The organism is Lysinibacillus sphaericus (genome assembly GCF_001629735.1).
In the GTDB taxonomy this organism is placed as follows: Bacteria; Bacillota; Bacilli; order Bacillales_A; family Planococcaceae; genus Lysinibacillus; species Lysinibacillus pinottii.
Genome location: NZ_CP015224.1, coordinates 1,265,498 through 1,496,183, shown reverse-complemented (window position 1 = coordinate 1,496,183; position 230,686 = coordinate 1,265,498). Strand labels below are relative to the sequence as shown.

Below are 230,686 nucleotides of genomic sequence, written 5' to 3'. Positions count from 1 at the left end.
CGATTTGCAGTAATTTTTTCGCCCTCATAATGAGTACCTTAGGATAAAAGGGTTTATTGACATAATCGTCAGCCCCCTCTGCTAACGCTTGAAATTCATCCTCACCAGTGTCTCTTGCTGTTAGCAGTAAGACCTTTATCTTTTGTGTTTGTTTCATTTCACGACAGACCATCAACCCATCTTTTTTAGGCATCATCCAATCTAAAATGGCCAAATCAATTTTTTCTTGATAAAAAATGGCAAGTGCTTCCTCTCCATTTGTTGCGGTAAAGACCGTGAACCCCTCTCTTTGAAAATAGTTTTGTAAAATCTTTAACATAGCTAATTCATCATCTGCAATGAGTATATTCATTTTATGAAACTCCTAATGATCATATTTTTCCAGATTATATTGTTCGATAATAGCCATTAATTTTTCGGGATATAAAGGATCCGTCGAATAATTGCTTTTTTTCAAGGCATAGGCAGCTTCTTGATAGGTTGACGCTGCCAAAACCTCTTCGTATTGATGTGCATTCCAACTGGTACCCTCTAATAATAGCTGAAGATGGTCCTTTAATGCACTATTCCAATCGGGGTAAGCTCGAAATTCTGCTTCCGTTGTATAGCTTTTATTATGTTCATATTCAACTGTCGGCATTTTAACGGATTTACCATGATACCTGCCCTTCATCCCAAACAAGTTATTTGCGTTAACAGCTAATTCACTTTTACCATAATTCGATTCCAATATAGCCTGTGCAATAATTATGCTTGGCAATATTTCTTGACCTTGCTGATTTAATGTCACCGCTAGTGGTGCGATTTCATCAATAAATGCTACTTCGTCGTTATGACCCTGTCCAAATAGCTTGGCCATGTATAGGGCTAAAATAACTGTAAGTAATAGCATGCTGATTTTTTTCATTGTGTTTTACCTCATTTCCATTAAGCTGATGGTTGTATCGTAAAACAGCAATGTTACAGTTATTTGACAAAACATGAAAAGTGGCAAAAAAAGCCCGCACTTTTTAAAGTACGAGCTTTTGTATAGAGTCCATCCTATTGCAATTAACAATGCGATGTGAAAGGGAACATAAAATTCCCTTGCACAAACGTTTTTTTCGAAAGCACGAATAAAGCGTCGTCATCATTTGGCAGGATGGTTGCATTCATGCCTTCCATCATAAACTCTGGTGTAAAATGAAACACTACTTTTTTGGTTGTTTTCTTGACAATACTTGCTAGCAAATCCTCTACATTGATAGCATGCAAAGAGATGATATCATAAATATTTAGTACCCCTTCTTCTTCCTCCATTAATACTATTGTTTCTGATTCTTCTAAATAGTAAATAGCATGCGGGAAAACTAACGTAAAATAAAACATTAATAAGCTTTCATTTTGCTCCACAGCAATCACACTTGAATGGGTATAACGATTTTTCGCATAAGCTTCAAGAAGGGCTAGATTTTGATCAATGGTCAGCAGTTGGACGCTAGTCTGCTTTCGTTGTATAGGTCTTGTAGTAAGGTCTAAGCTGAATTCACTTTCATGGATACGCGTAAAGCCAAACTTGGGATAAAAATCGAGTACTGTTTCATTGGCAAAGAGATACATGAAATCACAGGCTTCTTCGTACTCCTTCATGATATGTAGCATCAATTGCTTTGCCAAACCTTGATGACGATGATGTTCATCGGTCATCACCGTCCCAATCTGAATTCCCTTTAATTGCTCGCCATTTATGCAAATCGACATTTTGTAAACAGAAGCATTGGCGATCACTTTTCCTTCATGTATAAATGAATAAGGAATATATTGGTCATTCCAATACCCTCTGTTATACCAGCCTCGAAAATCCAAACCAAATGTTTTTATGGCTAAATCATTAAAACTATCCTTTAATCGATCATCATGACGATAATCACACACCAATTCGTACTTCTTCATGTTTTTCCCTCCGATTATATATAGGAATACATCTTTATTAGTGGAATCCTCACCTCCTAAAAACAGAAAAAGACCCTATGAGAAAACCTCATAAAGTCCTTTGTTGATACACAGAAAACAATGCTCACCACTTTAGTGGCTACTAAAGTATCTGTTTATTTGAATCAGACAAGATTATGCTTCTCTTCGTTATCGCAAAAGGGCCATACTAAATAAATCTATAATTTTCTAACATTATAGAATAGCCCTTCTATTAAATTCATAGGAATTTAAATCGCGATAATAAGTTTTAGCATAAATGTCTAATTTCCCTTCTGTTTTTAAGAATACTCTAATCTTACCACTTTCTGCTAAATGCTGTCTAGATGAATTCCCTGATGTATCGACCATGTTAGTTAGACTGAAAAAGAATAGTATAAGTATAGAATATCCTGCAAATGTTCAATCTATAAAGAAGTTAACCATGAAGGGAGCCTACAATTCAGCATGAAATTTAAACTAGCTTTCAACAAAAAACAACTACCCTCCGTTGAACAGCCACCAAAAGAAAATCTTGTAAGGGTCGCCCCGACAACTGATCATTTTATTCAGTCGATTCAAAATGCAACGAATAACCCAGCTGATTTAATAATGAAGGCCATCCCACATAATATTACGCTTATTTATATAGATAATTTAGTCGATAATCAGACATTGAACAATGACATTATTGCAAATTTGCTCAATAATCCTCAAGAAACACTAGAAGGCATTGAGGCAAGTCTTTCTATCCCCGAAATTGTAAAATCCAATCTACTACAGGAAACAGTAGAATCGATGGTCAATGGATCTGTCGTTATTCATATAGACGGCTGCTCCCAAGTTCTTATTGGCAATATCGCTACGCGAGAATCCCGATCATTATCGGCACCAGAAAATGAATCACAGGTCATTGGAACACAGGTTGGGTTTAATGAAAGCTTAACTACAAATATTTCTTTAATCCGTCGCTACATAGTAAGTCCTAACCTTTGTAATGAAAAACTGAAAATCGGCACGCGTACCAATACCTCTGTCTCACTGCTATATATGAATGGCATTGCTAATGTGCAAATGGTCCATACAATGCGCCAACGAATAACGGATTTATATGTCGATGAGCTACTTGATAGTGCCGTTTTGGCAGAAATGATTGATGATAATTCATTGTCAGTATTCCCTCAAATGCTGCTAACGGAAAGGCCAGATAGATTTTGTGATGCGTTATTAGATGGAAAAATAGGTGTTTTAGTTGATGGTAGCTCGATGGCTATTATTTGCCCGCAAGCCTTTACGGAATTTTTTCAAAGCCAGGAAGATCAAAACTTAAGATGGCAAATTGCTACCTTTCTTCGTTTATTACGACTATCTGCCTTCTTTTTATCCGTCTATTTAACACCCTTTTACGTGGCGGCTTTAACCTTTCATTACGAGGTCATTCCACAAGCCTTTTTAGTGCCATTAAGTGAGTCCAGAGCCTTAGTTCCTTTCCCACCTATATTCGAAGCGTTATTATTAGAGTTTATTATTGAATTACTACGAGAAGCTGGGGCAAGACTACCAACAAAAATTGGACAAACCATCGGTATCGTTGGCGGTATCGTAATAGGTACAGCAGCCGTACAGGCAGGTATTACGAGTAATATTTTATTGATTATCATTGCTTTAAGTGCTCTCGCTTCCTTCACTTCTCCGAGTTATATGATGGGCAACGTGATTCGTTTGATTCGTTTCCCCATCATTATCCTTGCAGGCTTTTGGGGTTTTTATGGCATTATGCTAGCTTTTTGTTTTATTCTTATTCATCTTTTACGTCAATCAAGTTTGGGTGCTCCGTATTTGTCTCCTTTCTATCCACCAAGGTTGAAAGAAATGCGGGATAGTATTATCAGAATGCCTATTCCTTATACAGCGAAAAGACCTGCGTTAACAAGACCAAAAGACACCAATAAATTCGAGCCTGAGCCAATAAAACCGGAAAAAAGTTGAACTGAAGGTGAAATAAATGAACAATCCTACACAACTTAACCCAAAAGAGATGATTAACGCTTATTTGCTCTTTTTTGTCGTGCACAGCGCTCAAATTGGGGTCGGTATACAGGGATTTCAACGCATTATCTATCAAGATGCAAGGCAGGATGCATGGATTTCAGTTCTGATAGCAGGCATTGCCACCCATATAGTCACATTTTGCATGATTAAAACATTAGACATATACGGCTCCCATGATTTATATGGCATCCAACAAGATATTTTTGGAAAATGGATGGGCAATTTTTTAAATGCGTTGTATGTTACTTATTGCTCTGTCGCCTTTTTTTCTGTTTTGCGAAATTATATTGAAGTGATTCACGCATGGATTTTCCCTAGTATTGGGACATGGTTTCTGTCCGCTACGTTATTAGTCATTATTATTTATGCCTTTACAGGTGGGCTTCGAGTAATAGTCGGTGTATCCTTTTTCAGTATCATACTTTCCTTATGGATACTACCCATGCTAGCTTTTCCAATAAAGTATGCCTCAGCGGAAAGTTTATTTCCTATTTTAGAAAACGACATTCGCTCCATTTTAAAGGGCGCCCATTCCATGACCTTTACCATTATCGGCTTCGAAATCTTAAATGTTATTTATCCCTTTGTAAAAGACAAAAAAAATATTCGCAAGCCCGTTCATTTAGGATTATTGTTTACGACATTGATTTATCTAGTAGTCATGATGGTGTCCATTGCTTATTACAGTGAGGGAAAATTACTAAAAACCATTTGGGCAACATTGACATTGTTTAGCTTTATCAGCTTCCCTTTTATAGAACGTTTTGAATTTATAGCCGTTTGTTTTTGGATGCTCATTATTATACCGAATTTATGTCTGTATTTATGGGCCGCATATCGCGGAGCCATTCGATTAGTCAAAATACGCGCCACGACATTTGTTTGGCTTTTTTCCTTCATCGTTTTCATTTTCACAATGATCATTCAAACCCGTACAGAAATCAATACGATTAACACCTTATTTGGCAATATAGCATTTTATGTTATTTTTATTTACCCTATTTTATTATGGATCTTGGCTATATTAAAAAAGAAGGTTTCATCAAAGAAGGTGACCAAAAATGAACAAGCTTAGATGCTCTTTTATTGTGCTGCTCTCATTGGTTTTTTTATATGGATGTGCTCAAACCAATGTTTTAGATAAAGTAGGATTAACCACATTAGTTGGCTACGATGTAGGGACAGAAAGCAAAATGGCTGCGACAGCTGTTATTCGTGAAGTCAATCCAGAGTTCCAAAGTAAAGTGGAAATTTTGACAACAGAAAATGACACAAGTAAAGGGAATCGAATGGAAGCGAACAGAAAGCTTTCAAAAAAAATAATGGTTGGTCAAATGAGGGTTATTTTGTTTGGTGAAGAATTGGCGAAAGAAGATTTACGTTATTATATTGATACTAGTCTAGAAAACGCCAGCATCAGCAACGGTATTTATATGGCCGTAGTGGAAGGTAAAGCAGCCCCATTTTTGAAATACGAATACCAAAATATTGAGGATATTGGTCAGCATGTTTTCAGATTAATCGAGCAAAATGTGAAACAGGAATATATGATTTCGGCGACTCTTCACCAGATTGCTCATGATTATTATTCCATTGGACAGGATTTAGCTATGCCTACCATCAAAAGAGATGGTGAATTTGTGGAGCTAAGTGGTGTAGCTCTCTTTAAAGGTGGCAAAATGGTTAGTACACTTCCTGCAAAGGATAGCTTTTATGTAAAAATTGTCAGAGATACGTTTAAAGTAGGTTTATATGAAACCATTTTGGAGCAAGAAGATATTCCTCCTAAATTACTCCATAAACCTGCGGATAAAATAACGGTCGCTTTCGACGCCATCCACTCGACAAGAGAGATGAAATTACTGGATGCAAAAACACCTGCGTTTGATTTAAACATTAAAATCAAATCAAGGGTATTAGAAGTATTTCCAGATATTAATCAGGGTGACCGAGACAGCGTGATTGCCCTTGAAAAAGCCATTGAAAAAAAATTGTCGAAGGAAATAGCAAGAGTCATTGCTCATAGTCAGAAAGTGGAATCCGATATTTTTGGCTTCGGGGAGAAATATAGAAGCGTTGTGAGATATTCCTATTTAACAAAGGACAAATGGCATGAAATGTATAAGGATATGAAAGTAAATGTAAATGTTGATTTTGTGGTCTTAAGAGACGGTGTTTTTGAATAATTTATAGCCAATCATGGCCGGCCATAATAGATATAAAGTGATGGAAGAATATATCATAGTGGATATCAAATGCAATGCGATGTCTTTTTTTACCACTATTTATATTTTCAAATGGTCGTGTTTCGGCAATGCTCTGCCCTCTAGCAGGTCCATCTAATTTATCAACAACCATCACAGGATATGACTCATAGATGAACATCTCAGGATAAATTGCTGCCATTAGCGTTAAAGCATCATGGACGGGGCTACCTAGTAGTGATGGGTCCCGTTCTTGATAAAATTTTGTATAGTATTCCATCAATGGTTTAAGGATTTTCGTCTTTCCAAATGAGTCTATATAATTAACCATTCCTGGTGTAACAATTGCCTTCTGTGTAGCATTCAATGGAATAATTGTGACATTTTTTGCATAGGTGAGCACAATATTAACCGCAAATGGATCCCCGTGAAAGTTTGCTTCCGCTACGGTCGTAACATTGCCCGGCACCCAAAACGCCCCACCCATAATATAAATTTCCTTCACATGTTGCATGAGCTGATTATAAAGAATAAACATGGTCGCTAAGGATGTAAGACGCCCAATATTGACAATGATTAGTTCATCATTCTTGTGTTTCTCGATAATATTAACAATTTCCAAAAAGTTTTCGGTTTTTATGTCATGATCTTCGTTCGGGATAATCGGACCAAGTCCATGTTCTCCATGTATTTCTGGATAATACGTTGGCTGTTCGCCGGTTAGTGGGATCTCTGCACCTAAAATAACGGGAATTCCCTCGGGAAAATCAAATAATTTCATAACATAATAAATATTAGCTACCGCATCCTTTCTTGATACATTGCCATAATCGGCAATTAACCCGACAATTTCGATTTCTTTGTGTAATCTTGCATAAATCAATGCTATCGTATCGTCGATGCCAATGTCACCGAATAACAATACTTTTTTCTTCAAACAAAGGCCTCCCTTGTACTGCCGATTTACCTATCCTTATAGTACGGTTCATACAACCAAGACGCCACTGATTGTTTACTTTTTTGGAAAAATTAGTGATACATAAAAAAACCCACTTGCAATTGGCAAATGGGCTTCGAACGTAGGATTTTAACGGTTCTGTTCAAGGTACTGATAAACCGCCATCATCTCTTGTTTATTTAACTCTCTAATACGATTGAAAATAGGAATTTTCCCCACTACCCCCAACTGGTTTCCTTCCTTTACAACATCACTGACCGTACCCGTTAGCCATGTATGCACGTCAATACCTTCGATAATTGCCTTTTGGCCCTCATCATTAATACCGGTTGCACCACAGCTGACGCATGGAACCGTTAATTTATAGACACCGTCATGTAGCCCTTCTTCCGTCAGAACCTTTTTCCCCTTACAGAATGGACATGGATGACTCCCTTTAACTTTATTGATTTGCGTCACAATTTTTTTGTAGCCTAAAGCTTCATAAACATACGTTAATTTTTTATATTGACCATTTGTAAAATATTGATCAATAATTGTGTCTCTCGTTTCATAAATAGAAGCGAAATCACAAATTGTAACCTCGTTTTTACGGCTGATGGAAGCAATATTATCTTTAATTTTATCCCAGAATGGCAATGTATTTTGTAGAACAATTTCATAGCCCACAAAGCTGGCAAGCTCTATTTCCAGCATTTTCAGTGCTACTTGCATTTCCCTTGGCAATAAAGAGACATCCTGTATGAGTGACATATCACTGCCTACAATCGCTTTGATTTTTTCAAGTGGTGGTAAATTGCCTACTATTTTGATGACCTCATCAATCGGTTGATGGATGATTTCTCGAATATCTATGTCACCAAAACGTAATTTCTTTTGGTGATTAAGAACCGAACCATGACAAATTGGGCAAGGGACCATCTTTCTTGTTTCCTTCATCTGCTCTTTGATAATGGATTTAGAAATGACGATATAACGGCCTATAATAAAATTGAAGCCTTCCCATTTTTTCGAGGATTTTGTTGCTTTATCATAAAATGACTTGTCCCAATAACCATATAAAAATGTATGCTTTTCTTCTTCTGTCATATCAGTATAGCTTTTACTAATATCTTGCCCCAGTTCATTTTGTATCTCTTCAAAAAGGAACGCCAATTTTGAATGCTGATAGTATTTTAGAACCTCCATCACATCTGGATGCAATAAGCCGTCCCAGAATGGCACTGTTTTATCTTGGATGACTACATCAAAATCGAATTCTTCTATTTGTAATCGACCTGAACAGCTCGGACAATGGTTTTCTTGGCTAAAGAAATCAAAGCTTCTTGTATCCTTATTGGTCGGATGGGCCGCGACAATATGATTGATAAGACCAGCTATTTCATATAAAAAGCTATATTGGCTGTATAAATGCCTCTCAAGATCAATCGCAATGACAGGGGCTATCTTATTCGATTCATATTCACCGTAAATGAGGCGGGCCATGGATGATAGGCTTTTTAAAATGCCACCTTTGTATATATTTTCTGCATTTTTAAAATAGCTAATTGGATGGTCTTGTAAATAATGAATACCCTTTTTCGATGCTAAAGTAGATGTGATTTGTAGGTCAGAGGTGCTTTTCGTAAGGTGCGGTTGTTTAAAATATGCTTCATGCTCCACTACATCAAGATGTGTCACTGGCCCCTGCTGTCTTTTACCAAAGTCAACGATATAATCAGAGCTTTCAAGCATGTAGGCATTATGCTCAATCATAACAATGGAAATCGAATCATCTTTCAGAATATCCCTCACACTATCAATAAATTGGTTTAATATATTTTGGGATAATCCTTTGGAAGGCTCGTCAAAAATAAACAGTGTGTGAGGATTTCGAGAATTGGCAAACAGCTCTGACACTAAATGCACACATTGAAATTCACCCGTGGATAGTGTTTGTGTTTTTCTTTCCAGCGTTAAATAGCCTAGGCCAAGTTTGATGAGCAAGCTTAACCGTTTATGAGCAATATCTTCCTTTGGGAGCTCCACGATAATATCTTCAATCGAGCGTTGAAAAATATCATCGATTTCCTCACTATATTTCGTTAACTTCTTTTTAATATCGAGAAATGTCGCAACAGTGGATCGACTTGTAATCGATTGATTTCGATCTTGCCCTACCATCACTAATTTATCTTTTGGGTAACGTTTTACAAAATCCTTTGCGATACACTCATTCACCAATGTTGATTTTCCACAGCCCGACTCTCCTGTGAAGGTGACAAGCTGATTTTGTGGAATTTCTATTTCGTCCATTTGGATATTGCGGCAATATAGGTCACGGAATTGATAGAAGGTCTTAGGTCTTACCTGACTTCGTTCCCAGTAAATGGGCTGTGGTCGAGGGGATTCTTCCACGATTTTTCCTCCGTATTTTCCACTACCTGGTCCAAAGTATAGATGTTTATCTGCTGTATTTAAAACTGTATCCGAATGATCAATTAGCCAAATTTGATTTTTAGAGCCTAGTCGTTGAATTTGCTCTAAAATTTTCAGGAGTGTGTCATGATCTAGACCTACAGAGATTTCATCAACAATAATCACTGTATTCTCACTCGTTGCCATAAACTCAGCCAAATACAGTCTTGTTAATTCTCCCCCTGATAATGTCCCCATAATGCGGTTTAATGTTAAATAACCAATATTCATTTGAAGAATATTTTGAAGAATATGTTGCTTCTCTTCACTAATCTTTAATTCCGTTGCTAAGGAATAGATCGTTTCCACACTTAATTGATGAATATCGGAAATACTATACAGTTCACCTCTTAATGGTAGCTGATGACGTTCTACCTCCTCACTGTAGCGCTTCCCCTGACATTTTTTACATTCAACATTTTTCGTCGTACCACGTCCTTTACATGTCGGACACCAGCCTAGCGCATTATTAAAGGAAAAAACTTCTGGAGATAATTGAAACTCTTCTGCTAAACGATCACGTATTTCCTTAAATACACCTGTATGCGTACCGATAGTTGAACGTGGATTTGTAGATATGGATGATTTCCCTAGAAAAAGAACTAATGGCATATCCTCCATTTTAATAGCACTAAAATTTGTTTCCATAATCGCAGGAAATAAATATTGATATTCAGCTTTAGGTAATAAAGAAACAAGACGCTTTTTGGACTCTTCCCCTATTGTTTGACAAAAGGTGGTTTTCCCTGACCCAGACAAGCCTGCAATGCCAAGGGATAAGTCTTCTGGTAAGTCGACATGTAAACGGTTAATATTATTAGCAATTAGTTGATAAATCTTCATTCTGTTTTCCTTCCGTGTTTACTATTTTCACAAGGATACTTTATTTACCTATGAAGAACGACCTTCCGAAAATGAAAGAACACAATTCATTTGAAGGAATTGCGCTCTTTTTCATAAAGGCTGATTCAATTACTAGGCTAATACTTTTTCGAGCTGACTACCCATGTTAGTCCAAGCGTATTTAGCGCCTTCAATTGCTCCTTGACGAGCTTTTGTTTCTTCACTAAATCCACCCTGATCGAGATGTAACTGAGTTGTACCATCAGTTGCTTGTGTCAAAGTCCACGTTACTGTTGTAGTTTCTCCTGCACTTCTCCATGTGTAAGATAGTTTATGAGGCTCTTCAATTTCAAGTACCTCACAATCGACAATGCCATCCCACCATTCGTTTGGCTCAGCACGGAATTGAAATTTATGACCTACAACCGGCTTAAAATCATTGTTCCAAATCCATTTTGCAAGTGTATCCGAATCCGTTAAGGCATGCCATACTTGCTCGATAGAACTTGTAAATTTAAAATCTAATGCTACATCTGGTTTCATTTGTCTTCCCCCAATAATAAATGTAATTTTGAAATTCTTGCTTTCCAAAAGTCTTCGTAAATCGATATCCAATCTTGTATTTCTTTCAACGGGGCGGCATTGAGCCTATATCTTGTTTCTCTACCCTCTTTTCGAGCGATCACAAGTCCTGCGTCTTTCAGAATCGTTAAATGCTTAGACACAGCAGTACGTCCCATTTCAAAATGAGCTGTTAATTCGTGCAGCGGTAACTCATCTGCCTTTGCTAATAAATTAATCAATTGGCGTCTTGTAGGGTCAGCAATGGCTACATACACATCACGCTCTTGATGATTATTATTCAAAACCACCACCCTTTCTAATTGGACACTAAATGGTGTCCTAATTATATGACACCGTTTAGTGTCTAGTCAATTATTATTTTGGACATTTTGTTATGGATTTTATACTTATAAATACAAAAAGCACAAAGGTGATCACCTTTGTGCTCATTTTTTATGATTGGTTTTGGATGTGATGCTTTTGTAACCTCATGCAGGATACGCCATTAAACAGGCATCCATCGTTGTGATTAGGTTATGTTTAAGCAAGTTCTAATGGTAAAAATGCATATTCCCCATCTCGAATAATAGAACATTTACGAACCTTGATGGGATATCGGAAAAGAGGTCCATCCAAAACTGTCGTATGGAATTCTCCCCCTTCTCCGCAAGGGTCAATATTACGCTCTTCCAGCTCTTTGATATAATCAGGGGTAAGTATTCGTCCTAAATCCTCTTCTGTCATCCCTAACGATAAATTCACTGTCACCACTATCGTGACAAACCCTAAGTGAATAAATTCATCAACAGCATCCCGATGATTCATCTCCCATAATGGCATGCCAAGCTTTAATCCAACCTTCTTCGTAACCTCATCATGCCAGCAGCCGTGCTGAGGCATATCTAAATCACCCGTAACTAACACCTCTGCCCCTTGATTTCTCGCATTTTTTAAAAGATCGATAAATACATGTTCATATTCCGTCCAACTAGCAGCAGCTGTATACACTGGCAATCCAATAGAAACGGCTTGAGCCTGTATAAGCTCAGGTGGCATACCGTGAGATCGAGAGCGCTTCCCTTCCTCCTCCAGCATGACAATGAGACCAATTGCTCGCCCAACCTGTGATGCTTTATATAAAGCTAAAACACTATCCTTTCCCCCACTGAATGAAGCGATGAATGGATGATTACGCGCATTATTTTTCCAGCCAGTTGTTTCTGTCATTTCTATTTCTCCTTTTAAACTGACTTTCTTTGTAATTTTTTTGAGACCTATACAACCTTATATCGCATTGCATAGTCAAGTTCCTTGATTTAAGGAAACCACCCTTTTATTTTATCACAATCATACGATGAGTCTGGATATTTATGTTAAGGTGTACTTAACGGTTGATGGGAAAAGGAGGAATGTTATGAGTGATTATGTAAAAGCACTAAGACAACAGGTTGGGACAATGCCCCTTATTTTAGTAGGCTCGACGGTGATTGTCTTTAATGAGGAGAAACAAATTCTTCTACAGCTACGCTCTGATATAAGAATGTGGGGGTTACCTGGTGGAGCGATGGAACCTGGCGAAAGCTTAGAGGATACAGCTAGACGTGAATTATTAGAGGAAACTGGGCTACAGACTTCCCAACTTCGTTTTATAACCATGCTATCTGGTCAACAGGACTATTATCTATACCCAAACGGAGATGAGGTTTATGGAGTAACCGCCGTCTTTATAGCTGAACAAATAGAGGGGCAGCTAACAATGCTTGACGATGAGAGTTTACAGCTAGCCTATTTTTCTTTAGATGCATTGCCATCTAATATGGTTAAGAAAGCGATAGATATTATCGATACCTTTTTATTAAAGGAAAACGTCACTGATTGGATGAAAGGTCGTGACTTAGTTGAACGGTTGTAAAGCTATGTTATTTGATTTAGATAACACCTTACTGAATCGAGATGAAGCAGTAGATAAATTATTTCTTAGGCTAGTAAAAATGTGTTATGTGGATGACGAGCATGCGATAAAAAATGAAATGCGACAAAAATTTAGGGAATATGATGAAAAATACTTTGGTAAAAGTGATAAAACGGATGTGGTAGCCTCTTTTTTTGATGACTTTCCGCCTCAATATGGCATGCCAAAACATGCTATTCAAGACTTTTGGAACCATCACTTTCCTCAATGCTTTTCTGTCAGTGAAGATACATTAACGATTATTCATCGGATAAAGCAGCAAATGAAAGTGGGTATTATCACAAACGGTAACAAATTCTTTATAAATTGTTACAAATTAAATAATGTTTGTAATGTTATATAGAAAGCCGTGCGTGTCGGTAAACGGCACGTAGCGAGGGTTAACTGCGGGCAATCCGTAAAGCTGGATGAACCACAACGTGGCATGAAAATGCGAGCGTGACGGTTACGAAAGTAAAAAAAATCATCTGGATGGCATAAGGTTAAATCCTAAGTGCTATGGAACAATCGGTCTTCCGCATCGACTCCCCTTTAAACTGGGGAACGTTCAACGACTATCCCGTATAGCTGACGGGAGTACATCACAAGCTTATGGTGGTGGAAAAATCCTCTACCCAAGGAATTGGGTAAACATATAGTCTGCGCTCATGTGAAAGCATGAGAAGTTCATAAGAGAACTGCTGTCAAAGTTGCGTTTGATAGTGAACGGTTAAAACTTTATAAAATAGTTGTGATATTTTAAGGTATTTGTGTGATGATTACTTTAGAGGTGATTGTAATGCAAAGATATTCGATAAGAAAATTCGCTGACCTTATTGATGTCAATCCTCAGACTTTGCGTAACTGGGATAAAGAAGGCAAGTTGAAACCCGCCTACGTGAACCCAGATACAGGCTATAGGTATTATTCAGAAGAACAATTACAAGAGCAACTCGGGAAGATAGCCGAGGAAAAGATTGTGGTTGGTTATTGCCGTGTCAGCTCCAAGAAGCAGCAAGCAGATTTGGAGCGACAGGTTCAGAACATGAAGACGTATCTGTTGGCGCAAGGAAAGCCTTTTAAAATCGTGACTGATATCGGAAGTGGTATCCATTACAACAAGAAAGGCTTAAATGAAGTGATTGATTTGGTAATGGATAAGAAAGTCTCTAAAATCGTTGTTCTTTACAAGGATAGGCTTGTCCGATTCGGCTACGAACTCATCAAAAACATTTGCGACAAGAACAATGTGAGCATCGAAATCATCGACCACAATGAGAAATCCGAACAGGAGGAAGTCGTTGAGGATTTGGTTCAGATTATCACAGTGTTCAGTTGCAAGCTCCAAGGGAAACGTTCCAAGAAAACTATGGAACTGATTAAGGAGCTGAAAAAAGATGATTAAAGCCATTAAAATCAAGCTCTATCCCACGAAAGAACAAGAGTCGATGTTATGGAAAACAGCCAACCACGCAAGGGGCGCTTGGAATGTTGGTCTTGGTTATATCAAAGACGAATACGAAAAAGGAAATAGCGTCTCCACAGCTCAGGCTAGGCAGATGATTACTGATGCCAAGAAATCCAATAATGATTATCTATGGCTAGGTGAAATCAGCGCTGACGCTTGGCGTAACGTATTCCAAGATATGACCAAGGCATTCAAGGTGTTTCGGGAAAACCTTAAAAAAGGAATCCCGTTCCCCGATGCAGGCTACCCTCAGTTCAAGAAAAAGTCCAAGTCAAAGCCTTCCTTCTATCATGATGAGCGTAAGCTGAAAGTCTACGGGAACAAGGTTTATCTCGAAAAGATAGGCTTCGTCAAGATGAAAGACGAAGGAAGACTGCCTCAAGGAAATTACAAAAAGGATAGAATCAAGGTCTCCAACGTCCGTGTCGGATACGATAACAAGAACTGGTATCTGACTTGTGGGATTGAAACCCCAGAAGAATACTGGACACCTAACCAAGATTTATCCATCGGTATTGACTTGGGAATTAAAGAACTGGCTGTTACCAACGTGGAAGGTTTGAGCTTCGACAACATCAACAAAAAACGTGAAGTCAAGCGTTTGGAGAAGAAGCATCGGCGGATGTCCCATAAAATCAGTAGAAAATACGAGGCAAACAAAGATGGCAAGAAGTTTGTGAAGACCCATAATATTTTAAAATTAGAGAGGCTTCGCAAGCGAGTAGACAGACGATTGACGAACATTAGGGACAATCACCTTCATCAAGCTACAAAGACGATTATCAAGCAAAAACCAAGCAAGATAGTCGTTGAAGACTTAAATGTCAAGGGCATGATGAAGAACAAACACTTGGCAAAATTGGTCGCAAATCAAAAGTTTTTCGAATTTAGAAGACAACTCGAATACAAAGCCAAATTTTATCTTGGTATTGATGTGACAGTGGCAGACAGATGGTTCCCATCGTCTAAAATGTGTTCTTGTTGCGGTCAAATTAAATCTGATTTGAAACTGAAAGACCGTGTTTACAGGTGCGATTGTGGATTGAAAATCGACCGTGATTTGAATGCTTCAATCAATTTAGCGAATTATTCAATCTAGGAAGCTTAACTCCAAACTAAATCCTAGATATGTACCGTGTGATGCACGGGAATTTAAGCCCTCGGAGAGTTATATCAAACCGTAGTAGCTTTGGCAAGGCGGGACTCGTTGAACAGGGAATTTAACCTTATAATTACAATTTATTTTGTAAGAATTTATAAAGTTTTAACATCGGCTCCGTAGAAAGACAAAAAGCTAAAATATCCTATACGAATTTAGACCGCTATTTTGATACGGTCATTATTTCTGAGGAAGTAGGATGGAGTAAGCCAGATGGACGGATCTTTGAAATTGCCTTAAAAAGACTTAATGTAAAACCAGAGAATACTCTTTTCATTGGGGATGACTTAGTAAAGGATATTGGTGGGTGTCAACAGGCACATATAAAGGGCATATGGTTTAATCCATCCATGCGCAAAAATGACACGGATATTCAGCCATATGCCGAGATTCATTCGTTGGAGCATGTATTCAATTTCTTCACATAGAAGAACAAAACCCCTGAGTTTTCGTTCAGGGGTTAGTGTACTATTAATATGCTTGGGCAAACCAAACCGTATGTTTTGCTTCATTTCCACAGCAAATACAAGTCGTTTTTATTGTTGGCGGATTGAATGGAATATTGCGAGTTGTGTATTTTGTTTCTTCCTTCACTTTTTCCTCACATACATCCTTCCCACACCATCCAGCAAGTACCCAGCCCGGAATAGAGCCGTTTTCTTTAGCTGTTTCAATGTGCTGCTGTAATTGTGGCAGTGTATCAATCGTAGAATGTGTATTTTCGTTTCGGAATTGACGAGCCTTTTCTAGTAAACGTGCTTGCATGGTCGTCAATTCTTCCTCAATAGCTGCCACAACAGTCGCTAATTCAATCGTTTGTTTTTCATCCTCATCACGCGCTTTCAGTAGCGCTTGATTGTTTTCAAGATCTCGTGGTCCCAATTCAATACGAACAGGCACTCCTTTTAGTTCCCATTCATTGAATTTAAAGCCTGGCGATTGGTCTGAATCATCAAGTCGCACGCGAATCCCCTTCGCTTTTAAAGCCGCAAAAATTGCATCCAGCTGCTCCATAATTTGAGGATTCTTTTTCCATGGTCCTACTGGAATTAACACTACTTGGGTTGGAGCAATTCGAGGCGGTAAAATTAGTCCTTGCTCGTCACCGTGTACCATAATGACTGAACCAATTAAACGTGTAGATGTCCCCCAAGATGTTGTGTGGACATATTCGTGCTGATTCGCTTTATTTAAATATTTTATGTTAAAGGCTTCCGCAAATTTTGTTCCTAAATAATGGGACGTACCTGCTTGCACAGCCTTCCCATTTTTCATCATCGCCTCAATTGAATACGTATCGACAGCTCCTGCAAAACGTTCAGATGGCGTTTTTTGTCCATCATAGACTGGAATTGCTAGAACTTGTTCCACCACTTCTTTATAAATGTCTAGCATTTGCATCGTTTCTTTACGTGCATCTTCCTCATCTATATGGGCCGTATGCCCTTCCTGCCAAAGGAATTCTGAGGTACGAATGAAAGGCAATGTTTTCTTTTCCCATCGGAAGACATTTGCCCATTGATTAATGAGAACAGGTAGGTCACGGTAGCTTTTAATCCAATTTGAATAAAGGTGGCCAATCATCGTCTCAGATGTTGGACGAAGTGCTAAGCGTTCTTCTAATTTTTCACCTGCTGCTTCTGTCACCCAAGGAAGCTCAGGTGAGAATCCTTCAATATGATCCTTTTCCTTTTGGAAGAAGGATTCAGGAATTAACATAGGAAAATACGCATTACGATGGCCTGTGTCTTTAAAACGACGGTCCATTTCCTCCTGTATATGCTCCCAAATTTCGTAGCCATCTGGTTTAAAGGCGATGCAGCCACGAACTGGCGTATAATCCATTAAATCTGCTTTTTGAATGGTTTCGATATACCATTTTGAAAAATCTTCTAGTTGTTTTGACATCGTACTTACCTCCATTTTTTTAAGTATTCGATTTCCTGAATTAAAAAAGCACAAAGCTGTCCTTGTATAAAGGACGTCTTTGTGCTGGAATGACGTGGTACCACCTTGAATTTAGCTTTAAGCTAAGCTTAAAACCCTCTAGCGTTTAGTAACGAAAACGACTCGGTTATGTTTTCATAACTTCTCCGTGGTAGGTGTTCAGTAAAGAAGCGGTGATATAGCTCTCAGCAAATGCTATATTTTCTGTTTCACTATTCTAACTTACTTGGCCACATCATCAAATTGTCATGTATATTATCTTTCACTTTAGCAAAATCATTCATAAATAGCAATTAATAACTGGAGCTATTAGTGAACGACTGGACAATAACATTTGTAAAATCCTCGACAGAAAGAGGCTTGCTAAAATAATAGCCCTGCACATACTCGCAGCCATGCTCGCGAAGTACGTTTAATTCAGCCTCCTCCTCGACACCTTCAGCAACTACTTGTAGGTTGAGCGCATGAGCTAAAGAAATCATCGCCGAAATCATCGCGATGCCTGATTTTTCAGGAACGATATCACGCACGAAAGCACGATCAATTTTAAGTACATCCACAGGGAATTTTTTTAAGTAATTTAGTGAAGAATAGCCTGTCCCGAAATCATCTAAGGAGATCGTAATCCCAAGAGCTCTCAATTGATTAATTGTATTAATTAGATCTTCTGTATAATCGAGCATGCTCATTTCGGTAATTTCAATTTCTAATAATTGAGGATCAATGCCTGTTTCTGCAATAACATCCTTCACCATCTCTACAAAGCCAGAAGTACTAATATGAATGGGTGAAATATTAACTGCTACACGTAATCTGAGATTATGGGATTCATTCCAAAGTTTAGCCTGTGCACTGGCTTTACCTAGCACCCATACCCCAATATCATTAATGAGTCCACATTCTTCAGCAAATGGAATAAATCGATCTGGCGGAATATGCCCTAATTCGGGATCATACCAGCGCAATAAAGCCTCCATACCAATAATTGTGTCTGTTTTTAAATCGATTTTGGGCTGATAATGTAATTCTAAAAGATCGTTTTTTAAAGCTTGATGTAATTTTGTTTCTAGTAAAAGCCATTTATCGTTCGCTTCATCCATATTGTCACGGTAAAGGCGATATTGATTTCCTCGCGTAGATTTAGCAGCATACATGGCAATATCAGCATTTTTCAGTAATTCTTCTACCGTGTTTGCGTGATCTGGGAAAATACTAATGCCAATACTAATACTCGCATAAAATTCATAGTTATCTACGACAAAGCTTTCATTAAAGACACCTATTATTTCCTTGGCCATTTCCTCTATACGATTCACATCATTTAAAATCATGACAAATTCATCACTATTGTGACGATAAAAAGAATTAGAGGTATAATCAATATTTCTCAAACGATTCGACATTTCCACTAAAAACATATCACCGATAATATGACCAAGTCCATCGTTAATGTGTTTAAAACGATTCACATCAATGAAAAATAACGCAAATTTTTCTCCTGAACGTCGAGATTGATGGAATTCATTTTCTAAACGCTGTTCTAATTTACGACGATTTGGTAGACCTGTTAATTCATCGTGATAGGCTATGTGGGTAATTTTTTTAATATCCTTTTGCGCTGTAATATCGACGCGTATAGCGATATACTGATAGGGCTTTCCCCGCTCATCAAGGAATGGGAAAATAGTAGTCTTCACCCAATATAAACTGCCATCTTTCGCACGATTGCAAACCTCGCCATTCCACATATCACCATTTCCAATTGTTCTCCACATCTCTCTAAAGAAAGATTTAGGATGATAGCCTGAGTTCAGTAAACGGTGATCTTGGCCTACTAATTCTTCACGCGTATACTTCGAAATTTTACAAAAATGATCATTAACAAAAGTAATTTTTCCGGTACGATCTGTAATTGCCACAATAATGGAACTATTCATAGCGGAAAAAATATCTTGCAATTCTTTAAGACTGTAGTTCATTTGATTACTACTAGGCGTGATATTCATCATTCTCATTCTCCATTCATTAAAATATGAAGGGTTTGGTACTTTTGCTTTATTTTACAGCGAGGTATAAAGTTGTGGTATATCGCCCTTTTTTCTGTAATTATATTATAGTCTTAGAAAAGCAGTTAATTCAACCCAAATATGCAATCATTCACAGGAAGGTTGGAATAGTTTTTGATATAAAATACAAATATTAGTTATTATTAACTCAAAAAAATTGTCTAATTTTAAGGTTTTTAAATACTTTTGTACTATTGATAGTATTTTCCTTAGGCTATTTCTCTATTAAATACAAAAAACTAATAACGTATAAATTGTTCAGAATTTAAAATTGATTAGACAAAAATGCCTTACTGTCACTTATGAGCAGTAAGGCATTTTAATAGTTAGGAGACCTCATATTCTATTGATCCTCCAGATGTTTTAGCATGCTCATTATAAGCATTTAACTGCTCTTGCGATAAATTTAATATATAATAGTGAAAATTAATGGGCTCTAATCCATGCTCCTCGCATATATGTCGATAAAATTCATAGCCTTCTCGATAATCAGTCATCTTTAATTCTTCCTTTCACTTGAGCTACTTTTCCTGGAACTATAACTGTATTTTATTTTGATAATCTATCTACATCTCTACTTTAGAAATCAATGAATGTTCTGAAATTAGTTTCAAAAAGATGAAAGCCCAGTCCATTTTACTTAGTATGGCTGGGCTTTTCATAAAATATTCGTGTCGGCTTCCATCATAACCATATCCTTTTAAATTCCTAATTGCTTCGCTTGCATATTATAGGCAGAAAGCTGCTGCTGTGATAGCTGTAATACATAATAGCGGAAAGAAATTGGTTCTAGCCCATAACGCTCACACATTTCACAATAAAATTCATACCCATCTCGATACTTTGACATGAAAAGTTCCTCCTTGGTTCAATCTGTTTTATAACAGTTGTTTTTATTTTTATTTAATATATAACAGATTATGAGGAACGTCAAGTATTTATGATAGAAAAAAATCGCCACAAGCTTGCATCGCTTTGCGCTTATGAACGTAGTGTTTCCAAAATAAGGCGTGTTTTACGGTATTCAATGGTAAAATAACGATGCCTTCTAAACCTTTTGATTACGGGAGATAAACACTTTGAAGAAGAAATCATTTTAATATTAGGCTTTGAAATGATAGCCAATACACCTACACTCGCAGCGCCTCTAGCTATTGGAGTTTTTGTCCATGATGAATTTATAAAGAAGGATGTACATCCTCTAATGGACCGTAACTATCTTTGCGTTCCGATTCGCGCACTGGCATCACTTGTTGGATACTGACCCTCTCATGGAACCCTATAGCCATGGGAGTGTGCTTTTTGCTGAGTATGTGGACAGTACAGCTAAAGCCATTTACACTGACATAAATGGAAAAGAATGATTAAATATAAACACGCAAAAAATTACCCATCTATCTGCTTAAAGGATAGATGGGTTTTCACATCAATATGGAGTCTGTTGTCAGCTATTTTTTATTTCCTGAATTTGTTGAATATGCCGTTGTTCATGAAGATAAATCTGCTCAATCCATTGATCGAGTGGACATTCACCAAGAGCCGGATGCTTCATTGTACGCTTGGTTAAAGCATCCGCATCCTCAATGGTATCTAAAAATCCCAGGAAGTCCGCTCTTGTGGTTGCTAACAATTCCAGCATCCTTTGAACCTGGAAGGGCTCTTCCGAAGGTTCCACTATGTTTGGTGCTTGAATTTTTCGTGTACGGTCTAACAGCAGTCCCATATCCTTTCGTTCAGGAGCCAATTGTTCTTGTGATGTTAAGCCCCAAGTAATAGCCTTCTTAGTGGCTTCCTCTACTAAAATAAGATGATGACAGATTTGTGCAATACTCCAACTTTGTGCATCTGGCTTGCTATTAAATTCTGCATCACTTAAAAGGTTAATCTCCTGAAGTAATTGCTCTCTTGTAGCATCAAATTGATTCTTTGCTAATAATAGCATACGCTACCCCCTTTATTCGTTATACCATTATATTCGACAGAGATGGCTGTAAATCATCTTTCCTGCACCATATTAAATGGATTGTTTTCTAAAACCTGCTGTAGCTGCTCATCCTCAATATGTGTATAAATTTGAGTGGTTGCTACACTTGAATGCCCTAAAATATGCTGCAAGCTTCTAATATCAGCACCAGCTTTATACATCATTGTTGCAGAAGTATGGCGCAGCTTATGTGGTGTAAGCCGCTCCTTTTGAAGACCTGATTGCTGATTAATACGTTTCACGATTTTGGCAACCGTTTGACGCGTAAAACGTGTTCCCTTTTGTGAAACAAAAAGAGGCTCATCTCCGTTCCCTTTATACGGTGTTTTCCCACTATTTTCATAGTCTGCTAGTGCCTGCATACAGCTATCATTCAAATAGACAGTTCGCTCCTTATTACCCTTCCCGACAACAGTTAAATGACGTCCCTGTATCGATGTAATATTGAGCTGGCATAGCTCTGTCACACGAATTCCTAAGTTTAAGAAAAACATCATCATACAGTAATTTCTTGGTGACGCCTGATTGACTGGTATGCCATCTATAAATTGTGTAGCTTCTCGAAAATTCATATAGATAGGTCTTTTTCGACCAATTTTCGGCGATTCTAATTCCTCTGCTGGGTTTTCCTCAATAAGTCGCCGTTTGCCTTTTAAATATTTGAAAAAGGATTTTAATGTCGCCACCTTACGTGCTCTTGAAGCTGCAGAATTACCACGCTGTACCTCACAGTATTCCATAAAGTAATAAAGGTCCTCCAATGTAATCTCTCGAATTTCTTCTATTGAAATAGTGGCAATATCAATTGCTGCTAAATTTTCTATATTCAGATCCTCCTGAACAGCTGTATGGAAACGGAAAAATAAAGACAAATCATATTCGTATTCTTTTCTTGTGCGCTGGGACTTTCCTTTGATAGTCGTTAAATAAACAAGAAAGTCCTTCATGATTTTTGGTAGTTTTGTTTTTTGCATTCCAATCACCTCTATTTGCTCTATTTTACCATAAAAAACGTTCCCAAATATAAATTTGGGAACTTTATCTGGACAAATAGGTCATTTTCCTATTATTAAGAACATACATTCGGTGTATACAAATAAAAAAAGATCCCCTTTTTTTAAAGGGAATCCTTTGACTAAATAAGAAAAGAATTGTGACAGTTACTGGTTTTTAGGTATAAAGTTGACGTTCGATGAATATTAAAATCTAGTATACTTCTATTGGTTTGTGAGGCGACTCGAAAATTAGAAAGGTGGGTAACTACCCATGTCGATTCGTCTCACAACACGCATGGGATTATTTGGATAAATTGACTATTTTACAAAAACCGAGTACTTCTCATCACCTTGTTTTGTAAGTGACCAGTTCGTCGATAACATTTGCTGTAGTTTTGTGACCGTTTCCTCATCACACATCAAATGTTGGATACCATTTTCTAAAAGTTGGTAATCTACCCCTTCTTCAAGATTAAAGCGTAGATGCAATAAACGTTGGACGCCAGGCAATGTTACATACTTAATTCGATAATGGCCATGTAACGCATCTAAGAACTCTTGTTCGCCATCCTGGAAAAGTGCCATTGTTTCACTAAATTCATAGTTTGGGACTTGTTCCTGCCAAGCTGATACATCCCCCGCCCGTAAAGCACGCAAAATCTCTTCGTCTGAATAATTTAATTTAGATAGTTTATCAAGTTCATAAGCTTGCATTAGATTAATGATTGTCATGAATGTTAGCTCCTTTTATGTATTTACTCACAGTGTACCATGTTTTTATTACTACTCAAATTCGGAGGGATTCATAGGATGAATTTATATGATTCTAGTCTGTTTTTCGATGAAATGTTTGATGGCAATCAACCAAAGCCCCATTATCGATCTTTTCATCATAAGCTATCCATTTTTTCTCAGGAGCAACTTGAAGAGAAATATCGGCAAGCACAAGCAAGCTTTCTCAGACAAGGAATTACTTTTACTGTCTATGGTGCACAAGGTGGAACCGAAAGGACCATGCCCTTTGATTGTGTCCCTATCATTATTCCTCAAACACAGTGGGCAATTATTGAGGTAGGCGTCAAGCAACGTGTGGAAGCGCTGAACTTATTTTTACAAGATGTGTATGATGAACAAAGAATCATTCGTGATGGCTATATTCCTAGACAGTTGGTAGAAAATAATCCATATTTCTCACCAATCATGCATGGACTTAAGGTACCAATTGCTAATCATATATTTTTAGCAGGTATTGATTTAATACGGGATGAGAATGGTGAATATTTCGTGCTGGAAGATAATTTACGGAATCCTTCTGGCATTTCTTATGTTTTTGAAAACCGTGACGTCATGAAGGAGGTGTATCCTGAATTTTTCTCTAAGCATACTATTTTATCTCTGGATAAGCAGATGGCTAACATGAAAAAAGCACTGCTTGCTCATCGTCCACCTACTATGGAGGAAGGACGAGAACCAAAAGCGGTGCTGCTAACAGCAGGTATGTACAACTCAGCCTATTATGATCACGTATTTTTAGCTCAGCATTTAACGATTCAACTAGTAGAGGGCCGCGATTTGGTCGTACAGGATTTGAAGGTTTATATGAAAACCATTTACGGTTTACAACAAATCGATATTATTTATCGCCGGATTGATGATGATTTTTTAGATCCGATTGCATTTCGTGAGGACTCTTTGTTAGGTGTCCCTCATTTAATGGCAGTTTACCAAGCTGGCAATGTGGCCATTTTAAATGCTGTTGGCAATGGAGTGGCAGATGATAAGGCGATGTATGCCTATGTGCCTGATATGATTCGCTATTACCTTCAAGAAGAGCCTATATTACCGAATGTGAAAACCTATCATTTAGAAGATGAGCAACAGCGAGCATGGGTATTAGAGCATATTCAGGAGCTAGTCATTAAAAATGTAAGTGCCTCCGGGGGCTATGATATGCTCATTGGTCCCCATGCAAGTGAGGAAGAAATCGCTCTGTTTAAGGGAAAAATAATGAAGCATCCATGCCAATATATTGCTCAACCAACCATAAAATTGTCCAGAGCACCAGCCTTTCAAAATGGGCGGTTTTATCCTTGCCATGTGGATTTACGTGTGTTTGCCATGAAGGGTGAGGATTGTTATGTATTGCCAGGTGGATTATCACGAGTGGCCTTACAAGAAGGTTCACTTGTGGTCAATTCATCGCAGGGCGGCGGTGCTAAGGACACATGGATTTTAAAGGAGGAGGTGCAGCATGCTGAGTCGAGTAGCCGACGCGTTATACTGGATGGCACGGTATAGTGAACGCACACAAACCAATACACATATATTACAGGTACAGCTGTTGAATATGTTGGAGCAATCTGGGCAAGAACATGATTATATTGATCATTGGGAGGCTGTTTTAAATATTTGTGCCTCGAAGGAGGAGTATTTAGCTAATTATACAGCATTACGTGTTAATCCATTAATTGATTATCTATTGTTTTCCGAGAAAAATGGCAACGCCCTCCTTGCTACCTTACGTGCCATTCGAGAAAATGCCCGAGTGACAAGAGATCGTCTACCTGCGGAGCTATGGGAAATACAAAATGCCTTTTATTTAACGAAGCAGCAGGACATACTAACAATGGATCGACCAATCCCGTTAATTGATCTTCAAGCTTTTTTACAGGAAGTGCGGAAGACATTGTGGATGGTGACTGGACTGGTCGAGGGCACAATGGATCGCGATCTCCCCTTTTATTTCATGGAAATTGGGAAATGGCTGGAAAGAGCAGAAAAAACGATGCGGATGTCGTTAATTATTCTCGAGCAACAGAAAATAACAGGCCAATCCCTTCATGAGATGGATGGTACATTTTTATTAGAGCTTGCTGCCGCAAAAGAATCCTTTTTGCAGAAGCATCGCCAAACAAATTTATTATTGGGCATTCGATATTTATGGCAGGATGAACATGTTCCTTGCTCGGTCGTGTTTTGTCTGAAGAAATTAGAAGAAGCTTTCCAGTCCATCGAGCATGATCCTTTATCACCAAAATGTTTAACGCTCCATTCGACCATCAAAAGCTTTGTTTTAGCATTCAATCATCTTGATTTTTGGACAATGAGCGTCGAGGAAGCTATTACAATCATGGAGGAAAGATTGAGTCAATGGATTGCCTTTAGCGAAACATTCTCGACAATCTATCATTTATATGAACCCAGCGTACAACCTTGAAAGGAATCCATCACAGCTCCCTTTCAACAGGCAAGTCAGTAAGCAGAAGGAAGCGGACACGATGAAATTTGAAATTCAACATACAAATATTTTTCAATATGAGTCTGAAGTCGACCAAAGTTTAAATACGATTCGCTTAAAGCCACGCAGTGATGAGCGTCAACGGCTATTATCCTATCGAATTGCAATTACTCCATCCTCTCTTACCCGTGAGCATACGGATATTTGGGGAAATACAGTAGGTTCATTTTATATCCCGGAGCAGCATCAAGTACTAGAAATTCATACATCGTCGATTGTCAGTATCCAGCGTGCGCCATTTATTCATCGTATTCAATATTCACCCGAAATGCAGACTATTTTTCACTCACAGCTATTTTATGAACATTATCTTCCCTATTTAAAAGCAACTCATTTTACGTATATGACAGAGCAACAGCTGGAGGAGGTTTTTCATGCGATTGGCCATGCTGAAAATCCTGTGCTCTTTTCGCTTAATTTAATGCAATACTTATACTCTAGTTTTGAATACGACCCGTCAGCAACAGATGTAAGTACAACAGCTAGTGAGGCATTTGCCCTAAAGCGTGGAGTATGCCAGGATTTCACTCATGTTATGCTGGGTGTATTACGTTCTAAAGGAATTCCTGCACGCTATGTTAGTGGTTATTTATATGTCGATGAAAATTCAGCTCTCGTCGGCGATAGTGCAACACATGCTTGGGTAGAAGTCATGATACCTGGTATTGGCTGGATTGGTCTGGATCCTACCAATAACGTGGAAGTATTAGAAAACCATATTATTTTGTGTATTGGCCGAGATTATAGTGATATAAGCCCTGTTGAAGGGGTTTATTCAGGAGGCAAGCATGATTTAACCGTAAAAGTAAGTGTCAAAGCATTGAATCATTTATAAGCATTATTGACACGTGCAGGATTGGCGAGAACACGCAATTCCTGCACGTTTTTTATTCAAAGCGCTGTTGTCTTTCTGTTAGTACCCATTTGCGAACATAGCCCATTTCTTGCTGAATATGTTCCAATGTTTTCTCTTCCTGAAACGCCCTTTGCATAACGGTATAACGCAAATCGGTAGCTCTGACGTTTTTTCCAATATCTTTAGACATCGTTTGAAAAATACGTTCCACTGTCTTCGTCGTAATCGGCTTTGTCATGCTTACCTCACTCACCCACACCCATTCCTCTACCTTTTTGTCATGCATGGATTCTGTTTCTTCCTGATAATGTTCTAGCATGTCCATAAGTAAGGGTGAACACTTTACCTCGCGGCGTCCATTTCGATTCGCAATATAAAGAGTTGATTTTTCCTTTTGGAAATGCGACCACTTCATTCGTACAAGCTCAGCTGGCTTACACCCTGTCTCCATCAAAACCTGCACAATACAACCATTGCGTCTCGCCAGCCATGCATGCTCTGCTGTTTTTGCATATTGAAAATAAAAAGGCCAAACATTAGCCATTTGCCCGATTTGCTTATTTGTAAGTACTTGTAGTGCCTCTTTTTGCCTTTTCCTCGGCTGTAAAATATGTTGATAATCAAAGGGCTCTATCCATTCTCGTAGGAAAATAAAGTCTACAAAGCCACGCATAGTTGCTATTTTATGATTAAACGTATTGATATTGTGATAGGTTTCCTTTAAATAGTGACCATAGATTTGTAATAACTCTTGAAAGTGGTGATCTACATACAAGTAATTTTTTTCATGGGCAAATGATAAAAAATGCTGCCCGTCCATATTGTATTGCTTCATCGTTGCTGCACTTTTTTTTAATGACTGCAATAGCAAAATATAGCTGTTCCACGCTTCCTTGAGTGTGACCATAGGCTCCCTCCTTGTGTGCTGTGCGTTAGTTAGTTTTATTTTACTATATATGTGGAGCGTATGTTTTTATTTTCTAAATAATATATAGTGTCGGATAATCTGTATTTTAGATTCATACATGCTCCCATCATTCAAGTGCTTCTTGCATCGTAAAGAAACAAATGTTCGACTATTAGTTTCTCACATCTTTTGCTTTCTTACAATAGTAAATTCCATTCCCCTGTTGTAAGACAATTGCTATTTATTCCATCTATTTTTGTATAACAACGCAATTTTATATGAAAATTCGTATAATTTCGTGTTTATCGTTCATGGTGTTATATAATAATGGTATAGACAAATATGTAGGGGGCTCTCTAAAATGCAAGTAAAGACGACTCGACTGGAAGCAGAAGACGCAAAAATTATTTATCAAGAAACTGCTGGGCTAGCAATTATTACGATCCATCGACCACAGGCGAAGAATGCATTAACCGCAAATATGTGGGATCAATTAGCAAAAATTGCCCTGCAAGTATTAGATAATCCCAAAAATAAAGTCCTTATTTTACGAGGCTCAGGACAAAATTTCACTGCTGGCTCTGACATTAAAGAATTTAATGCCATTTCTCTCGACAAGGCTGAAGAGGCGTTTATACATATGGAAAAGACCATTTCCACTATTGAGCGCTTGCCTATCCCTACGATTGGTGTGATTAATGGGCCTGCAATGGGGGCTGGCTTGGAATTAGCATTAGCCTGTGATATTCGTATTGGCTCTGACAAAGCCAAACTGGGCATTCCTGTTGGTAAATTAGGGATTACATTAAATAATAAATTTGCACAGCGTTTAGTACAGCTTGTTGGCCCAGCCACAACAAAGGATTTAGTGTTTACAGGAAGAATGTTTAAAGCAGAGGAAGCCTATAAGCTTGGGATGCTCAATTATCTTGTAGCAGAGAAGGATTTGAATAAATACATGATCCGCATGGGTAAGCTTGTGGCGGGAATGTCTCCTGAATCCTTACTGGCAGTAAAGCAGTCTGTCCAAGAATGCCTCGATAGTGTTCCAGCCTTATGGAAAGGCTCCACGCCATTTGTCGGCAATGATTTTGCAGAAGGTTGTCGAGCATTCGTTGAAAAACGCCAGCCACAGTTTACGCGTCAGCCCAAATAAAAATAGGTACTCTTCTCGCCCACTGGCGACAGGAGTACCTGCACCTGGACTTGGAAATACCTACGCTTCCACAGGTACAATGTTAGAGGTCAAACGTTAGCTCCTAATAGTACTATACGTGATATAAATATAACGTTAACTCTGCAATTATATTGAAATTGCTAGGTAATGACACTAAAATCGCATTTTACTAGTTTAAAAAATGGAAATCATTAATAAATATAGTCTTGATACTTGATATGGTGGAAGGAGAGGTAAATGAAAAAAATAATTATCTTTAATCTTTTATTTTGTATAGTAGTTATTTTTGTTAATTACAATTATTTTAATTCTAAATCTCGAAACGCTATCGTATACAACTATGTGGAAAACTATATGGAAACTAACTATGGCATTGCTAGAGAAAATTTAAAACCTGAAGAAATCGATTACATGAGAGGAATGGGTTTGTTTGAAATAGAAGTTAAAGATATAGAAACTAAAAATCATTACTTTTTTGAAGTGGATATTAGAGATGACTATTCATTATATTATTTAAAAGATCTTACTGAGGTTCATCGTAAAAATCAAGCTGATTAAAGAAAGTTTATTTCAACAGGTATCAGCAATATTTTGAGAGCAACATATAAAGTTTTACATACAACAAACAATAACTTGTTGAAGCCGCACGAGGCAGTTTTGTAATTGGAATCAAATAAATATTAAACCCGAGCAACGATAAAAGCCCAATTTCTCAATTTTTATGCTAAGAAATTGGGCTTTTTTATATTTCCTTATACGATTGAAATAAGTGCAAAATAACTCCTAAAGTGACAGGAGTAAGAGTTTTTTATGATTTTTTCTTTTGGATACCTGATTTGGCATGAACGTGGATAGCATCCAATTCATAGCCAAAATGCTGATAAAATTCCGTCTGCACCGCCTGTTGTAAGTTATATAAACGTGCTGCTAACGGATAATCAATCGGTAGCCTTACCTGTAGGGACAAAATAGCTTGGACCTGTTCACCAAGTACAAATTGGACTTGCTCCACCTTTTGCACAAAATCCTGTTGTTGACAGCAATACGTAAGTAGCTGGACGTAAACATGATTACTAATCTCAATATACTCCCGTTGAAAATCAGGACGAACAATGGTTGTTTCCCCAATCTTTTCACGTTTTGTTGAAAAAATCTCCATTCCCTTTAGCACCAGTCGCTTAAAGAAATTTTGCTCAACTTGTCGGTAAGGGATCGGCATAACATGCTTCCCTTGTGTTTGTCGAATAAAACGAGCTTTTTGAATGTCCTTAAAGGAACGAATATCTTCCACATCATAATAATGCTCGATAGCGCCTAGCTCCAGCTGCTTCGCAATACTATTCGTCATTTTCGTTGACGTCCCAATTAGTAAAATAGACTCCACTCGATGGCTTGCTAGCGCCTTCTTGACTGCCTCACGGTGCTCCTGGTCGGTAAAAATGGCACGCCTTACAGCGGTAATTGTATTTTTTTCAAATTTAGCAGAAACTCCTGCGACTCTCACGCCATTGACAATGAGTAATCCATCATCGATAATCGCCTGTACGCCAATTTTATGGGCAAAAGATAGAGCGCTAGTGCTTTTTCCTGTGCCGCTTGGTCCACTTAACGAATATACCTTCAAAGTCCTCCCCCCTCTTATGCTAATTAATCTTTATAGCTGTTCCTCATGCTTTGATAGAGATGTTTGATGAATCGGTTTACTCCATGATTCCCACTGAAAAACTATATAGTAAGTATAATACAACTTCTACATTTACGGAATTTACAGTAGGTTTCCCCAACATTAGGCAATCCATTTTCGCTAGCCTATGCGCACATCCTCTACATTATATAAATATTTTCTTTTTTCAGAATATCTGTCCCTTTCTTCGCTTTAGTATGATAAAATGTGAACTACTATTCTGTTATACAACTACAAGGAGTGTACTAGTCTTGAAAATCGTACCATCTAAAAAAATGTCATTATTTACACCAGCAATTTTCGGAGATTTGAAAAATTTTGCGAGAGAGCAGCAGGCAAAGGGCATGACTCTGATTGACTTAAGCTTAGGAAGCCCCGATCTTCCTCCACATGCCAAAATTCGCGAACATCTATCTTATCGAGCAGGTTTAGCTGAATCGTATGGCTATACACTTACAGGCACACAGCGTTTTTATGAGGCTGTCAGCCGCTACTATAAGCGCCGTAGCAGCGTTGATTTAGATCCTACTACTGAAATCATTCAAACAATTGGCTCTCAAGAAGGCTTAGTGCATCTTCCAATGGCCTTTTGTGATCCTGGAGACATCGTGCTATCGACAAACCCAGCATACGTTGCGTATGACGCAGGCATTCACTTAGCTGGTGCAACACCCTATTACATGCCTCAAACAGCTGACAACAACTACCTTCCAGACTTAGACGCTGTACCAGAAGATATTGCGCATAAAGCAAAGCTATTAATTTTAAACTTACCAGGAAATCCAGTACCAGCGATGCCATCCTTAGCATATTTTGAAAAAGTGATTGCCTTTGCTAAAAAATATAACATCATCGTTCTGCATGATGCAGCCTATTCTGAGTTTTATTTTACGGGCGATGGACCGATTAGCTTCCTTGCTACACCAGGTGCAAAAGAAGTAGGGATGGAAATTAACTCCCTTTCCAAAAGCTTTAGTTTGGCAGGAACACGGATTGCCTATATCGCAGGAAATGCTGAAATGATTGCGATTTTAAAGCAATTAAAATCGAATTTAGATTTCGGTATTTTTGAGCCTATTCAAGATGCAGCTGTCGTTGCCCTCGATCACGCTGAAGAAATTACAGCAAGCCTACGTGCAACCTTTTCTGAGCGTCATCAAACATTGATGAATGGCTTACAGGCACTAGGTTGGGACGCAGCACCTTCTAACGGTGGGATGTTTGTTTGGGCAAAGTATCCATATGATATGGATTGCACCGAACTCGCTTTTAAATTGATTGAGCAGGTTGGCATTGTTACGGTTCCAGGTACTGTATTTGGAACGGCAGGACAAGGTTATCTGCGCTTAGCACTTGTGCAACCAGCGAAAATCCTTCAGGAAGCTGTCGATCGTTTAGCGCAAGTACAATTACTACAAGAAAACTAACATAGAAAACCCTTCTAACAACATGCTAGAAGGGTTTTATTCATTAAATCCAAACATCATTTTCAGCAGTAAGCGCAGTTTTTTCCTCACCCGTATTTACTACCCCAGCAGGCTCTACGAGCAAAATTTTACACTCGGCTGCAGCGTAAGGTTTATGTTCAACTTGGCGTGGTACGACAAACATTTCACCCTCCTTTAATCTTACTTCTCCATCACGAAATTCAATGACAAGCTCCCCTTCAATCACCATAAACACTTAATCTGTATCATCATGTTTATGCCATACAAAATCTCCGATTACTTTAACCAGTTTGAATTGATATTCATTCATCTCAGCAATTACCTTTGGAGACCAGTGCTCTTGGAATTTTGCAAATTTTTCTTGAAAATTAATAGGTATGTAGGTCATGCTATTTTCCCCCGTTCTTTTTTTCCTATTAAAAACACAGCTACTGTCAAGCGAAGTAGCTGTATCCTCTTATACATCATATTTTTGGTGAACGTCATCCTCATAACGGTTATAGCGCTGTTTAAATAGCTTGAATAGATGAGTCACAAGCACTTTAAAGATTGCATAACCTGGAATCCCCAAAATGACCCCAGGGACACCAAATAGCGAGCCTGCCGTTAATAATACAAAGATAATTGTAATTGGGTGAATACTGAGCGATTTCCCCATAATTTGTGGAGAAATAAATTTTCCCTCAATTAACTGAACAATCGTCCATACAATCGCTAGCTTAATCAACATCAATGGTGATGTGACAAGAGCGATAATAACGGCTGGTGTGATGGCAATAACAGGACCTAAATAAGGCACTACACTTGTAATCATCGCAAGGAAGCCGAGCAATAAAGCATATTTCATACCAATTATTAAGAAGCCAATTGTGACCATTGCACCAATACACATAGATACTAAAATTTGCCCTTGTATGTAAGAACTTATTTGCTTGTCCATATCATGGAAAATTTCAGTCACTTCTTTACGCATACGCGGTGGGCATACTTTCAGCATAAATTTCGGTAATTTTTCGCCCTCTTTTAGTAAATAAAACAAGATAAATGGTACGGTTACAAGCGATAGGACGATGCCTGTTAACGTTGATAGGAAGCCCGTAATACCGGATGCTACACCCTGTGCTATATTTGTAGCCGTATCTTTCACAGTTTTTACCATATCAGTAGTAAAGTTTTTAACCACTTCATTGTAGTCAAAGTTAATTTTATCTAAATAATCGTTAAAACGTGAATGATTAAAGAATGCAACAAATTTTTCCGTAAACTTCATAAAATACTCTGGGAATTCCTGCACTAAGTTCGTAAATTGGTCACGTAAAAACGGATAAACCAACACAACGAGCAGTGTTATGACCCCAACTACCGCGATGTAGAGTATTAAAATACCCCAAATTCTTGGAATACGCCATCTAACCAATATCGCCAATAATGGACGTAATAAATAGTACCCAATGACAGCTAATACCCCTGGTAAAATGACGACTTCAAATAACACTTGAAGCGGGGTAAAGATAAAGGAAACTTGATTAAACATAAAAATAACACATGCAACTAATAATAAAATAACCAGCGTAAATAATAGGTTTCTACCACCTAAGAAACGAATAAACTTGGTTGCTAACAGGTTTGAACGTTCTTTTGGTCTTTCTTTTTCCATATATCCACCCCAATCAAAAAACTCTACCTTTATATTACAGGATAATGCTGGATTTTGCTAAACATCACTCCAGTGAAATGCCTAAAAAATCGCTTAAAAAGGCTTTGTTTTGTTCCACATCAATCACGATCGAATCGCCGGCATGGCTAAAGTTTTGGAATTGGTAGCTTCCTTCGATTGGAATCGTTGCTTTTTCAATGTTCACCTTGCCCTTTGATAGTAATTTTAGCACTTGTTGCATTTCTTCAGCAGAAGAATAATCGGTTGTAATATAGCCTTGTGCTGCCCCTACGAATTTTGGTAAATGCAATACATTCGCAGGTGTCAAAAGCTCATTTTTTAAAGCCTCTATGACCTTTTGCTGACGAGCAACACGACCGAAATCACCTTCTGCATCATGACGGAAGCGTGCATAGCCTAGTAACTCCTGTCCATTTAAGTGATGTACACCTTGCTTCAACTCTACCCCAATATTTTCGGACATATCCTTCTCAACATCCATCTCAACACCATTAGGTGCTAAAATATCCACCAACGATTCAAAGTTTTTAAAATCAATAAGGGCATAATGGTGAATCGGTAAGCCGAACATATTTGTTAGTGTATCCTTCAGTAGCTGTACCCCATCTAAGTAGTACGCTGTATTAAGCTTATAGGATTGATAGCCAGGGATATCCGCATAAATATCCCGCATAAAGGATACCAGTTTAATATCGTTGTTTGATTTATTCCAAGATAATACCATCATCGTATCTGTTCGAGATTTTTCCTCGCCACGTGTATCGACACCGAGAATTAAGTAATTTTCAATATCGCCTTTTAACGTATCGCCAGAGAAATCCTCCTGCTCGACTTGTGTTTGATTGGCAAGCTTTAGTCCACTGCGGTACTGCATAATCGAGTAGCCTGCCACTACTATGATACACAGTAATAATAATGTGAAAATTGCTCTCCCTTTACGAAGCTTTCGGTTTTTAGGACGTTGTGAGCGTCTTGTATAATCTTGCTCTTCCATAATGACTAACTCCTCTATTTTTTTATAGTTAATGTAACGATTGATTAGCCGGAAAGTTTCATTTGTTGATAGAGGAAGTCCCAACTTCATCTATCTTATTGTTATTTTACACCCAAATGCTCAGTTTTTTCGCCAAACAATGCTATAATATTTTCACAAAAGAAAGGATGATGTACATGATAGAAAAAGCTACTTTTGCTGGCGGTTGTTTTTGGTGCATGGTTAAGCCATTCGTCGAGTGGGATGGTATACATAAAGTAACATCTGGTTATATGGGCGGTCATTTAGAAAACCCAACATACGAGGATGTTAAGAAAGGGACTTCTGGCCATCTAGAGGTCGTCGAAATTGAATTCGATCCAGCCATTTTTAGCTATGAACAACTGTTAGACATTTATTGGATGCAAATTGATCCCACTGATGCTTTCGGACAGTTTCATGATCGTGGAGAGTCCTATTCAACGGCCATCTTTACTTACACGGATGAACAAAAGAAAATCGCCGAGGCCTCGAAAGAAAAGCTTGCCACTAGTGGACGCTTCGATAAACCTATTGTAACCAAAATTCGGGATGCTGAACGCTTCTATCCTGCGGAAGACTATCACCAAGATTACTATAAAAAAGAAGCTAATCACTATCAGCAAGACCGTGCTATTTCCGGCCGTGATGAATTTATAACTAAGCATTGGGATCAATAAACAATTAGAGGTGCCTCAACCATTTCATTGAGACACCTCTCTTTTTTGTAAAAGCACGTGCTTGATCGAAAATTGTCCTAGATGGGTGTTTCTAAAAACGATTGTAACGCCTCAAAGAAACGTTTGCCGTATTTATCAAATTTCACTTCACCAATGCCGCTTATGTGGCGTAAATCGTCCAATTCTGCTGGCTTCTTGTCACATAATTCACGCAATGTTTTATCCGAGAATACTACAAATGGCGGTACTTTCTCTTCATCTGCAATTTCTTTTCGCAACACACGTAAATGTTCAAATAATGGATCATTATCTACCAGTTTTTTAACCGCTACAGCTTCTTTCCGCATGACCTGTCGTTGGCCAAGTAGTACTTCTTTACCCTCGGCTGACACATAAATAGTTGGATATGTGCCGTGTTTAACAGCCAATAAACCCTCTGCAATTAGAAACTCAATAAAGTTCGAGACATCTTTAGACGAATAATGTCCCTTCAAAATACCATAGGTGGATAAACGAGCAAACCCAAATTCCGTCATTTTTTGATTTTTGGAGCCGATGAGTACTTGTGCTACCATCGTCTTGCCGAATTTTTGGCCCATCCGTACAACACAAGCCAGTACCTTTTGTGCATCCTCTGTCACATTCATCATGGTACGACCATCATTACAATTACTACAGCGACCACAAGGCTCCTCTTGTACTTCACCAAAATACGCTAAAATAGCATTTTGAAGACAGCCCTCTGTATGGCAATAGTCGACCATTGTTTGGAGCTTCGCTAATTCCTGTGGTATTCGTGCCTCGTCTTGCGATTGCTCAATAAGAAAACGCTGAGTTTGAACATCACCGGAGGCATACAATAATATACAAGCACTTGGAAGACCATCTCGACCAGCTCTCCCTGCTTCTTGGTAATAGCTCTCCATATTCCGAGGCATTTGATAGTGCAGGACAAAGCGCACATTGCTTTTATCGATTCCCATGCCAAAGGCGTTGGTAGCCACCATAATACGCGCCTCATCTTTTAAAAATCGCTCCTGCTCTGCCATACGTAGTTCCTCTGATAGCCCCGCATGATATTTGGCTACTGCTTCTCCAGTACGACTAAGCATGTCATAAATCGCGTCTACCGCCTTTCGTGTGGCGGCGTAGATAATACCGACTTCCTGTTTATTTTTCTGTAAGTAATTTTTAATATAACGTTCTTTATTTTCTCCAATTAGCACCGAAAGTGCCAAGTTATCACGCGTAAAGCCTGTCATCACTGTTGCATTTTCGTCAATGTTTAATAAATGCCGAATATCCTCACAAACAGCAGGTGTCGCAGTGGCGGTAAGAGCTAATACAGTTGGCTTCTGCGGCCACAGTGTAAAAAGCTTTTGAATGGAGCGATAACTTGGTCTAAAATCATGACCCCATTGTGAAATACAGTGAGCTTCGTCTACCGCAATTAATGGGACGGATAAATAGGACAATGCTTGAAGGAAGGAAGCACTTTCCAGTCGTTCAGGTGCGATATAAAGTAGTTTTAAATAACCAGCACTAGCTAGCTGCATCGTTTCATTCACTTCTTGTGCTGTTAATGTACTATTTATATAGGCAGCAGGAATATTAGCTGCTCGTAAAGCTTCCACCTGATCTTGCATTAAAGAAATAAGGGGCGATATGACAATTGTCAGCCCCTCAAGTATTAACGCAGGAATCTGATAGCAAATGGATTTCCCACCACCTGTTGGCATCACACACAGGCTTGATTGTCCATGTAATGTTTGTTCAATAATTTGGGCTTGTCCTTGCCTGAAGGCTCCATAGCCAAAATGATGCTGTAGCATTTGTCTTGCTTGCTCCATGCAAAGTTCACTCCTCAGTAGTAAGACGAAGTAACTTGTATTCGCCCTGTTCATTTTTCATAATTTCGTAAAGCATAATGGAATGGGCAAGAGCTTCCTGCCCTGCTGCATTGGTCAATACATACTCCGTTTTAGCTCGTACCTGAAGATGCTGATTCACTATACGAATATCTTGAATGTCTGTGTTCGAGAAATGAATCTTCGCTTGCTTAGAGGCATAGTAAGCAACCATGCCGCCCAGAGTGTCTTCCAATTCTTCTGACCCTACTATCGGCTCCATGACACTTGCATCTTGAATAGTTACAGCTCCTTTTAAATGCTTATGGAATGTATCTAAAAAAAGAATGATTTCATCTTTATTATACGCAAAAATATTTTCACCGTATTGCTCGAGGGCTTGCTGAACGGTTTCTTGAACCCCCTGCTCTATATAAGGATATAAATTTTTTGATTGGGATAGGCGTACACTCGCCTTCATGCCATCCTTTAACCATTTTTGCATAAATGGTTGAATTTCCTTTATCGGCAATATGTATGGTTGTGCTTCTCCTTGCTGCTGGCGGTTAAAATAAAGCCCCACAATTGCTCCGTTTTCCGCCTCCATCACCGGGCTCCCTAATGGTAGCTTTTCTTGTGTATCAATATAATAGGCAGCTATTTTATCTTGATATTTTTGAATCGTATAAGGTAAGCCATTCACGTAAACTGACAGCTGATTGAGCTCCCCTTCATACATTTTTGGAACTTGCACATTCGCTTTATAGGTCACTTGTAAAAGTGCAACATTATGTGCCGTTGACATGAAATGAACATTCGCTGCCACTAGCTTATCCTGACCAAATTTCACAAGGGCGGTTGGCTTTGAGGCTACCAGTGCGCCATTAGTTAAAATATAAAGCTCATCCTCCTTTTGCTGAATAATAATGCCTGCACCAACTCCATGCTCACCTATCACCTCAACCTCAGGCACTATCTTTTCTTCTTGCTTGGCCACTGTTTTTGTTGGCACCTCTGCTTTTTCTGCTTGAAACCAACCTGCACCAATTTGACTGTCACAACCTGTCAACAGCATGGCCGCCGCTCCTAATACGAGCATCTTTTTATACATACCTTCACCAAAACTTTCTTTTCAACTATCTCTCTTGTCTATCATAATCAAGGACTTAGGATGTTTCAAGTTTACATAATATAATTATTGTAATTAAAATAGTAGTAAAATACATTATTCCCTTCAGTTCTATTTCATTCTACCTATTAAAATTAATGGATTCTCCGATTTGCTATGAAAATGGATGGATTTTAGGCCTTCAAAATATTTTTGACAGAAAAAAAGACATGCATTTTGAATGGCATGTCTTCTCGAATTAATTTTTTCGTAGTAGCCCTGTCGTGGCAATTATTCCAAGCATCAATGCTAGAAAGATGGCGTACGTCCATGTATGGTTGCCTGTCATGTCATAGCAAACGCCAATCAAAACTGGGATGATGGCACTTAACATAAAGCCACCTGAAAATACCATGGATGACCAGCTGTTGGCTTCTTGATCATTTCTAGCCTCATCAAGCGGTAACAATAAGCCAATTGGAAATAGCCCACTTAAAACAATGCCGATAATAAATACGGCCACCCACAAGTAGATACCTGACATAAGCCATAATAATGTAAAACCTATCAGCCCAAAACAGCCTAACGCCAATACCCATGCTAATCGATTTGTCCATTTTTCCATAAGCATGGGCACAGCAATATTACCCATCATTTGTATAATCGACATAAATGTCAGCATTATACTCGCTACCTCAAGCGTCAAGCCTTTGTCCTGTAAAAGAGGTGTAAGCCACGACATCATTGAGAAAAACAATGAGGTTTGTAAGCCAAAATACAATACGATCAGCCAAGCACGACCTGTTACCCAAGGATTACGTACCGGCTCGTTGTTGACCGAATTTTGAACATCTGCCCCTTGTTCTTTTGGGATTACCCAGCTCCATATAATTAGTGAGACCATAGCAAGTATGGCCCAAATCCCTAGTGCTATTGTCCATTGATTATCAAAATAGTGATAAAAGTTCACAGTCAAAGCTGCACTTAATGTCGCACCAACGCCTATACCAAATGAGTAAATTCCAATAACAGTCGTAAAGCGTTGAGGGAATTTTTTCTTACTATACGCATTTAATATAGGGCCAATCATCGCAATGGCCAAGCCAGCTGCAAAACTTGTAACCACTAATAAAAGATAGCTTTCTTGGAATAAGCGCAGCCCATTTGCGAAGACAAGAATAGCCATTAATAGCACGATTGCTAATTTTGTGCCAAGCTTGCGCTGAAATGGTACAGCAAAAGGAGCAAATAAACCCATGCAAAAAACAGGAATAGATGTCAGAAAGCTCATACTTGTATTGGATACGTGTAAATTTATCATAAGGACATTAAAGAGTGGTCCAATCGCTGTTACAGCCGGTCTCATATTTAGTGCGACTAAAAATATACTCATTACCACTAAGATAAGTGAAACGGTCCATTGTTTTTTATTCATTTGATTAATCCTCTCTGCTGCCAATCAATAGAAGAGTTTTCTTTTATTCTTTTACCATGTATTCTATAAATGGTCAATGATTGGGTAAGTGGTCCGTTCCCTACATATTTTCTGGCGACTCAATACCCAGTAAAGCTAGTGACTCTTTTAAGACGATCGCTACACAATGACAGAGCGCAAGACGTGAAGCTTGCTGGGCATCATCGGCTAATATTTTTTGGTGTGCATAATATTTATTGAATAAGCGCGCTAGCTGTAAAGCATATTTCGCGATGAGCGATGGGTCAGCCTGGTTAAATGAGGCGTCTACCACTTGCGGAAATTGTTCCAATAATAAAATGATTGACCAAGCCTGTTGTCCTAGTGGAGCATATGACTTCAATTGAGAAGGCACATTTCCCTTTGCCAAGATGGAGCAAATACGTGCATAGGAATACTGTACGTATGGCCCCGTTTCTCCTTCAAAATTCATCATTTGCTCGATGGAGAATTCTATATCGTTTAGACGATGATATTTTAGGTCATTAAAGATTACCGCTCCAACTCCTACTTGCTGAGCCACTCGCTCTTTCTGCTGTAAATGAGGGTTTTTGTCTTCTATATTACGCTTAGCTGTCGCAATCGCCTCGGCTAAAACATCAGCTAATAATACCACCTTGCCTTTACGTGTCGACATTTTCTTACCATCTTTAAGCATCATCCCAAATGGTACATGCTGCAAATCTTTTGCCCAGCCATATCCCATTTTTTCAATCACCTGAAATAATTGTTTAAAATGAAGAGTTTGTTCATTACCCACTACATAGAAAATTTTGTTGGGTTGATACTGTTGCTGTCGGTAAAAGGCAGCAGCCAAATCTCGTGTTGCATAAAGTGTAGCTCCATCTGTTTTTGTTATTAAACATGGAGGCATTTCCTCCATCTCCACTACAAATGCACCTTCCGATTCCATAAGTAACCCTTTGTTTTGTAGCTCTGTTACAACCTTTGTCATCTTATCATTGTAAAAGGCTTCTCCAGTAAATTCATCAAATTTGATCCCTAGCAGCTGATAAATAGTCTGAAATTCATCTAATGATACATCACGGAACCATTGCCACAACGCTAAAGCCTCTGAATCACCATCTTCTAATGCTTTAAAGGCAGCACGTGCCATTTCATTTAGTATAGGATCTTGTTCAGCCATAGTATGAAATTTAACATAAATCTTTAATAATTCCTCTATAGGGGATGCTGTAATGGCTTCCTTATCACCCCAATTTTGATACGCAACGATTAGCTTGCCAAATTGGGTGCCCCAGTCCCCTAGATGGTTAATACGAATAGCCTGATAACCATTTTTCACTGCAATATTGGCTAAGGCATTACCAATGACGGTTGAACGTAAATGTCCCATAGAGAACGGTTTAGCAATATTGGGCGAAGAAAAGTCAAGAACGACACTTCCCCTTTCTGCTTGATTCGTACCATAGTTTTGTTGTTCCTGCATGATAAGACCCAACACTTGTTGTGTCACTTTTACTTGATGAAGAAAAATATTGACATAGCCACCGACAGATTGCACCTGATGGATTATCTCATTTTGTAATTGGCTTGCGATGTCTATTGCAATTTGTTGAGGGGGCTTCTTCCATATTTTAGCCAAGGTGAAGCAGGGAAATGCCATATCGCCCCTTTCTAAACTTTTTGGTTTTTCTAGTAATTGTTCCACGTCTTGAGCTGTTAGCTGATGATTTAAAATTTCAGCAATACTTTTTGCAATTTGTTGATTCATGTATATCCTCCTCTTTTTTCAATAAAAAAAGCCCTCGCCTCTATAATTAGAGACGAGAGCATAGTAATCCCGTGGTACCACTCTAGTTGCCATTCATAATGACCACTTTCCATTGTTAACGAGGTGACGCCCCGCTATTCTCTACTCTTAGTTCGAGAACCTTCTCCAAAGTGCGCTTCATTCATGGTTTCTGTATTAGGCTCACACCATCCCTAACTCGCTTTCCAGTTGTCCCATCAATTACTCTCTTTTTCATCGAATTTTTCTATGATTTTGACATATTTTACAGGAGTCTTCGCTTGGCGTCAATGCTTTTTGTATGAATGAATCATTGCTTCAGAGCGTTTAGAGAATTTTGCATAGGCAGCACTGATTGCTTCTGCATTCGTCTACACAAGTTACAGACGGCATTCCAAACGATCCACCATAAAAAAACGCTCCTCATTTAGAGGAACGTTCTTTTTCTACATAATGAATGACATCTGCCATGATGGCATACATCTCTTTTAACTTCAGTTGCTTATTGTCTTTCACTTTCTTCGCTACTTTTTCCGAAACAATTTCTTTATCAATTAAACTTTCCCAGCTATTTGCAGTCGATTCACCGATGAGCACATCTGCCAAATATTGTGCCAGCTCATCTCGCGTAATAGCTTCATCACCCGTGCTATATACCTTATTAATAACAATCTCCAGCTTATCTTTTTTATCGGCTGTACTCTCTGCGCCGGCACGTAGCATACTTTCTTTCAACATTTTAGCAAACTTAATTTTCGTTGCTTTACTGTCGACCTTTAAATCATTATCATAGCCGCCAACAACAAGTCCATAGTTAATTAACGTTTGAATGGCTTCATCATACCATTTGCCCTGATAAGGATAGTCCACAGAAAATGAATCGACATAGGCACCTTGTTTATCCAACTGCTCCCTTAATGCAGCAATTAATTTCTTATCCTTGCTCATTTCTCTAAAAGTAACATCTTGTTGAAGAGCTAGTGCTGCCGCTGTCCCTGCCGCTTCACCAGTCACCATACCAGTTGGGACAATACGGGCACTTCCCGCTGCTAAAGATGAATAACCTGCAGAGCGTCCCACAACAAGTAATCCATCGATATCCTTTGGTACTAGAGATCGGAATGGAATCGCATATTGCTTTGGCGCAGAAATAACATACCCATAATCATGTGGTGTTTGAGCCTGCACATCTACTGGATAAGAGGCAATCCCAATACTATCCCAATGATCACGATTCTGCCAAATATCGGACATTGGTAATTGATATTCAGCCCAAATATGTCTAGTTTCTCGTACATAAAGCTCTTCCGGGAAGCTGACAATTTCTGCTTTTTCAAATCCGGGGAAGTTTTCCTGTAAATATTTTAGTACATGCAATGTTTCTTTTTTACCTGCAGCTATGGCAGCCTGCTTCGAATTCTCATTTAAACCATCAATTCCGAAAATTTGTAATGCATTAATAAAATATTCATCATCCACTCGGGCTAAATTTAACCCTCTTAATCTTGTACCTTCTTGCAAAGGTTTATATTCATCATGAAGCTTTGTAAAGCCCCACATTACGGTATGATTCAAGTTAGCCCCGCCAAATACATCTGACTTAGCCGCTTTTTTTACTTGATCCCAATCGACATTTTTCAAGTGAAGCATTAATGTTACAGCCATGCGCTTATCCTTTATTCCAATATCTTCTCCACCAACAAAGAAAGGAACTTTAGACATCGTCGCAAAATCTGCATCCTGAGTAGCATCTATGAATGATTTTCCTTTAACGACATATGTACCGTATTCATTTTTTAGCTCAACAGAATTTAGTTGTTGTTGTTGAAGATTCGTTTTAACTACTTCCGTTTGCACCGACAATGTTAAATTGGGTTCCTCATCAATCAGCTTTTTAAACGCTGCTTTAGCTCCGACGATACCAAAAGCATCATTGCCTCTCACTAGCTCATGCCATTCTTTAAAAATACCTTCACTGATGGAGTTATTATGACCATCACGTGGAATATCTAGAAAATTTAGCATCCCATATGTAAATAATCCACCCAATTCTTCACGTTTTTCTACCAATAAGGTTTTAGCTCCATTACGAGCAGAAGCAACAGCAGCAGCGACACCCTCAGGCTCACCACCAATGACAATCACATCATATTCAGACTCTATATTGTTGATGGGTACTGGCTTTTTATACTCATCCACTAATTTATTGTATGCCATAGAGTTCGTTATTTCTTTAATAAAGTAGTAGCTTCCAAACCCAAGTAAAACTACTAGGATAGCAGTGGCTGTCCATAATACGCCTTTACCCATAATAAACCTCCGATAGTTAATATTTCCAATAACATGTTTATTTTATCATCATTTCTGCCACTTGAAAGAGCTGAATGTCCTATTGATTTTTTGCCTACAACCATAAGGCATATCATTTTCTACAGTATTTTTCTATGAAATTATCGTGTATTCCATCATATAAAGGATTGGGATATTTTTCCGATTTGCAGACAAGGTTTGTTTCATCACTTATAGTAAGCAGTCAAAACGGGGATGTGCTTGCGGGCACAAGTAGTTGATCAGGATACATTGTACCTGATAAAAAAACAGTCAGAATCATTTTAATCTATATTTTTGTCGATAAGCAACTAAAAACCCTTTGGTAAATGATGTAAATTCACTATTCTTTTTCAAAAATAGTTAAATACACTACTAAGTAGACGCATCAACTTCAAATAAAGTTACAGGACAAAAAATATTTTTCGATAACCTTTAATGAGCTAGTTTTATCCGTCACCCCTACCATTTTACTTCTATTTTTTATTTTACTATGATATATTTTCTATTAGGAAATCATTCCCAACTATCCGAACAATGGTCTTTAGGATTAATAAATGAGGTGCTCTTGTATGGATCGATTTGAACTTACTTTTAAAAATAAAGCTGTACGAATCTGGTTTTACACTGTATTCCCTGCCATTATATTAGCGATTATTTCTATTATTATTTTACCTAATGAGCAACATAAATATGTTTCACTAGGTTTGTAACTCATGCCAATCCTATATTTTATTTGGTTTATTTTTTATACTAAAAAGAAACGCAAATAATAGTTAAACCCTCTATATATAAACCATTCGACCATGTACCCATTCCAGATATAGGGAACAGAGTAAATAAAAATTGACTGGCTAAAGTTCCATACAAAACAGAACGTAAACCAGCCAATTCAGCTTAAAACGCAACCTTTAAGGCTTGATGACCTCATGATGGTGCCCCTTTAAGTCTACCCTGTAATTTCCAAAAGTCTTTTTTCTATCTTCTGAGCTTAAATTGCCAAATCTATTATAACCGAAAATATAGATGCCATTATCATTTATTTTCCAGTTATAGGCATTACCTATCGTATCAAAACCATAATAAAAACCTGGCATGCCTAAATAATCAGAAACCCATTGTCCATTTGCTCGTGTTGCATATTTTAAATTACTTGTTTCAGGCGCATTTACTATCCCCCGCTCATATCTTGTTAGATAATATACATGATTCTGATAAGGTTTTACAGCTTTAATCGGTGCTTTTTCTACGGCTACTCTTGAAATGGCTTGTCCATCCACATAATATAAAATAAATTCTTTTGTAGTGCTGTATGCGTAGTCCATATAAAAATTGCCCATATCCGTTTTAATCCAAATATCTCCTAGTTTAACTATATTTTCATCCTCAATAAATTCCTCATAAACAAAGGGTTCAAAATCAGAAAAATAATTGCTATAGAATAATTGACCTTTTTCTTGCATCACAGCCATAAAACGATCGCTATAGACAATTGATTTCCCCTGAAATAGCCATTCACAAATGCGAACAAGTCTAAGGTTTTCAAGCTCCGTAGCATTTACACCCCTGATAATAATCAAACTATATGGTTGCTGGTTTTCATTCTTCAAATAGACTACTTTCTTATTAAATGCCTCCCCTATATATCTTAGAGGAATATAGGTTGTATTATGATGCAAGACTGCAGAAACGTCCATTTGAATCGAATCGCCATTCACATCTACTGCCTTGTTCCCTATTTTCAAGGTTATAGTTTTATCCGAATTTTTAATGGTTATGGTATTATTTTGAGGGTTGAAATCTACCCTTGCACCAAATCCTTCAGAAATAAAGCGAAGTGGTACTAAGGTTCTTCCATCTTTTACAATTGGCTGTATGGCAGAAACCATATTACCATTAACAAATGCCTTTGAGCTTTCAGGCGACAAAATGATACTGTTATGAAGATCATTTTCTGTAATATCATTATAAAGTTCAAATAGATTTGCTGCCTGCACAGTTAGACTAACAGGAACAATTAATAAAAAAATTACTACTGTACTGATAATGTTTCTTCTCATTTTATAGTCCCCAATACGTTTTGCATATTTTCAATTTACTACTACGTTCGCATTTTCCAATATAAGCTAAATTATACACTTTTCTATCAAGAGTTGCTACGTTTAATGGCTATTGCTCTGACCTTCAAGAGTGTACAAGCTATAGCAGATTAATGCTTTTTTGGGGCGATATGGGGCTGAATTGGGGCTAAAAATATTGCCTTGCAGGGTATAAATGGGAATAGCTAATGTAAACTTGAAATTTTGTATCTTTATTATCTTTTAAATTTTTTTGGTTTTTTGATGCTACTCCATTTAGAGTGATTTTTTTGTTTATAAAAACTATTCATTTCCCCCATAACCGAATTTTCCCTACCTCCCTCTTTCTCTAGTATGTTAAAAAACGAGTGTTTCGAGACTTTTTTATCCTACGTATGAGAACAAATATAAAAAGCATGTTTTGACCCATCTTTTTACAAAACATGCTCATGTATCATTAGTGCCGACAATCGTTTCGGAGTACCGAATGTCAACAAAAGAACCTTAAATTAAGTTGTTTTTTTGCACGTGTAGAAGGCTCTGTCGAATCCACTGTTTATGCAGTCCACTAATTAAGTTCCACCCTATTCCAATTAAAGAAAGTGCTACGATTAATAGAACCATAGAATCGGTGCGAATACGGCTAATAAACCGCAAATAACAAAGTCACTCCTGATGCAATACAAAAATTGTTCGTCCGACTTTATCTACAAGCATCCCTGTTACGATCGACGGAAGATACGTAGCATCTACACGAAAGCCTATAGCAATTCCAACCTCCGATAAACCATGACCATCTGAGTAAATAAATAAAAATAAGATATGTTACTGTGGGACTTTTAGATAGTCTCTTGATCTAAGTATATCTCTGCTAGCACTCGGTGTACTGAATGTCAAAAAAAAAGCATCTTTTTAAAACTCATAAATAAAACCAGGTACTCATAAAAAATTTTATGAGTACCTGGTTATTTTAATGAGAATTCCCCTATTTGCTTTATATAAAAGCTTTTTTAGCGAAATACTCTTTATTGTTGCTTTGAAAATTCAACCAAATCCTGTGACATTGTACCAATTTCATCTGCCGAGGCATTCAATTGTTCTGTAAGAGCCGCCTGCATTTGCGCAAGCTCACTAATTTTATCCATATAGTCAATAATTGTATCAATAGAAACCTTTATTTGCATTAAACTTGATTCAATATTACCTGTTGCCTTAGCCGAATTAACTGCTAATTTTCTTACCTCTTCAGCTACTACACCAAAACCTTTTCCTTGTTCTCCTGCACGTGCGGCTTCTATTGCAGCATTTAACCCTAGTAAATTTGTCTGATCTGCTATCTCTCGAATAAAATGTGATATAATCTGTGTTTCATCTGCTACCCCTTTCGCATCATTGGCAGCTTCTGTAGTTTTTTCCTGTGTGTTCGCCAGTTCCTGTGCCTGCATAGTAATAGAATTAATGCCATCAACCATTTGATTAATAGAAGCTGATAATTCCTCCATACGTGTCATAGTTTCTTGCACATTTTGCTCTTTCTTTTTTTCATGTGTAATATCTCGAATAGTTCCTGCCACTCGCAAAGGAGCTCCCTCATTATCACGAAGCGTTGTACCGTTTGCATGAAACCAGCGATATTCACCTGATTTTAATTGAAGGCGATAATCTACTTGAAATGGCGTACGCCCAGAAAAATCTAATAAATGGGCACTAAACGCATCTAATGCAGGCTGCTTGTCCTCTGGATGCAAGCGATCACTCCAAGAGCTCATAATATTTGGAAAATCATGTTCATCCTTGAAGCCCAATGTTCTTCGAAATTGTTCACTCCACCAAAAGGAATTTTGTGGATTTAATGGATTACCTTGATCTACAATCATATCCCATGGCGCTTCTACCAGAGCTTTATTAATTAAATCATAACGTGTTACATATCCCTGTAATTTTTCCACGTTTATTTTTTTATCATGAATATTCATCATCAAACCAATGATTTGATACTGATCATCTTCAAGATGGGAAGCCATTCCTGTAGTCTGTATCCAGCGCTCTTGACCGTCACGACAGCATATCAAATGCTCCATATTAAATCGAGTTTGTGTTTCTAAACTCTCCTCTAGCATCTCTTTAAAATCAGAACGATGCGCCTCTGTAATTACCTTCAAAAAATCTTGAAAACTGTCTTTAAGAGCATAACTATCAAACCCTAAGAGCTCTTTTAATTCTGACGAAGCTGTGAAAACATTGTTTGAATCATCCAAGCGTCCGTTTAATACTCGTAATTCCCAAAGACCCATTTCATTACTTTTCAATACATTACCCAATTTTTTCTGCAATTGATCTTCAGATTCTTTCCGAAGCCTATTTACTTGATTTAAATTATGTACTAACTGGTTTAATTCCTCATCATTTGTTGAAGCTAAAGTATACTCAAAATCATATTGACCCTGTTTAGCCATTTGCAATTGAGCCTCACTCAACTTAATAAGATCGCCAATTGTTATGTTCCGTTCTTTTTTTAAAAACATTCTTAGTTCCCCTTCGATAGTGTATAGATTACATGACTAATTCAAGAATCATTAGTTATAAAACTAGAATCATATTTCGTGTTTTTCTCATTATAACCGAAAAAATAGTTAAAAAGCACTCGAAAAATAATATATTTTTTAGATGCACTATATTCCTTATAACGGCTACCTCATTTACTTTAAGAACTACATATTTTTTTGAATCTGTATCCAAATACTCAAATTACTAGTGAATTCCCAGGAATTATGATAAAAAGAGATTTTTTTGATTACTTCTTTCGGGCTATCCAACGCGAAACAAAGGAATCTTTTTAAATACATACTAAATCAATGCTATATTCATATATTTTAATTGAATTTGTCATTGAAGGTTTATTAAAAGAATTGAATTAGTGTGTTATCAAAATTCGATTATATATTTGTTGAAAAAAATTAATATAGAGATAAAAATATGTAGATACAAGTATTAAAGTGTGTTATCTTAAATGGTAATAATAGTAAAAGGAGGAGTTTACTGTGAGCAAACAAATGTTAGCAAAGGGCAAATTTTTCAAGGGGAAAACGCATAGCTAGCCCTCTAAACTGCGGAACCCCCTACTATTGAGAGGGGTATTATTTTGAGCCAATCACCAACAGAATTTTTCATTCGTAACTTCGAACATGGAGATATGCCTTTACTTGGTGAGTTGTACCAATCAGTAACAGCAAAAGACAACGCGACATTTTGGTGGGTCGGGGACGAAGATAATTGGAGTAACGTTTATTGCGCATTTGAAGATGGGAAAATGGTCGCTAAGGGGCAAGTTAGCATCATTAACGTTGTTCCTCCAGGTCGTTCAAAAGAGAACAATCACTCTATATATATTAATCTGAAAACCATTTCTGAAAGAGAACAGGACATTACGTTGCTCGACAAAGTCTATCAATATCTTTTAACAAGAGCAAAGCAATTAAAGGTAACTTTACCTCAAGAATACGGAACAATACTTTGTGTAGGTAACGATTCGAAAGAAACAGCAAACAATCAGTTTTTTATCCAAAAAGGATATCTCCCTCTGAATAGTTTGTATAGCATGAATCGAGATTTGACTGAACCGGTTGTGGAGTTAAAACTTCAGGAGGAGTTTCAATTCTCACACTGGAGCATGGAGACATCTAGCGAGGAAAGAGATTACCTTAATATTGAAGCTGAAATTTGGCCAGATGCTCCACTTGGTCTTAATAGATTGTCTGAATACAAAAAAAACAAGCTATGGACATCCATGGTCATACGTCAAATAGACACTATTGTTGGCGGACTAATGACATGGCAGGAAGAAGACTACGGTGTAATTGAGGACGTTTTTGTCCGTGAACCATGGAGAAAGCGTGGAATTGCAAAGTTTACGCTTACACAGGCTTTGAAATATCTTAAGTCTCATAAGCTACAAAAAGCTACTCTCATGGTACTAACGACAAATAAATCAGCCTTATCTCTATACGAATCGGTTGGCTTTTATACGGATAAAGAAGAGATAAGATACTTCACAAAACTCAATTAGGTAACAAAAAGAGGGATAGGCTGCCCCTTGAACTGACTCCTTCGGGTTAGACAAAACAAAAAAGCATCTTCAATTGAATTTAGGGTAATGTATCCTAATATCAATTGGAGGTGCTTATTTTTATGGGGATGAGAGTGAGTCATCGGCAAGAAGTAAAATTAAAAGCCAGTGAAATGAAGTTACAAGGTATTTCTACAAAGGTGATGATTAATACCATGTGATGTTTTTTAGCTCACTAGTAACGGACAGAAGCCAATTTCATTAAACCAAACCTGATGTGCGTATTGAGCTATTTCCCACTATACTTCTTTATGAAGGCAAGCGTTTTCCCAAGTGTTTGTTCAGCGTGCGTAGTAGTAAAATCAAATTGATACTCATGACCTAGGTCAGAATTTGTTCCTTCAAATAAAACACTTTCTACTTCCACACCATTCTTTTTGAGAACATCTATAAGCTCTGTTGATTGTGGGGCTAGTGGATCTGCATCTCCAACTGTCAAAAAGGTAGGTGGGTAATTAGGTGTTACATGTTTAACTGTAGACATCTCATCTATTCTAGAGTAAGACTTGAAATCTTTTGTTCCTGTATATGCCCAAAATACTGATTGGATACCTTTTTTTATTATTGGAGATGACTGAGCACCTATTTTATCCATGTTATAAACCCCACAGAATAAAAGAGCACCTTTTAACTGTTTTTTATCAACTGTAGGTTGAATATCCATTGATTTTGCTAGAGCTTCATTTGTTATTATCGCAATGGTTTGACTGGCAATCTGTGCACCTGCTGAATCACCGCCAATAAATAAATGATTCATATTGCCGCCATATTTCGAAATATTATCCTGTAAATATTTAAGAGCTTGGTTAGTTTGTATGATTGGCCCCGGATATTTTTGTACCGGTGCAATAGCATAGTTTATATTTGCTACAACATATCCTTCATTGGCTAATGCCATTCCATATTCTTGCGTTTGTTCCTTACTACCTGATACAAATGCACCACCATGTATCCACATGATAACAGGGAGTTCTTCCTTCATATTTTTCGGATAATAAATATCTAAAAGACTATTCTCAATTCCATGTTCATCATAAACAATATCTTTTTCAACATGGACTTGCCTTTTTATTGTTTCAATGTCCTTAGGGGATGCAAAAGAATCAGATTCAAAAAGCTGCTTGATAATAAAGGTATTAAGTACAGGTGTAAACTGACCAATTATAAATATAAGCAATATAGGAATGACAATAATATAAACGGGAATCATCCATCGCTTTTTTTTCTGATAAAATCTTTTTTTAGTTTTCAAATTGAATGAACACCTTACCTCACTTCATTATTATATGAAATTCACTTGACGGAAAAAGAAGAGGGTGGATACGCCCTACGTTATGCAAAAAAGATCAGCGTCCTTTAAACTCTGATTTTCCTCCTTCTTTTTTTCCGCCCACACAAGATTTATCTAATTAGATGAATGAGTCTAATTTAGATATTATTGAACCTCATACAAATGAATTATATCAGATTTCAACCTTCAACCTTTAGAAGAGAATATTATGCATGTGGAATAGCAATGTGGAGTACCTAGGCTTTTTGAGTTTTTCATGATACTGTCTATATTTTGTATAAAGCTCCTTAGCTACTTATCGATAGAATTCTTCTCAGAAACTTCTTCAGTTTCAGCATTGACAGTTTTTTCTTTAGCTTCTTCTTTATATGCTTCCTCCTCACAACATGCAGTTAGTGTTAATATCGACAATATCAGATATAAAATATTTTCTTCATTGAATAACCTCCTTTGGAATTATCATTTAAAAAACAGCCAAATGTAATTAGTTATCTGTTCTTCTATCCGTACTGGGTTGTTTAACGGTCTGGTAAAATTTAAAACTGGGGCAAAAAGCCTCAATGCGGTGCTTACCTACAGACTGAAAACTCGCACCAGCATATTGAGTACATTAATGGTCTGTTTCACCGTTGATTTAGGAGAGTCTTTTACTTCTATGATATTATCTCGAATATCATGGGTTAGCCCAGTTACTTTGTCATCCAATTTTTGTTTGAAGATTACAGAATAGTAAATTCCCACAGCGTTAAAGTACGTTATTCTATAATCTGACCCTTTAGATGAAGAAAGACGCATTCCTTAGTAAAGAAATGCGCCTGCTTCTTGAAGTTTTGTTCACCATATAAACTTTTGCAAAATACAAAGGCGTTAGGATTTCTCTCCAATTATACTCAGGATCACATTAGCTGCTTCTACCGCACCACCAGCTTTCCTAAAGCTTTCCGACAGTTTCTGCGCTTCTTCCTGGTATACTCGATTTGTAAGCACTTCAGCTACCGCTGTTGCTAAATCCTTTGGAGTTTTTCTTTTAAGTTTTACTCCTGCACCGAGCTGGGCAACTCGGTCAGCTACCATTCTTTGTTCGCTATGTTGCGGAAATAAAACCATTGGAACTCCAAAAAATAGACTTTCATTCGTACTATTCATCCCGCAGTGGGTAATAAATACATCTGCTTTCTGTAATACTGATATCTGATCCACAGCGTTTTTCACTATGAAATTTTCTGGTACGCTATCAAGAGACGAAATCTCCGTTTTTTCTCCGACTGACATCACAACATCATAGTCTGTCTTCCCAAATGCTTTGAGACAGTTTTGGTAAAAATCCTGATTCTGATTTAGTATAGTTCCAAGAGAGATGTAGATTACTTTTCTACCTCTTTTATCATTCTGTATCGGTATAGACTGCTTTATGGACGGTCCAACAAAGGCATAGCGCTCAGAAAAGGTATCCGCCATTGGCTGAAATTCTTTCGAAGTGTAAACAATGGTGTCCGTTTCATTATCATTTTGAACTAACGATACAAAATTCTCTACTCGATAACCATGATCATTTAATAGTTTAATTTTTCTGTTAATTCTTCGCATGCCTAGAATCATTCTCCAGACTTCCATGAAACTCCGCTTCATTAGTTTTGCTGTATACTGATTAAAGGCAAACGAAGTAGTCGAACAAATATATGGAATTCCTAGTTTCTCAGCAAATAATTTTCCCCAAATACATAAAGAGTCAGATACAATGCAGTCTGGCTGAATATCCCTTAATTCTTTACACACCTTTTTATCCAAAGCAATCGTTATATCCGCAGCCATTTCAATTAATGCTGCAAAATCTTTGCCAACCTTACGATCCAATTCTATATGTGTAACTTTAGGTAAGAATTCATCACAAGCCATAAAAAAAGCACCAGTGTCTTCTATTTTGCCCTGAAATTCTAAAAAGGAATAATACCAAACTTGATGACCTTTCTTTATTAATTCGGTTACTACCGGAATAGTGGGGTTGGTGTGACCATGTGCGGGTAACGAAAAAAAGATGATTTTACTCATTCACTCTCATCCTTGGATTCCGCATTTCGAATCATCTCTGCAAATTCTAGGAAGCCGTCACTTTTTAAGACAGCGATTCCTTTTGTCGCATCCTCTCCCAAAACAACCAGTTTATCACCTGCATGAATCTGATACATTTCACGTGCATGTTTTGGAATTACAATCTGTCCGCGTTCTCCTACCTTCACAACACCAAAGAACTGCTTCCCTTTAGGACTAATCCGATTTGCTTCTTCTTCATTCAAATTTTGGGATAATTGATCTATGGTTACTTGAAAAATATCACCGAGCATTTTGAATTTGTAAATATCAGGTATAGCCTCCCCATTTTCCCACTTCGCTATGGTCTGCCGTGATACGTTTACCTTTTCAGCCAATTGTTCTTGACTTAGTTTATGCCTTTTACGCAAAACACGAATATTCATACCAATCATGTTTTTCATCTCCTTTTATTTTTATAATATAGAGGATTTAAGGAGATATCTATCAACAGTTCATAACATTTCTTGTTAAATATTGTGGCAAATATTCATACGCAAGAAAGATACCCTATCGATATTCGATGGTTATTCCATGATCTGACCTGTTTGTGGAACAATTAAAAAATCCTGCATGCCAACACAGGATTTTACTTAAAACTGTTTATTAACGTTGTGACTTTATTTCATATCTACATTCATTTTTCTAATTGCCTTTTAATTGAGTAAACAGTGTTCCTAGAAAGACCTGTTTTTCTGTGAATATTCACTACTGATTCATTTTGTTTTAATAATTGGACACAACGTTCTAACCAAGTAAGGATGGGGGTAAAAATAGAAGTTTAATTTTTGATGTAGTTTATTAGAAAACCAATCTAAATGTTGGTATTACATCGCTTAGATTGGTTTTCTGTTGGATACAAACTTTCTTTATTTTACGCATCGTTGTATGTAATTCCTATTTTATCGTGAACTAATAACTAGTTATATCCCAGTCTCAAATAGTATGTTTTCTAATATAAGGCAGGCAACTAATAGTAAACCTAATATTTTAAACCTTTTATACTTATTATCTTTATCTAACAAAGATAGAATCCAATCTCATAGCAGATGGCTCCTTACATTCTTATGTCTACTCTAAAAAGCAGTATTTTTAGCATGGTGGTTTTTGTGTTTTTTATAACTATTATTAAGAATATTATAATTAACTTTACTTGAACAGATAATATTCTCTTTATATATTAACTCAAAAGTCCATTCACCACGAATAAGTTTTGAGCTTGTTTTTAATACAGCATAAATAAAAAGAGCAGCTATAAATTGCTCTGCTCTCTCACAATATCTTGTTTCAACACTTCAGGACAATGATAATTAATACCCCACTTATACTCCAGATAATTAATATAAATGATAGAGTGTTGAAGAAATAGATGTTTCTTTATTGAAATAAAAAGGGGCAACAGTATTAAATACTGTTGCCCTTTTTTTATTTATCAAGGGAATATAATTTTATGACTTCATCTGCAGTAATTGGTTTATCGAAAGGTAAAAAGCGACTATAAACTTCTTTGAAATTCATATCTCCTTCGAATTGATCAACAGTTTCAAATATATCAAGTATTTTTACAAGACTCCATGTAGTTTGCCCACCATCTGCATTTTTGTAAGTATCATCAACAAATTTTTGGCGGATTTTTATTTCTGCTTCATCGGAATTTTGAGCTTCTACCAATATGATAATTTCTTCGAATGTTTTAGATGAATGGGTGTTTGGTATTACAATAGATTCTAATAATATTTTCACTGAATATATCTTCATAATTTATACCCCTAAACTATTTAATTATTTTTTAAAGCGATTATCATTTAACAATTTTTTTGCTTTTTTTGCTGCAGCATTGCCGTTGTTGGCATCTTTTTCGATTTCATTGAGAGTTTTTCCGTAATATTCCCCTGGGAATTCACTTCTAATAGAGCCTTTTCTGTTCTTAGAAATATATTCGTCTGCTGTCTCTTTTTCTATGAACGAATTTATACAGTCTCCAATCCAAGTTCCTACTTTATAAGTGGCCAAACCTACTGTGAAGATTCCTGTTCCAATTACGAGCGCTTGTCCTATACCTGGTACGAAATATAGAACTCCGATAGCAGCTGCAGGAGTATGTTTTTTCATCTGTCTACGAAATGGGAGTAGTAGGTCTTCTAATATCTTATATCTTTTTTATGTCTCACCTTTTAGACCAATTTTCTGAATGTTAATATTCAATTTATTTATTACAATAAATGTATAAATCACTTAATTATCCACAACATATATAACTTTATTTATATATTTACTCGGAAATTATTGTGGGACTTACCATCAAATTCTCGGTCTTTATAACTTCATTACTTTTTGTGCTTATATATTCAACTTGAACATTAAATAGACTTCCGTATTCTGATTCGAAGCGTCCCTTTCCACTAGCTAAAAAATAATCAGGGTTATTGACACTTCTTGATATTATTTTAATATCTGGAAATTCATGAGTTCCAGATAATTTAGCTTGATTGTAAGCCTCTTCATAAATCGAACCGAGAGATACCCACTTAAGTCCTCCCATACTAGAAATTGGAAGCTCCTCATAACCAAATTTTTCTTTATTTAATCCAACTTCTGCATAAATATCCATTTCACCCTTGATTTTTTTAATTTCTAATACAGCAACTACTCTAGCAATAGTATGTGGTGGAACAACAATAGATTGAGAAGGAGCAACATATTCTACAGTTTCCGAAGTCTCATTTGCCTGACTACTACTAAAATTATATTCTGCCTTTAGTGTGATTTTACCTTCTGCTAGAAAAGGTATCCCTGTTGCCAGACTGGTTTCAGTACCAAACATAAATCCATGTTCAGTTGTAGCCGTTGTAGTATTTGAAAATGATTTGCGAAATTCCTGCGAGCTTAACGTTTGATCCCTATCGGTATCATTTCGTAAGTCACTTTGACCAGCCCAAAGAGGATTTTGACTAATTACTTGAGGTTCCATAGATAATTTACCATAGGTATTTTTTACTTCAAAGTCAATATTTTCTGGGTGTTTACCAATTGAACCTAGCCCATTAGAAGTCAAATATCTGCCGTAGTAATTAACTAGGAACCTTGAACCATTTGCTGCATCTGGAAAGCTATTTTTAACGGGACTAAAATTTGCTATACTTTGATTCTCTTTAACATTACTATCTCCATTTGCCGCCATTGCTATTGGTGATGAAAGTAAACTTAGACCAATAGTAGCTCCCATTAATATTACTTTTGCTTTGTTTTTCATAATTTCTCCTCCAATTTTAGTATGTATAATTTAGCGTATGGCTACATACTAAGTTTAGTTGTTATTATTTTTGGATTAATAAACAAAAAATATTAATTTTATAATACATAATCCATAAAAATTAATAATTGGTAGAATAATATAATTTTTAATTGAATGTTCAGTAATGGAATATCTACAGTATGATTGGGGCTTGAAGTGGTATGGTTTTAATTCATTCATCTCACCCAGTACTGTACAAGACATGATTAAAAGATATTAACCTTTTGTGGAAAAACTATAACAGAAACTGAACGGAAATAAGAGCAGAGAATTTACATACTTAGTACTATACCTCATACTGATGGGCAACTCCCCAAATTCAGTATAATGGTAGCGTCTAAACTAAAACCGTAGTGAACGAGGTGAAGGCCCCATAACTTTCGATGTTATCAAACACAAATAATAGAACTAAGAATAAATAAGCACTGATTTACAATGTTTTTTAGTTTATAGGAATTATTTTTGTTTCGACAAATGCCTGTATATTTTATTTGGTGGAACTTTAACAGCTTGTGAATTGGCAGTAATGGTGCTTGTTGTACTAATTGTAGTGGACAAATTAAATTCAAGGATTGCAGATACCTCACCCTCTGCTACAAAAGGAATACCAACTTTGCCTTTTGTAGTAATGGATGATTTGAATCCACTTTCTATGGAAGTGGATGTACTTTTGGTAATTGATTCACTAAAAGAAGTAATATTAAATGTCTGTTCTTGCTCTGAATTATTTATAAAAGTATTTTCTCCCATAAATATAGGTACCACATTTGTAACATTATTTTGTTTGAAATTTATTCCAGAGTATTCAACATCTTCACCAAATACAGGAGTACGAAGATATGGTATAAAACCAGCTATGGGTGGAATCGGCTCCTTGTGGACCTGTGTTTTCCATATTTAGAATATTATTTTTATGCTCTTGAACTTCAGCAGCTTTGACAATATTAGGAATAAGACCACTACCTAATAAAGTAACATTATTAATCCACTAGATACATATTTTCTTTTTATTCTAGAATCACATCCTAATAATTTATTTATTAATAGTTTATTAGATTTCACAGTATTTTACAAATTGTCCATAAACATACTCAAAAGAGGCTCATAATGTGGGGTTTTTCTTACTTTTTCACACTTTGTATTATAAATAATATTGAAATCAACGTGATAATACTTAATTAGAGCAGTAAAAAAATAAAATTCTTCATCAAATGACACATTTTTTTATGTAATTATGAAGTTTTTAATGGAGTAACTTTGTATGTTAAGCAATCTGGGACCCGATGGGGTAATGATTTGCAGTAAGCGTGGGGGGGCACTGAAGAGTTCCGGAGTAACTTACACTTTAATACCTCCAATAAGGTTACACTATTGTACCTCTCTTCCTTATCCTAAATAGTCTTGTTTTCTCAGGATATATTTCTTATTTTAAAGTCTCTCATTCTTAGATTAAGTTTAGCTAGAATCTCTATTGTTTCAGTTGTTGCTTGCAATATGGCATCATTGGTCAAATGGTGCTTTCAGGATTTGATTTGTTGGAGCCACCCATATATCAAAAGTATAATGCAAAAACAGATTCGCTAAAAAGGACTTAGTAAACAACATCTGGGTGTAACCTCAGTTCGGTCAATTTTTTTCTTTTTATTTGATAAATTGCGCTTTGATTCCATCTTTTAATGTAGAATAGTATCAGGTTTAATTACATACTAACGTACTGCTTGCATAATAAATTTTTGAACAATATTATCGAACAGTAATGAACTCTATTACATAAGCAAAATACCAACAATGATTTCCCTTCGCTTTTTATTCAATTTGGATAGGCTACTACCAACAACCCGATCCAACCGTTGACAAAGATATATGCTTTCAAGTTCTGTTTATAATTATTGTATAAGTCTATTTTAACTACTTAATATGGACAATCTTCTTATTAAAACTATTCATTCCCCCATACCTGAATTTCCCCTACTCCCCCTCTTTCAAAATGACGCCTCTCGAATTTCTTTCAAGTGGCGTAAAACTTCAAAGTGGTGCTATGGGAGCTATCGTCACAGCCAGTCAAGCTGTACGTAAAGGAGGAACTATCCAAATTACAGGTGTATATGGAGGTCGATACAACGCCTTCCCACTCGGAGATATGTTCCAGCGTAATGTAGCGATTCGTACTGGACAAGCCCTAGTTGTTCATATCATGCCTCATGTCTATAACTTAATCGCAGATGGTAAAGTGAACGCAGGTGATAAAGTGAACGCAGGTGATATCATTACACACGTCCTCCCTCTTGAAAAAGCAAAACATGGTTATGAAATATTTGATACAAAACAGGAAGACTGTATTAAAGTGGTTTTAAAACCCTAAATATAGCGTTTTGGTACTTTTGTCTCTCTATTGCAAAAGTACCTTTTTCAATTGATCCGGGACATTGAATCATTCTTAAAAACCACTACCACCTATTTTAAATGAGTAATTTTGTAGAAAATCTAGGTTTCTCCACATAAACTACAGATAGCGTGGTTATAATGTCAAACTAGGGGGATATCAAATGAACTATAAAATTTTTGCAGTAGTAGACGATTTAAAAGTTCAAGAATTAATTAAGCAGTTTTTGATGACACATAATTATTATGTAGAAGTAGTATCTGATGCAGACGAGGGAATAAAGAGACTAAAATCCCAATCCTATGATTTGATTCTCCTCGATATAAAAATGCCCAAAAGGTATGAAGTGGTCAAAATGTTTCGCAGTCAATTTAATATACCCATTATATTTCTAACTGCTTTAGAAGAAGAACTAGGTAAAATAAAAGGCTTTGATCCTGGGATTAACGATTACATAACTAAGCCATTTCCATTTCATGTGTTGATTAGACGAGTACAAGCAGTACTTAGAAGAAGCAATAATACAAATCTCGAAAATTATTTGTATTTTAATCAACTTCAAGTTGATTGTAAAAGAATTAAAGTTTATGTAAATAAAGAGGAAATACAGTTAACCACAAAAGAATTTAAAATTTTACAGCTACTACTTCGTAACGAGAAAAAGGTTCTTACTAGAAATACCATTATACAAAAGGTTTGGGATTATGAATATTCAGGAGAAACACGGAAGATTGATGCCCATATAAAAAATATAAGAAAAAAGTTAAATATACCCTATATTAAAACAGTAAGAGGTATCGGATACAAAATTGATGAATAGCATTGTAGAATCATGAAGAGGAATTCAATCAAACGATTTAAAACCACGCCTTTATATTTGAACTGCTCCCTGTCAAGTAGACAGTGGAAATAATAAAAAGCTTTTAAGCGGCTTTAGCCCTGTATTCTAATGGGCTTAAGCCGTTTAATCGTTCTTGGTATCTATCGTTATTGTAAAACTGGATATAATCCTCAATCGCTTGTTGTAACGCTTCAAATGTTTGGTGTGTACTGATAGCAACGATCACTATGAAGTAACGGTTGTTCTCCATCTTTTAAAGTAAGCATTGCTAAATCAAACGTCTTAAATACCAATTCATTATTATTTGAATGCCCCAATACATAACTGATAATAGAGCCATCGTAAAGATCTAGAATAGCGCTTAAATAAGCTTTCTTTCCATTTCCTAATTTGAACTCCGTCACATCTGTTACCCATTTTTCGTTGGGTTTTCTTGCAGTAAATTCACGATTTAATCGATTTTCAGCGACATGTTGTGCAGGTGAAGAAACATATCGCTTTCTTTTTCGACGAATCACGGATTATAAACCACTTATTTGCATTAATCGATAAATACGTTTGTGATTGAGCTTTTTATTGTATTTACGATTGATATTTAAAGTCATTCTTCGATATCCATAAATTTCTTCGACTTGTCGATAAATAGCTTGGATATCCTGAAGAATCGCTTTATTCTCTAGCTCTCTAACTGTTGGCGTACGTTGTAGCCATTTATAATAGGCAGCACGAGATAAACCGGCAATATCACATAAAAGGATTACTGGCAGATTTTCTTTCGCATGTAACTCTTGAATCGCTCTATATTTATTTTGTAAACGAACGCTTGTTAACGATTCCTCCTTTCGAGTTCTTCCAACTTTTTTTAAAAGGCATTTTCTCACGTAATCGTTCATTTTCACGTTCTAAACGTTTCATTTCTAGCTTGAATTTTTCTTCAGCTGTTAACTCCTGTTCTTCTTTCTTACGACCACGTTTATCCTGCAGAGCCTCTTCACCATATTTACTTACATAAACATATTTAAGTAATATACAAAAACCATGCTTTGACATTGTGTCTAAAGCATGGTTTTTATTTGAACTAATATAAAACTGCTAAGTTGATTTTTAGATCAGCTATTTATTGAATTCATTAACTGGAAGAAGTATTCAGTTTTATGAGTCTTATTTAGGTTATACCATGAATGCAATGTGTCAGGTGTAAATACATCTAATTTTTTCAGTACTTCCATAGTAAATTCTAGAGGTGCTACCCCTGATGCAGTAATCAAATTCACACCTGATACCGCAGGTCCCATCTCATGAAATTTTTCTCCTTTATAATTAGGACAGACCATTTTAATATACTCTAAGTCATTGCTTGTGTGTTTTCTAGAATCTAAGTATCCCATATTCGCAAGAGCCTCAGTTGCACCACAAATTGCAGCAACAATAGTACCAAGTTTTAAAGCTTCGCCAATTCTTCTTAAGATCGGTTGATGAATATCTTCTCTCCAAGTAGTCCCACCAGGTAAGACTAAAAGATCTTTACTCTTAAGCGTACATTCATCAAGAGAAATATCTGGTTGTATGCTCAGTCCTCCCATTGTAGTAATCATTTCTTTATTAGCTCCTACTGTAACTACTCTTAATGGGGCTAAATCTTTTTTGAAATATCTCCCTGAGTTTAGTTCAGCAATTAAATATCCATATTCCCAGTCTGACATTGTATTAAAAACATAAAGATAAACTTTTTTTGTTTGCATTAAATAACTCTCCTATCCGAATTGATATGCCTAGTATAATACAACTTCCCTGACACCTAACGTCAGGGAAGTTGTATTATACTTGATGAAATTTTATTAATTCCGACAGAACTTCAATAAGTCTTTTCTTAAGACTTATTGGCTCAATAACTTGAATAGATTTACCATACGGTAAAAGTAAATATGGTACATATGTATGTATAATATCCTTTTCAAGAAGAAATACTGCTTGATTAGAAGTACGTTCTTGTAAATAATGTCCTAAAAACCAATGTTGGCAAATATCTCCCAACGTCCCTGTATTCCCATTAATAACTAAAGAAGTAATCCCTTCCTTATCTTCTATAGTTGGAAGGAGGTTTTTCATAAAAAAGTCACTTGCTGAAAAATTTTCTGGCCGGTTAAACTTATTTTCGGTTAGCATTAGACTTTCAATTCGATCAATTCTAAAACTACGGATATCATTCCTAAGATGACAAAATCCAATCACATACCACTTATTATTCCAATAGATAATTCTGTACGGATCGACCAATCTATAATTTAATTGCTTTTCGCCACTTTTATGGTAAAGAATTTTTACTGAGTACCCGTCAGCTACGGCCTGCTCCAACTCCTTCAAAAAAGGTTCCAGAGAGAGTGAACCTAATCGACTTATTACTTCAAGACTAGTTAAATGTTGATTTATCTTTGTTTCCTGCTCTTGATTTGAGTATTTACTTAGTTTTGAAATGGCCCTATTTAGTGCTTCACCTCCATAATATCCGGCTTCTTCTGCAAAAACAGCAGCGTGGAATAGTGAAGTTTGCTCCTCAAAATCAAAAAAAAGAGGAACTTCAATAAAATTATTTAATAATGTATATCCACCGTTATGTCCTGTGTCTGAAATTATTGGTACACCACTTGTTGAAAGTGTATCAATATAACGATAAACAGTCCTTATATTCATCTCTAACTTTTCTGCAATTTGTTTTGCAGTAATTTTTTCACCTGAACTAAGCATCCATATAATTGCTAACATATTGTCAATTTTAGGCATATAAATCCACCTCTATTTGGAATTTACTATCTATCATATAAGTTTATTTTACTTAATTAGTAAAAATAAATTTTACATTTATCATTAGAATTTAACTTATTTCCATGAATTAGACAATTCTGTCTTGTTAATTTAAGTATAATTCTTCATAATCTAATTCTATTTTTGGGCATAACTCATCAACTGTGTTATTCAACAATCTGGCTCGGAGGTTGAACAACAAGTTAAAAAACACTCTTCAACTAAATGCCTCGTTAGTTTAGTAAGTTCAACAAAAAGAAGGCTAATTTTATTTTAAGTTGAATCTTTAGTTTTCTATGCGGATAAAGTATTTTTCATAAATATCTATTGCATCAATCTGTAGATTATTTAAGTTAATTTTCAAATCACCCTCCCGCTCTTCATCTTCTTCACCCAACCAACAAATATAAACTTCACAATAATCACCTTGTGGAAGTAACTCTTTTAGTAAGTGACATAAATAGAGAAAAGTCTTTTTGGATTTTTTGTAGTTATGTGGTGAATGCATCTTTTGATATTCATTCATTTGCCAAATAGGCTTACCTTTCTCAGAAACTTCATAAATATAGGGCGTAGTAAAATGCTTCTGTTTAACTACATTACGATTTTCTTGATCTGAGAAAACGTAATCAATTTCAACTTCATCCTTTGTATAATACTCATTAAGTTTTACTGAAAAATTCAAACCAATATAGGTTGCCATACTCATTTTAATAAACTCCTTTTATAGGGTGACTTTTATAACGCTTCACTATACTATTAGCCTCTTCTTCAACTAAACTGCCCCGTTAGTTCAATAAGAGAAAAGAGCTACATTATGCAGCTCAATGATCTTCAAGTAAAGCTCCCTTTAATGGAATAACTAAAATATGGGCTTATTCCTAAAATCGCTTATAGCTTGTTGAACTAAATCACTCCGTTAGCCATCTTCAAATTTGCTAACAGTGGTAAATTAAATAACCTTTTCCCATAAAATTATTTAATATCGAGAGGCGAAATTACACAACATCCCTCTCAATTATTACCATTAATTTTTATTTAGCTGCCATTTCCCTGAAATAGCAGCTAGCATCAACCATGGCTCTATTACCATATTGATTAGAATATGGGCTACAATTGGTGCAAAGGTGCTCCTTCCAGTATAAATATAGAGCATAGCAAGTAGACAACCTAAGATTGTCGTTGAAAGAATTGCTGGAAGCGCAATTTTCATCTCTCCTCGCAATAACACCCATGCGCCATGAGCAATTCCAAACGCAATTCCTGAGATTATTACTTGTGAAAGATTTGAAAATCCAATAGATAATACATACTCCATGAGCAAATGTCTAAATACGACTTCTTCTACTATTCCACTTACAATAGCAGCCCATATACCAATCAATTTAAGCCAAGAAAATGTAAACAAATTGCTTTTTACTAAAGGTATTGCAGAAATTGTATAGGAAATATACCCGATTACGATGAATGCAGTGAAAAACCACATAGGTAAGTTCAAGTGCAGTTCCAGAGAATAGCCCAACCCATTCTCAATAAATTTTTTAGGATTAGTTACATACCAATAAATAACACTTAATGAAAGCATACTTGATATGCTTGCTAATATCCATCCTGCCTTTCTTTGCTCTTTTAGCGTTGTGATCTCGTTCATATTAACTGTCCCCTTATATTAAATTAATGTTTCTAAGGCCTAATATAACGACATCAAAGTTTAGCAACAATACGTTACATGTAACATGTCTTTATTGAAAGGTGAAATGCTTTTTATGGATGACAACCTGCATTATTCGATTTGTAATTTATGGTATATTTTTATAGAGAGGTGATGGAGTTGAAGATAGACATAAAAATTGATCCACAAATTGATGAACCCTACATAACAATCTGCGTTTCTAAATTAACGCCAACTATACAGGCTGCAATCTCACTCTTACAACAAGAAGAACAACAAATTTTAACAGGGACCGCTAACAATAAAGTACATATTATCGAGCCTAATTCTGTTATAGCTATTAGGACGGAAGGCAAAGATTTAGTACTATATAGCGACGATGGTAATCGTGTACTTATGAATAAACCTTTGTACGAGTTAGAGCAGCAACTAGGGGAAGGATTTATTCGGATTTCTAAATCTGCCATCATTAATCCTAGAAAAATCAGAAATATTGAAGCTTCCTTTAATGGCACAATGGAAATCGAGCTTACTTTAGGAATAAAAGAAGTCATTTCACGCAATTATAAAAAATCATTTAAAGAGCGCTTGGGGGTATAAGTACATGAACTTTTTCAAGAATTTATGGTTTGGAATAAGTATGGGCTGTACAGTTTTTGTTTTTGTAAATCTTATTGGATATTGGTTGAAAGGGGATTTGTTTTTAGAAGCTGTTATATCTAATTTTCCACAACAAATTTTGGGATCAGTTACTGTTGGCATTGCCTGTATACTACCTTCATACGTCTATAGGACAGAACGTTTAACATTTTTACAACAAAGTGCTTGTCATTTTTTTATCGCTATAGGGACCTTTATAGCTGTCGCCTTTTCTTTAAAATGGCTTCCAACATTTTCGATAAAACTAACGATTCTATTGTTACTATTTAATGTATTAATTTTTGCACTAGTTTGGCTGTTATTTTATTTTTATAGTCAATCGGAAGTAAAAAAAATGAAGCAGAAAATCATTGTTCATACAGACAGTAGTAATAATCAATAGATTTCTTTGATAGAAAATTATTTAAAGAGGTTAATCAACATAAGAAGCCTCTTTTGTATTCAAGCCTCCCTTTCCGGATATTTCCATTCGTTTTCAAACGACTTAAATTAAACAGTCTCCATCTTTACCCCCTACTAACTATTCTTCGGCTCATACAGCTATAACTGCATGAGCCAAAGATTATACAACTAACCTGACCTGTTAGTTTAAGTGAGAAACTTCACAATCTCACTCTGAATTTTAACAACAATATCAAATCCCGTTGAAAAGTGTTCCTCCAAAATCTGGCCAAAGTTTGTAATATGAGGTTAGCCAGTTTTTTCTGGTTGACCTTTTTCTTTTAGGTCTAGCTAACACACATCAAAAAGTAGATGAAGCAATTAAAAGGCTTATAAAAGCGAATGAACGGATAAATTTTAATAGTGTGTCTGGCGAAGCTTATGTATCGAAAGCAACACTTTATAACAACAAGGACATCCGTTCGAGAATAGAAACACTACGAACTCAACAAGATTCTCCGGAGAAGGTGTTTGTAACAAAGCAAATTGTGTTGAGGTGTTTTTATTTGTCTCGTTTTAGTTAATCCTAGCTGAATATTGGATTGACAACAACTGCACCTATCGTGATGGTTTGTTGAACAGTCAAATTGGTTTATACTAATTTTCGCAACGACTGTTGTAAATTTCTTGAAAAGATAATATCGTAACTAAAGTTTTATTACAACAAACCAGAAAGAATAGAAACAAAAGTTAGTATGGCAACAGGGAAAGTATTTATCAAAGCATATAAAGCACAAAATCTAGTTAAGAAATCATAACAGTTGATTTTTTCAAAGAGGAAATTCCTCAATTAGATGCAGGTGTATTGTATTTAGCGGTCGTGGAAAGCTTTTTGGGGCGAAGCTTTCAATACATAAACACAAGTAAAGCAAACAAAAATCACTCATTTAGATGCGTTAAGCGTTGAAAAGCAATAATCTTTTCGAAAACAACAACCAAGGAAATAGTAAAGCGTATTTTGAATTAATCAAAACACGCTTTTTTTATACTCAAATGAGTCATCCTTTTATTATCATGTAGTTGACTTACAGTTCTTCACAGTCTCCTTAATCTACCATAAAACACCAAGCAGTCGTGTACTTTCGCTACGAAAAGACTTACATAAAACATTTGTAACTGCCGTTTCACTTACGTTACATAAAACATTTGTAACTGCCGTTTCACTTACGTTACATAAAACATTTGCTGAAAGAAGTTACACTGCAAACGATTTACTGTAAAACAATAGTTTTAGCTCGATCCTCATTGACAGTATAAAGGAAGAAGTTTAATGTAATATCTTTTTCTTTTATATTTTTAAATGTTTCTACTTGGTTGTGTGTTCTTAACACTCCGTCATTAGAACGAGTTTCAGCAAAGATTCTTTTGCCATTCTCATAAATAACATTTTGTGTGATACCTCCAAATTGCTCGTTCTTACTTTCTGATTCAACAATTAAATCATTACCTTTCGTATAGTAGGTAATATCAATGGGATACCCGTTTAATTCTGCATTGATAGTCTTTGGAACTTCAGAGATATTTGTTAGCTCTACTTTGTCTTGCTTCCCAGCTTCATAAGAAACCTTCGCATCATTTAAAGTAAGAGAAATTTCTTTATTCGTAATATCCTTTATAAGCCCCAGTGTTTCAAAAGAAATATAATCTTTAAAATTATATCCCGATAATTCTTGTTCACCAATTCGTAATTTAAACTGACGATAGTTGAAATGAGCTATATTAGAATTAGAATCTATATATTTTTTATCAAAATAAAGCTTTACCTCACTCGGTGTAATAACAAGCTCATTAAATTGAAGTTGCTGAGAGCCTATCTCAATTTTTTCGTCTATATTCATAACAAATGTAGATTTTTTAGCAAGATCCTGATTGTATTGGAAATCTAGGCTCCATGTATCTGGTTTATAGCTTACTGTATCAGTATAACTTAAAAATACCCCTAATTTTTCTACCATTTCTTGTGGTATCTCTAGTGAATCACTACTTTTAATGACATTTGGTTGTGGACGTTTATAAGTAACGCCAAAATTGGCAATGTTTTCACCTTGAATTTTATAAGATAAATATGCATTTTCTATGTTATTGGACTTTTCCAGATCAATAAGATAATCCAATGTATACTGCCCGTTTTGATATTCATTTGAAGTGAATTCTATATGTGATATTCCATCTTGATTAATAGTAATCTTTTCAGGGAACGCATTCGATTGAAGCACATCTTTTAACTCTACACTTTTCAACTGTGTCTCCTTTACACCTCCAAGTTGAAGTGTAACATTGCTGTTGTGCGGGATTCCCTCATCTGTATGTAGAATCCCTACTATTTGATCCGTTTCCTGATTATATACTGCGTTAGTCTCCAGCTTTATTTCTTTTCCGTCATTTATTTTGAGTAATGCTTGTTCAAAATCTGCTGCATCGATTGGATATTCATGATCAATATCTAAGCTAAAGTTAATAGTAGTACCATTTTGATCTGAAATTATATTATGGATATTTAATAAACCAGCTTCGTTTTCTACAGTTTTATTGACTTCCTGTCCAAAGCCATTTTCTAAAGAAGTAATAATGCCTGATCTATTCATATTTCGCATCCAGTCCAAGATTTCTGTTGTATATTTAGCAAATACAGGTGTGGCTGATAAAACAATTGTGAACATAATGACGGTTAATATAACTTGTGGTTTATAGCTATGTTTTTTAGTTTTAAAATTATGATTTTGTTGTTTACGGATGATTTTACTCCACATTTCATTCTCAGTAGGATAATCTACTTGATCGTACTTCACTTTTTCTTTCATTAAATCGTCCATATTACTCACGATGATCCCTCCATTCAAATAACAAATTTTCATCTACTTGGATAAACTCTTTCGTTAATTTTTTACCTTTAAAAAGCCTCGATTTAACCGTCCCTTCAGGTATTTTTAGAATTTCAGCGATTTCTCTATCTTTACAATCATGCACATATTTCAATACCATTACCTTCCGTATACGAACAGGTAGTTTGTTCATTAAGTCGACTAACTCACTTTTATTTTCATTGAGCTGTATTGTTCGCTCAATATTTTGGGTATTGTCAACTCGTATCAATGATAGGAAATCAAGGTTTTCTTTTAATAGCAGTCTGTTCTTTTTCTTTAAATAATTTCGAGACATATTCATAGAAATACTAAGTAACCAAGATTTTTGATTTTGTATAGATTGGAAATCTTCACTCAAAGCTTTTGCAAATACATCCTGACAAAGGTCCTCTGCATCGTATTTATTTTGAAGCATGTAATAGCAAGCTCTGAAGACGTCCTTATAATATGTTTGAAACAAGACCCTTTCATTGCTAATTTGTTCCACAATCCCACCTCCTTTTCCGATTTCTACACAAGTAACAATTTAGCATTATAAATAGTTCATTTTTCAAATGAATACTTTCTTCGAATTTGATGGAGAAAGCACTTTATATAATTCAAAAACACTTATTATAATTATAAACTTCTTTAAACTAACGGCGTGCTTACTTTAACAAGCAAAAGACAAATCACCGACTTGATATTCAGCAACCGGGCGCTATTCCAGAGCAACGATAAAAGCCAAATTTCTCAATTTTAATGATGAGAAATTTGGCTTTTTATACTTATCGTTAGAATAGGTGGGAAATGATTCCTAAAGTGACACTTCAAGCTCCTTCAACTGGCGAATCTAAATTTTGATCAACAGAACTAACTCTCACATAACCAAAAATTAATATGTATTGATTCCTTTAATTCAACAACTTTTAACAAACAACTCAATACATTGATATTACTACATTATCGTTTTGTTTAACTAGGGTCTACTTAAAATGAACATTTATTAATAAGCTCTAAATTTAATATTGAACAGATGAATCCAATCACATGCCACTTAATATTCCAATAGATATTTATAGGGGTTTCGCCATAAAACAAAAACCCCGAATAGTCTACACTTTTTAAGTGTCTACGATTCAGGGTTTCAAGATGTATTCAAGAAGCTAGGTTTAAATAAATGTAATCAATTCTAAGCAGATATTACACAGACTTTATATCTCGTTTCCTTATCTATTGAAATCTCAGTAATTACTCTGAATTCTTTCATTTCAGCAAGTCTAAAAGATAAGGAATAAGCTATTTTATAATCTGGTGTATCATAACCATCATATTGGTATTATCTCCAGATTGCTTGGGTTGTAAGCTAGGCTGAAAAACAACATCATCCATTCTCAATGCTTTTACTTTTCTAGACATTTAATATCTTCCTTTCAATTAAGTATTAAAAGGTAATAAATTAGGGATAAATCAATTTCATTTACTTACCTGTTCTTTTCCCTAGAAACGTTTAAAAACCTTACTTATTTCCACACTCCATTATTCCTACACATATCCCGTTCAAACAATTGCCAATAAACCTTGCTGTCATAATGTTTATAGACTATGGAACATATTTCATGATATACTAGAGCCATTGTGAAAAAAGGAGGAACTTGCATGATTCAAGTTAGTAATGTAGGTCTTCGCTATGGCGATCGTAAACTATTTGAAGACGTAAATATAAAATTCACACCAGGTAACTGCTATGGTTTAATTGGCGCAAACGGTGCTGGTAAATCAACATTCTTAAAAATTCTTTCTGGTGAAATTGAAGCACAAGAGGGTAACGTATCAATGGGCAAGGACGAACGTTTATCTGTCCTCAAACAAAACCATTTTGAATACGATGATCATACAGTGCTTGACACTGTTATTATGGGGAATAAACGCCTCTATGACGTAAAAACAGAAAAAGATGCTATCTATGCAAAGGAAGATTTCTCCGATGAGGATGGTATGCGTGCCGCTGAGCTAGAAGGTGAATTTGCAGAGCTAAACGGTTGGGAAGCTGATTCAGAAGCAGCAACATTATTAAACGGTTTAGGTATCTCTGATGACCTTCACTACATGCTAATGGGTGATCTTGAAGGTTCTGATAAAGTAAAAGTATTACTGGCACAGGCCCTATTTGGTCAGCCTGATGTACTATTACTCGATGAGCCTACCAACCACCTTGACTTAAAAGCTATTCAATGGCTAGAAGAATTCTTAATTAACTTTGAAAACACAGTCATTGTTGTATCCCATGACCGTCACTTCTTAAACAAAGTATGTACACATATTGCCGATTTGGACTTCTCTAAAATCCAATTATATGTAGGTAACTATGATTTCTGGTATGAATCTTCTCAATTAGCTCAAAAAATGGCTCAAGACCAAAATTCTAAAAAAGAAGAAAAAATTAAAGAATTACAAGCGTTTATCGCACGATTCTCTGCCAATGCTTCTAAATCGAAGCAAGCGACATCTCGTAAAAAAATGCTGGATAAAATCGAGTTAGATGACATTAAACCATCAAGCCGTAAATATCCATTCATCAATTTCCAAATTGGTCGTGAAATCGGGAATGATGTATTAACAGTTGAAGGTCTAACTGCCAGCCATGAGGGCGAATCACTATTCAAAGATATTCGTTTCTCCATGAACAAAGAAGATAAAATCGTTTTACTGGGTAGCCCACTTGCTAAAACGGCGCTTCTTGATATCTTAATGGAAGATAAAGAAGCAGATGCTGGTACATTTAAATGGGGTGTAACTACCTCTCAAAGCTACTTCGAAAACGATCATGACAAGTACTTCGAAGGCACAGAAAAATCATTAGTGGAATGGTTACGTCAATATTCTCCTGATGATGAAACAGAAAGCTTCCTACGTGGTTTCTTAGGACGCATGCTGTTCTCTGGTGAAGAAGTGAAAAAATCACCTTCTGTTTTATCAGGAGGAGAAAAAGTACGTTGTATGCTATCAAAAATGATGCTTGCAACAGCAAACGTGATTTTACTAGATGAACCAACAAACCACCTTGACCTTGAATCCATTCAAGCATTGAACGAAGGCTTAATTCGTTTCAAAGGGGCAATGATTTTCACATCTCATGACCATCAGTTCATTCAAACAATTGCTAACCGTGTAATTGAAATCCGTGAAGACGGTTCAATTTTAGATAAGCAATTAACATATGATGAATTCTTAGAGTGGAAAGATAGCCAAGGTTTAAGCTAATCCCAATAAAAATCCTCTACCGTACGTTTGGGTAGAGGATTTTTTGCATTTACTTGTTATACCATTTCCTAGCATTTTGATAGAGAATTTTATCCGCAGCCTGTTCATCAAAAAGCTCTTGAATCATTTCAACATCCGCCCATTCAAAAGGTCGTTTAGCTCTTGTCGATGGCAAATCTGTTCCAAACATTAACGCATCTGGATTGATGCTATAGATGGCTTGCAAAGCATTTTTCACATTCAATTCTACCCGTCCGAAACCAGTCGCTTTCACACGTATACCCTTTTCTACAAGCTTTAGCAAATGTGGTAGCCCTTCCTCCGATAAGCCCAAATGGTCAATTGAAATAGCTGGTAATGCTTCAAGCGTTGAAGCAATCTCAGGTAAATATTTGGCATCTATATAAAGTTCACTATGCCAGCCTGCCAGCTCAAACACTCTTCTTGCCAGGCTATCAAGTCTTGATAAATCCTCTGAACCGCCTCGTTGACTATTAAAGCGTAAGGCTCTAACCCCATTTTTATGTAAATGAAGGATTTCATCATCAGTCACTGTATACGGTAATTGTGTCACGCCACAAAAAGCAGGACCTAATTGTGTCAAAGAATTCAATAAATAATTCTGATCGAATTCTTGAAAGGAACCAGAGACAAGGGCGCCCCCCTCTACATTAAAAAGAGCTGTTTCCTTTTGATAATCCTCTACCACATAGCTTGGCGGTGTATAGCCTTGATTTTCTATAATTGGAAAATCAAAATTAATAATATGGAAATGCGCATCAAAAATTCTCACTATCCATCCCCCCCTTCTTTTAAACATATCATAGAAAGAACATAAGCGAAAATATTGATTATTTGTGTAAGTCCATAAGTAAAACTTATTATACAGGTGTAAACCCTTTCCTATAGACCATAAAAAAATGGTATGAAACGTTTATTTCATACCATTGAATGCTATTATTCCTCAAACTTTCTAAAAGCCAATACAGCATTATGACCACCAAAGCCAAAACCGTTAGACAAAGCTATGTTGACGGTTTGATGAAGCGCCTCGTTTGGAACATAATTCAAATCACACTCTGGATCAGGCGTTTCGTAATTGATCGTTGGTGGAATGATATCTTCCATAATACTTTTTAAGGTAATGATGGCCTCGATTCCACCAGCCGCCCCAAAAAGATGACCTGTCATCGACTTAGTAGAGCTCACTTTTAATTGATAGGCATGCTCACCAAATACACTTTTAATAGCCTTTGTTTCCGATTTATCTCCCTCTGGTGTACTCGTACCATGTGCATTGATATAATCGACAGCGGTCACGTCAATATCGGCCATTTTTAATGCCAGTTTCATCGCACGAGCCGCCCCAGTATAGTCAGGGGCTGTTATATGGAAAGCATCTGTCGTCACCCCATAGCCTACAATCTCTCCAAGAATTGTTGCGCCCCTTTGCTTAGCATGTTCATATTCCTCTAGGAACACAATCCCTGCTCCCTCTGACATTACGAAGCCATCACGTTGACTATCAAATGGTCGACTAGCTTGTTCTGGTGCATCATTTCTAGTAGACATCGCCTTCATACGGGAAAATCCAGCAAAGCTCAGCGGATTTATCGGTGCCTCAGCCCCACCAGCTAAAATTCCATCTGCATAGCCGTGACGTATATTTAAAAATGCTTCACCAATCGCTTGGTTACCCGTTGCACAAGCAGAAACTGGTGAAAAGCTTGGCCCTTTAAAGCCTGTTTTAATCGCGATAATCCCTGCGGCCATATTGCTAATCATCATCGGCACCATAAACGGTGAAACCTTCCTTGGTCCATTATCAAGCATGGCTTGATGATTCGCTAAAATTGTCTCAATTCCTCCAATACCTGAGCCAATATAAACACCTAGACGTTCCTTCTCAACTTGCTCCATATTTAAGTTTGCTTGCTCCAAAGCCTGCTGAGATGCAGCCAGTGCATATTGTACAAAAAGATCATATTTACTTACTTCCTTTTTATCCATATACTTAGTGGCATCAAAGTCAGTGATAGAACCAGCAATTTGCGTATTAATGCCGTGGAATTCTTCTGCTTCTAACCTTTTAATACCTGATTGTCCTTCTTTAATATTCCCCCACAAGTCTGATACTGTTTGACCAAGTGGTGAGATGACACCATATCCTGTAACAACTACTCTACGTACCATCTATGTTTCTCCTCCTCGTTTACTTTAACAGTTCCTTTAATTGATCTAGCACTTTGTGAAAGAAATCTTCCCCTAAAACGCGTTTGTATTGCAAGGCACCCTTCGTACTAGAAATGAGCAATATGGCTAATGCCTCTAAATCCATTGTCGACTTTAATGAGCCATGGTGCTTAGCATCCTGAAGTAAGTCCACCAAGACATCTACTTCCATTTGGCTAAGTTGTTGAACTTTTTCTTGCATCGCAGGTGATAATTCTTGATAGTCCGCATGCAATGCTGAAATGGGACAAACACCATCTTGTTCTAGGAATTTTATCCGTTGTAATATAAAAGCGAAAGGTTTATCCTCAGCTGCAACTGTAGATTCCTTAATGAATGTATAAACCTCCCTTAATCCTTTTTGAATTCTTTCGCAAACAGCCAGCCCTAAGTCTTCCTTCTTTTCAAAATGATAATGAATACTTGCTTTAGTGACACCGAGCTCTTTCGCTAAATAATCATAACTAAATGATGTGAAACCTTTTTCTTGAATATTCTTCAATGTTAATTCGATAATTTGTGATTTTCTATTTGTCATGGCTCTATACTAACTTACTAGTAGATAAGTGTCAACTAAAAATACAGCAGATACGTTGTTTATCTGCTGCAATGGAAGTCTATTGCATTTCCTTTGTTGGTCCCATAACACCCGGTACTGGTAAACCAGCTTGACGAAGTAGCACTGTCATTTGTCCGCGATGATGTGTTTGATGATCGATTAATGCACGTAATAATGCGCCTTTTGGTATTGGTCCTTTAAAGCCATTCACGACTTCAAGTAAATCTTCATTTGAAAGCTTTGCCGCTTCCTCTTTTATACCATTCACAACTTTCACATACGCTTGTACAATTTCTACTGCTGATGTTGGTACAGGGTCTTCTTGACGAATCATTGGTACCTTTAAGCCTGCTAGATAACTAAAATATCCAGCCGCTCCAACTAAATGCCAACCAAGCCAGCCGAGTGTACTATGACCCTCCACGATACTTTGATCTAACTTGTCATCAGTTACTGCCTGTAATACTTTCAATGTTCCTTCTGCAGCCATTGTCCATTCCTGTAAAAAATCATCCGCTTGTCTATACATAACCATGCCCCCCATTTTTTAACTTCAATTCTATGTTAGTTAAATTGTTTCCTAGTTACAAGTTTCTAGCTTTCAGTTTACATAATAATATTATAATAAACATTAGCTATGATTCGTATAATGCCCTGCATTCACGTATAATTATAAAAAGTAGCGAAGGAGTGTGCCCATGAAACATCCTATTCTCATACTTACTGTTGCCCTTTTACTGACAGGGTGCAATGAAGAAATAAAAAATGAACCTGTGCACCCAATTGTCCAAGATCAAATGTCCCTACTCACCTTTTTCCCACCTGATGGCTCTATCGCTTATTTTCAAGGTGAAGGAAATGAATTTGCAAGCTTTACCCTACAAACTACCTATCTAGATCCACAACATATCGCTCAGGTTGAAGATAATGGTGGTGTCACCCTATTAAAAATTTATCGCATTACAGATTCAAAGATTGAGCTTATCTATCGTGAACCCGTTGACAGCAACCCTCGTTTACCTAGTTCAACAGAAGTAGCTGCTTACCCTGTGCTAGAAACAGTACTGCAACAACCTATACAAGTAGGGACAAGCTTTCAAGGCTGGACCATTCAATCCATAACCGCTAAAGTCGATACAGGAACAAAAGTCTATTCGAATGTCATCCAAGTTACACGCACGGAAGATCAATTCACAACGACCAATTATTTTGCACAAGGGGTTGGACTCATCAAAAAGGAAGATAGAATGGAGTCTGATCAAGAGCAGCCATTTGTCGTAACCTCAACCTTACAAAAAATAGAATAGTATGATGATAGCAGGCGTTCTGCTTTTGCGCCTGTTATGTAGCAAAAGGAGGCATCATCCTATGAGTGACCTACATAAGCCAGCTAACGAGCAGGAAGAATTAACGGAAGAAGAATTTATTGAGCTTGTGTTAACTGAACAGCAAAAAGCATTAGCACAAGAGCAAGAAGACCGTCTTCAAGGCAAAAAAACAAAAAAACCCAAGCCATTCGTACGCTGGATTGTATGGAGTATGGCTTTCGTCCTGTTTTTCAATACATTCGCACTTATTTTTCAAATCTATTCCATTCCAGCTATCGAATTTATGAAAGTATCAACAAAGCTATCCGCACAAGAAGATATACAAACCTACAAAAAAGCTATTGTGGAAATTTCGACAGCTTCCAGTAAAGGCACTGGTTTTGCCATCTCACCTGATGGTCTCATTGTCACCAATGCCCATGTAGTAGGACAAGCACGAACTTTATCCGTTGTGTTTCCTGATGAAGGAGTAATGGAAGCAGAGCTAATCGAAAGCTATCCGGATGTGGATTTAGCCTTATTGCAAGTACAAGCAGAACAGCTCCCTTATCTTCCGTTAGCAGATGATCCAACCTTCCCTTCCAATGAGCATATCCATTTTATCGGTAACCCCCTTGCCTTTACAGGAATAGCTAATGAGGGAACATTGCTGGAATTCATTCAATTAGACGAGTGGCAAGAACCCGTAATGATGCTGAAAGCGCCCGTTTATCGGGGTAATAGTGGTAGCCCCGTCATTAATCAACAGGGTGAGGTCATCGGTGTTATCTTCGCAACAATGAAATATGAACCTATAGGACGAGTTGGTCTGTTTGTCCCTGTCCAGCAACTCCACCACATATTAGAACAGGCGAACAAAAAATGAACCTGTAAGATACAGGTTCATTTTTATCAGCTATTAAGTTTACATAATAATATTATTTATCTTTATTTTCCTGTTTCACAAACTGAGCAATGGCTGATTTCACAGGTATTTTACTTACAACCTCATCACTAATCTCAGCGACCTTCTGGAGGGCATGCAAAAGATGATCATCCCCTGACCAATGCTTTTCCAGCACTTCTGGCCCTAATTTATTAATAATCGTATTCACCACAAATGTTGCCAACACAATATCATCTAAATAGCCACCAAATCCTAATATTCCCTCAGGCATCAAATCCATTGGAAACACAAAATACGCAATTGACGCACCAATCAATGCCCGACTTTTTTTATCCACCCCTGCATCGGTTAATGTTTTCACTAATAGATGAAATAAATCAGGCACAAACATTAAATACGGTGTAAATTTACTGCTTTTCCCCTTTTTCGATCCAAGAAATTCTACTAATTTTGTACGTAACTTCTGATAAAAATCTTGCTGCTCCTGTTCATTCGGTAATTTCGCTAAATTTTCCATAATAAATCTACCTCCAATAGTAAGTACCCTTGTTTGCCTTTTTATGACGCTAATCAGTTACTTTCATGGCACAATCCTTCACGTTTATGGTTCTATCCGTCACTCTGCTCATTCTATCCACCGCTTTGCGCGTGATCCAGTACTTTGACACTTCTATCTGCATCTTTTGCCGCGCTATCCATTTCATAGCACATTGCCAGTACTACTTTATATTTATCCCATTTTAAGATTTATAATCATTGAACATTGCAATGATATAAAAAAAAGACATCCTATTTGCATAGGATGTCTGGGTTTAACGAAAGTAATTTTAATTTCTGAGAATTAAAGTTTAGTTACGTTAGCAGCTTGTGGTCCGCGGTTGCCATCTACAACTTCGAATTCCACTTTTTGACCTTCGTCAAGAGTTTTGAAACCTTCGCCTTGGATAGCTGAGAAGTGTACGAATACGTCGTTTTCACCTTCAACTTCGATGAATCCAAAACCTTTTTCTGAGTTAAACCATTTTACTGTACCTTGTTTCATTTAAGAAAACCTCCAAAAAATAAAAGTGAACAATATGTAATTTCTTCAGCGATTGAAAAAAATTCACATATTACAAAGAGTACCGTACTAATGCGATCACTTTTTGTAATATGTGAATTCATGTTTCCGGTGAAGCAATTAAATTGTTAACCTAAGTATAACCAGCATTCATAATTTTGTCAAATAAAGAAAATTGTTTTTTTACTTTATTTCAAAAAATTTTTACATATCTTCCATTTTACATGCAATAATTCCATGATATACTTGTGCGTCATCATCACATGCCTCACAGTAGAAACTTTCATCCTCTGACCAAAAAGCCCAATATTGCCCTTCTTTTACTGCTTCATTATCATATGTTGAACGAAAGTGTGCTAATTTATGCTGTAAAGCCAGCTCAAACTGCTCCTTTGCTTCAAATGTATCGTGTGTTTGAATAAAAGCTTCCCAGCCCTCAAATTTCCACCAAGGCTCATAGTCTGCTTTCATGTAAATAATTGTATACATATTTGCCCATTCCTTGCTGTCATAAGATATTTTCATTTTAGCAAACACACCCGAAATGTCTATTAAAACCACCTGAATTATGCTATTATTACCTTATTATACATAATTTTTGGAGGTTTTTATATGTTTTCAAGCATTCGACCTAAAGCTGAGCTAGAAGAACTACTAAAACGTGGTACAGATTTACGTGCAACAGGCCGATTCCATCAAACATTGGCATTTAACCATTTCAATACGCAAGATGAAGAGCATTTAAAGACGCTCTACGAAAAGCTAAAAGATATTACTCCTTCTATGAATGCCATTTTTCACCACTATTTAAGTGAGATATCCCCTACCTCTCAATTAACCATTAGTGAAGAAAACATTAATCAATACTTAACACAATTTTTCCTAGCAACGCGGGATGACGAATATGTGGATGAAACCGTCAAGTTTTTCAATTTATTCCGTAAGCATCAATATGAGCCTGGTAAATTAATTGTCGTTTTCAATCAGTTTGCCTTTTATATTACTACTTATATTTTACATAACTTTGGAATGAAGCCCAATAAAGCCTTCCAGTTTATGAAATCCTTCCAGTCCGCTGTCAATGTCGATCAGGAACTATTAGTGGAGGTATTGACGGAGCGCATCATTGAGAATGTTGTGGGTGAAATATCATCCTTGATGGACGTCAATGCCAAAATCATGTATATGAAAGATTTAGTATTTAGTTTAGATAAGCAAAATGAGGAGATCCAGTCCTCTACAGCTGCTACTGAGGAAATTGCCGCTTCAATCAATGAAGTTGCCCGCATGTCCTCTCATATATCTGAGAAAACAACTGAATCTGTTGACCATGCGACACAAGGTAAAAATGCCATTGAACATGCATTATCAGAAATCTTTAAAACGGAAGAAACGTTTACTTCGATTGTAGAATCTTTTTCAGAATTACAAAAACGGGTGAATGATATTGAACAAGTCGTGACATTAATCAACCAAATTGCGGACCAGACCAATTTACTGGCTCTAAATGCCTCCATTGAAGCTGCACGTGCGGGTGAACATGGCAAGGGCTTTGCGGTTGTCGCACAAGAAGTACGAAAACTTGCGGAAAGCACAGTCTCGGCTTTGAGCGAGGTTTCAACGAATGTTCACCATTTAAAGAGCTATTCCAATGAAGTCTCCGACTCGATTACTGAAACAACAGCAATCATTAAAGAAGCAACTGTTGAGGCGAAAGAATCGTTACCATTATTGAATGCGATTGTCCATGCGATTGAAGGTATTAACTTAGATGTGACCAATACAGCAGCGATTTCGCAGCAACAGGCGGCAGCCATCGATGAAGTCTCCTCTAGAATGATTGAAATTTCTAGCTTGCAGGAAGATATTCGAGATTATAGTCATAATACATCCAGTGATATCCACCTTTTAGGGAAAGAAATCAATCGTTTCCGTAATGATATTATTGCCAATAATAATGTACAGCTTTCATCCATAGCCCTTTTACAGCTATCTAAAGCTGATCATATTTTATGGAAATGGCGCATTTATAACATGTTCCTTGGCCTAGAACATGTTGAACCAAGTGATGTTTCTTCGCATAGAGAATGTCGACTTGGCAAATGGTATACAGCTTCTCGTACGGTGGAGCGTTTCGGTCATTTACAGGATTATCATGATTTAGACAATTATCATTTACTTGTCCACGAATCAGCGAAGCGTGCGGCAACAGCCTTTAAAGCTGGCAATATCGCACAAGCTGATAGCCATCTTAAAGAAGTAGATGAAGCGTCAACTCAAGTTCTATATTATATTAATAACTTAATTGCCTATTTAGAAAAGGAACGAGTTATGCAATAAAGAGAGAGGCTCATCCCCTCTCTAATGGTAGGAGGTATTTCCTTGAACAAACGAGCAAGTATTAAATTTTTTGGTGACGTCTATGGGACAGGCTACCGATTCTTTATTAAACAAAAAGCCATTGAATTAGGGCTAAAAGGGTATTGTAGATTGAATGCTGCCGAGCAAATTGAGGTTGAAGTAGAAGGACCTGAAAAAGCGCTGAATGAATTCCTTCTTTTTGTCCAAAAGGGTGTTAGTCCCCAAGCCGATTCCAATTCATTTTCTTTAGAGTTATATGATGATTTAAAAGGATATGTACGAATGGAGTCAGACATTGTTTAGTCTGGCTCTTCTTTTTTACAAGGTATTAAAGGTAAATGCACCCTATAATAATTAATGATTTATATTCTTTTTTAGGTATTTATTATTGAATATGGCGACCTCTATTAAACCAATCATACATACGGCTAAAAATAATATCGACCAATTGATTTTTCCAGATAATACAAATGTATAGATAACGTCAATTACACAGTATAAGAGTATGATGCTAGCAATAATTATTCCTTTTTTATTGTTCATTTTTCCACCGCTTTCTTTTTTCACAATCCTATTATCGTATATACCGACTTTATTATACAATAATTATCCTATTTTGGTTTATTAAACTATTTTAAAATAAGCACTTAGATTGGTGGTTCGTTTAAAAGCAGTTGTTGATGTTTTGTATTAGGGAATAAAAAAGTAACATCCATGCTTAATTCTTACACTAGGAAATAGAACCGCACGATCGAAAAATAAGTCAACACGTTTATTTCAAGCTAGACAGCACATAAACCTAATCATTAGAAATTCGAATCCATACGATATGATGTTCACAAATCTCTTAAAAATAAGTGGACATACATACTGAACAACTTAATCCTAGTTATTCTAGGTAATATCATTGAGAAAATTTGCGATTCGCAGTAAAATTTATGTAAGGTTTCATTTTTCATTGAAACTTTATGTCGATTATTTCGTATAAGAAGATAGACATATTGAAATGCAAGGAGGAAGAAACAATGCTTAGTATTGGACAGTTTTTTTCTAGACATACTGCTAGCTTCGTTATTTCGCTAACAACTGTTTCTATCGCAGCAATTGCAGCAAATCCTGGATTCTTCCTTGGTGGTTTACTGTTTGCTGGTTCATATGCGACGAGTACAGCGTTGCTGAAACATAGACAAAAAAAGAAAGTCATGCAAATAGCAGGTATCACAAAAGAAGAATTCAAACACATTGAAACACAATTATCAACCGCTAATAAGCAAATTCAAACATTAAGTCAAAACTATTTACGTGTACGTTCCGTATCTGCTTTTAAACAACTACTGGAGATGACCCGTATTTCAAAAAACATCGTCAAGATTGTCAAGACAGACCCACGTAAGTTTTACAATGTTGAACCCTTTTTCTATGCGCATTTACCTTCAGCAGTGGAATTAACGGATAAGTATACAATGCTTTCTAGACAGCCTGTGAAGGATAAAGAAATTCAATTGACGTTATCAAAAACGCGTGAAACACTAACGGACTTAAATGATACGATTCAAATTGATTTAAAGGATGCGCTTGCGAATGATATTGACCACCTACAAATGGAGATTGAATTCGCAAATCGTTCTAATCTTAGACGTAGAGAACAATTGGACTGGCGAGGCGATGACAAATGACGGCAGATGAACATGCTTTTCAATTAAATACCATTCCTGGTCTTTCTCCATTAGTACAATCTTATTTAGAAACAACTCCACAAAATGAGGCGATGGCGACGTACGAAACGCTATCGCCTCTTGCGCAAAGTCGGGCTTTACTATATGCCAGCCAAATTGATTTAACTGATTTTGAATCATTGCTGTCTTTAGGACAGGATTCACAGCGTTCCCTGTCCCAGTTTGCGGATCGAATGTTAGCGCAGGTGAAGCAAAAGGACGTGACCAAAATAGGTCAAATGCTAGACTCCTTAATGCAAACCTTAGATCGCGTAGACCCGACAGCTTTAGAGCCAAAAAAACAAACCTTTTTCAAAAAAATATTTGGTGGTAAAACAGAGCCTACTGTGAAACAAACCCTAACAGAATTTGAGCGTATTAGTATTCAGGTGGAACGTATCGGGGTGCAATTGGAACGTGCTCAGCTCCAACTAATTCGGGATGTAGAGAATTTAGAAGCACTTTATACACATAATCGAGGATTTTTCGAGGAACTAGCTACTGCGATTGCAGCTGGTCAAATGAAAAAGCAGCAGGCCATTGAGGTGGAGCTTCCTACAAAAATAACAAGTGTCCAAGCAAATAAACAGCCTCTTGCCATTCAACAACTAAATGATTTCGCTGCACAAATTGAGAGGTTGGACCAACGTATTTATGATTTACAGGTTTCTCAACAAGTAGCCCTACAAACGGCACCACAAATTCGTATGATACAACAAGCGAATCAAACATTAGCTGAAAAAATTGAGTTTTCCATTGTCACATTAATTCCTTTATGGAAAAATCAACTAGCAATGATGCTATCCATGCATATGGATCATCATTATGCACAGCTTGAGGAACGATTATCACAGACACAGGATCGTTTTGCAAGACCTTCATTCGAACAGCAAGTATCGAAATTTAAGGAAACGCAATATGAGCTACAAACAGCTATAAAAGATGTGTTCGCCTTACATACGGCGACGGAACAGGAAAAGCAACAGTTGCAAAATACGACGGATATAAGAGGCTATCAGAGGGATTCATGAAAAAAAGGGTGGCTCAGTAAATGATCTGAACCACCCTATCTTCTTTTTATGCAAAATAATCTTTATAGTAGCCACCGACGTTGCCAGTGTTATCAATGATAAAAATGAACTCTTCTGTTTCATTTTTTACTTCATATTCTTTTCCTACTGTTAAAACATTTGATACTAGGTATTTTGATGCATTGGTATGTTTGCAAGTCACTGTTCGTAATGTTGGCGCATCTTTCCATTTTAAATGTAACATATTCTCTCTACCTCTCTTTACTAGCATAAAGCTAATGTCTAATGCCTATTTTATAATATTTTTAGGCTTTTGTGGAGAAAAAAGAAATACAATACCTAATCTATCCAAAAATAATTTTACATTTGAGGTGTTATGATGAGCTTTGGCGGTGTACCACAATGGTTTTTTATTATTGCAATAGCATTCGTAATCTGCTTTGTCCTTTATGCAGAATGGAATTCTAGAAAGTAAGTGAGTCTCTATTATAGGACTCACTTTTTTTGATGAGGTCCTACTGCTTTAATGTTCGTTTTAAAAACTCTTTCGTCCGATCATGCTGAGGGTTTATTAATACCTGTGATGGTGGGCCCTCTTCGACAATTACACCTTTATCCATAAAGACTACGCGATCTGCTACCTCTTTGGCAAACTCCATCTCATGCGTTACAATCAGCATCGTATTGCCTGCATCAGCTAATTGACGCATCACTTTTAATACCTCCCCTACCATCTCAGGGTCTAGTGCTGATGTAGGTTCGTCAAAAAGCATCACTTCAGGATTCATGGATAATGCTCTGGCGATGGCTACGCGTTGCTTTTGCCCCCCTGAAAGCTGTCGAGGCTTTGCGTTTACATATTGTTCCATACCAACAATGTTCAAATATTTAAGCGCTGTTTCCTCTGCTTCCTTCTTCGAGCGTTTTAAAACTTTTATTTGCCCCACTGTACAATTATTTAAAACATTGTGGTTATTAAATAAATTGAATTGCTGGAATACCATCCCTAAATGTGTTCGATATTCTTGGATATTGTGTTTTTCATCTAGGATGTCTTCCCCTTGATAAATAATTTGCCCACCACTTGGTGTTTCTAATAAATTAATGCAACGAAGTAAAGTGGATTTGCCTGAACCAGAGGAGCCTATTAAGCAAACAACTTCTCCTTTTTCCACTTGAAAATTAACATCTTTTAACACTTGGTTACGTCCAAATGATTTACTTAAATGTTCAATTTTAATGACTGCCATTTGTGCGTCCCCCTATATTGCTTCTTTTTGTTCTTTTTGATAGGCATCTGGTCCATCTAAACGTTTTTCAACATAGAGAAGGATTCGTGATGCAGTGAATGTCATTATGAAATAAAGAATACAAGCTACAAAGAACGATTCAAAATAACGGAAGTTGTTACCGGAGATTGATTTTGTTTGGAAGAATAATTCTGTTACTCCAATAACGTTTAGTACAGCTGTATCTTTAATATTCATAATTAATTGGTTGCCTGTCGCAGGCAGTACGTTTCGTGCTACTTGTGGTAGGACTACGTGAAGCATGATTTGGAAGTGATTCATACCGATAGCTGATGCTGCCTCATATTGACCATTATCAATCGATACGATACCACCTCGGACAATTTCTGCCATATAGGCACCTGTATTAAGTGAAACGACTAAAATCCCCGCTGTAATAAAGTGCATGTCTATGCCAAATGCGATATCTAATCCATAGTAGACAACCATAGCCTGTACAATCATTGGTGTACCACGGAAAAATTCAACATAGCATGTGAGTATAAAATTAATAAGCTTTAAGCTATAAAATTTCACACCTTTTTTACGAACTGGAATCGTATGCATAATTCCGATGAAAAATCCGATAAATGCACCAATAATTGTACTTATAGTCGAAATCAGTAACGTATAATACGCACCTCGTAAAAACATTTGCCAGTTGTTTTCAATAATTGAAAGTATCCATTCAAGACTCATGATGTTCCTCCTTACAATGTCATGTTGCTTGCTATCTTTTTCGTGCCCTAGCTTTTTCTACTAGTCTATGATTTATTTCGCTAGGACATTATCATTATGTAGAGAGGTTCTCATTTTAATAATGATGAAATGATAGTGCACGGACTAGCAACTAGTCCGTGCCATTTTTTTATTGTGCTGCTGGTTGCTGAGAAATAGCTTCTTCCATTATCGCTTGACGATCATCTTCAGAAATACCTTTTAGGATTTCATTGATTTTTTCTAGATTAGCATCATCTTTACGTAAGCCTACAGCAATCGAAGTATTTGAAAGATCTGTATCAAAGCCTTCTTCAAATGCTACGTATGTGAATTTATCGTTGGCAGCTGCCGCAGAAATTCCTTCAGGACGTTCGGCTACATATCCATCAATTTTGCCTGCCTCTAAAGCTACACGCATCGCTGGGAAGCTTTCCATTGCTGTTTGTTTATTGACACCTTTAATTTGATCAATCACATTGTAGTTGGAAGTATTCAGTTGTGATGTAATTTTTGCGCCAGAGAAATCTTGGATTGATTTGACACCTTCATATTTACTACCTTTTTTAATAACCATTACAAAATCAGAAGTATAGTAGTTTTCAGTAAAATCAATTGTTTTCTTCCGTTCTTCTGTTGGCGACATTCCCGCGATGATTGCATCAATTTTATTAGATTGTAGCGCTGGTACTAAGCCGTCCCATTCCAATTTGACGATCACTAATTCTTTGCCTAAACCTTCAGCGATTTTTTTCGCCATTTGTACATCATAGCCACCTGCATACTCTGCGTTATCTGCAATTTTTACTGCTCCATTTGCATCGTTTTGCTGTGTCCAGTTGAATGGTGGGTAGCCCGCCTCCATTCCAATTCGGAATTCACCGCCGCCTTCTTCTTTATCTGCGCCAGCATCACCTGAACTACTTTCTTTTTTGTCACTAGTGCCACATGCAGCTAGCACAATTGCCGTCATGATAGAGATCATTACTAACAACCATTTTCTTTTCATGAAAAACTCCCCTTTTCTGTAAAAAAATAAGACAACTGTACGAAAAAAGACCTAAGTTTTGTGAACTTAGGTCTTACCTTTTATGACAGTTGCCCAAATCCTCACTAGTATTCCATGTTTCCGAGATAGCACAACCTAGTAAACCTGGAAATGAATTTACTAGGACAGTCCTGCACTTATTCACTGCAGACCCAGCATAAAAGTACGAGCTCCTTTTATACTTCGGCGATATTTCCTTCTTCATTGCGTCTTTGTTTGCTTGTACTCAACAATGAACTAATAAATACCGCGCCTCTACCTCACTGATGTTTGTTAGTGAGGTTTGTTTATTTAATTGATATTTAGATACTACTATAAAACTAGTATGTACGTCAAGAGAGTTTTATCATTTTTCTGACTAATGACAATATTAGGGTATTATGCTTGCCCTATCCATTATTAATCTACGTATTTTTATCCATATATCTGCTGGAAAACAACATATTTTTACTACCTATTCTTTTTATACTAAGTAAATAGTTTTGGATTATCAAAATTACTAATGACTTTAGTGATACAGAAGCCAAGAAAAAACCCTGCAAAGTTTGCAGGGTTTAAAGGAATTATGAATTTAATAATAAATCTTCAGGATTTTCGATTAACTCTTTAACTGTTTTTAAGAATCCTACAGAATCTTTTCCATCGATGATACGGTGATCGTAAGAAAGTGCTACATACATCATTGGACGGATTTGAACTTCACCATTTACTGCAACCGGACGGTTTACAATGGAGTGCATACCTAAAATACCAGCTTGCGTACCGTTCATAATTGGTGTTGACATTAATGAACCGAATACACCACCATTTGTGATTGTGAATGATCCACCAGCCATGTCATTTAAGCCTAATTTTTTATCACGAGCTTTTGTCGCTAAGTTAGCGATATCTTTTTCGATTTCTGCAAAGTTTTTGCTATTCGCATCGCGTACAACTGGTACTACTAAACCTTCTTCAGTTGATACTGCAATACCGATATCAAAGAAGTTATTTAAATGAATTTCATCGCCAGAGATTTGAGCGTTTACGTATGGGTATTTTTTCAGTGCTGCAACAACAGCTTTAGTGAAGAATGACATGAAACCAAGTTTGATGTCGTTTGCTTTCACAAACTCTTCTTGTTTACGTTTACGAAGTGCCATGATGTTTGTCATGTCAATTTCGTTGAATGTTGTTAACATTGCTGTTGATTGTTTAACTTCTAATAAACGTTTTGCAATTGTTTGACGACGACGGCTCATTTTTTCAATCGTTACACGGTCAGAATTAGCTGCTGGTGTGAATACAACTGGGCCACCTGTAGTTGCTACTGGTGTAGGTGCTGCTACTACTGGTGCTGTACCATGTGCCGCTACATCTTGTACACGTACACGGCCTTGTGGATCTACTGGTGATACCGCTGCAAGGTCAATACCTTTTTCACGTGCAAGTCGACGTGCAGCTGGAGATGCGATGACACGCTCACCAGAAGTTTCTTCTACTACAGGAGCTGCTGCTACTGGTGCTGCAGGTGCCGCTTGTGGCGCTGCTGGAGCTGGAGCTGCTTCAGCTGGTGCTGCCGCTACTGGTGCAGCTGCTGCGCCTTCGCCTGCTTCTACAATTGCGATAACTTGACCAACTAGTACAGTATCGCCTTCTTCAGCTAAAATTTGTGTTAATACACCTGCTTCTTCAGAAATGATTTCAGCGTTTACTTTATCTGTTTCAAGTTCAACGATGAATTCACCTTTTTCAACGCGATCGCCCACTTTTTTTACCCACTGTGCGATACTACCTTCTGTAATCGATTCTGCTAATTCAGGGACTTTAATTTCAGCCACTTTCATTTCCTCCTTTGATTAACGTGCATGATGCACATAAAAGGGCTACTGCTTATGGGCAAGTAGCCCAGCTATCAATATTTATATGTGATTATTTAACCTTTACTGGCTCAGCAACTGCTTCTTCAATAAGTGATGATTGAGCTGCTTTATGAGAATCTGCATCTCCTTCAGAAGTTGAGCTCATTGCAGGACGACCTACATAGCGAAGCTTTTTACCTTCTGCAAGTTCATATAATGTTTCTAGTGCATAATTCCATGAGCCTTGGTTTTTAGGTTCTTCTTGTACCCATACGATTTCTTTAGCATTAGGATACTTAGCAATAATACCAGCAACTTGCTCTTTTGGGAATGGGTAAAGTTGTTCTATACGAACAATGTGTAAGTGATCGAAACCTTCTCCATCTTTCACGCGATCTGCTAAGTCGATCATCACTTTACCAGTACCTAATACGATACGCTCTACAGCATCCGTTTTTGTACCTAAGCCAGGTTGTTCAATCACTTCTTGGAATGAACCATCTGCTAATTGCTCAGCATTAGCTGCTGCTAATGGATGACGCAATAATGATTTTGGTGATACAACCACAAGTGGACGAACACCTTCAGTACCTAATAACGCTGCTTGGCGGCGTAATAAGTGGTAGTAGTTACCTGCATTTGAACAGTTTGCTACAAACCAGTTATTTTCTGCTGACATTTGTAAATAACGTTCCATACGGCTTGAAGAGTGCTCTGGACCTTGGCCTTCATAACCATGTGGTAATAGAATCACCATGCCAGATTTTTGACCCCATTTAGAGCGTGCCCCTGAAATGAAGTTATCAAACATTACTTGTGCCATATTCGCAAAGTCACCAAATTGTGCTTCCCAAACTGTTAATACATGGCCATTTTCTAGATTGTAACCATACTCAAAGCCAACTACCCCTGCTTCAGTCAGTGGTGAGTTGTGTACTGTAAAGGATGCACTTGCACCAGAAATATGATGAAGTGGTGTAAAGACATTACCATTGTTTTTATCGTGAAGCACTAAGTGACGTTGTGAGAAAGTACCACGTTGAGCATCTTGACCTGTGAAACGTACTGGTGTGCCATCTTGGATAATTGTTGCATATGCTAAAGTTTCCGCATGACCCCAATCGATTTTTGCAGATGCAAATGCATCACGACGTTTTTCTAAAATTTTTCCAAGCTTTTTCTGTGGCTCGAAGTTTTCTTCAAACACTAGAAGCTCTTCGTTGATTTTACCTAAACGTTCTGCACCAACTGCTGTATCAATTTGTGGGAACTCTACTTTTAATTCTTCTGGCATTTCTAATTGATGATGCTCATCTTTTGAAGCCATTTCTTTTACATGATCGTAAGCAGCTTGCATTTCTGCATAGATAGCTGTATCTAATGCTGCTACATCTTCAGTTGATACAAGACCTTCTGCTACTAATGCTGCACCATATAACGCACGAACAGTTTCGTGCTTAGAAACTAATTTATATGTTTCTGGGTTTGTAACCGTTGGATCATCTGTTTCGTTATGACCGTGACGGCGGTAACCAACTAAATCAACAACAATATCTTTACCAAATTTTTGACGATAGTTAGCTGCAAAGCGACCTACTTGAGCCACTGCTTCTGGACTATCTGCATTCACATGAACTACTGGTACTTCATACCCTTTTGCTGGGTCAGATGAGTAAACAGAAGAACGAGAATCATATTGTTCCGTAGTGAAACCAATCATATTATTCGCGATAATATGAATAGTACCACCAGTTGTAAATCCTTCAGTTTTAGCGAAGTTTAATACTTCAGTTACGATACCTTGACCTGGGAATGCTGCATCACCGTGTACTAGGATTCCTAAGCCTTTTGTACGATCATGAACCGCTTGACCTGGCTTTGAAGTGTCATCTTGTGTTGCACGAGTAGCACCTAGAACTACTGGGTTGCCCACTTCTAAGTGAGATGGGTTGTAGGCAAGTTTCACATTCATACCTGAATCACGGTTATAAGAAGCACCCATATGGTATTTCACATCACCTGTCCACCCTTTTGTAATTTCAAGGCGACCATTTTCCGGCATAAATAAATCATTTGATACATGTGCAAAGTCAGAGAACATCATGTCATAAGGTTTATTTAAAATATGTGTTAAAACATTTAAGCGACCACGGTGTGCCATACCAATACGTACTTTTTCAACACTTAGCGCTTCTGCAGTTTTAATGATTTCATCAAATAGTACAATTTGCGTATCTAAGCCCTCACCAGAGAAACGCTTTTGTCCTACAAATGTTTTATGGATAAATTTCTCAAAATTTTCAACACGTGTTAAACGATCTAATAAGGCTTTCTTTTCATCAGAAGAAAGTGCTTGTTGGAAAGAGCCTGATTCAATTTGCGCTTGAATCCAATTACGTTCTTCTGTAGCTACTACATGTTCATATTCAAACGCTACTTTATTTGTATAAATAGCTTTTAAATAGTCAATTGCATCCTTACCATTTTTCACGTTTGCTGGCACATCTTTGAAGAAGATTGCTGCAGGAATTTCAGCTAAATCTGCAGCGCTTAAGTTGAACGCGCTTTCGTCAATTTGAGCTGTTTGTAGTTCACGGTTTTTCAGAGGATAAATATCTGCTGCTAAATGACCGCGTGAACGAATTGCATCGGCTAATCTCACAGCGGCTAACACTTTTTTGTAATCGCCAGCAGGAGCCGCTGCTGTATGACTAGCTACAGCTACTTCACCTTCTACTACTACTGGTGCACCAAATTGTTGGAATAAAGAAACTAACTCCGGTTCTACTTCTTCAGGAGACTGTAAGAATAAGTCGTATTGCTCCATCACATATCCTAGGTTAGGACCAGAGAAAGCTGACCATGGAGAACTTACAGTTGTAACGTTGTTCGACATGAAAAATGACCTCCAAATTTTGCCTTACGGCAGTTCCATTAATTAAATTGCAATTAATTATATAATATTTAGCCGTTCTTTAAAAGAATGTTTCACACTACTTTTCCATATTTTAAAGAACGTTTTTTCCATCTCAATCTTACTACTCTTCACAAAAAATACAACTCTTTTTAGCAAATTAAGCAATTTTTTTCGCAAAGGATAGAATAATGAAATAAAGCGTGCATTTTTCTTAATATTTTAGCGGGATCTTTAACGAGAAAACGGTTCCAATATTAACCTCACTCTTGACTTCTACCGTGGCATTATACTTTTCAAGCAACATCTTCGAGATACTTAATCCTAAGCCTGTTCCACCAATTTTACGGTTCCTTGCCTCATCCACTCGATAAAAACGATCAAATATAAAAGGAATATTGTCTTTTGCTATTCCTATACCATTATCAGCAATTTCTAAACATGCATAATTTCCAGCAACTGAAATAGAAATTTGTATCTCAGGAATTTTTTCACAATAACGAATTGCATTTTCTATTATATTACGAATGATTTGACTTAGTGCATTTTCAGTTATAAATAAAGGACCTATTTCATCATTTTTCGACAGCATAATTCGCGCTTTTGGATGTACAAGCTCCATTTCATCGATAACAGCTTCAATTACAGCTAGTGCATTCGCCTCACTCATTTCATCTTTTTCCTCACGTCTTGCAAGCTCTAATAATTCCTCAATCATTTTACGCATGCGAGCAATTTCTGTTAATGAAGTATCAATCGACTCCTCTAAAATAGCTGGATCATTTTTGCCCCATCTTTTCAACAGAGAAAGATGTCCTTCAATTGCTTGGATGGGCGTACGAAGCTCATGAGAAGCATCAGCGACAAATTGTTGCTGCTGTGTAAAAGAAATTTGCAGCTCATTCATCATGGCATTGTACATGTTCAATAAATCACCAATCTCATCGTGTGACGTGTTGGTTAACTGTATGGGCTCATTAAAGCCTTGATCCATCACCATTTTCATGGAAGCACGTAATTCACGCAATGGCTTCATTAAATAATTGGCTAGATAATATCCAATAGAACCTGATAACACCAATGCCCCAACACCTGCGATGAGCATGGCTGTTAATAGATAATGCATGAGCGATTGAAAACCAGTGAGCGGATGGACAACCTGGACATATCCTTGAAAAAAGCCTAAGCGTATTGGTTCATTCATGACCAGTACATCCTGCTTATCAATGGTCGTCTCAAAAATCTCCTGCATGGAGCTAAGTGGTGCAGCAGCTGAAGTATTATTGATACGCAAAATATCCACGCCGTCCGCATTAAACATTCTAACAGTTTCATCTCGGTCGACAATCGATTTGAGCAAACCAGTATTTTGTTGAATTTGTTGAATCGTAATATCTGGTCCCTGTGATTGTAAAAATGAAATAATATCCCTGCTAGTCCGTTCAACTTTGCTTTCCTCATCATTTAATAGCCACGTATGGAGGGAAATATAAACAACCACGCAAATAATCGTATAGCTTAAAAAAATCACACTACTGGAGGTGAGCATCCATTTTTTCTGCAAAGATTGACGACGGAGGTACATAAGTAACTGATTCATTCACGCATCACATACCCAACCCCTCGAACCGTCTCAATATAGGCATTCGTATCACCTGGGAGCTTAGACCGTAAATGACGTATATACACATCTACCACATTGGTCTCTATATCTGTATCATAGCCCCATACAGATGTTAAAATATGCTCGCGTGTACAAACTCTATTTTTGTGTTCAATTAATAGTTTCAGTAAATCATATTCTGTCTTAGTTAGGTCGAGTTTATTCCCTTGCACGAAAACTTCATAGGCTGCAATATCTATCTCAATATCACGCAAACTCAAACATTCACTATTTGCTGGCTCTTGTGTTGTTGCACGACGTAAAATCGTTCGAATTCTTGCTAATAGTTCTTCGATCGCAAATGGCTTGACGATGTAGTCATCTGCTCCAGCATCGAGACCAGCTACACGATCCATAACAGCATCTCTTGCCGTTATTAAAATAATAGGCACTTGAGATTGTGTCCTAATTCGCCGACAAATTTCAATACCATTAATACCCGGTAGCATCACGTCTAGTAATAGCACATCAAATGCATCTGTTGTTGCCAGGGATAGCCCTTCCCGCCCTTCAAAGGCAACCGTCACGTCATAGCCTTCATGCTGTAATTCGAGCTCAACAAAACGCGCAATATGCTTTTCATCTTCCACTAATAATATTTTCTTAGGCACATAATCACCTTCTATTCCGAAATAACGATGTAGGATTTTTATCCCTATACTGTTATAGCATAACATCAAATAAAAAGTCTGTCTCACAACGAATAATTTGTGGACAGACTTTTTTAATGGGCTTCCGAAATATAGAGATTATTTTTCCCTGCTTCTTTTGATTTATATAGTGCTTGATCAGCCAAATCCATTAATTCATCCAATGTTTGGGCATGATCTGGATAATACGAGATTCCTATTGAAGCAGTTGGCGTAAACTGATGATTCTCAATCATCCAGCCTGTTGCTAATTCATCTCGAATGCGACGGATAATATGCATAATTTGACTATGCCTTTTTTCAATTTCCCTCGTTAGACCTGTGAGGATGACAAGAAATTCATCACCCCCTATTCGAATAACGATATCATGACTTCTAACGGTTTTGCTCAAAGCCTGACCAAAGCTCTGAATAAAAGCATCCCCTGTATCATGGCCAAAGCGATCATTGACAGCTTTAAAATCATCCCCATCTAAATAAAGCATCGCTATACTTGCATTGTTTTCGTTGGCTTCTGCCAATATTGTCGGAAACTCTTTTTGTAAATAACGGCGATTAGGAAGTTGTGTTAAAGAATCATGGTAGGCAAGATACAGCAAATCATTTTCTCTCTCTTTACGATGGGTAATTTCACGGGACACCATCATAATTTGTGAAACTTTTTCTCGATCAGGGTCATGAACCACCGTGACATTGCCTTCTGTCCAAATAGGTGTGCCGTCCTTCGCCTTCAATAAAAGCTCGAACTGTGTATCTGTCTGACCAGTATAGTTATTTATAAATGTTTGCCATTCATGCTGGCTTTCTGTATCAATAATGGCACTGTAAAACTGACCTTGTAGCTCCACATTTTCATAGCCTAAATATATTTCATAGGAGGGTGAAGCATAAATAATGATTCCATCCTCATTCGTGATGACAATTAAATCATTTGTATTTTCCGTAATGAGACGGAAAGTTCGTTCAATATTTTTTAGTTCTGTGAACATTCTTTTCTTGTCTGTAATATCATAGTTAATGGTTAAAATTTGTTCAATTTCACCAAACTCATTTTTTAATGGGACGATAGTTGCCTCCACCCAATAATCAGCATGATATTTGGTCCGATAGCACAGCTCTCCTCGCCAGATTTCCCCACTAGCAAGTTTATCATTGATTAATTGTAAAAAATTTTGTGTTTGGTACCGTGGCTTAAGTAGCGCATAAGGCTGACCAATTAATTCCTCTTCTGTGTAACCTGAAGCTTGTAAAAACATCTCGCTCACTTCTGAAATATGACATTCACTATCTAAAATAGCAATGGCCGTAGCTGAATTTAATGCCGACTTAAACACTTCAAAGCCGTGAGATTTCGAACGTAATTCTGCTTTTTGCAAGGTGAACTGTGTGAAGTCCTGCATAATCAGAAAGATTGCAAAGGAATTATCCTCCTGCATGACAGGCGAAAGTGACAGTAAATACATGCGTTCTTGGTGATCCAATGTAAGCAGTCTTACAAACTTTTCATGAACGTTTTCTCCTCTAGCCGCTTGTTGTAGATACCATTTAATTTGCTGAACTTCTTCTTTAGGAACAATCGGTAAATCAAAAAACATTTTTTGTTTGACGGCTTCATTATCTATTTGAAAATCTTCCATAAAGCTTGAATTCACTTCATAAATCATACCTTCAGCTGATAACACAACAGTCGAAAAAAAGGCATGATCGAATAGGGACCGCATAAACAGAAACTTATCTTCAATACTACGGTCATAATGAATTTCCTTTGTAATGGCTAAAACAAAGTCTTCCTGATTATAGCGCAAAGGGCGTACAGTTGTTTCATATTTACGAACCTCCGACTGTACATATGCATAATCTACATAGTCAACCTGAATATGTTCTTCAATTGCATGATGATAGTTTTTCTGAATGATCGAAAAATTTCGATTCGAGGTAACGGCGGAAAGCATTTTTCCAATTACATCGATCGATAACAGTTCTCGAGCTGCATTGTTTAAGCGAATATATTGAAAATCTTCCTTTACTTTTTTCATAAGAAAAACAAAATCATTGCCAATAAATAATTCATTAAAAAAATCTTCGCTTAAAAGATACTCCATACTGTCACCTCCAGAAAAAGGCCATTGCCATCATAATAAAATGCTATGTATATACGTCATTATACGCAAAAACTAATTCTGCTATTATAACATAAAAATAAAAAATTACCGTTCTAGAATTAGATAAATTATATCCTTTTAAGGACATTTTTGATAATTTAACTATTTAAATATAAAAACATAATACTATAGAACTATTTAATTGATTAATTTTAGATAAAAGTAATAGAATTTACTTAATTTTAAATATGGCAAATAAATGAATCATTTCTATCCATTTATCAGAATTTACTGACTATTAAACTTAAAATTTTGTTTTTTACGAGCAAAATGATTGCATCAAACAGCTAGCATGTTATATTATATTTAAAAAACTAGTCTTTTTTCGGTATGGTCGAAATCAGTAAGACAGCGGGAGATTATGGAATATCATAGTTATAACGTCTAGTTCTTTGGGTTTTAATTCCAGTACGAAATTTAGTTTTCTTCTTTATGCTTCAACGGAATTGTTTTAACTACCCTAGTAAAGGAGGCGTTTCGTATGCTTAAACATCGAGACCTGCATGAATGTACAGAGCTTTATGAGCTATTATCACACCCTTCTGTATTCCCTTTTGTCCGTCAGAAAGCCACATCCGCTGATGAATACTGGTTTATGACAAAGCAATTGATCGAAGAGGAAGCGAGAGGACTCGCTATCTCGAGGACCATTACTGATGACTGGGGTCAACCAATCGGCACCATTAGTATACACGATGTTGAAGACGGTGCAGGTTTTTTAGGAACGTGGATTGGACTCCCTTACCAAGGAAAAGGCTATAATCAAAAGGCAAAAATGCTTTTTTTAAACGAGTTATTTTTTGAATATAATTTTCATACGGTATTCCTCCGTATTCGCGTTGAAAATATAAAATCACAGCGTGCTGCGTTAAAATTACCCTATGTTGTGAGCGCTAATGAAAGTCACCCAACTTTGTTAGCTCAAGTAAATAGTGGTATGGCACAATTTGATTTATTTAAAATTCCAAAGGATTTATTCTACTTAACAACTGCTTATGAAATGCAAGAAGGCGAAGAGCAAGCAATGTAAGCCTATTACTATAAGAAGAAGCTATGAGGTGTTGTCATCATCGACATCCCTCATAGCTTTTTTAATGGATATTTATTTTTGATAGTGCAAAATTAATGACGCCATCTCGTCAGGCGTTTTTGGTTTCTTTGTTTTGGACATCGTTTCAACCATTTCCACTTGTCGCTCTGTTAATGTATAAACAGACTTCATGAAGGATTCCTTTGTTAAAGCTTCTTCCTGTAACACTTCTGCATAGCCTTGCTTTTTAAATAAATTAGCATTTAATATTTGATCACCACGGCTTTTTTGAGCAGATAATGGCACCAAAAGCATTGGTTTATGAAGTGCCAAAAATTCAAAGATAGAGTTTGACCCCGCTCGAGACACAATGAAGTCTGCTGCATGCATTAAATCAGGCAACTCTGTCGTCACATATTCAAATTGTTTATAGCCAGGCAATGAAGCTAACGTTTCATCATAATTCCCTTTCCCACATAGATGAATGACATAAAACTGTTTTAAAAGCTCTGGTAAATTTTTTCGAAGGGCATCATTTAAAACCACTGAGCCTAAGCTTCCACCCATGACAAGCAAAACAGGTTTTAATGTCGTAAAGCCACAGTATGCTAATCCTTTTGCTCTTTCCCCTTCCAACAATTCAGGACGAATGATGGAACCTGTACAAGTTGCTTTATCATTTGGTAAATGCTTCAATGTTTCTTCAAAAATGGTGAACACGTGAGAGGCAAAAGGTAGAGCAATTTTATTGGCAAGCCCAGGTGTCACATCTGATTCATGGATTACGACTGGAACACCTGCCAGTTTGGCTGCCATGACAACAGGGACAGAAACAAAGCCCCCTTTCGAAAATACGACTTGCGGCTTTACTTTTTTAATAATACGAAAAGCCTGCATCATTCCCGCAAGCACCTTAAATGGATCAGTAAAATTTTTCATTGAAAAGTAACGACGCAATTTGCCGCTTGCAATACCATAAAAAGGTACATCAGGGAAAGCCTCGCCTATTAATTCTTTTTCAATACCTTGTTCTGAGCCAATATAGTGGACATCATAACCTAGTTCAAGTAAAGACGGGAGTATCGCTTGGTTCAACGATACATGGCCAGCTGTCCCACCACCGGTTAAAATGATTGTTTGTTGTTTCACATGAATTCTCCTATTCCTTAAAAACCATTGTAGGTAGACTACTTTTTGTTTACAGTGTTCTATTTTACTATATGCCAACGAAAAGATATAGATGAAGCCATAAAATTTCAGCTTTTCTCTCTTTACATATGCTATACTTGTTCATTATGTTAATGAAGGAAGTATCATACATGTATCAAACATCCACTTTGAAAGAAAAATACGCACTACTTTTAAAAATGATTATCCCTATTCTAGTGACACAAGTAGCCATCTACCTTGTTTCTTTTTTTGATGTGTTAATGTCAAGTCGCTATGGGACGTCTGATTTAGCAGGTGTATCGATTGGTTCCTCCATCTGGATGCCGATTTATACAGGACTATCTGGCATTCTCCTAGCCATAACACCGATTGTCTCCCAACTTGTTGGGGCAAAAAAGGAAATGGATGCTAAAAAGGCTGTTCAACAAGGCATTTATGTCGCCATTACACTGTCCATCATTATTTTCATCGGACTTTTCTTTGGCATCGATTGGATACTTAGCAAAATGAGCTTAGAAACATCTGTACATACTATAGCTAAGGGCTACATCTATGCGATGTGCGCTGGTCTATTACCACTATTTTTATTTTTTGTTATGCGTTGTTTCATTGATGCACTCGGACAAACACGTGTCACGATGATCATTACCTTAATGACAACACCTATTAATATTGTATTGAATTACATTTTTATTTTCGGAAAATTTGGATTACCTGAGCTTGGTGGTATTGGAGCCGGGGTAGCCACAGCCATTACTTACTGGCTGATTTTCTTCATTACTGCTTGGATTATCGCAAAACGAGTGCCTTTTGAACGATTTCGTATGTTTCACGATTGGCGCAAGCCTGCATGGCTACAATGGAAGGAAATTTTGCTGATTGGTGTGCCGATTGGCATTTCACTCTTCGCAGAAACAAGTATTTTTTCAGCCGTCACAATGATGATGAGTAATTTTAGCACAACCATTATTGCTGCCCATCAGATTGCGATTAACTTCACTTCCCTCCTTTATATGGTGCCCCTAAGCATTTCGATGGGTGTCACCATTTTAGTGGGCTTTGAAATAGGTGCAGGCCGCATGCGAGATGCACGTACATATAGTTATCTTTGTGTGGGTACTGCCATCATCTTTAGCTTTATTTCTGCTTGTATACTCTTTATTTTCCGTGAACCCGTTGCGCACATGTATACGACAGATAGTAACGTCATTGAATATGCCGTGCAATTTTTAGTCTTTGCCGCTATTTTTCAGCTATCAGATTCCATCCAAGCCCCTGTACAAGGTGCTTTAAGAGGCTATAAAGATGTAATGATAACATTTATTATGGCCATTATTTCTTACTGGGTAATTGGTTTACCAGTTGGTTATTTGCTTGCGACCCACACAGATTTAGGGCCTTTTGGCTATTGGATTGGACTCGTTGCAGGATTGACTACTGGCGCTGCTACACTATTGATTCGCTTGCTACTTGTTCAAAAAAGAGTGACTGCTGCCTAATAAAATTCGCCTTATCCTAAGTTCTAGGAAAGGCGATTTTTTAACGTAAAACTCCTGTTCGAATGATTTTTACATCCACTTTCGGTTTGAGTAATAAAGAGGAGAATTCTGTATGCCAATCTTCTTTCTTAAACATGTTCGGATGGTAAGCCCGAATATAACGACCAATCCCTAATGTATCAGACTTTTGATTTTGAAGAATCCGCAAGACTTCTTCAAATTCAGCTTGCATTTTTTCCTCTATCATTTGTTGTACGTCCTGAAAAATTTCATCCTTATATAAATGATCGTGCGGAAATTCTTCAACCTCCACATCAATGGTATAGCTCATATCTATTGTTCGCAATTCCTCATTGACAGTCCATTTACGCTTCACCTTTAATACATCGACAGTAATCGGATTGACTTTCCCATCCTTTTGCCACAGATAGCTCATCCGTGCCGCTTTACTTTTTTGATTCATTAATAGCAGCATCGTTAAGGATTGGGACGGTGTTAATACAGTGCCCGTAAAGCTTGGTCCAGTAAATAAACCTAAGCCTCCTGCCACCACATGCTTTTTATCTTCACTAAGTTGAAAATAAGGCAAAGCTATATCAATTGTCTGATCAAAAAGCATCGAACCTACTTCTTGTAAATTGACCTTCGGAAAATAGGTATTATCTTCTGAACTTTCAATAAATCTTTGGTAATAGCTTCCAGCACTATTCGTTAAATCTTTTGTCAAATCTACAAACGGTTTGACATCCCCATCCGTAAGCGCCATTTTAATAGATATAGGATTTTGGGGGTCCCGAAAATAAATATCCAATAATTCATAGATCGATTCTCTCGCTGTATGATCAGAAATTAGAATCGTTGATAGCTCCGATAAATCAAGTGTTTGCTCCACTTTTAAATTTGCATTTGTCCGGACTTCACGGGGTGACAATCCTTCTGCTTCGATAATTTCCGTGTCTTGAGTCATCGAAGTCGGATAGGCATAATAACCTTTATACGCTCCAACATATCCTTCTATCCCTACGAGTGTCACAACGGAAGAGTTTTTATAAAGGCGCTCATCCCAACATCCAGCTAGCAGTAAGAACGACATGGCAATCATTAGCCCTTTACGATACACTTTTTCCCCTCCATTTATTCCAACCGATAATGACTATGGGTAATAAGAAAGTAAAGAAGATAAATACATAGTGTAAGGAATTTTTGATCAACTCAATGCTTCGAAAATGAATGACAAAGAGTGGTAGGATGGCTAGAAAAATATGATACACAATAATACGACTATTTGGATGCTGCTTTTTTTTCACAAAATGAAGCATTCGAAAAGATAGACCAAAAATCATGACGGTGACAATTGACCAAGAAAGCCAAATATAAACGAAAAAAATATCAAGTCGCTTGACAAATGTAACTTCCTGGGATTTTAAAATATACATAATGGGCTCCGGTATGAGGTTGATTTCTTCGATTGAGAAAAACATTTGTGTAAAAAGAACTGAAATAAAATAAAACACAAAAATAACTAGCTGATACATCAATAAGGGCTTTCCTTTTACCTGTAAATCTTTTTGTAAAAATGGTCGGTAAATTAGATACATTTCAATCCCAAAGTACGCATAGATGCTATGAATCAAACCAGCTCCTATTTGTTTTGTATGCTTCCATTCTATGGGGAAAAGATTACTCCAAGTTAAATCTGGTATCGCTAGCATTAGAAAAGTGACGAATAGGAAAATAATAGGAATCAACATCACACCAATATTGATGACCGTTTCGGGTCGACTTAAGTTGGCATATAGTGATAGTACAACAATAATGACAACGACTATCCACTCAGGTGTTTGTGGCAATACCCACGATGCCAAAACATAGCTCATATAGGCAATAAACGCAGCAGTCAATAACAGCCAATAGATTTGATAAACCCAACGAAAAAAAACATTTAAATAGAAATACGAATGATACCGTTCAAAAAATAGAAGTAGGCCATAATGTATCACACTCGCTACAATAAAAATTAACCATGAGCTATTTTTACTGGAGCTAATTAACGGCGTTTGAAAGGCGATGTAGACAATACCCGTTTGAAATATAAATAATAGTAAAAAGAACTGCGCCTTCGTCAAGGAAATATTCATGGTGTATCCTCGTTTTTGGCTTGTTCATCCTTTGGTGGTTGGAAAGATGTGACTTGCACGGTCGGCTTGATAAACGGCCAGCGTAAAAAAATTTTCAGCACAGCCTTCGGTTGAAAAGGAATGATAGGCGAAAAATAAGGCTGTTTCAAAGACGTCAAATTAATAAGATGAATGAGTAATATGACAACCCCCACGACAATCCCTAAAAACCCAAACAAAGAGGCTAGCACCATAAAGGGAAAACGTATCATCCGAATGGTACTATTTAATTCAACCGACGGGACAACATAGCTGGAAATAGCCGTTAAGGCGACGACTATTACCATTAAATTGGATACTAATCCCGCACTTACGATAGCATCCCCTATTACTAACCCCCCTACGATTCCAATCGTTTGTCCTACCGATTGTGGTAATCGAATACTTGACTCTCGAATTAATTCCATAATAATCTCTAGAATCAACGCTTCAATCAATGGTCGATAAGGAATTTCATTGACATCGTTTTTCACTTGATTACTTAATTCCAAAGGTAGGACTTCAAAGTGAAAACTAATGATCGCTATATAAAAAGCGGGCAAAAAAACGGCAGTTATAAATGACAGAAGACGAACAATTTTATAAAAAGAACCGACGACAACTCGACCATTATAGTCATCTGGCGTTTGATAGAAAGAAAAAAAAGTAACAGGACCAATGAAAGCCGTCGGTGAAATATCCGTCATGACTACAGCCTTACCCTCTACTAAATTGGCTACTACACGATCTGGATGCTCCGTATTTAACAATTGTGGAAAGGGAGATAACACCGAATCCTCTAACGCATCACTTAATTGACCAGAGCTATAAAAATAATCTATTTGAAGAGCTGCAATCCGCTTCTCTATCTCTTGTAATGTTTCTGGCTTTATTACCCCATCCATATAAAGATAATAGGCTTTTGTTTTCGTTTGTCGACCAATCGTAAATGATTTTACTACCAGTGCAGGATTATTGACACGCCTACGTATTAACGCTAAATTGGTATCCACACGTTCAATCAGACCTTCATGTGAACCGCGCAAAATACTTTCGTTACTCGGCTCTTCGAGATTTCGACGAACTTCATTCACTATAGTAAGTGCCAGCATTTTTCCTGTTTCAGGCAAAATAACGATGGTTTCTCCCTGACATACTCGCTCAATGGCGAGGGGTAATGAAAAATTGTCTAATGTTGTAATTAATGTTTCACTCCAAAAAGGTTTATCGGAATCTAAACGTGCATAAATGGTATCTAGAACTTTTTGCACTTCCTTCGCATCTACAAGAGACGTGTAAAAGCATAAAATAGCAGTATTTCCTTCATGCCAATCTACCTGTCTGACTGTCAAATCAGAGGAATGGTAGAATGCTTTTTGCAGGCTTTTCATCATATATTCCACTCTATCCATAAAACGCCTCCTCTACTTGAGAGTATAAGCATTTTTCGCTTATTTCAAACGCGTTATAGAGGGATTCATCGCCCAAAAAGATGCCCTGACGATATCATCTTGGCATCTTACTGAAAAATATTTTTATCTGTAACTGTACATCCATCCCCCTTTTCTACCTTCATGCCATCAAAAAAATGCCCTATAAGCCTAGTAGACTTATAAGACATTTTCTTGAACACAACTCTTATTTAGTAATAAATTGTTGCGTCCAGTAATTACCTGATTTCACGTAGCCTACACCAATATGCGTAAACTTACCATTTAAAATATTAGCACGGTGACCAGGTGAATCCATCCACGCTTGCACTACTTCTTGTGGTGAACGTTGACCTTGTGCAATGTTTTCTCCTGCACTTTTATAGGTAATCCCTAAAGCTTTCATACGATCAAATGGTGAACCGAATGTTGGGCTTGTATGTGAGAAATAGTTATTACTTTGCATATCCTGTGATTTTTCGCGAGCTGCCGCCATTAATTTATCATCCGTTTGTAATGGTGATAAACCAGCTTTTGTACGTTCAGCGTTTGTTAATTTTACTACCTCTTGTTCAAATGCGTTCACATCTGAAGTTGTTGTTGAAGGTGTAGAGCTAGCTGGTGGTGTTGCTGGTTTTTCGTTTTGTGATGATTGATTATTGTTTGGCGTTGCTGCCGTATTATTAGTATTTGTTGAAGGCGTCTCATTAGATGGTGTAGATGCCTGCGGGAATTGAATATTCCATTTATGATTGTTAGACCATTTATAATAAACTTTACAGTTTGTTGTTTGCTTTACTGAATTCCCCTCTGTTGTATTTGTAGCAGCAGAAGCTATTTGAATTGGAGCTGCTAAAAGAAATGTTGCACAAATTGCAGTTAGTGTTTTTTTCATGTTTGCAATTCCTCCTTCTATGCCATTTATCGTAAAGGATAATTTTCATTCAATTCTTACCAGCATTTGCTAACTACCCCAACGCGGAAATAAATACGCGAAAAATCTACGTTTTTTTGCTATATTTCTTAGTAGGATTAACCAATCTATGAAATACTTACGTTTGAAAGAGGGTTGACACCCCTTTAAATCTAGCTAATATTATCGTAAATTTGCCCCGAAAGCGAGTCCAAAATGTATGCGTTATTCACTGATTCAGTCCCTCTAAATATCCTTATCGAAAGCCCCCAGAATTGTGATATCACTACTTCTAGTGGCTCTTCTCACCATTTATATTACAAACATATTACAGACACGTTACATTCTCTTTACATAAAAATAAAAAAACCTGCGTAATCTACACATTGTCTAAATTGTGCAAATATCCACAGGTTTACATTTTCTTTATTGAATGCCAATGACAGGAAGAGATCCTACGTTTTCACCGATAATAACAAGCTTCGCAGGCATTTTTATATATTCCGGTAGCCATTGAACCATGCCATATGCATATTGGAATAGCATTGGATTTTTAACTCCTTCAATCGGTACATATCCTTTCATTCGATAAATTGTTTCAGGTAAGGCACGTACCCATTCTTCAAATTGCTCCTGGGTAAACTCCATATCAGCGAATTCTACTAAGCGCGAGCCAAGTTGCATAGAGGCTATCGGCGCTTTTACAATATCAGTTTTATCCATTTGTGCGGTTGCCTTTAAGCTTTCTAACAATGACAAAGGTACTCGTCCATTTGTCGTTTGCAAAATAAAGGCATGGGGATTTAAGCTTTGTAGCTCATAGACTACTTGCGCTTGCTCTGCCTCTGTTAAAAGATCTGTTTTATTCGCTAGTAATAGGTGAGCATGGCGAATTTGTTCCATAAATAGAGAACGTACTTGTGGTGTCAGAGTATCACGGTGAAGCCATAGCTTAGAATCTGCTACTGTAACAATGCCTTTGACATTAAGCTGATCAGCAAACAATGGTGAATACACCGCATCTAATGCCTCAACTGGATGAGCAGCACCAGTTGTTTCAATTATTAATACATCAAAATCACTATCTAATAGAAGAGATTGAATTTGTGCCTCCGTCTTTTCAGCACCTGAACAGCAAATACAGCCTTCTAGCATCTCTTTGAGTGGAATATCCTTTTCCACGGCCTGTGAGTCAAATGGTAGCTTGCCAAGTTCATTCATAATAACGGCTGGCTTTAAATTTTTTTCTTTTAGTTGGCGAATTACATCTGTCAGCATTGATGTTTTACCACTCCCTAAAAAGCCACTAAATAGGTATACATCCTTCATTCTCTTCTTCCTCCTATAAAAAAAGCTGTCGCAGATGCCGTGAAAGACGACTGTTGCGACAGCTGTATTTGTTAGTTTGTAGTTTCCTCAGCCTTTTCAGCTGTACCTAATAGAAGCTCTTTCGCTTTTAACAACTGAGGATCATCAGCTTTCATTTTTGCACGTAACGCATCCATTAATGCATACGTTGTATTTCCTGTTAAAACACCTGTCTCTTCAAGATTATTCGCAGCTTGTAATTGTTCTACTGCACGCGCTGTATTGTCATCGAAAAGACCATCTACTTCACCAGGTTCATACCCTAGTACTTGAAGCATCTCTTCTGCCGCCTTCACAGTGTCTGATTGCATACCTGCCTTCATTTCCATAGAAGCGTTCAAGTATGGTAACGAGGCATATGATGGGTAAGCAACCTTAACATCAGGAGTAATCCCTTTTTCATTAATCCAGTTACCGTTCGGCGTTAACCATTTACCTGTAGTAAATTTCAGATTAGAGCCGTCCTTCAACGGAGTGACATTTTGGACTGTGCCTTTACCAAAGGATGTTTCACCAACCACCTTTGCACCAACAGATTCTTTTAAGGCACCAGCTAAAATCTCAGAGGCAGAAGCACTACCACCATCAACTAGAACAGTGATTGGTAAATCGTATTTTTTACCAGCAATCGCATTTGTGACTTCTGGTTCTGCATCTTTTTCTTGTACCTGCACAATGGCTTTGCCTTCTGGTACAAATAAATTAGAAATATCCACTGCAGCCTTTAAGTAGCCACCAGGATTTTGACGTAAATCTAAAACAATCCCCTTCATACCTTTGCCTTCGTACTCAACAAGGATTTTTTCAAGCTCTTGAGCAGTTTGTTCACTAAACGATGTAATTTGAATATGGGCAATATTGCCATCAAGCATCTCACCGTATACAGTTTCTACTGGGATTTCATCACGAACAATAGTCATTTGTATAGGCTCAGTATTTTCGCCACGTTTCACTGATAATTTTACAGATGTTCCTTTTTCGCCGCGAATTAACGCAACTGCTTCTGTAGCACTGAAGCCTTGAATGCTTTTCCCATCGACCGTTAAGATGATATCTTTTGGTAATAAGCCTGCCTTTTCAGCAGGAGAATTTTTGATCGGTGACACAACTGTAATATAACCATTACGTTCTTGAATTTCTGCACCAATTCCTTGGAAGCTTGAAGATAAACCAGAGTTAAATTGGTCTGCTTCTTCCTTCACCATAAAATCAGAGTACGGATCGCCTAATGCATCGAACATGCCATTAATAGCACCATCAACTACTTTTTCATCCTCAATATCTTTGTAATAGTTATTTTTCAGTAAATCAAATGCTTCATATAATTTCGTAAATTCCTCACGTTCTACAGGAACTTTCACTTCTACCACTTTCTTATCACCAAATGTTAACGCAAAAATCGTTAAGCCGGCAGTAATAAGAATTGTAAAGAACATTAGCATGATGAATTTAAACGGTTTTAATTGTATAAATTGTCCTGCTGGCTTGATTTCAGCAGGCGTTGGCTCTTGCTGCTGCTCTGTACTTTCTTTTTTCTGTTCATCCATCTTGATTGTCACCACTCTCATATACACTAACTTGTTGTCACACTATTACCATCTTAACAGGTTATACAGAAGACGAAAAGAAAAAGACTGTCCAAATTTTATGACAGACCTTGTCTGATCATGCTTCCAACCATCTAGCATCCTAATGCTCATGAATCCATTGTTCCCTATAAAAGCTTTAGGTATATAATGGTACTGCCTTCTAATTTTACTCATTTCCTAGTAGCAGTCAACTAAAAAATCAATTGACTCATAGAAATACTATAAGATTATAACGTGCCAATGACTCAAAAAGTTTCAAATCATGGACATTTTTTTACACAGGTACTCCTAATACTGTGCTGAAGCTTTTTATAGACCGAATGAACCGTTAATCGGTGAAAAGAAATAAGCTGTCCATTATAGATGACAGAGAAGACCTCATAGGGTGGCGGCGATTTCTCCATCAACTTTTCCATGCTTTTAATCTTGAACCAGGTCAACTGAGAGGCATAGCTTGCTGGCTGCGACTAAGACGTTTTCCGTCGTAACTTCCACATATAAGAAAGCCTACTAATCGTTTATTCCAATTAACAGGGAAATGCAGGAACCCATTTTTCTTGCTCCTTCAATAACAGCCTATTCCTCCCAACAATTGTCTATCCATTTCAACGATCTATATATATGTCAATGACCGCTCCTCCAATATGCTGTCGTTCTGTTAATTTTACCATTTCCTGTGAATCAATTAAATCGTTCTCCTTTTCTCTTCCTCACGCATATGATGCAAGTAACGACAAACATAAGGAGGAAAAATAATGGGAAGAAATAATAAGCCCAATCAAAACAATGATTCCCTAGAAATTTATGCAGCTAAGTTAGCTTATATTGGTACTGCCATTTCAACACTAGGAGATGGCCTACAGACTATTGCATCAGGTCTCGCACTAGAGGCACTTGTCAACGCTAATAAGGATACTTCTCAAAATAATAATGGAGACAGTCAGTCGAACGTTCAAATTGATACTATGCAGAAGCAAATTGATTACTTAATTAGTGAGCTGAAGCACATCAAAAAATTGTTAAAATAACCTTTACATAAAGAGATAGCACCATAAAAAGTAGTGTTGAAAGAAGACTCTCAACACTACTGTTTTTTTCCATTTTTTTATGCGCCATCTGCACTTCAAGCAATTCTGAAACCGTCACAAATCGATAACCCTGTTTTTCAAGCTCCGGTAATATTTGCTCCAGTGCCTTCACAGTTTGTGCTCGGTTACCTCCACCATCATGGAATAACACAATATTACCTGCCTTTACTCCTTTTAATACGGTATTCACTATTCGATTAACTCCTGGACTTTTCCAGTCAAGCGTATCCAAATGCCAGGACCACATCACCACTTTATAGCCCTCTTTGGCAATTGCATCTATCATTGCATCGGAGAATTGCCCTTCCACCGGACGGAATAATGTTGGTTTAAAGCCGGTAATACTGTAAAGAGTTGCATTGGTTTGATCAATTTCCTTCATCAAATTTGAGACATTTGTTTTTAAAGGATGCGTATAGGTGTGGTTGGCCAATTCATGCCCTTCATCGTACATTCTCGAAATAAGCTCAGGGTTTTTTTCTGCATTTTGACCGACAATGAAGAAAGTGGCTTTTGCTTGATATTTATCCAAAACATCCAGAACATCCGCTGTGTAGGTGCGATGTGGTCCATCATCAAAAGTAAGAGCAATGATTTTCTCCTCCGTTTGGATTTCCCATAGTATTTGCCCCGCTTCTTCATAATACTTTCTCCCTTTATTGTCATAAGTACTCGCCTTGACATAAAAAAATGACACCGTAACCAAACAAAGTGGCAGTAAAAACAGTAATACTTTTTTCAAATCTTCACGTCCCCAAAATTTTTTTCGTACTTTATTATTTGAGGAATTCGCAAAAAAATGCTTACGTTTCAATAAATAATAAAAATGCATTTTACCATAACTGAGAGATAATGGCTGTGAAGATAGGTTTTCCAACAACACCAAAATCTTCTAAATTAAGCTCGTCCATCATAATAAGATTTCGACTATAGGCATTTTGATAGCCTTCGCTTTGACCTATTAGACTTGGTCTTATGTAGACTATGGTGAAGCGTTAAACAGCTTTTTGATAAACCATTGGACCATTTATTCGAGTCACGATGTTCTGGCGTTTTAAGAGGCTAAAAATGTAAATGTTCAATGATGCTCTGAATAATGCTCATCTTCATTTTGATAAGTTGTAAAATATCGCAAATACTACATTTGGACAAGCCATTTAAAACGGAAGCAATCAACATAAAAATGGGCAAAATAACCCCGCTCAATGTTATAGAAATTGGCTTTAAACGCAAAATTTGATACGCCTGCTGCCATAAAATACGGATTATATAGCCTTAGCTCTAGCTTTGTATATTGTTGATGAAAAAAACAAAATAGCACTGATAGATAGCTCGATGGCGTTTTTTATGGTGAATCTGTTTATGCATTTTTTGTACAAATCGATCACAAAAATCATTATCCAATGCATCCTCAGCCCTTAACAGCCCTTCTTTTCGTTCAAAAACAGCGACCCAAACCCCTCTTTCTCTCATAAATGTTTGCTGTTTGTCCATTTACTATATCAAAGAAAGTTAGTGGTGTAGTGCGCTTAGAGGCATCTAATGACCATTTTCACAAAGAAGCTTCAGCTATAAGCGCTGTACATGGCAAAATTGTCCCTTCATTGCGTACATTAATTACCAAACGCGAACACAAGCTCCATTTCACAAACCATTTCTCCATCAACTGTCGCGAGTCCCTTCCCTTTACCGATTGAGCCTTTTATGCGTGTAATTTCAACTTCAAGTCGTAATTGATCTCCAGGTTTCACTTGTTTTTTAAAGCGACATTCATCTATTCCTGCCAGTAATCCTAGTCTTCCCTCATTGCCTTCCTTCGTCAGCATGATTACAGCGCTAACTTGGGCTAATGCCTCCACAATGAGCACACCTGGCATTACAGGATACTGAGGAAAATGTCCATTAAAAAACTCCTCATTGATGGTCACATTTTTAAGACCTACCGCACGTTTCCCTTCCTCTAATTCCACAATGCGATCTACTAAAAGGAATGGATAGCGATGTGGCAAAATTTCTTGAATTTGTTGACTAGTTAACAAGAAGATACCTCCCATTTTTTAATGACCTAATTCTATCATTAAATATTATTAGTTGGTACTAATAAAATCGTTACATGCATAAAAATTCCATTCAATCTGAATAAACCACCTCGTTCAAATATTTTCTGAATATTTTTTCATTCCTTTTTCAATATTTCTTTATCGACAGTTCTATAGTCACTAGAATATAATATGTCATGCATTCACCCTAGAATGATTAGTTTATTAGAATAGGATGGTAAGCATGTTATCTTTTATCGCAATAGTTCTTTTATTATTTTTAATTCCAGGACCTGCAGTTATTATCACCATTACACAAACGCTAAAAAGTGGTAAGAAAAACGGCATTTACACAGCCTTAGGTATCGGCCTCGGTGACTTAGTCCATACGTTAGCAGCCGTTTTAGGTCTATCAGCTATTTTAATGCAATCTGCCACAGCCTTTGAAGTGGTGAAATATGTTGGTGTAGCTTATCTTGTATATTTAGGGATACAGATGCTTGTTACGAAACCGAAGAAAATTGAACAACCTACTGTGGAACAAAGCCCTGCGAGTACATCATTCCGCCAAGGCTTTTTAGCAGAAATACTAAATCCAAAGACGGCCTTATTTTTCCTTGCCTTTTTACCACAATTTATCCAGCATAATGAGACATCTATTACAGTCCAGCTGCTGACACTTGGCATTACTTTCGTAGTAATGAGCGCGTTGTATACTATTTTACTAGCTGTTGTGACAAGCTTTATCGGTGAAAAAATCTTTACAAAAGCAAGTGGCAGCTCCCGTTGGCTTGAAAAAACAGTTGGCTTTGTCTATATCGGTCTCGGTGTAAGACTAGCTTTGCAAACACAAAGTAAATAAATGTGACTAGAAGAACCCTCATCAGAGTTCTTCTTTTTTTTTTGCAGGAAATTAGGTGAAAATAGCTAATACATACTTCAAGGAGGTTTTACAATGAATCAGCGACAAGAAAATTTATTTCAACAACTACAGCATTACCGGAGCGAGCTACTACAAGTACTAGATGATGTAACAGAGGAAAAGGCCCATATCATTCCAACTGGCTTCCGCAATAATATCCGCTGGAATATGGGCCATTTATATCTTGATCAATATTTATGGATAGAGGCTCTAACGAAAGAAAAACAAGAGGAATTAAATTCTTTCGTTCACTGGTTTGGGTTCGGCACCTCACCTGATGATTTTGATGAAAATACGCCATCTTTTGAGGCATTAAAAATATTATTGGCACAGCAGCCAGAACAGCTAAAGGAACAATATGGTCATCGACTGATGGAAGAATTTTCCCCTATTGAGATGGGCATGCAAACCATTGAACAAGTGTTATGGCGGACTATTTTCCATGAGGGCATGCATATACAGGCTGTCTTAACGATTCATCGGATTCTAAAGGAGTCTCAGCAGGAAGCTTCTTAAAATCCTTTTGCCACTTAAGGGTGATTGACATCAACCAATATTCTATCTATCTTTATCAAGCAACTATAGGATTTTTATGTAAAATATAACAAGCTTATAGATCAACATAATCTATAAGCCGTGACGCCTCTTACTGTTTCGGTGTATTAGCTGTCAAAGGATTCGCATTAGCTACTAATTGAACAGGTGTTGTCGTTTGTTGGTAGCTATCCTTCTGTCCTTGACTTGATTTCCCGTAACCTTTCATAGCAGCGAACAATGCTGCACCTACTATGCCCCAAGTTAAAAACTTCACAAAAAAACCTCCTTTCACGATTAGTATTCGATTTCAAAACCGGTTTATACACTGTTAAAAATTAATAAATAGTAAACTATCACAATCGTAATTGAATTTTATGGTAAAATAAGGTCGTAAAAATAAAGGAGGATAATTTCCATGAAAAAAATCTTTACAGGCTTATTATTAACCTCTGTATTATGGACAGCTTCCCCTGCTGACGCAGCAACACCTCAGCTTATGATTGACGAAGTTGTTGTGAAAACAGATGCAGCACCTGAGGTCAAAAACAATCGTACCATGGTACCATTGCGAGTAATTAGTGAAAATCTAGGTGCACAGGTTCAATGGAAGGATTCACAAATTACTCTTACCATGAACCAATCAACTGTTTTGTTAACATTAAACAGTCAGACCGTCATGAAAAATGGTAAGGCCGAGCACTTGGATGCAACACCATATCTTAAAAACAATCGTACTTATGTACCGCTTCGCTTTATTGCGGAAACATTCGGCAGTCAAGTTGATTACAAACAAAGTACTGTCACTATTGCCACTAAGCCATTATTATTAAACAATCAAAAAATCAAGGCCCTTCACTATGAATATCACATGACGATGGGTGGCATTATTCAAGAAATGAAGGGCAATAGCTATCATCACGCTATGTTCAAGATTTTTCAGCAAAAAGGAGCTAAAGTAGAAGCTCCTAAAGACTATTCTTGGCAATTAAATCTGGACGTACCTGGATCTTATTATAAGCTTGGACAATATGATTTTTTAAACGCTGACAATAAAAGTGTTCAGCAGTTCGATATGTACTCATTAAATCAGGCATTCCCGGATGAATTATTAGAAGGTTATCCTACTGTTCTTCTCCATGATGTTAGTAATGATAGTTGGTATATATTCTCAGATATTAACAAGGAGTCTATTCAAAAGCTTATTAATGCGGCCACTAACAACGGATTCAACAAAATTATTAGCAACACCGTTGCTTAAAAAATAACAGTAAACTAAACATATTCTGTATGAAAATGTGCAAAATATTCATATCAACGATTTATGGATGGAGGTTTGCCTCATGCAGAAATTACTGTCATTTAGTTTGGTATTATTTTTATTATTTGCTTTATCAGCCTGTTCATCAGAGGAAGCGCCGCCAAGCGAAGAAGCTGAAGCTAAAGAACAGACCGTGAATGCACAACCAAAAGAAAACCTCGACTTGTTAAATGTTGACCGAGGTTTAGCAATACACAAATAAATAAAAAAAGCGTGTTTGGACTAGACTCTAAACACGCTTTCAATATGAATTATTTTTGGATAATCTGAATAAGATTGCCACAAGTATCATCTAAGACCGCTATTGTGACCGCTCCCACTTTTGTTGGCACCATCGTAAATTCTACGCCTTTTTCTAATAATTGCTTGTATTCTTCGTGAATATCTGCTACACCAAACATCGTGGCAGGAATACCCTCAGCAAATATTCTCTTTTGGTAATCCTTTGCGGCAGGATGTTCATCCGGCTCCAGTAAAAGCTCAGTTCCTTCTAAATCATTTGGCGATACAAGCGTCAGCCATCTATGTTTTCCTAATGGTTCGTCTTCCTTTTTTACAAATCCAAGCTTTTCTGTATAAAATGACAATGCCTTTGCTTGGTCTGTTACAAAAATACTGTTCACAATAATGTTCATTTGAATAGCCTCCTCTGCTAGTTAACGCAACTTGCTTGCCTCCACCTGTTCATGTTCGTAAAATTATTCTACCCACTCTTTCAATAAGTGGCTCATTGTAAAACATAACAATTCGGTAGTTGCCCTTCCTCATGAAAGTGACAAGCCCGGTCCCCTCCAAAACAACAAGATGTTTAGCAATTGCTTGTCTCGTTATGGAAAGCTCATACTTCAAAAGTAGATGAACCGTGAGCTCATACAAGGTCATTTCATTTCGTTCACATAGTTCATCTATGATAAGCCTCCTAGTCGAGTTCGCAAGTGCTTTAAATATAGCATCTTTGTCCCATTTCATAAAACGAGTATAGACAACTTTTTTTGCCCTCTTTTTAAATTTTTTAGCGTCTATCATTTGCAAAAACACACAAAAAAAGCTGTCGCCGACACGTTTTTTAGATAACCTGTCGAGGACAGCTAAGTCTTATAATCACCATTAAAGCACATGGCGTTAGTCGTGCACTATCACATTAAAGAAAAGCTACCAAATGGATATCTGTTGCAATGCTTATTCACTAGGGCAATTTTGCAAAATTGTACAACTGCTCATTATTCACGCTTTAGATATTCACAACATCAGCTAAAATACGCCAAACCGCTAAGCCAAATAAAATGTCGTCTTGTGTTGTTATCATTATCTACATATTTGTCGTAATGCGATGCGACTATTCAATTTCTGGTATAGCGCTTGGTTTGCTGGGTTTAAATCAGCAATGTTAACGCTTATTCGTTGTCCTCCCAACTAGGAAATAATTTCCACAATTGCACCATGGACATTCAAAACGAAACAGGTATTAGTAAATCCATGTGAGTAAAAGCTCTCATGAAGAGGAACACAGCAAGCATGAGTAGAACACTCACACTTGCTGTATTTTTATAAGGGTAACACCGTGGAATATTTGATTTCCCGTAACGATAAATTTGTTTGAATTCTAGAGATCCCTAACTTATTTAATTTCCGAATAAATCGATTCAATTCTTGTCGATCTCGAATGACGATTTTTAATAAGTAATCATAGGCACCTGTTAAACAATGACATTCCAATATTTCTGTCATCGTTTTTAAGCTCGTTTCCAATTCTTCTATTTCCTTCGCTTGATGGATATCCGTACTCATAAAAACATAGCACAGTAAATCAAATCCTAGTTTTTCCTGATTTAAAATAGCAACTTGCTGATCGATGTATCCTTCGTTTTCCAATCGTTTGACTCTTGTATGTGTCGCTGGTGGCGATAAGTTTACACGTCTAGCCAATTCGGCATTACTAATATGAACCTCTCTCTGCAAAATATCTAAAATTTGAAGATCCATACTGTCTAGACCTTTCGTTTTGCTATCCTCCATAGCTGTGTCCCCTTTCGATTATTTTTCGTTATGTATTTACGAAGCTATTTTTCCGAAGATTATTTTTATAAAATCACAATAACTTTAGTTTATTTCAAATAAAATCACTTTCACAAAATATTATACAGTCAATTCACAATTGATGCTATGATTCTTAGTATACATAAAGGTAAAAGAGGGTGTTACGAGCTTTGGTTAAATTGTATATAGGTCTAATGCTTATCACAAGTTTACTGTGGGGTGGAAATTTTGTTGTTGCCAAGACGCTTGTTGCACATGCATCACCTTTGACATTGACAACGGTCAGATGGTTAATTGCTGTCATTGTCCTTGTCCCTTTAGTTTGGTGGAAAGAAAAAAAATTAGTTCCTCCAAAACAAGCCATTGTTCCGTTAATGTTGATGGGGGTTACTGGGGTTGCTTTCTTTAATATCTTTCAATTTTTAGCATTGGAGCGTACGACATCTACTAATGCTGGGCTTATCTCTACTATGAATACAATATCCATTGCCCTGTTTTCGTTTGTCTTGCTTAAAGAAAAAATAACAAAGTGGCAGTTATCGGCAATGATTTTATCCTTGTTCGGAGTAGTTCTCGTTCTTTCAAAAGGAGATTGGCAGCTATTGCTGGATTTCCAGTTCAATACAGGTGATTTATGGATGTTGGCAGCCGTGTGTGTTTGGGGACTGTATTCCGTCTGTAGTAAATGGGCTATGCAAACAACCTCACCATTAATGGCTACCTTTTATGCAGGAATATTTGGTGTGCTGATGCTCCTACCATTTACGAGCACAGATTTCACCTTCACAAATGTCAATACATCTTTCATTCTTTCCATGCTATATACGGGTATTATCTCAACCGTTGTTTGTATGGTATTTTGGAATATCGGTGTACAGAAGCTAGGCGCGACAACATCGGGGATTTTTTTAAACTTCAATCCAATTTTCACCGCCCTTCTCGCCTATTTATTTATTGGAGAAAATATGTCTTGGCTTCAGGGAATTGGTGGACTTATCGTCATTGTGGGATGCTATTTATTCACTCAGTTTAAAGCAAAAGTTCCGCAGGCGATTATATAAAGAAAAAATGCATGGCACACTGAAGTGTCATGCATTTTGTTTTACAGGCTTCTTTACAAGAACCACAAAAGAAACAGCCGTTCCTTCATGAAGCTTACTCGTAATGTGCAATCCTTGCCCGTAATGCTGTTGAAGACGAAGATGGGTATTCATTAAGCCAATGCTTCCGGATGGCTGTTGTTTTGTCTGAAGCAACTGGGACAATCGTTGTTCATCTATGCCAACACCATTGTCCGAAACCGTAATTTCAAGTTGTGATTCACTTTCATAAATCCGAATATGGATCGTTCCCCCTTCTGTACGTTTTAAAATACCGTGCTGTAAGGCATTTTCAACTAAGGGTTGAATCGTTAATGATGGAATAAGCACATCTGTAGATGCCTCTAAATCCCATTTAACCTGAATACGATCGCCGAAGCGCTCCTGCTGAATATAGAGATAAGCTTGAATTAACGTAAGTTCATTTTCTAACGGCACAAGTGCTTCAACATTTTGAAAATTATAGGATTCTCTTAAAAAATCACTGAGTGCCTCTACTAATCTACTTGTTCGCTCACTATCCATTTCACTCAACGTTAAAATGGCATTTAACGTATTAAAAAGAAAATGAGGCTCAATTTGTGCCTGCAGCCAAGCAGCCTCCATACGATGACGCTCCTGTATAGATCGCTTCACCTTTATTAAAGCCGCTACTCGTGATCGTAGCTCTAGGGCATCGACAGGCTTGGTCACATAATCATTTGCACCTGCTAAAAAACCATTTTCAAGATCCTGGGGTTGACTACGCGCTGTCAGTAATAATACAGGTAAATCGGTGATGGAGAATTGCTTCCGAATAAGACGAACTAATTCGTACCCTGACATTTTAGGCATCATCACATCTGAAATAACTAAATCCCACTCGTGTGACTGAATACATACTAGCGCTTCTATACCACTTGTCACCGTAACAATGTCATACGGTTCATTCGCTAAAATGGTCTCAACGACCCGCAAATTAATAGGCTCATCATCCACTACCAATATACGCGGATGATTAAACTCCGTACTCTGTTCATGTTCCAAGTCAGTTTGTAAAGGTGTTATGCGCTCTGGAATCTTGCTAACACTTTGTCGTCCCTTTTCAAGTGGCTCTTGGACATTCGATTCAACCGCTAAGGGCAATGTAAATGTAAAGGTCGAGCCTTGTCCAACAATAGATTGGGCTTTCAATGTACCGCCATGCAATTCAATGAGCCGCTTACAAATGTTTAGTCCTAGCCCAAACCCTCCTTCTACCATAGTTTTACTGATCGTCCCTTGCTCATATCGTTCAAATATTCGACGCATGGTTTCATCGTCCACACCAATGCCTGTATCCGTAATGACGATGTTCGCCATTCCATTGCGTGTATAACTCGAGATTGTAATCGACCCTTCATTCGTAAATTTCACAGCATTATGCACTAAATTAAAGACAATTTGAATCACACGATTTTCATCAGCTAGCACTCTTTGAAAATCTTCAGGTATTTTCAGGACAAACTGAACAGGCTTCCCCTCAATCATAAAGCGCAGCATATCAAAAACACCCACAGCAATGGAATGGATGGAAACCCTACTTAGTTGTAATTGTTGTGTATTGTCTTTCAAACTTACGACATCCAGCAAATCATTTAACAACAAAGACATCCGATTACCTACGGACAGGACAGTTTCTAAATCAGTCACACTTTTTGCAGTTAACCGATTGGCTTCACGATCAAGTACCGCTTTGGACATATTGATGATGCTATGAAGTGGATTCCGTAATTCGTGAGAGGTACTTGCCAAAAATTCATCCTTAATTTTATCAGTCTCTTGCAATTTATGAGCAAGCTTCTTCGTATCGGCATGTACCTTTGCGTAATCTTTAAACCACAATGTCGCTAAACAGGCAATTGTCACCATCAAATCAAATGGATAAGAAATGACTTTAATTCCTGTAATCAGCAGCATGACATCCCAAAGGATACTATTCACAAAAGCCACTAGGCCTAATAAAATAAAGACATTACTGCGAATATCTTTGATGGATTTTCCGGTCATCAAAATCAAAGTAATCACTATGGGAGCCCCTAAAATAACCATATAAAAAGCTTGTATGGAAACAAGATAACGTATGGGTAAAGTAAAGGCTAATAGGATTGCCACCAAGCAGAAAAAAGTGTACATCCGTTTATAGTGCTGTAAATGTGGCGGTAGCCAGTGCTCTATACACTGCAATAACGAGTAGCCAATGCCTACCATAGAAAGATGGACTAATATAAATCCCCAATCATAATTGATGGGAAACCAAAATGAAAGAAGTTTATCATCACTTCCTAATAAATAATAAAACATGATATTTACGGTTAAGATCGAAAAGAATAGTAGGCGTTTATCTTTATTTCCAACTAAATAGAGGATAACAGAGTAAATGGCATGCAGGACCAAGACCACTGCCACGAATAGCTGCATCGTGATGGACAATTGTGTCTCCCGATTGATCACATCTTCTTGTCCAAATTTTATAGAGCGTACAATTCCCCCATTACGAGGATCTTGAAAGTTGGCTACTTGAATGACCAGTTCGATTTCACTTTCACCATTTATCTCAAATGATGCTGTAAAGGGTATATTTTTAGCCATTGTTTGCGCTCGATTTTCACCTAGCTCTCCTGATTTCGCAATTAAGCGATCGTTTACATATATTTCTGCAGCACTGCGAATACTTGGAACTCTTAAACTAAAGGTTCTTGCCTCTTCTGTATTAACCAGTATTTTTAGTTGATAAGAGCCGTATCCAAATGGGCTTTGCTCTCCTTTCCGAAAAACGTTGTCCCAACCATCTGGGACTTGTATGTATGAGTGGTTGGAGGATTGATGATCCATCAACCACTGTGATGGATGGAAGGACCATTCGCCATCAAGTGTTAATGCATCATGTTGAAAATCAAAATCACGGACATCGATTTGCCCCTTTATTGCAGATGGTTGATCTGGCTGCGTAAATGAATGGAGCCACAACATACGAGAACCTGTTAACAACACTATAAATAATATAATGATAGCCATAATTCTATGTTTCATAGTGAATGACCATAACACCTCCTAAATCTAAAATGGTAGAGTGATTCAATAACCACCTATTTTACCAACTCAACTTATACAGAATCTGAACAACCCATTTTGCCCTAAAAAAAACAAGACAGTCTAGAGACTATCTTGATTTCCCATAAATACTATATCTTCTGCGGTGGTATGATGCCTGTAACAAGTAAGATAAAGAATACCAAACCTATCAGTACGAATAGTAGTGATGCTATAAATACAGGACCTGCTTTAAACTGAAATCGATCTCGCTCCTGGATGATGCCTGTTATGGCTCCAGATTGTGCTGCAAAAAACCTTGACATAGCTCCTCCACTACTTGTAAAGTAGAGCGTTCCTAATGTAAAGGCAGCCCCTGTGAAAAACATGACCTCAATAAATCTGACAGAAAATACGGAGGCAATCCAATAAGTTAGGACGAATTCTATCATAAATGCAATAACCATCATAATAAAATACTTTCGGTTCATTAAAAAACCCCCCTCTCTTTTCAATTTACGAAAATTATTGGTAAAGGTTTCATTTTTATGAAAACACTGTATATGTTCATCTCCAACTGGGCACGTCTGTTTCATTTTAAACATTTAGAAGAGCCGTGTATGGTCTACCATTAACTCTGCTGAAAATGAAAAAACCTTACTGTTTTGAAGGTCTTTGCTGTAGTGCACAATCCAATATTTCCTTATAAAGAATATTCCATTTGTGATAATAAAAAGCAATATCATTCGGATTTACAAACATACGTTGAGCAGATTCAAATTCTCCCCCAAATGGGAGCAGATTTGTTATCGTCATTTTGTAGAATAGTTGATAGCCAATTTTAGGGTAGGGACTATTTTTTGTCCATAATGGATTTTCACTATGGTCAACGATAATATGCCCTATCAACTTACATTCCCCTTCCACATAGCCCTCTTCCAGTGCTTCCCGTTTTAAGCAATCCTCTGGGCTTTCACCCGGTTCAATATGTCCTCCTGGAAAATCCCATCCTCGATGATTTACATCCACCAATACTAATTGATCCCCTTGAAAACAAAAGCCGTGAACACTTGTTATTAGATGATGTGGGGGCAATAAGTTATTTTTTTCCCAAGTTAATTTAACGATGGATTCTCCCCAATTCACATAAGTGGTTGTCAATTATTTCCTCCTAAAATAATAATCTCTCTTACTGATACTTATTTAATAGTTCTACTGGAATATGACAATAATCGTTTGGACATCTCGCTAACCTATCTTGATGTTCCTCTGCGCTTCTTACATAATTTGTCAGAGGTAATACTTCAACAACAATCAAATCATAATCATTTCTCTTACAAAGAAACGCCTGTGCCTCAAGTAAGTGTTCCGGATTTTCACTATAAACGCCAGTTCTGTATTTCTCGCCTACATCCTGTCCTTGTTTATTCAAACTGTAAGGATCAATCATTTCAAAAAAATACCCCATTAATTCCCTGATGGATACAACGGACGGATCAAATCCTGTTTTTACACATTCGGCATACCCATCGTAATCACTCTCAAGTGTAAAACTTGTTCCGTTGGCTCTTCCTGCCTCTGTAAACACAACGCCTGGTAACGTTTTTATAAAAGCTTGAACTCCCCATAAGCAACCACCTGCAAAGTATACTACTTCCAATCTCATTCCCCCCTTTTTAGTAAAAAATAGTCCCATCTATATTTTTGTAAGAAATTCCTAAATTTTTATTCCATACTACCATGAAATTGCACCAAATTACAGGCAATTTTCTCTCAACATAAAAGGACCAGGATACCCACTATGTTGGGAAGCCTGGTCCTTTTGTGAAAAAGTGAAGCTTACTACTTTGCTTTAGTTTTGTATCCTACTATTACAGTAGTTGTTTTCATCCTGAAAAAGTTACAGCTTGTCTAAACATTCTATTAAGAACTTTTGAATTACCATCTAAATGCTTCCCTCGAACACAAGTGAAGAAGACCGACGAAATTGAAGTTTGCTATAATCCACAAGACATAGTCCAGAACATTCAGCATACTTTTTAAAATATGTATTTCCCTACACCTACACTTGTACATACTCCTTCCCTTTATAAATACTTCGTTATCATTCTATTTACTAATGCCTAGCAGCATAAATCGTCCATCTCCATATGATTCAAAAAAGAAGGGAAAACGTAGAATCACAATTAGCTTCATCACCGTCAATTTGTCGCTAGCCAATGCAATAAAGTTTATTTCCACTAAAGATTGACTTATGAAGTCGCTAATGCTAAATTTACTAAAGCAGTAATTTAGTAAATTACTAAATCCAAATGATAAGGAGTTTTTTTCATGAACATCCCCACACATTTAAAACATAAACCCGTAATTGTTGCCGAAAACTATGCCAATATCGATGGACGTACAGCCTATCAAACTGATGCTCAAGGGCTTTCTCTCGGCTTAGCTCAGTGGAATGACAGAGGCAAGGTGGATATTTCAGCAAAGGTTTGGCGTCATACAGGTGGCAAATGGTCTCGTCAATCAGAAGAGCTTCCCCTACATCGTGTGCTTGACCTTGCTATTTTAGTCTGTGAGGCGCAACTTCATTTTAAAGAGGCCTATCGCTATGAGCATTTATATGATGAAGAAAACCCCGTGATTAAGCGTGTAGGCTTACAGGGCGATGCCATGACTGTGGAGGTTTGTACAGAAAATGAGCAAATCCATGAAGATATTCAGCTCTTTCAGCAAGCGTTAAATAATGATGGTGAGCTAATCGGTGAACGACTACGCACATTGTCACGAATCTTAAAAGAAATGGGTTATTAAAACTCAAGAGGAACATAATGATGAATGCACAAATGTTACAAGACGATCAAAAGCTTCGGAAGGCCTTTTTAAATTTTTTAATTCCGGTTATGTTGGCAAATGTCCTACAATCCGTTGGGCAGGTTTTTGCCATGTTTTTAGTGGGGCGTAATTTGGGTGTCGATGCATTAGCAGCGATTTCAGCCTTTTTTCCATTTTTCTTCTTTTTAATGGCATTTGCCATTGGTATTGGATCAGGTAGCTCCATCTTAGTGGGGCAAACCTTCGGGGCTGGTAATCATGCTAGGATGAAGGAGGTTGTTGGTGTAACGCTCGCCTTCACAACGATTTTATCCATTGTTGTGGCAATCTTTGGTGGCTTTTTTATTGAATGGATTTTACGTTTTATGCAAACACCGGCTAATATATTAGATATGAGTATTAGCTATGCCCAAATTTTATTCTTCACGTTACCAATTATGTTCTGGTATATGGTGTATACAACCTTTATGCGTGGAGTTGGTGATTCGAAAACACCATTCCTATTTTTAGTAATCAGTGTTGTGTTAAATATCGCCTTCCTTCCTCCATTACTGTTCGGTTGGTTTGGCCTGCCTGCATTTGGCTTAAATGGCGCTGCTTATGCGTCTGTGCTATCAAACCTAGTAACAATGATTCTGTTACTGGCATATTTGCATAAAACCAAGCATTTACTCCGTTTAGACAAATCTATTTTACAGCATTTTAAATTAAAGAAAGATATTTTAGCTTCATTATTAAAGCTAGCGATTCCATCTAGTATTAGTATGGTTGCTATATCTGTGGCAGAAATAGCTGTCATAGGCTTTGTTAACGTTTATGGCTCCAATGCAACTGCAGCTTATGGTGTTGTGAATCAGGTGGCTAGTTATGCACAGGTACCTGCGATGAGTATTGCTATTGCCACATCTGTATTTGTCGCTCAAGCATTAGGAGCGAATTCTACAGAAATGATTAAAAAAATTCGCCAAATGGGTGTTCGTATTAACTATCTTTTAGGTGGTGCGATTATACTTATCATGTATCTATTTGCTGAGCCAATTTTGGCCTTTTTTATCGATTCACATGATACTGTACTCATTGCCAAAAATTATTTATATATCGCCTTTTGGAGTTATTTAATTTTCGGTCATACACAAACGGTTTCAGCTACGATGCGTGCAACAGGCGTCGTTTTATGGCCTACAATTTTCTTAGTTATTACTATTTGGGTAGTTCAGGTACCGTTAGCGTTCCTATTATCCCACCACACTTCATTAGACTTAAATGGTGTATGGCTCGCCTACCCAATTACCTTCTGTGTACATTTCATTATGCAATATACCTACTTCAAGCTAGGCTGGCAAAAACGAACATTAAAAGCAATGCTTAACGATTAAAGGATTGAGGACATGAAAAGAGCTCATGTCCTTTTTTCTATAAACACAAAATGACCAGGTGCTCGTCAGTGAGCCCTGGTCATCTTGTGAAAAGTGAATTTTACTACCTTGCTTTAGTTTTTTGTATTCTACTAATGAATTAGGCGTATATCGTTTAAAAAAGTTACAAATAAAAAAATATTTTTTTCATCTTCTTCGATTTATTTTACCCCAAGGTTTAATAGACAATTAAAACATATTGAATTACCCTACTTTTTTTTATAAAAACACCACCTTTTGTCCAAGCTATTATTATAAAATAGCTACTTGAGAGTGGAGAAACCATGAAAACAACCTTCAAATTTATAGTGATGATTTTTCTTACAACCCTGCTCGCAGGTTGCTGGGATATTACAGAGCCACAAAGAATGTACTATATCAATGCAGTCGGTGTTGATTACGTTAATGATGAATATGAGGTCTATTTACAAATTATTAATTTTGCAGATGTCGCTAAATCCATTCAACCCAGGTCAAATACTGAACCTGCTGAAATTGGTCATGCCAAGGGAAAAACCATAGAAGAAGCTATCTACAAATTGTACCGATCGTCTGACCAGCAAATTTTTTGGGGGCATATGAGATATATTATCTTCTCAGAGAGAGCCATGGAAAATGAGCGGTTTATCCCAGTTATTGATACGTTTATTCGCTTTCGAGATACAAGATATCAAATTTGGATGTATTGTACAAAGGAATCAGTGAACGATGTCCTCCTTGTCTCACCAATATTAAAAAATTCACTGTCTTCTTCAAAACTAAGTAACCCAATCAACCCAACAGAACAAGAAACGTTTATTGAACCAAAAAATTTACGAGAAATCGTTATTGGGTTAAATGAGCCAAACCACGAAGTGACTGTACCTTATGTCTCCATCAAAAAAGATTGGCAAACGGTCGATGAAAAGGTAGAAGAAACGTATTTTTCAGGTGTCGGTATTTTGTCGAAAGACGGCGTAAAAGGTTTTTTGAAGGATGAGGCTGCTAGAGGTAATCAATGGATGCATAATTACACAAACCGAGGTGAAATCACCTTTAAATTAAGAACTGACGGTAACGAGGAGTTGACCGTTAGTATTAATAAATTACAAGTAGAAAAAATTCCTATTGTAAATAAAGAGGATGTTTATTTTGATGTGGAATTAAAACTTCATGCAACCGTCCAAGGCTTTAAAGGGAAAGTCAGCGAAAAGGAACTGAAAAAACAAATTATTCAGGAAGTGAAAAAGGAGATCAGAGAAACCTATACGGAGGGATTAAAATTAGATGTAGATATTTTTCGATTATCAGAGGTACTCTATCGAGATAACGTCAAAGCATGGAGAAAAATAGAAAAAGAAGGAAAAATCCCTTTACAAGAGAACTCTATTCGTAAAATATCTATTGATGTTCAGCAAATAAATCCAGGACGCAAAACGTTTTCAGAAATCATTAAAGTTAAAAGACAGGGTTCTCCTGAATAAAAAACGCTTGGGAGCCAAGCGTTTTTTTTATAAGTGAAATTGCTCTTGGACTATTTTTGCTACATCTTCCGCACTTAAATTTGTGCTGTTTATCTTTATATAGTTTGGGAATTGGATTTCGTCCTCTAAAGAGTTCAATCTATTTTTCTCTATTGAGGTTAACAAGTCATTTTCAGACCAAATAAGGTCCCTTTTTGAAGGCTTATGCTTCAGTCTATTCGAGCCTTTATTGCGATGTAGTCTTTCTTCTAAAGCAGCCTCAAGTTCTACATAGTATACCTTGCCCCCTTTGGATTCAAAAAGCTCAGTAACCCCCTTTACATAATCCCAATCGTCTTGAACATCGAACGCCCAAACAAATGTGAAAATTAATCCATATAAATGACTAGCTGAAACTTCTTTGAAAATCTCCTGTCGAAATAAATTGACTAATCTCTTCCCCTCTTTCGTACCGTAGTCAAAGAAATGACTAACTAAATCAATTGTCATATGATTATGAAATAGCTTTAAATTAGTTATTTTGGCTAATTCCTGCCCAACTGTCATTTTCCCAACAGCTTGAGGACCAAATATAAGGACAAATTTCATTTGTTACCTCCTAGAAAATGCTCTTAATTTTTGAGTATAAAATAATTTTCACAGCAAATAATAGTTGTAAATAGTTCTAATCGAGGTGAAAAATAAATGGAACATTTCCCACTAATACATACGAACTTTTGGGATGCCGTCATCGCTGTTCCAGTGGTGATGATGCTAACACAGTTGATGAAAAAGCTATGCCATATTAAACCTTTTTGGGTTCCCTTCATCGCTTTAGTTATCGGCTTACTCATTTCCGTCTTCATCAGCCATCGCCACCACCTGTTAGCTGGCTTGTTTATGGGCTGGTTTTATGGCTATGCAGCTATTGGTAGTTATGCTTCCTTGAAAACCTCTTATATTACATATAAGCAGAAAAAACTAAAAAAACAAAATCGGTTTTCCCCTTAGATTTGTTAGGGACTACGTACAATTCAAAGTTCTTAAATTAAAAATAACCCCTCTTCTATCCCTCTCATCATATCGATTGCTCCATTTGATTGATTGGAACAGATCACTACCTTGAAAGAGGATTCTGGATAATATGCCGAGTGGAAGCATACTCCAGGATCGTACCCCATAACATGATATTTCAAAATAGATTGATGACTATTTTTCTTAATCCAGATGCCATGTCCATAACCACTACTTTCACTCATTTCTACATGTGCTAATAGAAGTTGCTTCGTTAAAGCTTCATTTAGTAGTTCAAAGTTCATCAGAGCATCCCATAACTTCGCCATATCACCTACTGTGACAAATGCTCCCCCATCAGAACCACCTTTGACAGGTAATGAGTAGATATTTGTTTTCCATGTACCATCTGCATTGTCGATATAGCCTAAGGCCGTATTAGAAGGTAGAGCGTCCAATGAAAAATAGCCAGATTCCGTCATCTTTACACGATCAAAAATAAATTGTTGAATGTAATCTGAAAAGACCATACCTGATATATGCTCAACAATTAATCCTAATAAAATATAACCTGCATTATTGTAGTGAAATCTAGCACCTACTTGATATTTCATAGGACGATTTTGGAATAAAGGTAAAAAATCACTCAATGTTCGAAGCTGATACATTGGATTTTCAATCCACAACTCTTCAAAATCATCCATTTCCTCCTCATCAAAATAATCTGATATCCCTGATGTATGCGTCAGTAAATGATTAATCGTTATTTCCTTATCAAAATGTGGAAATGACTGATTGAGACATTCACATAGTTTAGTGTCAAAAGAAAGTTCTTCTTGTTCTATTAGCTGACAAATAGCTATTGCAGTAAAAATCTTACAGCCAGAGGCAATACCAAAACGAGTTTTTGCATGATTTTTGATTTCCTCAGAACGATTTGCATACCCAAAACTTTGGTTGACTACGATACCCTGCTTTGGATTCTCTACAAGCACGGTACCTGAAAAATTAATCTTCTGTTGAATGTCCAGTATGATGTTATCTAAATTTGTATTCATCCATTTTCTCCTAATTTAATTAAATTTTTTTTAAATAACTGTTCACTACCGCACCATAAATTTCCCCATAACGATGACGTTTCACATTGTTCTCTCTTAAGGATAAGGTAAAGGGACCAATTACTAGCACTCCGAAAATCTTTTTAATAGATGCCGCTCCTTTCTTCCCTATGTAGATGGATAATTTATGACGTATTTAATTGAAAGCTGTATGCTACAATGTAGGACCCGTTAATAGGCAGGCAAACCGCTCCACACCTGGGTATTTTTCTCCTAAACTTGTCATGTGAAATCCTATCTTTTTATAAAAAATCACAGCATCTCTATCCGTTTCGGCATAAATGGAAGAAAATGAATGATGATGGTGAATAGACTGAACCATCCTACGCCCAATTCCTTTCCCACGATGCGCTGGCGATACGGCTATATGTTTAATGACACACGGATGTGCATCACCTATTTCAATTCCTATACAGCCAACAAGTTCTTGATCCATGTAATAGCCATATAATTTCCATGCCAGGGAATGTACATACAAATCATATGCCTGATCCACCTTTGCTTTGGATGTGGCATAGGATAATAATACTTTCACTGCGGGTTGAATAGGATAAGATTGAATAATTTCCAATGCACTCTACCTTTCGATTATGGTTATACAGATAGACCTTGTTTTATTTCATAAAAGCGTTGGGATGGATGAATTATCCCTACTCCCTTAATAAGGATATAGTCGAGGCATGTTATACGTTGTTTCTTTTTTTCCACAACACTAAAACAAACATTAGTAGAAATAAAAAAGTCATGCCGATCATAATCACTGAAAGTGGATCAACAATCATAAAATAGCTGTCTCTTACCTGATAGCTGCTACTCATGGTAAACCTCCTATTTCATAAGTGATATGTATGTGTTTCTTATTCTTGTACCAAGAAATAACGAATGATTGCGGTGTTTGTAGGTTTCTGCACTAATTTGCACGATACGTATCTCCTATTTTATATTATCCATCCAAATAATGGTATGTTATATTACTTAAAAGATAGATTATGGGAGGGTTCATGATGAAAATTAGAAAGGCAATCGTCGAAGATGCTACAGGTATTGGGACAGTACATGTCGATAGTTGGAGAATAACCTATAAAGATATAATTCCAGATGAATTTTTAGAAAAATTATCTTATACACAACGAACACTTTTATGGGAACGTCATCTCGAAGATCTAACTAAATTTATACTTGTAGCTGAAAATGACGACGGAGATATTATTGGCTTTTCTTCTGCGAGTCAAAGGGAAACAGCACCTATTCCCAATTCCATTTATTTAGAAACACTCTATCTCCTAGAAGCCTATCAAGGGAAAGGTCTAGGTAAGCTTTTATTGAAAGAACTATTTCTTTTCTTTCAGCAGAAAAACTATTCCAAAATATATGTAGAGGTGTTGGCTGACAATACATCAAAATATTTCTACGAACATTTTGGCGCAAAGCTTTTAACAAGCCTAGACATCAATATTGGGGGCAAAGTAGTAGAGGAGCTAGTTTATGAATGGGATGATGTCAATAAAGTAGTAGAACTATTATGGGATGCATAAAAGCACCCAAATGAATTGGCAGCCTTTAACTACAGATTAGGAGGGTTGAAATTGGCGATTGGCGTAGTTGTTATTGCTTTGGTGTTAATCGTATCTATCGTTTTCATTATATGTCTGGGTAAATCGAAGAAAACAACATTCATTATTTGGGGAATCACTTTAATGGTAGTCATAGCACCACTGTTTGCCTGGTTGGTTTCTATTTTGTATGGCATAAAAGAAGGCGACGGTTTTGCAGCAGTAGGACTCATGGTCATCTTGTTCCCCTTTTTATTTCTCATTGGGCTGGTTATATTTCTCGTCGGTGTATTCAAAACATTTTAATATATACCACTCCTGTTTTTTCTACTTCTTTAAAAATAAACAGGAGTAAAGTTAGAATGCTTAAATTAAAATTTTCTCAAAGCTTAGGATAACTTTATCTTCGTAAATTCTCTCGTCAAACTGTATAAAACCAAGCGAAGTCCAGAAGTTGACAGCGCCTTTATTGGTAGAATGTACTGCGATATGAATACAGTTTGCTCGTTGACTTCTCATTAATTCCTCGTACATCATGTATATTTTTTTGGCATATCCTAAACCTTGATATTTTTTATGGACCGCCAATAGACTGATCCAAGGTTTTTGATGACGGGGGCTTAACATGCCATAATCCAAAATAGCTAGAAAGTCATCCCCTTTTTTTACCAAGTATCTTTCAACCTGTAATTCTTCTGTTTCTTCATGTATAGCTAGAATATCCTCATTCCCAAGAACCTTTTGATCATAGGCGATTAAATTATATTCCTGATTTGAGTTCATAATATCCTTTTCGATTTCCACGAATGTCCTATCATTTTTATGAAAGGTAAACATTTTTTATTTCTCCTTTTCTTTTGCTAATTTTATAGTACCTCAAATTGGAGTACATTGGCGTTTATTTATGTATCCAGGATAGACCTTATTCTATCCGTGACTCTTTTTTAGCTGACATTAGACGAATACCCCACTCCCTTCAATGACAAATTACATACTATAAATTGAAGAAAGGAGAGGTTTTCATGGGATATTACGGAAACGTAGGAAATGCAGGATATTATGGTAGTGTAGGTAATTACAATTGCTGTTACAGCGGTTATGGTAATGAGTATAACATGGGCTACTGCATGGACCATGGCAAAGGTAATAGTTCAACATTTGTCTTAATCGTGATTCTATTCATTCTACTCATCATTGTTGGCGCAACATTCATGCAAAAAGAAGATTGCTAATCATTAGTGATAAGAGATAACTATAACTTCTTTTGTCAATCATCCAAGGGTCCTTTATAGCCAGGTGGCCCTTGGATTTTCACTAAGAAAAAAAAGAAAAACAACCGACTAACATTTGTCGGTTGCTTCACAAATTACGATATTAGTCTTGAATAGCTGGCTCTAATGCGACAACCATCATGTCGTTGAATTACTTGTACTTTTTTAAAGAACAGGATACTTCATGAATGTTGATTTAACAACATTCTACACTATTTAAAATACAACTAAAATTGTTTACCTTTTTATTACGTTAACTAAATATAAGAGGTTGGTCGCTTTTGGTCACCAAAAGTCGCCTTATTTCGGTTAAAAAACTTAAAGACGACCCATTCGGAGTGGTCTTCTTTGTTATTTTAACAATTATCTATAAATACATTTTCTACTCCTATTTCGGTACTTCATAACTGAACATGCTTCCATCATCTGTTCTTCCTCTTAGTTTTACACCAGGTTTAGCCAGTAAACCATTGAAAGCCCAATAGCGATAGGTTTCACCTTTCAAAAATTCATTCTTTGATGAACCTGTTGGGGACGATAAATGAAACTGTTCAACTTTACTTTTATCTACTACTAAGTTTGAAGCAAAGTTCATATCAGACCCATTCTTAATACCAACAAAACTCACGTTTCTACTTGGCTTGAATGTGTATTCATAGTAGATTGTATACATTCCTTTATTTAGAAAAGCTATATTGTTGCTTTCATCAAAAAACATATCTTTAAAAATTCCCTTTGATTTAGAACCCGTTACATCCACAAAAATTGCATGTTCAATTGTAGAAACCCCAGTGTTATTTAAATACGTGTGAGATTTACCAAGAACATCCTCATATCCGTATTCGGATTTCTTTAGGTTGGAGATAGTTAAGATGTTCGTTCCTGTGCTAGCAACTTCACGAAGTTCTTTTAACCCTGTGAAATCAGATGGAGCTTTCTTCATAGCATCCATAAAGCGGATAAGGATAGTTGCTACCTCGGCACGTGTTGTATTGCCATTTGGTTTGAATGAGAAATCTTCATAACCTGACAGCAATCCAGTACCAAGTGCTACCCCGATATACGGTATATCCTTCTTATTTACCCCTCCACCATAAAATTCTGGAATCGGAATAATTGTAAGGCTTGAATTTGCCATTTCCTCAATCGCTTTGCCATAATCAGCATTTGCATGGGCTAACCCATTCGCAAGCCAACGAGACATTTCGCCACGTGTCATTGCTTTGTTTGGTTCAAATTTGTTATTTGAGAAATCACTAGCTTTAATGAATCCAACTGCTAGTCCTTCTTGAATAGCGTCATTTGCCCAATGTGAAGCTCCAACATCTGAAAATTTAGATGGTGTACGGTTGTTGCCATCGAATACGCGTGATAGGAATGTTGCAAACTCTGCACGTGTAACTTGAGCAGATGGCTTATATGTACCATCTTCATATCCTGTTACTAACCCTTTTTCAGCGACCTGTTTAATGGACTCATATGCCCAATGAGATTTAGCTACATCTTTAAACGTTGTTTTTGTAACTGGTGCTGCTTGAACATTTTCAGTAGCAACTGGAATAACCATAGCAGCTGTCATAACACTCGCTGCTAGTGCTTTAATCATTAAATTATTGTTCGATGATTTCTTATGTAACATTTCATACCTCACCTTTTATTTAAAAATATGTACATACCAAAGTTACCATATATCCCCTGAATAAGAAATATAGACTATTAAAAATAGATTCTTTTATGCCCTTTTATCTACTTACATTACAAATAATACACCGTCGAAATGAATACAAAAGAAAAACCACACATCATGGTGTGGTATTTTATAGTTTATTACGTGAAACCCTTTTAATTTAAAATCTAATCTTAGGTTTCTATCGTCGTAATATTCAACCGTTTTAACAATTTTTCAACAACCTCTATCGCTTCGTCTCTTTGCTTATAGTCAGAAGTGCAAAACCTAATCATTTCTATATCATTCATAGCTTGTTCTATAATTTTGTTTATCTCTTTTGAACTATCAATCAAAGATAAGTTATGTTCTAAATCTGCAATATTATACACCCCTTCTTTAAACCTTCTACAAACTAATCCCAGCTCATATAAATCATCCTTAAATGCCTTCCAATTCGGATTTCTTTTATCTTGTTCATTAGACTTTCGAACATTTTTAACAAACCTTTTCTCACAAGCACCATACCTAATATAATTTTTTTGTGCTTCAACAAGGGGCACATGGTTAGCACCTAAATCGTACTCATTTTCTTTTTGAAAAGGGTCGTCCTCCCAAAAACAAATTGGGCATATATCATAGCTACCATCACTATCCAATGTTCTATAGCCACAACAGGGGCACGTAATTTTGTTCATGGTACACCTTACCTCTCGACTCATTTCTATGTCATTTTCTACAAAACACTTACTAAACTACTCAGTAAGTTTAATAATACCCTATACAACTTTCATTTGGATAACTATTTCCATTAATTTTCAAGCCAATTATCTAAAGATGGTTCACTATGCACTAATGATTGTGGAAGACTATTAGGTTAATTTAACTAATTATAGAAAAGCATTGGACGTTCACTGTGCACTTTCCATTCACAAATATTTAATAAAAAATAAATAACAAAAAACCATCAAGACATGGTCAATAAACTAATCATATATCCCCCATTCAAACACAAAATAATGACTATCAGACTGTCCAAATATGTAGTCATATGTATATCCTTTTATTAGTTGAATAGTTTCAATGTGATTTAATTTAGTTAAAAGTTCTTTAACAATTGGTTCTGTTACATTAAGATATGCTAATTCATTTTGAAATCTACATAGAAACTCACCTTGGTTCACTAACTCAATACAAATGTTTTTGGGGGGGTAATAATTATTAATCCAGAAATTTTCTAGCGCGGTTAGCCATTGTTCATCAGAAGGATTTGGTTCATCATGGATATCCCACTCCTCTCCATCAAACAATTCTTTTTTTAATATTGCAGAAAATGCCTCTTGAATATTATCAAATTGACTTTTTTCTGCAAATATTATATCTACTTGCATTTCATAATTATCTCTAAATTCATATACAAGAAATGACAAATTTGATAATCTTACATTTGCAATTTGTCTAGCAAATAAATTGTAATCATCAAACAACTTTTGAATATCCTTGAACATATAATCTCCATTCCTTTCTTCCTATTTCTATTCCATTATCTTTATAATACAATGAACAAGATTATTTTGGATAACTATCCATTTGTGATTCTAGCCATTTTTCTAGGTTTTGGTCTGTTATTTATTTTTGTGTGTTCTATGGTCACGCTCGTTCAGCCAGTTATAAAAAGGTGCTGAACGCCCTCTATTAGACATAAGGTAAAATGCGATAAATGCTTGCCCCTTTAATGAAACAACTACTACATATGGTGTAAGTGAGCAATGGATTTATTATGATTATAAATATTTGTATTTTGAAGATGGAATTTTAACTACTATTCAAGAGTAATGTAAAGGAGGCTAGGACAAAAGGGTTTAGTCAATGAAAACTGTTTGAAGAGCAAGCAATTATTACAGCTATAATAGAAAACACAGATTTTAAAGAAACAATATCTCCTTATAAAAAGTAACAGAATATATTGTACATGATAAAATTGCTTCATTTGAAGTAAAAAAATATTAAACAAAAAATAACCAGGTACTCACATTCAATTGAGCTCCTGGTTGTTATTTTGGTGACTGAGTATTAATTACTTGACTATGTCAATGTCAGTCTATACTAATTTTAAACTAATAGAACTTTCACCTTTTTACTATTCATTTTCAAAAATGACCCATACTTTATATCTATCTTCTATACTACATTCCGTATAAATCCTACATCCTTTTATTGAAGCTAATCTAAAAGCAAGAGAATATGCTATCTTGTAATCTGGAGTATCATATCCATTATAAATTCTTCCATATATTTCATTTGCTATGGAATCTGCCCATGTGTCAGCTTCATATAGAGTATCGAAAATAATTTGTTCTATATTCCATTTAATAGTCATATATAAACTCCTCCAGATTTTTTTATACTCTGCATTCAATTCGAATACCGCTAGTTTCATTACTACCACTTGTTGATTCTAGAAGAGAAGAAAGTATATCATTGTCTTTTCAAGAATGGTTACCTTTTTTTCCTGTGTAATTAATATGATGAAGAAGTAAAAAATTTTTTCTTAGGTACCACAAAAACAAAGAGATACGTTTGTCAATGTCCCTATCGAGTTAATGAGAGAAATAAAACAATATACAAAGGACCAGAAGTTACAACTCGCATCAGGGGAAGCTTGGACACCTTTGGAAGATGACGATAACAATTCAATAAATCTACTATTCACAAAAACAAACGGTTTCCCTGCACATCCGGATAGTATGTTCAGGAGCAACTTGGACATGTTAACATTCAAGAAACGATTAATACCTATAGTCACTTAACTATGAAAGATAAAGAAAAAGCAACCGACTACTTTAACTCCATTTTACAAAAATGGTCGTTTTTTGGTCGGTTGCTTTTATTAAGGTATTTCATACATGTTGAAAACGCTGTTTTATCAACTAGTCTTGAATAGCTGCCTCTAATGCGACAACCATCATGTCGTTGAATGTTGTTTGACGTTCTTCTGAAGTTGTTACTTCACCTGTAATGATGTGGTCACTTACTGTTAGAACAGAAAGTGCTTTACGGCCAAATTTAGCGGCTAATGTGTAAAGAGCTGCTGATTCCATTTCTACAGCTAGTACACCGTATTGTGCTAATTTTTCATTTTGATGCTCATCTGAGTAGAATAAATCTGCTGTGAAGATATTCCCTACTTGTAAGTTAAGTCCAGCATCTTTCCCTGCGTTATACGCTTTCAATAATAGGTCAAAGTCTGCGATTGGTGCGAAGTCGATAGCTCCACCCCAAATGATTTGGTTCATACGTGTATCAGATGTTGCTGCTTGTGCTAAAATCACGTCACGCACTTTCACATCTTTTTGAATTGCACCACAAGTACCTACACGGATTAATTTTTGAACATCATATTCTTGCATTAATTCTGTCGCATAGATTGAAATAGATGGCACACCCATACCAGTTCCTTGTACTGAAATACGTTTGCCTTTATACGTACCCGTATAACCAAACATATTACGTACCTCGTTGTAGCAAGTTACATCCTCTAAAAATGTTTCCGCGATGTATTTTGCACGAAGTGGATCTCCTGGAAGTAAAATTGTGTCAGCGATTTCACCTTTTTTTGCATTAATATGAACACTCATACTGCAATCCCTCTTTTCTGTCAGTTATCACTATAAATAATACTGTGTTTCTGTCATTTACGCAATGCTAGACGTCTAGCAACTAAAAAATTATTTATAGTTTTCGTACAATTATGCCTGTCCCTCATATAATTCCCACAAATGATCAAAAGCTTCAATTGTTAAATTTTCTGTAGCATAGGATTCAATGTAGTTGGATAGTTCGTTAAAGTCTGTGCTTTGCTTTGGAAAATTATGCTCATGAAACATTTCCTCTGCAAACCGTACCTTAGGGTCTGACCAGTCGCCGCCCCGAAATGTTAGGACATATAAATAAAAACTTTTTTTCATCACACAATTTCCCCTTTTCTTGCATTTACTTTTCGATAGTGTATCAGAAAAACCGTTATTCGTCATAATTTCCACTACTAAGATATATTACCTATCCAAGGTTTTAGCACTATTTTCTTGGACAATCCTGACTTTTGTCACAGCTATAGCTATCAGAAAAATTTAAATTTTTAGAAAAAATAATAGAAATATCTAGTAAAATAAGATAAAATGGAAATCGATTACTAAAAATTAGGAAGGTGATGCGATGAAAAAGACTAAGAATATTCATGATGCAGCAAAAAAACGCCCGACTCTCTTCACTTTTAGCTTTTTTAAGAGAAAGAAAGCTTCTATACAAGAGAAAAACGGGATCAATCCCCGTCCTAATAGAGTAAAACGACAACGTTTTTACCATTTAATTAGAGGAAAAGTGCTTATGATGTTCGCACTTCTTATTGTAATTAATGGTGTAATGGGTATATTGTCTTATGTCAATATACAGAAGCTTCAGCAGGAGATGGAGGATTTCACTAAGAAGAATGTCTTAGAGCAGTTAACAGTAAATCAACTTGCGTATGAGATTGCAAGGCTGACGAATTTGGAACAAAGTTACTTAATTACAGGTAATGGCATTTATTCTACTTCATATCATTTGAAAATTGATACTATTAATAAAAAATTAACGGCTTTAAATGAACAATTTCAGGATCGGGAAGTTGAGCTTGGTCATATACAGGCCATTGACCAGTATTATAGAAATTACTTGGATTATTCAAAAAAAGTGATGACTATGCGTGATGAACTTGGTCTTGAGCAGGCCCGTAAGCTTATGATGGGGGCTACTGGGGAAACAATGAAAACCCATATTGATAATAATATTGAATCCATAAATATTGTAATGGATGAATCGAATAAAGCTAAATTAGACAAGCTTAATCAACAAGTAAACCTTTCGATCACTACATTCTTTATCGTATCTATTATAGGGTTTTTAGCCATTGTTATGTTTGGTTTTATGCTCTTTAAATCTTTGAAACGTAATACACAAGCGATTAATGACTCCATCCTTGATATTGCTCAGGCAGGAGGCGATTTGACGAGGCGTGTGAAAGTGCGAAATCGTGATGAATTTTCCATTATTGCTGCTTCCACAAATACGTTGATTGAATCCATTTCCAATTTAATTCGACGTGTAAGTGAACTGGCTGATCATGTATCAAGCAGTAGTCAGGAGCTCATGTCGCTAGCAGATGAAAATGCTCGTACCATTCAAGATATTGCGGATGCGACTGCAGATATTGCAAGCGATAGTGATAATACCATTTCTAGTATGAATAGTGCACAACAAAAAATGAGCGATTTAGAGCACTCTATGCATCAATTGAACGAACAAGCCAGTGCCGTACATCGTGCCTCTATAGCCATGCAGCAAGCAGCCGATGAAGGAAGCCTTTCTGTGGAGCAATCTTCGCTTGTTATGCAATCAATCGAAGAAACAATGGCTTCCACAACATCCACGGTCGAAGCTTTAGGTCGTAAATCTGCCGACATTACATCAATCATTGGTACCATTACAGCCATTTCCGAGCAAACAAATCTACTAGCTTTAAATGCAGCGATTGAAGCGGCTCGAGCTGGCGAGCATGGTCGAGGCTTTGCCGTGGTAGCGGATGAAGTTCGAAAACTAGCTGAGCAATCCCAAAGTGCTGCCAAGGAAGTAACTGCTATCGTGACATCTATTCAAGATGAAGTTACATCTATTATTGCTCAAAACCATGAAGGAGTCACTACGGTCATTCGAGGCGTAGAAGTAACCAATGAAACCAATCAATCTTTGGCCAACATTTTATCGCATACACAAGAAACAACAACGATAATTGCAGCCATGGTGGATAAAATTGCATCTACACTTGACTTTAGCAATGCCGTAGCGAGCGACTTCATTCACGTCAATGCCTATGCTGAGCAGTCCGCGGCTAACACCGTAACATCCGCCGCCGCTGCCACACAGGGCTCCGCTTCCATGCAGGAAATCAACGCGGCTGCCACTGAGCTTGCTCAACAAGCTGACAGCCTGCGAAATCTAGTAGGAGCATTTAAAGTTTAAGTTTTTTCTAAACGTTATTGTAAATTTAAGAGGGAATCCTTCCAATGAAAGGATTCCCTCTTATTTTTTGAGGAGGAGATGCTTCAATATGGCGAGGTGTGAATCAGCCAAGGTCAGAGGTGCTATCCGCTCGTTCTATCCTCACTTCACACATTCTATCCTCTACTTAGTTAATGCACAAAAAAACCTAGCAAGGTCGCTCTTGCTAGGATGATATTTTATTTGAATAATGATAGGAATTGGCCGTAGCCTTCTTTTTCTAAATCTTCTTTTGCTACGAAACGTAGGGATGCTGAGTTAATGCAGTAGCGTAAGCCTCCTAGTTCACTTGGGCCGTCTGGGAAGACATGTCCTAGATGGGAGTCTGCTTCTTTACTGCGTACCTCTACCCGACGCATACCGTGGGAAGTGTCGAAGTGTTCAGTTACTTCTTCTTTTTGGATGGGCTTTGTAAATGCTGGCCAGCCACAGCCTGAGTTGTATTTATCCAATGAGCTGAATAGTGGTTTCCCAGAGACGATATCTACATAGATGCCCTCTTCAAAATGCTCATCAAACTCATTACGAAATGGTGGTTCTGTCCCATTTTCCTGTGTCACATAATATTGCATGTCTGTGAGTTCTTTTAAACGTTGTTCTTTATTCATGTTTGTTCCCCCAGTGATGCTCTTGAAACGCTCGGCGACCACTTCCAACCGAATAGCGTTCATAGTGCATTGGATTTTTCTTATAATAATATTGGTGATAGTCCTCAGCCGGGTAAAATGTGCTAGCAGGTAAGATTTTCACCATGATCGGTTTATCAAATTTTCCAGAGGCTTCTAAATCAGCCTTTGAACGCTCTGCTAGTTGACGTTGTTCTTCATTATGATAGTAAATGGCTGTTGTGTAGGATTCGCCACGATCGTAAAATTGGCCTCCTGCATCTGTCGGGTCTATTAAGGTCCAATAGATGGATAGTAGTTGCTCATAACTATAAAGGTCATCATCGTATACGATTTGCACGGCTTCTACATGTCCGGTAGTTTCTGAGCACACTTGCTCATAAGTTGGATTGACAACATGTCCACCTGTATAGCCTGATAGCACCGACTCAATGCCAGGTGTTTCGTCAAATGGCTTGACCATACACCAAAAACAGCCTCCTGCAAATGTTGCATATTGCTTTGCCATTCATTTCACTCCTTATTCACCAGGAACAATAATTTCTAATAAAATTTTGTCATTTGGTAAGTCTAATTCTTTAGCACGGACACGTGATCCTGATGCTATGTTAATTCGCGATAAATCAATATAGATTTCTGCTTTATTGGGGTTCACGGTAATCCAAGAAGGGAATTCCACCGAATCCCGCATAATTTTCATGGTCGTCTCCGGCGGAATGTTTAATAGCCCGACATTCATTCCCGTCTGCTTTAAAATAATATTGCCCTTGTCATCCACAATTGGATCAAAATTCATGGAAATCGGGATTTCCGTATAAAACACGGTAAGTGTGCTTCGTAATTGAATATCATCGCCGATTGTAAAATCAAGTGGTAAAGGCGAGCCTTTTGCTGCATCCTTTAAATATTTTTTGGAAATCGATTCTAATTCCTTTGTTGTGGTTTGCACCACGAGTACATTTCCTTTGCTTTCACTTTCACCTGCTGAACTCTTCGCAACATCGACTCCATCTACTGGTCTAGTTGCTAAAAAAACGACGAGGAGGATTGCAAAAAGCACTGTGCCTGCTAAGGCGAAAAACGCGACTTTCCATTTATTCATTTTGTCACTCCTCGAAGCCTATTGCCTTGTTAATCTTTTCTTCCATACCACACTGCTCCATTGCTGCTAGTATACGTTCTGTCATTTTTTCATATCCCTTTGCATTGGGGTGGAAAAAATCTGTATGATAGACGAGCTCTTCATTTGAATCAAATAAATCCTCCACCGATACGTAGCATGCATTGGAATCTTCGCTCGCTACTTCCTCAATCACATTATTCCATTCTGTGATAATTGTATCGAATTCATTCGCCTCATTGGTCACAATCGAAAATGGATTGTAGAATCCAATGAGTAGGATAGGCACTGTCGGATTTTTTGCACGAATTCCTTCAACGATTTTGCTATAGCGCTGCTTATAGGTCCGCAATTCTTTATCGAATGCGTCACGCTTCAGATTAAACAAATCCTGTTTAACCACTTTCATGACATCATTGCCACCCATTGTTAAAGAAATGAGCTGCGCTTGCTGCAACTCTTCATCATAATGCCCTTTTTTCACTAATTTTAGTAGCTGATCACTACGTCTGCCCCGTTTGCCACGATTATCAACATCCACCTCGGAAATCGAAGGCCACGTAAGCAATGAATCTGCTAATCTTCCTACATAACCGTCTTGACTATACTCATCACCGACACCATCTGTTAATGAATCTCCCAGTGCCAAGTAATGCAGTTGCTTTGCATTTTCTTCATCAATTTGCGATAAATCCTCTGCTGATGGCTCAAAAAAATGTTCAAAAATTTGCGTCAGCATATTCTTGGAGGTTTTTTCCTCTTCTACTGTTTGTTGCTCATCCTGCGTCATATCTTGCTCCGTTTCTGCTTGCTCGCCGTCAGGCTCTGCTTGCGGATTCGGCTCATCGATTGATATTGCACAACCACTTAGTACTAAGACGATCAAACATGACAACATAAATCGCCAAATGTCCATTTGACCACCTTCCATCCCTTTCTGTACCTTCTATTATAGAATAGTTCATACCCTAATGAAAAGTGACTTACCCTCTGTTCTCCATAATTTTGTGTTGTTGTCAAATTTCCTCTTTTCCAAATGCCGAACAAGCATCCAGCTAAAAGGTAAAAAATGAAAAAAAGCCACTACATTTACTTATGTAGTAGCTCCTCACTATTATTCTGCAAAATAAATAAATCCGATTGCACCTGGTCCAGTATGTGTCGAAATAATTGGGGATGTAAAGGCAATCTCAACTTTATCAAAACCAGTTCCTTCGATTAACTCTTTTAATGGATTACCCATTGTGATGAGGCCATCTGCATGAGAAATACCGACCGTTTTAACTGTTTTCCCAGCCGTATCTGCTTGGAATTGTTTAAATAAGTAATTCACAACCTGTTTATGGCTACGAACCTTGGAAACAGGATTGTAAACGCCACCCTCTAGGTTAGCAATAACTTTGATGTTCAGCAATGAGCCGATAAAGCCCTTTCCTTTACCAATTCGACCGCCTTTAATTAGATTCTCAAGGGTATCCACAATCACATACAAATGTGTGTTTGCACGTACTTTATCCAGACGGGCCACGATGTCCTCAACCGTTGCTCCAGCATCGCGCATTTTTATAGCCTCACGTAGCTGGATAGCTAGACCAATTGCAATAAAGCGTGAGTCAATCACAGTCACATCGGCGTCTGTCATTTGAGCTGCTTGTCGTGCTGACTCCACCGTGCCACTCATACCACCTGTCATATGGATGGATATAATTTGATCGCCATCTTTGCCTAACTCATCATATAATTCCTTAAATTTCCCTGGTGCAGGCTGCGAACTTTTCGGCAAATTTTTAGCATTTTTCATTAAGCCTAAAAAAGGTTGTGGCTCTAAATCCACACCATCTATATATGTTTCACCATCAATTTGAATTGTTAATGGCACGATATGTATGCCATGCTGTGCTACTTCTTCTTTAGTTAAATCACAAGTTGAGTCCGTTACTATATGAATTCGTCCCACTTCGACACATCCTTTTACTTCATTAAAATTTATTATATAGACTAATGAATCATTATGTAAACATGACATTTGTCATTAGGTTAAGCCTTGATTTCTTTAGAATGTAAACGCTACCTTTGATACTATAGCGTTTCCTTTAACTCTTGTCTATCAAAGCCCCTAAAAGAATATGACAGCCTTATGACATTTTTGATATGAAATATATGACAAATGTAAATGTTCATATATAAATTATTGGGGTATAGTAAATACATGAACGAAAGGAGTGTTGTAAATGATTGATTCATTTGACTATAAATCTTGGAAGGAAGAGCTGTGGAATGCCATTACACACGGTATTGGTTTTATTGCAAGTATTCCGGCTCTAATTGTTTTACTGGTTACAGCTGTGCAAACAGGTAATGCTCTACATATTACTACTTTTAGTATTTTTGGTGCCTCTGTCATCATCTTGTTTTTAATGTCCACACTGCTACACAGTATGCCAGAAAAATATAAACACTTTTTCGCTATTTTGGACCACTCGTCCATTTACATTTTAATTGCTGGTACGTATACGCCGTTTTTATTAATTGCCGTTGGTGGCACATTAGGTTTGACTTTGTTATGTATTATTTGGACATTGGCTGTCCTAGGTGTTCTTTTTAAATGTTTCTTCATCAATCGTTTTGAAGTCCTATCTTTAATATTTTATATTGGCATGGGCTGGTTAATCATTTTTGCTATTAAGCCCGTTTATCTATACTTAGGCTTTTACGGCTTTGCTTTATTGCTAGCGGGTGGGCTGTTTTATACGATTGGTGCCATCTTTTATGCTTGGCGCTCTCTACCTTATAACCATGCAATATGGCATCTTTTTGTGCTAGCTGGCTGTGCCTCTATGTACGCTTGTGTGTACTTCTATTTATAAAAAAAGTCGCTCCCTTCATAAGAGGGCACTGAAAAACTTATGTTTTCATAAAAGCGAACCTTTTTCAGATAAAAATAAGGCACTTCTTGTTCAATTTTGAACAGGAAGTGCCTTATTTCTGTCTCACTGGATCTTCTGTTGCCATATCCAAATGACATATCATACTTTGAGCGCTCTACTAGGTCGACGTCTGATACATCATTCATCGCTTTTAATAATAAGTACTTAAACATGCGTATTGGAGGAATGGTATTACGTCCATTATCTAAACAATATTTTGTTTTTAGCTCTTCTAAAAAAAATGAAAATTCAACAAGTTCATTGACCTGGCGAAGCATGTTATCTTTTGGCACAACAATATCATAGATTGCCATGTATGGACTTAAATTAAGGGTTTCCTGATTTGAAATCATTGGGGCTCCACCTACATATTCATTCTTTTATGATAAAGGAAAGTGTGACTAAAATAATAGTATGATACATTGCGTTGTTTGCAGAAGCATCGCTCGACTCCTGCGGGAAAGCGAGACAGACGAGACCCCGCACGAAGCGAAGCGTAGGAGGAGACTCGGCGCTCGCCCGCGGAAAGCGAGCGGAATGCTTCGGAAAACAACAGTAGAGTCACAGTGCCAAATGAAAAAAAGATATGGACTTTTTCAGTGCCCTTCTTCACAAGGAGCGATTTTTTATGGAATCTCTTAAAAGCTTAATCGCTTCCCTTACTTCTTTTTCATGCTCCTCATTATTCATATTTTTCCTGGCATGAAGTAACACGGGCCTCAAGGATTCAACGGATCGCCCGAATGCATTCATCCATTCATAGCGGGGCACCATCCAAATGTGGAAATGATGAGTCGTATCTTCGTTGTAAAAATAATAAACGTATGCTATGCCCAATACTTCCCTTTGAGCTTGTCTTATTTTTGTTAAGAGATGGATGTAATCCAGTTTTTCGTCATTATTTAATTCATCCAAGCAATGAATATGACGCTTTGAGGCTACTATAACTAATCCCTTTATTGGATAAGCTATATCCTGATGGGCGTGAAAATAATCCGTTTCAATTAGAACACCCCCATTGGGCTCGATTTGTCCACTTATGATTGCACAGCTCAAGCAATCAACATAAACATTTTCTCCACTCGATAATACTATGTTGCGCATCAATATCTCCCCTAAATATAGAAGTAGCACGGTCTAGCAAAACCGTGCGTCTCTCCATGTTATTTACGTTCAAAAATTTGATATTGGAATGTATAGCCTTCTGAAGCTGTTTCAGGCTGTTCAGCAGCAACCTCTACAAAATCCTGCTCATAGCTTGGGAAAAAGGTATCGCCCTGAAAAGAATGATTGATTTTCGTAATATATAAGCGATCTGCTATTTCCATCGATAAACGGAAAATTTGCTCGCCGCCAATAATCATAATTTCCTGTACATCCCCTGCCATTGTTATTGCTTCTTCTAGGCTTGTCACAATTTCAATGCCTTCTGCACGATAATTTTCATCTCGTGTAATAACAATATTACGACGTCCTGGTAGTGGACGACCAATGGATTCAAACGTTTTTCGGCCCATAATCATTGGCTTGCCCATTGTTTTGTTTTTAAAATACTGCAAATCTCCAGGTAAATGCCAAGGCATTCCGTTATTATACCCAATTACATGGTTGTCATCATGTGCCACAATTAAAGAAATCATACTGTCCCTCCAAATACTTTCTTCCCTTTTATTATAAACACAATTCAATCATTTCACCTCTTTTATAAAAGATTTTTCTTTTTCTACAATTAAATCCTAGTAAAATTATATGAATAGTTTATAATATAAGATATAAACGTCAAGATAAAGGAATGATGAGGATGACTACATTAAGAAAAGAAGCTGTTCATTATATTCAAGCTCAGCATGGTGTGACACCTTACTATCAAGTCACACCACAGGAAGCTCGTGCGATGCGGACGGTTATGCCATGGCAATCCGTACACAAACCAACACTTGCGTCCATACAAGAACAAGCAATTACAGTGCGTGATGGTGCTCAAATTACGCTACGACTCTATATCCCTATTCATCACCAACCATTACCGGTTATTGTCTATTATCATGGTGGTGGCTGGGTATATGGTAATTTAGAGTCAGTTGATGCTGGCTGTCAGCTATTAGCAGAACAAGCACAAGCTATTGTCGTTTCAGTAGATTATCGTTTAGCTCCAGAATTTCCTTTTCCAACTCCATTACAGGATGCCTACGATAGCTTAGTATGGGTGCATGACCATATCAAAGCATTTGGCGGCGATGCTGCTCAGTTGACGGTTGCTGGGGACAGTGCCGGCGGAAATTTAGCAACGGTCGTGACCCACTTAGCTGCTTCTTCGGGTGGTCCGTCTTTGCAAGCACAAGTACTCATTTATCCCGTTACGAATGTAGATTTCACGACCGTTTCCTATCAGGCTTATGGTGAAAATTTCGGCCTCGATAAAAAAGGTATGCAATGGTTTTCTCAGCACTATACAGAGGAATCCAACTATGCGAATCCATTTGTATCTCCTCTACAACTTGAGGATGTAAGCCATATGCCTAAAACCCTCCTCATTGCAGCAGAGGCAGATGTACTCTTTGACGAAGGTTTAAGTTATGCCCAAAAACTGGCGGACGCAGGAGTACCTGTAGAGCATATGACCATGCCTGGTTTGATTCATAGCTATTTTAGCAAGATGCATTATTTTGAAGAGGCGACCATCGAAACAGTGGCAAAAATTGCTGAATTCCTGAAATAAGTTTGGCTATCCCGTCCAAACAGTGCGATAATAGAGCAAAACGTTTTTTAAAGGATGACAACATGACACAAACAATTGCCCTACAAATAAAGCAGCCTTTTGCTGATCAATTAAAAAAAGGCTACCCATTAATTTCAAAAGATGCGGTGGATGCACGACAACTCCCTTCCGAGCAAGGGACACTACTTAAGCTGATGGATCACCATAATCGTTTTATTGGTACAGGTTACTTCGGTATTCAAAATAAAGGGATTGGCTGGGTCTTGACGACTGATATCAATGAAACCATCGATAAAGCTTTTTTCATTAAAAAGTTCAAAAAAGCCATACAACTCCGAGAAGCATTTTTCCAGAATGAACATACAACAGCCTTCCGTGTTTTCAATGGTGAGGGTGATGGCATTGGTGGCCTAACGATCGATTTCTTTAATGGCTACTATATGGTGAGTTGGTATAGCGAGGGTATTTACTCATTGAAAGAAGTCGTTTATGAGGCGCTTGCTGAAACCATCAACTACCAAGCTATTTATGAGAAAAAACGATTTGATGGTAAAGGCCAATATATGGAACAGGATGATTTTGTTATGGGGACTCCTGGCGAATTTCCAATTTTGGTCAAGGAAAATGGGATGACCTATGCAGTCCATTTAAATGATGGTGCGATGACAGGGATTTTTCTTGATCAACGGGAAGTACGATTAGCTATTCGTGAGCGCTATGCGAACACAGCCAATATGCTTAATACCTTCTCCTACACAGGGGCATTTTCAGTAGCAGCCGCGCTTGGAGGAGCTATTAAAACAACAAGTGTTGATGTTGCGAAGCGCAGTTTAGCCAAAACAATTGAGCAGTTTAGCGTCAATCAAATTGATTATGAAGCCCAGGATATAAAAGTAATGGACGTTTTTCATTATTTTAAATATGCACAGCGTCACGCATTAAAATTTGACCTTGTTGTCTTAGATCCACCTAGCTTTGCTCGTACAAAGCAAATGACGTTCTCAACGGCGAAGGACTATCCAAAATTACTGAAGGATACAATTGCAATTACAGCCAAAAATGGTATTATTGTGGCTTCTACAAATAATGCAAGCTTCGGTATGAAAAAGTTTAAAGGATTTATCGACCAAGCATTTAAAGAGACTCGTACACGCTATAAAATTGTAGAGGAATACGGTTTACCAAAGGATTTCCGTGTGCCTCGTGAATATCCTGAATTTAATTATTTGAAGGTCGTTTTTATTCAAAAAATCGACTAACTGATCTAGAATCACACTTTGCTGTGATTCTTTTTTTCGATAAAAAAGGCTTAAGAAGTATGTTCACTTCCTAAGCCACCTCTTTGTTAAAGTTTTTCCACAAACCAATCTCGTATATATTCCAGACGATGAATTCTTAATGTTGGTTTTCCGCTTCTTGACAGTTCATGATTCGATTCAGGGAAGCGGACGAATTTTGTTTCTTTCTTACGATATTTCAAGGCGATAAATAATTGCTCCGCCTGTTCAATCGGACAACGATAATCTTTTTCACCGTGTAAAATGAGCAACGGTGTTTCAACATTGTCTACATACTTCAATGGAGAATGATGCCATAGCTTCTCCATATTATCGAGCCCCGCTTGTATTTGCCAGTCTGTAAAGTAATAGCCGATATCACTCACACCTGCAAAGCTAATCCAGTTTGAAATTGAGCGTTGTGTAACTGCTGCCTTAAAGCGGTTCGTATGCCCAACAATCCAGTTGGTCATAAAGCCACCATAGCTCCCACCTGTTACACCTAGTCGATCCTGATCAATGAAATCATAGTGCTCTAAAGCATAGTCCACTGCAGCCATTAGGTCTTGATAGTCATTGCCACCATAATCACCACGTACTGCATCCACAAACGTTTGTCCGTAGCCATGACTTCCGCGCGGATTTGTATACAGCACCGCAAAGCCTTGAGCAGCTAGGATTTGGAATTCATTGAAATAAGTGTTGCCGTACATCGCATGTGGACCACCATGGATTTCAAGAATAAGAGGATATTTCTTCCCTTTTTCATAGCCCACTGGCTTCATGATCCAGCCATTGACCTTCCAGCCCTCAGCTCCTTCAAACTCAATACTCTCAGGAACAGCTATCTCTCTCGTCTTTAAAACTTCTTCATTGACGGTTGTCAACCGTTCTTTTTCACCCGTCTTTAAGTTGACGTAATATAAATCGCCCGGATTTGTTGTCGTACTTATTGCGACAACTGCTTGGTCATTTTGAGCATCTAATGAAAATCCATAAACATATTGATCATCGTGAATAGCTGGATAAATCTCTCCATCCACATTACCAAAATAAATTGCCGCATTGCCGTGATCTGTTACTTGGAAGTAGAAACTATGATTATCATTCATCCATTGCACAGGTGGAGCTGCTACCCCTTGCAGGAAATCACCGATGACATAGTCACCGACAGGGGCATCAAATTCACTTGTGGCACAGTTGAGCAGATTTTGTTCCATATCATAAATCCATAGCTTCGCTTGTGTGGCATTTTCAAACTCACGTTTTCCCCCAACGAAGGAAAGGAAGCGGCTATTAGGAGACCATGATGTTTGGTAATAAGAGCCAATTCCCTCGGTTACCTTGCGACTCTTTTTTGTTTCTATATCTAATAAGTAAATATCCGCATTAAATGAAAAATCTAAATCCTCTGCTTGATCTGCTAAGTACGTAAGATAGTTGCCATCGGGCGACCATGTACTCAGATGGCAATGCTTGTTCCCTTCTGTCATTTGCTCTAAGTCACCAGATTTTAAATCGACAATAGCGATGTGGGTATGCTGGTCCATATCCGTAAATCCACCAGCATCTGATTTATGTTTCATCTTATCGATTTCTAGCGGCTTTAGTTCTTTTTCTTCTTTCTTGTCATCTTCAGCTTTATCTAGAATAGTTTCATCTTTACCGAGCATAACGGAAAAGGCAATTTTCTCTCCACATGGAGACCAGACAGGCGTTGACGCACCGTTTTTACAATACGTTACTTGTTTTGCCTCCCCACCTGTTTTCGAAAGCACAAAAATTTGCGGCTTGCCTGATCTTGTAGAAGAAAAAGCAATTTGACTGCCATCCGGCGACCACACAGGAGAGCTTGTTCGATAGTCACCATATGTCCATTGCTGAGGACGTTTGTCTTTTAAATTTATATAAAACAGATTAGATATATAGTCTTTTTTCTTCTCATCAATACGTGTCTCTACATAAACTACCTCAGTCCCATCAGGTGAGAGCTGTGGATCTGCTACTGATTTCAAGCGATAAAGATCCTCTGGTTGAATCCCTTGTTTAGATGTCATGTTCTTGCTCCTTTGTATTGTCATTTTCTATGCTCTACTACAATATTTCGACACCCTAAGTATTATTCCTGCTACTCGATCGATTTTTTTACTAGTTCCCAATCAGCATTCGATTTTGTTCTGCGATAAAACTTATAAAAAGGTTCATTGGAACGAGCTTGGTCCTGATAAAGACGAATGATTTGTAGCAAAAAATCTTCAATATGGTCGATCCCTACTCTCTTTGCAAAGAGAGTACCCGCCTGTGCTTTCGTCCCCATAGGAATGGCTCCTAGATAAACATCAAAGCTCTCATGCTGATAGACCAAACCGATGTCATCATATGTGGGATTATAACAGGCGGATGCACAGCCATTCACATTGACTCGCATTCTTACAGGCACGGTTATACCATCCAGCGCCTGATAGAGCTGTTCTGTTTGAGGAACTGCTTCCATTTTTTCACCGTCACAAAAATCACATGCTTTCATAACAATATGAGGCCCTGACGATGCAACAAACAGTCCAGCCTCCTGTAAGGCACGGGTAGCTTCAGTTAATTCGCTAGAGGGAATCGATAATAATATGCTATAGGAAGCCGAGTATTTAATGGCTCCCTTCTCTCCTACAATTTCTGCTATTTTTTGAAATTGGGCTGGTGTGTAATGCTTATTGATAATGCCAGGGCTTACTGCTAATCGCGAAAATCCACCTTGCTGATTAAGGGTCTCAAATGTTTTATCTGGTATGTTTTGACGAAATGCGTTCAATAGTTATCGCTCCTTAAGAAAAAGGAGCTAGCACTTTGCTAGCTCGAAATTTTTAAAAGTTTTCTGGGTAGAAGCCCTTAGCTAAAATTTGAATGGCCTCTGCTGCACGGACCCCTTCAGATGCCGCTGAAAGTGGAAGGATGACAAAGCGATCATTTTTGACTGCTTCCATTTCCTTCAAGGCTGGATCATTTTTTAAGAAATTTATCTTTTGTTCAGCCGTTGTTTCACCATAATCAATTATGACAACCACCTCTGGATTGCGATCTACTGCATCTTCCTTCGACACGGTTGTCCACCCTGACTCCACATCTCCAAAGATATTTTGACCGCCAGCGATTGTCACCAGCTCATTCATAAAGTTTTGGCCAGCTGTGAATACATCTTTTTCACCACTGTCAAAGACTAGCACACGTAAATTTTCTCTATCTTTTGGTAATTTAGCTTGAACTTCTTCGACATCTTTTGTCATTTGTTCAATGTATGCTTCGCCGCGATCTTCCACGCGGAATATTTCTGCAATATGACGAATATCAGTGAAAATATCCTCTAATGTTGGCTTTGTCATATTAGAAGCTGTATGTAAATACGTATGAATTCCTAATTCCTCAAGCTCCTCTGGTGTTCCTACACCTTTTTCACCAAAGCCACTTTTCCAGCCTGCATACAAGAAATCTGCCCCGGCATCAATGACTTGCTCCTTCGTTGGGTATTGATCTGAAAGAACAGGAACTTTATCGTAGGCTGCTTGAAGCGGCTCGTAGATTTCGTCATCTAAATAAGCAGTCCCTACCATGGAATCCTCTAGCCCTAATGCAAGCATAATTTCTGTTACATGCTGATTTAAGCTGATTGCCTTTGTAGGTGCTTCCTTATAGGTTTGGGTAGTTCCATTATTTTTAATGATTACCTCAGTCGTTGTCGCCTCAGACGGTTCAACTTTTTCAGTTTGCGTTGCTGATTCAGGCTTGTCCTTTGTACCACACGCTCCTAAAACTGCGATGAGCGCGATGAGCATGACCAGCCATATACTTCTCCATTTTTTCATGTCCTTTTCTCCTTTGTTGTCATAAATATAGAAAGAAATCAGAGACTTCTTTGCTACCAGGATCATTGGAAGGGCATAAAAAAACCCTCTTGTCGCCAAGAGAGTAGCATAGTGAAAAAACGGTATAGTTACCTTTATCACTATCCCCATCCTCGTGGTTCTTAGTTAGCATACACATACTGGCAGGTATCCTGGCTTAGGTTCATCATCTATACACCTTCCCATAGTTAAACTACAGTGGCATCCTGTATAGACTCCCCATTTACAGTTGCGGGACAGCATCGGAATTACACCGATTTCCCTTTTAAGCAAAATGACAAATGCCATTTGCACCAATATGTTCTATTCATTCTATTGATAGACTAGCAGTTCATGAGTTAATTCGCAATCAGAGTAAATTGCAAAATCTGCAATCATCATTATATTAGCACTATTTCGACAAAAAGACGAATCATTTTACAAGAATTATTTGTGCTAGTATTCTGATACAATGAGAACATAGCCACCTATAGAAACGAGGATTTAGTATGTACAAGACGATTGGGGTTCTTGCTCATGTTGATGCAGGAAAAACAACCTTTTCTGAGCAAATGCTTTATCATACCAATAGTATTCAAGCGCGGGGGCGTGTCGATCATCAGGATGCCTATTTAGATAATCATGAGCTTGAGCGTAAACGTGGCATTACAATATTTGCCGAGCAAGGTCGCATGACTATCGGCGACGATACATATACGCTGATCGATACACCAGGGCATGTCGATTTCTCCCCTGAGATGGAGCGTGCCATTCGTGTCATGGATTATGCCATCATTATTATTAGTGCTGTAGAGGGTATACAGGGTCATACAGAAACTGTATGGCAGCTTTTACGGAACTATCATGTCCCTACATTCTTTTTTATTAATAAAATAGATCGTGACGGAGCAGATGTGAGAGCTGTTATGACTCAGCTGCATAAGGATTTCTCAGAACATGTAATCCTCATAGATGAACCACTGCAGGAAAACTATGTTTCAAGCACGATTATGGAATGGCTGGCAGAGCGTGATGAAGAACTGCTAGATAACTTTTTGAATGAAACATTGGAACATCGCCAATGCATGACTAGACTACAAACGATGATTAAAAATGAGGATGCCTTTCCTTGTTTTATAGGTTCTGCGTTGAAGGATGAAGGCATTGAGGAATTTATTGCTCAACTTCCATTCCTAACGGGTACTCACTTCGAGCCAGAAGCACCTTTTCAAGGAGAGGTCTTTAAAATACGCCATGATGGACATCAACGTTTAACGTTCATCAAGGCCCTTACAGGCAAGTTACATATTCGGGATGAATTTACATTTGGAGATATCACAGAAAAAGTAACAGAAATTCGCCTATATAACGGCAGTCGATTTGAAACTGTTCAGCAAGTTGAGGCTGGTGAAATCTTCGCTGTTAAAGGGCTCAGTCAGGCAAATATTGGGGATCGAATTGGCAGTAAATTGCTATCACTGCCCTATGAGCTTGTCCCTACATTACAGGCAAAAGTTCAATATGAGGGTGAGCAACATATAAAAGAAGTATTAAGGATTTTCCGTTTACTAGAGGCCGAGGAGCCGTCATTGCGTGTCGTGTGGCAGGAAAAATTTCAGGAAATCCATGTGCACATAATGGGTGTCATTCAGTTAGAAGTCCTGATTGACGTGTTATTGAAACGTTTTGCATTACACATTTCTTTTGGAGAGCCGCAAATATTATATATGGAGACAATTGGGACAACCGTTACAGGCTACGGTCATTTTGAGCCACTCAAGCATTATGCAGAGGTTCATTTATTAATGGAGCCTAATGAACGCGGAGCAGGAATTACCTTTAGTAATGCCTGTCATGCCGATGATTTATCAGTGGGCAACCAGCGTCTCGTTGAGAAGCACTTGTTTGAGCGTGATCATCACGGCTTACTCACAGGCTACGCCGTCACAGATATTCATTTTACGCTATTAACGGGGCGTGGTCACAATGAGCATACCTCTGGTGGTGATTTCCGAGAAGCTACTTTCCGAGCACTACGTCAAGGACTAGAACAAGCACAGAACATCCTGCTTGAGCCATATTATCGCTTTAAAATGAAAGCTTCCAATGATTTTATTGGCCGTATGATGACTGACATTCAACAGGCTGCCGGCACATTCGACGACCCAGACCTCACCGAAACTGACGTTGTTTTGACAGGACGTGCACCTGTAGCAACCTTTATGAGCTATAGCACAATCTTTGCTGCCTATACCAATGGGAAAGGCTCACTTACCCTCCAATTTGATGGCTATGATGTGTGTCATAATGCAGAAGAAGTAATAGCCCAGATAGGCTATGATAAAAATGCGGACCCTGAATACAGTTCTTCCAGCATTTTTTGCGCTAAAGGCAAAGGCTATACTGTCCCTTGGCAAGAGGCTCAAGCAGCCATGCACTGTCAGGGATAAGTCAAGTAAAGTATTTGCAAGGACGGTGTGTTAGGCTAATAGCCTCAGATGAAGCATGATACGCTGGCATAAATAAAACAAGCCCCCCGCTTCATGGAGGGCTTGTTTTCATATCGCACCGACAGCTTTCTTTGAGGGCTTATGGACCTGATAAGCAGGTTCAACCACCACATAGCCCTGCGTATTAGTGAAGTCGATTAAAACTTTACCAGGCTGACTTTTTAATATTTGTAGTTGATCAATTAATGTTAACAATAGCTCATGGCCGTTCCCTCGTGGATGCCAATTTAAGTGATCACTATTTAATTCCTGAACCGCATCCAGAAATTGTTTATATTCCTGCTGCGCGAATGCGATTAGTTGATCCTGATGAGAAATTTCCATTAAATCATTTATATAAGTTTCATAAAAACGTATAACAATGGAGCATAGTAAATCATTGACACGTGCAGCGCTTAACACGGGATTGGGCTCTTGTGAAAGGCGATCAAGGTTAGGCTTTGCTCGTGTTGAATCAATGCGTGTAATTAAGTGATACTGCTCCCCGTTCACCTCATATATAATAGGGTTCGTCGGCATATACATCATAAAGCTATTCGTCTTCGTTTTCAGTTGATCCGTTAACGTTGCCAGAGCAAAAAGATGGCCTTCTACCTCACCATTTCTTATCCAAATAATGTCTTTATTATATAAAATTCGCTCAAAAAAGCGGTTGTTGCGAATCAGCTTCGTTGCTAATAATTGGTCAATCAGTGATTCAACCACCATTCTTGTTTTCGCTTTTTTAGCAATTTCTGTCCTTGGCTGCTTACAAATGGTCATATCTACAAAAGGCGTTTCCTGTGTTATCGTTGTATGAATATTCATCCTATGTGCATCCCCTTTGCGTACATATTTTCAAAACAAAAAGGACTTCCTTCTATGTTTGAGGAAATCCTTCGCTTTAATGTGATTCATCACACAATGCCAAACAAACCCTAAGTAAATGTGAAGGAGTTCGAAAATGAACCCTTTCATGAACTTTGGGCGTTTGACGTACTGTGACGAACAGAGCATTCTGTTTTGTCAACATGCCACCTCCTATTCCTCGTAGGTTTATGGTGTGTACTCATAACAGGCAGGTATCCTGACTCATGGTCATCGCCACTTTTCCCCTTCCCATCATTTGACAGTGGTTGCTGAAAAGTCGCTCACATTTACAGTTGCGGGACAGTGTCGGATTCACACCGACTTCCCTTTTAAGCAAATTGCACGCAATTTACACCTATTACTACACGCTATTCAATTGTCATAGGAATCGGGTGTACTCCACATTCCTATTAGATTACTAAAATCAATTGTAAAGTAGTGGATTTCTAAAGTCAAATATCACAATATTTTCCAAACCATTTCTTCACTTAATCTTACAAACTCTGAAATTCTGACAACATGTCTTCCTATTTACTTTGATGGTATGATACTTCCTCAGCTTCATGCGGGTCATCTCTTTCGAAATCCCCTCGGATTTTCTACGCAGCATAATACTGAATAGCTTCGATTTCAACCGCTATACGTTCTGGTCTTTTCCAACGAATCAGCAAAATGGTCGTCTTTTTCACATATTAAATCAGCGAAACTAGTTAATGTTTTGTCCTAATACGTCCTTTACCGAATATCTTCTTTTTAACATCCGTATCACCTTCATCTATTTTTCGGCGTATATACTCGCATGAGAATAAATTTTAGCGAATGATTAACGGCTTTTAAAAAAGGAGTTACGACACTTTTATTTTAGGTTATTAGTTATGTAATATTTGATAAAATGAGTTACGAGCGCAGGGGATTCCTGCGCTCATTTTTTTAACGCAAAACCGCGAGTTAAATCGGGATAAGACACTTGCATCATTTTGAAATACTAACATAAACAACCTATAAACGCACCTCAGACAAACCTATACGCACAACTACGCGATTCAACGATTCTCGCTACATCTGACAGCGTTGAGTGATGTAACTAAAGAGTAATAACTTCACCAGAGTATTGTCTTAATTGTTCAATGGCTACGGTTACGGCTACTTCCTCAGTCTCAATCAAACTCAATCCTTTTTTAATAGGACTCCAAAATTCATATCCGCAGTCTTCTTGCCACATATATACTTCTGTTGTAAAAAGACCATCTCTCCGTTTTATAATTTGAACTTTATATTGATGACTTGGAGACATTATTTCCTTTAGCATCTGTTCCATCGTTTCACCATCTTTACAAATAGTAATGTGTATAACTATTATTCTTCAAAAAGAAAAAAAGCTTTGAGCAAAATCTTAAAAACAGGGGGCTTGGGAAGGTCATGCATTTTCAACACAAAAAAAGAGGTTTATGGTGTGTATTCGTAACAGGCTGGTATCCTGACTCATGGCCATTTCCACTTTTCCTCTTCCCGTCCAACTTAAAACGGTATTTTCTAAGGTCAAATACTAAGCTAAACACCAGTAATTGAATAAAAAAGGATAATAGACAATACTGCAAAGGTTTGAATGATAATCCCGATCACGCTACAAATTAAACCAGAAATTGCCAAACCTCTGCCATTTTCATTTCTTTTAGCAATTTCCTTTGTTGCCATTCTTGATAAAACTACTCCTAAAATCCCAAGAACTAAACCAATAAATGGTACGATGATAGAAAGAATACCAAGCGTTAATGAAATGATAGATTTATTATTCATTTCAATTTTTTCAACCATTTCCCTCACCCCCCAACAATCTAATGTTACGAATCACACTTCTTCAAAAAACAGTTCCATCCATTGAATTCTATCAATATTATTGAAATATATCTATTATTTTACAATATAAAAGGTTATGCGTAAGGGAGAACCAGTCAGCGTTTCTTTGCTAATTTCTAAGCTCTGTATGCTTGCTCCCTAATTGGAACGGGGCGACAGCATACACCCCTCACATAGTAATTTCCCCATCCCTATTCCCCCTTTCTAAGCACAGCCAAAAAAGCCTCGCATCTATGCGGGCTTTGAATTTGATTCGTGATGGTGGCTTTATTTCATTATTACGAGACTAAAACATACTGCGCTAAAACACTTTGCACTTTATAAATATTGGTCGCCTTATTGAAGCTTTTTTGGATAGGTAGCGAACTGCCTGATACCCATATTTTTAGCTCTGCGTCTAAATCAAATGTACCAGCCGTTTCTACTGAAAAATGAATAATATTTTTATAGGGGATCGAATGGTATTCCGTTTTCTTACCAGTAACTCCTTGCTTATCAATGAGGATTAATCGTTTATTCGTAAAAATAAATATGTCTCTAATAATTTTATAGGCATTTTTGATGGTTTCGTTTGGAATTAATAAATCTTTGACCTCCTCCTGTAATTTTTCAAAATTCACCTCGCTTGCATTGCCGATTAATCCATCAAATAAGCCCATTCTTTATCCCCTTTCAGCTTTTGTTTGTTTAATATATTATGAAGAGAACCGGGCTACGACTCCAAGTTTTGGTATTATTTTTTCTGTAAGGAGGGGGTTCATTGCGAGCATTTCTATTTATTATCATGTCCCTCCTAGCTACAGTTGTTTTAGGCTGTACGGATAAAGAGCTAGCAGTGGGCAAATTGGCGAAGGTCAGCATTTCTAACGGCGAAGGATTTGACACTGTGAATACTGATTTTATCTAAGAATATGAGGATGAAGAGTCTCTTGAAATGTTCCATGAAGTCATTACTACTGCTGTGAGAAATAAGGGAATTGTTAATATGGCTACCCCTCCATATGATGTACAAGTAGTGGATATATATGGCTTCCATCTTTGGGTAGGGGAAATGGGTCAAAAGGGAACGTTGATGAACGTGAAGGATACCCATACGATTTATAGCATCTCTGAAGATTTGATTGCCCCACTTAGATCATTGCTGCAAGAATAAAAAACACTTTCCATTCAAATAAGGAAAGTGTTTTTGGATTAATCATACTACGGCTTGAAACAGCATTTGCGCATATCGGTCTGTAAAAGCAAAGCCACCTTCGCCTTTATGGCTCTCATCGACAATTTTACCCGACTTCATGACATAAATACGATCACACAAATAAGAAACCGCCTTTAAGTCGTGCGATATAAATAAAATGGCCATGTTTTTTTCTTTTTTTAAAGTTATTAATAAATCTATCATTTCTCGTTGAATCAAGCGATCTAAACTCGAAACAATTTCATCACAAACTAATAGTTGGGGTTCGACTAAAATCGACCTTAGTAAATTAACCCGTTGTCGCTCCCCTCCACTTAGCTCAGATGGCAGGGCTTCTAATATATCGGTTGGGAGCATCACTTTTTCTAGCATTATCTGTAGTTCGCGATCAGTCAAAGACTTATGTGCTGCCATTAGAGGCTCACGTAACAATTCCTTGACGGTCCATACTGGATTTAAGGCAGCCGTAGCATTTTGAAAAATGATTTGGCAGTTCTCATAAAAATGCGAGCGATTTTGCTTCGTCATCAATTGATTTTCAAAAAACACCGCCCCTTTTTCAGGCTTTTCTAGCTGCATTATCACTTTGGCTAAAGTACTTTTCCCACTGCCGCTTTCTCCTACGAGTCCTACGATTTCACCTTTTCCCACGGTTAGGTTTATATTCTGTAATACTTGCTGCCCTGCTCGATAGCTTTTACTAACATGATTTACATGAAGCAACAATATCAACCGCCTCCTAAAAATGATGAGCGACAAGCTGCTTCGTATATGGATGCTTGGGCTCCTTAAAAATTTCAGATATTCTCCCACTTTCTACTATTTCGCCATTTTTCATCACCAGAATAGAATCAGCCATCTTAGCAACTCTTAAATCATGCGTAATCAATAGTATCGTCGTCCCTAAGCGGGCATGGAGATTTTTTAGCAATTTGATAAATTCTTGTTGATGGAGCATATCTAGAGCAGAGGTTGGTTCATCCGCCATCAAAACGTCTGGTTCATGATAGAAGGCGCAGGCAAGCATGCAGCGTTGTAGCATGCCACCTGAAAGCTCAAATGGATAGCGATTTAACACATCCTTAGGTAGGTTTAACTCCTTTAAAATGGCTGTGATTTTATCTAAAAACTCCTCTTCCTTTTGCCCTAGTCTCGAAGCGGTCAACCTATAGAGTTGATGCTTTATTTTTTGGGTGGGTGAAAAACTATTCATTGCATCCTGAAAAATGGTAAAAAAATGCTTTTTGCGTAGCTTCACACGCTCCTGTTCTGACATTGTCATGACATTTCTTTCATTAAATACAATGGAACCCTCCATAGTTGCTCGTGCTGGTAGCATCCCAAGCAGAGCTGAAAGGGTCGTACTTTTGCCGCTGCCACTCTCGCCAATGATAGCGGTAATTTGACCTTTAGGTACAGTAAAAGTCAAGCCTTGAATAAGGGATTTGCCGTCTAATTGAACAGCCAAATTGTCAACTTTAAACATGCGTTCGGTTCCCTCCTTGTTTGAAAGTACCTCCAATAACTTGCACACATAAAATCGTTATAAAGATTAACAGTCCAGGGAAAAGACCCATCCACCAAGCCCCCACAAGTAAATCATTTTGCGCTGTGTACAGCATTGTTCCCCATGATGGAGTAGCTGGTGGGACACCAATTCCTAAAAAGCTTAAGGAAACTTCGGTAAAAATAGCCCCAGCAAAATTAAAAATGGTTACCACAAATATCGCAGGCATACAATTACGTAATAAATGGCCAAAGAGAATTTTCCACAACGGCGTGCGGAACATTTTCGCCATCTGCACAAACTCTTGCTCCTTTAATCGGATAAACTCTGAGCGGATGATACGAGCTGTCACAAACCATCCCGTGATACCCATCACCATCGCCATACGCCACATACTGCCCTGCATCATTGCCTGTAGAGCTAGCACGATGACCAATGAAGGAATTGTTAAAAAGGCTTCGAGAATACGCATCATTACTGCATCAATGGCACCACCAAAATAACCACTTATGCCCCCATATATGATACCAATTATGCTAGATAGGACGACCGATACAATGGCAATAAATAGCGTCACCTTCCCCCCCACCAATAAGCGAGAAAGGACATCTCTACCCAACTGGTCAGTCCCTAATAAATGTGTGGCATTAGGTGCTTGATAAATTTGATTCATATCCATTACATTAGGCTCAAAAGGAGCTAATAATGAAGAAAAAATAGTCGTTGTAAAAATAAGAGCTAAAAGCACAAGCCAAAAAATCGGATATCGCTGTTTTCTCATACAAAGCCCCCTCTTCTTAATCGAGGGTTCAAACCAATCATCAGTATGTCAATGACGAATAAACAGATGACCACGACCACGCCTATGATTAAAATAGCCCCCATCAAAACGGGGAAATCTTTGAGCATGACGGATTTTACCAAAAGCTGTCCTAAGCCTGACCAACCAAATAATGTTTCGACCACAATGGAGCCTCCGAAAAATGATGGGATGGTCACCCCAACATAATTGATATAAGGAATGACAGCATTTCGTAAAATCATCCTTCGAATTTCACGTTCTGGTACTCCATTCGCGCGTGCTACTTGAACATAGTAGCTATGATTCTCTACTTTCACACTATCCTGCAAAAATCGGGCAAAGATGCCCACATGCGACATCACGAGGACTATAAGCGGGAGTGCCATATGATATAAACGATCCATGAACCCTCCATCGCCCCGCACATCATTCATTCCTGAAGATGGAAACCACCCTAATGTTATGGAAAAGACCATGATGAATACTATGCCTAGCCAAAATGGTGGTATGGCTGAGCTTGCAATACTAAAGATGGAAAGTCCGCGGTCGAGTAATGAGCCCTCCCTCATGCCAGCCTGTAAGCCTAGCCAAATAGAGGCAATCGTTACTAGAAATAACGTCAGAACAACGAGCTGTAGTGTGTTGGGTAACCGCTCAAGTAAAATCGTCAAAACAGGTCTTCCTTCTTTAGCTGAATATCCCAAATTACCTTGTAGTGCTTCACCTAACCACCGTCCATACTGTAAGAGAACAGGTTGATCGAGTCCAAAGGCTTGTTCAATACGTTCCTTCTCTGCGGTCGATAATGTTTGGGCATTGCCTCCATAATAAGCTGCTGCGGGATTACCAGGAGCGGCATGCATCATGAAAAAAGAGAGGAAGCTCACGATAATGAGGACAATTGTCCCCATTATCATTCGCTTCCCAAGCCATTTAGCGATCATTCCATTTCCACTCCTCAACATTCCATAAGAAGCCTGCCCCATGGTGACCTAAAATTCGCTCTTTAACACCATTAATTTGTTTATCGATACCATATACAGCATCTACATAAGCAAAGTAGGCAAAAGGTGGGTCTTGAGCTAGCTCCTCCTGCAATGCCATATAGACCTTCTTACGTTGCTCAGGATCGACTGTAGTACGGCCTTCCTCTAGCAATGCATCTACTTTTGCATTGGCATAGCTGCCGTAATTATAGCCAGCACTTGTGAGACTGGATTCTCCAGAATGGAATAGGCTGTATGTATGATGGTCCGCATCATAGGGACTTCCCCATCCAACCATAAAGGCTTCTGTTTCTTCAATAACAATATTGCTCCAATCTAGCGCGGCCACTTTCACATCTGCCCCAACAGCTTTATAGCCCTCTGCCACATAATTGGCCATATTTACACGCACAGTATCAGTTATGGGCGCAGTAATGGTAAATGTTAATTTTTGACCATCCTTATAGCGGAAACCGTCATCGGCTAATTGCCAGCCTGCTTGCTCGAGCAGCTTATTTGCTTTTTTTACATCGTAAGTATAATGTTCGATTTTTTCATTTACAAAATTATGTTGTTGTAGCGGTGAATAAGCTTCTGTTCCATAGCCATGTAATATACCTTTTACAATGCCTGCACGATCCGTTGCGTAGCTAATTGCTTTTCTTAGTGAAACATCCTTCCAAATAGGATACTTCATATTAAATAAAACACCTCGATAATCAGCGGATTCAACCTCGTACATTTTTAAACGTTCGACTTTTGACAGTTCCTCAACCTGATTTGGATCAAGTAATGCAATATCCACCTCACCCGATTTTAGCTGTAGGGCACGCACATTGCTATCAGGGATAAATTTAAAAATGACTTGTTCAATCGAAGCCTTTGTCCCATAAAAAGTAGGAAATGCTTTTAGCGTCAGGCTTGTCCCTTTATCCCATTGTTCAAACCTATAAGGCCCTGCGCCGATTGGTTGTTGGTTAAATGAAGCGGTTCTCATTTCCTGTCCTTCGAAGGCATGCTTTGGCAAAATAGGCACAGTTAATTTGTCTAGCATCGGTGTAAATGGTTCATCTAATTGGATGGTCATTGTCGAGTCGTCGATTTTTTTCATGCCCGTCACATGGATAAAATCAGATTTTAAATAGGAGCCGTTTGCATCGTCAAGAATACTTTCAATGGTGAAAATAATATCGTCCACCGTTAAAGCCTGCCCATCATGAAATAGCACATGATCATTAATCACAATTGTATACGTCATCTGGTCATCTGATATTTGAATACTTTTAGCCATATCAAATACTGGTACATTGTGTTCATCGAAACGCATCAAACCTCTAAATAAAAAGGCATCTAAATTCGTTTCCTCTAAAAGAGGATTTAAACCTGCAAACTCTGACTCAGAAGCAAAAACAAGCTCATTCGCCTGTGAAGACGACGAAGCAGATGACTGTTTCTCCTCGCCTTGACTGGACTCTTTCGTACAGCCTGCAAGACAAAGTATCATTAGAAGTATCCATACTGAAAACTTTTTCAATTCACTATCTCCTTTATCACAACATTACAATAATGCTGTCATCTGTTCAAACATACGATTTATTTCCTTGTGAAGTGTTCGTTGCTCTTTGGCGAGCCATCTACAATGAATCGCCTGATCTGTTAGCTTTGTTACGCTTGCCTGAAGAGATTGCTCCTGTTGAATTAAATCCTGTAAATCTCGCATGTTAAGATTTTTCACTAGTGGTGACACAATCCATAAAGAGCCGATATAAAGTGCTTTTTCGAGCAAGCCAAGCGCTGCAAAATTCATTTCCTGTGGTTTGAAATGGATGGAATCAAACGCAATAAGTTGTTCCTCTACATAGACCTTATATTTCGACTGGTAGGCTTGATAATCAAAGACTTCCCCTCGCATTTCTCGACCTGGTGCAACAATTTCACCCCAAATTAATGTCGAGCTCTCCTTCATGCGAATGGTTGTATCTGCTTGAAACTTGGCTCGTTCAAATGGAATAGTTACTTCAGGGAGCCATTCTAATCGTGCCTCATCAGCCATCTCAACGGTAATAGCCTGGGTACAATGATCGCCTGTATGGGAAGGATAGATTTTCAATGCCGATTGTTGCTTCAGCCTTACTCGGCTTCCTGACGCAAGTTTGACATTGATTTCATTGCGGTCTCCCGCTACCATCCCACCAGAGGATTCCATCAAGAATACTGTGGCAGTTGGATCACTACCTTCATATAATTCACGGCTAGCCTTTAGGGGAGGCTGTTGGTACACATGAACCAGTCGTGTATAGCCCCTCCTAGGCTCAAAGGCCATTTCTAATTTGCCAAAATGATTTATTTTCTGTGGATTAACCATGGTTGTCAACGGCTTCTGCACCTTCAAGTAGCATATGGTGCTGAATCCATTCAACCACCTTATCTACATTCGTTTGAGAACGAACATCTGCAAAAATGTATGGACGGCCACCACGCATTTTTTTCACATCCTGATCCATGATGTCTAGATCGACCCCCACATGAGGCGCCAATGATGTTTTATTGATTAGCAGTAAGTCTGAACGCGTTAGCGCTGGACCGCCTTTACGTGGGATATCCTGTCCCTCTGCCACATCAATGACGTAAATATAGCCATGCACTAGTTCAGGACTAAATGTTGCAGATAAGTTATCCCCACCACTTTCAATGAAAATTATATCCAAATTTTTGAAGCGTTTAGTTAAATCATCAATCGCTGCAAAATTCATTGATGCATCCTCACGAATAGCTGTATGAGGACAACCTCCTGTTTCTACCCCAATAATACGCTCTTCGGCTAAAACGCCATTCGTAATTAAATATTGGGCGTCCTCCCTTGTGTAAATATCATTGGTAATTACCGCTACATGATAATGCTCATGCATCACACGTGTTAATTGATCTACTAATGACGTTTTTCCTGACCCAACTGGGCCGCCGATGCCAATACGTATTGGTTTCATTGTTATCCTCTCTCTTTCTATGAAATAAATAATCTGGAATATAAAAACTCATGTTTCATGGATGCCAATTCAATCCCTAACGCATTATTCGTTAAATCATCCATCGTTAACGACATCACTGTTTGCGCTGCTTCTTCTACCGAAATCAATAGCTCATTCAATGCTTGGACACCTGTATTTTGACCAAATGGTACAGCACGTACAGCATTTTGTACTAAGCCGCTAATTGAAGCATACATAAAGGTCATCACTGCGTGAAAGACATTGACACCAAGTGCCTCGCAATAAATTCCATAAAGCACAGCGTAATGTCCCTTCACTTCTTCACGCTCAATTTTCTCCTTCCATTGCAATAAAAAAGGGCATTCCATAAGTGGTGTCACCGTTCGCACAAATTGCTTCCCTACGTTTACACTCGCCTCTTTAGATTCTTTGGCCAGCTTCATAGCCCCACAAAGTTCATCCAGCTCTGTAAGACGAGCAAGATCTCTGTCTTTTGCTGCGTGGAATGCTTCTTGAATTAGTATCGCATCTCCATGCACTAAATTATGAAATAAATAGCCCTGACAAAATTCGATTAATTGATCCTTTGTGCGAATGAGATCTGCTTGAATATACGTTTCCATACCATAGGAATGTGTATAAGAACCTATTGGAAATGCCGAATCATGAATTTGCAATAGTTGCAGTATCGATAAATTAGTGAGAGTGTCCACGGTATTTGAATGGCTGCTTGAAACGTCTTTCTGTTGTTTCATAGTGCACCCCTATTTCATCTAATAATGGATTAATCGTATGATCCGCTCGTACGATGATTTCATTGTTTTCAATTAGGCAAGGGGTATGGCGATTCCCTAATTCGAAAGCTGATTTTCCCATTTCATGCATGTCGTTTGGCGTTATAACAATAACAGGCTCTAATTTTGTACGGATGGCGATACGACGATGTTCATCCTCCCATAATAAATCGCCATATTTTAATGGTTCATCCCCTTCTAAACGTAAAGCAATGTCTGTACCTTGATCTGTTTCTGTGCGTAGAATTCGTTTACTTAATTCCTCCCACTCTAGTTCAATCCACTCTGTTTTCTTTTCATGATGTTCTTCTTCGTGTGCAATGTTCCCCATGATTTTTTCAATTAACATATGTTTAGCACCTCATCGTCTTTTTATTGGCTGTTACGCTCACTTTAATTGCTTAGAATAAGAAATATCGTTGAGCCATCGGTAGTACATCCACTGGCTCGCATGTTGCTAATTCTCCATCAATTTTTACTTCATAGGTTTCTGGATTCACATCTATTTCTGGCGTCTCACTATTTAGTTTCATGTCAGATTTGCGAATATTTCGGCAATTCGAAACCGTCCCAATCATTCTTTTCAAGCCTAATTTTTCTGGCAAACCTTCTTCGACAGCTATTTTTGGTAAAAATGTCATGCCACAATTTTGAGGACCCTGTCCATAGAAGCCATAAGTCTGACGGCCTTTCATTGGCTGTGGTGTTGGAATGGATGCATTTGGATCTCCCGTAATCCCATAGACGGCAATACCAGCCTTGATGACCACTTCTGCCTTTACGCCAAAGAATGCTGGGTCCCATAAAACGATATCGGCTAATTTTCCTTCTTCCAATGAACCTACTTCATGGCTAATACCATGTGCAATTGCTGGGTTAATATTTAGCTTCGCCATATAGCGCTTGACACGGTAATTATCATGCTCCTTGCCCTCATCCTGTGGTAAAGGTCCACGTTGCTTTTTCATTTTGTCTGCTGTCTGGAACGTCCTAATCGTCACCTCTCCCACACGGCCCATCGCCTGTGAATCCGAAGACATAATGCTCAGGATTCCTAAGTCCTGCATAATATCTTCTGCAGCAATCGTTTCAGGACGAATACGTGAATCTGCGAATGCGACATCTTCTGGCACATCATGCTTCAAGTGATGGCACACCATCAGCATATCTAAATGCTCATCAATCGTGTTCGTTGTAAATGGTTTCGTAGGGTTCGTCGAAGCTGGCAAAATATTTGGTAAAGATGCCATTACTAGCTGGTCTGGCGCGTGTCCACCACCAGCACCTTCCGTATGGAAAATATGAATAACACGGCCACCGATGGCATTGATTGTATCTTCTACAAATCCTGCTTCATTTAATGTATCGGAGTGCAGGGCTACTTGAATATCGTATTCATCTGCAACAGTTAAGCTTTGGTCTAGTGCAGAAGGTGTTGCCCCCCAGTCCTCATGAATTTTCAAACCAATGGCACCTGCACGAACTTGCTCGATAATTGGTGCTGGGTCTGAGGCACTGCCTTTTCCAAGTAGTCCAACATTGATTGGAAAGCCTTCCATGGCCTGTAACATGCGATGTAGATGCCATTCACCTGCAGTTAAGCTTGTCGCCTTTGAACCTGCTGCTGGTCCTGTTCCGCCGCCAATAAAAGTAGTTGTTCCTGCTAATAGGGCCGTCTCTACTTGATCGGGACTGATGAAATGGATATGGGTATCAATAGCACCTGCTGTAGCTATAAGCCCTTCACCTGCATATACCTCTGTCCCTACGCCGATAATCATGTCCTGATCGACACCATCCATACTATTCGGATTGCCAGCTTTGCCGATGCCAATAATTCGACCATCTTTAATACCGATATCAGCCTTCACAATACCCGTATAATCAATGATGACGACGTTTGTGATGACGGTATCTAGCACACCTTCATTGCGTGTATTTTTACCGTTTTGCCCCATCGAAACACGCAATGATTTACCACCACCAAAGACACCTTCATCTCCATAGGATGTATAGTCCTTCTCAATTTCGACCCACAAATCCGTATCGGCTAAACGCAATTTGTCGCCAACTGTAGGACCGAACATTTTCGCGTAAGCTTCATGTGTTACCTTCATTTTTCTTCCGCTCCTTTAAAGCCGCCTTCAATTGCCTTGTCTAAAATTTCATCTTTATGATGGGTAGACCCTTCTGTTAGCTTATTTAAGCCAAAGACATGCTGCTTACCACCAAATTCGACAAGCTCTACTTCTTTTTCTTCCCCAGGTTCAAAGCGAACGGCCGTCCCCGATGGAATATTTAAATGCATACCGATTGCATCTTCTCGATTAAATTCTAGAAATCTATTGACTTCTATAAAATGAAAATGTGAACCTACTTGAATCGGGCGATCTCCTGTATTGGCTACTAGTACCTTTTTGGTTGCCCTGCCTACATTGATTTCAATTACACCCTTCTTTGGTCGGATTTCTCCAGGAATCATTTACTCACACTCCTTTACTGAATTGGACGGTGAACTGTGACCAGTTTCGTACCATCTGGGAAGGTACATTCCACCTGTACATCTGAAATCATGTCACCGACACCCTCCATTACGTCCTCTGCTGTCAGAACATGCTTTGCCTCACTCATTAGCTGTGCAACAGTTTTTCCATCTCTAGCACCCTCCATTATAAAACTACTAATAAGAGCAACTGCTTCTGGATAATTCAACTTTAAGCCGCGAGCTTTTCTTTTCAGCGCAAGTTCTCCTGCTACATGGAGGAGTAGTTTTTCTTGTTCTACTGGTGATAGCTTCAAATTAATCTCTCTCTTTCCTATATTCAGAATTATCTTTCAATAACAATTTTCGAAGCATACTTCCTTTCAATTGCATGTGCTTTTTAATAACCATTTAGTTTTTAAGCATATAATTGTTGTCTTACAAATTATGATTTCGCAAGGGATATGCGAAGAGAAATAGAAATGACTTGTTGACCCGGCAAACGCGGGTTGCAATAGTTGAAGTGAGTAATAGAGGTAACAGCTAGTCCATTATAAAAAACTACATTAAAAAATTCAACATTTTTATTTATCTGTGAATTTACAAGTTTTATAAATAACTCACAAAAAAAGAGGCTTATTTTACAGAAAATCGGTCAACTGTAAATAAGCCTCTTATCATGTTGAGTAAAGTGAAAATAAAATTATACTAAAAAAATTGTAATTTTATGTTATTAGGGTTATTATTTCAGGGCTATAAACCCTTGAAATTTTTCACTTATATCTTATACCCCAAACTTATTTGTTAATTTTTGTAAATCATCAGCTTGTATGCTTAAATCCTGTGTGACGTGATTGACAGCTTGCATAGACGCAGTTTGCTCATCCATTGATTGCAAAACAGCCTCTGTATAATTCGATAATCTGCCCATTCCATCCGCAATCGTTATGACGGTTGATGCCACCTCATTAGCGCTACTAGCGAGCTGTTCAGCTGTTGCGGAAATGTCTTCAAGCTGGTTATTCATTCGACTTACATGCTGAGAGATTGTCCCAAATGATTTTGTCGCCTCATCAATGACATAAACACCTTGCTGAACATTTTTCAAATCCTCGTCCACAGAGGAAGCGACTTGTTTTGTATCATGTTCAATACCTACGACTAAGTCAACGATTTGCGTAGCAGATTGCTTCGATTGCTCAGCTAATTGGCGCACCTCTTCGGCCACTACTGCAAAGCCTTTACCATGTTCTCCCGCCCTTGCTGCTTCTATGGCAGCATTTAAAGCTAATAAATTCGTTTGATCTGTAATCGCTGTAATCATATCAGTCATCGATTTAATATCTGACATTTTAGTGGATAGCTGCTGCATAAGACCACTAGTTATCTCTGTTGACGATGAAATATATTGCATCTGTTCTTTCGCTACATGTAAAATGCTTACCCCGTTTCCAGCAACCTCATTCGCCTCTTTGGCATGACTAAAAACATCCTGTGTAGCTACCGTAATTCGTTCAATTCCATCAACAGTTTCTTGCATAGCTTGGGCACTATCACTAGCGGATTGTGCAGCTTGCTTCAAGCCATCCGATGTTTTCTCTATCTGTTGGTCTACTTCTTCCACAGCTAGCGTAATTTCATTTGTACTTGCTGATAATTCTTCAATACTCGTCGATAAATCTGTAGAGCTATTCGCAATTTTTTGCGTCATTGTTCGTAATTGATTTTTCATGTCTAAAAAAGATTGTGCTAGCTGAGAGATTTCACCTTTGTCATGTACCTCAATGACAACTGTATCTAATTTGCCAGTAGTAATCCCTTGTGCAGCCTCCGTCAGCTGTTTGATGGGCTGTATCACTTTAAAATGGACATAGACCGTGTACGAAAGTGTAAGGACAATTCCTAAAATGGTTAAAACAGTTGCAAGCCATTCTAATGTTGTTACATTGGCCAAATCTAAAAATAAAATAATAATCATTAACACATTTAAAGCTGAAAAGCCAAGTAAACTCTTATTTCGTAAACTCATAACAAATTCCTCCAACTAAAATATTACTTCCATACCATTATTATAGTTGAATAATCCTAAAAACATAAGAAAAAGCCCCCTTTTCATAAGAATAAAGGTCTAAATCTCCATAAAAAAGACCGTAGACAGCCACGAAGGCATATCTACAGTCCTTACCATTATTTTAAATTCATGATGCTAGAGCCAGCGATACCTGGGTGTGTCATTTCATATGGGTCTAAAATTAGGTCTAGCTGTTCATTTGTTAAGACACCCGCTTCAATACAAAGTTCACGGATTGAACGACCTGTTAGAATCGCTTCACGCGCAAGACGAGCAGCAACTTCATAGCCAATATGAGGGTTCACAGCAGTTAGTACCCCTACACTTTTCTCTACATATTCTTTCATACGTTCTTCATTTGCTTCGATATCTTTTAAGCAGTTTTCTGTAAACGCACGGAAGACATTATTCATAATGCTGATAGATTGGATAAGGTTAAATACTAAAACAGGCTCCATAACATTTAACTCTAATTGACCAGCTTCAGAAGCTAATGAAATTGTATGGTCGTTACCAATTACTTGGAAAGCCACTTGGTTCAGTACTTCTGGCATAACAGGGTTCACTTTACCCGGCATGATAGAAGAACCTGGTTGACGAGCTGGTAAAAGGATTTCCCCTAAGCCGGCACGTGGACCAGAAGCCATTAAGCGTAAGTCATTAGCAATTTTCGACATATTAATCATACAAATTTTCAACGCACCCGATACTTCTGTATAAGCATCTGTATTTTGTGTAGCATCAACTAAATGTGTCGCACCTTTTAATGGTAAACCAGAGATTTCTGCAAGGTGCTCATCGACAGATTTAATATAATCTGGGAAGGCATTTAAACCTGTTCCTACAGCAGTAGCGCCCATATTTACATCATATAAGTTTGGACGTGTTTGACGAATACGTACAATATCACGGTTGATGACACGGCAATAAGCTTCGAACTCTTGTCCTAAGCGAATTGGCACAGCGTCCTGTAAGTGCGTACGTCCCATTTTAATGACATGTGCAAATTGCTCTGCTTTTTGATGGAAAACAGATTGCATATAATCCATCGTTTCTAATAATTCATCTATTAAATTTAACACAGCGATATGAATAGCTGTTGGGAAAGCATCGTTTGTTGATTGTGACATATTGACATGACTGTTTGGACTTACTGTATGATAGTCACCCTTTTCTTTTCCTAAAATTTCTAGGGCACGGTTGGCGATGACTTCGTTGGCATTCATATTGATGGATGTTCCTGCTCCACCTTGGATTGGGTCTACAAGGAATTCTGCATCCCATTTGCCATCAATTACTTCTTGTGCTGCTTCGACAATTGCCTCACCAATTTCTTTTGATAATAGGTGTACTTCCATATTACTTAAAGCAGCTGCTTTCTTCACAATCCCCATCGCTTTAATAAGTGAAGAGTGAATTGTGTAGCCTGTAATCGGGAAGTTTTCCGTTGCACGTAATGTTTGAATTCCGTAATAAGCCTCTGCTGGTAATACGCGCTCACCTAAAAAATCTTTTTCTATACGTTGTGTTGACATCATTGTCGTCTCCTTTTATGTAATACTCACACTTGATAGTAGCTAATAAAAGTCGTATTGTAAACAGTCATTTTTCTGTAAACGAAAAAAATCCTTCAAAAAAGCAAAGAAATCGCTAAAAACCGAGCACATTTTAATAATGCCCTAGCATTATTAGCCGATTACCAAAATAATTAGGCAACTGTTTGAGATCGTATTACAACAGCTACTGTCTCGTTCAGCAATTATGCAAAAAAACCAATAGAATAACCGACTAGGTCCATTCTATTGGTTTGTTCCTTCTTCTATTATTTATTCGATGTGACAGTAAAACGGCTATTTTGATGTTGAGGATTTTCAAGCTCATCCAATACTGCCACTGCATAATCTGCGTAGCTTACATAACTTTCACCAGCTTCATTTACTAATAAATGATCTACCCCTGCTGTATAGTGACCTGTACGTGGACCTTCTGGATCAAAAAATGCAGACGGACTTAAAAATGTCCAATGGATAGCAGATTGTTGTAGATCCTGTAGGTTTTGTCCTTGATTTTGCGCAGTTGCTAGGTACAAAGCTGGGAAATCTGGTGTTTCCATCACACGAATTTGTTTTTCAGGGTCTACAAAAAGGCTGCCTGCCCCTCCGACAACAAATAATCTTGTATCAATGCCTTTAAAAATTTCGATTAAATGACGACCAGCTTTCACATGTAAATCCTCCTGACCTGCTGGTGCGCCAAACGCATTCACCACTACATCGAAGCCTTTCATTTCTTCTTGCGTTAAATGAAACACGTCTTTTTCAATTACGGGGATAGCTGTTGTTACTTTTGCTGCAGAACGAACGATGGCTGTTACTTCATGACCACGTTGCACCGCTTCCTCTACTATTTTTTGTCCTGCTTTACCTGTTGCACCAATGACAGCAATTTTCATTGTATGTTCCTCCTTAAATTATAGTTGTAACTATTTTAGTTACAGGTTAGATACAGAAAGACCATCTTCGCTTAAGTACGAAGCTGATCTAGCACATCCTGCAAAGTTTGTGCGTGTAGCTGTGCTTCCATTGCCTGCCAAATAGATGTATACACATCTTCCAAAGTATGTTGGATTTCTCGTCCCACTGCACACGCTGGATTTGGCTCATCATGAATTGCAAAAAGCTGTTCTGGCCCATTGATTGCTTGATAAATTGCTAAAAGTGTTAAATTCTTTGGCTCCACTAAAAGCTCGTACCCTGCAACCCCGGAATGTGATAAAAGTAATCCTGCCTTTTTCAGAACACCAATCATTCGTCTTACGACCACTGGATTTGTATTTACACTCCCAGCGATAAAGTCCGATGTAAGTAAGCTTTTATCAGATGTTGTAGCAATTAGCGAAAGAATATGGATCGCCACCGAAAATCGACTGTTCACCATATGTATCACCACCTGTTGTAACCATTATAGTTACAGGTAAGTAAAAAAGCAAGCACTTTGTTTTTCACTACCTGTCTTTATTTTTACGTTTCTTCATGTCATTATACATACAACTTAGATTTTATTTACATATATCACTAGCTCCTGTCGTATTTGCCCATTGTCCTCATAAAAATCTAAATTATGAAATTCATATTTAAAATGACCTACCGGAAAAGTCACACTTTCTCCCTGTACAGCCGCAAGTATACCTGCCACATCGTGTGAAACCATGTGTAATAATTCATCGCCCGTGACTGAATCTAGAAAGATTACGTTCATAAAAAACACCTCCACAGCTATTATAGCTTAGAAGGCGCTTACATTTATAGTCTTTCTTTATAGCCTTTCATACGAATTTCTTCAATCACTTGCATCATGTCGAAAAGTTGTTGCCGGGATAAATGGGAAGTGTGAGCGTCCTGCGCCTTTTGCTCGGAAACCATTTTTCGTTCTAGATGATTAGACTGTTGGGGATTATCTTCCACTTGAAGTACTGTTGTTTTCTTCACCATTTCACCTCTACCATAAATTTGACCGACATTCCATTTCAAATCATGCTAACAATCCCACAATTACTATAATCAAGTTCCTAGCAATCAGTCATCCAACTGCTAGCCTATTTAGTAAAACATATATTTTGACCTACTTATTGAGCCTAAAAAACAGCAGCCAAACTGGCTGCTGCTTATGTTAGACGGCAATCGGCGCTTTAATAGCGGGATGTGGGTCATAGCCCTCGATTGATAAATCCTCAAGCTCGATATCAAAAATCGAAGTTTTATTTGGATTGATGTGTAATGTCGGTAGGTCCTTTGGCTCCCGAGCAAGCTGTTCTTTTACTTGTTCTACATGGTTCGCATAAATATGAGCATCCCCAATGCTATGAATAAATTCACCCACCTCTAATCCACACTCATGTGCAATTAAATGAGTTAACAATGCGTAAGAAGCTATATTAAAAGGACAGCCTAATAAAGTGTCTAAGCTTCTTTGCATAAGCTGACAGCTTAATTTGCCATTAGATACATAAAATTGGAACATAACATGACATGGTGGCAATGCGGCTTTACTGCCCTTCGCACCTGCATTGATTACATCCTCAGGGTTCCACGCATTGACAATAATCCGACGTGAATCTGGATTATGCTTTATTTGATGAATGACATCCTGTAACTGGTCGATACTTTCCCCAGTAGAAGTTGACCAATGACGCCATTGCTTGCCATAGACATTACCAAGCTCTCCATATTTTTGAGCAAAATCATCATCGGCTAAAACACGCTCACAAAAAGAGGCTAACTCTTGTTGGTACATGGTATTAAATGCGTCATCGACTAAACAACGTCGACCAAAATCGGTCATATCCGGGCCAGTATAATCATCTGATTCCACCCATCTTTTAAATGCCCATTCATCCCAAATATGATTATTATGTTGCAATAGATAACGGATATTCGTATCCCCTTTAATGAACCATAACAATTCGCTCGCGACAAGCTTAAAAGGTACGCGCTTTGTCGTTAAAAGTGGAAACCCTTTGCTTAAATCAAAACGCATTTGATAACCAAAGACGCTATATGTCCCCGTCCCAGTTCGATCCTCTTTTTTCGTGCCATTTTCTAATATATGTTGTAGTAAATTTAAGTACGCCATTTCTGGATGCGTCATTTTTCTTCAACAGCTCCTTCCAGTTTGCTGTTGACCATTATACCATTTCATCCCGGATTTTCGTATGAAGAAATTATTTCATTGTAAGCCTGAATGAGAGGAAGAGTTCTTCAGCTCTCTCGAAATCTCATTCTCTGTCGTGACAAAAAAGGTAGGAAGCAAAATAATATTTAATAAAACAGGGCCTACAATCACTAATAAATCGATGCCTGGACTAAAATATAGACCGAATGCTGTAATCAGCCCCGAAAAAACAAGGAATACAATTTGCGCAACAATAATCATGATTGGCAATGATTGATACATGTAATTTAGCTTACGGAACTGATGTAAATTGGCTGGATTGTCGATGACTTTCCTTTTTAACCGTCTCGATAAAATAAAACAAGCAAGCAATTGAACCACCATAAAACTAAAATAAATGACCGCATAAAGGATAAATGGAAGTTTCTGTATCGTACCATCAAAATGACCGACTCTTTGGTTTAATAAATCATTAACGGCTCCTTCATACACATATTGACGTTCACTTAAAAAAGGAAAAGGCTCCATAAAACCGAGTGCTGCCCAATCCTTCGTATTCACCGTCCAATTCGATAATTTACTCGCTAAAATTTTCAATTGAATTGGATCTTGCTCGCCAAACATTCCTACCAAAATACTATAAGGAATGGCTACTTTTAGCTGTCCATCTTGTTTTTCTTGAAATAGATCCTGAATGTAAAAGGTATAGGATACATCTGATTTATTGGTATCGTAACGAGCCTCTTCAATTTCCCAATGGCTGGCTAGGGATGCTTGAATGCCATTTCTCATCTCCGTATATGGGATATCTTTATGTAATCTCTTTGGAATTTTATAAACAAAATGGTTATCACTACCGATTAGACAAATTTCAACTTCCACTTTATCTTCATTAACCATCTTAGCCTTCGTGGTCAATGGGCTCGTAATCAACGCAATCAAGAAAAAAAGAATCAGTGTTAAAACGCCTTTTTTCACGTAAAAGTCCCCCTTTTCGTCATAATTATTAAATTTACACTATCATAGCCATGTCCGAAAAAACTATTTCGTCATTCCGAAAACGCAATAGTGGTTTTCCGAAAGCCTATATTTCGGTATTCCAAATTTATCAATAATTAGCGATAATATATAGGAGTTTATTATCATCTAACAAACAGAGGTTTCATAATGAAAAAATGGACATATGGTATTTTTCTTACCTATTTAATGCTCGGCACCTACGTATTAGCAATTGCCATAAAAACACCTTTTATTAGTCTCACCCTTGATACGACAAGCGGGCAAGCAGCTATTATGGATAGCTACTATTCTTCCTGGGCTTCTCAACAAAATATTGAACAGGGTGATATTGTTCTAGCCATTGATGGGCAACCTTCCTGGGAAAATCGCTCTGTGCAATTATTCTCACTGATTAGAAGTGCCAAACAACTAACTATCCAAAAGTCTGATGGGATGATTCAAACAGTTGATGTGAGACATATAGATATGCCAGAAGAATTATATTTGCAAATTCTATTCCCGATTTTCTATTTTCTTCTCGCTTTCGGTGTAGCTATTTATTTATGGCGACGCAACAAGGATAACCCTCCAACATTTTTATTGACGTTATTTTTATTAACCTGCTCCTTGGCTTATATTAGTACAGGGGCATCAGCAAGGGGCAATCTCATTGGCCAAGTAGTTATTGGTATAGGTATTATTTTATGCATGGTGCTTTTCATTCATTTTTTACAGCATTTTTTCCATTATCTTCAAATTCAATGGACTTATATGGACAGCAAGTGGCTGTATTTTTCACCATTCATCATCCCAGGTTGTTACTTATTGGAAGGCTTAAAACCGTCATTCCGAGAGATTACCCCTCTCCTGAACTTAGGTATATTCGCCATCCTTGTGCTATATGCTATTTATATTTTATTAACGAGTTATTTGCGCACAAAATTGGCTAAAATTCGGTTGATTGCCATTGCCTTTATCATTCCGTTTTTACCATTTCTGATGTTTTTCGTGACACCTGAAATTTTAGGGCATAAGCCGTTATTACACGCTGACATAGCCTCGTTATTTTTATTATTTATACCTTTTTCATTTCTGTTCATCCAAGTGAACGAACGATTATTTGATATTGAATACCAATTATCTCGATTACGTTATTATTCGACTCTGGCGTTTTTCAGTGCTCTCCTACTGACGACAGGTATAGCTCTTTTGTTTATGGGACAATTATCCATAGTGCATGTTACAAGTATTTTTTTACTAGTTTTCATGGTGATGATGGCTAGTTTTTATATAAAGGAACGTATTGATTTTAAGTATCGAAAAATTATTTTTTCTTCTACTGGAAATTATGTACATAATTTATATGCCGCCGTTCAACGTATGGGGAAGGCTAAAAATCAACAAGATTTACTGGAGCGCTTTAAGTATGAAATCACCGAAAAGCTAGGCACGACAGCCTTCAACATAAGCATAGTCACAGAAGATACACCTGCTCCCCTGCCCGAAACCCACTATACTCAATTGCTGCTACATGATGCAGGTGACGAAAAAATAGTGTTAGAAATTAAGCATGCGCTACAAAAGGAAGAACTGCTGTGGCTCGAGCTACTTGCACTATATGTTTCAATGTCTATTAATAATTTACAGCAAATTGAAGATTTAGTACTTGAAGTTCAACAAATGAAAAATACGAGTGATACACCCCTTCCTTGGCTTGATAAACTATTATGGAATATCATTGAGAAGGAAAAGAGTATTTTAGCACAGGAACTACATGATACGGTTTTGCAGGAGCAGCTACATTTAGCAAGAGAACTTGATGTCCTCGCTGGCACCCCTATAATTCAAAGGGAAACCATTTTGGATATTCGTGAACAGCTCCTGAATGCCACAAAGGATTTACGGGAATATTGTGAGAATTTAAGCCCGCCCCTATTGGATACCTTTGGCTTACAAATGGCCTTAAAAAAATTAATTCAAAAGGTAAAAATACGAGCCAATTTTTTAGTAAGCTCTCAAATTGAACGAGTAGAATTTAAGGATGTCACACTCCATCTAGTCGTCTATCGCCTAGTACAGGAGCTATTAAATAATGCGATTAAACATGCCAATGCCACAGAAGTGTCTTTAATCCTTCAAGCGATACCTCAAGGCTTTATTCTTCAATATGATGATAACGGTGTAGGCTGTAATATAGAGGATTTAATTCAGTCTTCCGCTTCTATGGGCATCAATGGAATTCGTGAGCGTGTCCGTGCCTTTAATGGGGACATTACCATCCAATCTAGCCATAATGAAGGCATGCATATTTTTATTCAAATACAAGAGGACGGGGATTCATATGATGAACATACTTATTATAGATGACCATCCTGTCGTTTTAGATGGTACAAAAACATTGTTACAGGATTTAGTCAATGTCCAGATTGAAACCGAACAGGATAGTACAGCAGTTATACGAAGAATGGATACAGAAGCCTTTCAGTTATTTCTCATTGATATTAATATGAAACCCATCAACGGTATCCAACTTGCCGAAATGATTAAGAAAAAACAACCAGATGCCCTCATTATTTTATATACAGGCTACGAGCTTTCTGATTATTATGAGCTATTAATTGAGAAAAAGATCGACGGTTTATTATCAAAGCTGGCAACCAAAGAGCAAGTCATTCAAACCATTCAAGCTGCCCTTCGTGGTGAAATTTTACTGGCGGCAGACTTCTTAGACTTTGTCCAGCAACGCTCTAACTTGCCGAATAGCCGCCAGGAAGTATTGCTCAGTGATAAAGAACAGGAGATTTTACAGCTCGTGGCTCAAGGCTGTACAAATAAAGCCATTGCATCTGCCATCGGTGTTACCCAAAGAACCGTTGAGAATTATTTGTCCAAGCTATTCGTTAAATTAAACGTTGAATCTCGTGCGGAGGCAGTGATTGTTGCAAAGGAAAAGGCATGGATTGACTAATGCTAGAAGATCGTTTCATTACTAATAGATTACAATTGTAAATTTTTTCTTACTAAAAACGGAATTTACTGGATATACAAACAATTCTGTACTATAATAAAACTAATAATTACATTACTTCATTGCTACGATTAAAAACGAGTATTCAAAGGGAATACGCTTTTTATATGTATTGAAGAAATTGATTGTTGAATTTTTTTGGGAGGGTGTTTACATGACACAAGGGACAGTAAAATGGTTTAACGCAGAAAAAGGTTTTGGCTTCATCGCAGTGGAAGGTGGCAATGATGTATTCGTACATTTCTCAGCTATCCAAACAGATGGCTTCAAAACTTTAGAAGAGGGCCAAAAAGTTGAATTCGGCGTAGAAGAAGGCAACCGTGGACCTCAAGCAACGAATGTAGTGAAACTATAATATTCACCTCACATAGACGAGCAAATGAAAAGAGACATCCTTAAATTGGATGTCTCTTTTTTCATGTTCTCGCAGTAAGACTTATGATGGCAATATACAACGGGTATCCCCCAAGCATGACCAACAGGATAAGTCCTTGCACTGGGACTGGCATATCTCCTCGATGGGAAATAGGAAACAGATAGGCAAAAATCATTGTGAACATCACAGTATACGGGAACCATAAAATCATTGTTGCATAAACCCATCGACGATGCCCAAGCCATGTAACTGAGAGCCTATACATAAATATCGTCGCTACAATAAGCCCCACTAATTGAACAATAAGAAGGAAAAGATCCAACTTATCCCCTGCCCAGCCCGTAAGTCGTAGTAGTCGATAATAATTGAGTTGTAAGGCCATAGATAGAAAGAAAATCAAACCATACAGCAGACTAACCATATTCAATTTTAGAAAAAAGGACATCTTCATCGCAATTTTCCTTTCATAAGTATGGCTTAGCTTGAATACTTCGAAGCACGCCATCTATCTGAATGAGTGGCTCCCTCATTCACTTAGGAGCGGGGTCCTGTTGCAAATAAGAAAAGGAGTTCCTACGCATAAGAATGCAAGCCTGCAATCACTAGATTAACAAACACTTGGTTAAACACGATGATACCGAAGCCAATAATGGCAAGCCATGCTGTTTTCTCTCCTTCCCAGCCTTTGGATAAACGGAAATGAAGAAAGGCTGCGTAAAATAAAAAAGTAATCAATGCCCAAACTTCTTTAGGGTCCCATCCCCAGTAACGACTCCAAGCTATTTGTGCCCAAATCATGGCAAACAACAGTCCACCTAATGCGAATAACGGGAAGCCTATGACAACTGCTCGATAGGAGATTTCATCCATTAATTGTGGCTGTACGCGACTTGTCCATGGCTTTAATATGGCACTCACCGATTTTCTTGTGACCAGACGAATGGCAGCATAGAGGACCGTACCAATCATAAATGCCCAGACAATTGAATTGAACTTTTTAGCATCTATTTTATTTGTCATTTGGATGAATCCAACCGCATCACCAGTTTCTGTGACCGCTCCTTTATTCACAATCAAGGGTTTCATGGAATAGATTACTTTTTCTGACTGACCTTGAGCATTTTCGAATTGTACCTGTACGTCATCCGCTGCAAGGCTGAAAAAAGTCGAAATGCCGATAAATCCAATTACGACAACCAAGCAATACAAGACGAATTCTAACGAATATGTACTGATGGATTTTTTGGAAACATCCAATGTTTTTAATAAAAATATTAATCCAGTGGCAAAGGACACCGATAAAATAGCACTGGAAAAAGCGACGGTCATCACATGTATAGTTAACCAGTGACTTTGTAAAGACGGAACGAGTGGTGACACTTCTTTTGCGAAAACGCTTCCATAGCCAAGAATGATTAAGGACACAGGAATTGTAAATAAGCCCACAACAAGTTGCTTGTATAAAAAATGGATGATGAGATAACTCCCTGTGAGCATGATGCCAAAGAACGTCATAAATTCGTACATATTGCTGACGGGTGCATGTTCTACAGCTACCCATCTCACCACAAAATAAACGAGCTGTAGGACAAAGGCAACAGAGGTAAGGAGTATACCAAACTGACCAAACATCTTCCCCTTCGATTTGACAGCAAGTCCTAATGGCACAATGGCAATCAGTAATAGGATGAAGGCAAAAAATAAGGCATTACTACTAATGGCTAATAAGGTTTCTTGATTCAACGGAATCCCTCCAACGTCTTTTAATACGGAATTTGCTTCCAAATAATAAGAACGCTTCGGATGACAGGAAGTGCCATAATTTCCTTTTAAATTTTTTTATTTTTAAGAATTGTTACATTTTTATGACGAAACAAATCATAAGATATTTGACAAGGTCTTGTTTATCTGAAGAAACGGTCATATTCTAACCATAAAAGACATTCATCCTTCCATGAAAAATAGCAACAGGCACAATGGATTGACCTCATTCACGAATTATTGAAAGTAAGCAACAAAAAAGCGGCTATCCACACTGCTGGCATAGGATGGGCTTATCTAGTTCAGCTATAGGGGCAGTAAATAAACAGGTACGTTACCTCGACAGTCAATTTCTTCTAGTAAAGCGCGGAGGCTGAACCAATGGTGAACCCTATTAGGTATAACAAAACGAGTTGGAAAAGAGTGATGATGAAAAGAAGTATGATGCGTAAAGTATTAGGAGGTTTAACAAAAAGGATATGAAAATACTGGATAGGAGCCATAATTATATAGGCTTTATGAAGGAAAACATTGTAAAAAAACAGGTCGCTGGGTGAAATTCTTTTAAACATGAATCACCGATAGACATGGGGATCATCATGGTAGCACCAAGTAATGCTCTACCATGCTCCAGGAAAGTTAGAAAATAATACACCAAAGACGTGAGGCTATATAGAAAACTGTGTGATGAGTAGAACCCACTAGCTTTCTTCCGAAAAAATAATTGTTAATAATTGGAACCTAAAACACGATTTAATAATGGCATGCCTCTATCTACATCTTACAAAAAATTGTATTATAAGTCTATTTCTTTTTCATTTCCCATGTGAAAATAATAGTGCGCACAAATGACATAACGTTATGTTTCACAAGCTGGAGGTTAAAATGAAACAAAATATTTATGACAATCCTGAATTTTTCAATCAATACAAGGCATTACGTCAAAGACCAACTAATTATAATCGTCTTTTAGAGCAACCTACCATGAAGTCTTTACTGCCACCTTTAACGAATTTACAAGTACTCGATATTGGCTGTGGCATGGGAGAATTCGCCCAATACTGTATCCAACACCACGCCAAGCATGTGACTGCTTTGGACGTATCAAGCAATATGCTATCCATCGCTCAGTCAGAAAATGCACATCCACAAATTGATTATAAACTACAAGCTATTGAGGATTATGAAGCATCCGCCAATCGTTTTGATTGTATCACAAGCTCACTTTCGCTTCATTATGTTGAAAATTTTGAGGCAGTCATTGGTCAAATAGCCCGAATGCTACGTCCAGACGGCGTTTTTATTTTCTCAGTGGAGCACCCGATTGCTACCGCTCGTCGAACGACGGAGGATAATTGGATGTATGATGAACAAGGTAAACAGCTACATTATGCAATGGATCACTACCAAGAGGAAGGCATAAGACAGCAAACATGGCTGGTGGAGGGAGTGGTCAAATATCATCGCACGATTGCTACCATCATCAATACATTAATTGATCATGGCTTATCAATTGACAAAATTGTTGAACCTCATCCAAGCGATGAAGCTATTCAACAGCTACCTTCTATTGAAAAGGAGCTTCGCCGACCATCCTTTTTATTCGTAAAAGCAAAAAAATAAATGCAAGCCTCACCCTACTACTGTGGTGAGGCTACAGACTGTTGAAAAACTCAAAAAATTTGAGAGTTTGCTTACAGTCTTTTTTCTTTTACAATGAAATAAAGTAAAGCCGTTGATTTCCACTACGGGCGGACGCTTTCCGCGGGCGGGGTCGAGCTGCTTCCCTCGCTTCGCTCAGTCCAGGATCTCGACTTTCCCGCTTTTCCCGCAGGAGTCGCCGCCCTTCGTTACAATCAACTTCTACATAAAGTACTTACTTTTATCTATATAGGGTGTTGAAAAGTAAATTTTTGAGGTGATAATTTATGCCAAGCGCAAAGAAACGATTGAGCGTGTCTTTGCGGATGCAAAAGAAAAGCATGGTATGCGATGGACAACCTTAAGAGGTCTAAAAAAATGGTCCATGCAGGCGATGCTTCATTTTGCTGCCATGAATTTAAAGAAACTAGCTACTTGGACGTGGCAGACAGCTTAAGAGAGCATCTATGCTCGAAGAGTATGTTGGATACAGCAATGATTTACCAAATATTGAAAATGAAAGAGATAGAAAAATAACAAAAGCCATCGAGAATGAACTTCTCGACGGCTTTTGTCTATAGTCTGAAGCCTCACCCTACTACTGTGGTGAGGCTATTTTTACATAAATAATTTCCGGGTCACCGTCATCAAGGTTTTCAATAACGCCGCTTTTGACAAACCCTAACGTCTGAAATACATTTTGCATCGTTTTATTAGACTGATTCGTAGAGGAAAAAACTTTCAACGTTGTGGACGTTTTTACATAAGCATTAATTAATGCAGAGGCTATACCTTTTCTTCGCTCTGATGGCTTAACCATGACCAAGGAAATGAAATCATAGCCAAAAAAGTCCTGAGTAAAAATTAAGAATCCTGTAATATCATCAGCAAAATGGTGAAGCAGACAACGTTTCTCCTCAATCGCTTGCTGAATTTCATCACTTCTGGATGAATTCCCAATCACCTCATGATCGATTGCACATAGTGCCTCCAAATGCTCCAACCTTGCCACTTTTATATCGCTCAAATCTCCACATCCTCTATATAATAACTCATGACCTTAAGCTCTTCGCCAAAGCCAATCGCCTGTTTACCCTCATCTACAAACCCACATTTTGCATAGAGTGCTTGTGCCGCTACATTTGGAATATTAACGCCTAGTACTAGCTCGTTAATGGATGGAAAATGCTGACGAACAAAGGTTGGTAACAATTGTAGAGCTTCCTTAGCATAGCCCTTGCCCTGTTCATGATAATCGGTAGAAAATGAGCGAATTAATAATGCCTGTTCATTCGAGGAATAAGGCCTCACTCCTTCTTTTTCATGTAACACAAAAAAGCTTACTAGCTTATCTCCATCTAAAGCTAAAACAGCATGTCTACTGTCATCCGACTTAGCAAGTTCAATGCTATCCTTTGGTGACTTTGTATAACGAAGCTGCTCTTCTGTAATGGTATATTGCTCTACTAACGATTGAGACTTGTCCTCATAAAGCATTAAAGTCAGAGCCATCAAAACTCCTCCTCGTAGAGAGCTGTAAATTCATAATCCCCCTCAACAAGCTGCTGTAAATATTCATCAAACGAAGAGGCAATGACTTCAAAGCCATCGGGATCATGGACATATCGAACCACTTGCCCTATTTGGCCCCTTTCAGTTGGCGAAAAATCAAGATACAAACTAGATGTTCCTCCATTATTCATGCAATCTGCAAAACATAATCGCTCATTCAACGGTACATGCATATTAATCTTATTATCTATGTCCACATACTCTAAAAAGTCCTGATAACGCTCAAAAATTGTGTCACGCTGATGTTGAAAATCTGCTAGGATTTGTTCAACTGACTTTAAATAATACGGGTAATCTCCCAAATCAGAGCCTAGTACAAGCACACTGATAGTTTCTTTTCCATGCTTGCAATGATAAGTGCCGTTGACATCCTGTAGTAGTTCAATTAAGGATTGCGGACTATGAGGAAATATTTCTAGTAAACTTTCAATTTGTGCATCTGAGGCACCTTGTGCCTTCTGTAATTGTTGTTGCTCCTCCTGCGGTAAAAATTGTAGTAAATTTTTAAAATAGGCTGTATGCACTGCCATTCCTTCCTCTCTTAAAAAATATTCCCCGAAATTGGTAGACATGGTACAATTTAAACATTCTAATTAAAGGAGTAGTGCCTGTGAGTGCGAAAAATGTAGTAGATGCTAACGTTTTGCTATCAATCTAGGGGTTGTAACAATACTTGCAGCCCTTATTAAAGGGAGAATAATACATGGAACATTATGTAAAAACATTTTTAACGGGTCAATTAATTACTTTACAGCAAATGGCCCCCGCTGATTTAGAATCATTTGTAGCCATTAAAAGTGAAACAAAATCTTTACTCCTAGCCAATGATGAAATTCCCTTTCCCCAAACTATGGAGGACTATTCCACATTCTTCCGTTCTATCAGTGGAAAAAAAGATGAATTCTTCTTTGGTATCTATGAAAAAGAGACTCAGCAATTAATTGGTTCCTGCGGTGTTTTCGCCGTTAACTGGCAAAACAGCACTTGCTCTGTAGGTATTTCAATTGGCCAGCAATGGCAAGGAAAGGGCTATGGCACGGATGCTATGAAAACACTTATTGAATTCATTTTCCAATACATGGCTATCCAAAAAATCAAGCTGCAAGTCTTTAGCTTTAATACGGCAGCTATTCGCTCCTATGAAAAATGCGGCTTTACTAAGGAAGGGCATTTACGAAAAGAAATATTCCGCTTCGGCACCTTCCATGACATATTAGTATTTGGTCTATTACGTTCTGAATGGACACAAATCAAATAGTAGCTGTTCCCCAAGGGAGATACATAAATCTTGTCTTCTTTGGGGTTCTCCTAGATTTAACGAATCGGCATAACACGTTGCCCCACAGACACATTGTTGTTTTGCCCAACTGCCTCAGTAATAGTCCTTTAAAAAAACCTTCACTGGTTGTCTGTCAGCCCTTTTGCCATACACGTTCTACCTCTACTAAAGTTAGCCCACGGAAAGATAATCGATACACATCAGGCATAGACAGCCTTTGCCAAAAATCATAACCATATTGGGCATCAAAGGATTGCATCATCAGCACCATAATATTGCCATGCGTACCAATAACTAAGCTGTCATGGGGGTGAGAAAGAATGATGGATTGTAAGCTCTGTATAGCACGCCTCATTGCCTGCTCATTAGATTCCCCACCTGCCCACGCAAAACTTGGTTCTTGCCAAACTCGTTGTATCGCTTCCTGAAAATCTTCCATCGTTCCATTGGCAAGCCGTCGTTCTTTTAGTGCATCCACTATTTTAATTGGCACATCATGATACTTAGCAATACCCTGTACTGTTTGAATGGCTCTTTTATAAGGGCTCGAATATATCGCATCGATTCGCTGATCGTTCAATAAGGCTGTTACTCGATCCACATCCCTAATCCCTTTTAAGGATAGCGGACGGTGATACTCATCCTCTGAATAATCGGCATGTGCATGTCTCACAAAATATAATTCGGTCATTCCTGTCACCTCTATTCATCATTTGCTGAATCAAGGTAAATGAATCTTCCAAATACGCTCTTGCAATTGTAATGTAAAGGCCTCTATATAGCGTTGGCTACCTACATAAATTTCCAGTTGGGCAATCTGCCTATCGCTTCAGGAATACTATTCGGTCATAAACCTATATAATACATGCGCTTTGAGCAAATCACCTTCAAGGGATTCATCATAGTACTGCTTTTTTTTGGAAATTTTTTTCGCTATATGTAATGGCATATAATGCATCCATACGGACTCCAGCACTCATTCCTATCATTAACAGCATTTCCTCTGATGAAAATGCCTGCTTTCCATCATTTTAAAAATGGAGGGTAGGCTTCTTTTTTGTTAAAGGAAATCTTCTACATAACTAAAATGAATGGAGGTTGACTGGATATACATAATGGATGGTTCCTGTAAAAGGCTCCTCCTACTAGTGAAATAGAAAAGAAACGACAGAAGCTAGCATTTTCAGCATGCACCTCCCCACCTCATTCCACCTTCTATTATTCCATTAATTTCAAAGATTCTCAATAATTCTCCACACACAATGAAATGTCCCCATTTCTAAACAACATCAAAGCTAATTTGATAAAATGTGACAAGATACGGATAACGCCATGAATTGTTAGAAAATTCAATATCAAATAACAACTTTTTTCATAGTATAAATGGTTTAAGCCCCATCTTTTTCACACTTAATTTTTTCTAAATAAAAACATGAAAATAACCCCAATAACTTCTTATTTAGGGTCATAATACTTAGCTAATATTTAATAAATGGTTTTTTATCAGAAACTATTTTACTATTAGGTAAAAATAGTTTGTTTTTTACTTTGCAGGATGAAGGTCCCTATCTGTGACTAAATTACGAATTTGATTTACGATACACAATATGACATTTTTTTTAATATAAGTGATATACAATGAAAAAGTTGAATCGAGGTCATAGGGAATTAATTTTATGAATAAGGATAAAAAATTAGGAGGAAAATATCTTGGTAAACTTATTACTTAAACAATTCTTGAAGGCGGAAATTGAGATCAAACGTAGAATTATGTATAAAAAAGCAAAGGATCTTGGTTTCACTCACCCGGCTGTAGTAGATTACAGTCAAGAATTGGACGTCCTACTAAATAGATATTTAAAACAAGCACAAGCTTCCTAATCATAACGAGGCATATAATAGAAGAAAGTATAGATATGGGTAAAGCCAGACCTACATTATTCTGGCTGGTTTTATCTTTGCATCATGCTAGCACAACCTCTCTTATGTATAGATCCAAAAAAAGTAGGCGATGTTTTGGATAAGAAGACATTTGGAGGTTGAATAATGCATGTATTCATCTTAACTTTTATGGTTGTTTCCAAAATATTATTGCCACCCCAACATTCAGTAGACCTTACGGCACCCACACTTTGCACACCAACTGAAATAAATACACTATATCAATATCCAAACAACCAATTTCAATCGTTTCGTGATGAGGACGAATTTTATCAGCAACTAAATCGTACAATTTACGAGGAATATCCCCATGCTTCATGGAATATTCGGCAAAAAATAGCCTATAGAGATATAGCGGAGGCGATGGAAAGCTTTTATTTAAAAACCAATAGTAAACAAGAAACAATAGACCTCTCTCAACATACTTTTGTTCATCCCAATCGACAAGTTTATTTTTTAGCATCTTTTCAGCACAATACCGATGAGACCTATCGAAAATTTCTAATCATCGACGCTGAAACACAAACCGTTTTACTTGGTCAATCCCAATTCCAAGAGAGGACCAAGGACCTTTAATTCATTGTATGCATCGCATCTAGATTCTAGTAGTCATTTCAAAAAAATAGAAATTATTTTTTTAAAAGCTTGCTCTGAATAGTAAATCTATTCAAAGCAAGCTTTCTTTTATAAGCTCTTTTGTTTGATGGCTTCTGTTATTTCTTTCATTAATTGTGATACTGTATATTCAACAGAGGCTTGTTGTCCGTGTCTACGGACGGAGACGTTTTGATTGGCCGTCTCCCGATCACCGATAACAATGATATAGGGTATTTTATGCAATTGTGCCTCCCGAATCTTTTTACCGAGCTTTTCCTGACGATCGTCAATTTGCACCCTAATTTGCTCATGTTGCAGGGCTTTTACTACTTGTATGGCATAGTCTTGATGTGCATCCGCTACTGCAATGACTTGCACTTGTTGCGGTGCAAGCCAAATGGGGAACGCCCCTCCAAAGTGCTCAATGAGAATACCAAGGAAACGATCAATGGAACCAAACACCGCACGATGGATGACAATCGGTCGAACTTTTTCATTGTGTTCATTAATGTATGTTAAATCGAATTTCTCAGGTAGCTGGAAATCGAGTTGTACTGTGGCACACTGATGACTTCGTTGAATAGCATCTTTAATATGGATGTCGATTTTAGGTCCGTAAAAAGCGCCATCCCCCTCATTAATTGTATAGTCGATGCCTAAATTTAACAGAACATTTTCAAGCGCCTCTTCTGCCTGATCCCATAGCGCCAATTCTCCCATATAGTCATCTGGACGTGTCGATAATTCAACCGTGTATTGGAAACCAAATACGTCGTACACCTCATCAATTATGTTTAGTGCCAATGCAATTTCATCCTCAATTTGCTGAGGTGTAGCAAAGATATGTGCATCATCCTGACAAAATGACCTAACACGTAACAATCCATTCAGCGCTCCGCTAAATTCATGTCGATGCACTTGCCCGAATTCCGCCATTCGTATCGGTAAATCTCTGTAAGAATGTAGGTTATTTTTAAAGATTAGCATATGTCCTGGGCAGTTCATTGGCTTTAAGGCAAAGCTTTGATTATCCACCTGCGTAAAGTACATATTGTCTTTATAATGATCCCAATGACCTGACTGTTCCCATAAACGCTGATTCATCATTAGAGGTGTTCGTACTTCCTGGTAGTCATATTTTGCTTGTAAATTTCGTAAATAGGATTCCAGCTCATTACGTAAAATTTGACCGTTTGCTAAATAAAAGGGCATTCCCGGTGCTTCCTCTGAAAACATAAACAATGACAGCTCTTTGCCCAGTTTACGGTGATTTCGCTTTTCAGCTTCCTCTAAAAACACGAAGTATTTTTGCAGTTCCTCTTTTGTAGCAAAGGCAACCCCATAAATACGTTGTAGCATCTGATTGTTGCTATCGCCTCGCCAGTATGCACCCGAAACATGCATTAATTGGAAGTGTTGTAATTTCCCCGTAGATGGAACATGGGAACCTCGACATAAGTCATAAAATTCCCCCTGCTCATAAATTGTCACGGTTTCATCGGCGGGAATAGACTCCAACAGTTCCAGCTTTAACGCATCATGAGCAAATAGCTTCTTGGCTTCATTCCGTGAAACCTCTCGTCGCTTGATCTGCACATTTTCCCGCACAATTTGTTTCATCGTTTTCTCAATCTGTTGTAAATCACTCGGTGTCAGTGTATCCGCAATGTCAATATCATAATAAAAGCCGTTTTCAATCACGGGTCCTACCCCAAACCGTGCATGGGGGTATAGCCGTTTGACAGCCTGTGCTAACAAATGGGCCGTTGAATGACGAATAACCTCAATCCCTTCCTTAGAGCTTGCATCATACAATGTAATTTGAGCATCTTCCATAATCGGGCGCGTCAAATCAACGATGGTTCCATTAACACTCCCCGCGACTGCCTTTTTGCGAAGCTCAGGGCGAATCGCTTGGGCAATTTCGGTAAGTGTCACGCCTTTTGTAAATGCTTGCTGTTGACCATCTGGAAATTGAATGTGAATAACTTGATTTGACATGTTCTCGACTCCTTTAATTTTTATCAATTTTGCTCTGGCGTCATAGAAGTCCTGTTTGTGCTCACACAATTCGAAATTCTATGGACCTACCCGAGACACGATCCTCATTCAGCTTTAGAATGGGAATCAAAATAAAAAAAACACATATCCGCCCCTGCATAGGGACGAGTATGTGTTCATTACCCGTGGTTCCACCCAAATTCCCACTAGTAAATAGACTAGTGGCTCATTGATTTTGCTGTAACGTTGCAAAAGACGGTGCAAGTTTCCAAGCACAGCTCCAAGGTAGTAAGAAGGGATCACAACATTAGGAAGCTTGCAGCAAATGCCTCCCTCTCTGAAAATGGTTAATCGATTCTCTTGTCCTCATCATTGCCCATTTCATTTTTGCATGAAATTGTTAATTACTATAACGAATACAGTTTTTTTTGTCAAACATAGAAATAAATAAATTATCCATTTGTTCTGGTCGATTATATACCATGGCACATCATGCACAATAAGCCTATGGCATAGGAAACATGCCTGTTAATCAATAGTGTATTATTATTAGTCATTAATGATTTTTTATTTCTAAAGTCTCACTTTCAGATTGCCATTGCATATGAATAATTGGCGTAGCATTCTGCTTAAAAAACCTCTCACTTTCTTTTTTCGTAAAGGAATAATACCCCTCTTTATTCAACTGCACATCCACTATATCTTGGGATTCCTTTTCCCCTTCAATGGTGATTTGTAATGGTCCTAAATCAGCCTTATCTTCAAGATAATATAAGCGTAATCCTTGATCAGAATTACTATGGTAGATCGCTTTCCAATGATCACTTTTGGCGATATAATGAACTTCCTTTTCAGGGCTCTGACAGGCTGTTAACAGAAGTACTAGAATCATTGGCATTATCCATTTTTTCATTTTATATTCCCCCTCACAATGCATGGTAACAGTCAATCCAGTTGGTTTTTTATCCTTGTACTCTGTAAAGATAAAGCTGAGTCCTTGTATGTCATTGACTAATGGAGGGTCACTACATATCTAATACTTTCTTACTCATCTGAGCTAATCGCTCCTGTGTGACAACATTCGTAGAGAGGGTCTAAAAATAGCCCTAAAAAATGGCGATTTAGTCTTTGACGAATAGCTTGATCGGAATCTTGCTACTAATCCCAGTCAATCAATAGCTGTATGAGCGAGCATAGAAAACTGTATAAATTCGGTCTCCCACTTCCTGGGATGTAAAACAGGATTATATTCACGAAATCCTACTGGTTCAACACGTAATTGATTGTATTTTTCTGATTTGATCATACTAAAAATCATCTCTAAATAAGTGTCATCGAAGCCCTATTTTTGCGCCGATTCCTTACATTTCGTTCACCTATATCCTTCTCCATCCTACAAGGCCCTCTTCTTTTTATACGTTATTCCCATCATATAGTTCCATAATCAGCCTAATTTTACTTTTTAGCACTAAAAAAAGCTACCCAAACTGGATAGCTTTTCTCAGGTTAATTAATGACAACATCATTGTTCCAGCTAGTGGAATCTGATAATTGATATGTAATCATATTGGCTGTGACGGCAAGGATAACACCAGCTCTAGATGATCTATGGGAAATTTCAGGATTTTCTAATACGAGAACTGCATACCCCTCACCTCGCCCTTGCTCATCGATTGCATTGGATGCATGAATCTCAAAGGTAGAGTAAGACTGATTTTTTGTTGCATAAAGTAGTCTCTCCTCACGATACATACCATTCTCCTTTAGATTATAGCTAACAGGCATCCATCCTTCAGACCACTCAACACTGCCTAGGATTTGACGTTTCCTACTAGCAAGTTTACCGATAGAATACGTAAAATATATTTTCATTATGGCTTGATCTAATTCATTTTTCCCTTCTGAGGTGGCTGTTACTTCAAGCATAATTTCATTCCTCGAAAACTTCTTCATAAACACTAAAGCCACAGTGATAACACAGATAAATAGTACTATACCCATTATGAGAATTGTCATCAGGTCCCTCCTAGTATCACGATTGCTGTTCCTATAATATTACCATGTTTTAGGAGGAGTAAGTGGTTTTCATCAAACAATCTTAGAAAATGACACACGCATAAGCGATAAGACAAAATTAGCGTTTAATCTATCTATTGGCCTCGGAGTTCCGCTGTTAGGGTAAAAGGTATTTGTAAATATTCATATTGAATCTTTACCTTCTCAATGTCGGCTGCTTTGACTTGAACAGCGTAATACTGTGGCTGCTTGCCAATTGCTTGTTGATCTATGTATGCACGAGGTAAAATTTTTACTTGCGTTAATTTATGAAATGACATATTTGTATTTCCCTCAAGCTTTGTTTCGACCTCAAATGGTTCAGACTTACTAATGATAAGCTCCGCGCTGTCAGGAAGTTTGTCACCGACAAGTAGTTGCTTAAGCTTAATTTCACGTAATCCTTTATTTTCTATCGCAATGACCTTTACCGCTTCGTCGCCCTGTTTACTTGTGTAACTCTGAATGACAAGTGGTGGATTACTCTTAAGATAAATTAGAAATGCTGCGCCAACCAAAAGCACACTTAGAAATAATGCAAATACTATTTTTTTCATACTTTCCCTCTCTTTCCACTTTTTCAGTATAACAAAAAACAACCGGACTTTTTACAAGTCCAGTTGTTTTTGTAGTCGTAGCTCATCTCGTATTGGAATGCCTTCATTGCCGATAAGTGGGATGGAGGATTTATAGGCTCTTGCTTTTTCCACCGCATTAGGTAATACTTCGATAAAGTAATATCCCCGTTTTTGATAGAATTTTAGCGCCGGTAGATTATCATTCGTTGTAATAAGCGTCATGCTTGTACAACCGTGATCCAAAGCTATCTGTTCTACTGCTTGGAGAAGCCCGGAACCGATACCTTTGCCTTCTACTAGACTATCGAGGGAAATGATTTCACAGTCTTGCTTACGAATCACGTAAGTAATCAGCCCTATCACCTCTTGCCGGTCATTTACATAAGCAAAGCCCTCTAACTGGCTACAGTCATAAACCCCACTAGAAATGACCATTTCTGTAGTTCCCCAATGTTCCTTAAAAAAATGAAGCACATTTTGTTGTGGTAATTGTTGAATATCAATGATTGTCATGTCTGAATTCCTCGTTAAATGGAAATATGAAAAACCCCTGCAATGGCCTTTTGAATGCCCAAGAAAACCGCCCAGGAAAGTATACCTAAACCAATAGCGAAGACAATATGAATAGAGGATTTCATCGCCATGTAAATAACAAACAGCATGCACATCGTTGCTGGCAAACCAACAATAACACCAACTGTAAAACGCTGAATATGCTCACTCGATTCACTTTGCACCGTCAGCCAAATAATACTTAAAATGCTCACTAAAGGTAATGCCGCAATAATCCCGCCATAGGATGGAAATCTTCGAGCCACTTCTGTGACTACACCAATAATTGCTGCTGAGCTAAGAATTTTAAATAACGTGTACATTATTTCGCCACCTCACTTAAACGTCGGAATGCCTGTAGGATGGCTTGTTGTTCCTGTTCTGATAGCTGATTAAGGGCATGCTTTAGCTTTTCTTCATCTAATTCTGAGTTTTTCTTCAGCACTTGTAAGCCCTCGACTGTCAAATGAAGAATTACCTTACGTTGATCGTCGCTCGCACGTTCTTTCGACACCCAGCCATGTCGCTCTAGTTTTTTCACATGCTCTGACGCTGTATTAGGAGAAATATTCAGTAACCCTGCAATATCGCGTACTGTTACCTCTTCTTCCTTTTGAATCATCTGTAAAATCCGCACGCTTTGGTGAGAAATCACATCTTCATGTGTTGTATGTAGATGATAAAAGATCGTAGTAAAATACTCATTTATATTTGTAATCATATTGGAACCCCTTCTATATATCGTCAAATACGATTATATCGTATTTGACGATATAATCAAAGTACTTCCTATAAAGTTTATATTTTCAGATAGTTTGCTAGAGCAAAAATGCCAGTGAAGTACGTACGCTTGCTGTCTATGCTGTGTTTGTCGATGTTCGCCTAACAAGCAAAAGGAGCTATCCTATGATAGCCCCTTTTGTATGAATTACCTTAGCCTATCTGTCATAGACTAACCATTGATGATTCTCACATAAACACCCTTCTCAAACTTTTTATTCGCCCAGGTGTTCACTTCTTTTACATAGTCTGATAAATCGCTCGCCTTATACAATTGCTGGTATTGATATACACTTGGATCAATCAAACGTACTTTTTGTCGACCATGAATATCATAGTTCTCTACATCCTCAATCACTTCTACCTTTTCATGAAGCTGTAGTAATAAACGTTGAATATCTTCATCATTTGATGCTTTCAATTGCTCCCATACTGCTGCATCATCTTTTTGAAAATCGACCATGGATAGAATGCCTTTCGCTACTGCGAGCTGTAGGACATGTGCTAGCTTATTAGTTGCATAAATATTGATTGGTTCCATAAAAAAATCTATAACTTCTTGATAATACGTTTTTACAAACCATTCTGCACTATCGATCGTTTTCACACATAGCTTCCCCTGATATACAAATACATCCTGTAAAAATCGTTGGATATCTTTAAATGAGGCTTGTCCGTAGTGAAACATATCTCGTAATGTATAATCTACTCGATCTGCACATAGTTCTGGTGCTGGCTGCTCAAGCAAAGACCATTTCGTTAGATTACATAAAATTTTCTCCATATTATAACCGTATTTGCTAAGGATTCCTGGAATTGCAGAAGGCTGGATAACATCTAGCAATATCGTATCATGATAATCTTCTTCTGCATTTTCAAGGACCGCATCTACTACATGCGAAAAAGCAGTATGAGAAACATCATGCAACAACCCTGCAATTTGTTCCTCCAGCGAACCTCCAAATCGTCTAATCAGCAGCATAACACCTATTGAATGCTCGTATCTCGTAATGGCCCATTGACGATTCACCAAATAGCCAGCTCCAGCTTGATGAATTCCTTTTAATCGTTGAACAGGCGCTGACTGAATAAGTTCCTCTAGCACACCATCTATTTCGAATTCTCCATATAAAACGTCTTGAATGAGCATTTATCTCTCTACCTCTGTATAGTTCGATATGACAAAAACACCACCACAATGGGAGATTGGGTAAAATTGTAGCTGACAGCAATTCTCCAACCTAGTTTTTAACTCCTCATGAACAAAATAAAACTCATCATCATCCCAATAGCCTTTACTATCCTGACGGCACTGTTCTAGCTGCTCTCTTGTTTGAAAGGCAACATCGCCAATTAAAATTTTACCATCGGGTGTTAGTTGCTGTAATAATTGTGTAATATACGTAACCTTCTGCTCATCAGTAAAATGGTGTAGGGCATACGTACTAACAATTGCATCATATTGATAGTTCATCAATGTTACAGGTAGACCCTTCGATAAATCCCATTCGATTAAGTTAGCCTGTGGCATTTTTGCCTGTGCAATAGCCATCATCTTCGAAGAAAAATCAAGACCATAGATCATGTGCCCATGGTCATAAAGCTTAGCTGTTAAAACACCTGTCCCAAAGCCAATATCTAATACAGTCGAAGCTGGGACTTGCATCACCTCATTAAAAATTTTATTTAAAATATCTTTATAGCCTGCAAATGGGTATTGCTGATTTTCCTCACTAAGTTGAACGGTTTGATCATAACCATCCGCCCATAGATCAAAACCTTGTTGATTTAATAGCATAGTGCCTCCTAAATTGAATAAATTCTCCAAGCATTGTTTCGTTGACGATTCATTTTCTGTGTCATCACAATTCCTCCTTTATAAACCAATTCATTCCATTATAGCAATCATTTATTTACCGAACAATTCAGAAAATAAATAATGCCATTTGCCATATGATAAGGGTCAATATTATTATAATTTAATGAAAACAGGAAAAGCCCAGACCATAAATTTAATGGAAGGTCTGGGCTTTCTATTACATAAACTTTTAAAATTTATGATAAATCATAAGTTCTCTTAATAGTACCTGGTAATTTCGCTCCAATGGTAAATCCATTTAAAGTTACACCTAAAGTGTAAAATCCGTCTGTTTCAATCGTTGCAGAAGATGCACTTGGTGTGTTACTTATTGTTGATTTTCCTTTTCCTGATTGAGTCCATGTCCAAGCACTTACTCCATAAATATCAGCTACGATATTAGTTTTCTTCAATATTATTATACTTTTGTTGAGTTTCTCTAAGCCCCTGTTCTGCTGTGCATACTTCTTCCTGTATTACTGGCTCCTGCGCTTTAACACTCTGTGCGGATGTAAAACTTATACTGAAAATGACCCTACTGCTACTAATAATGTTACCATTCTCATTTTCCTTCTATTAACTTGAATTACACATATAAAAATAAGATTTATTGGAAAATACTCCAATTAATATTCCCAAAAAATACCACATTCTAATTTTTCAAGTTATAATTATTAGGTGGTGAAACTATAAAAAGGAGGTGGCTAAATGCAAGTTACAAATAAAAAGGGGTTATTATGGATTAGCATTATCATGACCTTATTGTCCATTTTCTTTGTATCTTATGGTACCAATAAATTTGGAGCCCCTTTTCAATTTATAAGTTACATCGGTGAGAATGAGTTATCATCTGTATTTTCTTTATTTACCAAAAACGGTATTACTTCAATTCAATTTAATATACTTTATTTCTTTATAGATGTTACACTTATTTACTTTATTCTTTTTTATGGTAGAAACATAATTAGTTTATTAAAAATAAGCAAACAATCCTAAATTTCTCTTAAGAAGCTCTAGACTTCAAATCCAACGGGCTGTTATATAGATTATGAGCATAATATGTTAATGAAGTAAGTTTCAAAGGCAATTGGGTCATATATGTTTAAATACTTACCACCACTTCACTGGTCATTTGACTATTGAAAATCAAGCGTAACATTTGATAAAATTAAAAAATCAAGATAATTCACTTGTTAGACTAAAAATAAAAAACTTATATAAATCAAAATCCTTAAGGGAGGGATCGAAATGTCCGCATTCACTTGTAATGCATGCTCTAGAACGGCTTCTGAGGTCCAAGAGGTCTAAATGAAGTTATATCCATAACAGAAATTGAATGATCTCTTAGGCCAAATGCTTTTAAAATTAGCCTATACAACAGGAGAGATTTCAAATGGAAAAACAAACTATTCAGCCGTTCTTAACGGTCGCAAACTATCACTTACTGGAACAGCAATTAAGTAAAATTTTACATGCCCTTACCACAACGAAGGACAAAAGTGTCATTCTTGCAGTACGGGGGCTTGTCGAAACGGAAATTACTACCAAATTAGAGTTATCCACTGAGGAAACACAGCTTGTTGAACAACTTTTCACCGTCACAGATCGTGCGCAGGGCGATGCCTTGTTAGAGCAGTTAAAGGCCTATGTCATACCGTTTAAGCCAGTGACAGCTAGTACGCTCAAATCATTGTTTAAAAAGGAAAAAAAGCTGAAGCTACCTAATTTAGATGAACTTGATTTTCAACAAATTTGTTACCTAGCATGGGATGATGTTGGGACACATCGAAAATACGTTGTCCTCGAACAAGACGACAAACTACAAGGGATTAAAGGTATATTTTCCAACATTACTGTTCGCGGTATTTGCGCCATCTGTAATCGTCATTCAGATGTTGGCTTATTTACGACTTCCATTAAAGGGCAAGTAGTGGGTACATTTACTAACCATAGTAATTATATTTGTGCAGATAGCCAAACATGTAATGAGCATGTATCAGATATGAATAGAACGCGCGAATTTTTCCAACGAATAACCCATAAATAATTGAAACAAGGGCGGGAATGTTGTGTAGGCAACATTTCTGCCTTTTTAATGACTAGCGCAATTTGACTCTTGTATTCCTCTCCCACATCCTGCCTGGAAAAACTTCAGAAATAATTTCAGACACAAAAAATCACCTCCTCTATAAAGGAACTATAGGAGGAAGGTGATTTAAATCAAACTCATATAAAATTATTATACTATAGGTCACATAAAGCTTTATTAAGTATCGACACTACGTTTAGCGTGACTCTTTTGGTGGCTGGCATACATCACATTTTCGTTGATGTTTATTTTTAAATTTAGTAAATGTTTTTTCAAAGTTACTTCCACATGCACATTTGAATAGTAACTTTTGAGAAAATCCGTGATATTCTGTCGTTAGCAACTTACTTTCCGAATTGTTCTCAACAAATTCTTTAATTTTACCAATCGTCCAACGTTTATTCATTTTCTTACACCTCCATACTGTCTCGTTCTGCGGAGGCTTTTCTTGGCATCCGTTCAAGGTCTTAATTAACTTAAGCTCCTCATTATAACATGAGCTGGCATACAAAAAATAGATGGAAGCTATCTTATTCAACGTTCGTATTGGTCAATATGTTCTTTTTTGGACTAGCTAAAATGATTGAAGCTAGATGTAGTGATGGAAGATAGAAAAAAGAATTAACAGATTCGAGCCTTACGGAATCCATCAAATATATTGATGGCTACAGATAAAATAAATATGATGTTTCCCCCACTAACTACCCATATTTCAAATTGCTTCGTTGTTGTGGTAAATAATTTACTCATATGAGTTATAAACTCTTGGTTCATTACATTCGGATTACTTATGATCACAATAAAGACAACAGTTGTTAAAAGTTCAAGAGCAGCATTCACGGAAATCGAACTATCCCCCTTCTACAAATAAACGATACAGCCTCTTGCCTCTAATTCATCTAACCAGATTGGGATCTTTAATTCATGATTCCACCTTAAATCTAGTCGTTCTAAGCTTTCCATTGCCAATAATGACTCCGGTAATTCCTTTAAATCATTACTTCTTACATCTAATTCCAATAGATTTTTCAAATGACCTATCGATTCAGGTAACGTACTTAATTTATTATGTCTTACATTTAACCGTCTTAATGTTAAACATTTGTGTAAGGAATCAGGCATTTTCTGTAATTGATTGTCTTCTAAATCTAAAACCCGTAATAATGCTAGTTCTCCGATCTTTTCAGGCAATATAGTTATTTTATTTTTTTTCAAATGTAATTCTCTTAAATTCGTTAATCTACTCAAACCTTCTGGCAACTCCGTTAATCGATTATTCATTATTCGCAGTTCTACCAGTTTATTTAAATTCCCTATTTCCTCTGGTAGTTCACTCAACAAATTATCACTTACGTTTAAATATCTTACTTTTGTTAGCTGGCCGATTTCTGGAGGAATCGATTGCAATTGATTATTATGAAAATACAAATAGTCCTCCATATTCACTAAATGACCAATTTCAGGAGGAATGAGGTCAATATGATTATGCCCTGCATCTAACATTCTCAGATTCTTTAAGTTCGTGATTTCTGCTGGCAATTTGTTAATTTTATTGACTGAAATATTCAGTATTTCCATACTCGTCATATCAAATATTTCTGTAGGTATTTTTCTTAAGTCGTTATCAAAAAGATTTAATTCCTTTATTTCTTTTATTTGAGATTCCTCTACAACAGGTAGTTTTTTTAAATTCATCTGTGCTAAGTTAATTTTCATCTTCATCTTCTCCATAATTTAATTTTGAAGCTAATGTAATGAGAGTTTTGGACGATAATAGGATATGTATGGTAAATACTAAAAAATTAGGAAGGTGGAAACATTTTATGATGACATCGAGAAATTCAGCAACTATGCAATATTTAATGACTCGCAGATCTTATAAATATGGTCTCACACAACAAAAACAAAACAACCAAAACAATAACGACATTAACCGTACTTCTAAAGAGAAAGAGAGAATCAATAATGTCAATAAAATTATTGAAGGCAGCAAAACCTCTAAACTCACAACAAAACAAATTGAAACACTTAAAAATGCGGCTAAGGATGGTTTGTTGGGCTCTAGTATAAATAAATTAGGTCCATTAGGGAAACATAATCTCCAAAATATATTATCAAAATCAACGTACATCTCCACACAAAAAGCTTATCGTAATTCCATCTAAGCACCATAACCATACAAACACCCTCTACTCTTTTAGAGGGTGTTTGTACACTGAGGAAATCTTATATAAAGTGTTGGTAAATGGTGCCTTTACCATTATATGAATCTATTTCTGCATAAGCTCCGTTAATCAAAGTGATTTGTGGTGGCACATGACCACAGTCCATGTCATAGATAATAGGAATTTGTAGTTCTTTCGAAAGTTCTTGATACACATCTTCAATTGTGTAATTTCCAACCGATGTATTAGCAGCACTTCTACCAAACATCATACCTGAACAATTAGTAAACCATCCAGCTAATTTCATTTGTACAAGAGATCTGCGTAAATCAGTTGTGAATAATTCACAGTTTTCAAAGAACCATACAATAGATTCACCTTGTATATGCGTTTCTTGAAAGCTTTGAACATTACCGAATTTCGTTCCAATTAGATGTCTGATGGTATCGATACATCCACCAAGTAGCCGCCCTTGTATGTTCACCCTATGATCTGATGTAGTTTGCCATCTCGTTTTTTCGGTAAAATTAAAAACATAAGGCGTGGGGTTATCAAACTGCCATTCCTTTTGATATTGATTGGACGAATGCTGTAGTATGGATTCCCCCTTTTTTAAGGATAAAACTGACTGCCACATAGCGGTTGTATCATCAGAATACTCTCCTCTTAAATCTACTAAGTTCGTACCATGTGCGGTAGCGATACCAGTTGTTAAAGTCATTGCCAACAATAAAAGACTAACATCTGAGTACCCTAATATCCATTTAGTTTGAATATTGGAGAAGTCAATATATTCCAGCATTTCAATAAGAAGCTCCCCACCCCATGGTGGAATAATGATGTCGATCTCATCATTAGACATCATATTATTAAACTCTTCTGCTCGTTTTATAGCAGGGGCAGATTTTGCCTTATCCTGAGTCCAAGCAGTTTCTCCACAAACAACCTTATACCCTTTATTTTCCATACGCATACAGGCTGTTTTCAATAAATCATGAAGTTCAACGGGAACACCAGAGGAAGGTGCTGTCACTCCAATGGTGATGCCCTCTTTTAATAATGGATATTTCATCATATGCCCCCCTTTATTTTGTATCATTTTAACATAAATGCGAGATTTTCAAAGAAAATTATAGAGATGTACAATCCTTTCATTTCAAATAACACTCATGTAATTCATATCTCCAAAGCCTTGTGCTTAATGTAGTTCACCTTTTAACATCAATATAATTACATCCAGCTATCAATACTCTGCGAACCAGCTATTCTTTATTTTTAATGCTAGCATGATATCCACAGACAAGTGCTTGCGTTTCATTATTATAAATGATGGATTGATTTCAACAGAAAGTGTGCCCGCAAGTGTATACAAAAAAAGGTAGTATTATATTCATTAGGGACACTTTCCAGTAAAGCTTTGATGGATACAATAGTAGTATGCCCACAACGTTCAACCTGTGAAGTAGGCGTTTGATTGTCAATTTACTTAATAAATGCTGTTTCTGAGTAACAAACTTCAGTAGCAGATTTCCATATAAACTCTTCGTTTAAATCTTTATGAATCACTATGCTGGCTCTATTTTCACCAAACTTTTTATCTATCAAAGCATCAACTATAACAGGTATATTTCCCTTTTTGAATGAATGTTGCCTTTATGTTAGCAATCATATCCCTATAAGATTAGGCTCCATGTACAGTCTTATTTCCTCGGTAATTTGTTTATCCGCCACTATTTCAACATCTAATGATGTATATTTCCCTTATGTATTAGGTTCCTTCCCTAGGAAATAAGAAAAAAATTTCCCGGGTAAGCGCAGAAATTGACATAATCGATTCATATTCCAGCACTAAGCGACCGATTTCAGCAATCTTCTATTTACTTAACATACATACGATCCTAGTCAACATACTATCATGACTAATTTTTTCAAAAAAAGGGATTGATATTAGATGAATAGCATCTCTCCCATCTCTAGCTTTACATATTCTAGATGATAGAGGGGAGGGATTTATTATGGGTACCAACTATGGCAAACATGATAATTTATCATTCGCACTAATCATTGTCCTATTCATACTTTTAATGATTGTCGGCACAAGGCGCTAGTGATGTTCATTAATTTAACGTCTTATGTTGACAATAACAAAAAGTCTCCCAATTACCTTCCTTCTTCGAATTAAAATAACATGCTTATCTACTTCCATTACTACATTTACCATAAAAGGGTCGCCACTAAAAATGGACCCTTTTTTTAATGTTCATTGCTCACAGCTCAACTGTCTGGGAATTCAAATACCTATGACCTGATGTTTCTCTAAAAGGAACACGCAATTACACTTATAGTATTAGGTCCATCCATCATTGAACTGCTTTGTTTTGTTTGTTTATTTATATACTCCCCAGATTTATGTCGCAAACTTATGAGGTGGCTCATCATTAGAGGATGCTTTTAATAAATTAGAATGATTATTTTCACTCTATCTTCTTTCTAAATACTGTTAACCAATTGCTATAAAATGTTCATCTGGCGCATTCTCTTTACTAATTGTTCTCCATAAATGCGGATAGAACCGTTCAACTCCTCTTTCAGTATCACCACTTGCTAAGTTTAGGCAATGGAACGTATTAGTTTCTCTATTAAACGCAATTTCTCCATCCAACTCATCACTTTCGCGACTATACCTGTAAACAATTTGTTGTTCATCATCAATCATTTTTTTAAGTTTCCACCACATACTTACACCCCTTTTGCACTTTATCTTACCTCTATTCTACATATAAATTAATTTATGAGGTCGCTTTCAATATACAATGGCTCCGTTTTTTAAATCAGCTAAATAATTTTAATAATTAATAGGACAGCCTTTTTGATTATTAATCGATGAAATCACTAATTAAAAGTAATTTTAAAGGCAGGAACGTTCTTAATACCTCGTTTCTGCCCTTTGTTTTAGTCATGTCTGTTTTTCTTCATTGCTTCAGCCACTGCAAAAGCATGTGGGTCGCCTTCTTTATATAGCTCTTTTATAATATTTTCGTAATCCGTATTATTTCGATTTTGACTTAATTTATAGGCAGCCTGAACCTCTTCTACTTTGATTTTAAATCCTTTTATTCCTTTTATTTCTTTTTGTAACATGATAGGAGAAAGCTTTTCCCATAAGACAGGATTCTCACGAAATTTTTCATATTTTTCAAGTAATTTTGTTAAGTCCTGTTCTAAATCCGTTCCATCTATCATACTTGCTTTTCCATAAATATGAACGGATTGATAATTCCATGTGGGGACATTTTCTTGCTCATACCATGACGAAGAAATATAAGCATGTGGACCATTAAATATAGTTAAAATTTGATCCGTATTCTCGAAAGCTTTCCATAAAGGATTGCCGTAGGCTAAGTGACCCGTGAGGTAATAGTCATCCTGATCTTGATTAAGCAGCAATGGGACATGAGATGCAATAGGTCTCCCCTTACTTATCGCTACAATTGTTGCAAATGAATTCATGTTAATAAATTCATTAATTTCTTTCATATCTGTTATTTTATAATATTTTGGAATAAACATATAAACCCCTCCTATTAAAAATCTTTGGACCATCCTACCATTGCCCTCTAGTCCCATTCCTATTAACATTTTCATAATAATTATCCATACTAATTAAATCACAACATCACAGTATAAAGATTTCACCATCACTTATGTTAGGTAGCTCTACTCTATAGTTCATTAACAAATTTCTCTTCAAATTTTATTTTACTAAAGGTAAGTTGCTTTGGGTATGCTCGTACCTAAGTTACCTAAAATAAAAGCCATTATTTCTTTTAACGAAGAAATAATGGCTTTCCTCTCCTTTATGTGTATGTAGCAAAGGTGGAGGCAATTTACTGTTTATAATGTATGTTCATTTAACTATCAAAAAACCAATGTTTTCTTATAATCCAAGGCTATAACAATTGTGGCTAAAAAACGACCGATTCTCTTAATGCTGTCACCTCTAGCTGTCCTGTTAAAAAATTCAAAAGACATTAAAGAAGCGTTGGTTTGGAGAACATAACATATCCAAAAAGAAAGCATCCTCCTTAACCAAAATATTAGATTAATCCCTCTTCTAGCAAAAATTCTTTAAATAACTTACTAGATTTCTCATAGGTTAAATCCACTTCTTTGATTTCATATTCCCGAACCATATAGCCAAAGTGAGTATCAAACAAATCATAGTTATTTTTCATTGTCATATTATAAAATGTAGAATTGAAAAATAAACACCATTTATCCAAGTTTTCCACCTTTAAAAATATTCCTTCTAAATCAAAACCATTATCGTAAAATCCTACATGTAAATGTTGATTTTCCTCAAAGTTCATCATATATACCCCTTTATTTAAAATATAACATGATGCATCAACATACTTTACAACTATTTAAGGGAAGTTGTCATTGGGAGAGACATCTCAAAAAAAATAGTGATAAGAAAAGATATGAAGCTTTTATAAAAGCAATATACGGTGAATGATTGCGAGCTTGCATTAACTAAATCCTGTTACATGTTTTGAATACCCTGTGATCATTCTCTTTAAACGGTTTCAGCTCTATTCCCCTCTTCCTCAGTCCATTATGATTCCATACAAAAGAAAAAACACCCGACGTAAGCGAGCAAACTAGTCCCATTTGAAATGGATAGTTTGAACACTTTCATTCGAGTGTTTTAAATATCTCTATAAGATTTATAGAGATTATGAAAAATATTTCACGAAGTTTTGTATACTTAGACAGCTCTTCATGCTTCTGCTTGTAACGCCTCAATCGTTTGAGCTACTTGCTCTTCTGTTAAATGGTGACGCACGATGTAACGGTTGCGCGCATGCTTGGTACATTCGATTGTACAGCCACCTAAATGCTTTGCTTCATTTTCTTCAGAAGCAATGATTTGCTTGTTACATTCAGGGTTTGCACAGTTAATGTAACGTTCACAGGGTTCACCGTCATAATGATCACGACCAATAATCACATGCTCTACTTGATTAATGGGCACCGTTAAACGCTCATCAAATACATACATTTTTCCGTCCCATAATTGACCTTTTGCTACAGGGTCTTTTCCGTATGTTGCAACACCGCCATGTAATTGACCGACATTGCCAAAGCCTTCACGTTTCATCCAGCCTGAAAACTTCTCACAACGAATCCCACCCGTGCAATAGGTTAAAACATTTTTTCCCTCGAATAACTCGCGGTTTGCACGTACCCATTCCGGTGTATCACGGAAGTTTTCTACTTCTGGTCGAATCGCACCACGAAAATGGCCGACATCGTATTCATAGGTGTTACGCACATCTAATACTACTGTATTTTCATCTTGCATTTCAGCAAGGAATTGTTCTGGTGACAGGTAGCGCCCTGTTAATTCATGTGGGTTTACGTCTTCTTCTAAGCCTAAGTTTACTAACTCAGGTCGTGGGCGTACGTGCATCTTTTTGAATGCATGCCCGTCTGCCGCATCCATCTTGAAGACTATGCCTTCAAATAATGGATCAGCTTGCATGTTTGCCATGTATTGCTCTGTTTGCTCAATCGTACCTGACACAGTACCGTTAATGCCCTCATTGGCTACTAAAATACGACCTTTTAAACCAATTTCATTACACATGGCTAAGTGCGTTGCTGAAAATTCAGCAGGATCTTCAATCGTTGTGTAATGGTAATATAATAATACTTGATAATTCATTGTTTTCCACCTATCATTTCAATATTTGCAGGATATTCCTGATAGTGTCTTTTACGACCTATTAACCATAAAGGAAAATCACTTAAAATGCTATCGGTAATTAGACTGAAATGGGTATAACGATATTAATAAAGAATTTGCAAAGTGGACATTAGAATATTTTTACAAATAAATGTAATTCCACCATTAGGTCCGACTCCGTTTATTAAGATTATTCAATAATAGACCTGAGTAAATTTCCCCACTCTTCAGGGCAAAATAAAAACACCCCGAAGGATGTTAAATACTTTGATTTCGTTTGAGTTGGTTTTCAATACCAGCACGATCAATTTGAATCCAATATTCTGCTATTTTTCCATTTTCAATTCTATAAACTGCGCTTGCTATTTCTATCACTGGAAGCTTCGTTGGCTCATATCCATCGACCTCGCCAACATGCGTCCCAACTTGTTTCCAGCGTACATATACTTTATGATCTTGTACAATAAATTCTTGGATCTCTAATGAAAAATTGCCATACGCTTCTACCATTTCTTTTACATGGTCAGCATAATCTTTTGGCGTTCTTTTAACCGTTAATTCTTCTTCTGAAATAACTTGGTGTGCCAGTACTTGGTCTGCCATTAATTCAGTTGCGTAATCGGGATTTTTTCCTGAACGTACTTCTTCAAAAAATTTCTTAACAATATGCTCTGGTGTCATGATAGTCCTCCGTTGCTATATATGATGAAGGGGGTATTAATATCTCCCATACTTCATAATAATGTAAGAGTCATTGAATTGGAATCTAATTCTACCATTTTCACTCTCATAGCCCCACCAAACGTTGCTCTCTTGCTTTTGGATGCAGGTTTCAAAGCAAAAGCAGTAGTACCTTGTCTATGTGCATAGGATATAATAAATCATAAAAAAGTTTGAATGGATACATATTCTATCAATAAAAATACTCCGATAAAAAGCCAACCATAAACTTTTTGCTCTCTTTGAAATTCTTTAATCCCTAAAATTAACATCAATAATCCTAAGAAGAATATCATTAAAAAATTCAACTGGTAATCGTCTGTGATAATTCCGTAAGTTGAGAGTGATACTACTATGATTGAAAAAATAATTTGTAATATAGTTAGCAAAATAATCATCACCTTTTAGTTATTGTATCTTTGATTATACAATACAACTAATAACATGGATATAATTCCCAAAAAACCTTTTGTTTTAATTTCTATACCTAATCTGTAAAACATCTGCTGGTTATGTATGTCTTGCCGCTAACACATTTATCGGGCGCAGTAAAATGGGAATATTTTCTCTGACAATCACTTTTATGTTAACATTTAGTCACGATTATCTTAGATAAATGAGAGGTGTTTTACATTCCAAAATGTACAATTAATAATGTAGATTTGTATTATGAAACAAAAGGACATGGAGAGCCATTAATTTTTACTCATGGTGCATCATGGGACCATCAGCAATGGGATAAACAAGTGGATTATTTTTCTAAATATTATCAAACCATCACCTGGGATGTTCGTGGTCATGGAGCTTCATCTCTTCCGAACGGGAAGGTAGATGCTGAAGATTTCACTAAAGATTTAATTGGTTTGATGCATCATCTAAAAATTAGACGGGCCCATTTATGTGGTTTATCAATGGGTGGACATATTTCTTTACAAGCCGCCATTCACTATCCAGATTACGTAAAATCACTTACATTAATAGGGACCCCCTTCACAAACAAATTTAATTGGTATGAAAAGATACTAATTCCTGTTAATCGATTTTCTAGCTTATTCATTCCAATGTCACTTCTAGCAAAAATACAGGCACATACACTATCAAAGTTTAACGAAGCAAATAAACACTATATTTATTCCACAGTTGCAGCAATGTCTTATAAAAATTGGATTCGAATTTGGAATGCCGTATCGAGAATGGAAAGTGGCCATGAATTAGGAAAAGTAAATTGTCCTACCTTATTATTACATGGTGACCACGATACGATGATTCAAAGACAACAAGAGTATCTACATATAAAGATTAAAAAGTCACAGTTAAAAATAATTAAAATGCCCATCACGCAACTAATTTAGATAGACCTGATCAAGTTAATGAGTATATCCACCAACACCTGATCCACACATCAACGACTATTTAATGTTCTATAAGTGTTGCTTGGCAATAAAATTTGAGCAAAAATACCTCGAAAACCCTTATTTTACGTTAAACAAGTAGAATCCCTTTTGAAAAAGATTAATCAAAAGGGATTTTCTTTAGCAGTTTGAAGTTAGGTTTTTATAAAAAAGTTTGATTATTTATTACCTGTGTTGCTCCACATTCGCGCACGATTGTTGAAGATGGTTTCACTTAAACCACCAGCAATTGTAATAATGGATTGAGAAGAATACAGATTTAGAAAGTCTCCATATACAGGTTTTTATTCATATAACACCCCTACAATGTTTTCTGCAAAATTTTGAAAAGTCTTATTGTAAACTCTCTTTATATACCTTTGTATAAAAAATGTATAAACAATATCCAATGAAAAAGCCAAGTAACGTTTGTTTTACAGCGTTTCTTGGCTTTTGTGTCTACCCAAACTTTTATTTGGGAACGTTATTTCGTTATTGGATGTACAGATATACAGCTCAACTTCTTAACATTCATCTTGATAAATTTGAACTGTTTTAGGTTTTAAATTAACTATATTTTTAAATACTTTAAGATTTTCTATATGTCTAAAAAATTCATCTAAGCTTTCAAAATCCATTGACCATTCTGTAACTTGTAATTTTTTAAATTCATCAATAGCAGTAAATAATAGTTTGCAATGAAGCTGGCTCATTCCTAAATATTCATCATCTTCGTATTCAGTAAACTGGCGTACAAACGAAAAATGAAACATTTCTTTACGGTAAGTACCACATTCGAATAAAATTTCCTTTTCATCTTCTCCTACAATATCTTCCTCACAAAATTCTTTAAATGTTGTCCAAATAGACGCTACTGAATCTGTATCAACATTTATTTTTCCTTTCAAATAACCTTCTACTTCTTGAATCCTCACTATTTATCGCCCCTCTTGTTACTTGTTTAACCTTTATTAAGAATAAAGAGCCAAGTCTAAATAAGCAAATAAAGTTACCAAAGCGTCGTTTGGAAATATATCTTTAAAAATTGTTATTCGATAATATGACCCGTTTATTGAACAAAAAATCGTGCATATCAGCATAGGATTTTTAATCAACCTTTATTATGAACGATCAATCTTTTTTATAAAACTACACTATGCAGTAAGAATTATTTTTTGTAGATTTTTACTGCATCTTATGTTTCAATTCTTTACTTAGCCGACCTACGTAAATGCCTAATTTGCTCTAGCTCTCTCCCACGTCCCCTATAAACTTTGCATCCTCCGCATTACTTACTAGAATCATCAGCCTCTGCGCATAATGGGAAAATGTCCGAAGCAACAATTGGAGCCAATCTAATGCGAGTAACCCCGTTGTACGACATAAGATGAGCCTATTATTCTTCCTATGTATAGACAGTTAAAAATCATTAAAAAGGAAAGAGACTCGCCATTTTTTGGCGAATCCCTACATTTTATCTTTCATTTGAGTATGATTTATAATCTTTTACATAGTTTATGGCACACATAATGGAGTAGTTAATTCAACGTAATTGCCATTTCCGCGTTCGGCGCACCAGCAAATACAACCGTTCCGTTTTTCGGCAGCTTTACTTTGTTATTGCCGCTCACAATTGTAAAGTTGACGCATTGTCCGGCCTCATCATACACGGCAAACGAACTCTTTGCTGGCAGCTCCACAGTCATTGTTTTCCCTGCTGCTGCTTGAGGGATCGTAAACCATTCCGCATGCCCATTTGCTTGCAGCTTAACTTTAGATGATTGGCCTGCATGCAGTGATTTCAAGTTGGATCCACTGACATATATTAATCCGGACATCTCCATATATTCATTACCGCCTTCTGTATAGAAACGAGATTCTGTTGTATCACGGCCTGCCATCACAGGGATCTGAAGCTGATGCGCGGCTGTATTTGGACCTGTAATTTTTCTGCCATTCCAATAGCCCTTTAGTTCTTCATCGCGAGTAATTTGTGTGGTAAGCATCATTGGTAAGAGATATTGAGCAGAACTAAATTTCTCGTTGACGAGATAGAACTTAACGCCTTCCCTCTTGGCCCATGCGGCAGCGGTTTCCTTCGATAACACATTGTCTTCTAATTTCTCGGCTAAATATTGAGTAACCGCTACTTGACCTAAACCTGGTAAAGTTATAAATGTGCTTTCCACTAAATATGTTCGGCCATTCTTCTCTGTGACGAAGTTGAACTTGGAGGTACCTGTTTCATTAATAAAGCTTCCATTCGCAGTATATACATATTTTTCTTCAGAAATAGCTGGTAAAAGTAGCTCTCCATTGTTCGTAATTTTTATTTTAAAATGACTGAAGCTATTGCCATAAAAACCTGCTTTCTTTACTATGTCTTGAGGCATCTTGGCCTTGACTGGCTTGCCAAAGGATTTGTTCGGCTTAATCTCCTTAATCGTGCCCTTCTCCTTAAGCGCAGCGAGCAATATTTCTGTCGCCATCATTTGATTTGTAGAGCTGCTACCGCCCGATGTCAATACAGCCACAGCCATCTTCTGTTCAGGAAGTACGACCAATGAAGCATGTTGCAGTCCTGTATCGCCACCTTTAGCTAAGCCCTTTATCCCGTACTCACTGAATGGATATAGCTTCACACTATCCCAGCCAAGACCATAGTTGATGATATTGGCTCCATCCTCTGGCCACATTCCTTTTTTATATTCTTCTTGCTCCATCGCCTTGACTGCCTTATCAGAGAGAATTCCTTGTCCCTGTCCCATAAATATTTGTGCGAATCGTATCATATCTTCTGCTGTGGAAGAGATCCCTCCCGTACCAATCACATTCACCGATTCAGCAGGAAGTTGCCCATGGTACGTAGGAAAATAAAGTCCAGCTCGCTTATCGTTTTCCTCTTTGTCCTGCGGTGTTTTCGTATGATTTAGCTTTAAGGGTTTTGTAAACCGTTCATGTATAAATTCAGTAAAGCTCATACCGCTTACTTTTTCCACCATAATCTCAGCCAACGTAAAGCCGTTGTTGCAGTATACCGAGAATGCACCTGGGTCCGCCTTTAAGCTCTGGGTGGACAATTGTTGCAACAAGTTGTCATGGGCGTAGGTATCATTATCGTCAAATAAAAAACTATTACCATACCCAGTACCTTGCAAGCCGGATGAGTGGTTCAGCAGCATACGTGGCGTAATGCGTTTGTAACGCTCGTCTTTCATCTTGAAATCAGGAACATAGTGAACGACAGGAACATCTAAATCAACTTTTCCTTCATCGACCAATTTCATCACAGCCGCCGTTGCATACATTTTACTGACTGAACCAATTCCATATAGGGTATCTTTAGTCAACGGCTGTTTTCCTTTCATATCGTTCTTCCCAGTCTGACCCGACACAATAATATGACCATTATCAATTAGCGCATACTGTACACTTGTTGTCTCATAAGACTTAATGAGTAGATTAGCCTTCTCTGCCGCAATTTTTTGCAGAGCTTGGCTAGCAACTTCCTGGCTAACCAAAACCGTAGACTGATTGTTGCCAGAAGCCGCCAGAGCTCCTGTTGGTAGGCTAATCGTTAACGCTAATGTAGCAGCTAACACCCCAGATAATTTTTTCTTCATGAAAAATTTCCCTCCTTAGATAGGTGTGATTGATTTTAAGATTTTCATTTCCCAAAACCAAGAAACATTTCCTATAAATAGAATATCTTAGTTTTATAAGGCTCGTAAATACATTGATAGGCTTATACCATATCAGTCTTAAGACTTATATTTGACTAAATTAGCTTTGTTGGTCACCCTCTATTATGTATGACACTAAACTGTTCGAAAGTTCAGTTGTTCTCATTCCTTATGACGCCTACAAAAAAAAGACAAAAACAAAAAAGCCATCCATATTGAATGACTTGTTATAATAAAGTACCTATTCTCCTTTATATGAGAACAAATCTAAAGAGCATGTTTTGAAAATAATGATTGTCCAAAACATGCTTTTTAGTGGTACCGCCTTTTATTATAATCGCTCTAAATCCTGGTATTCTTTCATATAAGGGCCATCTTCTGCCACATATGAATGATACAAAGCTTTTACTGCAAAATTTTTCTCTAATCCCATTTCAGATTTTAGCTTTTTTAGTTCATCATGCAACGCTCGATGTTCATTGATAAGCTTTAGCATAATTGTTTTATTATATTTCATTACATCCGTCCTTTTTTATAACTTGAATGATTACAACTTTAAAAATAGTTACATTCCGGGAAATCCCATGCTATTCTACAGGCATCTGAAAAAGTTGTATCTGCCTCTTTAAGGCTTTTTCAATATACGTTTTAAATTTCACCTTGTCAATCTCGTGTAATTTGCTGGAGCTTTATCATACCATTGAAGTGGACCTGATATACCACCATAATATTTTTTTAACACACTAAAAAACGGATACTAATTCACCTTCTGTACAAACTAAACTCAGGAGGTGATTTTTAATGGCAAACAACAATCAAAACTTTAACTCAAAAATTCCAAACGCAACTCCCAACGCAATGAACGTTGAATTTGGAAATGAAACGGATGTTAATCAAATTAAACAGCAAATCCAACAAGCTGAGGCTAACAAAATACAAGCTTCTGGTTCAACGAACTCGATGAGCCAAGAATTTGGTATGGAGACGGATGTTAATCAAATTAAACAACAAATCCAACAAGCTGAAGCTAACAAAAACCAAGCTTCTGGTTCAACGAACTCGATGAGCCAAGAATTTGGTATGGAGACGAATGTTAATCAAATTAAACAACAAATCCAACAAGCTGAAGCTAACAAAAACCAAGCTTCTGGTTCAACGAACTCGATGAGCCAAGAATTTGGTATGGAGACGGATGTTAATCAAATCAGACAGCAAATCCAACAAGCTGAAGCTAACAAAAAATTTGCTTCTGGCCGATTTGCAAATGAAAACAACTCAAAATAATACGCATCAACAACAGCCTGCAGCCTCTGCTGGCTGTTGTTTTTTTAACTTGCCATGATAAGTTAAGTATTTAACACCAGTAACCATTTCTAAGCACAACACCTTCGCAATCAATAAATGCTGTATGGTTCCTATATAGAAGTCCTACATCCTATAACTCAGAAAATTCAGCAGTCAAAGTATTACTAGGTCAAGAAAATCTATTATCTTGTTTAGTCAAAAGGATAAGGCAACCTTAAGATATTTTCATCATCGTTTACTATTTCATTGGTGTTACCCGTATGTAAAAGCATTGGTTTAATTGGAGTAAATACCATCACCTATCCCCCCTCCTATACTACCGAAGTCTGTCGGTACTCTTCACTCGAAATTCTATTTCTTCAATTTAATTAACATTTTATTAAATAGGAAAGATAAAAAAGGATATTTATCGTACATTATTATTATGACGCATAATTTATTATTTAATACGAAAGAAGTGACAAAGAAGTTACTAGGTTAATGTTAAATAAAAAATGTTCTCGTAAATTGATAGTTAAAAAGGAGGAAACAAAATGCAAGAAAACCGTGTGAGGTTGAATGGAGGATTTAATAACGACGTTTTTTATATCAAAGACAAAGAAAAGATCGCTAGAATTTCTGAAAAGAACAAAACAAAGGAGATGGTTTTACAGGAAATAGCGTGGATGAATTTTTTATATGAAAAAGGTGTTCTTGTACCCAAGCCAATAACTCCTTTAGAATATGAGGAAGAACGGGTAAAAACATATTTTGAATTTATGAAGGGAGATCACATTGATGTTACAAATAAATCCCACTGGAATGAAAAAACGTTTAAAAAAATTGGTAAAATTTTGGGGAGAATGCATGCACTATCCAAAGATTTCAAATTACAAACGATAGAACGTCCTGAATGGAAAGTTGAAAACCCTGATGTATTTAATATTAGAGGCAAGTTAGAACCATGGATTAGCGAGAAATATAAAAAGCTGGGGCACAGTCTCACTTCATACACGATTACTCCTGATACTTTCGGGCTTATTCATAATGATTATCATCAAGGAAACTTCATTATTAATGAGGAAGGTAGTATAACTATCATTGATTTTGATGACTGCTCTTTTAATTGGTATGCTCAAGATATTGCAGTAGCTTTCTATCATGCTTATTGGCAGCATAGCTCATACAATGACAGTACAAATTCTTTTTGTGAACTCTTTATGAGTAATTTTTTTGCAGGCTATAGAACAGAAAATATGCTTCATAAGGATATAATTATACAAATTCCTATTTTCTTAAAAATAAGAGAGATTTATTTATATCAATTATTTAAAGAAAAATGGAATACAGGTAATTTAGAAGAATGGCAAGGATATACTTTACAGAATTTAGAAGACAAAATCAGAAATCAAGAACCATATGCCGGTATTAATGATTTTTCCATTTTTTTATAAGTTGTTTCAACATGTACATACTCCTATATCTACAGTTGCGGTTTAGTTGGAGATACTCTTCAGACGATTTATAAAGTTTATGCACATTTATTTTAAAAAGATAAGGTACATGCATTCTAATCTCATGGATGAAATCATCACTTATAAAAAATTGGGGATACATGCTTTTCCCTACCTCCATATTAGTTGAATAAGCAAATTGACTGCCTCATACAAAGGCAGTCACAATTGCTTATTTAAAACCCTCAAGCACAATTTTCCCAATGGTTTTTCCATTTTCTAGAATAGAGTGCGCCTTTCTCAAATTGTCTGCATTAATGGGATATAGAATTTTAGTTATTGTGGTTTTTAAAATATTACTATCCACTAGAATTGCTATTCTATTTAATAATTTATGTTGTTCATTCATATCTTCAGTCTGATACATAGATCGTGTAAACATAAACTCCCACACAAATGTTGCGCTTTTATTTTTAAGTAATGTCAAATTCATTGGCTCATCTGTTTCTACAATAGAACAAATTGTTCCTTGTGGAGCGATAGCCTCCGCCATATTGACCCAATATTCTTGTGTCGAATTCAAACATAGAATATAATCAACTGCTTCAAAACCTATTTTTTTTAGCTGTGGAATAAATTCCTCATAGTGATTGATCATAAAGTCTGCACCTAGTTCAGTAGCCCAAATGCGTGACTCTTGTCTAGAAGCTGTACCTATAACGGTTAATCCAGCCCATTTAGCTAGTTGGATTGCAATAGAACCTACCCCACCAGCTGCACCAATAATTAAAATTGTTTTATTTTTATTTTCGTTTGAAAAATGACTAACTTTCATTCTATCAAATATGGCCTCATATGCAGTAATTGAAGTCAATGGTAATGCGGCAGATTCTGCAAAATTTAATGACTTTGGCTTATGACCTACAATTCTCTCATCGACAAGATGAAATTCGCTATTACAGCCTTGGCGAGTTATATCACCAGCATAATATACCTCATCACCAGGTTTAAACAATGTACATAGAGGACCAGCCTCGACGACAATGCCTGCCACATCCCACCCTAAAATTTTAGGAATTTCCTCATACTTTTCTTTCGGAGATCTAACTTTATAATCAACAGGGTTCACTGAAACAGCCTTTACTTGAATTAATAAGTCCCTATCCTTAGCTACCGGCTTTTCTATTTGTATATCTAATAAACTCTTTGCATCATCAACAGGTAAGTATTGATGTAGACCTACAGCTTTCATTTTTTCCATCATTAAAATTGCTCCTTTTCCATTCATTTTTTAATTCTTTATATCAGCTATAATAATACGATGATATATTTAATGTAAGTACGCACATTTTTGTTGGATAGTATCAATTTGTATACTAAATATTTTGGAGGTTATCTTATGACAGATAATAGTAATTTAACTTTATATACTGCTTGTCCGGATGCCTATGGATGTCCAGTTGAAGCAACACTCGCAGTAATTGGTGGTAAATGGAAAGGTGTGATTTTATATCACCTTATGTCAGGGACTAAGCGTTTCAATGAATTTAGACGTTTAATGCCCGATATTACTCAAAGAATGCTAACGTTACAACTTCGTGAATTAGAAAAGGATGGCATAATCCATAGAGAAATCTTTAAAGAAGTACCACCCAAAGTAGAATATTCATTAACTGAATTCGGTCGAACACTCGAACCAATAATCAAACTGATGAGAGATTGGGGGGAGCAGTATAATTTAAAAAAATAATATCTTCTTCGAGTAACAAAATATGTAAATATTAAAAATAGGATGCGGCCGTAAAATGAACAAGAGCCGTTAATGCTCTTAATTCAAACCAAATTTAAATCAGTGACCATTTGTTTTATAAAAAGCACGCTCATGTTGAGGGTGCTTTTTTCCGTTTAACCACCCTATTTTTCAGAATTATAATTATGAATTTTTAAGAAAGACTTCCTTTAATAGTAAATACACTATTAAGAATAATAAAGTTACTATGCCAATTTCATAAATTATTCTTATCATATCAAGCTCATAAATTGGATAATAATCATCAACTTGGAATTCCTGCGTGTGTAATTGCCATAAAGGAACATACCTTTTATCATAAAATTCAAGATGTGGCCCCCACTTTAATGACACAGGTACGTACAATATACCTACACAAAAAATTATACTGAAATAGCCAGAAAGCAAAATTTTCTTCAAGATACCAATCCCTTTCTTATATATGTAATTATTAGTTCCAACATCTTTAGCTTGTACCTCTCCATCGAAAGGAAGGTGGAACAAAAATCGGAAGTGAAGAATTAAAAAAATACCCATTACGGAGAATGACTTAGGGTCTTGCTGGTATAACGAAAATTCCCCCTATAAAACCTTCTTTATAGATGGTCCTGATACCTTTAAATTATCAGAAACTGTTAGATAGATTGATGGAACTTTTGGCGCCTCTAAAATCGGGTTCTATTTAAAGTTAGAATATTCTGTTAATTGAGTATGTATTTTTTACAACTCCACAAAGTTGCTGTAGATACTGGTTCTATACCAAACACAACACAAAAAATCCCACGGAAAAGCAGACTTCTTTTCCGTAGGATTCTTTTATCATTAATTGAATATCATGTTGTACTTATAGTAGTGATACGAAACTCCTGGCGCTAACACTTTAATAAGTGGATACATTTTGCAATGGTTCCTGTCCAACTGGACGTTTCTATGGAAGATTAGAATGTGCTTTTTTTTTACATTAAAGATAAACGGCTAAAATCGATAAAATGTATCTTCACTATCTGCCATGGGAGGCCTAACGCTTCACTCTTTAACATATTCTAGAATAATGTTTTTTAGACAGAATTCGTCTTTATTCTACACAAACTGTATTGACTTTATATTTCCCTTATATAATACTATTTTTAAGTATGATAAATCTACCAAAGTTTTAGTATGTTATCCAGTAGTAAAGCCTCTATCCATTATATATCGATTAACTTTATTCCAGATTTTTGAGCTTGCTTGAATTCATTAGAGATTTTACATTTAACTATCAACGAAGAGGCTAAACCACTGAAACTTTGGTATAGGGGGAAAAAACATGAAGAGCATTAAAAAGCGGTTACTTTTTTTCACATTGGGATTACTATTAGTAGCCTCCATTGTTAATGCGGGCTTAGCTGTATGGATTGTTAATAAAAAGAGCCAAGAAGTACTAATAGAAAAGGCTCAAGAGCAAGTTTTTGAAATGGCTAAACAAGCCGAAACAATTTTAAATGCTGAAACAGATCCAATACCTGAACTACAAAAATTAGTTGATACAAAAGTACAACAGGACAATGTAACATACGCCATTATTATTGATAAAAATGTCAAAGCTGTTGCACATAGTGACTCAAATAAGTTAAATAAAGTCTATGAGGATGACTACACAATAGAAGGGGCCACTAAAGGGGTAAAACAATTTACAAGATGGTATGCCGAAGTTCAAGGTATATGGACGTATGATATTATGGAACCTATTTACCGTAATGGTGAGCTTTATGGTGTTATGGACATCGGAGTCCCTGAAAGTGGAATCAAATCCATTATTGAACCTGTTCTAATGTTTCAAATCATTATTGGCATCGCTAGTTTTTTAATTATTGGTAGCTTAATGTGGTGGATTATTGATCGTATCGTTAGAGCACTAAAAAGTTTAGAAAATACGCTACAGCAAACCGCAAATTTAGATTTCCATGAAAGTGTGGAATTAGTAAAGCTATCGAATCACAAAGATGAAATTGGACAAATGGCTCAAGGCATCACAGCCATGCGTTCCGCCCTTAGAGATATAACGGTTAATATTCAAAGTACAAGCAATGAGTTAGTAGAATCATCTACAACACTTTTACAGATTGCAGATGATACTGTACAAACAACGGATGAAATTGGTATAGCGATTAGCGAAATTGCTAAATCCACTGAGGAGCAGGCATACGATACCGAAAAAGGAGCCGAACAATTAGAACAGCTTTCAAGCAATATTGACCGTGTATTTGAGCATACTGAAAAAATTGCAACAATGACAGCTCAAATTGATGATTTAAGCAATCAAGGTGTAGATACAGTTCAGCAGCTTTCTATATGGTCAGAAAAAAATCGCGATTCATCACAGCAAGTTAGTACAATTGTTCAAGAAGTTGATAAAACATCTTCAGACATTTCGAGTATTGTTAATACAATTACAGAAATTGCTTCCCAAACAAATTTACTTGCTCTTAACGCTTCGATTGAATCTGCTCGTGTTGGCGAGGCTGGTAAAGGCTTTGCAGTTGTTGCTGATGAAATTCGGAAGCTATCTGAGCAAACATCTAACGCAACAGAAATTATTAAAAGTAAAATTACAGCCATTCAAGCGATTTCGAAAAGTGCTGTAACGGAAATCAAAACTAGCATTGAAATCGTTGAACAAAATGCAAAGGCAGCTACAGACACTAGCAATATTTTCAATACAATTAAAGAGGCTTTAGATCAAACAATTGAAGTTGCTCGTGATGTTCAGCAGCTTTCATCTGAAATGAATCAGAGCAAGGAGAAAATTATTAGCTCTATTCACAATATTTCTGGGTCGGCAGTGGAAACATCTGCTGGAACAGAGCAAGTCTCCGCATCTGCACAAGAACAATTAAAGAGTATCAACATCGTATCAGAAAAAGCTCGTGACCTGAATTTATTCGCGGAGCAACTAAGAAAAGAAATAGATAAATTTTCACTGTAAAACATTATTTTAAATAAAGGTATTGTAGCTCGAATCATCGCGCAAGGCACATGTTGAAGTGTCTTGCCAATGTTCGGGCTTTATTTTTATGTCGCTCACTTACAGTAGGTTATGTATATTATGATTTCTAAAACTTTGTTCAATTTTGCTTTAAGTAGGCTAACAGTGCGATTGCCCATCCCCTACGGCAAAATATTAACTGACGTAATGAACAACCTAATAAACCCCAATTTTTAATTTTTTTCTTTTTTAATCGGTGCTGTCATGCCACTTAATTTATGGAAATGCACTATCAATAACATTCATTCGAAAAAGATGAGATACATGTATCTACCCTCATGGATAAAATCATCACCTTAAATTCATTTGAAAAATCTTATGAAATCAAATCATGATGATTTTGGGGTACATACTATTCCTTACCTCTCCCCTCAACCTTTCATGTTATATTTAATAACTTAATACACTACAACAAACATTGATATATCAACGTTCCCCCACAAAAAAACACCCGTTTTGTAAACGAGTGTTTCGAATCTTTTATGACAACTGTTTTTTTCAAAATAACAATTAGGTTGCCCAATGCCATCTAACATAACCACCACCGACATCATTTGTTTGTTTTGGAATACTACATCAAATTTCTTTATTTCATAAAAACACCTCATATGAGATGTTTAGTTTCTTCAGTCTAATAAATCGTAAATCTATATTACTGCTCTAAAACCTCTTGGATAGATTGTTCTAAAATATCCATTGCCAGTTCTAATTCATGTTCCTTAATGATAAGTGGTGGAGTGAGAGTAAGCACATTTCCTTGGGATACTTTAAAACTTAATCCCTTTTCCATACATTTATACATAACTTGCTCTGCTTCAGATATAGCTTTTTCTTTCGAATTGCGATTTAATACTAATTCTACTCCGTATAAAAGACCGATTCCTCGAACATCACCTATAATTTCATAGTGCTCTTGCATCTTTTTAAGACGTATTCTCATATAATTTCCTAATTGATTAGCTTTATCAATTAATTTAAAATCCTCGATATAATTAAGAGTAGCCAATGCTGCTGCACAACCTAATGCACTTTTTTCATGAGTGTAATGACCGAGTGCAATATCTTGGGCAACATCAAGTTCTCCTTTTACAAGCATCGCTGCCATTGGAAATACGCCTCCACCCAATCCTTTTCCCAATAAAACAATATCTGGAATAACTCCAAAGTTTTCAAAAGTGAACATTTTACCTGTTCGCCCTAAAGCTGTTGGAATTTCATCAAAAATCAATAATATATTGTTCCTATCACAAATATTACGTAAACGTTGATAGTACTCTTTTGGTGGGATATGTACGTCTGTACAACGAACAGGCTCTAAAATAATTGCACCGATTTCATTTTCTCTTTCAAGTACATATTCTAGATAGTCAAGGGATTTAAATCTACCATTGACATCATCAAATAAACCACGATATGAATTGTAAGGAGCTATATGCAGACTCCCTGGCATTAGAGGGCCCATACCGTTACGGAAAAGTGCTTCTCCTCCAACTGAAATAGCGTCTAAAGATGCACCATGAAATGAATCCCACATAGATATAGTTTTAAATTTACCTGTTACCTTTCTAACAAGTTTTAAAGCCATTCCAACAGCTGAAGTTCCCCCAGGAGTCAACAGTACTTTATTTAAACTTTCTGGTGCAATATCAACTAATTTTTTTGCCAACTGGATCGCAACTTTATTTGTATAACGTCTTGGTGAGAATGGAAGAATATCCAACTGCTCTTTTACTGCTTGGATAACATATTCATTACCATAGCCTATTTGATGAACATTATTTCCATGAAAATCCATATACTTCCTTCCATCTATATCCTCTATGTAAATTCCATAGCTTTTTTCAATAATATTTAAACAAGGAGTAGAAAGAGATTGATGTAAATAATACTTAGAGTCATCGTTTAAAAACTCAAAAGATTCTTTGCTCAAATGTTTTTCTTGCCATAAAGAACGAGTTTTTGTTAAATTAATGTCCCCCTCTGTTCTTAACACTTCAATGTTTTCTTCCATTATTTCTTCTCCTCCATTATAGGTAATTAATTCTTTTACCTAAACAAAATAACATTTGTTTTTTAATTAGATATTAATATCTTGTAAATCTTTTCACCTAATCACATTTATACGTAGTTGTTGGTTGTGAATCAAGGGTGAGGAACTGCCCTATACTTACTTATCAGGGCAAAATAAAAAACCACTCAATGGAGTGGTTAAAAATTTTTAATATGCGTTTTTGCCTAAATGAAATAAGCGTTAAATTTCTAAATTAAAATTGAAGCTTTTTTTCGTAAAATGACTATTTTTATCTTTTCCATAGTCAATTTTATATATTTGGTATAAAACAGCTTTTGCATCTATTATTTTATTGTGGTGAATCGATAAAATAAATATATTAGTAGAACTATATACCATAGGTACGTACTAACATGCCATTTAATACTTTTTATCTAGCTATAGCTAAATTTAACTCGAACAATTATTATCCTATCATTTCTAGCAACGCCATTTCAAGGGAGGATTACTGCCAAATCCTTGGTGGTCATATTCTAATTATATGGCGTGCAATTCTTATCACGCCAATTATTTCGTCATTCACTGGCGTGAATTGGCGTTGTTTTATCCCTTCATAAGCCAAAAGATACATTTTTGCTAAATCCAAAGTAAAAACTTAAAATTATTTCTCCTACTTGTCCCTCTCCCTATTACATTCAGCATTAATAAATTAATGAACTAACACAAACATTGATATATCAACGTTTTCCCACAAAAAAACACCCGTTTTGTAAACGAGTGTTTCGAATCTTTTATGACAACCACTTCGGTGGTGTGTTTTTTTCCCAATAAATATCGCCTAGGTTATAATGTGCCATGAAGTTGTCCTCGACACTGTGATAATGGAAGTTGTAATAATAGCCTTCCTGTGGTCTTTTTTCTGTACGTACATGGAAGCGGATTACATCAGCTCCTGTGTCGGTGTTGATCACGTTAAAAATTTTCTCACCATAATTACCACTTGGCTTTTCTGAGATGGTTAAAGATGCTAAAGCTTGCTCGTCCAAACTAGCGACAGTCATTGCAATCGCCTCCTCCATTTTTGGGAAGATGATGTTGTCGAATTCATGGCTAATTTTTGGACCAATTTTAGTACCAAACTTTATGTATGATTGCTCTCTCGCTGCATCCATAAGCAAGGCATTATAATCAATTTCTTCCTCTTGGATATGAACCTGCTCGTCCCTACTAAGATCAGGCTCAGCAGCTAGAGCCGTGCTTGTCCCTGATGCAGGACCAATAGATGCACGATTCGAAGGATTTTGATCAAATGCTTCCCATATTTCATGCGTTGGCGTAATTAAACCAAATGTTAAAAACGCAACCATTATGACAATACTTTTTTTAACCCACGTTTTCATTCAGTATCACCTACTCTTTATGTACAAATTGGTAATTCTCCTATTATTATATACGTTCTCGCCATTAAAAGGTTTCATATTTCTATAATTCATTGTACAATATTTATGAATAATGTGTCGTTTTTTAAAGGAGGTACAAAGCATGAGCATCGCAATGGGTATTGGTCTTTTATTAATGTTAGGTTATTTATCATCTTTATGTTTCACGGACTAATTTTTTTATTTTGTAATATGTACCCTACAAAGCCCTCAAAAGCCTGTTCTATGCAGCTTTTGGGGTTTTTCATTTTTCTTTACAATGCATTTTAACGCAAAATAATGCACACAGTTGGGGCTTGTTTTGGGACTATGTTGGGGCTTGTTGGGGCTAATATAATATTAATAATTCTTGGCAGCGTGTAAGCAAAATTTCAAATTTTGTAATAAGTATTAACTCAATTTTTAAAAAATTTGCTAATCTAAAATACTTATGATGAGAAATATAAAGAATAGAACTAAGCGCTTAGCCCCTACCCGCCTCCAGTAAGGAGGGAATTAGAGTGAGTAAAAAGATGCCACCCGAATTTTATACCCTACTGGAAGAAATAAAAGCCATCGATTTTGTCATTGTTGAATTAAATTATACTTGGATACTCATCCCAATGATTATGATGCAATTCAGCAATTTAATGAAAATACTGAAAAATGTATGAAACTTAAAGTTAATTATGAGCAAAAATTTGGTCCATTAATGAATTTTGGAAGAAGTTATTCGGACTATCCTTTCAAGTGGATTGATACGCCTTGGCAATGGCAGGTCCAAAATATGAGTCTAGGAGGAATAATTTTTGTGGTACTATGAAAAGAAACTCCAATATCCGGTTAAGGTTAATACATGTATCAAAAAAGACTTAATTCTATAAGTGAAAAGTTAAACTCTTTAAATTCTAATCATATAGTCCAAGACCCATCCACACTATTACATGATGAATTTCCCCTACTTCCCTCTTTCTCTATTATGTAAAAAAATTAATGATCTACCACAAACATTAATATATCCGTATTTTCGCATAGATTGTAAATTATTTATATATATTTGATAATCATCCAATTTGGTGAATTGAAATTAAAAACAATTTAAAATGATATCAGAAATTTTATTAATTTATCATACATTCTTTCTGAATCTTGTCCGAGCCAAATTAAATGACCCCAACTTTCAAGAATACAAAGTTTCGAATCATTAATATTATAGTGTGCATGATATGCATGATTAAAAGGGACAGCACTATCATTTATACTATGTAAAATTAATGTAGGACATTTAATTGAGTGTAAATCAGCTTCAGAAATTGTTCCAGTTTGTGATAAGTCAATAATAAAACCATATCCAGAGCGCTGTCTATTATTCATTCTACAAAACGTCTCTATATCATCATAAGTAATTTGACTAGCTATTTGAATATAAGGGAGCTTACTAAAAGAAGGGGCCATCTGTTTAAACATAAATTTGGAAAATAGGTTACTTAAGAGACCAATTATTCTCCAAGTATATTTTTCTATAGTTGGACGAAATATTATATGGGCTACTTTATATTCCATATCTTTAGATTTTAGCCATTCTTTAGTTATGGCTGATTGCAGAGTGAGACTTCTTACACGTTCTGGATATTTAGAGGTAAAAAGGATTCCGCTTGGACCACCAGCCGAAATTGCAATTACATGTACCTTTTCAATTTTCAAATGATTGAGTATTGTTAAATAACCATAACAAGCAGATTGAAGGTCTCTCCCGATTAGTGGGTCAGTATTACCATATCCCGCTCTAGAAGGTGTTATGATTGAATAACCATGTTCCAATAACTTAGCGTATCCAAAATCTTCCATACAATTAGAATGTCCACCATGAAACATGAGAATCGGTGTCCCTTTTCCTATAATTGAATATTCTATTTTTCTTCCAGCATCATCAATAAAATAATTAACAAATCTTTCCTGATGAAGCTTAGAATTCAATAATATCACCCTTTTCTATTTCTTTAAAGAAACAATTATCTGGTATCAACCCTTTCACTGACGTATTTTATGTTGAAGTTCATAAAGATGGTACATTATATGTTGAAAAAGTAAAAGATAAAAAATTTTTTAAGTATGGACTATATATGGGCAGCTACACCACCCACCACATGATAATTTATTTTGTCGTCAACTTTCTCCTTTTTTATTCATAAGATACGTATGAGTAAAAATAATGAATATGAAGAAATGGGGAATTCAATGAATAATTATAGAAACAACTCAGAACAAAATTTGGAAAGTGAAGAAATCGGGATTGCAAGACTTGCATATCTTGGTGCCGCCATTGCCACTCTTGGTGACGGCTTATCCACAGTTGCAGCAGGTCTAGCACTCCATGCATTGGAAAGCACGAAATCCCAAAATTTAAATAATACAAGACAAAAGGAAGTTGATGATTTACAAAAGCAATTAGATAAATTAATTAGCGAATTAAACCAAGTAAAAAAGATGATGCAATAGGTTACTTTTGAATATTAGTATAAAAAGAAGTGTGAATTTTTGCAATATTACGTTCAAACAACTACAAGTATTCATTTGATTAGCTGTACCAAGGCCAAGCAAAGACGGAATACTAGTTACTTAATTTCATCATTATTGGCTCTCATTTCTTAGTAGTCTTGCATTAAAGCTGAGTTAGGCTTTGTCCTTTAGACTTTCTATGCAAGGCACATATATTGCCTTAGTAGTCAGTTAAATATGAAGAAATTCGAAAAATTAAAAAGAAGAATTGGGTGCTTTAAATGGATAAAAGCTAATTCAAAATGCATAAATCTAACTTATTATACTTTTTCTACTTTTCACAGCTTTTATTATTGAAGACTTTCATATCCTAATATTGTTAGGTTAAACACCTCAATCTTTTTCTTTAAAAGTTCATACACCAGAAAGACCTTGCAGCTTATTTACTCCTGATAACATCAAATGTTAATCGCCTATATTGATGAATTTTTGATACATACAATAAATTACACTCAAAACAATTATTTTAGATAATTAGCGCTCCTAATTTTTTTCATCTTGATCACTTTCAAAAGAGAGTGATCCTTTAAATTTTCAATTACTGGCCGTATTTTTAAAAATTCTATAAAAAGATAAACAGATCATATATAGAGTTGTATTAATAAATAGTAGTATTAATCAATATTGTTTAGCACAACGTATCCCATGTTGTTCTCTCATACAAATTCCATTAAGCCCTTTCCTATTGTGGAGATGGCTCTTTTTTTAGCCTTCATCACATAACAATCTTTAACATCAGTAGACCGTTTCTTGTAATGTGAATATTTTTTCTTCACAATTTTCACATGCCAAAATCTTAAAATGATAGGGAAATAATTTAATAATTTATATGGAGTTAATTTTCTTTATCCTCCATCGCTCACACAAAGTTAGGCCATTTCCAATGCTATGGAATGAACATTTTGAATAGCTAGGACAAGATGTATTAAAAGTCTGCTTGTTCCTTGTTATCTTTCAGACTTATACAATGATCCATTTGTTTGAACCTGAGCAAAATAAACATCTTTAACGTTCTGAACCTTTTGCTTTTTCAACTTCTTCATAAGCCTGCCATCTGTTAATTCAAGTTCAACTAAATTTTCGTAAATAAGCTGACCATCTGTCTCTAGTATTGCAAATTGTACATCTTGCAAAGAAAAGATAGCCTGCTCCCTTAACATCATTGTTAGTTCGTCGTATGCAACCGATTCTTCTTTAAACCAGATTCTAGAATATGACCATTTTGAATGACAGTAGTCAGTTTGTCATCAAATAGTAGATGTGCTTTTTTAGATTTCAATGTAAAAACGGTTACTATAAATGTTAAGAAAACCCACCAAATTTACGATATTAATCCGTCCAAAAAGGTGTTTCAGCTACTGCTGCTATTTGAAATGCTATAAAGCCAATCGAAATACCTGTTTTTAATGGAAAAACGCAAGTTGGCCAAGTAGGGATTCATGAAAATAAATACTTCTTCATATCAATTTAATAAAGCGTTTTTTCAGAAATTTTAAGGGGTATATAAAATTTAAGGAAATCAGAATCCTTAGATTCCAAATATGTTTAATAAGTATAAACTAAACTACCAGTGTGTAAAAACTCTATTTAAATACCCTATTTAGCCCTATTTAGTTAGAATCGTTTCCTAAAGTTTGTACTTTAATTAAAATATATATATAAATTTTGTTAAAAATTGGATGCAGCGATTATAAAACGAACAATTATAAGATTAATTATTCTAATTTTTATAAGTATAATGTTGTCTGGTTGCTGGAGTAAAAAAGAATTCAAAGAATTGGCTATTGTAATTGCTGCAGTATTGATAAAATTGATGAAGATATGTTTACGGTATAATAATAAATATTTTTTCATTCTAATTTCACTTATTTTTTTACAATTGGATTTTCTATTTCGCTAACCATATCATCGTTAAAAACATCAATAAGATATTACTTCGTTTCCCGCATTGTCGTTTAAGCAACATTCATCCCTTCTATTTCTTTACAAGGTTTAATCTTGTGCAAATAGACCTATAAGAAGAGTGTTAATTCCACTATGATCTCAGGTCTTTATATAAAACACCGTTCCTCTATTTTATCGCCTCTTACTTCGTGTAATTCCGAGATAAACAAACAAATGTTGCTGGAATTATTATAGATTTGCCAGAGTTCCCTACAAATAGGATACTCCATCCTACTTTCCCTATTGCTATAAAGGCCATAATCGAGAAGCCGAACCAAATGTTTCGTTGCCAGAAAGCAAGAGCTAAGAGGGTTAAAGATAGTGGTACCATTAATGTAAGCAAAATTTTACCCAATTCCCAATCCCCAGTTAAATAATCGACTTCATATTGAAGAGATTCTTGCACTATTGTATCTACAGTAGTCGGTTCAGGGAACCAAAACATGGATGTGAAAATGCAGAACAGAGTAAAGGAGATTCCGGCAAGGCTCCTTTTGAAGGCAAAAAAATAAAAAGGAATTATAAATACAGGTCTAATATACCAAGAAAATATGGGTCATGATTATTACAAAGCTATTTAAGGGTAAATCATTTTGTTGAATATACACGTGTGGAAATTCGATTATAAGCTCTTCTACTGTTGGAAAGTTATCTTTATTGCATCTTGCAGGCCGAGGGTCAATCAAGATACTAGAAAATCTAATTTTGATACTATTTTAACTAAGGGTTCTACGTCAGTTCCTGCACCAAATATATAAAGGCGTTCCCTCGGTTTATAGAGTTCCATAAAAAGGGCTTCTTCTCTTGCATCATTGACCAGTTTTATTTTTTCTTCGCTCGATATAAAAGCTTCAATAAAGCCTATATAAAAGCCCTGGAGCTGAGAAATCTCCAGTATATTGAGCTGCTCCTGTAACTTTATTCATCCCTTCTTTTCTAAGTACATTTTTCCCAAATATTTAATAAAAACATAAATTCCCCTTTAAGTTAACTTGATGTTGATGTCCATGACCGCTCTGAGTAATAAACTACCTGCTTCCTTTCATAAAGTACTTCTCATTTTAAACAAAAACAATATGTACTTGTAGACATACCGATAAAGAATAGCTCCTAAGATAAGGAGCTTTATTCTTTATGATGCCATTCTATTACATGCTTCTGCACATTCACGGCAAATTTTAGCACACTCTAGGCAATGTTCATCTTGGAATTTTTCACAATGAGAAGCGCATGATTCACAAACTTCAGCACAAAGTTTGCAAAACTGCTTAGCCATTTCGCTATTCCTAGACATTAAAGACACTGCAAGTAAACATATCTCTGCACAATCGTTCAACATTTGAATACAATGTATTCGAGCTTGAACATCAGGTTCTTGTAAACACGCAGATGTACATTCTTCACAAGCTCTTGCACATTTAATACACAATTCAATACAATGATCCATATTTGTTGAAGAAGCTGATAAGACTCCCATTTAAACATCTCCTTTTTTTAAACGTACCATCTATTATTACCAAAATTCCTTAAAAATATTGCCGGTAAATAATAAAAATCTAAATTTAATAAACCTATTTTTACTCTAGAGCATAATTCAATATATATTAAGTAATTACTATTTCAATGTATAATTTTGGTCGATTTCCAAATAATAATACTACTATTTCCCAGTTCAAAACAATGTCAATTGTGGCTTTTTTTATCAGTGTACTTAATCAGTTTGATTGTCATTAAGTTGTTTATTCCTAGTAAATGCGAGGTGGTAAAAATTAAAAACCCAAAAATCATTACCTTACTAATAGCATTTAGTATATTAACGAGTGGATGTTGGAGTAAAAAGGAATTAAATGAATTAGCAATTGTTACTGCACTTGGGGTTGATAAAATTGACGATGAATATGAAGTTTCTGTCCAAATTATTAATCCTAGCGAGATAGCTTCGCAGGGATCCCCTACTGGAAATTCCCCAGTTGCCACTTATCATGCCAAAGGAAAATCAGTATTTGAAGCTATTAGAAAGCTATCACAAGTAACTCCAAGAAAGGCGTACTTCGCACATCTCCAAATGTTAATTATCGGAAATGAATTAGCCGTAGAAGGAATAACTCAAACCGTAGATTTGTTAGCAAGAGACCCTGAAACCAGAGATGATTTTGATGTCATAATTTCTAATGAAACAACTGCGAAAAGCATTTTGAATGTTTTAACACCAGTTGAAAAAATTCCTGCATTTAAAATGTTAAATTCCTTGAAAACATCAGAAAAAGTTTGGGGTAATTCAACTATGGTGCATATAGATGATTTAGTAAACGCAATAAGAAGTGAAAGAGGTTTTGTTTTATCTACAATCGACATACAAGGAAATACAGAATTAGGAATGGATAAAACAAATGTAGAAAGAATTTCAACGCCTGTACTATTAAAGTATGAAGGATTATCTCTATTTAAAAAGGATAAATTAACTGGATTTTTAACTGTAGAAGAAAGTAAGGGATATAATTTTTTGAAAAACAATATTACAAGTACAATTGAAATAATATCTTGTCCAAAAGGCGGCGTTTTAGCGACAGAGATTACAAAATCAGAAACAAAGATTAAAGGTAATTATAATAACGGAAACCCTAAATTTTTCGTAAAAATAAAGGTAGACCAAAATGTTGGAGAGGTCAATTGTAAAATTGATCTGACCAATAAAAACTCTATCAAATATATCAACACAGAATCCGCAACAAAAATAAAGGAAGAGGTAGAAACTACACTTTATACAATTCAAAAGGTATACCAATTAGATATAGTTGGGTTTGATCAGATACTTTATCGGCAAAATCCTAAAGAATGGAGTAAGATAAAAGATAAATGGCCAAATTTGTTTTCAAACTTAGAAGTAAATGTGAAAGTAGAAGCTTATACTCGTAATTCAGGTACTTTCAATAAATAACTTGATCTATGTTTGCAGCCATTTTAATTATTGCACACTAAGTTGAATTACCTTACTTTATTATCTAAAATTATTTTTTTCAAACTTTTAAAACATGTTAAGGGATGGAGCTTGAATATGTCAATTTGCAGAATTAATGCTTGATAGTAAAGGAAAAAATACTTATTAATGAATATTTATTTTTTTAGAATGATCATATAAAGAAGTTACATCGTCAACTTTCTCCAGTTTTATTCATAAGCTACGTATGAGTAAAATTACGAATACAAAGAAATGGGGAAAGTAGTGTATAATTATAGAAACAACTCAGAACAAAATTTGGAAAGTGAAGAAATCAGCATTGCAAGACTTGCATATATTGGTGCTGCCATTGCCACTTTTGGTGACGGTTTAACCACTGTTGCTGCAGGTCTAGCACTCCACGCATTGGAAACCACGAAATCTCAAAATTTAAATAATGTAAGACAAAAAGAAGTTGATGATTTACAAAAGCAATTAGATAATTTAATTAGTGAATTAAATAAAATAAAAAAGATGATGCTTTAATATTAATAGTAATACTACCGACTGTTGGTCGGTTTTTTATTTATTATCTTTGCATAGGTACTTTAAAATACTTAACCTGCTCATCACCGCTACTTGCTCCCGAAACCCATGTGCGATTGTTGGTCTTCCCAGAAGATAAGCCTAAACTAAGAAAAAAACCAATTAATTAAATTGATTACATCCCTGACTATGTACTAGAGCAACTCTTTACTCACATCAATTGTTTGCACAAAGATATTCAACCTGTTGTTTGGGTAGCATTTAATACAGAACTTGAACAATACTCTATTGAAACAGTATTGAAAAAACGACGTAAAGGACACATCGAATTCCAATAGACAATGAGTTAGCTAATACCCTTGTCGCTCTTATTGATAAATCAAATCAACTTAGCAATCAAGACAATAATCCCGAAGGATAAGGGCATTTCCTGTTCAAAATTGAACAAGAAGCGCCCTATCTTTCTCTATAACGAATTTATTTATAAAAAACGCAAGTTTTTCAGTGCCCTCTTAGAATTCAGGACTCAAGCCGCTTAATACATTTTTTATTATTTCCACTGTCTACTTGACGGGGTGCAGTTCAAAATATAGGTCTGGTCTATTTCCTGTATTGACAATCTACTATTCATAATTAACTTTAAATAAGCAATAAAATAATTTTACTGTTAATATGCTAGCATGATTTACTGTAATTTTTTATCCTCGATTCAATGGATTGAGTAATTGCTAATACAGAAAGTATTTAAGGTATCTGGTTAGCAAGATGTTGGTGAGTATCCAACTAATACTAAACCTAGTTCACCATTCTCTTCTTCTGCATGGATCGTAACATCTGTTAATTGCGGTGCAATATCAGGATGAATTGCGACTTCGATACCTTCAATTGTGTGGATTGCATCTTCTGCTACTGGTGCTTCTAAGCCTACACCTAAATTAACTCCACAGCAGCCTGCAATACCAAAGAAACGAAGCGTTTTAACCTCTGAATCAGCTAATACCTGTTCTAAATAATTTTTACCTTCTGGACTCATTTTCATTTGTTATTCTCTCCTTTTAATTCATGTAAGCCCTGTGTTCCAACCGGTGGCGTTTTTACCCATGGAATGGCCACAAATTGATTATTGCTGATGGATCTAACTTCTTTTAGCCATTTTGTTTCAGCTTGTTGTTTTTGAATTAATGTTGGACTTGTTGTATAGATAGATGAAAATGTCTGATTAACAACCCTCCAATCAACAGATAATCCAGCACGGTGTAAATCTTCTTGTAAGCGCGAAGCTTCATAAACAGGTGTTGCTTCAGGAAGAGTTACAATGGCAACACTCGTATAAGAGGCATCACGCAACCTTGGTAACAGGTTAGAAACAGCTGGAGGAATATCCCCTTGTGAACCCCGATGATAAGCTTCTGTTGCGTCTAGTAAAAGCAACGTATGCCCTGTTGGTGCGGTATCAATAATAATGACTTCATCTTGATGATTTTCTACCACGTTAGCAAATGCTCTGAATACAGCTATTTCCTCTGTACAAGGAGAAGCCAAATCCTCTTTCACAAATGCTAAACCTTCCTCATTCATCGTTTCACTTGCCTTTGCAAGCACTTCTGCTTCATAGTTTGCCACTTCTGCTTTTGGATCAATACGACTTATCGTTAAATTTTTAACGTTGTCATCACCGAATGTCCAATTGAGATGTGCGGCAGGATCTGTTGTAGTTAAATGTACATGAGTACCCTCTTCCGCTAATCGTAATGCAATATAAGAAGCCACCGTTGTTTTTCCAACCCCACCTTTACCCATCGTAAAAATGAGTTTCGGCTTACGTTCTAAATAATCCGCAATCATTTCTTCTATCTCAGGAATCTTAGTTTCTTCATTTGATTCATCTTCATATACAACTTCTTGGTCAGTCATCCATGCTTGCAGACGCTCAATACTTGATAATGAGTATGGTACAAATGGTAAGTAGAAATGCTCAAATCGATTTAGTTCATCAGGAATTCTTGCTAATGCATCAGCTTGACGCGCAATGAAAGCCTCTTCAATATCATCAGTAGAATAGACATTACTCATATATCCATTAATTAGTAATGTCTGATTTTGAATACCGATTTCAAACAGCTCCTGAGAAGCACGTGCTGCTTCCTTTAAAGGGTTTTCCTCAGGACGTGTCACTAACATTAACGTTGTTTGATTAGCATTCTTTAAACGTTCAACTGCCTCTTTATAGACTTCTCGTTGCTGTTCTAGCCCTTTTAAAGGACCTAAACATGAGGTACCAGTCGTGTTATCATCTAGAAACGTAGACCATGCAGAAGGCAGTTGTAATAATCGTAACGTATGCCCTGTTGGCGCTGTATCAAACACGACTGTGTCAAAATTTCCAATGACTGAAGTATCAGTTAATAGTGTTGCAAATTCATTAAAAGCAGCAATTTCTACTGTGCAAGCACCAGAAAGTTGCTCCTCCATATTTTGTAATACCACATCAGGTAGTTTTCCACGGTACGGACCAACCATTTGCTCTTTGTAATGCTGTGCCGCCTGTTCAGGGTCCAAATTTATTGCAAATAAATTGTCTATGCCTTCAATTTTTGTTGGACTATTAGAAAGCGTTTGGCCAAAAATATCTTGTAAGTTGGAAGCGGGGTCTGTACTAATTAAAAGTACCTTTTTCCTTTCCTTTGCAATGGCTATTGATAGGCTACACGCAACCGATGTTTTCCCAACGCCCCCTTTCCCCGTAAAAAACAGGAATGGGGTGTCTGGGAAATGACTTCTTGTAAAGCGTTCCATCTTACGCATCTCCTTTTAGTGACAAGCGTACTTTTGGCTTTTTTAGTAATTCGTCTTCTGAAAGTCCTGACCACTGTGAAAATTGTTCATTTGTTGGATAGATCCCT

Annotated in this window: 225 protein-coding genes, 10 pseudogenes, 3 riboswitches and 1 other annotated feature (2 of these 239 cut by a window edge); of the genes and pseudogenes, 73 read left to right on the top strand and 162 right to left on the bottom strand. The window is 36.9% G+C overall.

Translation table 11 applies throughout. The features are described from left to right. The 3 genes from A2J09_RS07310 to A2J09_RS07300 all read right to left on the bottom strand — a co-directional run. Nucleotides 1-352 carry the 5' portion of a response regulator transcription factor gene (locus tag A2J09_RS07310; protein WP_012294492.1) on the bottom strand. The gene continues 287 nt to the left of window position 1, outside the view, so the window shows 352 of its 639 coding nt (coding positions 1-352); its start codon is at nucleotides 350-352; its stop codon lies off the left edge, out of view. 12 nt (nucleotides 353-364) lie between these two features. Further along, the gene (locus A2J09_RS07305; RefSeq protein ID WP_012294491.1) at nucleotides 365-907 is read right to left on the bottom strand and encodes a glycoside hydrolase family 73 protein; all 543 of its coding nucleotides are present in this window, start codon (nucleotides 905-907) and stop codon (nucleotides 365-367) included. A gap of 143 nt (nucleotides 908-1,050) precedes the next feature. Then, complete coding sequence (locus A2J09_RS07300) at nucleotides 1,051-1,932, bottom strand: GNAT family N-acetyltransferase (RefSeq protein ID WP_031415905.1); 882 nt, start codon at nucleotides 1,930-1,932, stop codon at nucleotides 1,051-1,053. Between the two features lie 486 nt (nucleotides 1,933-2,418). Between A2J09_RS07300 and A2J09_RS07295 the strand changes: the two genes are divergently transcribed. The 3 genes from A2J09_RS07295 to A2J09_RS07285 are packed head-to-tail and all read left to right on the top strand — an operon-like array spanning nucleotide 2,419 to nucleotide 6,188. Continuing rightward, on the top strand, nucleotides 2,419-3,939 hold the full coding sequence (locus A2J09_RS07295; RefSeq protein ID WP_012294488.1) for a spore germination protein: 1,521 nt from the start codon (nucleotides 2,419-2,421) through the stop codon (nucleotides 3,937-3,939). 16 nt (nucleotides 3,940-3,955) lie between these two features. Continuing rightward, the gene (locus A2J09_RS07290) at nucleotides 3,956-5,077 is read left to right on the top strand and encodes a GerAB/ArcD/ProY family transporter (protein ID WP_012294487.1); all 1,122 of its coding nucleotides are present in this window, start codon (nucleotides 3,956-3,958) and stop codon (nucleotides 5,075-5,077) included. Continuing rightward, a complete protein-coding gene (locus A2J09_RS07285) occupies nucleotides 5,064-6,188 on the top strand; it encodes a Ger(x)C family spore germination protein (protein ID WP_036161681.1) in 1,125 nt (374 codons plus the stop codon). The genes A2J09_RS07290 and A2J09_RS07285 overlap by 14 nt, the downstream gene beginning before the upstream one ends. A gap of 1 nt (nucleotide 6,189) precedes the next feature. Here the strand turns inward: A2J09_RS07285 and A2J09_RS07280 are convergent, their stop codons facing one another. The 5 genes from A2J09_RS07280 to A2J09_RS07260 all read right to left on the bottom strand — a co-directional run bounded on the left by A2J09_RS07280 (nucleotide 6,190) and on the right by A2J09_RS07260 (nucleotide 12,255). Next, nucleotides 6,190-7,143 (bottom strand): nucleoside hydrolase, encoded by a 954-nt coding sequence (locus tag A2J09_RS07280; RefSeq protein WP_012294485.1) that lies wholly within the window; start codon nucleotides 7,141-7,143, stop codon nucleotides 6,190-6,192. Between the two features lie 150 nt (nucleotides 7,144-7,293). Further along, on the bottom strand, nucleotides 7,294-10,464 hold the full coding sequence (locus tag A2J09_RS07275) for an ATP-binding cassette domain-containing protein (RefSeq protein WP_012294484.1): 3,171 nt from the start codon (nucleotides 10,462-10,464) through the stop codon (nucleotides 7,294-7,296). 132 nt (nucleotides 10,465-10,596) lie between these two features. Further along, nucleotides 10,597-11,007, bottom strand: a complete 411-nt coding sequence (locus A2J09_RS07270; RefSeq protein ID WP_012294483.1) for an SRPBCC family protein — start codon at nucleotides 11,005-11,007, stop codon at nucleotides 10,597-10,599. Then, the gene (locus tag A2J09_RS07265) at nucleotides 11,004-11,330 is read right to left on the bottom strand and encodes an ArsR/SmtB family transcription factor (protein ID WP_031415897.1); all 327 of its coding nucleotides are present in this window, start codon (nucleotides 11,328-11,330) and stop codon (nucleotides 11,004-11,006) included. Before A2J09_RS07265 ends, A2J09_RS07270 begins: the two co-directional genes overlap by 4 nt. A gap of 238 nt (nucleotides 11,331-11,568) precedes the next feature. Then, nucleotides 11,569-12,255 carry a Dph6-related ATP pyrophosphatase gene (locus A2J09_RS07260; RefSeq protein WP_031415896.1) on the bottom strand — a complete coding sequence of 229 codons (687 nt, stop codon included), beginning with the start codon at nucleotides 12,253-12,255 and terminating at the stop codon, nucleotides 11,569-11,571. A gap of 187 nt (nucleotides 12,256-12,442) precedes the next feature. Between A2J09_RS07260 and A2J09_RS07255 the strand changes: the two genes are divergently transcribed. From A2J09_RS07255 to A2J09_RS22875, 5 genes and pseudogenes are all read left to right on the top strand, one after another. Beyond that, nucleotides 12,443-12,940 (top strand): NUDIX hydrolase, encoded by a 498-nt coding sequence (locus A2J09_RS07255; RefSeq protein ID WP_036161679.1) that lies wholly within the window; start codon nucleotides 12,443-12,445, stop codon nucleotides 12,938-12,940. A gap of 4 nt (nucleotides 12,941-12,944) precedes the next feature. Next, nucleotides 12,945-13,343, top strand: coding sequence for an HAD family hydrolase (locus A2J09_RS07250; protein WP_012294479.1), 399 nt, complete (start codon nucleotides 12,945-12,947; stop codon nucleotides 13,341-13,343). Nucleotides 13,344-13,778: 435 nt separating this feature from the next. After that, nucleotides 13,779-14,384 (top strand): IS607 family transposase, encoded by a 606-nt coding sequence (locus tag A2J09_RS07245; protein ID WP_036161677.1) that lies wholly within the window; start codon nucleotides 13,779-13,781, stop codon nucleotides 14,382-14,384. Next, nucleotides 14,377-15,546, top strand: coding sequence for an RNA-guided endonuclease InsQ/TnpB family protein (locus tag A2J09_RS07240; protein ID WP_012294477.1), 1,170 nt, complete (start codon nucleotides 14,377-14,379; stop codon nucleotides 15,544-15,546). The genes A2J09_RS07245 and A2J09_RS07240 overlap by 8 nt, the downstream gene beginning before the upstream one ends. Before the next feature lie 173 nt (nucleotides 15,547-15,719). Beyond that, a pseudogene (locus tag A2J09_RS22875) lies at nucleotides 15,720-16,034 on the top strand (HAD family hydrolase); the annotation flags it as partial. A 43-nt stretch (nucleotides 16,035-16,077) separates the two neighbouring features. Here the strand turns inward: A2J09_RS22875 and proS are convergent. The 7 genes from proS to A2J09_RS07205 form a co-directional block, all read right to left on the bottom strand. Next, a complete protein-coding gene (gene proS / locus A2J09_RS07235) occupies nucleotides 16,078-17,514 on the bottom strand; it encodes a proline--tRNA ligase (RefSeq protein ID WP_036161675.1) in 1,437 nt (478 codons plus the stop codon). Nucleotides 17,515-17,846: 332 nt separating this feature from the next. Next, the gene (locus A2J09_RS07230) at nucleotides 17,847-19,562 is read right to left on the bottom strand and encodes a putative bifunctional diguanylate cyclase/phosphodiesterase (RefSeq protein ID WP_227256846.1); all 1,716 of its coding nucleotides are present in this window, start codon (nucleotides 19,560-19,562) and stop codon (nucleotides 17,847-17,849) included. Between the two features lie 383 nt (nucleotides 19,563-19,945). Beyond that, the gene (locus tag A2J09_RS07225) at nucleotides 19,946-20,116 is read right to left on the bottom strand and encodes a hypothetical protein (RefSeq protein ID WP_012294474.1); all 171 of its coding nucleotides are present in this window, start codon (nucleotides 20,114-20,116) and stop codon (nucleotides 19,946-19,948) included. A 203-nt stretch (nucleotides 20,117-20,319) separates the two neighbouring features. Continuing rightward, complete coding sequence (locus A2J09_RS07220; protein WP_004230023.1) at nucleotides 20,320-20,469, bottom strand: hypothetical protein; 150 nt, start codon at nucleotides 20,467-20,469, stop codon at nucleotides 20,320-20,322. 594 nt (nucleotides 20,470-21,063) lie between these two features. Continuing rightward, entirely contained in the window at nucleotides 21,064-21,561 is a 498-nt protein-coding gene (locus A2J09_RS07215; protein WP_012294472.1) for a DinB family protein, read from the bottom strand. Nucleotides 21,562-21,614: 53 nt separating this feature from the next. Next, on the bottom strand, nucleotides 21,615-22,577 hold the full coding sequence (locus A2J09_RS07210) for a tyrosine recombinase XerC (protein WP_012294471.1): 963 nt from the start codon (nucleotides 22,575-22,577) through the stop codon (nucleotides 21,615-21,617). A gap of 339 nt (nucleotides 22,578-22,916) precedes the next feature. Next, on the bottom strand, nucleotides 22,917-23,330 hold the full coding sequence (locus A2J09_RS07205) for a hypothetical protein (RefSeq protein ID WP_036161672.1): 414 nt from the start codon (nucleotides 23,328-23,330) through the stop codon (nucleotides 22,917-22,919). Between the two features lie 78 nt (nucleotides 23,331-23,408). Here A2J09_RS07205 and A2J09_RS07200 point away from each other — a divergent pair, with 78 nt between their 5' ends. The 3 genes from A2J09_RS07200 to A2J09_RS07190 all read left to right on the top strand — a co-directional run bounded on the left by A2J09_RS07200 (nucleotide 23,409) and on the right by A2J09_RS07190 (nucleotide 26,731). Continuing rightward, a complete protein-coding gene (locus A2J09_RS07200; RefSeq protein ID WP_012294469.1) occupies nucleotides 23,409-24,896 on the top strand; it encodes a circularly permuted type 2 ATP-grasp protein in 1,488 nt (495 codons plus the stop codon). After that, entirely contained in the window at nucleotides 24,850-25,815 is a 966-nt protein-coding gene (locus A2J09_RS07195; protein ID WP_080695199.1) for an alpha-E domain-containing protein, read from the top strand. The genes A2J09_RS07200 and A2J09_RS07195 overlap by 47 nt, the downstream gene beginning before the upstream one ends. 61 nt (nucleotides 25,816-25,876) lie before the next feature. Then, nucleotides 25,877-26,731 (top strand): transglutaminase family protein, encoded by an 855-nt coding sequence (locus tag A2J09_RS07190; RefSeq protein WP_012294467.1) that lies wholly within the window; start codon nucleotides 25,877-25,879, stop codon nucleotides 26,729-26,731. Between the two features lie 52 nt (nucleotides 26,732-26,783). Here the strand turns inward: A2J09_RS07190 and A2J09_RS07185 are convergent, their stop codons facing one another. After that, nucleotides 26,784-27,659, bottom strand: coding sequence for a tyrosine-type recombinase/integrase (locus tag A2J09_RS07185; RefSeq protein WP_012294466.1), 876 nt, complete (start codon nucleotides 27,657-27,659; stop codon nucleotides 26,784-26,786). Nucleotides 27,660-28,020: 361 nt separating this feature from the next. On the opposite strand from A2J09_RS07185, the gene A2J09_RS07180 reads away from it, so the two are divergent. After that, complete coding sequence (locus A2J09_RS07180) at nucleotides 28,021-28,815, top strand: enoyl-CoA hydratase/isomerase family protein (RefSeq protein ID WP_012294465.1); 795 nt, start codon at nucleotides 28,021-28,023, stop codon at nucleotides 28,813-28,815. A 258-nt stretch (nucleotides 28,816-29,073) separates the two neighbouring features. Beyond that, on the top strand, nucleotides 29,074-29,394 hold the full coding sequence (locus A2J09_RS07175) for a hypothetical protein (protein ID WP_031415877.1): 321 nt from the start codon (nucleotides 29,074-29,076) through the stop codon (nucleotides 29,392-29,394). A 250-nt stretch (nucleotides 29,395-29,644) separates the two neighbouring features. Here the strand turns inward: A2J09_RS07175 and A2J09_RS07170 are convergent, their stop codons facing one another. Next, nucleotides 29,645-30,460, bottom strand: coding sequence for an ATP-binding protein (locus tag A2J09_RS07170; protein ID WP_012294463.1), 816 nt, complete (start codon nucleotides 30,458-30,460; stop codon nucleotides 29,645-29,647). Between the two features lie 311 nt (nucleotides 30,461-30,771). On the opposite strand from A2J09_RS07170, the gene A2J09_RS07165 reads away from it, so the two are divergent. Next, a complete protein-coding gene (locus A2J09_RS07165) occupies nucleotides 30,772-31,947 on the top strand; it encodes an aminotransferase class I/II-fold pyridoxal phosphate-dependent enzyme (RefSeq protein ID WP_012294462.1) in 1,176 nt (391 codons plus the stop codon). 43 nt (nucleotides 31,948-31,990) lie between these two features. On the opposite strand, the pseudogene A2J09_RS07160 reads toward A2J09_RS07165, so the two are convergent. The 3 genes and pseudogenes from A2J09_RS07160 to A2J09_RS07150 form a co-directional block, all read right to left on the bottom strand. Beyond that, nucleotides 31,991-32,356 (bottom strand): annotated as a pseudogene (locus A2J09_RS07160) (cupin domain-containing protein). Nucleotides 32,357-32,425: 69 nt separating this feature from the next. Further along, on the bottom strand, nucleotides 32,426-33,625 hold the full coding sequence (locus tag A2J09_RS07155; protein ID WP_012294461.1) for an AI-2E family transporter: 1,200 nt from the start codon (nucleotides 33,623-33,625) through the stop codon (nucleotides 32,426-32,428). Nucleotides 33,626-33,689: 64 nt separating this feature from the next. Beyond that, nucleotides 33,690-34,640, bottom strand: coding sequence for an LCP family protein (locus A2J09_RS07150; RefSeq protein WP_012294460.1), 951 nt, complete (start codon nucleotides 34,638-34,640; stop codon nucleotides 33,690-33,692). A gap of 176 nt (nucleotides 34,641-34,816) precedes the next feature. On the opposite strand from A2J09_RS07150, the gene msrA (A2J09_RS07145) reads away from it, so the two are divergent. After that, on the top strand, nucleotides 34,817-35,338 hold the full coding sequence (gene msrA / locus A2J09_RS07145) for a peptide-methionine (S)-S-oxide reductase MsrA (RefSeq protein ID WP_012294459.1): 522 nt from the start codon (nucleotides 34,817-34,819) through the stop codon (nucleotides 35,336-35,338). A gap of 77 nt (nucleotides 35,339-35,415) precedes the next feature. Here the strand turns inward: msrA (A2J09_RS07145) and recQ are convergent, their stop codons facing one another. The 5 genes from recQ to A2J09_RS07120 form a co-directional block, all read right to left on the bottom strand. Continuing rightward, a complete protein-coding gene (gene recQ, locus A2J09_RS07140; protein ID WP_036161669.1) occupies nucleotides 35,416-37,188 on the bottom strand; it encodes a DNA helicase RecQ in 1,773 nt (590 codons plus the stop codon). Between the two features lie 7 nt (nucleotides 37,189-37,195). Next, entirely contained in the window at nucleotides 37,196-38,296 is a 1,101-nt protein-coding gene (locus A2J09_RS07135; RefSeq protein ID WP_012294457.1) for a hypothetical protein, read from the bottom strand. Between the two features lie 256 nt (nucleotides 38,297-38,552). After that, entirely contained in the window at nucleotides 38,553-39,728 is a 1,176-nt protein-coding gene (locus A2J09_RS07130; protein WP_036161666.1) for an MFS transporter, read from the bottom strand. Between the two features lie 100 nt (nucleotides 39,729-39,828). Then, complete coding sequence (gene argS, locus A2J09_RS07125; protein WP_012294454.1) at nucleotides 39,829-41,502, bottom strand: arginine--tRNA ligase; 1,674 nt, start codon at nucleotides 41,500-41,502, stop codon at nucleotides 39,829-39,831. Between the two features lie 45 nt (nucleotides 41,503-41,547). After that, nucleotides 41,548-41,767 (bottom strand) — a binding site (T-box leader). Nucleotides 41,768-41,943: 176 nt separating this feature from the next. Continuing rightward, nucleotides 41,944-43,830, bottom strand: a complete 1,887-nt coding sequence (locus A2J09_RS07120) for an FAD-dependent oxidoreductase (RefSeq protein WP_012294452.1) — start codon at nucleotides 43,828-43,830, stop codon at nucleotides 41,944-41,946. Between the two features lie 590 nt (nucleotides 43,831-44,420). Here A2J09_RS07120 and A2J09_RS23675 point away from each other — a divergent pair. Further along, nucleotides 44,421-44,561, top strand: a complete 141-nt coding sequence (locus A2J09_RS23675) for a hypothetical protein (RefSeq protein ID WP_012294451.1) — start codon at nucleotides 44,421-44,423, stop codon at nucleotides 44,559-44,561. Nucleotides 44,562-44,759: 198 nt separating this feature from the next. On the opposite strand, the gene A2J09_RS07115 is transcribed toward A2J09_RS23675, so the two are convergent. The 3 genes and pseudogenes from A2J09_RS07115 to A2J09_RS07110 all read right to left on the bottom strand — a co-directional run bounded on the left by A2J09_RS07115 (nucleotide 44,760) and on the right by A2J09_RS07110 (nucleotide 48,451). Further along, nucleotides 44,760-45,908: a copper amine oxidase N-terminal domain-containing protein gene (locus A2J09_RS07115; RefSeq protein WP_139015334.1), complete on the bottom strand. Its 1,149-nt coding sequence runs from the start codon at nucleotides 45,906-45,908 to the stop codon at nucleotides 44,760-44,762. A gap of 514 nt (nucleotides 45,909-46,422) precedes the next feature. Beyond that, nucleotides 46,423-46,721: pseudogene (locus A2J09_RS24140) on the bottom strand (MFS transporter); the annotation flags it as partial. A gap of 230 nt (nucleotides 46,722-46,951) precedes the next feature. Continuing rightward, nucleotides 46,952-48,451 (bottom strand): methyl-accepting chemotaxis protein, encoded by a 1,500-nt coding sequence (locus A2J09_RS07110; protein WP_012294449.1) that lies wholly within the window; start codon nucleotides 48,449-48,451, stop codon nucleotides 46,952-46,954. Between the two features lie 617 nt (nucleotides 48,452-49,068). Between A2J09_RS07110 and A2J09_RS07105 the strand changes: the two genes are divergently transcribed. Next, nucleotides 49,069-49,992 carry a GNAT family N-acetyltransferase gene (locus tag A2J09_RS07105; protein ID WP_227256845.1) on the top strand — a complete coding sequence of 308 codons (924 nt, stop codon included), beginning with the start codon at nucleotides 49,069-49,071 and terminating at the stop codon, nucleotides 49,990-49,992. Nucleotides 49,993-50,281: 289 nt separating this feature from the next. Here A2J09_RS07105 and A2J09_RS07100 read toward each other — a convergent pair whose 3' ends face one another. The 7 genes from A2J09_RS07100 to A2J09_RS22865 form a co-directional block, all read right to left on the bottom strand. Beyond that, a complete protein-coding gene (locus A2J09_RS07100; RefSeq protein WP_031415857.1) occupies nucleotides 50,282-51,304 on the bottom strand; it encodes an alpha/beta hydrolase in 1,023 nt (340 codons plus the stop codon). 906 nt (nucleotides 51,305-52,210) lie between these two features. Further along, on the bottom strand, nucleotides 52,211-53,392 hold the full coding sequence (locus A2J09_RS07095) for a macrolide family glycosyltransferase (protein WP_012294444.1): 1,182 nt from the start codon (nucleotides 53,390-53,392) through the stop codon (nucleotides 52,211-52,213). Beyond that, on the bottom strand, nucleotides 53,389-53,826 hold the full coding sequence (locus A2J09_RS07090; RefSeq protein ID WP_036161659.1) for a helix-turn-helix domain-containing protein: 438 nt from the start codon (nucleotides 53,824-53,826) through the stop codon (nucleotides 53,389-53,391). The genes A2J09_RS07095 and A2J09_RS07090 overlap by 4 nt, the downstream gene beginning before the upstream one ends. Before the next feature lie 1,030 nt (nucleotides 53,827-54,856). Further along, nucleotides 54,857-55,189, bottom strand: coding sequence for a DUF4288 domain-containing protein (locus A2J09_RS07085; RefSeq protein WP_051563241.1), 333 nt, complete (start codon nucleotides 55,187-55,189; stop codon nucleotides 54,857-54,859). A gap of 24 nt (nucleotides 55,190-55,213) precedes the next feature. Then, entirely contained in the window at nucleotides 55,214-55,543 is a 330-nt protein-coding gene (locus tag A2J09_RS07080) for a hypothetical protein (RefSeq protein WP_012294441.1), read from the bottom strand. Between the two features lie 160 nt (nucleotides 55,544-55,703). Then, nucleotides 55,704-56,684, bottom strand: a complete 981-nt coding sequence (locus tag A2J09_RS07075; protein WP_012294440.1) for an epsilon-toxin family protein — start codon at nucleotides 56,682-56,684, stop codon at nucleotides 55,704-55,706. A gap of 498 nt (nucleotides 56,685-57,182) precedes the next feature. Beyond that, complete coding sequence (locus A2J09_RS22865; protein ID WP_258858680.1) at nucleotides 57,183-57,521, bottom strand: ETX/MTX2 family pore-forming toxin; 339 nt, start codon at nucleotides 57,519-57,521, stop codon at nucleotides 57,183-57,185. Between the two features lie 1,189 nt (nucleotides 57,522-58,710). Here A2J09_RS22865 and A2J09_RS07065 point away from each other — a divergent pair. Both A2J09_RS07065 and A2J09_RS07060 read left to right on the top strand, forming a co-directional pair. After that, nucleotides 58,711-59,088: pseudogene (locus A2J09_RS07065) on the top strand (glutathione-dependent formaldehyde dehydrogenase); the annotation flags it as partial. A gap of 184 nt (nucleotides 59,089-59,272) precedes the next feature. Next, nucleotides 59,273-59,929: a response regulator transcription factor gene (locus A2J09_RS07060; protein WP_012294438.1), complete on the top strand. Its 657-nt coding sequence runs from the start codon at nucleotides 59,273-59,275 to the stop codon at nucleotides 59,927-59,929. 103 nt (nucleotides 59,930-60,032) lie between these two features. Here A2J09_RS07060 and A2J09_RS24630 read toward each other — a convergent pair whose 3' ends face one another. From A2J09_RS24630 to A2J09_RS07035, 7 genes are all read right to left on the bottom strand, one after another. Further along, nucleotides 60,033-60,200 (bottom strand): IS3 family transposase, encoded by a 168-nt coding sequence (locus tag A2J09_RS24630; RefSeq protein ID WP_080695197.1) that lies wholly within the window; start codon nucleotides 60,198-60,200, stop codon nucleotides 60,033-60,035. Continuing rightward, nucleotides 60,142-60,468 carry an IS3 family transposase gene (locus A2J09_RS22855; protein ID WP_012294436.1) on the bottom strand — a complete coding sequence of 109 codons (327 nt, stop codon included), beginning with the start codon at nucleotides 60,466-60,468 and terminating at the stop codon, nucleotides 60,142-60,144. Before A2J09_RS22855 ends, A2J09_RS24630 begins: the two co-directional genes overlap by 59 nt. A gap of 3 nt (nucleotides 60,469-60,471) precedes the next feature. Further along, nucleotides 60,472-60,843 (bottom strand): IS3 family transposase, encoded by a 372-nt coding sequence (locus A2J09_RS22850; RefSeq protein ID WP_081112813.1) that lies wholly within the window; start codon nucleotides 60,841-60,843, stop codon nucleotides 60,472-60,474. 216 nt (nucleotides 60,844-61,059) lie between these two features. Next, nucleotides 61,060-61,692 (bottom strand): type 1 glutamine amidotransferase family protein, encoded by a 633-nt coding sequence (locus A2J09_RS07050; protein WP_012294434.1) that lies wholly within the window; start codon nucleotides 61,690-61,692, stop codon nucleotides 61,060-61,062. 76 nt (nucleotides 61,693-61,768) lie between these two features. After that, nucleotides 61,769-62,731, bottom strand: a complete 963-nt coding sequence (locus A2J09_RS07045; protein WP_012294433.1) for a helix-turn-helix transcriptional regulator — start codon at nucleotides 62,729-62,731, stop codon at nucleotides 61,769-61,771. Nucleotides 62,732-63,038: 307 nt separating this feature from the next. Then, entirely contained in the window at nucleotides 63,039-63,461 is a 423-nt protein-coding gene (locus A2J09_RS07040; RefSeq protein WP_036161646.1) for a hypothetical protein, read from the bottom strand. Nucleotides 63,462-63,779: 318 nt separating this feature from the next. After that, nucleotides 63,780-64,403, bottom strand: a complete 624-nt coding sequence (locus tag A2J09_RS07035) for a CPBP family intramembrane glutamic endopeptidase (protein WP_012294431.1) — start codon at nucleotides 64,401-64,403, stop codon at nucleotides 63,780-63,782. 174 nt (nucleotides 64,404-64,577) lie between these two features. On the opposite strand from A2J09_RS07035, the gene A2J09_RS07030 reads away from it, so the two are divergent. The 3 genes and pseudogenes from A2J09_RS07030 to A2J09_RS24135 form a co-directional block, all read left to right on the top strand. Continuing rightward, the gene (locus tag A2J09_RS07030; RefSeq protein ID WP_012294430.1) at nucleotides 64,578-65,024 is read left to right on the top strand and encodes a LytTR family DNA-binding domain-containing protein; all 447 of its coding nucleotides are present in this window, start codon (nucleotides 64,578-64,580) and stop codon (nucleotides 65,022-65,024) included. A gap of 4 nt (nucleotides 65,025-65,028) precedes the next feature. After that, nucleotides 65,029-65,466, top strand: coding sequence for a DUF3021 domain-containing protein (locus A2J09_RS07025; protein WP_080695195.1), 438 nt, complete (start codon nucleotides 65,029-65,031; stop codon nucleotides 65,464-65,466). Between the two features lie 322 nt (nucleotides 65,467-65,788). Next, a pseudogene (locus A2J09_RS24135) lies at nucleotides 65,789-65,977 on the top strand (DUF6262 family protein); the annotation flags it as partial. Between the two features lie 759 nt (nucleotides 65,978-66,736). Here the strand turns inward: A2J09_RS24135 and A2J09_RS07020 are convergent. Both A2J09_RS07020 and A2J09_RS07015 read right to left on the bottom strand, forming a co-directional pair. Then, a complete protein-coding gene (locus A2J09_RS07020; protein WP_012294428.1) occupies nucleotides 66,737-68,338 on the bottom strand; it encodes a DUF4179 domain-containing protein in 1,602 nt (533 codons plus the stop codon). Between the two features lies 1 nt (nucleotide 68,339). Next, nucleotides 68,340-68,876 (bottom strand): RNA polymerase sigma factor, encoded by a 537-nt coding sequence (locus tag A2J09_RS07015; RefSeq protein WP_036161640.1) that lies wholly within the window; start codon nucleotides 68,874-68,876, stop codon nucleotides 68,340-68,342. Between the two features lie 1,151 nt (nucleotides 68,877-70,027). On the opposite strand from A2J09_RS07015, the gene A2J09_RS07010 reads away from it, so the two are divergent. Further along, on the top strand, nucleotides 70,028-71,632 hold the full coding sequence (locus A2J09_RS07010; protein ID WP_031418205.1) for an ABC-F family ATP-binding cassette domain-containing protein: 1,605 nt from the start codon (nucleotides 70,028-70,030) through the stop codon (nucleotides 71,630-71,632). Nucleotides 71,633-71,681: 49 nt separating this feature from the next. Here the strand turns inward: A2J09_RS07010 and A2J09_RS07005 are convergent, their stop codons facing one another. From A2J09_RS07005 to A2J09_RS06990, 4 genes are all read right to left on the bottom strand, one after another. Then, nucleotides 71,682-72,425, bottom strand: a complete 744-nt coding sequence (locus A2J09_RS07005; RefSeq protein ID WP_036161638.1) for an amidohydrolase family protein — start codon at nucleotides 72,423-72,425, stop codon at nucleotides 71,682-71,684. Between the two features lie 164 nt (nucleotides 72,426-72,589). Continuing rightward, entirely contained in the window at nucleotides 72,590-73,825 is a 1,236-nt protein-coding gene (fabF, locus tag A2J09_RS07000) for a beta-ketoacyl-ACP synthase II (protein WP_012294423.1), read from the bottom strand. 19 nt (nucleotides 73,826-73,844) lie between these two features. Continuing rightward, nucleotides 73,845-74,402, bottom strand: coding sequence for a TetR/AcrR family transcriptional regulator (locus tag A2J09_RS06995; protein ID WP_012294422.1), 558 nt, complete (start codon nucleotides 74,400-74,402; stop codon nucleotides 73,845-73,847). A gap of 79 nt (nucleotides 74,403-74,481) precedes the next feature. Beyond that, nucleotides 74,482-74,952 carry a DinB family protein gene (locus tag A2J09_RS06990; protein WP_031418198.1) on the bottom strand — a complete coding sequence of 157 codons (471 nt, stop codon included), beginning with the start codon at nucleotides 74,950-74,952 and terminating at the stop codon, nucleotides 74,482-74,484. A 169-nt stretch (nucleotides 74,953-75,121) separates the two neighbouring features. Here A2J09_RS06990 and A2J09_RS06985 point away from each other — a divergent pair, with 169 nt between their 5' ends. Then, the gene (locus A2J09_RS06985; RefSeq protein ID WP_036161635.1) at nucleotides 75,122-75,730 is read left to right on the top strand and encodes a hypothetical protein; all 609 of its coding nucleotides are present in this window, start codon (nucleotides 75,122-75,124) and stop codon (nucleotides 75,728-75,730) included. 61 nt (nucleotides 75,731-75,791) lie between these two features. Beyond that, a complete protein-coding gene (locus A2J09_RS06980) occupies nucleotides 75,792-76,616 on the top strand; it encodes a S1C family serine protease (protein WP_036161634.1) in 825 nt (274 codons plus the stop codon). Between the two features lie 52 nt (nucleotides 76,617-76,668). Here A2J09_RS06980 and A2J09_RS06975 read toward each other — a convergent pair whose 3' ends face one another. The 3 genes from A2J09_RS06975 to A2J09_RS06965 form a co-directional block, all read right to left on the bottom strand. After that, nucleotides 76,669-77,154: a YkvA family protein gene (locus tag A2J09_RS06975; RefSeq protein WP_036161631.1), complete on the bottom strand. Its 486-nt coding sequence runs from the start codon at nucleotides 77,152-77,154 to the stop codon at nucleotides 76,669-76,671. A gap of 324 nt (nucleotides 77,155-77,478) precedes the next feature. Beyond that, a complete protein-coding gene (locus A2J09_RS06970; RefSeq protein WP_004230088.1) occupies nucleotides 77,479-77,679 on the bottom strand; it encodes a cold-shock protein in 201 nt (66 codons plus the stop codon). A gap of 222 nt (nucleotides 77,680-77,901) precedes the next feature. After that, nucleotides 77,902-78,222, bottom strand: a complete 321-nt coding sequence (locus tag A2J09_RS06965) for a DUF1033 family protein (protein ID WP_227256844.1) — start codon at nucleotides 78,220-78,222, stop codon at nucleotides 77,902-77,904. 87 nt (nucleotides 78,223-78,309) lie between these two features. Here A2J09_RS06965 and A2J09_RS06960 point away from each other — a divergent pair, with 87 nt between their 5' ends. The 4 genes from A2J09_RS06960 (at nucleotide 78,310) to A2J09_RS06940 (ending at nucleotide 82,804) form a co-directional block, all read left to right on the top strand. After that, nucleotides 78,310-80,037: a methyl-accepting chemotaxis protein gene (locus A2J09_RS06960; protein ID WP_012294415.1), complete on the top strand. Its 1,728-nt coding sequence runs from the start codon at nucleotides 78,310-78,312 to the stop codon at nucleotides 80,035-80,037. Between the two features lie 42 nt (nucleotides 80,038-80,079). After that, nucleotides 80,080-80,361 carry an acylphosphatase gene (locus A2J09_RS06955; RefSeq protein WP_031418192.1) on the top strand — a complete coding sequence of 94 codons (282 nt, stop codon included), beginning with the start codon at nucleotides 80,080-80,082 and terminating at the stop codon, nucleotides 80,359-80,361. A gap of 722 nt (nucleotides 80,362-81,083) precedes the next feature. Further along, nucleotides 81,084-81,734, top strand: coding sequence for a 5-bromo-4-chloroindolyl phosphate hydrolysis family protein (locus tag A2J09_RS06945; RefSeq protein ID WP_012294412.1), 651 nt, complete (start codon nucleotides 81,084-81,086; stop codon nucleotides 81,732-81,734). Then, a complete protein-coding gene (locus A2J09_RS06940) occupies nucleotides 81,731-82,804 on the top strand; it encodes a toxic anion resistance protein (protein WP_012294411.1) in 1,074 nt (357 codons plus the stop codon). Before A2J09_RS06945 ends, A2J09_RS06940 begins: the two co-directional genes overlap by 4 nt. A gap of 46 nt (nucleotides 82,805-82,850) precedes the next feature. Here the strand turns inward: A2J09_RS06940 and A2J09_RS06935 are convergent, their stop codons facing one another. The 9 genes from A2J09_RS06935 to A2J09_RS06895 form a co-directional block, all read right to left on the bottom strand. After that, complete coding sequence (locus A2J09_RS06935) at nucleotides 82,851-83,048, bottom strand: DUF6501 family protein (protein WP_012294410.1); 198 nt, start codon at nucleotides 83,046-83,048, stop codon at nucleotides 82,851-82,853. Between the two features lie 271 nt (nucleotides 83,049-83,319). Continuing rightward, nucleotides 83,320-84,054, bottom strand: a complete 735-nt coding sequence (locus A2J09_RS06930) for an amino acid ABC transporter ATP-binding protein (RefSeq protein ID WP_012294409.1) — start codon at nucleotides 84,052-84,054, stop codon at nucleotides 83,320-83,322. Between the two features lie 12 nt (nucleotides 84,055-84,066). Further along, a complete protein-coding gene (locus A2J09_RS06925) occupies nucleotides 84,067-84,792 on the bottom strand; it encodes an amino acid ABC transporter permease (RefSeq protein WP_012294408.1) in 726 nt (241 codons plus the stop codon). Nucleotides 84,793-84,961: 169 nt separating this feature from the next. Further along, nucleotides 84,962-85,819, bottom strand: coding sequence for a transporter substrate-binding domain-containing protein (locus A2J09_RS06920; protein WP_031418189.1), 858 nt, complete (start codon nucleotides 85,817-85,819; stop codon nucleotides 84,962-84,964). A gap of 118 nt (nucleotides 85,820-85,937) precedes the next feature. Next, nucleotides 85,938-86,124: riboswitch (Lysine riboswitch) on the bottom strand. A 297-nt stretch (nucleotides 86,125-86,421) separates the two neighbouring features. Beyond that, nucleotides 86,422-87,678: a 2-oxoglutarate dehydrogenase complex dihydrolipoyllysine-residue succinyltransferase gene (gene odhB / locus A2J09_RS06915; protein WP_031418188.1), complete on the bottom strand. Its 1,257-nt coding sequence runs from the start codon at nucleotides 87,676-87,678 to the stop codon at nucleotides 86,422-86,424. 91 nt (nucleotides 87,679-87,769) lie between these two features. Then, nucleotides 87,770-90,595 carry a 2-oxoglutarate dehydrogenase E1 component gene (locus A2J09_RS06910; protein ID WP_036161628.1) on the bottom strand — a complete coding sequence of 942 codons (2,826 nt, stop codon included), beginning with the start codon at nucleotides 90,593-90,595 and terminating at the stop codon, nucleotides 87,770-87,772. A gap of 232 nt (nucleotides 90,596-90,827) precedes the next feature. Continuing rightward, nucleotides 90,828-92,213 carry a HAMP domain-containing sensor histidine kinase gene (locus tag A2J09_RS06905; RefSeq protein WP_036161625.1) on the bottom strand — a complete coding sequence of 462 codons (1,386 nt, stop codon included), beginning with the start codon at nucleotides 92,211-92,213 and terminating at the stop codon, nucleotides 90,828-90,830. Further along, nucleotides 92,210-92,887 carry a response regulator transcription factor gene (locus A2J09_RS06900; protein WP_036161622.1) on the bottom strand — a complete coding sequence of 226 codons (678 nt, stop codon included), beginning with the start codon at nucleotides 92,885-92,887 and terminating at the stop codon, nucleotides 92,210-92,212. The genes A2J09_RS06905 and A2J09_RS06900 overlap by 4 nt, the downstream gene beginning before the upstream one ends. A gap of 113 nt (nucleotides 92,888-93,000) precedes the next feature. Next, nucleotides 93,001-95,028, bottom strand: a complete 2,028-nt coding sequence (locus A2J09_RS06895) for a sensor domain-containing diguanylate cyclase (protein WP_012294402.1) — start codon at nucleotides 95,026-95,028, stop codon at nucleotides 93,001-93,003. Between the two features lie 541 nt (nucleotides 95,029-95,569). Here A2J09_RS06895 and A2J09_RS06890 point away from each other — a divergent pair. Further along, on the top strand, nucleotides 95,570-96,118 hold the full coding sequence (locus A2J09_RS06890) for a GNAT family N-acetyltransferase (protein WP_012294401.1): 549 nt from the start codon (nucleotides 95,570-95,572) through the stop codon (nucleotides 96,116-96,118). 72 nt (nucleotides 96,119-96,190) lie between these two features. Here A2J09_RS06890 and A2J09_RS06885 read toward each other — a convergent pair whose 3' ends face one another. Continuing rightward, a complete protein-coding gene (locus tag A2J09_RS06885; protein ID WP_012294400.1) occupies nucleotides 96,191-97,267 on the bottom strand; it encodes an undecaprenyldiphospho-muramoylpentapeptide beta-N-acetylglucosaminyltransferase in 1,077 nt (358 codons plus the stop codon). Nucleotides 97,268-97,437: 170 nt separating this feature from the next. Here A2J09_RS06885 and A2J09_RS06880 point away from each other — a divergent pair, with 170 nt between their 5' ends. Next, entirely contained in the window at nucleotides 97,438-98,787 is a 1,350-nt protein-coding gene (locus A2J09_RS06880) for an MATE family efflux transporter (protein ID WP_036161618.1), read from the top strand. A gap of 40 nt (nucleotides 98,788-98,827) precedes the next feature. Here the strand turns inward: A2J09_RS06880 and A2J09_RS06875 are convergent, their stop codons facing one another. The 6 genes from A2J09_RS06875 to A2J09_RS06850 form a co-directional block, all read right to left on the bottom strand. Further along, nucleotides 98,828-99,907: a Ger(x)C family spore germination protein gene (locus A2J09_RS06875; protein ID WP_012294398.1), complete on the bottom strand. Its 1,080-nt coding sequence runs from the start codon at nucleotides 99,905-99,907 to the stop codon at nucleotides 98,828-98,830. Further along, nucleotides 99,897-100,925, bottom strand: a complete 1,029-nt coding sequence (locus A2J09_RS06870; protein WP_012294397.1) for a GerAB/ArcD/ProY family transporter — start codon at nucleotides 100,923-100,925, stop codon at nucleotides 99,897-99,899. The genes A2J09_RS06875 and A2J09_RS06870 overlap by 11 nt, the downstream gene beginning before the upstream one ends. After that, the gene (locus tag A2J09_RS06865; RefSeq protein ID WP_012294396.1) at nucleotides 100,922-102,355 is read right to left on the bottom strand and encodes a spore germination protein; all 1,434 of its coding nucleotides are present in this window, start codon (nucleotides 102,353-102,355) and stop codon (nucleotides 100,922-100,924) included. Before A2J09_RS06865 ends, A2J09_RS06870 begins: the two co-directional genes overlap by 4 nt. A 226-nt stretch (nucleotides 102,356-102,581) precedes the next feature. Next, entirely contained in the window at nucleotides 102,582-103,268 is a 687-nt protein-coding gene (locus A2J09_RS06860) for a CAP domain-containing protein (RefSeq protein WP_012294395.1), read from the bottom strand. A 444-nt stretch (nucleotides 103,269-103,712) separates the two neighbouring features. After that, nucleotides 103,713-104,615 (bottom strand): CobW family GTP-binding protein, encoded by a 903-nt coding sequence (locus A2J09_RS06855; RefSeq protein ID WP_031418173.1) that lies wholly within the window; start codon nucleotides 104,613-104,615, stop codon nucleotides 103,713-103,715. A 71-nt stretch (nucleotides 104,616-104,686) separates the two neighbouring features. Continuing rightward, a complete protein-coding gene (locus tag A2J09_RS06850) occupies nucleotides 104,687-106,201 on the bottom strand; it encodes a lmo1851 family serine protease (protein WP_031418171.1) in 1,515 nt (504 codons plus the stop codon). A 797-nt stretch (nucleotides 106,202-106,998) separates the two neighbouring features. Here A2J09_RS06850 and A2J09_RS06845 point away from each other — a divergent pair. Continuing rightward, on the top strand, nucleotides 106,999-107,271 hold the full coding sequence (locus tag A2J09_RS06845; RefSeq protein WP_012294394.1) for a hypothetical protein: 273 nt from the start codon (nucleotides 106,999-107,001) through the stop codon (nucleotides 107,269-107,271). Here the strand turns inward: A2J09_RS06845 and A2J09_RS06840 are convergent. Then, the gene (locus A2J09_RS06840) at nucleotides 107,252-108,073 is read right to left on the bottom strand and encodes a polysaccharide deacetylase family protein (protein ID WP_080695249.1); all 822 of its coding nucleotides are present in this window, start codon (nucleotides 108,071-108,073) and stop codon (nucleotides 107,252-107,254) included. The genes A2J09_RS06845 and A2J09_RS06840 overlap by 20 nt on opposite strands. A gap of 871 nt (nucleotides 108,074-108,944) precedes the next feature. Next, nucleotides 108,945-109,370, bottom strand: a complete 426-nt coding sequence (gene fabZ / locus A2J09_RS06835; RefSeq protein ID WP_036161614.1) for a 3-hydroxyacyl-ACP dehydratase FabZ — start codon at nucleotides 109,368-109,370, stop codon at nucleotides 108,945-108,947. 244 nt (nucleotides 109,371-109,614) lie between these two features. On the opposite strand from fabZ, the gene A2J09_RS06830 reads away from it, so the two are divergent. Next, nucleotides 109,615-110,232 (top strand): LysE family translocator, encoded by a 618-nt coding sequence (locus tag A2J09_RS06830; protein ID WP_012294389.1) that lies wholly within the window; start codon nucleotides 109,615-109,617, stop codon nucleotides 110,230-110,232. A gap of 93 nt (nucleotides 110,233-110,325) precedes the next feature. Then, a complete protein-coding gene (locus A2J09_RS06825) occupies nucleotides 110,326-110,808 on the top strand; it encodes a DinB family protein (protein WP_012294388.1) in 483 nt (160 codons plus the stop codon). A gap of 130 nt (nucleotides 110,809-110,938) precedes the next feature. Here the strand turns inward: A2J09_RS06825 and A2J09_RS23910 are convergent, their stop codons facing one another. Then, nucleotides 110,939-111,103: a hypothetical protein gene (locus tag A2J09_RS23910; protein WP_171821090.1), complete on the bottom strand. Its 165-nt coding sequence runs from the start codon at nucleotides 111,101-111,103 to the stop codon at nucleotides 110,939-110,941. Nucleotides 111,104-111,244: 141 nt separating this feature from the next. Here A2J09_RS23910 and A2J09_RS06820 point away from each other — a divergent pair, with 141 nt between their 5' ends. Both A2J09_RS06820 and A2J09_RS06815 read left to right on the top strand, forming a co-directional pair. Then, nucleotides 111,245-112,087: a copper amine oxidase N-terminal domain-containing protein gene (locus tag A2J09_RS06820; RefSeq protein ID WP_031418166.1), complete on the top strand. Its 843-nt coding sequence runs from the start codon at nucleotides 111,245-111,247 to the stop codon at nucleotides 112,085-112,087. Between the two features lie 82 nt (nucleotides 112,088-112,169). Further along, nucleotides 112,170-112,349: a hypothetical protein gene (locus tag A2J09_RS06815; protein WP_036161610.1), complete on the top strand. Its 180-nt coding sequence runs from the start codon at nucleotides 112,170-112,172 to the stop codon at nucleotides 112,347-112,349. A gap of 49 nt (nucleotides 112,350-112,398) precedes the next feature. Here the strand turns inward: A2J09_RS06815 and A2J09_RS06810 are convergent, their stop codons facing one another. The 3 genes from A2J09_RS06810 to A2J09_RS06800 all read right to left on the bottom strand — a co-directional run bounded on the left by A2J09_RS06810 (nucleotide 112,399) and on the right by A2J09_RS06800 (nucleotide 114,163). Further along, complete coding sequence (locus tag A2J09_RS06810; protein WP_012294384.1) at nucleotides 112,399-112,782, bottom strand: VOC family protein; 384 nt, start codon at nucleotides 112,780-112,782, stop codon at nucleotides 112,399-112,401. 49 nt (nucleotides 112,783-112,831) lie between these two features. Then, nucleotides 112,832-113,116 (bottom strand): ArsR/SmtB family transcription factor, encoded by a 285-nt coding sequence (locus tag A2J09_RS06805; protein WP_375142630.1) that lies wholly within the window; start codon nucleotides 113,114-113,116, stop codon nucleotides 112,832-112,834. A 576-nt stretch (nucleotides 113,117-113,692) separates the two neighbouring features. Then, a complete protein-coding gene (locus tag A2J09_RS06800) occupies nucleotides 113,693-114,163 on the bottom strand; it encodes an Lrp/AsnC family transcriptional regulator (RefSeq protein WP_012294382.1) in 471 nt (156 codons plus the stop codon). A gap of 215 nt (nucleotides 114,164-114,378) precedes the next feature. Here A2J09_RS06800 and A2J09_RS06795 point away from each other — a divergent pair, with 215 nt between their 5' ends. After that, entirely contained in the window at nucleotides 114,379-115,245 is an 867-nt protein-coding gene (locus A2J09_RS06795; protein ID WP_012294381.1) for a DMT family transporter, read from the top strand. Nucleotides 115,246-115,272: 27 nt separating this feature from the next. Here the strand turns inward: A2J09_RS06795 and A2J09_RS06790 are convergent, their stop codons facing one another. From A2J09_RS06790 to A2J09_RS06775, 4 genes are all read right to left on the bottom strand, one after another. Continuing rightward, a complete protein-coding gene (locus tag A2J09_RS06790) occupies nucleotides 115,273-118,335 on the bottom strand; it encodes a hybrid sensor histidine kinase/response regulator (RefSeq protein WP_036161605.1) in 3,063 nt (1,020 codons plus the stop codon). Between the two features lie 152 nt (nucleotides 118,336-118,487). Continuing rightward, nucleotides 118,488-118,826: a hypothetical protein gene (locus tag A2J09_RS06785; protein WP_036161603.1), complete on the bottom strand. Its 339-nt coding sequence runs from the start codon at nucleotides 118,824-118,826 to the stop codon at nucleotides 118,488-118,490. A 166-nt stretch (nucleotides 118,827-118,992) separates the two neighbouring features. Continuing rightward, complete coding sequence (locus tag A2J09_RS06780) at nucleotides 118,993-119,496, bottom strand: NUDIX hydrolase (protein WP_036161600.1); 504 nt, start codon at nucleotides 119,494-119,496, stop codon at nucleotides 118,993-118,995. Nucleotides 119,497-119,524: 28 nt separating this feature from the next. Then, nucleotides 119,525-119,995: a peptide-methionine (S)-S-oxide reductase gene (locus A2J09_RS06775; RefSeq protein WP_036161596.1), complete on the bottom strand. Its 471-nt coding sequence runs from the start codon at nucleotides 119,993-119,995 to the stop codon at nucleotides 119,525-119,527. A gap of 671 nt (nucleotides 119,996-120,666) precedes the next feature. On the opposite strand from A2J09_RS06775, the gene A2J09_RS06770 reads away from it, so the two are divergent. From A2J09_RS06770 to A2J09_RS06760, 3 genes are all read left to right on the top strand, one after another. Then, a complete protein-coding gene (locus A2J09_RS06770) occupies nucleotides 120,667-121,146 on the top strand; it encodes a DUF6530 family protein (protein WP_012294376.1) in 480 nt (159 codons plus the stop codon). Between the two features lie 17 nt (nucleotides 121,147-121,163). Continuing rightward, nucleotides 121,164-122,543 (top strand): MATE family efflux transporter, encoded by a 1,380-nt coding sequence (locus tag A2J09_RS06765; protein ID WP_012294375.1) that lies wholly within the window; start codon nucleotides 121,164-121,166, stop codon nucleotides 122,541-122,543. Between the two features lie 323 nt (nucleotides 122,544-122,866). Further along, nucleotides 122,867-124,045, top strand: coding sequence for a Ger(x)C family spore germination protein (locus A2J09_RS06760; protein ID WP_012294374.1), 1,179 nt, complete (start codon nucleotides 122,867-122,869; stop codon nucleotides 124,043-124,045). 27 nt (nucleotides 124,046-124,072) lie between these two features. Here A2J09_RS06760 and A2J09_RS06755 read toward each other — a convergent pair whose 3' ends face one another. Then, on the bottom strand, nucleotides 124,073-124,633 hold the full coding sequence (locus A2J09_RS06755) for an AAA family ATPase (protein ID WP_012294373.1): 561 nt from the start codon (nucleotides 124,631-124,633) through the stop codon (nucleotides 124,073-124,075). Nucleotides 124,634-124,729: 96 nt separating this feature from the next. Between A2J09_RS06755 and A2J09_RS06750 the strand changes: the two genes are divergently transcribed. After that, entirely contained in the window at nucleotides 124,730-125,035 is a 306-nt protein-coding gene (locus tag A2J09_RS06750) for a hypothetical protein (RefSeq protein WP_012294372.1), read from the top strand. A gap of 32 nt (nucleotides 125,036-125,067) precedes the next feature. Here the strand turns inward: A2J09_RS06750 and A2J09_RS06745 are convergent, their stop codons facing one another. The 3 genes from A2J09_RS06745 to A2J09_RS24420 all read right to left on the bottom strand — a co-directional run bounded on the left by A2J09_RS06745 (nucleotide 125,068) and on the right by A2J09_RS24420 (nucleotide 126,974). Further along, nucleotides 125,068-126,096, bottom strand: a complete 1,029-nt coding sequence (locus tag A2J09_RS06745) for a serine hydrolase domain-containing protein (RefSeq protein WP_012294371.1) — start codon at nucleotides 126,094-126,096, stop codon at nucleotides 125,068-125,070. Nucleotides 126,097-126,310: 214 nt separating this feature from the next. Continuing rightward, on the bottom strand, nucleotides 126,311-126,727 hold the full coding sequence (locus A2J09_RS06740) for a GNAT family N-acetyltransferase (protein WP_012294370.1): 417 nt from the start codon (nucleotides 126,725-126,727) through the stop codon (nucleotides 126,311-126,313). Between the two features lie 112 nt (nucleotides 126,728-126,839). Beyond that, nucleotides 126,840-126,974 (bottom strand): hypothetical protein, encoded by a 135-nt coding sequence (locus A2J09_RS24420; RefSeq protein WP_257216129.1) that lies wholly within the window; start codon nucleotides 126,972-126,974, stop codon nucleotides 126,840-126,842. A gap of 186 nt (nucleotides 126,975-127,160) precedes the next feature. On the opposite strand from A2J09_RS24420, the gene A2J09_RS06735 reads away from it, so the two are divergent. Further along, nucleotides 127,161-127,691 carry a GNAT family N-acetyltransferase gene (locus A2J09_RS06735; protein ID WP_036161592.1) on the top strand — a complete coding sequence of 177 codons (531 nt, stop codon included), beginning with the start codon at nucleotides 127,161-127,163 and terminating at the stop codon, nucleotides 127,689-127,691. Nucleotides 127,692-127,742: 51 nt separating this feature from the next. Continuing rightward, complete coding sequence (locus A2J09_RS06730) at nucleotides 127,743-128,015, top strand: hypothetical protein (RefSeq protein ID WP_012294368.1); 273 nt, start codon at nucleotides 127,743-127,745, stop codon at nucleotides 128,013-128,015. Between the two features lie 60 nt (nucleotides 128,016-128,075). Here A2J09_RS06730 and A2J09_RS06725 read toward each other — a convergent pair whose 3' ends face one another. Then, on the bottom strand, nucleotides 128,076-128,546 hold the full coding sequence (locus A2J09_RS06725) for a GNAT family N-acetyltransferase (RefSeq protein ID WP_036161589.1): 471 nt from the start codon (nucleotides 128,544-128,546) through the stop codon (nucleotides 128,076-128,078). Between the two features lie 185 nt (nucleotides 128,547-128,731). Here A2J09_RS06725 and A2J09_RS24625 point away from each other — a divergent pair, with 185 nt between their 5' ends. Further along, nucleotides 128,732-128,941, top strand: a complete 210-nt coding sequence (locus A2J09_RS24625; protein WP_031418153.1) for a YjcZ family sporulation protein — start codon at nucleotides 128,732-128,734, stop codon at nucleotides 128,939-128,941. Between the two features lie 427 nt (nucleotides 128,942-129,368). Here A2J09_RS24625 and A2J09_RS06715 read toward each other — a convergent pair whose 3' ends face one another. The 6 genes and pseudogenes from A2J09_RS06715 to A2J09_RS06685 form a co-directional block, all read right to left on the bottom strand. Beyond that, entirely contained in the window at nucleotides 129,369-130,619 is a 1,251-nt protein-coding gene (locus A2J09_RS06715) for an S-layer homology domain-containing protein (RefSeq protein ID WP_012294365.1), read from the bottom strand. Between the two features lie 476 nt (nucleotides 130,620-131,095). Beyond that, nucleotides 131,096-131,344: pseudogene (locus tag A2J09_RS24130) on the bottom strand (CPCC family cysteine-rich protein); the annotation flags it as partial. Between the two features lie 288 nt (nucleotides 131,345-131,632). Then, nucleotides 131,633-132,154, bottom strand: a complete 522-nt coding sequence (locus tag A2J09_RS06705) for a hypothetical protein (protein WP_012294363.1) — start codon at nucleotides 132,152-132,154, stop codon at nucleotides 131,633-131,635. A gap of 632 nt (nucleotides 132,155-132,786) precedes the next feature. After that, complete coding sequence (locus A2J09_RS06700; protein ID WP_036161585.1) at nucleotides 132,787-133,026, bottom strand: hypothetical protein; 240 nt, start codon at nucleotides 133,024-133,026, stop codon at nucleotides 132,787-132,789. Nucleotides 133,027-133,576: 550 nt separating this feature from the next. Further along, nucleotides 133,577-134,284 (bottom strand): purine-nucleoside phosphorylase, encoded by a 708-nt coding sequence (gene deoD / locus A2J09_RS06690; protein ID WP_031418150.1) that lies wholly within the window; start codon nucleotides 134,282-134,284, stop codon nucleotides 133,577-133,579. Between the two features lie 111 nt (nucleotides 134,285-134,395). Continuing rightward, nucleotides 134,396-134,614, bottom strand: a complete 219-nt coding sequence (locus A2J09_RS06685; RefSeq protein WP_031418149.1) for a YozE family protein — start codon at nucleotides 134,612-134,614, stop codon at nucleotides 134,396-134,398. Nucleotides 134,615-134,861: 247 nt separating this feature from the next. Between A2J09_RS06685 and A2J09_RS06680 the strand changes: the two genes are divergently transcribed. Then, complete coding sequence (locus A2J09_RS06680) at nucleotides 134,862-136,703, top strand: methyl-accepting chemotaxis protein (RefSeq protein ID WP_036161579.1); 1,842 nt, start codon at nucleotides 134,862-134,864, stop codon at nucleotides 136,701-136,703. 218 nt (nucleotides 136,704-136,921) lie between these two features. Here A2J09_RS06680 and msrB read toward each other — a convergent pair whose 3' ends face one another. The 5 genes from msrB to A2J09_RS06655 all read right to left on the bottom strand — a co-directional run bounded on the left by msrB (nucleotide 136,922) and on the right by A2J09_RS06655 (nucleotide 140,445). After that, a complete protein-coding gene (msrB, locus tag A2J09_RS06675) occupies nucleotides 136,922-137,350 on the bottom strand; it encodes a peptide-methionine (R)-S-oxide reductase MsrB (protein ID WP_012294357.1) in 429 nt (142 codons plus the stop codon). Next, nucleotides 137,343-137,876: a peptide-methionine (S)-S-oxide reductase MsrA gene (msrA, locus tag A2J09_RS06670; protein ID WP_012294356.1), complete on the bottom strand. Its 534-nt coding sequence runs from the start codon at nucleotides 137,874-137,876 to the stop codon at nucleotides 137,343-137,345. Before msrA (A2J09_RS06670) ends, msrB begins: the two co-directional genes overlap by 8 nt. Nucleotides 137,877-137,888: 12 nt before the next feature. Further along, complete coding sequence (locus A2J09_RS06665) at nucleotides 137,889-138,470, bottom strand: YpmS family protein (protein ID WP_012294355.1); 582 nt, start codon at nucleotides 138,468-138,470, stop codon at nucleotides 137,889-137,891. 4 nt (nucleotides 138,471-138,474) lie between these two features. After that, on the bottom strand, nucleotides 138,475-139,404 hold the full coding sequence (locus A2J09_RS06660) for a GDSL-type esterase/lipase family protein (RefSeq protein ID WP_227256843.1): 930 nt from the start codon (nucleotides 139,402-139,404) through the stop codon (nucleotides 138,475-138,477). Between the two features lie 198 nt (nucleotides 139,405-139,602). Beyond that, complete coding sequence (locus A2J09_RS06655) at nucleotides 139,603-140,445, bottom strand: DegV family protein (RefSeq protein WP_031418146.1); 843 nt, start codon at nucleotides 140,443-140,445, stop codon at nucleotides 139,603-139,605. Between the two features lie 274 nt (nucleotides 140,446-140,719). Here A2J09_RS06655 and trhA point away from each other — a divergent pair, with 274 nt between their 5' ends. Beyond that, nucleotides 140,720-141,355: a PAQR family membrane homeostasis protein TrhA gene (gene trhA / locus A2J09_RS06650; protein ID WP_012294351.1), complete on the top strand. Its 636-nt coding sequence runs from the start codon at nucleotides 140,720-140,722 to the stop codon at nucleotides 141,353-141,355. A 143-nt stretch (nucleotides 141,356-141,498) separates the two neighbouring features. On the opposite strand, the pseudogene A2J09_RS06645 reads toward trhA, so the two are convergent. The 3 genes and pseudogenes from A2J09_RS06645 to A2J09_RS06635 all read right to left on the bottom strand — a co-directional run. Then, nucleotides 141,499-141,768, bottom strand: a pseudogene (locus tag A2J09_RS06645) (transposase); the annotation flags it as partial. A 256-nt stretch (nucleotides 141,769-142,024) separates the two neighbouring features. Further along, a complete protein-coding gene (locus A2J09_RS06640) occupies nucleotides 142,025-142,519 on the bottom strand; it encodes an HIT family protein (RefSeq protein ID WP_036161575.1) in 495 nt (164 codons plus the stop codon). A gap of 59 nt (nucleotides 142,520-142,578) precedes the next feature. Next, entirely contained in the window at nucleotides 142,579-143,055 is a 477-nt protein-coding gene (locus tag A2J09_RS06635; RefSeq protein ID WP_012294348.1) for a dihydrofolate reductase, read from the bottom strand. A 161-nt stretch (nucleotides 143,056-143,216) separates the two neighbouring features. On the opposite strand from A2J09_RS06635, the gene A2J09_RS06630 reads away from it, so the two are divergent. Together A2J09_RS06630 and A2J09_RS06625 are read left to right on the top strand one after the other, a co-directional pair. Continuing rightward, complete coding sequence (locus A2J09_RS06630) at nucleotides 143,217-144,134, top strand: alpha/beta hydrolase (protein WP_012294347.1); 918 nt, start codon at nucleotides 143,217-143,219, stop codon at nucleotides 144,132-144,134. 62 nt (nucleotides 144,135-144,196) lie between these two features. Further along, entirely contained in the window at nucleotides 144,197-145,393 is a 1,197-nt protein-coding gene (locus tag A2J09_RS06625; RefSeq protein ID WP_036161571.1) for a class I SAM-dependent rRNA methyltransferase, read from the top strand. Between the two features lie 86 nt (nucleotides 145,394-145,479). Here A2J09_RS06625 and A2J09_RS06620 read toward each other — a convergent pair whose 3' ends face one another. The 3 genes from A2J09_RS06620 to A2J09_RS06610 all read right to left on the bottom strand — a co-directional run bounded on the left by A2J09_RS06620 (nucleotide 145,480) and on the right by A2J09_RS06610 (nucleotide 149,265). Then, entirely contained in the window at nucleotides 145,480-147,468 is a 1,989-nt protein-coding gene (locus A2J09_RS06620) for a S9 family peptidase (protein ID WP_036161568.1), read from the bottom strand. A 71-nt stretch (nucleotides 147,469-147,539) separates the two neighbouring features. Continuing rightward, nucleotides 147,540-148,217, bottom strand: a complete 678-nt coding sequence (locus A2J09_RS06615; protein ID WP_012294345.1) for a precorrin-3B methylase — start codon at nucleotides 148,215-148,217, stop codon at nucleotides 147,540-147,542. A 52-nt stretch (nucleotides 148,218-148,269) separates the two neighbouring features. Further along, nucleotides 148,270-149,265, bottom strand: a complete 996-nt coding sequence (locus tag A2J09_RS06610; RefSeq protein ID WP_036161565.1) for an ABC transporter substrate-binding protein — start codon at nucleotides 149,263-149,265, stop codon at nucleotides 148,270-148,272. A 163-nt stretch (nucleotides 149,266-149,428) separates the two neighbouring features. Next, nucleotides 149,429-149,617: riboswitch (cobalamin riboswitch) on the bottom strand. A 175-nt stretch (nucleotides 149,618-149,792) separates the two neighbouring features. Here A2J09_RS06610 and A2J09_RS06605 point away from each other — a divergent pair. Beyond that, nucleotides 149,793-151,733, top strand: coding sequence for an elongation factor G (locus A2J09_RS06605; protein WP_012294343.1), 1,941 nt, complete (start codon nucleotides 149,793-149,795; stop codon nucleotides 151,731-151,733). Nucleotides 151,734-151,841: 108 nt separating this feature from the next. Here A2J09_RS06605 and A2J09_RS06600 read toward each other — a convergent pair whose 3' ends face one another. From A2J09_RS06600 to A2J09_RS06585, 4 genes are all read right to left on the bottom strand, one after another. Continuing rightward, nucleotides 151,842-152,600, bottom strand: a complete 759-nt coding sequence (locus tag A2J09_RS06600) for a hypothetical protein (protein ID WP_012294342.1) — start codon at nucleotides 152,598-152,600, stop codon at nucleotides 151,842-151,844. A gap of 231 nt (nucleotides 152,601-152,831) precedes the next feature. Then, a riboswitch (cobalamin riboswitch) is annotated at nucleotides 152,832-153,016 on the bottom strand. Between the two features lie 710 nt (nucleotides 153,017-153,726). Then, nucleotides 153,727-153,960: a hypothetical protein gene (locus A2J09_RS06595; protein WP_012294341.1), complete on the bottom strand. Its 234-nt coding sequence runs from the start codon at nucleotides 153,958-153,960 to the stop codon at nucleotides 153,727-153,729. 233 nt (nucleotides 153,961-154,193) lie between these two features. Next, nucleotides 154,194-154,457, bottom strand: coding sequence for a DUF4190 domain-containing protein (locus A2J09_RS06590; protein WP_012294340.1), 264 nt, complete (start codon nucleotides 154,455-154,457; stop codon nucleotides 154,194-154,196). A gap of 320 nt (nucleotides 154,458-154,777) precedes the next feature. Then, complete coding sequence (locus tag A2J09_RS06585; protein ID WP_012294339.1) at nucleotides 154,778-155,158, bottom strand: PH domain-containing protein; 381 nt, start codon at nucleotides 155,156-155,158, stop codon at nucleotides 154,778-154,780. Between the two features lie 101 nt (nucleotides 155,159-155,259). Between A2J09_RS06585 and A2J09_RS24125 the strand changes: the two genes are divergently transcribed. After that, nucleotides 155,260-155,406 (top strand): hypothetical protein, encoded by a 147-nt coding sequence (locus tag A2J09_RS24125; RefSeq protein WP_227256842.1) that lies wholly within the window; start codon nucleotides 155,260-155,262, stop codon nucleotides 155,404-155,406. Between the two features lie 27 nt (nucleotides 155,407-155,433). Then, on the top strand, nucleotides 155,434-155,652 hold the full coding sequence (locus tag A2J09_RS24120; protein WP_012294337.1) for a YhfM domain-containing protein: 219 nt from the start codon (nucleotides 155,434-155,436) through the stop codon (nucleotides 155,650-155,652). Nucleotides 155,653-155,694: 42 nt separating this feature from the next. Here the strand turns inward: A2J09_RS24120 and A2J09_RS06575 are convergent, their stop codons facing one another. The 20 genes from A2J09_RS06575 to A2J09_RS06480 form a co-directional block, all read right to left on the bottom strand. Beyond that, the gene (locus tag A2J09_RS06575; RefSeq protein WP_031419855.1) at nucleotides 155,695-156,420 is read right to left on the bottom strand and encodes an ABC transporter ATP-binding protein; all 726 of its coding nucleotides are present in this window, start codon (nucleotides 156,418-156,420) and stop codon (nucleotides 155,695-155,697) included. Between the two features lie 13 nt (nucleotides 156,421-156,433). Further along, on the bottom strand, nucleotides 156,434-157,180 hold the full coding sequence (locus A2J09_RS06570) for an ATP-binding cassette domain-containing protein (protein ID WP_031419856.1): 747 nt from the start codon (nucleotides 157,178-157,180) through the stop codon (nucleotides 156,434-156,436). After that, complete coding sequence (locus A2J09_RS06565; RefSeq protein WP_012294334.1) at nucleotides 157,173-157,982, bottom strand: ABC transporter permease; 810 nt, start codon at nucleotides 157,980-157,982, stop codon at nucleotides 157,173-157,175. Before A2J09_RS06565 ends, A2J09_RS06570 begins: the two co-directional genes overlap by 8 nt. Then, nucleotides 157,979-158,947 carry an ABC transporter permease gene (locus tag A2J09_RS06560; RefSeq protein ID WP_012294333.1) on the bottom strand — a complete coding sequence of 323 codons (969 nt, stop codon included), beginning with the start codon at nucleotides 158,945-158,947 and terminating at the stop codon, nucleotides 157,979-157,981. Before A2J09_RS06560 ends, A2J09_RS06565 begins: the two co-directional genes overlap by 4 nt. Further along, nucleotides 158,937-160,523 (bottom strand): ABC transporter substrate-binding protein, encoded by a 1,587-nt coding sequence (locus A2J09_RS06555; protein ID WP_227256841.1) that lies wholly within the window; start codon nucleotides 160,521-160,523, stop codon nucleotides 158,937-158,939. The genes A2J09_RS06560 and A2J09_RS06555 overlap by 11 nt, the downstream gene beginning before the upstream one ends. 24 nt (nucleotides 160,524-160,547) lie before the next feature. After that, complete coding sequence (locus A2J09_RS06550) at nucleotides 160,548-161,354, bottom strand: urease accessory protein UreD (RefSeq protein WP_036162731.1); 807 nt, start codon at nucleotides 161,352-161,354, stop codon at nucleotides 160,548-160,550. Then, nucleotides 161,347-161,976: an urease accessory protein UreG gene (gene ureG / locus A2J09_RS06545; protein ID WP_012294330.1), complete on the bottom strand. Its 630-nt coding sequence runs from the start codon at nucleotides 161,974-161,976 to the stop codon at nucleotides 161,347-161,349. The genes A2J09_RS06550 and ureG overlap by 8 nt, the downstream gene beginning before the upstream one ends. A gap of 17 nt (nucleotides 161,977-161,993) precedes the next feature. Beyond that, nucleotides 161,994-162,734, bottom strand: coding sequence for an urease accessory protein UreF (locus A2J09_RS06540; RefSeq protein WP_227256840.1), 741 nt, complete (start codon nucleotides 162,732-162,734; stop codon nucleotides 161,994-161,996). Continuing rightward, on the bottom strand, nucleotides 162,676-163,122 hold the full coding sequence (locus A2J09_RS06535; RefSeq protein ID WP_012294328.1) for an urease accessory protein UreE: 447 nt from the start codon (nucleotides 163,120-163,122) through the stop codon (nucleotides 162,676-162,678). Before A2J09_RS06535 ends, A2J09_RS06540 begins: the two co-directional genes overlap by 59 nt. Nucleotides 163,123-163,174: 52 nt before the next feature. After that, nucleotides 163,175-164,890 carry an urease subunit alpha gene (ureC, locus tag A2J09_RS06530; protein ID WP_012294327.1) on the bottom strand — a complete coding sequence of 572 codons (1,716 nt, stop codon included), beginning with the start codon at nucleotides 164,888-164,890 and terminating at the stop codon, nucleotides 163,175-163,177. Continuing rightward, nucleotides 164,887-165,255, bottom strand: a complete 369-nt coding sequence (locus A2J09_RS06525) for an urease subunit beta (RefSeq protein ID WP_012294326.1) — start codon at nucleotides 165,253-165,255, stop codon at nucleotides 164,887-164,889. Before A2J09_RS06525 ends, ureC begins: the two co-directional genes overlap by 4 nt. A 14-nt stretch (nucleotides 165,256-165,269) precedes the next feature. Beyond that, nucleotides 165,270-165,572 (bottom strand): urease subunit gamma, encoded by a 303-nt coding sequence (ureA, locus tag A2J09_RS06520; protein ID WP_012294325.1) that lies wholly within the window; start codon nucleotides 165,570-165,572, stop codon nucleotides 165,270-165,272. Between the two features lie 467 nt (nucleotides 165,573-166,039). Beyond that, entirely contained in the window at nucleotides 166,040-167,284 is a 1,245-nt protein-coding gene (locus A2J09_RS06515; RefSeq protein ID WP_031419862.1) for a methyl-accepting chemotaxis protein, read from the bottom strand. A gap of 158 nt (nucleotides 167,285-167,442) precedes the next feature. Further along, on the bottom strand, nucleotides 167,443-168,864 hold the full coding sequence (gene aspA, locus A2J09_RS06510) for an aspartate ammonia-lyase (RefSeq protein WP_012294323.1): 1,422 nt from the start codon (nucleotides 168,862-168,864) through the stop codon (nucleotides 167,443-167,445). Between the two features lie 284 nt (nucleotides 168,865-169,148). After that, a complete protein-coding gene (locus A2J09_RS06505; protein ID WP_012294322.1) occupies nucleotides 169,149-169,778 on the bottom strand; it encodes an NAD(P)-dependent oxidoreductase in 630 nt (209 codons plus the stop codon). A gap of 71 nt (nucleotides 169,779-169,849) precedes the next feature. Continuing rightward, nucleotides 169,850-170,263, bottom strand: a complete 414-nt coding sequence (locus A2J09_RS06500; RefSeq protein ID WP_012294321.1) for an Rrf2 family transcriptional regulator — start codon at nucleotides 170,261-170,263, stop codon at nucleotides 169,850-169,852. A gap of 114 nt (nucleotides 170,264-170,377) precedes the next feature. Continuing rightward, a complete protein-coding gene (locus A2J09_RS06495) occupies nucleotides 170,378-170,584 on the bottom strand; it encodes a hypothetical protein (protein WP_031419865.1) in 207 nt (68 codons plus the stop codon). Nucleotides 170,585-170,628: 44 nt separating this feature from the next. After that, the gene (locus tag A2J09_RS06490) at nucleotides 170,629-170,817 is read right to left on the bottom strand and encodes a hypothetical protein (protein ID WP_012294319.1); all 189 of its coding nucleotides are present in this window, start codon (nucleotides 170,815-170,817) and stop codon (nucleotides 170,629-170,631) included. Between the two features lie 178 nt (nucleotides 170,818-170,995). Continuing rightward, nucleotides 170,996-171,973: a thymidylate synthase gene (locus tag A2J09_RS06485; RefSeq protein ID WP_012294318.1), complete on the bottom strand. Its 978-nt coding sequence runs from the start codon at nucleotides 171,971-171,973 to the stop codon at nucleotides 170,996-170,998. A gap of 78 nt (nucleotides 171,974-172,051) precedes the next feature. Next, a complete protein-coding gene (locus A2J09_RS06480) occupies nucleotides 172,052-172,975 on the bottom strand; it encodes a hypothetical protein (RefSeq protein ID WP_036161557.1) in 924 nt (307 codons plus the stop codon). A gap of 189 nt (nucleotides 172,976-173,164) precedes the next feature. Here A2J09_RS06480 and A2J09_RS06475 point away from each other — a divergent pair, with 189 nt between their 5' ends. The 3 genes from A2J09_RS06475 to A2J09_RS06465 all read left to right on the top strand — a co-directional run bounded on the left by A2J09_RS06475 (nucleotide 173,165) and on the right by A2J09_RS06465 (nucleotide 176,379). Then, nucleotides 173,165-175,363: a sensor histidine kinase gene (locus tag A2J09_RS06475; protein ID WP_012294316.1), complete on the top strand. Its 2,199-nt coding sequence runs from the start codon at nucleotides 173,165-173,167 to the stop codon at nucleotides 175,361-175,363. Further along, nucleotides 175,338-175,964: a response regulator transcription factor gene (locus A2J09_RS06470; RefSeq protein WP_012294315.1), complete on the top strand. Its 627-nt coding sequence runs from the start codon at nucleotides 175,338-175,340 to the stop codon at nucleotides 175,962-175,964. The genes A2J09_RS06475 and A2J09_RS06470 overlap by 26 nt, the downstream gene beginning before the upstream one ends. Nucleotides 175,965-176,178: 214 nt before the next feature. Next, on the top strand, nucleotides 176,179-176,379 hold the full coding sequence (locus A2J09_RS06465; protein ID WP_012294314.1) for a cold-shock protein: 201 nt from the start codon (nucleotides 176,179-176,181) through the stop codon (nucleotides 176,377-176,379). Nucleotides 176,380-176,440: 61 nt separating this feature from the next. Here A2J09_RS06465 and A2J09_RS06460 read toward each other — a convergent pair whose 3' ends face one another. Together A2J09_RS06460 and ccsB are read right to left on the bottom strand one after the other, a co-directional pair. After that, nucleotides 176,441-176,851: a hypothetical protein gene (locus tag A2J09_RS06460; RefSeq protein ID WP_031419870.1), complete on the bottom strand. Its 411-nt coding sequence runs from the start codon at nucleotides 176,849-176,851 to the stop codon at nucleotides 176,441-176,443. 122 nt (nucleotides 176,852-176,973) lie between these two features. After that, entirely contained in the window at nucleotides 176,974-178,143 is a 1,170-nt protein-coding gene (ccsB, locus tag A2J09_RS06455; protein WP_031419871.1) for a c-type cytochrome biogenesis protein CcsB, read from the bottom strand. 903 nt (nucleotides 178,144-179,046) lie between these two features. Here ccsB and A2J09_RS06450 point away from each other — a divergent pair. Both A2J09_RS06450 and A2J09_RS06445 read left to right on the top strand, forming a co-directional pair. Then, complete coding sequence (locus A2J09_RS06450; protein WP_036161554.1) at nucleotides 179,047-179,784, top strand: class I SAM-dependent methyltransferase; 738 nt, start codon at nucleotides 179,047-179,049, stop codon at nucleotides 179,782-179,784. Nucleotides 179,785-180,085: 301 nt separating this feature from the next. Then, a pseudogene (locus tag A2J09_RS06445) lies at nucleotides 180,086-180,259 on the top strand (transposase); the annotation flags it as partial. Nucleotides 180,260-180,400: 141 nt separating this feature from the next. Here A2J09_RS06445 and A2J09_RS06440 read toward each other — a convergent pair. The 3 genes from A2J09_RS06440 to A2J09_RS06430 are packed head-to-tail and all read right to left on the bottom strand — an operon-like array spanning nucleotide 180,401 to nucleotide 181,904. Beyond that, nucleotides 180,401-180,829: a GNAT family N-acetyltransferase gene (locus A2J09_RS06440; protein ID WP_031419708.1), complete on the bottom strand. Its 429-nt coding sequence runs from the start codon at nucleotides 180,827-180,829 to the stop codon at nucleotides 180,401-180,403. Next, a complete protein-coding gene (locus A2J09_RS06435; RefSeq protein WP_012294307.1) occupies nucleotides 180,826-181,314 on the bottom strand; it encodes a GNAT family N-acetyltransferase in 489 nt (162 codons plus the stop codon). The genes A2J09_RS06440 and A2J09_RS06435 overlap by 4 nt, the downstream gene beginning before the upstream one ends. After that, nucleotides 181,314-181,904: an SMI1/KNR4 family protein gene (locus A2J09_RS06430; RefSeq protein ID WP_031419703.1), complete on the bottom strand. Its 591-nt coding sequence runs from the start codon at nucleotides 181,902-181,904 to the stop codon at nucleotides 181,314-181,316. Before A2J09_RS06430 ends, A2J09_RS06435 begins: the two co-directional genes overlap by 1 nt. A 173-nt stretch (nucleotides 181,905-182,077) precedes the next feature. Here A2J09_RS06430 and A2J09_RS06425 point away from each other — a divergent pair, with 173 nt between their 5' ends. After that, the gene (locus tag A2J09_RS06425; protein WP_012294305.1) at nucleotides 182,078-182,632 is read left to right on the top strand and encodes a GNAT family N-acetyltransferase; all 555 of its coding nucleotides are present in this window, start codon (nucleotides 182,078-182,080) and stop codon (nucleotides 182,630-182,632) included. 154 nt (nucleotides 182,633-182,786) lie between these two features. Here A2J09_RS06425 and A2J09_RS06420 read toward each other — a convergent pair whose 3' ends face one another. After that, the gene (locus tag A2J09_RS06420) at nucleotides 182,787-183,344 is read right to left on the bottom strand and encodes a histidine phosphatase family protein (RefSeq protein WP_031419699.1); all 558 of its coding nucleotides are present in this window, start codon (nucleotides 183,342-183,344) and stop codon (nucleotides 182,787-182,789) included. Nucleotides 183,345-184,363: 1,019 nt separating this feature from the next. Between A2J09_RS06420 and A2J09_RS06415 the strand changes: the two genes are divergently transcribed. Together A2J09_RS06415 and A2J09_RS06410 are read left to right on the top strand one after the other, a co-directional pair. Next, nucleotides 184,364-184,534: an aspartyl-phosphate phosphatase Spo0E family protein gene (locus A2J09_RS06415; protein ID WP_025117185.1), complete on the top strand. Its 171-nt coding sequence runs from the start codon at nucleotides 184,364-184,366 to the stop codon at nucleotides 184,532-184,534. A gap of 165 nt (nucleotides 184,535-184,699) precedes the next feature. Beyond that, complete coding sequence (locus A2J09_RS06410; RefSeq protein ID WP_036161549.1) at nucleotides 184,700-185,170, top strand: hypothetical protein; 471 nt, start codon at nucleotides 184,700-184,702, stop codon at nucleotides 185,168-185,170. Between the two features lie 108 nt (nucleotides 185,171-185,278). Here the strand turns inward: A2J09_RS06410 and thrS are convergent, their stop codons facing one another. The 10 genes from thrS to A2J09_RS06360 form a co-directional block, all read right to left on the bottom strand. Then, on the bottom strand, nucleotides 185,279-187,192 hold the full coding sequence (gene thrS, locus A2J09_RS06405; RefSeq protein WP_012294302.1) for a threonine--tRNA ligase: 1,914 nt from the start codon (nucleotides 187,190-187,192) through the stop codon (nucleotides 185,279-185,281). Nucleotides 187,193-187,748: 556 nt separating this feature from the next. Further along, the gene (locus A2J09_RS06400; RefSeq protein WP_036161547.1) at nucleotides 187,749-188,105 is read right to left on the bottom strand and encodes a hypothetical protein; all 357 of its coding nucleotides are present in this window, start codon (nucleotides 188,103-188,105) and stop codon (nucleotides 187,749-187,751) included. 593 nt (nucleotides 188,106-188,698) lie between these two features. Next, on the bottom strand, nucleotides 188,699-189,208 hold the full coding sequence (locus A2J09_RS06395) for a hypothetical protein (protein ID WP_036161545.1): 510 nt from the start codon (nucleotides 189,206-189,208) through the stop codon (nucleotides 188,699-188,701). Between the two features lie 134 nt (nucleotides 189,209-189,342). Continuing rightward, on the bottom strand, nucleotides 189,343-189,804 hold the full coding sequence (locus A2J09_RS06390; protein ID WP_031419691.1) for a hypothetical protein: 462 nt from the start codon (nucleotides 189,802-189,804) through the stop codon (nucleotides 189,343-189,345). A 51-nt stretch (nucleotides 189,805-189,855) separates the two neighbouring features. Then, nucleotides 189,856-190,338 (bottom strand): GNAT family N-acetyltransferase, encoded by a 483-nt coding sequence (locus tag A2J09_RS06385; RefSeq protein WP_012294297.1) that lies wholly within the window; start codon nucleotides 190,336-190,338, stop codon nucleotides 189,856-189,858. A gap of 14 nt (nucleotides 190,339-190,352) precedes the next feature. Beyond that, the gene (locus A2J09_RS06380; protein WP_012294296.1) at nucleotides 190,353-190,700 is read right to left on the bottom strand and encodes a DUF3147 family protein; all 348 of its coding nucleotides are present in this window, start codon (nucleotides 190,698-190,700) and stop codon (nucleotides 190,353-190,355) included. Next, entirely contained in the window at nucleotides 190,700-191,098 is a 399-nt protein-coding gene (locus tag A2J09_RS06375; RefSeq protein ID WP_036161543.1) for a MarR family winged helix-turn-helix transcriptional regulator, read from the bottom strand. The genes A2J09_RS06380 and A2J09_RS06375 overlap by 1 nt, the downstream gene beginning before the upstream one ends. A 231-nt stretch (nucleotides 191,099-191,329) precedes the next feature. Beyond that, nucleotides 191,330-192,307 (bottom strand): HD domain-containing protein, encoded by a 978-nt coding sequence (locus tag A2J09_RS06370; RefSeq protein ID WP_012294294.1) that lies wholly within the window; start codon nucleotides 192,305-192,307, stop codon nucleotides 191,330-191,332. After that, nucleotides 192,308-192,955 (bottom strand): class I SAM-dependent methyltransferase, encoded by a 648-nt coding sequence (locus A2J09_RS06365; protein ID WP_012294293.1) that lies wholly within the window; start codon nucleotides 192,953-192,955, stop codon nucleotides 192,308-192,310. It abuts the gene before it with no gap. 257 nt (nucleotides 192,956-193,212) lie between these two features. Further along, nucleotides 193,213-193,428, bottom strand: coding sequence for a hypothetical protein (locus tag A2J09_RS06360; RefSeq protein WP_012294292.1), 216 nt, complete (start codon nucleotides 193,426-193,428; stop codon nucleotides 193,213-193,215). 295 nt (nucleotides 193,429-193,723) lie between these two features. Here A2J09_RS06360 and A2J09_RS06355 point away from each other — a divergent pair, with 295 nt between their 5' ends. Both A2J09_RS06355 and A2J09_RS06350 read left to right on the top strand, forming a co-directional pair. Then, the gene (locus tag A2J09_RS06355) at nucleotides 193,724-194,011 is read left to right on the top strand and encodes a hypothetical protein (protein WP_031419686.1); all 288 of its coding nucleotides are present in this window, start codon (nucleotides 193,724-193,726) and stop codon (nucleotides 194,009-194,011) included. Nucleotides 194,012-194,408: 397 nt separating this feature from the next. Beyond that, the gene (locus A2J09_RS06350; protein WP_012294291.1) at nucleotides 194,409-195,062 is read left to right on the top strand and encodes a FusB/FusC family EF-G-binding protein; all 654 of its coding nucleotides are present in this window, start codon (nucleotides 194,409-194,411) and stop codon (nucleotides 195,060-195,062) included. Nucleotides 195,063-195,300: 238 nt separating this feature from the next. Here A2J09_RS06350 and A2J09_RS06345 read toward each other — a convergent pair whose 3' ends face one another. The 3 genes from A2J09_RS06345 to A2J09_RS06335 form a co-directional block, all read right to left on the bottom strand. Next, the gene (locus A2J09_RS06345; RefSeq protein ID WP_031419684.1) at nucleotides 195,301-195,510 is read right to left on the bottom strand and encodes a hypothetical protein; all 210 of its coding nucleotides are present in this window, start codon (nucleotides 195,508-195,510) and stop codon (nucleotides 195,301-195,303) included. A gap of 215 nt (nucleotides 195,511-195,725) precedes the next feature. Continuing rightward, nucleotides 195,726-195,944 (bottom strand): hypothetical protein, encoded by a 219-nt coding sequence (locus tag A2J09_RS06340; protein ID WP_012294290.1) that lies wholly within the window; start codon nucleotides 195,942-195,944, stop codon nucleotides 195,726-195,728. A gap of 21 nt (nucleotides 195,945-195,965) precedes the next feature. Beyond that, nucleotides 195,966-196,820, bottom strand: a complete 855-nt coding sequence (locus A2J09_RS06335) for a leucine-rich repeat domain-containing protein (RefSeq protein WP_227256839.1) — start codon at nucleotides 196,818-196,820, stop codon at nucleotides 195,966-195,968. Nucleotides 196,821-196,927: 107 nt separating this feature from the next. Here A2J09_RS06335 and A2J09_RS06330 point away from each other — a divergent pair, with 107 nt between their 5' ends. Beyond that, on the top strand, nucleotides 196,928-197,269 hold the full coding sequence (locus tag A2J09_RS06330) for a hypothetical protein (RefSeq protein ID WP_031419681.1): 342 nt from the start codon (nucleotides 196,928-196,930) through the stop codon (nucleotides 197,267-197,269). 61 nt (nucleotides 197,270-197,330) lie between these two features. On the opposite strand, the gene A2J09_RS06325 is transcribed toward A2J09_RS06330, so the two are convergent. Then, nucleotides 197,331-198,344: a S66 family peptidase gene (locus tag A2J09_RS06325; RefSeq protein ID WP_036161538.1), complete on the bottom strand. Its 1,014-nt coding sequence runs from the start codon at nucleotides 198,342-198,344 to the stop codon at nucleotides 197,331-197,333. Between the two features lie 940 nt (nucleotides 198,345-199,284). Between A2J09_RS06325 and A2J09_RS22840 the strand changes: the two genes are divergently transcribed. Beyond that, entirely contained in the window at nucleotides 199,285-199,377 is a 93-nt protein-coding gene (locus tag A2J09_RS22840) for a YjcZ family sporulation protein (protein ID WP_080695193.1), read from the top strand. Nucleotides 199,378-199,769: 392 nt separating this feature from the next. On the opposite strand, the gene A2J09_RS06320 is transcribed toward A2J09_RS22840, so the two are convergent. The 6 genes from A2J09_RS06320 to A2J09_RS06295 form a co-directional block, all read right to left on the bottom strand. Then, on the bottom strand, nucleotides 199,770-200,006 hold the full coding sequence (locus A2J09_RS06320) for a hypothetical protein (RefSeq protein ID WP_012294285.1): 237 nt from the start codon (nucleotides 200,004-200,006) through the stop codon (nucleotides 199,770-199,772). Nucleotides 200,007-200,221: 215 nt separating this feature from the next. Beyond that, the gene (locus tag A2J09_RS06315) at nucleotides 200,222-200,839 is read right to left on the bottom strand and encodes an FMN-binding negative transcriptional regulator (protein WP_036161535.1); all 618 of its coding nucleotides are present in this window, start codon (nucleotides 200,837-200,839) and stop codon (nucleotides 200,222-200,224) included. Nucleotides 200,840-201,366: 527 nt separating this feature from the next. Further along, a complete protein-coding gene (locus tag A2J09_RS06310; RefSeq protein ID WP_031419674.1) occupies nucleotides 201,367-201,639 on the bottom strand; it encodes a DUF3986 family protein in 273 nt (90 codons plus the stop codon). Between the two features lie 413 nt (nucleotides 201,640-202,052). Further along, on the bottom strand, nucleotides 202,053-203,000 hold the full coding sequence (locus A2J09_RS06305) for an oxygen-dependent tRNA uridine(34) hydroxylase TrhO (RefSeq protein ID WP_012294282.1): 948 nt from the start codon (nucleotides 202,998-203,000) through the stop codon (nucleotides 202,053-202,055). A 279-nt stretch (nucleotides 203,001-203,279) separates the two neighbouring features. Continuing rightward, the gene (locus A2J09_RS06300) at nucleotides 203,280-203,702 is read right to left on the bottom strand and encodes an ester cyclase (RefSeq protein WP_012294281.1); all 423 of its coding nucleotides are present in this window, start codon (nucleotides 203,700-203,702) and stop codon (nucleotides 203,280-203,282) included. A gap of 200 nt (nucleotides 203,703-203,902) precedes the next feature. Then, the gene (locus A2J09_RS06295) at nucleotides 203,903-204,139 is read right to left on the bottom strand and encodes a DUF3953 domain-containing protein (RefSeq protein ID WP_306796007.1); all 237 of its coding nucleotides are present in this window, start codon (nucleotides 204,137-204,139) and stop codon (nucleotides 203,903-203,905) included. A gap of 225 nt (nucleotides 204,140-204,364) precedes the next feature. Here A2J09_RS06295 and A2J09_RS06290 point away from each other — a divergent pair, with 225 nt between their 5' ends. After that, complete coding sequence (locus tag A2J09_RS06290) at nucleotides 204,365-205,093, top strand: alpha/beta fold hydrolase (protein ID WP_012294279.1); 729 nt, start codon at nucleotides 204,365-204,367, stop codon at nucleotides 205,091-205,093. Between the two features lie 563 nt (nucleotides 205,094-205,656). On the opposite strand, the gene A2J09_RS06285 is transcribed toward A2J09_RS06290, so the two are convergent. The 3 genes from A2J09_RS06285 to A2J09_RS06275 all read right to left on the bottom strand — a co-directional run bounded on the left by A2J09_RS06285 (nucleotide 205,657) and on the right by A2J09_RS06275 (nucleotide 209,332). Beyond that, entirely contained in the window at nucleotides 205,657-206,067 is a 411-nt protein-coding gene (locus A2J09_RS06285; RefSeq protein WP_012294278.1) for a hypothetical protein, read from the bottom strand. A gap of 603 nt (nucleotides 206,068-206,670) precedes the next feature. Then, on the bottom strand, nucleotides 206,671-208,755 hold the full coding sequence (locus A2J09_RS06280) for a serine hydrolase domain-containing protein (protein WP_012294277.1): 2,085 nt from the start codon (nucleotides 208,753-208,755) through the stop codon (nucleotides 206,671-206,673). 391 nt (nucleotides 208,756-209,146) lie between these two features. After that, nucleotides 209,147-209,332, bottom strand: coding sequence for a hypothetical protein (locus A2J09_RS06275; RefSeq protein WP_012294276.1), 186 nt, complete (start codon nucleotides 209,330-209,332; stop codon nucleotides 209,147-209,149). 284 nt (nucleotides 209,333-209,616) lie between these two features. Between A2J09_RS06275 and A2J09_RS06270 the strand changes: the two genes are divergently transcribed. Both A2J09_RS06270 and A2J09_RS06265 read left to right on the top strand, forming a co-directional pair. Then, nucleotides 209,617-210,099 carry a gamma-type small acid-soluble spore protein gene (locus A2J09_RS06270; protein WP_081112814.1) on the top strand — a complete coding sequence of 161 codons (483 nt, stop codon included), beginning with the start codon at nucleotides 209,617-209,619 and terminating at the stop codon, nucleotides 210,097-210,099. A gap of 554 nt (nucleotides 210,100-210,653) precedes the next feature. Continuing rightward, nucleotides 210,654-211,553 (top strand): phosphotransferase enzyme family protein, encoded by a 900-nt coding sequence (locus A2J09_RS06265; RefSeq protein WP_012294274.1) that lies wholly within the window; start codon nucleotides 210,654-210,656, stop codon nucleotides 211,551-211,553. Between the two features lie 232 nt (nucleotides 211,554-211,785). Here the strand turns inward: A2J09_RS06265 and A2J09_RS06255 are convergent, their stop codons facing one another. Beyond that, complete coding sequence (locus A2J09_RS06255) at nucleotides 211,786-212,841, bottom strand: zinc-binding alcohol dehydrogenase family protein (protein WP_012294273.1); 1,056 nt, start codon at nucleotides 212,839-212,841, stop codon at nucleotides 211,786-211,788. A gap of 111 nt (nucleotides 212,842-212,952) precedes the next feature. On the opposite strand from A2J09_RS06255, the gene A2J09_RS06250 reads away from it, so the two are divergent. After that, nucleotides 212,953-213,303 (top strand): winged helix-turn-helix transcriptional regulator, encoded by a 351-nt coding sequence (locus tag A2J09_RS06250; protein ID WP_012294272.1) that lies wholly within the window; start codon nucleotides 212,953-212,955, stop codon nucleotides 213,301-213,303. 1,345 nt (nucleotides 213,304-214,648) lie between these two features. Beyond that, a complete protein-coding gene (locus A2J09_RS06240) occupies nucleotides 214,649-216,307 on the top strand; it encodes a methyl-accepting chemotaxis protein (protein ID WP_012294270.1) in 1,659 nt (552 codons plus the stop codon). A 712-nt stretch (nucleotides 216,308-217,019) separates the two neighbouring features. Here the strand turns inward: A2J09_RS06240 and A2J09_RS06235 are convergent. Further along, nucleotides 217,020-218,378: a (R)-1-hydroxy-2-aminoethylphosphonate ammonia-lyase gene (locus tag A2J09_RS06235; protein ID WP_036161519.1), complete on the bottom strand. Its 1,359-nt coding sequence runs from the start codon at nucleotides 218,376-218,378 to the stop codon at nucleotides 217,020-217,022. Nucleotides 218,379-219,169: 791 nt separating this feature from the next. After that, on the bottom strand, nucleotides 219,170-219,778 hold the full coding sequence (locus tag A2J09_RS06230) for a YpjP family protein (protein ID WP_031417167.1): 609 nt from the start codon (nucleotides 219,776-219,778) through the stop codon (nucleotides 219,170-219,172). Between the two features lie 539 nt (nucleotides 219,779-220,317). Here A2J09_RS06230 and A2J09_RS06225 point away from each other — a divergent pair. Continuing rightward, nucleotides 220,318-220,619, top strand: a pseudogene (locus A2J09_RS06225) (spore coat protein CotJB). A 275-nt stretch (nucleotides 220,620-220,894) separates the two neighbouring features. Here A2J09_RS06225 and A2J09_RS06220 read toward each other — a convergent pair. Continuing rightward, nucleotides 220,895-221,773, bottom strand: a complete 879-nt coding sequence (locus A2J09_RS06220; protein WP_206701029.1) for an alpha/beta fold hydrolase — start codon at nucleotides 221,771-221,773, stop codon at nucleotides 220,895-220,897. A gap of 261 nt (nucleotides 221,774-222,034) precedes the next feature. On the opposite strand from A2J09_RS06220, the gene A2J09_RS06215 reads away from it, so the two are divergent. After that, a complete protein-coding gene (locus A2J09_RS06215) occupies nucleotides 222,035-222,295 on the top strand; it encodes a hypothetical protein (RefSeq protein WP_036161516.1) in 261 nt (86 codons plus the stop codon). A 1,007-nt stretch (nucleotides 222,296-223,302) separates the two neighbouring features. On the opposite strand, the gene A2J09_RS24115 is transcribed toward A2J09_RS06215, so the two are convergent. The 3 genes from A2J09_RS24115 to A2J09_RS24525 form a co-directional block, all read right to left on the bottom strand. Further along, entirely contained in the window at nucleotides 223,303-223,488 is a 186-nt protein-coding gene (locus tag A2J09_RS24115; protein WP_231112990.1) for a YetF domain-containing protein, read from the bottom strand. Between the two features lie 953 nt (nucleotides 223,489-224,441). After that, nucleotides 224,442-224,705 carry a hypothetical protein gene (locus A2J09_RS06205; RefSeq protein WP_145912395.1) on the bottom strand — a complete coding sequence of 88 codons (264 nt, stop codon included), beginning with the start codon at nucleotides 224,703-224,705 and terminating at the stop codon, nucleotides 224,442-224,444. A gap of 726 nt (nucleotides 224,706-225,431) precedes the next feature. Further along, entirely contained in the window at nucleotides 225,432-225,575 is a 144-nt protein-coding gene (locus tag A2J09_RS24525; protein WP_309150426.1) for a four-helix bundle copper-binding protein, read from the bottom strand. 483 nt (nucleotides 225,576-226,058) lie between these two features. Here A2J09_RS24525 and A2J09_RS06195 point away from each other — a divergent pair, with 483 nt between their 5' ends. From A2J09_RS06195 to A2J09_RS24105, 3 genes and pseudogenes are all read left to right on the top strand, one after another. Continuing rightward, nucleotides 226,059-227,237: a Ger(x)C family spore germination protein gene (locus A2J09_RS06195; RefSeq protein ID WP_230584395.1), complete on the top strand. Its 1,179-nt coding sequence runs from the start codon at nucleotides 226,059-226,061 to the stop codon at nucleotides 227,235-227,237. Between the two features lie 285 nt (nucleotides 227,238-227,522). Continuing rightward, nucleotides 227,523-227,783: a translation initiation factor 2 gene (locus A2J09_RS06190; RefSeq protein WP_309485662.1), complete on the top strand. Its 261-nt coding sequence runs from the start codon at nucleotides 227,523-227,525 to the stop codon at nucleotides 227,781-227,783. A gap of 92 nt (nucleotides 227,784-227,875) precedes the next feature. Next, nucleotides 227,876-228,201 (top strand): annotated as a pseudogene (locus tag A2J09_RS24105) (transposase); the annotation flags it as partial. Nucleotides 228,202-228,540: 339 nt separating this feature from the next. On the opposite strand, the gene A2J09_RS06185 reads toward A2J09_RS24105, so the two are convergent. The 3 genes in view from A2J09_RS06185 to arsD are tightly spaced (at most 1 nt apart) and all read right to left on the bottom strand, a layout consistent with a single transcriptional unit that may run on beyond the window. Continuing rightward, complete coding sequence (locus A2J09_RS06185) at nucleotides 228,541-228,822, bottom strand: hypothetical protein (RefSeq protein ID WP_012294257.1); 282 nt, start codon at nucleotides 228,820-228,822, stop codon at nucleotides 228,541-228,543. Further along, the gene (arsA, locus tag A2J09_RS06180; protein ID WP_012294256.1) at nucleotides 228,819-230,579 is read right to left on the bottom strand and encodes an arsenical pump-driving ATPase; all 1,761 of its coding nucleotides are present in this window, start codon (nucleotides 230,577-230,579) and stop codon (nucleotides 228,819-228,821) included. The genes A2J09_RS06185 and arsA overlap by 4 nt, the downstream gene beginning before the upstream one ends. Nucleotide 230,580: 1 nt before the next feature. Further along, nucleotides 230,581-230,686: the final stretch of an arsenite efflux transporter metallochaperone ArsD gene (arsD, locus tag A2J09_RS06175; RefSeq protein ID WP_036161513.1), read on the bottom strand. 254 nt of this gene lie beyond the right edge of the window; the window shows 106 of its 360 coding nt (coding positions 255-360); its start codon lies beyond the right edge, outside the window; its stop codon occupies nucleotides 230,581-230,583.

Excerpts from the sequence above, each read along its gene's own strand:
- A2J09_RS06365 (WP_012294293.1), bottom strand. The coding sequence starts at position 192,955 with ATGCTATTAAATCAACAAGGTTTTGATCTATGGGCGGATGGTTATGAT.
- A2J09_RS06985 (WP_036161635.1), top strand. The coding sequence starts at position 75,122 with ATGAAACATCCTATTCTCATACTTACTGTTGCCCTTTTACTGACAGGG.
- A2J09_RS06485 (WP_012294318.1), bottom strand. The coding sequence starts at position 171,973 with ATGACGCATCCAGAAATGGCGTACTTAAATTTACTACAACATATATTA.
- A2J09_RS06910 (WP_036161628.1), bottom strand. The coding sequence starts at position 90,595 with ATGTCGAACAACGTTACAACTGTAAGTTCTCCATGGTCAGCTTTCTCT.
- A2J09_RS06935 (WP_012294410.1), bottom strand. The coding sequence starts at position 83,048 with ATGTTACATTTAAAATGGAAAGATGCGCCAACATTACGAACAGTGACT.
- A2J09_RS07190 (WP_012294467.1), top strand. The coding sequence starts at position 25,877 with ATGAAATTTGAAATTCAACATACAAATATTTTTCAATATGAGTCTGAA.
- A2J09_RS07275 (WP_012294484.1), bottom strand. The coding sequence starts at position 10,464 with ATGAAGATTTATCAACTAATTGCTAATAATATTAACCGTTTACATGTC.
- A2J09_RS07180 (WP_012294465.1), top strand. The coding sequence starts at position 28,021 with ATGCAAGTAAAGACGACTCGACTGGAAGCAGAAGACGCAAAAATTATT.
- A2J09_RS07240 (WP_012294477.1), top strand. The coding sequence starts at position 14,377 with ATGATTAAAGCCATTAAAATCAAGCTCTATCCCACGAAAGAACAAGAG.
- A2J09_RS06350 (WP_012294291.1), top strand. The coding sequence starts at position 194,409 with ATGGAAAAACAAACTATTCAGCCGTTCTTAACGGTCGCAAACTATCAC.
- A2J09_RS07230 (WP_227256846.1), bottom strand. The coding sequence starts at position 19,562 with ATGATGAATATCACGCCTAGTAGTAATCAAATGAACTACAGTCTTAAA.
- A2J09_RS07245 (WP_036161677.1), top strand. The coding sequence starts at position 13,779 with ATGCAAAGATATTCGATAAGAAAATTCGCTGACCTTATTGATGTCAAT.
- A2J09_RS06565 (WP_012294334.1), bottom strand. The coding sequence starts at position 157,982 with ATGAGAAAACAGCGATATCCGATTTTTTGGCTTGTGCTTTTAGCTCTT.
- A2J09_RS06185 (WP_012294257.1), bottom strand. The coding sequence starts at position 228,822 with ATGAAAATGAGTCCAGAAGGTAAAAATTATTTAGAACAGGTATTAGCT.
- A2J09_RS24630 (WP_080695197.1), bottom strand. The coding sequence starts at position 60,200 with ATGGAGAACAACCGTTACTTCATAGTGATCGTTGCTATCAGTACACAC.
- A2J09_RS07085 (WP_051563241.1), bottom strand. The coding sequence starts at position 55,189 with ATGAAGATATATTCAGTGAAAATATTATTAGAATCTATTGTAATACCA.
- A2J09_RS06870 (WP_012294397.1), bottom strand. The coding sequence starts at position 100,925 with ATGAATATTTCCTTGACGAAGGCGCAGTTCTTTTTACTATTATTTATA.
- A2J09_RS06940 (WP_012294411.1), top strand. The coding sequence starts at position 81,731 with ATGACGGCAGATGAACATGCTTTTCAATTAAATACCATTCCTGGTCTT.
- A2J09_RS06855 (WP_031418173.1), bottom strand. The coding sequence starts at position 104,615 with ATGAAGGATGTATACCTATTTAGTGGCTTTTTAGGGAGTGGTAAAACA.
- A2J09_RS06490 (WP_012294319.1), bottom strand. The coding sequence starts at position 170,817 with ATGGTGAAGAAAACAACAGTACTTCAAGTGGAAGATAATCCCCAACAG.
- A2J09_RS06765 (WP_012294375.1), top strand. The coding sequence starts at position 121,164 with ATGATGAATGCACAAATGTTACAAGACGATCAAAAGCTTCGGAAGGCC.
- aspA (WP_012294323.1), bottom strand. The coding sequence starts at position 168,864 with ATGATGTCAACACAACGTATAGAAAAAGATTTTTTAGGTGAGCGCGTA.
- A2J09_RS22850 (WP_081112813.1), bottom strand. The coding sequence starts at position 60,843 with ATGAACGATTACGTGAGAAAATGCCTTTTAAAAAAAGTTGGAAGAACT.
- A2J09_RS06805 (WP_375142630.1), bottom strand. The coding sequence starts at position 113,116 with ATGAAATGGGACAAAGATGCTATATTTAAAGCACTTGCGAACTCGACT.
- A2J09_RS06865 (WP_012294396.1), bottom strand. The coding sequence starts at position 102,355 with ATGGATAGAGTGGAATATATGATGAAAAGCCTGCAAAAAGCATTCTAC.
- A2J09_RS06300 (WP_012294281.1), bottom strand. The coding sequence starts at position 203,702 with ATGACACCAGAGCATATTGTTAAGAAATTTTTTGAAGAAGTACGTTCA.
- A2J09_RS06890 (WP_012294401.1), top strand. The coding sequence starts at position 95,570 with ATGCTTAAACATCGAGACCTGCATGAATGTACAGAGCTTTATGAGCTA.
- fabF (WP_012294423.1), bottom strand. The coding sequence starts at position 73,825 with ATGGTACGTAGAGTAGTTGTTACAGGATATGGTGTCATCTCACCACTT.
- A2J09_RS07040 (WP_036161646.1), bottom strand. The coding sequence starts at position 63,461 with ATGAGTATGGCAACCTATATTGGTTTGAATTTTTCAGTAAAACTTAAT.
- A2J09_RS06735 (WP_036161592.1), top strand. The coding sequence starts at position 127,161 with ATGAAAATTAGAAAGGCAATCGTCGAAGATGCTACAGGTATTGGGACA.
- A2J09_RS07290 (WP_012294487.1), top strand. The coding sequence starts at position 3,956 with ATGAACAATCCTACACAACTTAACCCAAAAGAGATGATTAACGCTTAT.
- A2J09_RS06280 (WP_012294277.1), bottom strand. The coding sequence starts at position 208,755 with ATGAAGAAAAAATTATCTGGGGTGTTAGCTGCTACATTAGCGTTAACG.
- A2J09_RS06850 (WP_031418171.1), bottom strand. The coding sequence starts at position 106,201 with ATGGATGAACAGAAAAAAGAAAGTACAGAGCAGCAGCAAGAGCCAACG.
- A2J09_RS06770 (WP_012294376.1), top strand. The coding sequence starts at position 120,667 with ATGAACATCCCCACACATTTAAAACATAAACCCGTAATTGTTGCCGAA.
- A2J09_RS06295 (WP_306796007.1), bottom strand. The coding sequence starts at position 204,139 with ATGATTATTTTGCTAACTATATTACAAATTATTTTTTCAATCATAGTA.
- A2J09_RS06905 (WP_036161625.1), bottom strand. The coding sequence starts at position 92,213 with ATGAATCAGTTACTTATGTACCTCCGTCGTCAATCTTTGCAGAAAAAA.
- A2J09_RS06335 (WP_227256839.1), bottom strand. The coding sequence starts at position 196,820 with ATGAAAATTAACTTAGCACAGATGAATTTAAAAAAACTACCTGTTGTA.
- A2J09_RS06515 (WP_031419862.1), bottom strand. The coding sequence starts at position 167,284 with ATGAGTTTACGAAATAAGAGTTTACTTGGCTTTTCAGCTTTAAATGTG.
- A2J09_RS07255 (WP_036161679.1), top strand. The coding sequence starts at position 12,443 with ATGAGTGATTATGTAAAAGCACTAAGACAACAGGTTGGGACAATGCCC.
- A2J09_RS07200 (WP_012294469.1), top strand. The coding sequence starts at position 23,409 with ATGAATTTATATGATTCTAGTCTGTTTTTCGATGAAATGTTTGATGGC.
- A2J09_RS06320 (WP_012294285.1), bottom strand. The coding sequence starts at position 200,006 with ATGTGGTGGAAACTTAAAAAAATGATTGATGATGAACAACAAATTGTT.
- A2J09_RS06715 (WP_012294365.1), bottom strand. The coding sequence starts at position 130,619 with ATGTTACATAAGAAATCATCGAACAATAATTTAATGATTAAAGCACTA.
- A2J09_RS06630 (WP_012294347.1), top strand. The coding sequence starts at position 143,217 with ATGACTACATTAAGAAAAGAAGCTGTTCATTATATTCAAGCTCAGCAT.
- A2J09_RS06755 (WP_012294373.1), bottom strand. The coding sequence starts at position 124,633 with ATGAAATTTGTCCTTATATTTGGTCCTCAAGCTGTTGGGAAAATGACA.
- A2J09_RS06355 (WP_031419686.1), top strand. The coding sequence starts at position 193,724 with ATGCAAGTTACAAATAAAAAGGGGTTATTATGGATTAGCATTATCATG.
- A2J09_RS06700 (WP_036161585.1), bottom strand. The coding sequence starts at position 133,026 with ATGACTATTAAATGGAATATAGAACAAATTATTTTCGATACTCTATAT.
- msrA (WP_012294459.1), top strand. The coding sequence starts at position 34,817 with ATGATAGAAAAAGCTACTTTTGCTGGCGGTTGTTTTTGGTGCATGGTT.
- A2J09_RS06880 (WP_036161618.1), top strand. The coding sequence starts at position 97,438 with ATGTATCAAACATCCACTTTGAAAGAAAAATACGCACTACTTTTAAAA.
- A2J09_RS06595 (WP_012294341.1), bottom strand. The coding sequence starts at position 153,960 with ATGGAACAGATGCTAAAGGAAATAATGTCTCCAAGTCATCAATATAAA.
- A2J09_RS07030 (WP_012294430.1), top strand. The coding sequence starts at position 64,578 with ATGGAGTTGAAGATAGACATAAAAATTGATCCACAAATTGATGAACCC.
- A2J09_RS07035 (WP_012294431.1), bottom strand. The coding sequence starts at position 64,403 with ATGAACGAGATCACAACGCTAAAAGAGCAAAGAAAGGCAGGATGGATA.
- deoD (WP_031418150.1), bottom strand. The coding sequence starts at position 134,284 with ATGAGTGTTCATATTAATGCAAAAAAAGGTGAAATCGCTGACACAATT.
- A2J09_RS06470 (WP_012294315.1), top strand. The coding sequence starts at position 175,338 with ATGATGAACATACTTATTATAGATGACCATCCTGTCGTTTTAGATGGT.
- A2J09_RS07205 (WP_036161672.1), bottom strand. The coding sequence starts at position 23,330 with ATGACAATCATTAATCTAATGCAAGCTTATGAACTTGATAAACTATCT.
- A2J09_RS06810 (WP_012294384.1), bottom strand. The coding sequence starts at position 112,782 with ATGAACATTATTGTGAACAGTATTTTTGTAACAGACCAAGCAAAGGCA.
- A2J09_RS06815 (WP_036161610.1), top strand. The coding sequence starts at position 112,170 with ATGCAGAAATTACTGTCATTTAGTTTGGTATTATTTTTATTATTTGCT.
- A2J09_RS06375 (WP_036161543.1), bottom strand. The coding sequence starts at position 191,098 with ATGATTACAAATATAAATGAGTATTTTACTACGATCTTTTATCATCTA.
- A2J09_RS06625 (WP_036161571.1), top strand. The coding sequence starts at position 144,197 with ATGACACAAACAATTGCCCTACAAATAAAGCAGCCTTTTGCTGATCAA.
- A2J09_RS06370 (WP_012294294.1), bottom strand. The coding sequence starts at position 192,307 with ATGCTCATTCAAGACGTTTTATATGGAGAATTCGAAATAGATGGTGTG.
- A2J09_RS07020 (WP_012294428.1), bottom strand. The coding sequence starts at position 68,338 with ATGGACGATTTAATGAAAGAAAAAGTGAAGTACGATCAAGTAGATTAT.
- A2J09_RS06390 (WP_031419691.1), bottom strand. The coding sequence starts at position 189,804 with ATGAAAAAAATAGTATTTGCATTATTTCTAAGTGTGCTTTTGGTTGGC.
- A2J09_RS06345 (WP_031419684.1), bottom strand. The coding sequence starts at position 195,510 with ATGAATAAACGTTGGACGATTGGTAAAATTAAAGAATTTGTTGAGAAC.
- A2J09_RS06585 (WP_012294339.1), bottom strand. The coding sequence starts at position 155,158 with ATGGGCTTATTTGATGGATTAATCGGCAATGCAAGCGAGGTGAATTTT.
- A2J09_RS06475 (WP_012294316.1), top strand. The coding sequence starts at position 173,165 with ATGAAAAAATGGACATATGGTATTTTTCTTACCTATTTAATGCTCGGC.
- A2J09_RS06325 (WP_036161538.1), bottom strand. The coding sequence starts at position 198,344 with ATGATGAAATATCCATTATTAAAAGAGGGCATCACCATTGGAGTGACA.
- A2J09_RS06425 (WP_012294305.1), top strand. The coding sequence starts at position 182,078 with ATGGAACATTATGTAAAAACATTTTTAACGGGTCAATTAATTACTTTA.
- A2J09_RS06380 (WP_012294296.1), bottom strand. The coding sequence starts at position 190,700 with ATGTACACGTTATTTAAAATTCTTAGCTCAGCAGCAATTATTGGTGTA.
- A2J09_RS06965 (WP_227256844.1), bottom strand. The coding sequence starts at position 78,222 with ATGAAAATATCTTATGACAGCAAGGAATGGGCAAATATGTATACAATT.
- A2J09_RS06505 (WP_012294322.1), bottom strand. The coding sequence starts at position 169,778 with ATGAAAATTGCTGTCATTGGTGCAACAGGTAAAGCAGGACAAAAAATA.
- A2J09_RS06995 (WP_012294422.1), bottom strand. The coding sequence starts at position 74,402 with ATGACAAATAGAAAATCACAAATTATCGAATTAACATTGAAGAATATT.
- A2J09_RS07095 (WP_012294444.1), bottom strand. The coding sequence starts at position 53,392 with ATGAGTAAAATCATCTTTTTTTCGTTACCCGCACATGGTCACACCAAC.
- A2J09_RS07185 (WP_012294466.1), bottom strand. The coding sequence starts at position 27,659 with ATGGTCACACTCAAGGAAGCGTGGAACAGCTATATTTTGCTATTGCAG.
- A2J09_RS07010 (WP_031418205.1), top strand. The coding sequence starts at position 70,028 with ATGATTCAAGTTAGTAATGTAGGTCTTCGCTATGGCGATCGTAAACTA.
- A2J09_RS06725 (WP_036161589.1), bottom strand. The coding sequence starts at position 128,546 with ATGTTTACCTTTCATAAAAATGATAGGACATTCGTGGAAATCGAAAAG.
- A2J09_RS07060 (WP_012294438.1), top strand. The coding sequence starts at position 59,273 with ATGAACTATAAAATTTTTGCAGTAGTAGACGATTTAAAAGTTCAAGAA.
- A2J09_RS06215 (WP_036161516.1), top strand. The coding sequence starts at position 222,035 with ATGAATAATTATAGAAACAACTCAGAACAAAATTTGGAAAGTGAAGAA.
- proS (WP_036161675.1), bottom strand. The coding sequence starts at position 17,514 with ATGTCAAAACAACTAGAAGATTTTTCAAAATGGTATATCGAAACCATT.
- A2J09_RS07285 (WP_036161681.1), top strand. The coding sequence starts at position 5,064 with ATGAACAAGCTTAGATGCTCTTTTATTGTGCTGCTCTCATTGGTTTTT.
- A2J09_RS06235 (WP_036161519.1), bottom strand. The coding sequence starts at position 218,378 with ATGGAAGAAAACATTGAAGTGTTAAGAACAGAGGGGGACATTAATTTA.
- A2J09_RS07025 (WP_080695195.1), top strand. The coding sequence starts at position 65,029 with ATGAACTTTTTCAAGAATTTATGGTTTGGAATAAGTATGGGCTGTACA.
- A2J09_RS06790 (WP_036161605.1), bottom strand. The coding sequence starts at position 118,335 with ATGAAACATAGAATTATGGCTATCATTATATTATTTATAGTGTTGTTA.
- A2J09_RS06920 (WP_031418189.1), bottom strand. The coding sequence starts at position 85,819 with ATGAAAAGAAAATGGTTGTTAGTAATGATCTCTATCATGACGGCAATT.
- recQ (WP_036161669.1), bottom strand. The coding sequence starts at position 37,188 with ATGGAGCAAGCAAGACAAATGCTACAGCATCATTTTGGCTATGGAGCC.
- A2J09_RS06430 (WP_031419703.1), bottom strand. The coding sequence starts at position 181,904 with ATGGCAGTGCATACAGCCTATTTTAAAAATTTACTACAATTTTTACCG.
- msrA (WP_012294356.1), bottom strand. The coding sequence starts at position 137,876 with ATGGCAAAGCAATATGCAACATTTGCAGGAGGCTGTTTTTGGTGTATG.
- A2J09_RS06750 (WP_012294372.1), top strand. The coding sequence starts at position 124,730 with ATGGAACATTTCCCACTAATACATACGAACTTTTGGGATGCCGTCATC.
- A2J09_RS06255 (WP_012294273.1), bottom strand. The coding sequence starts at position 212,841 with ATGAATGGAAAAGGAGCAATTTTAATGATGGAAAAAATGAAAGCTGTA.
- A2J09_RS06330 (WP_031419681.1), top strand. The coding sequence starts at position 196,928 with ATGATGACATCGAGAAATTCAGCAACTATGCAATATTTAATGACTCGC.
- A2J09_RS07225 (WP_012294474.1), bottom strand. The coding sequence starts at position 20,116 with ATGACTGATTATCGAGAAGGCTATGAATTTTATCGACATATATGCGAG.
- A2J09_RS06310 (WP_031419674.1), bottom strand. The coding sequence starts at position 201,639 with ATGAACTTTGAGGAAAATCAACATTTACATGTAGGATTTTACGATAAT.
- ureG (WP_012294330.1), bottom strand. The coding sequence starts at position 161,976 with ATGAAACCAATACGTATTGGCATCGGCGGCCCAGTTGGGTCAGGAAAA.
- A2J09_RS06635 (WP_012294348.1), bottom strand. The coding sequence starts at position 143,055 with ATGATTTCTTTAATTGTGGCACATGATGACAACCATGTAATTGGGTAT.
- A2J09_RS06990 (WP_031418198.1), bottom strand. The coding sequence starts at position 74,952 with ATGTATAGACAAGCGGATGATTTTTTACAGGAATGGACAATGGCTGCA.
- A2J09_RS07120 (WP_012294452.1), bottom strand. The coding sequence starts at position 43,830 with ATGGGTAAAGGCGTATTATGGACAGCCACTGCTATCCTAGTAGTTTTA.
- A2J09_RS23675 (WP_012294451.1), top strand. The coding sequence starts at position 44,421 with ATGGATCGATTTGAACTTACTTTTAAAAATAAAGCTGTACGAATCTGG.
- A2J09_RS06265 (WP_012294274.1), top strand. The coding sequence starts at position 210,654 with ATGCAAGAAAACCGTGTGAGGTTGAATGGAGGATTTAATAACGACGTT.
- A2J09_RS06945 (WP_012294412.1), top strand. The coding sequence starts at position 81,084 with ATGCTTAGTATTGGACAGTTTTTTTCTAGACATACTGCTAGCTTCGTT.
- A2J09_RS24120 (WP_012294337.1), top strand. The coding sequence starts at position 155,434 with ATGTTCCATGAAGTCATTACTACTGCTGTGAGAAATAAGGGAATTGTT.
- A2J09_RS06845 (WP_012294394.1), top strand. The coding sequence starts at position 106,999 with ATGGGAAGAAATAATAAGCCCAATCAAAACAATGATTCCCTAGAAATT.
- A2J09_RS06560 (WP_012294333.1), bottom strand. The coding sequence starts at position 158,947 with ATGATCGCTAAATGGCTTGGGAAGCGAATGATAATGGGGACAATTGTC.
- A2J09_RS07110 (WP_012294449.1), bottom strand. The coding sequence starts at position 48,451 with ATGTTTTTAAAAAAAGAACGGAACATAACAATTGGCGATCTTATTAAG.
- A2J09_RS07300 (WP_031415905.1), bottom strand. The coding sequence starts at position 1,932 with ATGAAGAAGTACGAATTGGTGTGTGATTATCGTCATGATGATCGATTA.
- A2J09_RS07270 (WP_012294483.1), bottom strand. The coding sequence starts at position 11,007 with ATGAAACCAGATGTAGCATTAGATTTTAAATTTACAAGTTCTATCGAG.
- A2J09_RS22840 (WP_080695193.1), top strand. The coding sequence starts at position 199,285 with ATGGGTACCAACTATGGCAAACATGATAATTTATCATTCGCACTAATC.
- A2J09_RS06785 (WP_036161603.1), bottom strand. The coding sequence starts at position 118,826 with ATGAACCGAAAGTATTTTATTATGATGGTTATTGCATTTATGATAGAA.
- ureC (WP_012294327.1), bottom strand. The coding sequence starts at position 164,890 with ATGAAGGTAACACATGAAGCTTACGCGAAAATGTTCGGTCCTACAGTT.
- A2J09_RS06275 (WP_012294276.1), bottom strand. The coding sequence starts at position 209,332 with ATGAAATATAATAAAACAATTATGCTAAAGCTTATCAATGAACATCGA.
- A2J09_RS06270 (WP_081112814.1), top strand. The coding sequence starts at position 209,617 with ATGGCAAACAACAATCAAAACTTTAACTCAAAAATTCCAAACGCAACT.
- A2J09_RS06590 (WP_012294340.1), bottom strand. The coding sequence starts at position 154,457 with ATGGTTGAAAAAATTGAAATGAATAATAAATCTATCATTTCATTAACG.
- A2J09_RS07250 (WP_012294479.1), top strand. The coding sequence starts at position 12,945 with ATGTTATTTGATTTAGATAACACCTTACTGAATCGAGATGAAGCAGTA.
- A2J09_RS06570 (WP_031419856.1), bottom strand. The coding sequence starts at position 157,180 with ATGTTTAAAGTTGACAATTTGGCTGTTCAATTAGACGGCAAATCCCTT.
- A2J09_RS06705 (WP_012294363.1), bottom strand. The coding sequence starts at position 132,154 with ATGTTCAAGGATATTCAAAAGTTGTTTGATGATTACAATTTATTTGCT.
- thrS (WP_012294302.1), bottom strand. The coding sequence starts at position 187,192 with ATGTCAAATCAAGTTATTCACATTCAATTTCCAGATGGTCAACAGCAA.
- A2J09_RS06830 (WP_012294389.1), top strand. The coding sequence starts at position 109,615 with ATGTTATCTTTTATCGCAATAGTTCTTTTATTATTTTTAATTCCAGGA.
- A2J09_RS07130 (WP_036161666.1), bottom strand. The coding sequence starts at position 39,728 with ATGAATAAAAAACAATGGACCGTTTCACTTATCTTAGTGGTAATGAGT.
- A2J09_RS07090 (WP_036161659.1), bottom strand. The coding sequence starts at position 53,826 with ATGATTGGTATGAATATTCGTGTTTTGCGTAAAAGGCATAAACTAAGT.
- A2J09_RS06610 (WP_036161565.1), bottom strand. The coding sequence starts at position 149,265 with ATGAAAAAATGGAGAAGTATATGGCTGGTCATGCTCATCGCGCTCATC.
- A2J09_RS24625 (WP_031418153.1), top strand. The coding sequence starts at position 128,732 with ATGGGATATTACGGAAACGTAGGAAATGCAGGATATTATGGTAGTGTA.
- A2J09_RS06795 (WP_012294381.1), top strand. The coding sequence starts at position 114,379 with ATGCTTATCACAAGTTTACTGTGGGGTGGAAATTTTGTTGTTGCCAAG.
- msrB (WP_012294357.1), bottom strand. The coding sequence starts at position 137,350 with ATGAATAAAGAACAACGTTTAAAAGAACTCACAGACATGCAATATTAT.
- A2J09_RS07305 (WP_012294491.1), bottom strand. The coding sequence starts at position 907 with ATGAAAAAAATCAGCATGCTATTACTTACAGTTATTTTAGCCCTATAC.
- A2J09_RS06800 (WP_012294382.1), bottom strand. The coding sequence starts at position 114,163 with ATGGAGGATAGCAAAACGAAAGGTCTAGACAGTATGGATCTTCAAATT.
- A2J09_RS06820 (WP_031418166.1), top strand. The coding sequence starts at position 111,245 with ATGAAAAAAATCTTTACAGGCTTATTATTAACCTCTGTATTATGGACA.
- arsA (WP_012294256.1), bottom strand. The coding sequence starts at position 230,579 with ATGGAACGCTTTACAAGAAGTCATTTCCCAGACACCCCATTCCTGTTT.
- A2J09_RS06665 (WP_012294355.1), bottom strand. The coding sequence starts at position 138,470 with ATGAATAAATGGAAAGTCGCGTTTTTCGCCTTAGCAGGCACAGTGCTT.
- A2J09_RS07260 (WP_031415896.1), bottom strand. The coding sequence starts at position 12,255 with ATGACAGAAACAACTGGCTGGAAAAATAATGCGCGTAATCATCCATTC.
- A2J09_RS07150 (WP_012294460.1), bottom strand. The coding sequence starts at position 34,640 with ATGGAAGAGCAAGATTATACAAGACGCTCACAACGTCCTAAAAACCGA.
- argS (WP_012294454.1), bottom strand. The coding sequence starts at position 41,502 with ATGAATCAACAAATTGCAAAAAGTATTGCTGAAATTTTAAATCATCAG.
- A2J09_RS06435 (WP_012294307.1), bottom strand. The coding sequence starts at position 181,314 with ATGGCTCTGACTTTAATGCTTTATGAGGACAAGTCTCAATCGTTAGTA.
- A2J09_RS06420 (WP_031419699.1), bottom strand. The coding sequence starts at position 183,344 with ATGACCGAATTATATTTTGTGAGACATGCACATGCCGATTATTCAGAG.
- A2J09_RS07215 (WP_012294472.1), bottom strand. The coding sequence starts at position 21,561 with ATGCTATTATTAGCAAAGAATCAATTTGATGCTACAAGAGAGCAATTA.
- A2J09_RS06860 (WP_012294395.1), bottom strand. The coding sequence starts at position 103,268 with ATGAAAAAAACACTAACTGCAATTTGTGCAACATTTCTTTTAGCAGCT.
- A2J09_RS06240 (WP_012294270.1), top strand. The coding sequence starts at position 214,649 with ATGAAGAGCATTAAAAAGCGGTTACTTTTTTTCACATTGGGATTACTA.
- A2J09_RS06925 (WP_012294408.1), bottom strand. The coding sequence starts at position 84,792 with ATGAGTCTTGAATGGATACTTTCAATTATTGAAAACAACTGGCAAATG.
- A2J09_RS06960 (WP_012294415.1), top strand. The coding sequence starts at position 78,310 with ATGTTTTCAAGCATTCGACCTAAAGCTGAGCTAGAAGAACTACTAAAA.
- A2J09_RS06600 (WP_012294342.1), bottom strand. The coding sequence starts at position 152,600 with ATGAATATTCATACAACGATAACACAGGAAACGCCTTTTGTAGATATG.
- A2J09_RS06620 (WP_036161568.1), bottom strand. The coding sequence starts at position 147,468 with ATGACATCTAAACAAGGGATTCAACCAGAGGATCTTTATCGCTTGAAA.
- A2J09_RS06460 (WP_031419870.1), bottom strand. The coding sequence starts at position 176,851 with ATGAAGATGTCCTTTTTTCTAAAATTGAATATGGTTAGTCTGCTGTAT.
- A2J09_RS06535 (WP_012294328.1), bottom strand. The coding sequence starts at position 163,122 with ATGTTAATTGAAAAAATCATGGGGAACATTGCACACGAAGAAGAACAT.
- A2J09_RS07050 (WP_012294434.1), bottom strand. The coding sequence starts at position 61,692 with ATGCAAACAAAAAAAGTTTATCTTTATGTTTTTAATACAATGTCAGAC.
- A2J09_RS06410 (WP_036161549.1), top strand. The coding sequence starts at position 184,700 with ATGCATGTATTCATCTTAACTTTTATGGTTGTTTCCAAAATATTATTG.
- A2J09_RS07115 (WP_139015334.1), bottom strand. The coding sequence starts at position 45,908 with ATGAGAAGAAACATTATCAGTACAGTAGTAATTTTTTTATTAATTGTT.
- A2J09_RS06305 (WP_012294282.1), bottom strand. The coding sequence starts at position 203,000 with ATGAATTATCAAGTATTATTATATTACCATTACACAACGATTGAAGAT.
- A2J09_RS06385 (WP_012294297.1), bottom strand. The coding sequence starts at position 190,338 with ATGACAATCATTGATATTCAACAATTACCACAACAAAATGTGCTTCAT.
- A2J09_RS06930 (WP_012294409.1), bottom strand. The coding sequence starts at position 84,054 with ATGGCAGTCATTAAAATTGAACATTTAAGTAAATCATTTGGACGTAAC.
- A2J09_RS06975 (WP_036161631.1), bottom strand. The coding sequence starts at position 77,154 with ATGGAAAATTTAGCGAAATTACCGAATGAACAGGAGCAGCAAGATTTT.
- A2J09_RS06495 (WP_031419865.1), bottom strand. The coding sequence starts at position 170,584 with ATGAACGTAATCTTTCTAGATTCAGTCACGGGCGATGAATTATTACAC.
- A2J09_RS06465 (WP_012294314.1), top strand. The coding sequence starts at position 176,179 with ATGACACAAGGGACAGTAAAATGGTTTAACGCAGAAAAAGGTTTTGGC.
- A2J09_RS07155 (WP_012294461.1), bottom strand. The coding sequence starts at position 33,625 with ATGGAAAAAGAAAGACCAAAAGAACGTTCAAACCTGTTAGCAACCAAG.
- A2J09_RS06760 (WP_012294374.1), top strand. The coding sequence starts at position 122,867 with ATGAAAACAACCTTCAAATTTATAGTGATGATTTTTCTTACAACCCTG.
- A2J09_RS06685 (WP_031418149.1), bottom strand. The coding sequence starts at position 134,614 with ATGAAAAAAAGTTTTTATTTATATGTCCTAACATTTCGGGGCGGCGAC.
- A2J09_RS06400 (WP_036161547.1), bottom strand. The coding sequence starts at position 188,105 with ATGAAAAAATGGATAATGCCAATGATTCTAGTACTTCTGTTAACAGCC.
- A2J09_RS06970 (WP_004230088.1), bottom strand. The coding sequence starts at position 77,679 with ATGAAACAAGGTACAGTAAAATGGTTTAACTCAGAAAAAGGTTTTGGA.
- A2J09_RS07135 (WP_012294457.1), bottom strand. The coding sequence starts at position 38,296 with ATGTATAAAAAGATGCTCGTATTAGGAGCGGCGGCCATGCTGTTGACA.
- A2J09_RS07210 (WP_012294471.1), bottom strand. The coding sequence starts at position 22,577 with ATGCAAAAAACAAAACTACCAAAAATCATGAAGGACTTTCTTGTTTAT.
- A2J09_RS06500 (WP_012294321.1), bottom strand. The coding sequence starts at position 170,263 with ATGGTGAACAGTCGATTTTCGGTGGCGATCCATATTCTTTCGCTAATT.
- A2J09_RS06315 (WP_036161535.1), bottom strand. The coding sequence starts at position 200,839 with ATGTTTATTCCAAAATATTATAAAATAACAGATATGAAAGAAATTAAT.
- A2J09_RS07045 (WP_012294433.1), bottom strand. The coding sequence starts at position 62,731 with ATGCCTAAAATTGACAATATGTTAGCAATTATATGGATGCTTAGTTCA.
- A2J09_RS06640 (WP_036161575.1), bottom strand. The coding sequence starts at position 142,519 with ATGCGCAACATAGTATTATCGAGTGGAGAAAATGTTTATGTTGATTGC.
- A2J09_RS07220 (WP_004230023.1), bottom strand. The coding sequence starts at position 20,469 with ATGTCAAAGTATCGAGATGGGTATGAATTTTATTGTGAAATGTGTGAG.
- A2J09_RS06660 (WP_227256843.1), bottom strand. The coding sequence starts at position 139,404 with ATGGACATTTGGCGATTTATGTTGTCATGTTTGATCGTCTTAGTACTA.
- A2J09_RS06450 (WP_036161554.1), top strand. The coding sequence starts at position 179,047 with ATGAAACAAAATATTTATGACAATCCTGAATTTTTCAATCAATACAAG.
- A2J09_RS07075 (WP_012294440.1), bottom strand. The coding sequence starts at position 56,684 with ATGAAAAACAAAGCAAAAGTAATATTAATGGGAGCTACTATTGGTCTA.
- A2J09_RS06825 (WP_012294388.1), top strand. The coding sequence starts at position 110,326 with ATGAATCAGCGACAAGAAAATTTATTTCAACAACTACAGCATTACCGG.
- A2J09_RS06250 (WP_012294272.1), top strand. The coding sequence starts at position 212,953 with ATGACAGATAATAGTAATTTAACTTTATATACTGCTTGTCCGGATGCC.
- A2J09_RS06745 (WP_012294371.1), bottom strand. The coding sequence starts at position 126,096 with ATGAATACAAATTTAGATAACATCATACTGGACATTCAACAGAAGATT.
- A2J09_RS07175 (WP_031415877.1), top strand. The coding sequence starts at position 29,074 with ATGAAAAAAATAATTATCTTTAATCTTTTATTTTGTATAGTAGTTATT.
- A2J09_RS06680 (WP_036161579.1), top strand. The coding sequence starts at position 134,862 with ATGAAAAAGACTAAGAATATTCATGATGCAGCAAAAAAACGCCCGACT.
- A2J09_RS06605 (WP_012294343.1), top strand. The coding sequence starts at position 149,793 with ATGTACAAGACGATTGGGGTTCTTGCTCATGTTGATGCAGGAAAAACA.
- A2J09_RS06540 (WP_227256840.1), bottom strand. The coding sequence starts at position 162,734 with ATGAAACAACAGAAAGACGTTTCAAGCAGCCATTCAAATACCGTGGAC.
- A2J09_RS06395 (WP_036161545.1), bottom strand. The coding sequence starts at position 189,208 with ATGACAATTCTCATAATGGGTATAGTACTATTTATCTGTGTTATCACT.
- A2J09_RS06525 (WP_012294326.1), bottom strand. The coding sequence starts at position 165,255 with ATGATTCCTGGAGAAATCCGACCAAAGAAGGGTGTAATTGAAATCAAT.
- A2J09_RS07295 (WP_012294488.1), top strand. The coding sequence starts at position 2,419 with ATGAAATTTAAACTAGCTTTCAACAAAAAACAACTACCCTCCGTTGAA.
- A2J09_RS06550 (WP_036162731.1), bottom strand. The coding sequence starts at position 161,354 with ATGGTTAATCCACAGAAAATAAATCATTTTGGCAAATTAGAAATGGCC.
- A2J09_RS24420 (WP_257216129.1), bottom strand. The coding sequence starts at position 126,974 with ATGAGTAGCAGCTATCAGGTAAGAGACAGCTATTTTATGATTGTTGAT.
- A2J09_RS06895 (WP_012294402.1), bottom strand. The coding sequence starts at position 95,028 with ATGGAGTATCTTTTAAGCGAAGATTTTTTTAATGAATTATTTATTGGC.
- A2J09_RS24525 (WP_309150426.1), bottom strand. The coding sequence starts at position 225,575 with ATGGCTAAGCAGTTTTGCAAACTTTGTGCTGAAGTTTGTGAATCATGC.
- trhA (WP_012294351.1), top strand. The coding sequence starts at position 140,720 with ATGATTGATTCATTTGACTATAAATCTTGGAAGGAAGAGCTGTGGAAT.
- A2J09_RS06980 (WP_036161634.1), top strand. The coding sequence starts at position 75,792 with ATGAGTGACCTACATAAGCCAGCTAACGAGCAGGAAGAATTAACGGAA.
- A2J09_RS07195 (WP_080695199.1), top strand. The coding sequence starts at position 24,850 with ATGCTGAGTCGAGTAGCCGACGCGTTATACTGGATGGCACGGTATAGT.
- A2J09_RS07080 (WP_012294441.1), bottom strand. The coding sequence starts at position 55,543 with ATGAAAAAACATACTCCTGCAGCTGCTATCGGAGTTCTATATTTCGTA.
- A2J09_RS06230 (WP_031417167.1), bottom strand. The coding sequence starts at position 219,778 with ATGAAAACGTGGGTTAAAAAAAGTATTGTCATAATGGTTGCGTTTTTA.